This is a genomic window from Variovorax sp. GW821-FHT10C12 (genome assembly GCF_059415405.1).
In genome coordinates, this window is record NZ_JBWKNE010000003.1 from 1 (window position 1) to 222968 (window position 222968).

Here is a 222968-nt window from a genome sequence, read left to right on the forward strand (position 1 = left end):
GGCCTGCGCTTCGCCATCCGTGAAGGCGGCCGTACCGTGGGTTCGGGCGTCGTGGCCAAGATCCTCGACATCTAAGCCAAGCGTAAAGAGTACCGGAGGGGTATAGCTCAATTGGCAGAGCGTCGGTCTCCAAAACCGAAGGTTGTAGGTTCGATTCCTACTGCCCCTGCCACCTAGGTGGCACCCCGACAAGCCCATCGCGATCCGATGGGCTTCGGCGTCTCAAGAGACGCATTGAATTGAAGGCCGCAAGGTCACAGGAAATCAGCCGACATGGCCACTTCTCAAATCGAAACCGTGAGCACGGGTGCCGACAAAGCCAAGCTGGCTGCGGCGGTGGTGCTGGCAGTGGGCGCGATCGTCGCGTTCTACCTGCTGTCGCGCCAAGGCTCGCTGGTGCAATGGGCTGCGCTGCTGGTCGGCCTGGCCGCGGCCGTGGGCGCCTTCGGCAGCTCCGAGAATGGCCGTCAGCTGTGGGCTTTCGGTCGTGACTCGTGGCGCGAGGTCAAGAAGGTCGTGTGGCCGACTCGCAAGGAATCGATGCAGATGACGGCCTATGTGTTCGCCTTCGTGGCGATCATGTCCGTCTTCCTCTGGCTCACCGACAAGACGCTCGAATGGGTGTTCTTTGACCTCATTCTGGGCTGGAGAAAATAATGACCGACGACGCAGTTGAAACCACGCCGAGCACGCCGGAAGAAGAGCAAAACCCTCTCCTGGCTCCCGCCACCAACCCTGATCTGCGTTGGTACGTGGTGCATGCCTACTCGGGCATGGAGAAGGCTGTCGAGCGCAACATCACCGAGCGCATCACCCGCGCCGGCATGCAGGACAAGTTCGGCCGCATCCTGGTTCCGACCGAAGAAGTGGTCGAGATCAAGAACGGCCAGAAGCGCACCACCGAGCGCCGCTTCTTCCCGGGCTACGTGCTGGTCGAAATGATCATGGACGACGAGAGCTGGCACCTGGTGAAGCACACCAACAAGGTGACGGGTTTCGTGGGCGGCGCCAAGAACCGTCCGGCCCCGATCTCGCAGAAAGAGGTCGAGGACATCGTCAACCAGATGCAGCAGGGCACCGAGAAGCCGCGTCACAAGGTCGAGTTCACCGTGGGTGAGTTCGTGCGCGTCAAGGAAGGCCCGTTCACCGACTTCAATGGCACGGTGGAAGACGTCAACTACGAGAAGAGCAAGGTCAGTGTGTCGGTCATGATTTTCGGCCGCGCCACCCCTGTGGAACTCGAATTCGGTCAGGTCGAGAAGACCTGATCCCATGGCCTGCCTTCGGGTGGGCCTGTCAGTTTCCGGCTGCGCGTTGTCCGACTCGGCGCGCGGCCTTGATCGAAGAGTCGTTTAACCCCGGGGAGCCGCGGCGAAAGCCAAGGCGATATCACCCGCAAGGAGCAAAGCATGGCGAAAAAAATCGTCGGCTTCATCAAGCTGCAAGTGCCAGCTGGTAAGGCCAACCCGTCCCCGCCGATCGGTCCCGCACTGGGTCAGCGCGGTCTGAACATCATGGAGTTCTGCAAGGCGTTCAACGCGCAAACCCAAGGCGTCGAGCCGGGTCTGCCGCTGCCGGTGGTCATCACCGCGTTCGCTGACAAGAGCTTCACCTTCATCATCAAGACGCCCCCGGCGATCACCTTGATCAAGAAGGCCATCAAGCTGGACAAGGGCTCGGCCCGTCCGCACACCGACAAGGTCGGCAAGATCACGCGCGCTCAGCTCGAAGAAATTGCCAAGGCCAAGATGAAGGACCTGACTGCCGCCGACCTCGACGCAGCAGTTCGCACCATCGCCGGCTCGGCCCGCTCGATGGGCGTGAATGTGGAGGGCGTGTAAATGTCCAAGATCACCAAGAAGCAAAAGTCGCTCGAAGGCAAGGTCGACAGCAACAAGCTGTACCCCCTGGCTGACGCCATCGTCATCGTCAAGGACGCCGCCACCGCCAAGTTCGACGAATCGATCGACGTGGCCGTGCAACTCGGCATCGACGCGAAGAAGTCGGACCAGGTGGTTCGCGGTGCTGTCGTGCTGCCGAACGGCACCGGCAAGACCAAGCGCGTCGCCGTGTTCGCCCAAGGCGCCAAGGCTGAAGAAGCCAAGGCCGCCGGCGCCGACATCGTCGGCATGGACGACCTGGCTGCGATGGTCAAGGCTGGCGACATGCCTTTCGACGTCGTGATCGCTGCCCCTGACGCCATGCGCGTCGTCGGTACGCTCGGTCAGATCCTCGGCCCGCGCGGCCTGATGCCCAACCCCAAGGTTGGCACCGTGACGCCTGACGTCGCCACCGCTGTCAAGAACGCCAAGGCTGGCCAGGTCCAGTTCCGCGTCGACAAGGCCGGCATCATCCACGGCACGATCGGCCGTCGCTCGTTCGACAACGACAAGCTGCAAGGCAACCTCGCCGCGCTGATCGACGCTCTGGTCAAGGCCAAGCCCGCGACCAGCAAGGGTGTGTACCTGCGCAAGGTGGCTGTGTCGTCGACCATGGGTCTGGGTGTCCGCGTGGACACGCAAACCATCTCGGCGAGCTAAAGAGATTTGCCCGCTCCCGCAAGGAGAGGGCAGATGTGGTGGGTCGCGGCAGCTTCGGTTGCCGCGAGCCATCCAAGACCGCTGGTGTGCAGGGCGCTGCACTTAATGGCCGGATCGATCCTTCCGGTATCCAGCGCAGATGGCGACCCCACTGCAAGGAATTTGATTTTTGTTCCGAAACAGTTGGTCGCTGCATGAAGCGCGATCCGAGGCCCCGGCCGAAGGTCGCATTAAAAGGAGTAGACCTTGAGTCTGAATCGCAGTGAGAAAGAAGCGGTCATCAGTGATGTGACCAGCCTCGCCGCAAAAGCTCAAACGCTCGTGATGGCGGAATACCGTGGCATCACGGTGGCCGATATGACCAAACTGCGCAGCGAAGCGCGCAGCAACGGTGTGACCCTGAGTGTTCTGAAGAACACGCTGGCTCGCCGTGCTGTCGCTGGCAGCCCGTTTGAGATCGTCGGCGACCAGATGACCGGTCCGCTGATCTATGGCTTCTCCGAAGACGCTGTGGCTGCCGCTAAGGTGGTGGCCAATTTCGCGAAGACCAACGACAAGTTGGTGATTCGCGGTGGCGCATTCGGTGGCAAGGCCCTGGACGTCGAAGGCGTGAAGCAACTGGCCAACATCCCTTCCAAGGAAGTGCTGCTGGCGCAACTGCTGGGCTTGATGCAATCCCCGATCTCTCGTACCGCCCGCGTGCTCGCGGCGCTGGCCGAGAAGCGTGGTGGTGGCGAAGCTGCACCCGTCGCCGATGCACCGGCAGAAGAAGCGCAGGCCGCCTGAGCGCGCCCTCGTTTTTGAATATTCAACCCAATTGTTAGGAAACAAAAATGGCATTCGATAAAGACGCATTTCTGACCGCGCTCGACAGCATGACGGTCCTGGAACTCAACGACCTGGTGAAAGCCATCGAAGAGAAGTTTGGCGTGAGCGCCGCAGCCATGTCGGCACCCGCTGCCGGCGGTGGCGCTGCTGCTGCAGTCGCTGAAGAGCAAACCGAATTCAACGTCATGCTGATGGATGCTGGCGCGAACAAGGTGTCGGCGATCAAGGCCGTGCGCGAAATCACCGGCCTGGGCCTCAAGGAAGCCAAGGACCTGGTGGAAGCCGCTCCCAAGGCTGTCAAGGAAGGCCTGTCGAAGGCTGACGCTGAAGCCGCCAAGAAGAAGCTGGAAGATGCCGGCGCCAAGGTGGAACTGAAGTAATTCAGACCCCCTAGAGGGCTGGAGGTGCCTGAAAAGGCCCTCCAGCCTTTGCCGCTTTCAGAGCGCACCCAAAAGCCGGCTTGGCGCCGGTTTTCTCAGAGACCGAAAGGTCGATGAAAAAGCAAAAGCCAAGACGATTTTTGAGTGTCTTCTGAACCCGACTGCAGAAGACCCCTTGGTTCGGGCGATGTGCAATGCATCGCCGTCCGCCAACGGCTGGTAGTGGCCAGCCGCCAAGCAGTGGTGCCGTTCGCCCGGCACTGCTGACAAGTCGCTGAAGATCTCAAGCACCGGAGCTCTCATGGCCCAATCGTCCGCGTACAGTTACACCGAACGCAAGCGCATCCGAAAAAGTTTCGGTAACCGCGACAGCGTCGTCGAAATCCCTTACCTGCTGCAGATGCAGAAAGACGCGTACACCGCGTTCCTGCAAGCCGGCATCGCCCCCAAACAACGCACCGTCGAAGGCCTGCAGGCCGCGTTCGACGCCGCCTTCCCGATCGTCTCGCACAACGGTTTCGTCGAGATGAAGTTCCTCGAGTACAACCTGGCGAAGCCGGCGTTCGATGTGCGTGAGTGCCAGACCCGCGGTCTGACCTTCGCCTCGGCCGTGCGCGCCAAGGTGCAGCTCATCATCTATGACCGCGAGTCGTCGACCTCGCAGTCGAAGGTGGTCAAGGAAGTGAAGGAACAAGAGGTCTACATGGGCGAAGTGCCGCTCATGACCGACAAGGGTTCGTTCATCATCAACGGCACCGAGCGCGTGATCGTCTCGCAGTTGCACCGTTCGCCTGGCGTGTTCTTCGAACACGACAAGGGCAAGACGCACAGCTCGGGCAAGCTGCTGTTCTCGGCCCGCGTGATTCCTTACCGCGGTTCGTGGCTCGACTTCGAGTTCGACCCGAAGGACATGCTGTACTTCCGCGTGGACCGTCGCCGCAAGATGCCGGTCACGATCCTGCTGAAGGCCATCGGCCTGAACCCGGAATCGATCCTCGCGAACTTCTTCGTGAACGACAACTTCCGCCTGATGGACAGCGGCGCGCAGATGGAGTTCGTCTCCGAGCGCCTGCGCGGCGAAGTCGCGCGCTTCGACATCACCGACAAGTCGGGCAAGGTCGTGGTCGCCAAGGACAAGCGCGTCACCGCGCGCCACACGCGTGAGCTCGAGCAGGGCGGCACCACGCACATCAGCGTGCCGGAAGACTTCCTGATCGGCCGCGTGATCGCCCGCAACATCGTCGACGCCGACTCCGGCGAAATCCTGGCCAAGGCCAACGACGAGCTGACCGAAGCGCTGCTGAAGAAGCTGCGCACGGCCGGCGTGCAGGACATCCAGGTCATCTACACGAACGAACTGGACCAGGGCGCGTACATCTCGCAAACGCTGCGCATCGACGAAACCGTCGATGAATTCGCCGCGCGCGTGGCCATCTACCGCATGATGCGCCCCGGCGAGCCGCCGACGGAAGACGCCGTGCAGGCCCTGTTCCAGCGCCTGTTCTACAACCCGGACACGTACGACCTGTCGCGCGTGGGCCGCATGAAGTTCAACGCCAAGGTCGGCCGCGACGAATCGACCGGCCCGATGGTGCTGACCAACGAAGACATCCTGGCCGTGGTCAAGATCCTCGTGGACCTGCGCAACGGCAACGGCGAAGTCGACGACATCGACCACCTGGGCAACCGCCGCGTGCGTTGCGTCGGCGAACTGGCCGAAAACCAGTACCGCACCGGCCTGGCACGTATCGAGAAGGCCGTGAAGGAACGTCTGGGTCAGGCCGAGCAAGAGCCGCTGATGCCGCACGACCTGATCAACAGCAAGCCGATCTCGGCTGCGCTGAAGGAATTCTTCGGTGCGTCGCAGCTGTCGCAGTTCATGGACCAGACGAACCCGCTGTCCGAAATCACCCACAAGCGCCGCGTGTCGGCCCTTGGCCCGGGTGGTCTGACGCGTGAACGTGCAGGCTTCGAAGTGCGCGACGTGCACGTGACCCACTACGGCCGCGTGTGCCCGATCGAAACGCCTGAAGGCCCGAACATCGGTCTGATCAACTCGCTGGCCCTGTACGCCCGCCTGAACGAATACGGCTTCATCGAGACGCCGTACCGTCGCGTGGTCGACAGCAAGGTCACGATGGACATCGACTACCTGTCGGCCATCGAAGAAGGCAAGTACGTCATCGCCCAGGCCAATGCGGTCCTGGACAAGGACGGCACGCTGACCGGCGACCTGGTCTCGGCGCGTGAAGCCGGCGAATCGATCCTGGTCGGTGCCGAGCGCATCCAGTACATGGACGTGTCGCCCGCGCAGATCGTGTCGGTGGCCGCTTCGCTCGTGCCGTTCCTGGAGCACGACGATGCGAACCGCGCGTTGATGGGCGCCAACATGCAGCGTCAGGCCGTGCCTGTGCTGCGTCCCGAAAAGCCGATGGTCGGTACCGGCATCGAGCGCGTCTCCGCGGTCGACTCGGGCACCGTGGTGACGGCCACCCGCGGCGGTATCGTCGACTACGTCGATGCGACCCGTGTCGTGGTGCGCGTGAACGACGCCGAAGCGGCAGCCGGTGAAGTCGGTGTGGACATCTACAACCTGATCAAGTATCAGCGTTCGAACCAGAACACCAACATCCACCAGCGTCCGATCGTCAAGCGCGGCGACAAGATCGCCAAGGGCGACGTGGTGGCCGACGGCGCATCGACCGACCTCGGCGAACTGGCCCTCGGCCAGAACATGCTGATCGCGTTCATGCCCTGGAATGGCTACAACTTCGAAGACTCGATCCTGATCTCGGAGCGCGTCGTCGCCGAAGACCGCTACACCTCGATCCACATCGAGGAACTGGTGGTGATGGCCCGCGACACGAAGCTGGGCGCCGAAGAAATCACGCGCGACATCCCGAACCTGGCCGAGCAGCAGCTCAACCGCCTCGACGAATCCGGCATCATTTATGTCGGCGCCGAAGTGCAGCCGGGCGACACGCTGGTGGGCAAGGTCACGCCGAAGGGCGAGACCACGCTGACGCCGGAAGAGAAGCTGCTTCGCGCCATCTTCGGCGAGAAGGCTTCCGACGTGAAGGACACCTCGCTGCGTGTGGACCAGGGCTCGCAAGGCACCGTGATCGACGTGCAGGTGTTCACCCGTGAAGGCATCCAGCGCGACAAGCGCGCCCAGCAGATCATCGACGATGAACTCAAGCGCTTCCGCCTCGACCTGAACGACCAGCTGCGCATCGTCGAAGCCGACGCGTTCGACCGTATCGAGAAGCTGCTGACCGGCAAGGTCGCCAACGGCGGCCCGAACAAGCTGGCCAAGGGCACCAAGCTCGACAAGGCCTACCTGTCGTCGGTCGAGAAGTTCCACTGGTTCGACATCCGCCCGGCGGAAGACGACGTGGCTTCGCAGCTCGAGTCGATCAAGAACTCGCTGGAGCAGACGCGCCACAGCTTCGACCTCGCGTTCGAAGAAAAGCGCAAGAAGCTCACGCAGGGCGACGAGCTGCCCGCGGGCGTGCTCAAGATGGTCAAGGTCTACCTGGCCGTCAAGCGCCGCCTGCAACCCGGCGACAAGATGGCCGGCCGTCACGGCAACAAGGGTGTGGTGTCCAAGATCGTTCCGGTCGAAGACATGCCCCACATGGCCGACGGCACGCCGTGCGACATCTGCCTGAACCCGCTGGGCGTGCCTTCGCGGATGAACGTGGGCCAGGTGCTTGAAGTGCACCTGGGCTGGGCCGGCAAGGGCATCGGCCAGCGCATCGGCGACCTGCTGCAGCAAGAGGCCAAGGTGGCCGAGCTGCGCAAGTTCCTAGAGCAGCTGTACAACGGCTCGGGCCGCAAGGAAGAGCTCGACCAGCTGAGCGACACCGAGCTGCTCGCCATGGCAGCGAACCTGCAAAGCGGCGCGACCTTCGCGACGCCGGTGTTCGACGGCGCCTCGGAAGAAGAAATCCGCGGCATGCTGAAGCTCGCCTACCCGGACGACATCGCCAAGCTCAAGGGCCTGACCGATACGCGCACGCAGGCGTACCTGTACGACGGCCGCACCGGCGACCAGTTCGAGCGTCCCGTCACCGTCGGCTACATGCACTTCTTGAAGCTACACCACCTGGTGGACGACAAGATGCACGCCCGTTCGACCGGTCCGTACTCGCTCGTCACGCAGCAACCGCTGGGCGGCAAGGCGCAGTTCGGCGGCCAGCGTTTCGGTGAAATGGAAGTGTGGGCGCTGGAAGCTTACGGCGCCGCCTACGTCCTGCAGGAAATGCTGACCGTGAAGTCCGACGACGTGCAAGGCCGTACCAAGGTGTACGAAAGCATCGTCAAGGGCGAGCACTCGATCGAAGCCGGCATGCCGGAATCGTTCAACGTGCTGGTCAAGGAAATTCGTTCGCTGGGTCTCGACATCGAGCTCGAGCGTTCCTAAGTTGAAAAGGGAAAGAGTCTTATGAAATCGCTACTCGACCTGTTCAAGCAATTCACGCCCGATGAGCATTTCGATGCCATCAAGATCGGCATGGCTTCGCCCGAGAAGATCCGTTCGTGGTCTTTCGGCGAGGTGAAGAAGCCTGAGACGATCAACTACCGCACGTTCAAGCCCGAGCGCGACGGTCTGTTCTGCGCCAAGATCTTCGGCCCCATCAAGGACTACGAGTGCCTGTGCGGCAAGTACAAGCGCCTGAAGCACCGCGGCGTGATCTGCGAGAAGTGCGGCGTTGAAGTCACGCAGACCAAGGTGCGTCGCGAGCGCATGGGTCACATCGACCTGGCCGCGCCCTGCGCCCACATCTGGTTCCTGAAGTCGCTGCCGTCGCGTCTGGGCCTCGTGCTCGACATGACGCTGCGCGACATCGAACGCGTGCTGTACTTCGAAGCGTACGTGATCACCGATCCGGGCATGACCCCGCTGAAGAAGTTCGGCATCATGTCCGAGGACGACTACGACGCCAAGCGCAAGGAATACGGTGACGAGTTCATCGCCAAGATGGGCGCCGAAGGCATCAAGGACCTGCTCGAAGGCATCGAACTCGACAGCGAGATCGAACGCCTGCGCGGCGACCTGACCGGCTCCGAAGTCAAGGTCAAGAAGAACTCCAAGCGCCTGAAAGTGCTGGAAGCCTTCCGCAAGTCGGGCATCAAGCCCAACTGGATGGTGCTGGAAGTGCTGCCCGTGCTGCCGCCGGACCTGCGTCCGCTGGTGCCGCTGGACGGCGGTCGCTTTGCGACCTCCGACCTGAACGACCTGTATCGCCGCGTCATCAACCGCAATTCGCGTCTGCGCCGCCTGCTGGAGTTGAAGGCTCCGGAAATCATCGCGCGCAACGAAAAGCGGATGCTGCAAGAGGCGGTCGACTCGCTGCTGGACAACGGTCGTCGCGGCAAGGCCATGACGGGCGCCAACAAGCGCGCACTGAAGTCGCTGGCCGACATGATCAAGGGAAAGAGCGGTCGTTTCCGCCAGAACTTGCTGGGCAAGCGCGTGGACTACTCGGGCCGTTCGGTCATCGTGGTGGGCCCGACGCTCAAGCTGCACCAGTGCGGCCTGCCCAAGCTGATGGCGCTCGAACTGTTCAAGCCCTTCATCTTCTCGCGTCTCGAAGCCATGGGCATCGCGACCACGATCAAGGCTGCCAAGAAGGAAGTCGAATCGGGCACGCCGGTGGTCTGGGACATCCTGGAAGAAGTGATCAAGGAACACCCGGTCATGCTGAACCGTGCGCCTACGCTGCACCGTTTGGGCATCCAGGCCTTCGAGCCGATCCTGATCGAAGGCAAGGCCATCCAGCTGCACCCGCTCGTTTGCGCGGCCTTCAACGCCGACTTCGACGGCGACCAGATGGCTGTTCACGTGCCGCTGTCGGTGGAAGCGCAGATGGAAGCCCGCACGCTGATGCTGGCCTCCAACAACGTGCTGTTCCCGGCCTCGGGCGAACCGTCGATCGTTCCTTCGCAGGACGTGGTGCTGGGTCTGTACTACACGACCCGCGACCGCATCAACGGCAAGGGCGAGGGCCTGATCTTCTCCGACATCGGTGAAGTGCAGCGCGCGCTGGACGCCAACGAAGTCGAACTCACCGCCAAGGTCGCGGTGCGTATCACGGAGTACACCAAGGACAAGGAAACCGGCGTGTTCACGCCGTCGACCTCGCTCGTGGACACCACCGTGGGCCGTGCCCTGCTGTCCGAGATCCTGCCGAAGGGCCTGCCGTTCTCGAACATCAACAAGGCGCTGAAGAAGAAGGAAATCTCCAAGCTCATCAACGTCTCGTTCCGCAAGTGCGGCCTGAAAGAGACCGTCGTGTTCGCCGACAAGCTGCTGCAAAACGGCTTCCGTCTGGCGACCAAGGCTGGTATCTCGATCGCGATCGACGACATGCTGGTGCCCGCTGAGAAGCACGGCATCATCGAGCGCTCCGCCAAGGAAGTGAAGGAGATCGAACAGCAGTACGTCTCCGGTCTCGTGACCTCCGGCGAACGCTACAACAAGGTGGTGGACATCTGGGGCAAGGCCGGCGACGAAGTGTCGAAGGTCATGATGGCCAAGCTCTCGAAGCAGAAGGTCATCGACCGCCACGGCAAGGAAGTCGAGCAGGAGTCCTTCAACTCGATCTACATGATGGCCGACTCGGGCGCCCGCGGTTCCGCAGCGCAGATTCGCCAGGTGGCCGGTATGCGGGGCCTGATGGCCAAGCCGGACGGCTCGATCATCGAGACGCCCATTACCGCGAACTTCCGCGAAGGCCTGAACGTGTTGGAGTACTTCATCTCCACCCACGGTGCCCGTAAGGGTCTGGCCGACACGGCGCTGAAGACGGCGAACTCGGGTTACCTGACCCGTCGTCTGGTCGACGTGACGCAAGACTTGGTGGTTACCGAGCAGGACTGCGGCACGCACGGCGGCTACCTGATGCGCGCCATCGTCGAAGGCGGTGAAGTGATCGAGTCGCTGCGCGACCGAATCCTCGGCCGCTCGGCGGCGGACGACGTGCTGCACCCGGAAAACCGTTCGGTGCTGCTCAAGGCCGGTGAGATGTTCGACGAAGACAACATCGAAGCACTGGAAGCCCAGGGCGTCGACGAAGTCAAGGTCCGCACCGCGCTGACCTGCGAAACGCGTTTCGGCATCTGCGCGACCTGCTACGGCCGCGACCTGGGCCGCGGCGGCCTGATCAACATCGGCGAAGCCGTCGGTGTGATCGCTGCCCAGTCCATCGGCGAACCCGGCACGCAGCTGACGATGCGTACCTTCCACATCGGTGGTGCCGCTTCGCGCGCTGCCATCGCCTCGAGCGTGGAAGCCAAGTCGAACGGCTCGATCGGCTTCAACGCCACGATGCGCTACGTGACCAACAGCAAGAGCGAGCTGGTCGTGATTTCGCGTTCGGGCGAGATCGTCATCCATGACGAGCACGGCCGTGAGCGCGAGCGTCACAAGGTGCCGTACGGCGCCACGTTGACGGTCAAGGCCGACCAGCAGATCAAGGCCGGCCACGTGCTCGCCAACTGGGACCCGCTGACCCGCCCGATCATTACCGAGTTCGCCGGCAAGGCGCAGTTCGAGAACGTCGAGGAAGGCCTGACGGTCGCCAAGCAGGTGGACGAAGTGACCGGTCTGTCGACCCTGGTCGTGATCGACCCGAAGCGCCGCGGCGCTGCCAAGGTCGTGCGTCCGCAGGTCAAGCTGATCGACGCCCAAGGCCTCGAAGTGAAGATCCCCGGCACCGACCACTCGGTGACGATCGGCTTCCCGATCGGCGCTCTGGTGCAGATCCGCGACGGTCAGGACGTGGGCCCCGGCGAAGTGCTGGCACGCATCCCGGTCGAAGGTCAGAAGACCCGAGACATCACTGGCGGTCTGCCGCGCGTGGCCGAGCTGTTCGAAGCCCGTTCGCCGAAGGACAAGGGCATGCTGGCCGAAATGACCGGTACCGTGTCGTTCGGTAAAGAGACCAAGGGCAAGATCCGCCTGCAGATCACCGATCCCGAAGGCGGCGTCTACGAAGACCTCGTGCCGAAGGAAAAGAACATCCTGGTGCACGAAGGCCAGGTGGTGAACAAGGGCGAAAGCGTGGTCGACGGCCCGGCGGACCCGCAGGACATCCTGCGCCTGCTGGGTTCGGAAGAACTCGCGCGCTACATCGTGGACGAAGTGCAGGACGTGTACCGTTTGCAGGGTGTGAAGATCAACGACAAGCACATCGAGGTGATCGTTCGCCAGATGCTGCGCCGCGTCGTGGTCGACAACATCGGCGACACGAGCTACATCTCCGGCGAACAGGTCGAACGCAGCGAAATGCTCAACACCAACGACGCCCTGCGCGCCGAAGGCAAGATCCCCGCAACGTTCACCAACCTGCTGCTGGGTATCACGAAGGCGTCGCTGTCGACCGACTCGTTCATCTCGGCGGCTTCGTTCCAGGAAACGACGCGCGTGCTGACCGAAGCCGCGATCATGGGCAAGCGCGACGAACTGCGCGGTCTGAAGGAAAACGTCATCGTCGGTCGCCTGATTCCCGCAGGCACCGGCATGGCCTACCACCAGGCCCGCAAGGTCAAGGACGCCATGGACGAAGCCGAGCGCCGCGCCATCGCCGAGTCGGAAGCCGCCGATCTGGCCGGCTCGAGCGACAGCGATGCGACGACCAGCACGGTGGACGCCAACGAAGGCGCCGCGACCGAATAACTGGTTAGCATCACCGGCATGACCGGTTGCCCACGCCCCCCGACCGCTCTGGTCGGGGGGCGTTTTTCTTTGTGTTTCCTGGGTTCCGACCGATGACCAAGAGGTTCTGTTTCCGATGAGCGTCCTGCCCGATTCGCTGGCCGGATGGCTCGTTGCCGCGCTGCTGCTGTTCTGGTTCGTGGGCGCGTACAACCGGCTGGTGCGTCTGCGCGCCGCCGTGCTCCAGGCCTACGCCGTGCTCGACGTGGCGCTGCGCAAGCAGCTCGATTTCGTCCAGGCCAGCATCACCGCCGCGCCCCGGCCCGAGACGCCGCCCGAAGGCGCGCCCACCGTGGCGCCGTTGCAGGCCGCCACGACGCAGCTCGCGACCCTGCTCGGCGCGACGCGGGTGCGCCCGCTCGACCCGGGCAGCATGGCGGCGCTGGCCACCGCGCTGCAGGTGCTCATCGCCGCATGGCGACGCCAGTACCCGGGCGCGGTCACTGTGTTCGACGCGGACGGCACGCTGTCGCGGCCCGCACCGCTGATGCCCGGCCTGGGTGGCGCGTCCGATCCGGCCGCGCCCATCGCCTGGCCCGAGCCGTCGGCGGCGGCGGAAATCGCGCGCGGCCAGTTCAACCTGGCCGTGGCGCAGTACAACGCAGGCATCGCCCAGTTCCCGGCGCTGCTGGTGGCCTGGATCGTGCGACTGCGGCCGGCGGCGCCCTTGCTCTGACCGGCCTTGACCCGACGACAGGCGGGTAACGCCTTCGTTTCCATTCCCACCGCGCGGCGTGCTGTCTTTCTCGCCCGTTACCATCGGCTCCAACTTGCCAGCAGATCTCTCCTCCGACCCCTCTTCGGGCAGCGCCTCCTCGGCGCCGCAACAACCGCCGCTCTGGCGCCAACTGCAACTGACCGCAGGGGCGCTGGCGTCGATTCGCGCCGGCACCTCGGGCACCGTCGCGTTCGAGGCCGTCGAGCCCGCGCTGCGCCCCGGCGTGCAGGCCCTGGGCTTCCAGGTGCTGCGCTGGCTCGGTCGCGCCGAGGCGCTGCGCCGCCACCTGGCCAAGCGCACGCCGCCGCCGTTGCCCGACGCCTTGCTGTGCACCGCGCTCGCGCTGGCCTGGCACAGCGACCATGCCCCCTACGAACCTTTCACGCTGGTCGACCAGGCCGTGGAAGCCGCCAAGCGCAACCCGGCGACGCGGGCGCAGGCCAGCTTCATCAACGCCTGCCTGCGCCGCTTCCTGCGCGAGCGCGACGAACTCGTGGCCGCCACCGACACCGAACCGGTCGCGCAATGGAACCATCCGCGCTGGTGGATCGAGCGCCTCAAGCGCGACCATCCGCGCGACTGGCAGCGTGTGCTGTCGGCCGACAACGCCCAGGCGCCGATGACCTTGCGCGTCAACGCGCTGCAATCGACACCGGCCGCGTACCTGCTGGAACTCGAAGCCGTGGGCCTGGGCGCCACGCGCGTCGGCGCCGACGGCCTGCAGCTGACACGGGCCCGCCCCGTGCAGCAGCTGCCCGGTTTCGCCGACGGTGCCTGCTCGGTGCAGGACGCCGCCGCGCAGCTCGCGGCGCCCTTGCTGCTCGACGGCCTGCTGCCGGCCAAGCCCGGCGCCGCGCCGCTGCGCGTGCTCGACGCCTGCGCCGCCCCCGGCGGAAAGACCGCGCACCTGATCGAACGGGCCGGCGCTTACGCCATCGAGGTGACCGCGCTGGAGGTCGATGCCGTGCGCAGCCGCCGCATTGACGAGACGCTCGCCCGCCTCGGCCTGAAGGCCAAGGTGGTGGTGGCCGATGCCGGCCGCCCCGCCGACTGGTGGGACGGCGCCCTGTTCGACGCCATCCTGCTGGACGCGCCGTGCACCGCCTCAGGCATCGTGCGGCGCCACCCCGACGTGCGCTGGCTGCGCCGCGAGAGCGACACCGCCCAGCTGGCGACCCAGCAGGCGATGCTGCTGGCCGCGCTGTGGCCGCTCGTGCGGCCCGGCGGCCGGCTGCTTTACTGCACCTGTTCCGTGTTCCGCGAAGAAGGCTCGCAACAAATTGATGCGTTTCTTGTACGCAACACCGATGCCCGATTGCTGCCGTCCCCGGGACACTTGCTGCCTCAAAGTGGGGCGAATGCCCGTGGCGTCCCGGACAATCCCTCTGGTGACCACGACGGCTTCTTCTACGCCCTGCTTGAAAAACCCGCGCCGCACTGACGGCCGCCGGTCGATCCTGCTGGCCGGCCTGCTGCTGGTCTGGGCCCTGTGGATGGCCCTGTTCCCGGCCGCCGCCACCGCCCAGGCCCGCGCCGGCGGCGCCACCATCACCCAGATGCGCCTGGAGCAGGCCGACGACGGCGTGTACCTGAGCGCCGCCGTGCAGTTCGAGCTGCCCACCTTGGTGGAAGACGTGCTCGACAAGGGCATCGCCATCTACTTCGTGGCCGAGGCCGAGGTCTTCCAGGAGCGCTGGTACTGGACCGACCGCAAGGTCGCCCAGGTGGCACGCCACATGCGGCTGGCCTACCAGCCCCTCACGCGCCGCTGGCGGCTGAACGTGTCGCCGGTGCCGATCACCGGCGCTGCCGGCTTCGGCATCTCGCTGAACCAGAATTTCGACAGCCTCGGCGACGCGCTCGAGGCCATCAAGCGCATCGGCCGCCTGCGGCTGGGCGACGCCGCCGAGATCGGCGACGAGCCGCTGCACCAGGTCACCTTCCGTTTCCGGCTTGACACCTCGCAGCTGCCGCGTCCCTTCCAGATCGGCATGGTCGGGCAGGCCGAATGGAACATCGCCGCCGAGCGCACCGCCCGGCTGCCGCTGGAGAAGCAGCGGTGAGCACCAAGCCGCGCAGCGGCGCCGCGGCCACGCCTGCCGCCCGCCGCTCGCGCGCGCTGCGCTGGGCCGTGGGCGTCGGCGCCGCGATGGTCACCGCCATCGGCCTGGTGCTGATGTTCCTGCTCGCGCAGGCCACCAACAACCGCGCGCTGTACGAGCGCTACTACGTGCGCCTGTTCGGCATCAACGTGGTGGTGGCCGTGCTGCTGGTGCTGGTGATCGGCTGGGTCGCGTTCCGGCTGCTGCGGCGGTTGCGGCAGGGCAAGTTCGGCAGCCGGCTGCTGATCAAGCTCGCTGCCATCTTCGCGCTTGTGGGCGTGGTGCCGGGGGCGCTGGTCTACGTGGTGTCCTATCAGTTCGTCGCGCGCTCGATCGAGAGCTGGTTCGACGTCAAGGTGGAAGGTGCGCTCGATGCCGGCCTGAACCTGGGCCGCGCCACGCTCGATTCGCTGTCCGACGACCTCGCCGCCAAGACACGTACCGCCAGCGGCCAGCTTTCGCAGGTGCCCGACGCGAGCGCGGGGCTGCTGCTGGAGCGCATCCGCGACCAGCTCGAAGCCAGCGACGTGATCCTCTGGACCGGTTCGGGCCAGCTGGTGGCCAGCGCCGGCGCGTCGCGCTTCCAGCTCAACCCCGAGCGGCCGACGGCGCAGCAGTTCCGCCAGGTGCGGCCCGACCGCGCCGTCGCGCATGTCGAGGGCCTGGAAGAAACCGCCTTGCCCAGCGCCACGCCGTCGAGCGCCAGCGTGCGCGCGCTGGCCATGGTGCAGCGCCCGGGCTTCGACTTCGACACCGCGCCGCGCTACCTGCAGGTCACGCGGCCGCTGCCGCCGGCGGTGGTCGCCAACGCCCTGGCCGTGCAGGAAGCCAACCGCGAGTACCAGGAGCGCGCGCTCGCGCGCGAGGGCCTGCGGCGCATGTACATCGGCACGCTCACGCTGAGCCTGTTCCTCGCGGTGTTCGGCGCGGTGCTGCTGGCCGTGCTGTTCGGCAACCAGCTCGCACGGCCGCTGCTCGTGCTGGCCGACGGCGTGCGCCAGGTGGCCGCCGGCGACCTGCGGCCCACCGCCGTGCTGCAGGGCAAGGACGAGCTGGGCGGCCTCACGCGCTCGTTCGCCGTCATGACCCAGCAGCTGGCCGACGCGCGCGGCGCGGTCGAGAAGACCATGGACCAGCTCGACGCCGCCCGCGGCAACCTGCAGACCATCCTCGACAACCTGACCTCGGGCGTGATCGTGCTCGACGCCAAGGGCACCGTGCTGTCCACCAACCCGGGCGCCACCCGCGTGCTGCGCGCGCCGCTCGCCGCCTATGAAGGCAAGGCGCTGGTCGAGGTGCCGGGGCTGGCCGACTTCGGCGCCAAGGTGCAACAGCAGTTCGACGAGTTCCTGGTCGAGCGCATGCAGCACGGCCTGGACCACTGGCAGCATGCCTTCGAGCTGCACGCCACGGGCCACGACCTGCCGCAGCAGGACGACGCCATCAACATCGTGGCGCGCGGCGCCGAGCTGCCGGGCGATGCACGGCTGCTGGTGTTCGACGACATCTCGGAAATTGTCTCGGCCCAGCGCGCACAGGCCTGGGGCGAGGTGGCGCGCCGCCTCGCGCACGAGATCAAGAACCCGCTCACGCCGATCCAGCTGTCGGCCGAGCGGCTGGAGATGAAGCTCTCGGGCAAGGTAGCGCCGCCCGAGCAGGCCATCCTGGTGAAGTCGGTCAAGACCATCGTCGACCAGGTCGATGCGATGAAGCGGCTGGTGAACGAATTCCGCGACTACGCGCGGCTGCCCGCGGCCGACCTCAAGCCGGTCGACCTCAATGCGCTGCTGGCCGATGTGCTGCAGCTGTACCACGCCGAGAACCTGCCGATCACGTTGCGCTCGGAGCTCGACGAGCGCTGCCCGCCCGTGCGTGGCGACGAACAGCAGATCCGCCAGGTCGTGCACAACCTGCTGCAGAACGCACAGGACGCCGCCGAGGCCGCCGCCAGCGGCACGGGTCGGGTGGGCGAGGTCGTCATCCGCACCCGCCTGGGCGATTCGGGCCAGCGCGTGCGCCTCACCGTGCAGGACAGCGGGCCCGGCTTTGCCGAAAACATTCTCAAGCGCGCCTTCGAGCCCTACGTCACGACGAAAACAAAAGGTACCGGTTTGGGCCTGGCCGTCGTCAAGAAGATCGCCGACGAACACGGCGCGCGCATCGAGCTTTCCAACCGTGTCGTCGACGGGGCTGTGGCAGGGGCGCAAGTCTCGCTATCATTCGCGCTGGCAGGCGAACCGCGGGCAGCGGTCGCTCACACCGAAGATTCGAAATCTTCGTCCGCCTGAGTACCGGCGAATCCAGCGCATAGGGGCTGGATCGGGAGCGGATCAATACACACCAGCGCATACAACAAGCAGCACTCATGGCAAACATTCTCGTGGTCGATGACGAGCTGGGCATCAGGGACCTGCTCTTCGAAATTCTCAATGACGAAGGCCACAACGTGGAGCTCGCGGAAAACGCCGCCGAAGCCCGCGCGGCCCGACAACGCGCCCGGCCCGATCTCGTGCTGCTCGATATCTGGATGCCGGACACCGACGGCGTCACCTTGCTCAAGGAGTGGTCCACCGCGGGCCTGCTGAGCATGCCCGTCATCATGATGAGCGGGCACGCCACCATCGACACCGCGGTCGATGCCACGCGCATCGGCGCCTTCGCGTTCCTCGAAAAACCCATCACGCTGCAGAAGCTGCTCAAGGCGGTGGAGCAGGGGCTGGCGCGCGAGAGCGCCCGCCGCACCGCCGCCGGCGTGGTGCCGCCGCCCACGGGTGCCCATCAGGCCGCCGCCATCACCACCACGGGCGACAGCCTGCTGATGGCGTCGCTGGCGGCCGTGCCGGTGGCCGACGCGGGTCCGCAATCGACCCAGAGCTTCGACCTCGACCGCCCGCTGCGCGACGCACGTGACGGTTTCGAGAAGGCCTACTTCGAGTTCCATCTGGCGATGGAGAACGGTTCGATGACCCGCGTGGCCGAGAAAACCGGCCTCGAGCGCACCCATCTTTATAGAAAACTCAAACAACTTGGCGTGGACCTTTCGCGAGGCCGCAGAAGCGCTGTATAATTTGAGGCTGCACACCAAGGCCCGGTAGCTCAGTTGGTAGAGCAGCGGATTGAAAATCCGCGTGTCGGTGGTTCGATTCCGCCCCAGGCCACCACTCTTCGAAGCCCCTGATTCCGAATGGAATCAGGGGCTTTTCAGTTTGTGGGCCCCGCTCACGCACCCACACCGCCTTTTGCCTACAAGGCGGGGGTGCTTCGCGAGAAGTTCTCCCATCGACCTCCCCGAAAGAACGCCCACGCGCCATGGGCCATTGCGGCCTTGTCCGCCGTCCTCGCGCGTGGTCTCGCGGCCAGGCGGCGGAACTACCCAACGCGGGGAGGGATTCCGGCCACCGTGCCCGATCTATTGCAGAGCATCGAACGGATGGAGCGGAAAGTGAAAGCGCGGGTGGCAATCAAGCGCGTCGTCGACGCCAATGTGAAGGCGCAGGTCAAGTCGGGTGGTTCCGGCATCGAGTCGGCCACCGTCAAGATGAGCATGAACCTCTTCGACGAGATCGCTGCCGAAGAAGCGGTTCGGCTGAAGGAGATTCGCAACCGCACCCCGGCATGCAGCCTGAGCGCTCGAGTGCCGTCTGCATTCCGTGCGACGACGTGCCGGGCGACATTGCTGGGGCTCGACGCGGGGCAGATCGAGCGGCGTCGCAGCGAAGAGGTGATCCAGGGCGACGAATATCAGGCGCCATCGGGTTCGCTGTCGCTGGTCGTTGGATCGGCAATGGAATCCCCAAAAAAACGACCTTCGGAAGAGGTCGCTTTTGTTTTCCATGGCTGAAGGAGCAGGGCGCCGTGGCCCCGGTTTCACATCCGGTAGGGCGGTGCGGGTGTGCTGACCGAGACCAGCTGGTAACCCTGCCCGTAGACCGCGCGCAGCACGAACCCATTCTCGCGCTGCAGCGACAGCTTGCGCCGCACGTTCGTGGCGCAGGCGTCGAGCGAGCGCGTGACGGGGCGCTCGGGCGGGAGCTTCCACACCGAACTCATGAGCCAGGAGCGCGTCAGCACGTTGCCGAGGTTGCGGAACAGCTCGAGCGCAAAGGAAAACTGCCGCGGCTGGAGTGCGATCTCGCGGTCACGGTGCAGCACGGTGTTGTTGCCGTCGACGAAGCGGTACTCCGGCGCCAGGCGCGCGGCCATGTGGACCCGAGCCAGTGGGACGACGGCGTGCCCGCCGCCTTGCTGCAGTACGACGCCAACTACTACCGTTCGAAATCCGCAGGGCGCTCGGACAGCCAGGGCTATGTGGGCCTGGTGGCGGGCGGCAACATCGGCCCCTGGCGGCTGCGGCACCATGGCAGCCTCACGACCGGCTCGGCACGCGGCACCCACTACCAGGGCACACAGACTTACGTGCAGCGCGCCGTCGAGCCCTGGGGCAGCCAGCTGGTGGTGGGCGACGCCTTCACCGAGGGCGCGCTGTTCGACAGCTTCGGCTTTCGCGGCGTGCAACTGGCCACCGACGACCGCATGGTGCCGGAGTCGCAGCGCGGCTACGCGCCGCGCATCACGGGCATCGCCCGAGGCAACGCGGTGGTGCGCGTGAGGCAGAACGGCAACCTGCTGCGCGAGACCACCGTGGCGGCCGGCGCCTTCGTGATCGACGACCTGTACCCGACGGGCTACGGCGGCGACCTCGACGTCGAAGTCACCGAAGCCGACGGCAGCGTGCAGGTATCGAAGGTGCCCTATGCCGCCGCGGTGAACGCGTTGCGCCCCGGCATCACGCGCTACCGCGTGACGGCGGGCCAGCTGCGCGATTCACAGCTGCACAGCCGGCCCGCGCTGTTCCAGGGCACGGTGCAGCACGGCTTCACGAACACGCTCACGGGCTACGGCGGCTTGCTGCTCGCACGCGGCTACCGCGCCCTGGTGGGCGGGGCCGCGCTCAACACCGGCTGGGGCGCCTTCGGTGTCGACCTGACGGGCACCTCGGCCAGCCTTCCCGGGCAGGAGCGCCGCAGCGGCCACAGCGTGCGGCTGGCCTACACCAAGATCCTGGCGCCCACCGACACCCACGTCACGCTCGCGGCCTACCGCTATTCGAGCAAGGGCTACCTGGGCCTGCGCGAAGCCGTGGCGCTGGGTGAGGCACCGGGGCCTTCGCGCGGCGACGGCAGCGGCCTGCCGGGCGGACACCTGCGCGGCCGCCTTCAGCTCATGCTCAATCAGAACCTGCCGGGCGACATGGGGTCCTTCTACCTGAGCGGCTCGACCCAGGACTACTGGAACCGCGAGGGCCGGGACACGCAGTTCCAGGCCGGCTACAGCAAGAGCTTCGGCCGCGTGAACCTCGGGCTCTCGGCCGCCCGGCAGTTCGATCCCTTGCGCAAGCGCTGGAACAACACGGTCATGCTGACCTTCGGCATTCCGCTGGACGCCGGGTCGCGCGAGGTCTACACCACGTCGAGCGTGCAGCGCGATTCCAGCGGCGCGATCGACATGCGCACCTCTGCAGGCGGCGTGTTTGGCGAAGACAACGCGTGGAGCTACAGCCTCAACGCGAGCCACAGCCGCGGGGGCGATGGGGCGTCGAGGTCGTCACGCACCGGTGGCGGCGCCACGGTGGCCCATGCCTCGCCCGTCGCCACCTGGCGCGGCAGCGCGTCGGCCGGCGAAGGCTATTCGCAGCTGGGCGTGGGCGTGTCGGGCGGCGTGGTGGCCCACGGCGGCGGCGTGGTGTTCGCGCCCGCGATGGGCGAAACGCTCGCCATCGTCGAGGCGAAGGGCGCGAACGGCGCGCGCGTCGCCAACGCGAGCGGGCTGCGTGTGGGGCCGGGCGGGCAGGCCGTGGTGTCGAACCTCGCGCCCTTTGCGAGCAACGAAGTCGAGCTCGATCCCAAGGGCCTGCCGATGAGCGTGGAACTGAAGTCGAGCACGCAGCGCGTCGCGCCCACGGCGGGCGCCGTGGTCAAGCTGAAGTTCGAGACCTCGGGCGGCGGGCGTTCGGTGCTGGTGCGCGTCACCCTGGCCGACGGCACGCCGGTGCCGTTCGGTGCGCGGGTGACGGACGCGGCGGGGCAGGAGGTCGGCACGGTGGCGCAGGACGGACGGCTTCTGCTGCGCAGTGTGATGGTGGATGCCGCGCGGTACGAGTTGGCGTGGGGCGAAGCTGCGGATCAGCGTTGCAGCTTGCCGCTCGCACTGCATGACAGCCCTGCCGATGACTCGAAGTCTGGTCATTCGCCAGCGTGGCGGGCGATCGAGGCCCGATGTGCGATCTGAGAGCCGGACACGGCATCTGCGCAATCAAGGAAAAAGGGAGAACCGCGCGATGAACAGCAATCACTGGCCGTCGAATCGTCCTGGCAGGCCTGCGTGCCAGTGGGTCGTTGCGCTGACGTTGTTGCTGTTGCTTTGGTGGCCGGCCGCTGCCGATGCGCAGCCGAAATGCGAACTGACGTCGAGCTCTGCCAAGTACATGTACCAACCGTCCTACTTGCTTGCGCCTCGCGATCTGCCGATCGGTGGCGCGCTTTCGGCCTGGTCGGCACCACCCACCGGTGACCATGTCTATCGGTGCACCGGGACCGGCACCTTCGGCCTGGCGCTCAAGGTGGTGGGGTTGTCGACTGCGGGCATGCAGACCGCGGGGACCGGGGGAGGCATGGTCACTGTCTTCGGCACCGATCTGCCCGGGGTCGGTGTTGCATTCGAAGGGCGAATCGAAGCCGGCAGCTGCAGGTTGACCAACGTGGACCTCGGTGGCCCTGGGGCTTCATCGGGTGCGGCGGTCTCGAAGTGGTCCCCCGCGTATGGCCAATGGCTTGAATGCACGGGTGTTGTCCAGGCGACGGAAGCCAATCCGGTCTTTCTGAGAGCCTCTGCCTGGATGCGCTACATCAAGACAGGCCCTACCAATGCAGGGGTGGCGACCTTCGGCCAGCCGCTGATCGAGTTGCGCCACAGCATCAATGGCACCGTGACTCGCGCCAACTGGGGATTCAATGCCTGGCCGCTGAATCTTCAAGGTCACCCGACCTGCACGGCCCAGGATCTGACCGTGGACATGGGAAAGCACAAGAGTTCCGCGTTCACCGGCATCGGAACCGCATCGGCACTGGTGAAGACCTTCGCGATCTCGGTCACGTGTCCGCCGGAGATGCGCGGGAGCATTGCAGGCGTTGCCGGGACAACCGTGAACATCGGCTATCTGTTTTCTGCGCCGGCTGGCCTGAGTGTGCCGGCCCAAGGGGTGGTTGCGCTGTCTTCCGGGTCGACGGCGACTGGCGTCGGCGTGCAGTTGAAGGACGGTGCAGCGGCTCCATTGCAGTTCGGGAAGCGCTACACGCTGCAAGGCTACAACTACAAGACGGGCAGCACCCTGGCGATCCCGCTGCAGGCCGCGTACTACCAGACGGGCGCAACAGTCAGTCCTGGTACGGCGAATGCCGTGGTGACCTTCACGTTGGACTACCAATAGCCGCACCCTTCGATGGTCCACCTCGCGCATTGGTGCCGCACGCGCGTGACACAACACGCCATCTTGCACCCAGACTGCGCCGTCAGGTGAAGTGATTGCACTGAGAAGTGCGTCACATTGCACGCTTAACATCCCTCCGGTCGCCTTTGCCCAAGGCGCTCTTGAACGGGCCGCTTCAGCGGCGGATGGCAAGGAGGGAGCACCATGGAACAACGCGCGGTTTTTCTTCGTCGGCTCGCCGCGATGGCCGGCATGGCGTGGCTCGGCGGGCTGGCGCTTGGCAGCCATGCCGGGGATGGCACCATTCATTTCACCGGCGCCATCGTCGCCGCGCCCTACCAGGTGGCCCTGGTGCCGCCCCAGCAGCAGCGACATCCACAGCAACAGCCGCAGCGGATGAAGGTCGCATCGACCGGTGGGCGCCAGGCCGAGGTGGTCTTTGTCCGTGAAACCGTGGACCGCCCCAGCGCGCGAATGAAGGTCGAGATGGCGCACACACAGGCGGTGTCGGCGCGCTTCATGGACGGGCGAGGGCGGACACAGGCGATCGACCCCGCGCAGTGGCATGCGATCGGCCAGCAGGGTGGCACGCTGTCACTGCTCGCATTGGCGCAGCCGCAGGCGGGCGGCCCGTCGGCCGCACTGGTGACGGTCGCCTACGACTGACGCTGCGATATCGCGGCGCTGGCGTGAACCGCGTCGGCCGCGGCCATCGCACCGACGCCGACGCCCGCCATGTCGAGCCGCGAGATCGGCAACGTCTGGCTCTGGCTGTGGCGCATCGCCATCCGCAGCCGGAATTCCTTGGGCGTCATGCCCTTGATTTCTAGGAAGCGCCGGTTGAAGTTGGCGATGTTGTTGTATCCGGCGGCGTAGCAGATGCTCGAGATCTGCTGGTCGCTTTCCATGAGCAGCTGGCACGCCTTGCCAACGCGCAGCCGGTTCACGAAGTCGGTGAACGGCACGCCCGTGGACTGGCTGAACAGCCGCGAAAAACTGCCTTGGCTCAGGCCTGTCTGCGCGCAGACCTCCGAGAGCGACAACGGTTGGTCGAGGTGCTGCCGGATGTACGCGACGGCCTTGCCGATGCCGGCGACCGTCTCCGCGTTGCCCTTGACCGGCAGCCAGCCCGACGAGAGCACGCGATGCTGCTTGCAGTGCGTGAGCAGGTTCAACAGGCCGAGAAACTCGGAAAACCGTTCGGGCCCTTCGCTGCGCTGCAGGCGCTCGAAGTGCTCGCGCACGTCGTCGCTGATACCGAAGAACTCGACCCCATGGCGGGCCATTTCGAGCAGGGGGACTGCCTCCTGGAGTTCGGCGAACACCTGCATGCCCTGGCGCAGCGGCGCGTCCGAGAACTGCAAGGCGAGGCTGCGAAGTTCCACGCCTTCGGACGGGAGATTGAGCGACACCCAGTTGTGCGGCAGCCGGGGCCCGGTGAGCACCAGGTGGCCGGGCTCGAAGCGCCCGACATGGTCGCCGACGAAGGCCCAGCCTCCCGTGTCGGCGATCAGGTGCAGCTCGTATGCGTCGTGGCAGTGCCAGCGCTCCTGCGGCGACGGGCTGCCGTGCTGCAGGCTGTGCAGGAAGCCGCGCTGGCCCGAAGGCGCCGGGCCGGTCTGCGGATGGTGCATGAAGCTGTGCTCGATCTCCGGCGCAGGGTTGCGGCGCATGCCTTGCGGCTTGATGGCGCTCCTCATCGCGGATGCGGCGCGGCGGCGCCCTGTGCGGTCTTCCTGCGTGTCCCTCGTCCTGGCATCGAGCACTCCCCTTTGTGTGTGTCTTGTGGCGGTTGCCGGGCCGTCCGGATTCGCTGCAGGCGAACGGTCGGCGCTCAAGACCTATTGGGGCGGAGCTCTGTAAATAAAAAGCGAACAAATCAAATGCGCATAGAAACACACGCAATGCAAACAACTGTTCCGCGCGTGCGGACGCCCGCGGCCAAAGGAACGCGGGCTCGAGCGACTCAGGCCGCGCGGGCCGTGGTCGCCGGTGCGTCGATGCGGTGGGGGGCCAGGGCCTGCGCCATGGCCCGGACCAGGTCGGCCGTGAGGAAGGGCTTGCGCAGGATCCGCGTGCGCGGCGGCACGGCGTAGCGGTGCGCGAGCAGGTCGGAGGGCAGGCCCGAGATCAACACCACGGCGGTGCGCGGGTAGAGGCGCTGCACGTCGCGCATCAGCTGCAGGCCGTCGCCGCCGGGCCCCAGGCTGACATCCGACAGCACCAGGTCGAAGGCCTGGCGTTCGAGCGCGGCGGTGGCCTCGGTGGCCGACGCCACCGCCTGCACCCGCGCACCGTGCTCCTTGAAAAATTCGAAGGTGGCATCGCGCACGTCGGTGTCGTCGTCCACCAGCAGCACTTGCAAGGCCTCGAGCGACAGCGCGGGTGGCGGCGGTGCGCAGGCCGGCGCGGCCGGCGGCGCGGCCTCGGGCAGCACCAGCGTGAACGCGGTGCCCTGCCCGACGGTGCTGCGCACGCGCAGGTCGCCGCCCGACTGCTTGACGAAGCCGTAGACGATGCTCAGGCCCAGCCCGCTGCCTTCGTTCTCTTTGGTCGAGAAGAAGGGCTCGAAGATGTGCTCCAGCACGTGCGGCGGCATGCCGTGGCCCGTGTCGCTGATGCGGATCTCGACCACCGGGCCGGGGCTGCCGTGCGCCGCCGTGCCTTCCGCTGCCGCATGCCACGCGCTGTGCAGCGTGAGCACGCCGCCGCGCGGCATGGCCGCGCCCCCGTTCAGCGCCAGGTTGAGGATCGCGTTCTCAAGCTGACCGCCGTCGGCCAGCACGCATGCGCCGTCGGCCTGCAGGTCGAGCTCGACGCGGATGCCCTGGCCGAGCGAGTACTCGATCAGGTCCTGCAGCCCGGCCAGCATCTGGTCGACATCGATCACTTCGGCGCGCAGCGTCTGGCGGCGTGCAAAGGCCAGCAGGCGCGTCGTGAGCACCGCGCCGCGCTCCGAGGCCCGGAACGCGCGGTCGACGATCCGGCGCATGTCGGGCGACAGGTCGTCGCGCGACTGCAGCAGCTGCAGGTTGCTGAAGATCGCCGCCAGCAGGTTGTTGAAGTCGTGTGCGACGCCGCCCGTGAGCTGGCCCAGCACTTCCATCTTCTGCGCCTGGCGCACCTGCCGTTCGAGTGCGCGGCTCTCGCTCTGGTCGCTGTACAGCGTGACGAAGCCGCCCGCCGGCATGGGGTGGTTGCGCACGGCCAGCACCTGGCCGTTGTCGAGCAGGTAGTCGTCGCGCCGCCGCTGCGCATCGGGCGGCCCCAGCAGGTCGACGCTGGGGCGGCCGTCGGCCAGCGCCGGCAGCGCCGCGCGCAGCGCGTCGAGCGACGCGCCGGTATGGATCGCCTGCGCGGGCAGGCGCAGCAGCGCGGCGAAGCGCGGGTTCCAGGCCACCAGGCGGCCTTCGGCGTCGAATGCGCCCAGGCCGTCGTCGATGCTGTCGAGCACCGTGCGCAGCAGGCGCCGCTGCTCGGCGATGTCCGCGCCCATCCGCCGCATCGACAGCGTGTTGTCGCGGAACACGTTGAAGGCGCGGATGAGCGCACCGACCTCGTCGTCGCGCCGCGGGACATCGGGCGGTGCACTCGCGTTGCCGTGCGACAGCTCGGTGATGGCGGAGGTGACGCGCGTGAGGTCGCGCATCGAATCGCGCAGGCTCCAGAACCCGAGCATCAGCGCGGCGCCCGCCACCAGCAGCGCGAGCGTGACCGCGATCAGCCCCGAGCGCACGATCAGGCCCACCGAATGCTCGCGCGAGGACACCTCGGCGCTGAGCACCGCCACATGGCGGTCGACCGAGCGCGTGAGTTCTTCCGAGAGCACGCGCGTGGAGGTGAGCAGCAGGGTCTTGCGGTCGCGCAGCGCAAGGTGCTGCCTGCGCAGCGCGAAGATGCTGTCGGCCAGCGCGGCGATCTGCGCGCGCACCGCCGCATCGATGCGCAAGGCGTTGCCGGAACCGGCATGGGCGCGGTAGACACGCTCGGCCTCGTTCAGGTCGAGCGTGTTGTGGGCGTACAGGGCCACGCGCAGCAGCTGCAGCGCATGGTTCGCCGTGAACCGGGTGCGCTCGGGCAGGTCGGCGATCCGGTGCTCCATCTGGCTCAACGCGTGGATGCGTCCGCGGCCTTCTTCCCGCAGCGCGAGGTCCAGGCGCTTGAACTCGATCAGGTCGTCCAGCACCACCTGCATGGCGCTCAGCACCTTCGGCACGCCGGTGGCTGCGCCGCTCGCCGGCGGCAACTGCGCCGCGAGCGCGCGCGCCTCCTCCTGCCGCTTCAGCAGATCAACCTTTTCTTGGTTGAGCCGCGCCGATATCGACATTTCCGCCACGTAAGGCGCAGCGGCCGCCAGGTGCGTGACGCGCTCCGACAGCGCGAGCGACTTCGCCACCGACGGCAGGATGCGCTCGTCGAAGCCCTGGATCGCGGCCTTGGCGTTGAACAGCGCCACCATCGCCACGGCAGCCAGCACCAGCGTGGTGATGGCCAGCACGCCGAAGGTGAAGATCCACTGCCCGCGCAGGCTGCACGAGCGCGAGCGGGCGCGCGCAGGCGCGTGCGAGGGGGCGCGGGGGCCTTGCATGGGGTGTGCGGGTGCGGGCGCTGCCGACTCAGCAGCGCACCACGTTCGCGGCAAAGCGGTAGCCCGCGCCGCGTTCCGTGCAGATGAAGCGCGGATGGTCCGGGTCGTCCTCGATCTTGCGGCGCAGGCGCGACACCAGCACGTCGATCGTGCGGCTCACCGCATCCGACTGGGCGCTGCGCGTCTTGAGCAGCAGTTGCTCGCGGTCGATGACGCGGTTCGCATGCAGCACGAAGACCTCGAACAGGGCGAACTCGCCGTGTGTCAGCTCGCAGGGCGTGCCGTCGCTGTGCAGCAGCTCGCGCGCGGTGATGTTGAGCGACCAGTCGCCGAACAGGTAGCGCTCGTGGCTCAGGCGGTCGGTGCGCAGCGAGCGCGGCATGCCGGACTCGGCCGAACGACGCAGCAGGGCGCGGATGCGCGCGACCAGTTCGCGGTTGTCGAAGGGCTTGGCGATGAAATCATCGACGGCCGTTTCGAGGCCCAGGATGCGATCGGCGGCCGTGCCCTGGCCGGTGAGGATGATGATGGGGATGCGCGAGCGCGTGCGCAGCTGGCGTGCGAGCTCGATGCCGTCTTCCTTCTTCAGCCGCAGGTCGATGATCACGAGCGAGAACGCGCGCTGGTCGAGCCGGGCTGCCATGGCCAGGCCGTCCGGCACGGCCTGCGCGCGAAAGCCCGACGACTCCAGCAGGTCGACCAGCGTCTCGCAGACTTCGGGATCGTCGTCGACCACCAGGATTTCGGGTTTCACTACGTCAAGCATGAAGGTTCCAGAAGGCCGGACTGTGTGTCCGGGCGTCCAAAATTCTTGCAGACAAAAGCGCACCAATTGATACCTAAAGGTTAATCAAGTCCCTCTCAAGCTGGTATTTCGCGACTTTTTTTCGTCCGATGCTTTACACATGCATCGAAGCATCCCTTTCGGGGACTTCAATGTGATCCGTTTGTCACGCGGAATGCGTCACTTCGGTACGGGCGGTTCGACCGGCAGCGCCCGCTTGTGGGCGCTCTTGCGGTGCGTCGACAAGATCACCGCGCGCGCCGCGGCCGACACAGGCTTGCCTTCGAGGAAATCGTCGATCTGCTCGTAGCTCACGCCGAAGGCGTCTTCGTCGGGCTTGCCCGGCACCAGCGACTCGAGGTCGGCCGTGGGCACCTTGTAGACCAGCGCATCGGGCGCGCCGAGCAGTTGCGCCACGGCGCGCACGCGGCGCTTGTTGAGGCCGGTGAGCGGCGTGATGTCGGCCGCGCCGTCGCCGAACTTGGTGAAGAAACCCATCAGCGCTTCGGCCGCGTGGTCGGTGCCGATCACGAGGCCGTCGTGCGCGCCGGCCACCGCGAACTGCGCAATCATGCGCTGGCGCGCCTTGATGTTGCCGAGCACGAAGTCTTCGTGCGCCGCATTGCGAAAGACCTGTCCGCCGGCGTGCAGCGCGGCCAGCATCGCATCGGCGGCGGGGCGGATGTCCACCGTCAGCAGGCGGTCGGGGCGGATCACCGCCAGCCCCGCCTGCGCTTCGGCCTCGTCGCGCTGCACGCCGTAGGGCAGGCGCATCGCGATGAAGGTGGCGTCGCGGCCTTCGGCGCGCAGCCTCTCGACCGCACGCTGCGCGAGGCAGCCGGCGGTCAGCGAATCGACGCCGCCGCTGATGCCCAGCACCAGCGTCTTCAGGCCGGTGCTGCGCAGGTAGTCGGCGAGGAAGTCGGTGCGCCGCGTGAGTTCGGCGGCGGCATCGAAGACGGGCGCCACGTGCAGGGCCGCGATGATCTCGCGCTGCGTGGCATCGACGGGAGACAGGTCGTGATTCATTGGGCGATCCTTCTTTGCGATCTTCCGGTGGAACACCGCGGAACCGGCTTTGCCGGGCCGCTGGTGTTGCCCCCGGTAGGGGGTTGGCGAAGCGACACGAAGTGCGCGAAGACTGGGGGCGAGTTAGAAGTCCACGAGGCTCAAGCCGATGCTGAGCACGGTGCGCTTGCGGTTGTAGTCCACCAGCGTGTCGCCGTAGCCATGGAACAGCTGCGTGTGGAAACGCAGGTTGCTCTTGGTCGGGTCGCCGATGGCCTTCAGCCATTCGAGGCGCACCGAGCCGCGGCCGCTGTCGCGCAGGTTGTTGCGCACCGTGATGCCCAGCTGGTTGTCGCGGTTGAGGTTCCAGCGGCCCGTGACTTCGGCGCGGCCGATGTAGTCGGCGATGTCGGGGTTGTCGTCCTTCGCGGCGCTTTCGGACATGCGCTTCCAGACGCGGCCGGTGATGGTGAAGCGGTCGTCCAGCTCCACGCCGCCCATCAGGTACACGCGGTTCCAGCTGCGCGACAGCGGCAGGCTCTGGCCGTTCGATTGGTGCACGATGCCCACGCCCGCATAGCGCCAGCGCCAGCCGCCGGGCAGCTTGAAGTCGGTCGGGTAGACGTACATCAGCTCGGGTTCGTGGTCGGTGGTGCGGAAGGGCCGCGAGATCGCGCCGTTGAACAGCTGCCAGGTCGACTGCTGCGAGTAGGCGAACCACAGCGAGTCTTTCTTGATCGGGTCGTTCTGCGTGAGCATGCCCTGCGCGAGCTTAGTGCGCACCGACAGGCCGATGCGCATTTCATTCGCCTGGTAGGCCACGGGCTCGGCCGCGTGGCCGGCCGACGGCGAGGTCGGCGGCTGGGGCTTGTCGGTCGCGGCAGATGCCGACACCGTGAGCGGGCGGTAGCCGCGGAAGCCGAAGGTGCCGCAGTCGGTGGCGTTCTCGAGTTCCCAGAAGCGCGACAGCGTCGAGTACTGGCGGTCGCGGCAGCCTTCGGTGGTGGCGACCGACACCACGCGCGTGGCCGGAATCGTGCCGTCCACCGGCGGTTGCGTGCTCGCGAGCACCGGCGGTGCCACGGGCACCGACACCGAGGGCAGTGTCTGTTGTTGCGACCAGCGGTCGTAGCAGGCCAGGCGTGCCTCGTTGTTCGCGCCGAGCGCGGCGCATTGCTGCCAGGTGAGTTGTGCATCGGCCAGCGGACTGGCGGGCTTGTCGACGGCTTGTGCTTGTGCGACAGATGCGGCGCCGAGGCATGCGGCCACGGCGGCGACGGTGCGCAGATCGAAAAAAGAAGCAGGGTGTCGTCGTGTCGTCTTCATGGCTTTCCTTCCTGTGCGACGGTCTTGCGCAGCACGAATGGGTGCGTGCGCTCGGTCGCGGCATCGCGCCACGTGCCGCGGAACTCGCGGCCGCAGGCGCCGGGTTGCAGCGTGCCCGACCAGACGCCGCTGATGGCGCGGCCGTCCAGCGATTCGTCGATGGACAGCGCGCCCTCGTCGTCGACGTCGCCCGCGAGCTGCGCGACGGTGGTCTTTGTGGAAGCATCGGCGCGGCGCGTGATGGTGCCGCGCACGCCGGCGTACTCGGGGTGCTTGTCCAGCTGCACGACGGCCGCGCCGGGCAGGTCGTCGAAGCGGGCTTCCCACTGGCCGTACAGCGCCTGCAGCGGCAGCTCGCGTGCGTCGGCGGGGCAGTTGGGGTCGCGGGGCGTTGCGCAACCGGCCGCGAGGGCGGCGGCAAGCAGCGCGACTGCGACCGTCGCCGTCGTCCTCATGGCGTGGCGGCGGCCTTGGCCGCGCTGTCCAGCGCCTTGCGCGCGAACTCGGCGCGCAGCGCCTTCAGTTTCTCGCGCGGGTCTTCCTTGGTCGTGGCCTTGTCCAGGCCCATCTCGGCGATGAATCGGCTCGGCATGCAGGGCACCATGTCGCGGCCCTGCTTGCGCTTCTTGGTCCAGCTTACGGCCAGGCTGCGCTGCGCGCGCGTGATGCCCACGTACATGAGGCGGCGCTCTTCCTGCAGGCGCTGCGTGGTCTCGTCGCTCACCACCTTCTGGCGGCCGTTGTCGTCGTCGAGCTTGAAGGGCAGCAGGCCCTCGGTCACGCCGATGAGCATCACGTGCGGCCACTCGAGGCCCTTGGACGCATGCAGCGTCGAGAGCGTGACCACGTTCTGGTCCTGCTCGCGCTCGCTGATGGTCGACAGCAGCGAAATGGTCTGCGCCACCTCGAGCAGGCTCTTGTGCTCGTTCGGGTTGGTGTCGTCGGCGCCCGAGGCGTCGTCGAGCGAACCGCCGGCGCGCTGCGACATCCAGTCGACGAACTCCAGCACGTTGGTCCAGCGCGTGGCGGCGGCGGCCTCGCTGTCTTCGCCTTCGTAGAGATGGCGCTCGTAGTCAATTTCCTTGAGCCATTCGAGCATGAAGGCCCGCGAGGCTTCGGCGCCCATGGTGCGGCGCGCGCGGTATTCCAGGTCGTTGATGTAGCGGCCGAACTCGTGCACGCCGTCGAGCGTGCGCTTGGGAATCACGCTCGGCAGCGACGGGCTGAACAGCGCCGCGAACAGGCTCAGCTTGTACTGGCTCGCGAAGCTGCCCAGGCTGGCCAGCGTGGTGTGGCCGATGCCGCGCTTGGGCGTGGTGATGGCGCGCAGGAACGCCGGGTCGTCGTCGTTGTTGACCCACAGGCGGAACCAGCCGCACAGGTCCTTGATTTCGGCGCGGTCGAAGAAGCTCTGGCCGCCCGACACCTTGTAGGGAATCTGCGCCTTGCGCAGCGCCTGCTCGAAGATGCGGGCCTGGTGGTTGGCGCGGTACAGGATCGCGAAGTCGCGGAACTCCTTGTACTGCTTGCCCTGCGACACCGTGTCGCCCGCGCGCAGGCTGATGATGCGCGCCACCGTGCGCTCGGCCTCGTGCAGCTCGGTGTCGGCATCGACGATGCGCACCGGCTCGCCTTCGCCGAGTTCGGAGAACAGCGTCTTCGGAAACAGCTTGGGGTTGGGGCCGATCACGTTGTTGGCCGCGCGAAGAATGGCGCTGGTGGAGCGGTAGTTCTGCTCCAGCTTGATGACCTTGAGCGTCGGGTAGTCGACCGGCAGCTTCTTCAGGTTGTCCAGCGTGGCGCCGCGCCAGCCGTAGATCGACTGGTCGTCGTCGCCCACCGCCGTGAACTGGCCGCGCTCGCCGGCCAGCGCCTTGAGCACTTCGTACTGCGTGGCGTTGGTGTCCTGGTATTCGTCGACCAGGATGTGGCCCAGCATGGCCTGCCACTTGGCGCGCACCTCGGGGAACTCGTACAGCAGCTTCAGCGGCATGCCGATGAGGTCGTCGAAGTCCACGCTCTGGTAGGCCTGCAGCCGCTCTTCGTACTGGACCATGATCTCGGCCGTGATGCGCTCGTTGTCGTCCACCGCGGCGGCCGCGGCCTGCGCAGCGTTCAGGCCCATGTTCTTCCACTTGCTGATCGTCCACTGCCAGATGCGGGCGGTGGCGATGTCGACGGTGCCGCCGCAGTCTTTCAGGATCTTGGTGACGTCGTCGGCGTCCAGGATGCTGAAAGCCTTCTTCAGGCCCAGCACGTGGCCGTCCTCGCGCATCATGCGCACGCCCAGCGCGTGGAAGGTGCACACCACCACCTTGCGCGCATCGCGCCCGATCAGGTCCTTGGCGCGCTCGCGCATTTCGGCGGCGGCCTTGTTCGTGAAGGTGATGGCCGCGATGCGCTCGGGCTTCAGGCCCGACTGGATCAGCCGGCCGATCTTGTGCGTGATCACGCGCGTCTTGCCCGAGCCCGCGCCTGCGAGCACCAGACAGGGACCGTGCATGTAGTTGACCGCTTCTTGCTGGGCGAGATTGAGACCGTGGGACATGGGGGAGGGGGAACCGGGAAAGCGGGAACGCGAAAACGCAGGAGGGGGCCGCAGGGCGCGGCCGTCGCAAAGCGGGCAATGATACGGGCCCGGCTGCGGCCGTCCGTGTCAGCGGGCATCGCGCGACGAAGGAGGACGACAATGCCGGCGTGCTGCCTGTTTTCCTTGTTACTTTTCCTTTCTTCGCCCTGATCGCGGCAGGCTACGCCGCCGCCCGCACCCGCATCCTGCCGCTGGATGCGATCCCGGGGCTCAACACCTTCGTGCTGTATTTCGCGCTGCCCTGCATGCTGCTGCGTTTCGGCGCCGGCACGCCCATCGCGCAGCTGCTGGACAGCAGCGTTGCACTGATTTGGGGCATCTGCGCGCTGGCTGTGGTGGCGGGCGTGGTGCTGTTCACGCGCAATGCGCGCATCGGCTGGAACGACGCGGCCTTCGGCGCGCTGGTGGCGGCCTTTCCGAACACCGGCTTCATGGGCGTGCCGCTGCTGGTGGCACTGCTGGGCGCGCAGGCGGCCGGGCCGATCATCATCACCATCGCGTTCGACCTGGTCGTGACCTCGTCGCTGTGCATCGCGCTGTCGCGGCTCGACGGTGCCGGCAGCGCAGGCCGCCACGGCGCCACGCTGGCCGCGCGCAAGGCGCTGCGCGGCATCCTCGTGAACCCGATGCCGTGGTCGATCCTGCTGGGCGTGCTGCTGTCGGCGGTGCGCTGGCAGCTGCCCGGGCCGGTCGAGCGCACCATTGCCATGCTGGCCGACGCGGCCTCGCCCGTGGCGCTCTTCACCATCGGCGCGGTGCTCGCGCGCTCGGCGCTGCTGGCGCGCGAGCACGGTGCCAGCGCCATGGTCGCGGCGGCGATGGGCACCGGCGCCGGGCCCGCGCCAAAGGCCCCGCTGGCCGACGTGCTGCCCGTGGTGCTCGTGAAGCTGGTGCTGCATCCGCTGGCGGTCTGGGCGCTGGGGCGCGGCGCCATCGCGCTGGGGCTGCCGCTGGCACCGTCGGCGCTGGCCGTGATCGTGCTGGTCGCGGCGCTGCCAAGCGCGAGCAACGTGTCGATGCTGGCCGAGCGCTTCGGTGCCGACAACGGCCGCATCGCACGCATCATCCTGTGGACGACGGTGGCGGCGTTCTTCACCTTTCCGGTGGCGGTCGGCGCGCTGCGCTGACGGGGGGCGTTACTCGGTCAGCACGCCGAGCTTGTACGGGTCGGCGTCGGAGAGCCGTTCGCACTTCGAGAAGTCGCGGCCCTGCGTGCCGTCGCAGTAGTAGGTGTTGTAGACGCGGCCGAACAGCGTCGGGCTGGCCGTGAAGAGCACGCCGTGGTCGGGCTGCCAGTTGTCCTTGGGCGCGGGTGCCGCGGCGCTGGTTTCGATCGGGCGTGCCGCGTCGGTGGTGGCAGGGGCGGGCGTGAAGTCGGCCAGTGTCTTGCGGGCCTCCTCGCCGCGCCAGCGCACCGCCAGCTCGGCCGCGGTGGGGCGGGTCGCCACCGGCACCAGGATGCCGTTGACCTGCAGGCCGCGTCCGAAGCGGTGCGTCTTGCCGGCCAGGAAGGCATAGGCACAGGCCGCCATGCAATGGCCGCGCACCTCGGTCTGCACGCCGCTCTCGCGGATCGCGTCGGCATACGCACCGGCCGCTTCGGCGGTGCCGCCGAACGAGTCTTCGAAGACCACGGTGCGCACCGTGCCGCTGCCCAGGTGTTCGGTGAAGGCCTTGACCTTGCTGCCGTCGAGCGTGCCCGACACCACCAGCCGACGACCCTGCAGTTCGAGCTCCGCCGCGCCCGCGGACCCTGCAACAGCAAGGCACGACAGCGACACGGCGACAGCAACAACGACCCCAGCCAGAAGAGACGACGATTTCACGGCGACCTTTGCATCAAGCGAACGGGCACGAAACACCGCGGACCCGGCGATGGAACCGCACAGGCACAGCTTGTGCAAGGCCGGGGGTACCGTCAACTCTTTTTGCAGATTATTTCGGGGTAATCCCAGGGCATGTCTTAAGGCATAGCGTGCGTTATCTCTTCAGATGAATGCTTGTGTATGCAGTTGCGCTGCTACAGTGGTTCCGAGTCCAAGGTGTGAATGGGGCGCTCGATGGCAATACTGGTTCGCATCCTGATGTGGTTGGCCTGGCTCGCTGCGGTGGGCTGGTTCTGGCATGCCGGCACGCTCGGCACCGCTGCCGCGCTCGCGCTCGCCGCGCTGAGCCTCGTCGTGTTCGCCTGGCCGATCAGCGTCGCGCGGCGACGGCACAACGAACTGCGCTACGTCGACATGGGCAAGGAGCCCACCGGCTACCACTGACGACGGACACGGCACGTTCGGGCCGCGCATAGGACTTTGGTCCAATGCGCAGCGGCGCAGAGCTTCCTAGGATGGCGGCGCCTTACCGCCCTCCAGGAACCTCGCCGTGTCTCTTTTCCCTCTGCGTTTTCGTTTCGCCCGTCTTCTGCTGCTGGCCGTTCCGACGGCCGTGCTCGTCGCCTGCGGCGGCGGGGGAGACGGGGGCTCGGGTGTCGGCTTCCTGCCGAACATCGGCACGGGCACCCCGCCACCCGACACCCCCATCCCACCCACGACGCCGCCCGACGACGGCGATGCCTTGCGCAACGCGCCCTGGGTCGAGGGCGTGTTCCGCACCGCGAGCCTCTACAAGGACCGCTGCGCGGCACCGCGAACCGGCACGGGCTACGACGGCAAGCCCTTCGCCGACAAGACCGGCCGCACGCTCGACGAGAACAACTGGCTGCGCGCGTGGGTCAACGACACCTATCTCTGGTACGACGAGGTCCCGGACCTGGACCCCGCGCGCTACGCCACGGCCGACTATTTCGACTTGCTCAAGACCCACGCCGTGACGCCGTCGGGCAGGGACAAGGACCAGTTCCATTTCACCTACACCACCGAGGAGTGGAATGCGCTCTCGCGCGCCGGCTCGTCCGTCGGATACGGCGCGCAGTGGGCCTTCATTTCCCTCTTCCCGCCGCGCGATGTGCGTGTGGCGTACGTGGAGCCCGGCTCTCCCGCGGCCACGACGGGAGCCGGCCTGCCGCGTGGCGCCCAGGTGCTCAAGGTCAACGACATCGATCTGGTGAACAGCGACACACCGGAAGACATCGATGCCCTCAATGCTGCGGTCTTTTCGCCCATGCCGGGGACACGCACGCGCTTCACCGTTCTCGATGCGGGCAGCCGTACCCCGCGCGACATCACGCTGACGGCGGAGCCGGTGATCTCGACCCCCGTCCAGAACGTCAAGACGCTCCCGAACGCGGGCCGCACGGTCGGCTACCTGCAGTTCAACGACCACATCGGGACAGCGGAACTGCAACTGAAGGCAGCCATGGAGTGGCTGCGCGCGCAGCGGGCCACCGAGCTGGTTGTCGATCTGCGCTACAACGGCGGCGGCTATCTGGACCTGGCCAGCCAACTGGGCTTCATGGTCGCCGGCGAGACGCAGACGCGCGGCAAGACCTTCGAGACCATGCGGTTCAACAACAAGCACACCGAGCGCGATCCGGTGACCGGCGACGCGCTCGCGCCCACGCCGTTCTGGCCCACCACCCTGGGCTTTCTTTCTCCAGCCAACGAGCCCCTGCCCAGCCTCGACCTGCGACGCGTCTACGTGCTCACGGGCCCCGACACCTGCTCGGCCAGCGAGGCGTTCATCAACGGCCTGCGCGGCATCGACATCGACGTGGTCCAGATCGGCGACACCACCTGCGGCAAGCCCTACGGCTTCTATCCCCAGGACAACTGCGGCACCACCTACTTCAGCGTGCAGTTCCAGGGCGTGAATGCCAAGGGCTTCGGCGACTACCCGGACGGCATCGCGCCCACCTGCTTCGTCCCCGACGATTTCAGCCGTGCGCTCGGCGATCCGCAGGAGGCGCGCCTGGCCGCCGCACTGGGGCACCAGGTCTCGGGGGCCTGCCCCCCCGTGCCCCCCGGGCGCCTCGCCAAGCGTGCCATCGCCGGCCCCGCCGCGCCCCTGCTGCACAAGCCCGAAGGCCTGCGCAACCGCATCCTGCGCCCGCGCTGAGGCAGGCGTCCGCGCGCCTCGCTCAGATGCTGTGCGGGTCCACGTCCACCAGCCAGCGGATCACGCCCTTGCCCTCTGGCGTGCGTCGCAGTTCGTGCAGCAGCGGCTGCCACGCGGCCAGCAGACGTTGGAGTGCGGCGCGTGAGGGGCTTTCGATGAGCATCTGCGCGCGCTCCACGTTCGCCACGCGCTGGATCGCCAGCGGCACCGCCGGGTAGCGCGTGACCAGGTCGGCGCCGGGCAGCGCCTCGGCCTGGTCGGCCGCGAGGTTCAGGAAGCCCTGCGCCACCGCCTGCTCGCGCGCGTCGGCGCGCACCAGCGCCTGGAACGCGAAGGGCGGCATGGCGGCGGCCTGGCGTTCTTCCAGCTGCTGCTTGGCGAAGGCTTCGTAGTCATGCCGGCGCAGCGCCGCGAACAGCGGGTGCGGCGCGTGGTGCGTCTGGATCCACATCTCGGCCTTGGCGCCCTGCGCCGCAAGGTAGGCGGCGTCGCGGCCCGCGCGGCCGGCCGACTGCATCAAGAGGCTGAACAAGCGCTCGGGCGCGCGGAAGTCGCTGGAGAACAGCGCGCCGTCGGGGTTCACGGCGGCCACCAGCGTGATGCGGCGGAAGTCGTGGCCCTTGGCGATCATCTGCGTGCCGACGAGCACGTCGACCTCGCCCGCGTGCACGGCGGCCAGTTGCGATTCGAGCGCGCCCTGTTTCTTCGTGCTGTCGGCGTCGATGCGCGCGATGCGCACCGCGCTGCCGTCCGCATGCTTCACGCCCGCGAACAGCTCGGCCAGGTGCTCCTCGAGCCGCTCGGTGCCGCGGCCCACGGGCGCGATGTCGGGGTTGCCGCAGGCCGGGCAGGCGCGCGGCACACGCTCGGTGAAGCCGCAGTGGTGGCAGCGCAGCGTGCGGTCGATCTTGTGGAACACGCGGTAGGCGCTGCAGTGCGGGCATTCGCTCTTCCAGCCGCAGTCGCCGCAGGCCAGCACCGGCGCATAGCCGCGCCGGTTCAGGAAGATCATGCTCTGCTCGCCGCGCGCGATGCGCTGGCCGATGGCGTCGAGCAGCGCGCCCGAAATCACCGTCTTCGGCGGCTGCAGGTTCATGTCCACCAGCCGCACCGCCGGCAGCGCGCCCGCGCCGATGCGCGAAGGCATGGCCAGCCGCACATAGCGCCCGCCCGGGTCGTCGCCCTCGGGCGGCCGGCTCTGGTGCCAGCTCTCGAGCGAGGGCGTGGCCGAGCCCAGGATCACCTTGGCCTTTTCGCGCTGGCCGCGCCACACGGCGAGGTCGCGTGCCGAATAGCGCGCGCCTTCCTGCTGCTTGTAGCTCGGGTCGTGCTCCTCGTCGACCACGATGAGCTTCAGCCCCGGGATCGACGCGAACACCGCCATGCGCGTGCCCAGCACGATGCGCGCGGCGCCGCTGTGCGCCGCCAGCCAGCTCGCCAGCCGCTGCGGGTTGGTCATGCCGCTGTGCAGCGACACCACCGCCTCGTCGCCGAAGCGCGCCTTGAAGCGGGCCTCGAGCTGCGGCGTGAGGTTGATCTCGGGCACCATCACCAGCGCCTGCGCCTCGGGGTCGCGCGCCAGCAGGTCGGCCACGCAGCGCAGGTAGACCTCGGTCTTGCCGCTGCCCGTGCTGCCCACCAGCAGGAAGGTACCGGTGCCGGCCTCGATGCGGGCCAGCGCGGCCGACTGTTCGTCGGAGAGGGCAATCAGGTTCGCGGATTCGGCCGTCTCGGCCACCGGGCCGGCCGTGGTCTTGCGCTTGAGCCGGCGCGCCAGTTGGGTCGTGCTCAGGTCGCGCAGCTGCGGCGGCAGGGCGGCCAGCGCGATCTCGCCGATCGAGCGCTGGTAGTAGCGCCCGGCAAACGCCACCAGGTCGCGCCAGGCCTCGCCCAGCGGCGCGAGCGCGTCGAGCGCGGCGCCCACGGGCTTGAGCGCCATGTCGGGCTCGGCGCCGTCCAGCGAGGTCGGCTCGTTCCAGACCACGCCCAGCACCTCGCGCTTGCCCAGCGGCACCCGCACCAGCGTGCCCGGCACCAGCGGCTCGGCGCCGGCGTAGCTCAGCAGGTCACCCAGCGCGGCATGCGCGGGCGTCTGCACCGCGATGTCGAGTCGCCAGGGGCAGGAGACGTTTGTGGCGGATGTGACCGGTGGCGCGCCGGCTTCGGACGGCGATTCGGTGGAGGGGCTGGGCGTCCTTTTTGGCAAGGTTTGTTAATGCGTTTTGGAGCAAGACCGCTTAAGTTGTTGATTTCACTGCGCTTTGGCGGTCATCCAGAGTTTCTGTGGATAACTTTGTTGACAAGACGGCTGGATAGTCGCCGAAGCCTTGATTTTCAAGGCTTCCGCTGGAATGCCTGTAAAAAAAGCAAAAATCAAAACCTATATAAATCAACCACTTAGCGTCGCTATTGGTTTAGGAGCAGAACCAATGCCCCCTCAGATAATCTTGCGCAGTGCAACACGCGTTTTGTGCATAAGTCGGGCGTCCGGGGCCGTTTTAGGGCTTGACAAACGCCGGCCGACTGGCTTTCAGGGGGCGTTGAGTCTGCCAACCGGGCGGTCGGCAGTTCACATTTGTTAGCTCAAGTGCGCAGCGCGCGCGACTGGTCGTGCACCGCCTGGACCAGCGCCGCGACGTGGTCGGGCGGCGTGAACTGGCTGATGCCGTGGCCCAGGTTGAAGATGTGCGTCGGGCCTGCCGTGGTGCGGTCGGTGTGGGGCTTGCCGAAGGCCTGCAACACCTTGCCGACCTCGGCCTCGATGGCCGCGGGCGGGGCGAACAGCACGTTCGGGTCGATGTTGCCCTGGATCGCCTTGGCCTTGTCCTCGGTGCCTTCGGCCACGAGGCGGCGCGCGGCGGCGAGGTTCACGGTCCAGTCGACGCCGAGCACTTCGCAGTCGAGCGCGCGCATGGCGCCCAGCCACAGGCCACCGCCCTTGGTGAAGACGATGCGCGGCACCGGCTGGCCGTCGGGGCCGTGGCGCTTCAGGCCGGCGAGCACGCGCGCGGTGTAGGCCAGGCTGAATTCGTGGAACGCGCCGTCGGCCAGCACGCCGCCCCAGCTGTCGAAGATCATCACGGCCTGCGCGCCGGCGTCGATCTGCGCATTGAGGTACGCGGCCACCGAATCGGCATTGACCGCGAGGATGCGGTGCATCAGGTCGGGGCGGCCGTACAGCATGCTTTTGACGAGGCGGTAGTCGCTCGAGCCCGCGCCTTCGACCATGTAGCAGGCCAGCGTCCACGGGCTGCCCGAGAAGCCGATCAGCGGCACGCGGCCGTTCAGGGCCTTGCGGATCGAGCCCACGGCGTCGAACACGTAGCGCAGCTTGTCCAGGTCGGGCACTTCGAGCGCGGCCACGGCCGCTTCGTCGCGCACCGGGCGCGCAAAACGCGGGCCTTCGCCGGCCTCGAACGACAGGCCCAGGCCCATCGCGTCGGGCACCGTGAGGATGTCCGAGAACAGGATGGCGGCGTCGAGCGGGTAGCGCGCCAGCGGCTGCAGCGTGACCTCGGTGGCGTAGTCGGTGTTGGTGGCCAGCCCCATGAAGCTGCCGGCCTTGGCGCGCGTGGCAACGTATTCAGGCAGGTAGCGGCCGGCCTGGCGCATGAGCCAGACGGGCGTGTGATCGGTGGCCTGGCGCCAGCAGGCCCGCAGGAAGGTGTCGTTTTGCAAAGGGGCGAAAGGCATGGCCCGATTGTCGCAGGGCCCCCCGCGTTCGCCGTCAGTTGACCGACAGCGCACTTTGCGTTGCATCAACCCGCCCCGATGCGCCAGGGCGCGCGCCAGCCGCGAGCATCCGTTCCCGACAACAACTTCGGCTCGGAACGGACATGGCGCAGCAGGTTTTCGATGTGGTGGTGGTGGGCGCCGGCTCGGCCGGCTGCGTGCTGGCGCACCGGCTGGTGCGCGCCGGGCGCCGCGTGCTGCTGCTGGAGGCGGGCCCGCCCGACGACGACCGCTTCATCCACATGCCCGCCACCTTCGTGCGCGTGATCGGCACCGAGCGCACCTGGGCCTACGAGAGCGAGCCGCAGCCCGCCGCCGCCGGCCGCCGGATGTTCGTGCCGCAGGGCCGCACGCTGGGCGGCGGCAGCTCGGTCAATGCCATGGTCTACGTGCGCGGCACGCCCGCCGATTACGACGGCTGGGAGGCGCAGGGCTGCGAGGGCTGGGGCTGGCGCGACGTGCTGCCGTGGTTCCGCAAGGCCGAGGGCAACGCGCGCTTCGCCTGCGAGCTGCACGGCACGAACGGGCCGCTGAAGGTGAGCGACACGCGCTTTCGCCATCCGCTGAGCCTGGCCTTCCTGCGCGCCGCGCAGCAAAGCGGCCTGGCCTACAACGACGACTTCAACGGCGCCGCCCAGGCCGGCGTGGGCTTCTACCAGACCACCACCTTCGAAGGCCGGCGCGCGAGCACCGCCGCCACCTACCTCGCGGCCGTGCGCGACGACCCGAAGCTCACCGTGGTGACCGGCGCGCACGTGCTGCGCGTGCTCACGCAGGATGGCGCGGCGACCGGCGTGGTCTACCGCACGGGCCGCAACGGCAGCGGCGAAGAGGTGGTGGCCACCGCGCGCGACGAAGTGATCCTCTCGGCCGGCGCGCTCGCTTCGCCCAAGCTGCTGCTGCTGTCGGGCATCGGCCCCGGCGCGCAGCTGCAGGCGCTGGGCCTGCCGGTGGTGAAAGACCTGCCCGGCGTGGGCGAGAACTTCCAGGACCACCTGGAGGTGTCGGTCTACGGCCGCACGCGCGAGCCCGTGAGCCTGCTGGGCAACGACCGCGGCCTGGCGGCGCTGAAGCACGGCCTGCAATGGATGATGTTCGGCTCCGGCCTGCTCACCTCGAACGTGGTCGAGAGCGGCGGCTTCGTCGACACCACCGGCGAGGGCCGGCCCGACCTGCAGTTCCATGTGCTGCCCGTGCTCGTGGGCGACGTCGACCGCGAACCGCTGGCCGGCCACGGCCTGTCGATCAACCCCTGCTTCCTGCGCCCGCAGTCGCGCGGGCGCGTGGCGCTGCGCAGCGGCGACCCGATGGCGCCGATCCTGTTCGACGGCGGCTACCTGCAGGCGCAGGCCGATGTCGACACGCTGGTGCGCGGCGTGAAGCTGGCGCGCCGCATCCTGCGCGCGCCGGCGCTGCGCGAGGTGGTGTCCGAAGAGCTGGCGCCGTCGGCCACCGACGACATGTCCGACGAGGCCCTCGAGGCCTACGTGCGCGAGCGCGCCAAGACCGTCTACCACCCGAGCGGCACCTGCCGCATGGGCCGCGACGCCATGGCCGTGGTCGATGCGCGCATGCGCGTGCACGGCGTGGCGAAGCTGCGCGTGTGCGACGCCTCGGTGATGCCTTCGCTCGTCAGCGGCAACACCAACGCGCCGACCGTGATGCTGGCCGAGCGCTGCGCGGACTTCGCGCTGTCAGGCAACTGAGATTGCACGTTCGGTCAATCGCCGAAGCGCACTCAAACCTAGAGTCCTTCCCAAACAGGAGACACAGCGAATGAGTTCCCCGAATTCCATGGCCGGCAAGGTCGCGTTCATCACCGGTGGTGGCACCGGCATCGGTGCGGCGGTGGCCGCGCAGTTCGTCGCGGCGGGCGGCCGCGTGGTGCTGATGGGGCGCCGCCTCGCGCAGCTCGAAACGGTGGCGTCGACGCTCGGCGGGCTCGCGGTGGCGGGCGATGCAGCGAACACTGCCGACGTGCAGCGCGCCCTGGCCGCCGCGCGCGAACGCTTCGGCGGCGTCGACGTGCTGGTCGCCAACGCGGGCGGCCACGGCGTGGGCGACGCGCTTTCGACCGACGACGCCTCGTGGGCGCTGTCCACGCGCCTGAACCTCGACACCGCCTTCGTCTGCGCACGCGAGCTGCTGCCCGAGCTCATCGCGCGGCGCGGCAACATCGTCGTGCTCTCGTCGCTCGCGGGCCACTTCGCAGGGCCGGGCGTGGTCGGCTACGTGACCATGAAACACGCGCTCATCGGCCTCGTGCGTTCGCTGGCGCGCGACTACGGACAGCAGGGCGTGCGCGTGAACGCCGTGTGCCCCGGCTGGGTGCGCACCGAGATGGCCGATGAGCAGATGCAGGTGCTCGTCGACAAGCACCGCCTGCCGAACACCGATGCGGCCTACGACCTCGTCACGCGCGACGTGCCCATGGGCCGCGCCGCCAGCCCCGACGACGTGGCGAACGCCGTGCTGTTCCTCGCCTCGCCGCTGGCCGCGATGGTCAGCGGCAGTTCGCTGATGGTCGATGGCGGCGCGTCCGCGGTCGACCTGCCCACCATCGCCTTCGCGCACGACGCCTGAAAGGGCCGCACCATGAGCACCGACACCACCAAGCCCGCCGACTGGAAGACCTACGACCAGTTCGCCCTCGGCATCGCAACCAACCGCCTGCCCGCCACCGATGCACTCGCCGGCCAGACGCTGCGGCTCGCGCTGCCCGGCTTCCAGCTCACGCTGCAGCCGCGCGCGCAGCACATGCTCGACTGGCACGAAGACGGCGCACGCGGCGGGCAAGGCCAGGGCGACTGGTACGAGGCCATCGAGGTCGCGCCCGACACCTTCTTTCTCGACATCACGCAGGCCAGCCGCCCGAGCGAGGCGCTGACCGTGGTCCTCAACACGCGCACGCGCCGCGTGCTCGCGATCCGCTGCCGCATCATCGGCGCCGACGAGGCCGCGGGCCAGCCGCGCGTGCCGCAGGACTTCTGGCCCGGCACGCTCGAAGGCGGCACTGCAACGGGGAGCGCACCGCACGCCACGCGCGACCTCATCGGCCTGCGCACCTGGCAGACCTACAGCCCCAACCACACCTACGAGCACACCTACCTGAGCGCCGAGCGCTACGCCTGGCAGTGCCTCGTGGGCGTGCAGCGCGGCCACGGCGACGTCGACCTCGCGAGCTACTGGAAGTTCGACGACGACCAGTACGTCTTCACCTTCCGCGAGTTCCTGATTCCGGTTGCGTCGGTGTTCTTCTTCGACTTCGCGAACGGCCGCTCGACCGGCAAGTTTCTCGGGCTCACCGGCACCGGCGCGATCGCCAACAACCCCGCCGGCGCCTTCATGCGCAAGGCCTCGCAGACCTTCTACCCGCCCGAGTTCGGGCCCGTCTGACCTCATCGTTGTCCAGGAGCTTTTGTCATGCGCACCCCTTACCAGATCGTGGCCGACCACTACGCCGCCTCCGACCGCCACGACCTCGCCGCGATGTTCGCCGACGTGGCCAACGACGTGCAGTGGACCGAGATGGCCGGATTTCCCTGCGCCGGCACGCACGTCGGCCCCGCGCAGGTGGTCGAGAAGGTCTTCCAGGTGCTCGGCGCCGAGTGGGAGGGCTACCGCTTCGTGCTCGAACGGCTGGTCGACGGCGGCGACACCGTGGTCGGCATCGGCGACTACCACGCGCGCCACCGCAAAACCGGCAAGCCGATGCAGGCCCGCGTCACGCACGTGTGGCAGGTGCAGGGCGGAAAGGTGCGGCGCTTCGAGCAGTTCACGGACACGCTGCTCGTCGCACGTGCCATGCAGCTGTGACACCGATTTCCTTCGCCCCCCTTCACGGAGCCCGCCCATGAATCTGCGCGACCTCTCGATCGAACACCTCGGCCAGGTGGGCCTGCTGGCGCAGCGCCGCCGCGGCAACCACATCGACGGCCACGAGGTCGTGCCCCGCAACGGGCAGTACCTGCCGGTGGTCGACCCGGCCACCGAGATGACCGTGGCCGAGGCGCCCGACAGCGACGCGGACGACGTGCACGCCGCCGTCGCCGGCGCGCGCCGCACCTTCGAGAGCGCCGCGTGGAAGTCGCTGCGCCCGGCCGACCGCGAGCGCATGCTGTACACGCTTTCGACGCTCATCGAATCGCACGCCGACGAACTCAGCGCGCTCGAAACCCTGCAAAGCGGCAAGCTGCGCGGCATCGCGCGCATGGTCGACGTGGGCGCGGGCGCGGAGTTCGTGCGCTACATGGCGGGCTGGGCCACCAAGCTCGAAGGCCAGACGCTCGACAACTCCATCGGCATCCCCGGCGCGCAGTGGGTCACGTACACGCGGCGCGAGCCGGTGGGCGTGGTCGCGGCCATCGTGCCGTGGAACTTTCCGCTCGCCATCGCACTGTGGAAGGTGGCGCCCGCGCTGGCGGCCGGCTGCACCGTGGTGCTCAAGCCCTCGGAAGAAACGCCGCTCACCGCGCTGCGGCTGGCCGAGCTGGCGCTGGAGGCGGGCTTTCCGCCGGGCGCGCTCAACGTGGTGTGCGGGCGCGGCGCCACGGCCGGCGCGGCGCTGGCGGCGCACCCGGACGTCCGCAAGATCAGCTTCACCGGCTCGACGGCGGTGGGCCGGCACATCGGCCACGCGGCCGTCGACAGCATGGCGCGCTTCACGCTGGAGCTGGGCGGCAAGTCGCCGCTCATCGTGCTCGGCGACGCCGACCCGGTGGCGGCGGCGCAGGGCGCGGCCAACGGCATCTTCTTTCACCAGGGCCAGGTGTGCACGGCGGGTTCGCGCGTGTACGTGCAGCGCAACCTGTTCGACGAGGTGGTGCGCCGGCTCGCGCAGGTGGCCGAAGGCCTGCACATCGGCTCGGGCTTCGATCCGAAGGCGCAGTTCGGGCCGCTGGTGTCCAAGCGCCACCTGGCGCGCGTGATGGCGCACATCGACGGCGCCGTGGCCGAGGGCGCGACGCTGGTCACGGGCGGGCGCCAGGCCTTCGACGGCGGCTGCTTCGTGCAGCCCACCGTGTTCGTCGACGCGCAGTCGTCGATGCGCATCGCACGCGAGGAAGTGTTCGGCCCGGTTGCGACGGTCGTGCCCTTCGACGACGTGGACGACGCGGTGCGCCTGGCCAACGACAGCGCCTACGGCCTGGCGGCCAGCGTCTGGTCGAACGATCTCTCGGCCGTGCACCGCATCGTGCCGCGCCTGCAGGCGGGCGTGGTCTGGGTCAACGCGCACAACGTGCTCGACAACGCGCTGCCGCTGGGCGGCGTGAAGCAGTCGGGCAGCGGGCGCGACCTGGGGCGTGCGGCGGTGGAGAGCTTCACCGAACTCAAGAGCGTCTGCATGGCGGTGTAGCCCCGCCCCGGTTTCGATCACCCAGAAAGAAGGAGACACCTCATGCAAAGCAAAAGACGAATCGCGCTGTCGGCCGTTGCGGGCGCGCTGGGCCTGGCCGGCTTCAGCGGCGCCTGGGCGCAGTCTGGCCCCGACTGCGGCCTCAACACCGGCAAGCCCGCCACGGGCGAGCCCATTCCCATCGGCGCCGTGGTCGGCAAGACCGGCCCCGACGACTTCAGCGCCTCGGGCCAGGCGGCGGCCGCGTACTTCAAGTGCGTCAACGCCAACGGCGGCATCCACGGCCGGCCGGTCGACTACCTCGTGCTCGACGACCAGTGGAACCCCGAGACGGCCGCGCAGGTGGCCTCCAAGCTCGTGAAGGACCGCAAGGTGGTCGCGCTCGTGGGCAGCACCAGCTTCGTGGAGTGCGGCGCCAACGCCAAGATGTACGCCGACGAGGGCGTGATGGTCATCGCCGGCACCGGCGTGCCGCGCGAGTGCTTCAACGCGCGCAACTACGTGCCGGTGAATGCGGGGCCGCGCGTGTCGGCCACCATCGCCGCGATGTACGCCGCGCAGAAGTACAAGGCCAAGAAGATGGTCTGCATCATTCCGAACATCCCGAGCCTGGGCAACTGGGCCTGCGAAGGGCCGAAGGAATGGGGCAGGAAGAACGGCGTGACGGCCGAGACCCTCACCATCGACCCCGGTTCGGCCGACGCCACCTCGACCATGCTGCAGGCCGCCGCGAAGAAGCCCGACACCATCATCATGAACGTGCCCAAGGGCATCCTGGTGCCGATGCTGGCCGCGGCCGAGCAGCAGAACCTGGGCAAGAAGATCCACTTCGTGTCGGCCGCGCCGGCCTACAACGTCGACGTGCCCAAGGCCATCGGTCCGTACTGGAAAGGCAACTTCGACGTCAACCTCGAATTCAACCCGCTCGAATCGGCCGGGCCCGACAACAAGAACTGGCTCGCGGTGATGGACAAGCACGGTGCCAAGAGCGACCCGCGCGACACCTTCTCGCAGGCCGGCTACCTGGCCGCGCGCCTGGCCACGCAGGCGATGCTGAAGATGGACCCGAAGAAGATCGACCGCGCCGGCGTGACCGATGCGCTGCGCAAGGTGAGCGACTTCCGCAGCGACATCCTGTGCAAGCCCTTCTACGTGGGCAGCGGCAACCGCCATAACGCGAACAACAGCGGTCCCATGGCCAGCCCCGACGGCAACGGCTGGCGCTTTGCACCCGGTGGCTGCCTCACGGCGGACGACCCGGAGCTGGTCGACATCCGTGCCGACGAGCAGAAGATGGGCCTGAAGTAAGCGCGCCGGGCCATGGAGGACTACCTGCCTTTCGTCATCTCGGGCCTGGGCCTGGGCGCGGTGTACGCGCTCTCGGGCGTGGGGCTGGTGGTGCTCTATCGCTCGTCGGGCGTGCTGAACTTCGCCTTCGGGGCCATCGGTGCGCTCGGTGCCTACGTGGCCTGGACGCTGCTCGAAGCCGACTGGCCGCAGGGCCTGGCGTGGTGTGCGGCGGTGCTCGCGGCCATGGCGCTGTCGCTGGCCTACGGACGCCTGCTGGCGCCGCGCCTGTCGCACCGCGACCCGACCATCCGCAGCATCGCCACGCTGGGCTTCGCGCTCGTGGTGGTGGGTTTTACCGAATGGACCTGGGGCGAGCAGCCGCGCCGCCTCGTGCTGCCGACCGACGGCGGCGCGCTCGAATTCGTGCTGGGCGAGGTCGAGGTGCGGCTCACGCACACGCGCGCGCTCGGCCTGGCGCTGGCGGTGCTGATGATGGGCGGCGTCGGCCTGCTGCTGTCGAAGACGCGCGTGGGGCTGAAGATGCGCGCGCTGGCCAACGACCGCGACCTGAGCGCGCTGCTCGGCATCCGCGTGCTCGGCGTCGACACGGTGGCGTGGATATTGAGCGGCGCCTTCGCGGGCGTGTGCGGGTTGCTGCTGGCCAACATCGTGCGGCTGCAGGCCACGCTGCTGACCTTTCTCGTGATTCCGGCCTTTGCCGCCGCCATCATCGGCCGCCTGCATTCGCTGCCGGCCACGGTGGCGGGCGGCATCGCCATCGGCGTGCTGGAGGCGCTGGCGATCACGGTGCCGGGCTTCGCGGCCTTTCGCACGGCGACGCCCTTCCTCATCGCGCTGGCGATGATCGTCTTCTACCGCGCGGGGACGCGCTCGGCATGAACGCGTCGATCCTCGAAGGCGCCATGCCCACGTCCGACGCCGCACCCGCCGCGCTCGCGCAGGCCACGCGCCGCGCCCGCCGCTCGCTCATCTTGATGGTGGCTTGCGTGCTGCTGATCGGCTGGGCCGTGCCGTGGTTCGCGAACGCGTACTGGATCAAGACGCTCACGTCGTCGCTCGCGCTGTCGGTCGCGGCGGCGGGCGTGGCGCTGCTCTATGGCCAGCTCGGGCTGGTGTCGCTGTGCCAGTACGCGCTGCTCGGCGCGGGCGGCTGGGTCGCGCTGCGCGCGGGGCACGGGCTCGGTTGGCCCTTCGAGCTGTCGGTGCTCGCGGGCGGGCTGCTGTCGTGCGTCGTGGGCATGCTCGCGGGGCTGCCGGCGCTGCGGCTCAAGGGGCTGTACCTGGCGCTCGTCACGATGATGATGGCGGGCGGCTTCCAGGTGGTCGTCAACGTGACGGGCTTTCCCGACGGAGGCGCGGGCTGGCTGGGCCGTGTGTTCGGCAGCGAGCGGTTGATGATGCCGCGGCCCGCGCTGGCGCTGTCCGACGCCGCGTACTTTCGCTACGTGGCCGTGTGGCTGGCCGCGGTGCTGGCGCTGATCGAGCTGCACCGGCGCACGCGTGCAGGTCGCTCGTGGGCGTTGATCCGGCGCGGCGAGGCGGCGGCCGTGGCGGCCGGCGTGAACATCCTGCGCTACCAGACCTGGGCCTTCGGGCTCGCGGGCTTCTGCGCCGGCGTGGCCGGTGCGCTGCTCGCGGGCGGCGTGGGGCAGCTCGACGGGCGCGCCTTCACGGCCGGCGAATCGGTGATGCTGTTCGCGCTCACGGTGGTGGGCGGCGTGTACCACTGGGCCGGTGCGCTCATCGCCGGGCTGCTGCTGCGCGCGGTGCCGGCGCTGCTGACCGACTTCGGCGTCAACGGCTACCTCGCGATGATCTTCTTCGGCGTGGCGCTGCTGCATGCGCTCATCACCGCGCCGAGCGGCATCGCGGGGCAGCTGATGGGCGTGTTCGAGGCGGTGCGCCAACGCTTCGCCGCACCGAAGGACAAGGACGCCGCGCCGTGATCCGCATCGACGATCTCACCGTCGCCTTCGGCGGCGTCAAGGCCATCGACGCGCTCACGGCGCAGCTCGATGCGCCCGTGTGCGGCCTGATCGGGCCGAACGGCGCGGGCAAGACCACGCTGGTCAATGTGCTCAGCGGCCTCGTGTCGCCGAGTGCCGGCCGCGTGGCGGTGGACGGCGCCGACCTGCTGGGCCTGAAGCCCATCGCGCGCGTGCGCTTCGGCCTGCGCCGCTCGTTCCAGACCGAGCAGGTGGTGGAAGACCTCAGCGTGTGGGACAACGTGCGCGCGCTGCTCGACCACGTGCCGCATGCGCGCGGCGAAGCAACATCGCAGGTGGCGCGCGCGCTGTCGCACACGGGCCTGCTTGACGTGGCGACCGTCATGGGGCACCGCCTCAACCTGTTCCAGCGCCGTATGCTGGAGCTTGCGAAATCGCTGGTCGGCGCGCCCAAGCTGCTGCTGCTCGACGAGCCCGGCGCCGGCCTCACCGAGCAGGAGGCCGGCGTGCTGCGCCGCACGATCGGCGCGGTGCATGCCTTCTGCGGCGCGCAGGTGCTGCTCATCGACCACGACGTCGACCTGATCGCCGCGACCTGCACGCAGACGCTGGTGCTCGACTTCGGCCGCCGCCTCGCGCTCGGCCCGACGCGCGAAGTGCTCGACGATCCGGCCGTGCGCAAGGCCTACCTGGGAACGGAGTGACCACCCCATGCTGAACGTGACGGATCTGCGCCTGCAGCGCGGCGGCAAGGCCGTGCTGCACGGCATCGACCTGCAGGTGCCGCCGGGCGAGGTGACGGCGCTGCTGGGCGCCAACGGCGCGGGCAAGTCGAGCACCGTGATGGCCATCGGCGGTGTGCTGCCGCTCGCGGGCGGGCGCATCGAGGTCGAGGGCCACGCCCTGCACGGCCAGCGGCCCGAGCGCGTGCGCGCGCTCGGCGTGGCGGTGGTGCCGGAAGGGCATCGCGTGCTCGGCGAGCTGTCGGTGCTCGACAACCTGCGCGCCGCCGCGACCGCGCTGCCTGCGGCCGGCGTGGCCGATGCGGTCGAGCGCGTGCTCGGTGTGTTCCCCGAGCTGCGCGTAAAGCTCGCGCTGCCCGCGCGCTCGCTGTCGGGCGGGCAGAAGCAGATGGTCTGCATCGCGCAGGCGCTCATCGGAAAGCCGCGCTACCTCGCGATCGACGAACTCTCGCTGGGGCTCGCGCCCGCGGTGGTCAAGCGGCTGGTCGAGGTGGTGCAGCAGGTCGCGCGCGAGGGCGTGGGCGTGCTGCTGATCGAGCAGTTCACGACGGTGGCGCTGGCCGTGTCGAGCCGCGCCTATGTGCTGGAGCGCGGGCGCATGGCCTTTGCGGGTTCGTCGGAAGAACTGCGCAGCCGGCCGGAGATCCTGCACAGCAGCTATCTCGCGGCCGCCTGACGTAAGTCGAGGCGCAGCGAGTGCGGTGGTGTCATGCCACGCCGTCGAGCGAGGCCGAGAAAAGAATGCAGGCATCGCCCGCGATGGACACGGCCGCCGGCTCGCCGTTCGCGATCACGACCTCGACATGCACGACGCCGTCGCGCCGCAACGCGCGACCCTGGCGGCCCTGGAAGCGCAACGCCCGCCCGTCGTGGGCCATGAGCTTGTGGCGCACCAGGTAGGCGCCGAGCGGACCGTTGGCGTTGCCGGTCACGGGGTCTTCCATGATGCCGATGGCCGGCGCGAACATGCGCCCGTCGGTCACGGCGTCTTCCCCGGCCGGCTGCTGGAACACGAAGTAGCCGTTGCAGCCGATCGCCCGGCTCAGCTGTGAGAGCGCGGGCATGTCGGGCCGCAGCGCATCGAGGTCGACCCGCGGCGCCAGCGGAACGACGACCTTGCTGTGCCCGGTCGAAACGACCTGCACGGGAAGTGCGGCAGGCACATCGCCCGGCGCGAGCCCGAGTGCGGCCACGATGCGTTCGCGCAGCGCACCTTCCAGCGGTGCTTCGAACACCGGTGCGCCCTGGTGCATGACGATCCGGTGCCCGCCCGTGGCGCTTCGCGAGAGGCCCACGGTCTGGATGCCGGCGCCTGTCTTCTGCCGCAGCGTCACCTCGCCGAGCTGCAGCGCCGTCGCACGCGCGAAGTGCGCGGCAATGGTGGCGTGGCCGCACAGCGGGACCTCGGTGGTCGGCGTGAAGTAGCGGATGCGCAGGTCGTGGTCGTCTGCGTCGGCGCGCCACACGAAGGCGGTTTCGGAATGCTTGAGCTCGCGCGCCAGGTCCTGCATGGCTTCGTCGGACATGCCGTCTGCATTCAGCACGACGCCCGCGGGGTTGCCGCGAAACGGCGTGCGGGTGAATGCATCGACATGGAAAAGGGTGCGTGGGGTCATCGTCGTTTCAGCAGTGGGGGATGGGCTGGGGCTGCGCCGCGAGTGCGGCCACCATGGCGGCCTGCACCGCGTAGCCCTTGCGGATCGCGGCGACGCCGAGCACCGTGCGTGCGGGGCGATGCGCGCCGAAGAAGGTGGCGCACAGGCGGTCCGCCTCTTCCCAGTGGTCCAGGTCGGTGAGGTACAGCGTCAGTGAAAGCACCTGGGCCCGGCCGCTGCCTGCCGCCTCGAGAACCGCATCGCAGTTGGCGAGCAGCTGCTGCATCTGGTGGGCGAAGGCACTGTGCGCACCGACACGCCCGGGTGCGCGCGGATCGACCGGCAGTTGGCCGGCGACATGCAGCACGCCCCGGTGCGCGATGCCCTGCGCATAGTGGCCCAGCGGGGCCGGTGCCGTCGAAGAGGTGACGGCCGTGATGGCCGCCTCGCTTGCTTGCTTTGTCATGGCGCCAAGCTTGACGGCGCCGTGGCGCCGAGGATCGGCATGAAAGAAATACACTCGTTCCCAGGAGGAATGAATGGCCGCAACATCCGATCTGCCGCTGGAGCTGGTACGCGCCTTCGTGCGGGTGGCCGCGCACCAGAGCTTTGCGCGCGCCGCGCACGATCTGCGCATCACGCCTTCCGCCGTCAGCCGGCAGATCAAGCTGCTCGAGCAGACCCTCGGGGTGCAGCTGTTCTTGCGCACGACCCGCACGATGTCGCTCACCGAGGCGGGCGCGACCTACCTTGCCGCAGCGCGCGAAGCCTTCGACCGGCTCGACGCCGCGGGCCAGGCGCTGGGCCGCATGCGCGACGAGGTGCGGGGCGAGCTGCGGATCAGCGCACCCGTGGCGTTCGGACGCCGCTACATCGTGCCGGCGCTGCCGGCGTTCATGGACCGGCATCCGCAGCTGTCGCTGGACCTGGTGATGACGGACAGCTTCGTGGACCTGGCGGGCGAGGGCGTCGACGTGGCCGTTCGCATCGGCCGGCTCGAAGACTCGGCGCTGCGGGCGCGCAAGCTCGCGGCGAACCGCAGGGTGCTGGTGGCCAGCCCCGGCTACGTGCGGCGGCGCGGGTCGCCGAAGACGATCGAAGACCTGAAGCAGCACAGCTGCATCGTCCTCACGGTCAACCGCGATGGCGAGCAATGGCGCTTTGCCGACGCCCAGGGCCAGGAGTTCTCCGTCAAGCCGAAGGGCGTGCTGCGGGCCAACAACGGCGACGCGGTGCTCGAGTTCGCCAAGGCGGGGCGCGGCATCGCGTTCCTGTCGCAGGTGCTGGTGCGCGATGCGCTGGCAGACAAATCGCTGGTGCGCGTGCTGCCGAAGCACGGTGGCGCGGACGCCGGCGTGCATGCGGTCTTCCGGGTCGACCCGCTGCTGAACCCGAAGGTGCGCGTGCTGGTCGACTTCCTGGTCGACCTGCTCGAGCCGCCATCTGCGACCTAGGCGCGCGCCTTCTGTGCCCTGCGTGCGGTGGGCATCACGAAGCCCTGGAAGTAGTCGCGCAGCCGCGCGGTGAACTCCTCGGCGATGGCCGAAGGCGCCGACTGCGGCGAGAAGGCCATCGACACCTCCACCGGGCAGCGCGGCGACAGCGGCAGGATCTTCAGGTCGCGCGCGAACACCGAAGCCACGTAGGGGTTGACGATGCCGACGCCGGTGCCCTGCGCCGCCATCATGCAGATGGTGACCGAGTAGGTGGTCTCGACCGTGGCGGCGCATTCGATGCGGTGCTGCTGCAGCGTGCGCTGGAACTGCTGGTGGATCTCGTCGTCGGCATTCAGCGTGAGCAGCACCTGCTGCTTCAGGTCGCGCACATGGACGGCGTCGCGGTGCGCCAGCGCATGCCCGGGATGCACGACGCACACCGCGCTGGCCTTGTGCAGGCTGACCGCGTCGAGCTGCGGGTCGTGGAAGGCGGCGGTGCTGAGCGCGACGTCGTACAGGCCGTAGAGCAGGCCTTCGCGCAAGGCGTGCGTGCCGACGGTCTGCAGGTTGACGTGCACCTCGGGGTGCAGCCGCGAGAAGGCATGGATCACCTGCGGCATCACACCGAGCCCGAGCGCCGGCGTGCAGCCCACGCGCAGCGAGCCCGCACCCGACTTGCGCAGCACTGCCACGCTCTGCTCGATGCGGTCCAGGCCCAGGAAGTGGCGCTGCACGGTGTCGAACAGCTGGCGCGCCTCGTGCGTGGGGCGCAGCCGTCCCTTGTGGATGTCGAACAGCTTGAGCCCGGTGGCATGCTGGATCTGCGAGAGCAGGCGGCTCACGGACGGCTGCGTGGTGTGCAGCAGCGCCGCCGCGGCGGTGGTGGTGCCGGTCTGCATCACGGCGCGGAAGGCCTCGATCTGGCGGAAGTTCAACGGTCGCGACATGCGGGGGCTCCTGGGCTGTACAGCGGAAAGCATGGCATATCTTTTCTGCATAGCCTGTGAATAAAAATGAATTTTTCAGAATGATGCTGCGTTCCTAGACTGCGCCTTATCCACCTCTCTCCATCGCGCCGTCGCGGCGCACAGCAAGGAAGACGCATGACACAGCACTGGCCCCGCAGGGCCGCCGGCCTCGGCCTTCTCGCACTGGCCCTGGGCGTCGCCTCGACGTCGCAGGCATCGCCGCCGCAGGCCTACCCCGACCGGATGATCCGGCTCGTGGTGCCCTTCACCGCCGGCGGCAGCTCCGACGTGCAGGCCCGCATGCTGGCCGACCGGCTGGGCAAGCTGTACAAGCAGTCGGTGGTGGTCGACAACAAGCCCGGCGCCGGCGGGCACATCGGCGGCAAGTTCGTGGCCGATGCGCCGGCCGACGGCTACACCCTGCTGCTCGGCTCGATCGGGCTGCACGCGACCTACGGCGTGTTCAAGAAGCTGAGCTACGACCCCGCGACCGACCTGAAGGTGGTCACGGTGCTGGCCGAGATGCCACACGTCGTGGTCGCCAACCCCGCCTTGCCGGCCAACGACCTGAAGCAGCTGGTGGCACTGGCGCGCAAGCAGCCGGACACCATCAACTTCGGCTCGGCCGGCGTGGGGTCGTCGGTGCACATGATCGGCGAGCTGTTCAAGCTCTCGGCCAACGCACCGATCGTGCACGTGCCCTACAAGGGCAGCACGGCCGCGCTGAACGATCTGCTGGCCGGGCAGATCCAGCTGATGTTCGAGAACCCGCCGACCACGCTGGCCCACATCCGCGGCGGCAAGCTCAAGGCGCTGGCCGTGACCGGCAAGGCCCGCCTGCCGGCGCTGCCCGAGGTGCCGACCGCGATCGAGTCGGGCTTTCCGGCCTTCGAGGCCACCTCGTGGACCACGGTGGCGGTGAGCGCCAAGGTGCCCGACGCCATCGCCGACAAGCTCAATGCCGACATCCGCAAGATCGTCGCGGCGCCGGAGTTCCGCAAGGGGCTGTCGGAGCAGGGCATGACGCCGGTGGCGAACACGCGAGATGTCGCAGCGAAGTTCATCGCGGCCGAGAAGCTGCGCTGGGACCAGGTGATCCAGCAAGGCCGCATCGCCGCGGAGTGAACCCATGTCGTTGAACCCACTTCCCGAGCAACCCCGCCTCGCGCCCGTGCCCTGCCGCCGCGTGGGCGATGGCGCGCAGCACCATTTCTTCGGCTACTACAACAAGAGCGCCTGGGACCGCAGCGGGCGCTACCTGCTGGCGCAGCAGGTGCCCTGGATGGACGCCGAACTCACACCGACGGCGGCAGCACGCATCGGCTACTTCGACCTCCAGGACAACGACCGCTTCCATGCGGTGGGCGACACCACCGCGTGGAACTGGCAGATGGGCAGCCAGCTGCAGTGGCTCGACGGTGCACCGGGGCGCCAGCTGGTCTACAACAGCCGCACCGGCGATGCCGATGCGTTCTACCCCGGCTTCGGCGCCACCGTGCTCGACGTCGACACCGGCGCGAAACGCCTGCTGCCGTTGCCGATCTACGTGGTGGCGCCCGACAGCCGCTGGGCTCTGAGCGTGGACTACCGGCGCCTTTACATCACGCACCGCACCATCGGCTACAGCGAGGCCGGCGGGCCGTTCGAGCTGCCGCTGGCACCGGCCGACGACGGCATCCACGCGACCGAACTGGCCACCGGCACGGCGCGGCTGCTGCTGAGCTACCAGGACCTGCGCCGGTTTCATCCGCGCGCGTCGATGGACAAGGCGATCCACTGGGTGAGCCACATCGAGGTCAACCCGTCGTCGTCGCGCGTGCTGTTCCTGCACCGCTGGACCGAGCGCGTCGAGGACGAGACCTGCTTCCTGCACCGCCTGCTCACGATGAACCCCGACGGCTCCGACCTGCGCCTGCTGGAGTGCTCCGACCACCCGCTGCCGCAGCTGGCGGACGACTTCGACCCGACGGCCGTGGGCACCTTCGACTACGAGAAGTCCGAGTACCAGATCTCGCACCCGCTGTGGCAGGACGACGAGCACATCATCGTGTGGGGCCCGCACGCCGGGAAGATCCACTACCACCTGTACCACGACCGCGTGGGCGGCGAGGTCCGCGTGATCGGCGACGGCGTGCTGGTGGAAAACGGCCACATGACCTTCTCGCCGGTCAACACGCGCTGGCTGCTGAGCGACACCTACCCCGACGCCCGCACGCACGAGCGGGTGCTGTTCCTGTTCGACATGGAAACCGGCCGGCGCCACGACCTGGGCAGCTTCTACGCCTCGCCGGACCTGAGCAAGGAGAACCGGTGCGACCTGCACCCGCGCTGGCGCCGCGACGGCCAGCAGGTGTGCATCGACTCCGTGCACGAATCGCAGCGGCAGATGTACATCGTGGACGTGTCGGGGATCGTGGGCAGCCCCTGAAGGAGGTCGCCTAGTGTGTGAGCGCCGGCGACGCCGCCCGCTGCGCCTCGCGCCGCTGGAACTCGCGCGGCGACACGCCGTACTGCGCCTTGAACACGCGGCAGAAATGCGCGCTGCTGTTGAAACCCCAGGCGAAGGCGATCTCCGACACCGAGGTGCGCCCGCCCGCGGCCTGGCGCAGCGCCTCGCTGCAGCGCTCCAGGCGCATCTGCCAGATGAAGCGGTCGAGCGTCTGGTCTTCGTCTTCGAACACGCGGTGCAGGTAGCGCTTGGAGCAGCGCAGCTGCTGCGCGATGAGATCGAGCGACAGGGCCGGGTCGGCCAGGTGCGCGTGCACGAACTGCTTCACGCGCGCCTTCAGCACGCCCGGCAGCGGCTGCGCGCCGAACTGCTCGTCGGCGTGCGTGGCGAGCGTGGAGGCCAGCAGGCCCAGCACGGTGTCGCTGACCGAGCGGCCGACGGCATTGGGCAGCGACGGCAGCTGGTCGGCCAGCGAGGTGAGGAACGACCCGAGCACCGCGTACAGCCCCTGCATGGCCGGCGTGTGGGCTTCGCAGGTGTGCAGGTCGGGCATCTTCATGCCCTTGAACTGCTGGCGCGGGATCGTGATGGCCAGCAGGCGCGAGCGCTCGGGATTGGTGATGGCATAGGGCACGCGCGGGTCGTACAGGCTCCAGTCGCCCGGGTGCAGGTGGAACTCGCGGTCGCGCTGCGAGATGTGGCCGTGGCCTTCGAGCTGCAGCACCAGCTTGTAGTGCTCGTCGAGCGCGATCTCGCGGTGCGTGTCGGGCCGCGCCACGCGGTGCGAGGGCGCCTCGATCATGAACATGCCCAGGGGGCCGAGTTCGTAGGCGTCCATGCGCGCGTCGAACGGGCCGGGGTCGAGGCACTGCACGCGCAGCGCGCCGAAGTACGACTCGTTGATGCGGCCCCAGCAGGCCTGCCGGTCGGCCGGGTGTTCGAGCCGGGTGCTGAAGTGGTGTGCGTTCATGCCGTGGTTCCCTGGGGGCGCCGGAAGCGCTGGTGCAGGATAGGCAGGTCGGCGCGCGCCATCATCGGTACTTCCACCCGGAGCGGCAGGGGCGGTGCGCTCCCGGTCAACGGCCGGTGCGCGCTGGGTCAATGCCCGCGGTTCACACCCTCTCAGACGACGGGCACGCGGCCCGCGTCGGCCGGGTCGACGTTGCGGCGGTACAGCATGAGCGTCGCGATCAGCCCGCAGGCCGCGGCGGCCGTCATCCACAGGCCGGGCGCGCCCTTGTCGCCGGTCATCTCGATCAGCCCTGTGGCAATGGCCGGCGTGAAGCCGCCGAACAGCGCCGTCGCAAGGCTGTAGGCCAGCGAGAAGCCGGCGGTGCGCACGCTGATCGGCATCACCTCGGTGAGCGCCACCACCATCGCGCCGTTGTAGCTGGCGTACAGGAACGACAGCCACAGCTCCACCTCGAGCATGCGCGCGAAGCTCGGCGCACCGACCAGCCACTTGAGCGACGGGTAGGCCGTGAGGATGGTCAGCACGGTGAACAGTACGAGCAGCGGCTTGCGCCCCACGCGGTCCGACAGCGAGCCCATGATCGGCAGCCAGATGAAGTTGGAAATGGCCACGCACAGCGTGACGATGAGTGCGTCGGTCGTGCTCAGGTGCAGCACGGCCTTGCCGAAGGTGGGCGTGTAGACGGTGATCAGGTAGAACGACACGGTGGTCATCGACACCAGCATCATCCCGGCGACCACGAGGCCCCAGTTGGCCACCATCGAGCGGAAGATCTCGCGCGCGTCGGGGCGGTGCTTGCGCGCCATGAACTCCTCGGTCTCCTGCAGCGAGCGGCGGATGATGAACAGCACCGGCACGATCAGGCAGCCGACGAAGAAGGGAATGCGCCAGTAGAAGTCGCCGATCTCCTGGGGCGTGAAGGTCACGTTGAGCCAGTAGCCGAGCGCGGCGGCGACGACGATGGCCACCTGCTGGCTGGCCGACTGCCAGCTCACGTAGAAGCCCTTGCGGCCCGGCGTGGCCATCTCCGACAGATACACCGACACGCCGCCCAGCTCCACGCCGGCCGAGAAGCCCTGCAGCAGCCGTCCGACCAGCACCAGCAGCGGCGCGATCACGCCGATGGTCGCGTAGCTCGGCACGCAGGCGATGAGCAGCGTGCCGACGGCCATCAGCGCGAGCGTGACGATCAGCCCCTGGCGGCGGCCCACGCGGTCGACGTACGCGCCGAGAAAGATGGCGCCCAGCGGCCGCATCAGGAAGCCCGCGCCGAAGGTCATGAAGGTCAGCATCAGCGACGCGAACTCGTTGCCCGCGGGGAAGAAGGCCTTCGAGATCTGCGTGGCGTAGAAGCCGAACAGGAAGAAGTCGAACATCTCCATGAAGTTGCCGCCGGTCACGCGCAGGACGGTGGCGAATTTCGAGGAGGAATGCGCGTTGGCAGGCGCGGAAGTCATGGTGTGTCCCCTGGGGCGGTGTTGTGGGCCCAAGGGTAGGTCGGGGTTCCCGACCTGCACCTGACGAGGGGAGTCAGGTAGCTGTCAATGCAGCGCGCCGCGCAGCGGGCGGCGCGTGCACACGCATCAACTCTTGTACTTGATCGAACACCCGTAAGGCCGCGTGCTCGCCATCGACACCGGTTTTCCGCCGGTCACTTCGCCCAGCGCCTGGTTCACGTAGTTGGTGGCGGTCTTGATGTCGTCCACGCGCGCCGAGGCGATGCTGTCGATGCCGCCGGCATACACCAGCGTGCCCTTGGGATCGATGATGAAGATGTGGGGCGTGGTGCGCGCGCCGTAGACCTGGCCGATCACGCCGTCTTCGTCCATCAGCACGGCGGTCGGCGCGGCCTTTTGCGACTTCATCCAGGCGTCGAGTGCGTCGGCCTTCAGGTAGTCGCTGGCGGCGCGTTCGGTGGAGTTGATGGCGAGCCAGACCACGCCCTTGTCGGTGGCCGCCTTCTGCGTGGCCGGCATGTTGCCGCTGCCGTAGTGCTTGCGCACGAAGGGGCAGCCGGGGTTGGTCCATTCGAGCACCACGAACTTGCCCGCGAAGTCCGAGAGCTTGTGCTTGGCGCCGCTGGTGTCGACGGCGACGAAATCGGGCGCCTGCTGGCCCACGGCGGGCGCGGCAAAAGCATTGGTGCCCATGAGGAAGGTGGCGCCCAGCGCGACGGCGGCGGCCACGACGGCGCGGCGGGAAGCGCGGCTGAGGGCGGCGCGTGCCTGGCGCGCGGCGCGAAGGGAGCGTGAGTCGACAGTGGGCGAGAGCGTCATGGCCAGCTTGAACTCCAAAAAAACAAAATTCCAAACAACAACTGCAGCTTAGAACGGTTTCTTCAAGTGCGTGTGACAACCCATGACAGCGGCGTTGTCATCTTTTTTCAATTCACCGCATCGGCGCTCAAAGCGCTGCCAACGCGGCGCGCACCTCGTCTTTGCTGAGGATTTCGGTCAGGACGACGGGGGCCTTGCCCGGTGCCTGCAGCACATACACGGGCACGCCGCTGCGGCCCAGCGCGGTGAGCGCGGCGGTGATGGCGGGGTCGCGGCGGGTCCAGTCGGCGCGCAGCATGGCGACCTGCTTCGTGTCGAAGTCGGCGAGCACCTCGGCGTCGGCCAGCGTGCTCTTCTTGTTGTACTGGCAGGTCACGCACCAGGCGGCGGTGAAGTCGATGAACACGGGCCGGCCCGCGGCCGCCATGTCGCTCACGCGCTGGGCCGACCACGGCTGCCAGCGCTCGCCGTCGTTCGGTGCTGCCGAGGCCAGCTTGGCCGTCGGCTCGGGCACCTGCACGATGTTGCGGCCGATGGTGCCGGCCAGCACGGCGGTGAAGGCGATCATCAGGGTGGCGATGACGACGCGCGTGCGTCCGGTCAGCGTGAGCGCCCACACCACGGCGGCCAGGCACACCAGCAGCGCGAGCAGCGTGCCCGCGCCGTCGATGCCGCTTTGCTGGCCCAGCACCCAGACCAGCCAGGCCACGGTCGCGAACATCGGGAAGGCGAGCAGGCGGCGCAGCGTGTGCATCCACGGGCCCGGCTTGGGCAGCAGGCGCGCCACGGCCGGCACGAAGCCCGCCACCAGGTAGGGCAGCGCCAGGCCGAGGCCCAGCGCGGCGAACAGCAGCAGCGCCTGGGCTGCCGGCAGGCCGATGGCAAAGCCCAGCGAGGCGCCCATGAACGGCGCGGTGCAGGGCGAGGCGATCACCACGGCGAGCACGCCGGACAGGAAGTCGTTGGCCAGCGGATGCTTGGCCTGCGCGCTGCACACCGACTGCGGCGCCGCGCGGCCGAACTCGAACACGCCGGCCAGGTTCAGGCCGAGCAAGGTGAAGAGCGCCGCCAGCGCCGCCACCACGCCGGGCGATTGCAGCTGGAAGCCCCAGCCGAGCTGCGCACCGGCCGCGCGCAGCGCCAGCATGGCGCCGCCCAGCGCGAGGAACGACAGCATCACGCCGCCCGTGTAGGCCAGCCCGGCCTTGCGGTGCGCGCTGGCGTTGCCGGCCTGGCGCGCGAAGCCCAGCACCTTGATCGCGAGGATCGGGAACACGCAGGGCATGAGGTTGAGCAGCAGGCCGCCGAGCAGCGCGCCGAGCAGGGCGACCATGAAGGTGCCGGCGGGCTGGGCCCGCGCAGCGGCAGCGGGGGCCGCCGCCTGGGCCGCGTTGGCGGCCAGCGCCGCCTGCAGCGCGGGCGACACCTCGGCGGCGCGCGGTGCGGCGGTGGCGGCGGGCCAGGTGCCCGACACCGGCGCCTCGGCGCGCCATGCCACGGGCTGGCCGGCCTGGCGGTCGGCCTCGGCCAGCGCCACCACCACGGGCATGGCGGTGGGGCTTTCGCTGCGCTGGTCGGCCAGCGGCACGGTGGCGGTCCAGGTCGCGCCGTCCCAGGCCTGGGTCCAGTCCTTGCCGGAGACGGCCGCGGTGCGGATCACCTCGGGCGTTTCGGGGAAGAACTCGAGCGTCTTGCCGCGCACGGCGGCGGGCAGGCCCTCGAGGCGCACCTTCAGCTGCTGGCCCTCGACGGCGATGGTGCCGGGCGCGCCCAGCGGCTGCGGCTGCGCGGCCTGCGCGGTGTCGAAGGCCGCCTTGTTCAGCGCGGTCGAGCCGCGCGTGGGCAGCGAGAGCGTGAACTCGCCCTCTTCGGGAATGCATTCCTTGCGGCAGACCAGCCAGGAGGCCTGCAGCTTGATGTCCATGGCCGGCGAGCCGCCGGTGAGCGCCACGTCGGGCTTGTAGAGCGTGGAGACCTCGAGCGGCACCGGCAGCAGCACGGTGTTCTCGTAGCCGTAGTTGGCGAGCGTGCCGACCGGGATCTTCTTGGGCACCGGCCAGGCGATCTCGCCGGTCGAGACGCCGGCGGGCAGCGTCCACTTCAGTTCCGTCGGAAGGCCGGAGTCGCCGGCGTTCTTCCAGTAGGTGTGCCACTCGGGCTGGTGGGTGATCTGCAGCCCGACCCAGACCGGCGCGCCGGGCGCCACGCCCTGGGGCGCATGGGCGACCAGTTCGGCGCGCACGTGGGGGGTGGTGACCACGGCCCCGGTCTTCGGGGCCAGCTGGGCCGCAGCCGGCATGCAGGCTGCGGCGGTAGCTATCAGAAAAGTAGCGAAAGAGATGCGCGAAAAGGTCATGCCGGTCAGTCGGAGCCAGAGGGCGGGGCGAAGTTCCTGGGGGCCGGGTCTTTCCGGGGGCTCAGACGGCGGTGGCCGCGGGCCAGCCCAGCACCACGCGCCGGGTGGTCGCGCTCTTCTTCTCGATCTTGGTGACGACCATGGCGCCGATCTCCGCCGTGTTGGCCACGTGCGTGCCGCCGCAGGGCTGGAAGTCGATCGACGGCGCGCCGCCGTCTTCGCCCGTGCCGCCGATGCGGATGGTGCGCACCGTGCCCGTGCCGCGCGGCGGCTGCACGCTCATGCTCTTGACCAGCGTGGGGTTGGCGTCGAGCTCGGCGTCGCTGATGGCGCCCACGGTCAGCGGGTGGGCGGCCTCGACCAGCTTGGCGAGGCCGGCGGTGAGCGTTTCCTTGTCGAGCGGGTCGGTGATGTGGAAGTCGATGCGCGCGTACTCGGGCGTGATCGAGCAGCCGTTCACCGGCACCGGCACGAGGTGGCACAGCAGGTGGCTGGCGGTGTGGAAGCGCATCAGCCGGTGGCGGCGCTCCCAGTCGAGGCGGGCGGTGACGGTGTCGCCGGGCGCCAGCGCGGCCAGCAGCTCGGCCTGGTCGGGCGCGGGCACGTGGACGAATTCGGCGGTCGGCTGGCCTTCGGCGTCCTTGGCCTTGCGGGTGTCGGCGATGGCGATTTCGCGGCCGTCGGCGAGCACCAGCGCGCCGGCGTCGCCAGCCTGCCCGCCGCCCAGCGGATAGAACACGGTGCGGTCCAGCACGATGCCGGTGTCGTCGATGCGCAGGATGCGGGCTTCACAGGTGCGCAGGTAGGCGTCGGCGCGGAACAGGTCGTCGGTCATGCGGCGATGGTAGCGACGATGCGCGAAGAAGGTGCGCGCACGCCGGAAAGCGCCCACGACCGACACGCCCGCGCCGTGCGATTGCGCATGATCCGGCGGTCTGCGGCCGCCTGCCGCGCAAGGAATCTGCATGAACGCATCGCCGCACCTTCCCGTCCGCCTCGCTCTTTCTGCAGCGGCCGTGGCCGCCGTGCTGCTCGTCGCCGGCTGCGGCGAGGCCGCCAAGCTCGCGCCCGAACTCACGACCGGCCCCCGGCCGCAGCTGGCCGATCCGAACAAGACGCTGATCCCCACCGTCAACGTGGCGCCCGCCGTCGGCTGGACCGACACCGCCGCGCCCACCCCCGCCGAAGGCCTGCGCGTGACGGCGCTGGCGCGCGGGCTGGACCACCCGCGCTGGGTCTACACGCTGCCCAACGGCGACGTGCTGGTGGCCGAGAGCAACAAGCCGCCCCAACCCGAAGGCAGCGGCGCCGGTGGCCCGGTCGCCGCGGTGCGCAACTGGGTCATGGGCAAGGTCATGGGGCGCGCGGGCGCCGGCGTGCCCAGCGCCAACCGCATCACCCTGCTGCGCGACGCCGACGGCGACGGCCTGGCCGAGGTGAAGCAGGTGTTCCTGGCGAACCTGACATCGCCCTACGGCATGGCGCTGGTCGGCAACGAGCTCTTCATCGCCAACGCCGACGCGCTCGTGAAGGTGCCCTACACCGAGGGCCAGACCTCGGTCAGCGCCACGCCCACCGTGGTGACGGCGCTGCCCGCGGGCATCAACCACCACTGGACCAAGAACGTCATCGCCAATGCCGACGGCAGCAAGCTCTATGTGACGGTCGGCTCCAACAGCAACATCGGCGAGAACGGCATGGCGGCCGAAGAGGGCCGCGCCGCGATCTGGGAGGTCGATGCGAAGAGCGGCGAAAAGCGCCTGTTCGCCAGCGGCCTGCGCAACCCCAACGGCCTGGGCTGGGAGCCCGAGACCAACGTGCTGTGGACCGTGGTGAACGAGCGCGACGAGATCGGCAGCGACCTCGTGCCCGACTACCTCACCTCGGTGAAAGAGGGCGCCTTCTACGGCTGGCCCTGGAGCTACTGGGGTGGCGTGGTCGATGCGCGCGTCACGCCGCAACAGCCCGAGCGCGTGGCCAAGGCGCTGGCGCCCGACTACGCGCTGGGCGCGCACGTCGCGCCGCTGGGGCTGGTGTTCTCGCACGCGCGCGGCATGCCGCCCGAGTTCGCGAGCGGCGCCTTCATCGGCGAGCACGGCTCGTGGAACCGCAAGCCCAAGTCGGGCTACAAGGTGGTGTTCGTGCCCTTCATCGGCGGCAAGCCGAGCGGGCCGCCGGTCGACGTGCTCACGGGCTTCCTGAGCGCCGACGAAAAGGCGCACGGCCGGCCGGTGGGCGTGGCGCTGGACAAGAACGGCGCGCTGCTGGTGGCGGACGACGTGGGCAACGCGGTGTGGCGCGTGTCGCGCAGCAAGCCCAACTGAAGCGCGATCAGCCCCGGCGTGCCGACGACAGGCGCGGCACCAACTGGGCCGCCGGCCCGTCGACGCGGCGCCGGCTGGTGTCGCCGCGCAGGTGGTCGAACAGCAGCGCAATCGCCTGCTGCGCCACCTCGTCCAGGTGCAGGTCGACAGCCGTGAGCGGCGGCACGCAGGTGCGCGCGCGCAGGCCGTCGTAGCGCGTGGCGACCATCACGTCCTCGGGAATGCGTCGGCCCGATTCGTGCACGGCCGTCACCGTGCCGGAGGCGAACGCGTCGACCGGCACGCAGAAGGCGTCGATGTCGGGGTGCGCCGCCAGCAGCGCCAGCGCGGCCTGCCGGCCGCCGTTCTCGCCCTCGGCCTCGTCGACCAGCGAGAGCAGCGGTGCCTGCCCGCGCGCGGCGGCGAAGGCCTGGTAGGCCGCCTGGCCTTCCACATAGGAATTGCGCGCGGCCGAGCCGAGGATCATCGCGACCTTGCGCGCGCCCTGGTCGTGCAGGTGTTCGAGCAGCAGGCGCGTCGTCTGGCCCGAATGGATGTCGACATAGGGCGGCATCGCCGGCCCGTCGGCGGCTTCCTCGGCCGGCTTGCCGATGGCCACCACCGGCAGGCCGCGCCGCAGCAGGTACGCCAGGTTGGGGTCGCCCGCCGAAGGCTCGATGACCAGCGCACCGTCCACGTCGAGCAGCTCCATGGGCACGCGCCCGGTTTCCATCGGCGGCGCCAGCACCAGCGCCAGGCGGCGGTCCAGGGCTGCGGCGGCCGCCACGGCCGCCACCTCCATCAGGAAGCCCAGGCGCGACGGGCCGCCGGCCACCGCGAAGGGCATCGAAGACAGCAGCACGATCATGTGCGCCTCGCCCGTGCGCAGCCGCTGCGCATTGCGGTTGGGCCGGTAGCCCAGCTTCAGCGCCGCCTGCTCGACGCGCGCGCGCGTTTCGGCGTCGACCTGGCCCCGGGCGTTGAGCGCGTGCGAGACGGTGGTCGGCGACACGCCCGCTTCGCGTGCCACGTCCTTGATGTTTGCCCGCGGCGATGGATTGGTGCTCATCCCGTTGACCTTTTCGAAAAGCGGTGATTCAATTCCCAAATCGTTTTGGGGCGCCATGCCACGGAATGTACTTCACCCGCTTCGGCGGCTTTTTTTGCCAGTGCGCCCAAATCGATTTGGGCGCGGTCCCGGTTCAAGGATTCCATGATGTCCCGTGTGCCCGATGCCTCTGCTGTGCCCCCGGTCGTGCCTGTCGGCGCGCCTTCCGCCATCGCCCCGGTCGATGCGGTGCTGCCCCTGTCGCAACTGCTGCTGTTCGGCCTGCAGCACGTGCTGGTGATGGCGGCCGTGCCGATCACCTCGGTGTTCCTCGTGGCCAAGGCGCTGGGGCTGGAGTCCGCGCTCACGGTCAACCTGATCAGCGCCACCTTCCTGCTGTGCGGCGTGGGCACCTTGCTGCAGTCGTTCGGGCCGTGGAAGTTCGGCGCGCGCCTGCCCTTCGTGATGGTGCCGGGTGGCGCGCCCATCGTGATGTTCGTGACCATCGCCCAGCAGCGCGACCTGCAGACCGCCTCGGGCGCGGTGATCCTCACGGCGCTCTTCTATTTCCTGGTGCTGCCGGTGTTCGCGCGCTGCCTGCGCTACTTTCCGAAGATCGTCATCGGCACCTTGCTGCTGCTGGTGTCGATCAACCTCGTGAAGGTGTACGGCGGCATCATCGCGGGCAAGGCCGGCACGTCCACCTTTGCCGACCCGGTGAACATCGGGCTGGCGCTCGCGACCATCGGCTTCACGGTGCTGTTCGCGCGCGTGTTCAAGGGCACGCTCGGCCAGCTCGCGGTGCTGCTGGGGCTGCTGGCCGGCACGGTGCTGGCCGCGGCCTGCGGGCTGATGGACTTCAGCAGCGTGGCGGCCGGCCCCTTCTGGAGCGCGCCGACGCTGCTGCCCTTCGGCATGCCGCGCTTCGACCTGGTGGCGGCCGTGCCGCTCCTGATCTTCAGCATCATCTCGATGGTCGAGGCCACGGGGCAGACCGTGGCGGTGGCCGAGGTGGTGGGCCGCAAGATCGATCCGCGCGACGTGGTGCCGCGCACCATCCGCGGCGACGCGCTGGTGTCGCTGGCGGGGGGCCTGTTCGGCACCTCGATGATCATCACCAGCGGCGAGAACATCGGCATCGTGCGCGCCACCAACGTGCGTTCGCGCTACGTGACGGCCGCGGCCGGCGTGATCCTGATCCTCATCGCGCTGTCGGCGCCGCTGGGCCGGCTGGCCAGCGCCATTCCGTCGGCCGTGGTCGGCGGCACCGCGATGGTGGTGTTCGCGATCATCGGCACCATGGGCATCGACATGCTGCGCAAGGTCGACCTGCACGAGCGCGGCAACATGTTCGTGCTGGCCGGCGCGCTGACCATGGGCCTGCTGCCCATCGTCGTGCCGGGCCTGTACAGCCGCTTTCCCGACACGCTGCAGCTGGTGCTGGGCAACGGCCTGGCCATGGGCTCGCTCACGGCGGTGGTGCTCAACCTGGTGTTCAACCGCGTGCCGGCCGACAGCCCGGCCATCGCACCGGCGCCGCAATGAGCGCCTCCTCATTTCCTTTCCCGTTCTCTCCTTTCATCATGTCTCCTGAACTCGATGCCGCGCACTTCGCGGCCGACGAGCTGCTGCTCGTTCCCGACCACCTGATGCTGCGCGACGGCCCCGCCACCGGCCATGCCGTGCGCATCGAAGGCGGGCGCTTTCGCGAGGTCGGCCCCGCCGACGCGCTCATCGCCCGCCACCCGCAGCTCACGCCGCTGCACCTGCCCGGCAAGCTGCTGATGCCGGGCATGATCGACGCGCACCACCACCTCACGCAGTCCTTCGGCAAGTCGCTGGCCTATGGCGAGCCGTCCGAGATCTTCCGGCGCGTGTGGGTGCCGCTCGAGTCGAGCCTGGACGACGAGTTCGTCTACATGGCGTCCAAGCTTGCGGCGCTCGAGTCGCTGCGCGGCGGCTTCACCACCGTGTGCGACGCGGGCACGCGCGCGCCGGGCGACATCGGCGCCGTGGCCGCCGCCGTGCAGGAGGCCGGGCTGCGCTGCGTGCTGGGCCTGATCTGCAACGACGGCGGCAACGACAGCAGCGCCACCGAACGGCAGGCGATCCAGTCGCATGCCGCGCAGTTCCTGCAGCAGTGGTCGGGTGCGGAGCTGGTGCATCCCTCGCTTGCCATCTCGGTGCCCGAAGCGGCGTCCGACGAGATGCTGGTCGCCGTGTCGGCCCTGTGCGCCGAGGCGCGCACCGTGTTCCAGACGCACGTCAACGAACACCTCGCCTCGGTCGAGCGCTCGGTCGTGCAGCGCGGCAGGCGGCCGCTGGAGCTGCTGGCGCACCTGGGCGCGCTCGGCCCGCAGGTGCTCATTGCGCACGGCACGCTGGTCACGCCCTCGGAACTCATGGTGCTGCGCGACACCGACACCGCCGTGAGCTACAACCCCGTCGCCAGCCAGTGGAAGGGCAACGCCGTGGCGCCCGCGAACCTGATGGCCGCGCTGGGCATCCGCTTCGGCCTGGGCACCGACGCCACGCGCAGCGACGCCTTCCGCCTGATGGACGCCGCCGAAGCCGCGCAGAAGCTGGCCTTCGGCATGGCCATCGGCGATGCGTCGAGTGGCGGCGGCTGGACCTGGTTCGACCACGCCACGCACGAAGGCGCGCGCGCCGTGGGCCTGGGCCACCTCACGGGCGAGATCGCCGTGGGCAAGGCGGCCGACTTCCTCATCGTCGATGTCGACACGCCCGAGATGTGCACCTCGGTCGACCTCACGTGGGACCTCGTGCGCCTGGGCAACCGCGACCAGATCGTGGCCGTGTTCGTCGACGGACGCCTGCGCCTGTGGGAAGGCTGGCCGCCCGACTGGGATGCGCGCGCGCTGCAGCATCAGCTGGCGCGCGTCGCCCACGCGGCCATGGACCGCGCGCCCATCGTGCGCTTGCATCCCCCGGCCGCCGCGCACCGCCGCCTGGCCTCGGAGCGGCACTCGCAGTGAGCGCGCAGCACCTCGTCCTCGTCTCGCTCGCCGTGCTGTTCGCCGCCTTCGTGCAGGGCGCGACCGGCGTCGGCTTTGCGCTCATCGCCGCGCCGGTGATCGGCATCGTGCGCCCCGACCTGCTGCCCGTGTGCGTGCTGGTGCTGATGCTGCCGCTGAACTTCTACGTGATGTGGCGCGAGCGCGGCGCCATCGACCGCACCGGCGCCAGCTGGATCACCGGCGGGCGCCTGCTCGGCACCGTCGGCGGCCTGTGGGTGCTGGCGGCGCTGAGCGCGAGCCACCTGTCGCTGTTCGTCGGCGCCTCGACCATCGCGGCGGCGCTGGTCACGTTGATGATGCCGGCCTTCTCGCCGGGCCGCACCGCGTTCGTGGCGGCGGGGCTCGTCACCGGCGTCACCGAAACCGCGACCGGCATCGGCGGGCCGCCGCTGGCGCTGGTCTACCAGCACCAGCCGGCGCCCACCATGCGCTCGACCATCGCGCTGTGCTTTCTGGTCGGTGAGCTGGTGTCGCTGGCCACGCTGATGGCGGCGGGGCGCATCGACGGCTCACAGCTCTACGCCGCAGCCCTGCTGTTGCCTGCGCTCGTCGTGGGCGCGGTGCTCAGCCGCGTGGTGCATCGGCGCATCAACGGCCGCGTGCTGCGCATCTTCGTGCAGGTCTTCGCGATCGTGTCGGGCGCCGCACTGCTGCTGCATTCATTCTGAGGCGCGCTGCGCGGCCTGCCATGCCGCGCGGTCGATGCGAAACAGCCGGTGGCCGCGCAGCGCATCGCCTTCGGGCACTGCCGGATGCTCGAAGGCACCGGCCACGTCCTCGTGCATGCCCAGGCGCGCCATCACGGCGGCCGAGCGCAGGTTGCCGTTGGCGGTGAACGCCACGATCTCGTCGAGCCCGAGCCGTTCGAAGCCGACCTGCAGCGCGCCGCGCGCGGCCTCCGTCGCGAAGCCCTGGCCCCAGCTGGCGCGCGACAGGCGCCAGCCGATCTCCACGCAGGGCGAGAAAGGCAGCGTGGCCATCGGCACGTTCAGGCCGGTGAAGCCGATGAACTCGCCGGTGTCCTTGCGCTCGACGGCCCAGAAGCCCCAGCCCTTCTGCGCGATGAGCGCCTGGGTACGGTGGGCCGCGGCGTCGCTCTCGGCGCGCGTGGGCAAGGGCAGCAGGAACTCCATCACCTGCGGGTCGCAGGCCAGCGCGAAAAATGGCGCGAGATCGCTCTCGCGCCATTGGCGCACCCGCAGGCGCGGGGTGTCGAATTCGATGAGGGGCGGATGTGTGCTTTCTTCGGTCATGCGACCGATTGTGCTCAGAACCCGGCCAGCACCACTTTGCCCTGCGCCTTGCCGCTCTCGATGAGCGTGTGCGCCTTCTTCAAATTCGCGGCGTTGATGGTGCCGAAGCTCGCATTCGCCGTGGTGCGGATGCGGCCCGCGTCGACCAGCGCGGCCACTTCGGCCAGCAGCTTGCCTTGCTCGGCGATGTCGGGCGTGGTGAAGCGCGAGCGCGTGAACATCATTTCCCAGTGCAGCGAGATGCACTTGGTCTTCAGCGGCATCGCGTCGAGCACCTTCATGTCGTCGATCACCGCGAGCTGGCCCTGGGGCTTGAGGCTCTCGATGAGCTGCGCGTAGTGCTGGTCGGTCTGCGTGAGGCTGGCGACCATGTCGACTTCATCGATGCCGGCGGCCTTCAGTTCGGCGGCGAGCGGCTTCGAGTGGTCGATGACGACGTGCGCGCCCAGCGCCAGGCACCAGGCGCGCGTTTCGGCGCGCGAGGCGGTGGCGACCACGCGCAGCTTCGTGAGCTGGCGCGCGAGCTGGATGAGGATGGAGCCCACGCCGCCCGCGCCGCCGGTGATCAGCAGCGTCTGGCCTTCGCCGCCGTCCTTGGGCACCTGCAGGCGGTCGAACAGCAGCTCGTAGGCGGTGATGGTGGTCAGCGGCAATGCGGCGGCTTGCGCGTCGTCGAGGCTCTTCGGGGCGAGGGCGGCGATGCGCTCGTCGACCGCGTGCAGTTCCGAATTGGCGCCGGGGCGAATGATGGAGCCGGCGTAGTAGACGCGGTCGCCGACCTTGAAGTCCTGCACGCCGCTGCCGATGGCTTCGACGGTGCCGACCGCGTCCCAGCCCAGCACCTTGGCCTGGCCGGCTTCGGGGGCGGCGTTCTTGCGGACCTTGGTGTCGACCGGGTTGACCGACACGGCCTTCACGCGCACCAGCAGGTCGCGCGCGCCGGGGACGGGGGCGGGGAGCTCGATGTCTTGCAGCGATTCGGGGTGGTCGATGGGGAGGGGCTGGTGGTAGCCGACGGCTTTCATGGGAAGAGACCTTCTTTCTGGAACGATGGCTGGACTGTAGGATGACAACGTCTGTTTGATAAGGTGGCCTGAATCACCAACACTTTCAAATGAAGATTGAAAATATATCGGACCTGCAGGTGCTCGTGCAGACGGCGCGTGGCGGCACGTTGACGGCGGCGGGGCATGCGCTGGGGATCACGCCCGCCGCGGCCAGTGCGACGTTGAAGCGGCTGGAGGCGCAGTTGGGGGCGCGGCTGTTCGAGCGCTCGACGCGGGCGATGCGCCTGACGCCGCAGGGGCAGACGCTGCTCGACTATGCGGTGCGTGCTTTTGAACTGTTGGATGAAGGGGAGTCGCTGGTCACTGCGGATCGGGGGGAACTCGTCGGGACCTTGCGCGTGGCCTCGCCGTCGGACCTGACGCGCAGCACGCTGCTGCCGTGGTTCGACGAGTTTCTGGCGCTGCATCCGGGGGTGCAGTTGTCGCTTTCCGTCGGGGATCGGCCGCTGGACGTGATGCGCGACGAAGTGGACGTGGCGTTGCGCTACGGGGCGCTGGCCGATTCGCGGCTGGTGGCGCGGGCGTTTGCGCTGACGAATCCGGTGCTGACGGCTTCACCGGACTATCTGCGTCGGCATCCTTTGCCTCGGGTTCCGCAGGATCTGCTGCAGCACAACTGCCTGACGTTCAACCGGAGTGGGCGACGGCACCGGGTGTGGCGGTTTGCGCAGTTGGGGCAGTGGACGGAAGTGCGGGTGAATGGGGATCGGAGTGTGGATGATGCTTCGCTGGCGCGGGAGTGGACTGTGGCGGGGTATGGGATCTCTCTGAAGTCGGCGCTGGATGTGCGGGAGGACATTCGCTCAGGGCGGTTGGTGCGGCTGTTGCCTGATTGGGAGACGGAGCCTTATCCGTTGCATGCGCTGTTGCCTAGTGGGAGGTTTGTGCCGGCTCGGGTTCGGGGGTTTGTGGATTTCCTGGCGTTGAAGTTCGAGGGGTTGTTGGCTGTGGGGTGATTTCTTGAGGCTGCTGGCCGGGACTCGCCCCGGCGGGCGACTCACTTTCTTTGCTTCGCCAAAGAAAGTAAGCAAAGAAAGGCGACCCCACTGTCCGCGTCCCTCCGCTTCGCTGCGGGCAACCTGCGGTGCTCGCGTTTCGCGGGGTCTCGCCCAAACTCGCTTCGCTCAAACAAGGGCGAGCCCTGATCCGCGAAACGCTGCGCTCCTCGGCGCGGCCAGAGGGGAGGGGGAGCACTCGGGCCATCGCTTCGCTCGGCCTGGGGGATCGCATCACTGCGTTCGCTCGCCGGCGGACTTACTCCCTCTCCCTCTGGGAGAGGGTTGGGGTGAGGGCAGCGGCCTTCGAACCCGCCATGTCCATCCTCAAATCATCGGCGTCACCGCCCCATCCATCGCCACGATCACCCCGGTCACATAGCTTGCCTTCGGCGACGCCAGGAAGAGCACGGTGTTGGCGACTTCCTCGGGCGTCGCGATGCGGCCCAGCGGCAGGCGTGCAGTCGCACGCTCCAGCGCTTCGTCGGTGTCGATGCCCTGCAGCTTGGCGTCGGCCTTCATGCCTTCCTGCAACCGCGCGGTCAGCGTGAGGCCGGGGTTCACGGCGTTCACGCGCACGCCCTTGGCCGCATAGGCCGCGGCCATGCCGGCACTCACCAGCATCAGCGCGGCGTTGGCGGCACCGCCGGCCATGTGCACGGGGCTGGCGACCTTGCCGCCCTGGCCGATGACGTTGACGATCGCGCCGTGGCCGCGCGTGCCCATGCGCTTCACGACCGGGTCGATCATGTGGATGTAGGTGAAGTACTTGGCGTCCATCGCGTCGTGCCACGCAGCGGGCGTGAGCTCGTCGGGCGGGGTGCGGCGCGCGGCGCCTGCCGAGTTGACGAGCACGTCGACGGGGGCGAAGGCCTGCTCGGCGGCGTCGAGGGCGGCCACGGCACTGGCGGGGTTCTTGAGGTCGGCGGCGTGCAGGCTGACGCGGCCTTCGGCTTGCGGGAACGCGGCGAGCAGCGACTGCTGGCCCTGCTGCAGGTTCTGCAGGTCGCGCGAGACCAGGCTCACGCGCGCGCCTTCGCGCAGGAAGCCCAGCGCGCAGGCCAGGCCGATGCCCTTGCTGCCGCCGGTGATGAGAACGTGCTGGTCCTGGAGCTGGAGGTCCATGTCGGGGTCCTTGGAAGAAGGTGGGTCTGTCTGCGGCGCAGCCGCCGCGCGATTGAATCACCGCCCCGAAACCCCTGCAGCGACGCGGCCGAAAAGGCCGCGCCGGTTGCCTCTGCGAGCGTCAGGCCTTGCGGCGCTTCGCTGGCGCTTCTTCTTCCAGCGCGGCCGGCGCGGTGTCGGTGGCGTCGCGCAGATGGCCTTGGTTGTCGTGGTGCGCCAGCAGCTGGCGCGTGCGCTGCCAGGTCGACAGGCGCGCGGGCGCGACCTCGATGTACGACGCCAGCGCGAACAGCGACGACTGCTCTTTTTCCGGCGGCGTTTCGCGCCGGTGCTGGCGGCGGCGCAGCGGGCCCATGACCAGCATCGAGGCGAGGATCACGCCGATGACGATGGCGTACAGGCCCAGCAGCTGAAGCACCTCGGGCTGGGAGCGCGCACCCATCACGTAGGGCCAGGCGTACCAGATGGCGCAGAACCAGATCGCGACGGTGATCGCGGGGCGCAGCACGCGCAGCCACAGGTACATGGCCAGGGTGCGCGCCGGCGAACGGCCGTTGCCGAAGGCGTGCAATGGAATGCGCGCGGCGTCGATGATGGGTTCGTCCACCGCGGGTTGGCCCCACGAACGGGTGCGGGGCGGCGGGGCTTCGTGCAGCGCCGGCGAAGAGAGCGGGTTCTCAGGATGCATCGGAAGAAACTCCTCGGTCAGGGCTCGTCCACACCGCGCGCTTGCCGCGACGACGCATCAGAGCGTTGGGAAGGGCGACCACCGTGGTGGCCATCGTGATCGTCCAGAACGCGATCGGGTACCAGATCGTTCCGGCGAAATAGCGCATGAGGTCGCGGTCGTAGCGACGGTCGATCCACAGGCTCAGCAGCATCTGCAGGATGCAGGTCATGGCCAGCAGCGTGCCCTGCCAGTGCGGCAGCAGCGCCGAATGCCAGGCCGACTCGTGCGGCAGGAAGGGGCGGATGAAGCTGATCACCAGCACCAGCGCCATCGCATAGGCCCACACCACGCTCACCATGTACTCGCTGTAGATGAGCCACAGGCGCCAGCTGCGCAGGCGCAGGATGGACGGCGTGATGCGCAGCATGGTCTGGATGCCGCCGACGGCCCAGCGCAGGCGCTGCTTCCACAGGCCGCGCAGGGTCTCGGGCATGAGGATCCAGCACAGCGCGCGCGGCTCGAAGCGCAGGCGCCAGCCGGCGAGCTGGAGCTTCCAGCTCATGTCGATGTCCTCGGTGAGCACGTCGGGGCTCCAGAAGCCCACCTCGAGCACGGCGCGGCGGCGGAACATGGCCAGCACGCCCGACACCGTGAAGAGCGTGCCGATGAGCTGCTGCGAACGCTTGATGAGACCGATGATCGACGAGAACTCGCCCACCTGCATGCGCCCCAGCAGCGTGGTGCGCGTGCGGATGCGCGGGTTGCCGGTGACGGCGCCGATGCGATCCGAAGCCAGCATGCGCTTGAGCATCCAGGCGATGGCGTTGGGGTCGACCAGCGCGTCGCCGTCGATGCCCAGGATGTATTCGCCGCGCGCCAGCTGGCAGGCGGTGTTCAGGCCCACGGCCTTGCCCTGGTTGCTGGCGTTGTGGACCACGCGCAGGCGGCTGAACTCCAGCGTCATCTCGTCGAGCAGCTCGCCGGTGCCGTCGGTGCTGCCGTCGTTGACGGCGATCACCTCGTAGTTCGGATAGCGCGTGCGCATGAGCTGCTCGATCACTTCGCGCAGGTGCGGCGCCTCGTTGAAGCAGGGCACCACCACGGTCACGAGCGGCTGCGAGGGCAGGGCCTCGAGCGGGTCGGCCTCGACGTCGCGCTTGCGCTCGAACGACCACGCGTGCGAGAGGCCGCCCGCGATCCACACCCACGCCATGAAGAACGGGTAGTAGAAGACGAAGCCGAAGAGCACCGGCGGAATCAGGTCCACCAGCATCTGGAGCGTGTTCATCGGGGCTTCCCTCCTTCAGGCGGCAGCGTGGCGGCGTCGTGGTTGCGCCGGGGGGCGCGCGACAGCAGCGAACGCACCGAGATCGCGCGGCGCACGGTCTCCAGCGAGGGCTGGTTGTTCAGGAAGTCGTCGGGGTAGTAGCCCAGGTGGCGCACGCCGGCGCGCTGCAGCAGGGTCCACTGGCGCGTGAGCTCGGCGTCGGCCACGGGTTTCCCGGTGCGCCAGTCGCGCGCCTGCAGTTCGAACACGGTGCGGTCCAGGCCGTGCGGCGTGGCGGCCGCGCGCTGCGCGAGGCGGCCCAGCCAGGCGTCGCTGTCGGCCGGGGTGCGGGCCTCCTGCTCCATGCGCGGCATGGCCATCAGGCCGACGTAGTCGTAGGCGGCGAGCGAGGCTTCGTAGTTCTGCGCGAACCACTGCTCGGCCTGCGGCTCCAGCACCGGGCGCGCATAGAGGTTGCGCGCCGTTTCCAGCGCGGGGCGCCAGGTGCCCACGCGCGCCGCGAGTTCATGCGTGAAGTCGATCAGGTAGCGGGTCTTGGCGCTGGTCCAGCGGGCCATGAGCGCGGGGTCGGCGCGCAGCGCGGCCACGTCGGCCGGCAGGCCCCAGCGGCGGTAGGTGTCGAGCGCGGCGGGGCTGGCGTCCTCGTCGTCCGAGAGCATGGCGTCGTCGTGGAACAGCAGGCCTTCGAAGAAGGTGTGGCGGCCCAGGTCTTCGTACAGGTCGCCGACCAGCGTGCGCACGGCGGGGTCGAAGGGCGAGAGCCGGTGGTAGCGGTCGGCCGGCGCGTCGCCCTTGAGCGTGCGCACCGTGTGTGTGGCCAGCGGGTTCGACGCGGGCAGCCGGTAGGCGGTGACGGGCATCCACGCGTAGACCTTCACGCCGGTGCGGCTGCGCAGCTGCCAGGCGGCGCGGGCGAACAGGTCGGCGCGCATCGGCAGATGGCGGTTGGGAAAGTACAGCGCGTCGGCCACGCCGTCGCCGTCGGGGTCGGCATAGGCCTGCAGGAACACCGAGCGCGGGCGCACGGCGGCCACGCGCTCGATCAGCGCCGAGAGGTTGCGCTCCTGCTGGGCCGGGTCGGCGTCGTACACGTAGTCCAGGTCGACGTGCATCACGCGGTTGATCGGGCGCACCTCGCCGCCCACCGGGCTGCGCAGCATCTGCACGTAGTCGGGCGCCTCGTTGTCGTAGGCGGCCAGTGCGCGGCGGATGCGGTTGAGCGGAATCTCCTTCGTGTTCGCGCCGTCGTCGAGCGTGAAGGTGATCGGCATGCCCACGCGCGCCGAGGCTTCCAGCGCGGGCGTGTTGTAGGCGCCGTAGGGCCACACGGTGGCGCGCACCTTGGCGCCGGTGCGCTTCTCGATCAGCTCGCGGCTGCGGCGCAGGTCGGCCTCGATGCGGCGCAGGTAGGCGGCGTCGTCCTCGTAGCGGCCGGTCTTCGGGTCGTAGCGGTGCGTGGCCGCGGCGGGCAGCATGTTGCCCTGCGGGTTGGCCTGGATGCCGGTGTGCATCGCGTCGGTGTGGCTGGCGAACTCGACCAGCGGCGAGCGTGCCATCTCGGCGGCTTCGCGCCACAGCAGGAAGTTCTCGCGCGGCGCGGGCTTGTCGCCCCAGTGCACGGGCTGGCCTTCGGGCACCTCGAGCCAGCTCGTCACCAGCGCGAACAGCGCGGGGTAGTTGAAGCGCTGGAGCAGCGGGAACACGTGGGTGTAGGCACTGCGGTAGCCGTCGTCGAAGGTCAGCAGCACGGGCTGCGAGGGCAGCGGCTTGCCGCCTTTGCGCGCATCGATGATCTGCTGCAGGCTGACCGGGTGGTAGCCGTTGTGGCGCAGCCAGGCGAACACTTCGGCGAGCGTGCGCTCGTCGATGGCGGTTTCATCGGGCGAGGTCTCGAAGCTGGCGCGCACGTTGGGGCGCACGTCGTGGAACGAGATCACGCGGAAGTCGACGCCGTTGTCGGGGTCGGCGGGCAGCACCGGCGCAGCGAGTGCAGGCAAGGCCGCCGCCAGCAGCAGCCCGAGCAGGGCCGCGCGCAGCCGGAGGAAGAAGGTGGGGGCTTGCATCACGGACATCACTGCAGGGGCATCGAAAGGTTCAGGAACACGCCGCGCTGTTTTTCGCGCACGCCGTCGTAGGGGTGGCTGCCGAAGGTCAGGCCGTAGCGCAGCGTGAGCTTCTGGCCCAGGGCCCAGCGGTGCTCGTAGCGCAGGTTCCACAGCGGGCCGCTGCCGAAGCCGGCCTGCTGGTAGCTGCCGCCGCCGAGCTCCAGCACCTGGAAGAACTGGCGGTCGTCGCTTTTCCAGGTGAGCCACTGGCCGCGCACCGACAGCTGCGCGCTGGCGTCGCGCGAGGGGCTGAAGTAGCGCACGTCCTGCAGGCGGCTGCGGCTGGCATCGACGCCCAGCCGCGTCTCGAGCTGGAAGCGCGGCGTGCTGACCCAGCGCTCGCGCCAGCCGAAGTCGAGGCCGTCGCGCAGGTTGCCGTCGCTGAAGTCGAGCCGGCGCCATTGCAGGTCGAATCGGCGCGATTCGTTGACGACGTAGGCCGCGCTGGCGCCGAACTCGCGCGCGCCGATGGCCTGCGCGCCGAAGGGCACGGCGCGGGCTTTCCAGGGCAGCTCCTTGCTGTCGCCGTCGTAGGTGGCCGACAGGCGCCAGGCGTCGCTGGCGCGGTAGTCGACGCGGCCGGCCACGCTGTTGCGGTAGCGCCCGCTGTTCGCATGCTGCAGCACGCCTTCGGCCAGCCAGCGGCCTTGTTGCCAGCTCGCGCCGAGGCCGCCACGCGCCCACTGGGCGGTGCCCTCGGAGGTGTAGCCGCGGCCCAGCGTCTGCGCGTAGAACACGCGCCAGGCGTCGCCGATGAGGCCGGAGCTGAGCCGGCTGTCGACGCGCCATTCGCGGCTGGCCAGCGTGCCGCCGCCGCGCGAACCTTCGGCATCGATCTCGAGCTGCGGGCCGACCAGCGATCGGCGCTTGCGTGCCATCTCGCGCACCTCGGCGGCGTCGGGCGCGTCGGCTTCGAGCGCCTCGGCGCGCAGCCGCGCGGCGCGGAATTCGTCGGCGTCGAGCAGCGCTTCGACATGGCCGGTGCGCACGCTCAGGTCGTCGGGGTGGTCGGCACTCAGCGCCTCGAAGCGCGCCACGGCCGCCTCGGGGTGCTCGCGCAGCCGCTCGGTGAGCGCGGCGCCGTAGGCGTAGCCCGCGTTGAGCGGGGCTTCCTGCGTGAGCGTGTTGAAGCGCGGCTGCGCGATCTTCGGCCGGTCGCCGTAGAGCTGCAGCAATGCGCCCAGGCCGCTCACTTCCGAGAACTGGTCGTTGGGACGGCCGGCTTCCGGCGCCAGCCGCATCAGCACGGGCGTGGCGCTTTCGATGCGCTGGAGCAGCGCCTCGGCCTCGTCGAAGCGGCCGGTGTCGAGGTAGGCGTAGACCAGGCCGAAATGCAGGCTGTCGGGCATCGGCAGGTCGACGACCGCCTTTTCGAACAGCGGCACGGCATCGGCCGAGCGGCGCTCCTGCGCCAGCGCGCGGGCGGCGGTGCCCAGCGCGTAGGGCGGCAGCGCGGTGCCGCCGGCACGCAGGCTGTCGTACAGCGCGATGGTGTCGGCGGGACGCCCGCGCTCCAGCAGCGCCGCCATGCGGTCGGACTGCAGTCGCATGCGCAGCGTGCGCCAGGTGTCGGCGTCCTGAGGGGCGGGCTGCGCGAGCGCGGCGTCGACGCGGGCCAGCGCGGCGCTCTGGGCGGCCAGCACCTTGTCGAGGTCGGTGACGCGCGCCGCGCCCAGGCGCTGGTCGCGTGCCTTCACGGCCCAGCGCAGCTGCTGCGCCAGTGCCTGCTGTTCGAGCAGCGCGAGCGTCAGCGGGGCGAGGCTGCCGGGCTGCTTGCGTTCGGCCGCCTGCGCGTCCTCGAACGCGGCCGTGGCGCCGCCGTACTCGGCCAGCAGGAAGTCCGCGTCGCGCTGTGCATCGCGGCGCGTGGGCTGCAGCGCGGTGATTTCGCCGTAGGCCGTGAGCGCCTGGAAGGGCTGGCCCTGGGCGCGCGCCAGCGCGGCGCGCAGGTCGAGCAGCGCGACGCGGTCGGCGACCGCTGTGGGCGCAGGCTGTGCGAGTGCGCGGTAGAGGGTTTGCGCGCCCGCCGTGTCGCCGCTGGCCAGGCGCCAGAAGGCTTCGTGGACGCGCGGTTCGCGGGCCGTTGGCTGGCGCGCGCGCCAGACCTTGACCGTGTCCCCTTGCAAGGCGATGTCGCCCGTGCGTCGCGCGGCGCCGGCCAGCGGGCCGAGCGCGTAGTCACCCAACTCGCTTGGCGGCACCTGGTGGCCCACGGCCACTGCATCGGCGAACTGGCCCTCGGCCACCGCGATCGCGATGGCGTCGGACGCCACGCGGCGGCGCTGCTCGTCGGCCAGCGGGGCGGCCAGCCATTGGCGCAGCTGTTGCAGGGCGTGGGCCGGCGTGATGCGACCGGCACGGCGCGCGACGATGAGGGCGTCGTGCTGCGATGCGTCGTAAGCCACCGCGCCGCCAAGGGTGGCGACAGGCGGGGGCGTGACAGTGGAATCCGCGTACGCGGCGCTGCTTCCGAAGACCAGCACGCACACGATCGGCGGCAAACCTCGCACGGCACGTGCGAGATGGTGAGGCAATGCCTTGAAGGGCGCGACTTTGCGCCCGGCAACGACGGTGCCTCCATTTTTTTGTGGATGGATGGACACGCTACTCCCTTTTGCGTGAACTCTCCTGGGCCGTGACAAGCCGTGGCGGAAAGTTCGTGAAAAGTGACTCTAGGTCAATTTGTAAACAATAGGACCGAACATCGGGAAAGATGAGAACTAATCGTGAACAGATTCGCGATCAATTCATCCGATGTTGGCAAGTTGTATGCAAGTGTTGCCCCATGCGTCGCCCATGGCCCCGTCCTAAGATCGCGGCATGAACGCACTTCCGGTTTCTTTGCCCCGTTTCTGGTCCCAATTGACGACGCGCGACTTCGCCGCGCTCGACGCGGCGACCACGGTGGCGGTGCTGCCGCTGGGCGCGACCGAGCAGCACGGCCCGCACCTGCCGCTGGGCGTGGACACCGTGCTGGCCGACGGCATCGTGGCCGCGGCGCTGCCGCTGTTGCCGCCGGAATTGCCGGCGCTGTTCCTGCCCACCCAGCAGATCGGCCTGAGCCCCGAGCACGCGCGCTTCGCGGGCACGCTCACCTTCTCGGCCGAGACGCTGATCCGCATGTGGAACGAGATCGGCGCGGGCGTGGCGCGTGCCGGCGTGAAGAAGCTGGTGCTGTTCAACGCCCACGGCGGCCATGTGGGCGCGATGGACATCGTGGCGCGCGAGCTGCGCGCCGCGCACGGCCTGATCGTCTACAGCGTGAGCTGGTTCAACCTGCCGCTGGGCGATGCGAACGCGCAGTTCAGCGCCCGTGAGCACCGCTTCGGCGTGCACGCGGGCGAGGTCGAGACCTCGATGATGCTGGCGCTGACGCCCGCGCTGGTGCGCATGGGCGAGGCGAAGGATTTCAGTTCCACCTCGGAGCAGCGCGCGGCCGACTGCGCGATCCTCGGCAACGGCAAGAGCGCCAAGCTCGGCTGGGCCATGGAGGACTACAACGCGCAGGGGGCGGCCGGTAACGCCGCAGCGGCCACGGCAGCGAAGGGTCAGGCGGTGATCGATGCGGCCGCGCAGCAGTTGGCGCTGCTGCTGGCCGAGGTGTCCCAGCTGCCGTTGAGCACGGCGAACACAGGGCCGCTGCCCTGAGAGCGGATCAGGCGCTGCGCCCCAGCACCCCGGCGAACATGTCCGCGTCGACATTGCCGCCGCTCAGCGCAACGCCCACCGTCTGCCCGCGCCAGCGTTCCTTCTGCTGAAGCGCCCCCGCCAGCGCGGCAGCCCCCGCGCCTTCGGCCACGTTGTGCGTGCCGCTGAAGAGCACGCGCATGGCTTCGGCCACCTCGTCGTCGGTCACGGTGATCACGTCATCGGCTTCCTGCAGGATCACGTCCAGCGACGCAGGCACCGGCGTGCGACAGGCCATGCCGTCGGCCAGCCATGTCGTGACGGGCGATTCGATGGCGCGGCGCGCGCGGAAGGAATCGCGGTAGGCCGTGGCATGCGCCGACACCACGCCGATGAGCTTGGTCGACACGCCGCAATGCGCGCGCGCCGCCGCCGCGCCGGCAAAACCGGAGCCCAGGCCGATGGGCACGAACAGCACGTCGGGCGGTGAAGCTTTCAAGGCGCTGAAGAACTCGACGTACGCGGTCGACACGCCGCGCACCAGCTCGCGATGGAACGAGGGCACGCGGTGCAGTGCGTCGCGCTCGGCCAGCACCGCCGCGTGTTCGGAGGCTGCCTGGAAGTCGTCGCCATGCTCGACCAGCGTCACGCCGAGCGCGCGCATCGCCGCGTTCTTCTCGCGCGAATTGCCGTGCGGCACCACGATGGTCGCGGCCAGCCCGTGGCGCTGCGCCGCGAAGCCGACCGACTGGCCGTGGTTGCCGCGCGTGGCGCTGATCACGTGGCGCACGGCGGGCTGCTCGCGCGCGAGGGTCTCGAAGTAGGTCAGGCCGCCGCGGATCTTGAAGGCGCCGACCGGCGTGTGGTTCTCGTGTTTGGCCCAGACCGTGGCGCCCAGGCGCTGCGACAGCTGCGGCCAGGTGTACTGGGGCGTGGGCGGCATGGCCGCATGCACGGTGCGCTGCGCGGCTTCGATCTCTTCGCGGGTGAATCGCATCGACGTCCTTCTTGTTGCTTACTTGCGTTCGGTGAGCGCCACGCGCACGGCCAGCGCGGCCAGCACGCTGCCCATGATGTAGCGCTGCGCACGCAGCCAGCCGGCGCTTTGCGACAGCACGGCCGTGATGCTCGCGGCGCCGACGATCATCACGGTGTTGACCAGCGCGCTGCTCGCCATCTGCGCCATGCCCAGCTGCAGGCTCTGCAGCAGCACCGAGCCGCGCTCGGGATGGATGAACTGCGGAAAGAACGACAGGTAGAACATTGCCACCTTCGGGTTCAGCAGGTTCGTGAGAAAGCCCATGCGAAACAGCTTGGCCGGCGGATCGGCCGGCAGCGCGCGGGCCTCGAAGGGCGCGTTGCCGCCGGGCTTGACCGCCTGCCACGCGAGCCACATCAGGTAGGCCGCGCCGGCGAAGCGGATCGCGTCGAACGCGACCGGCACCGCCAGCAGCAGCGCCGTGAGGCCCAGCGCCGCGGCGAACAGGTGCACCAGGAACGCCATCAGCACGCCGCCCAGCGAGATGAGCCCCGCGCGGCGGCCCTGGATCAGCGTGCGCGACACGCAATAGATCATGTTCGGTCCCGGCGTGAGCGCCAGCAGCAGCGAGGCGAGGGCGAACCAGGCGATTTCGGTCAGGGTGAGCATGGGGTCAGAGTCCTTGCGATTCGAGGGCGACGGGGCCGCGCGGGGTGTCGAGCACGGCGACGAGGTTGGGCGGGCCGGCATCGACCGGCAGGCCGCCCATGCCGATGGCCGTGAGTGCGGCCGACAGCGCCGGCGCGCGCGGATGCGCCACGCGCAGCGAACGCAGCGCCAGGCCCGAGGCGGGCATGGCGTCGGTGGGGTGCACCGCGCCCCACTGGATCAGCGTGGGCAGTGCGCCGTAGAACAGGCGCTGGCCGTCGTCGCGCACCGTGATCTGCCATTCGAGCCGGCCGGCCGGCGTGTCGCGCGAGGCTTCGAGCAGGTGGCCGCGGTCGATGTGCGCATGCTCCTCGCGCGCGAGCGCCTGCGTGGCGGCGTGTGCATCGGGCACGCGCGCCACGAAGTGGATGAGCCGCGGGCCGCGCTGCGCGAGCGCGGCCTGCAGCGCGGCGTCGTCCAGGTCGAACCAGCGGCGCGTCTTCGGCCGCGACGGCGCCTTGCCGGGTTCGATCGCGATGATCTCGGCATAGGCGCGCGGGAACGCGGCGCTCGCGATGTTCAGCAGCCGGTTGTGCGTGCCCATGAGCGGGTGCACGCCGCCGGGCGCGGGCGTGACGCCGAGCGTGGCCTCGCACCATGCCACGCCCTCGGCCAGCGAGGCGGCGGCGATCACCAGGTGGTCGACTTCGGCGGGGTGCATGGTGTGGCTTCCGTTCAGAGCGTGACGTGGCCGTCGACGCAGGTCACGGCATCGCCGCCGACCCAGATCGTGCCGTCGCTGTCGCGCTCGATGTGCACGCGGCCCGCGCGGCCCAGGCACTGGCCTTGCGCGGCCAGGTAGCGCTCGGGCATGTGGCCGTCGGCGATCAGCCATTCGGCCAGGCTGGCGTTGAGGCTGCCGGTGACCGGGTCTTCCTGCACGCCGATGGGCTCGGCGAAGGCGCGCACCTCGAGGTCGATCTTCGCGCCGTCGTCGTTCGGCGTGGCGGGGCGGTTGCCGAAGGCGCGTGCCTCGCGGTTCGAACGGCCGATGAGCAGCGAGGTGTCGTGCGCCGAGGGCACGCCGGCCACGCCGGCCTTCACGCCCAGTTCCTTCAGCGCGCGGTGGTCGGGCTGCAGCGCCAGCACGGCGTCGGCGTCGTTCAGCAGCAGGCCGAACCAGACCGGGCCGTTGTCGAGCACCTGCGCCGCGATGACCTGCTGCGCCTTCAGGCCCAGCGCGCCGGCCACCTTGGCCAGCAGCGCGGGGCTCGGGGCGCTGCGCTTGAGCGGCGGCGCGGCAAAGGCCAGGCGCTCGCCGTCGCGCCGCAGCGGCACGAGGCCCGCACCGCACTGCTGCACCACGCGGCCCGCCACCTTGGGCTTGCCGCCGGCCTGCAGCCACGCATGGCAGCTGCCGATGGTCGGGTGGCCGGCAAAGGGCAGCTCGCCGCCGGGCGTGAAGATGCGCACGCGGTAGTCGGCGCCCGGGTCGGTCGGCGGCAGCAGGAAGGTGGTCTCCGACAGGTTGGTCCACTGCGCGAAGCGCTGCATGGCGGCGTCGTCCAGGTCCTGGCCGTCGATCACCACCGCGAGCGGGTTGCCGTAGTAGGCGGTGGCGGTGAAGACGTCGACTTGCTTGAAGGGGCGGGATTTCATCAGGGTCATTCGAGAGATAAATCGAGCACGCCGCGCGTGCCCGGGCGGGAAAGCAGGTCGGCGTACCAGCGCTCGACGTTGGGCCAGACGGGCCGGCGGTACTCGGCGCCGGGCAGGCCGAACCAGCGGTGCGCCTCGCAGCCGATCGGGATGTCGGCCATGGTGAAGCGCTCGCCGGCCATGTAGGGGCGCTGCGCGAGGTGCGCATCGAGCATCGCGAACAGCGCCTCGCTCTCGCGCACCGACGCGGCGATCAGCGCGGGCTGGCGCTCCGAGGGCGGCGTGCGCACCCATTGCACGAAGGCGTCGCGGCTGGCGCGGTTGAGCGTGGTCTGCTGCCAGTCCATCCAGCGCTCGGCGTCGAAGCGCGCGGGCAGCTCGCTCGGGTAGAGCGTGCCGTGCGAATGCCGGGCGCACAGGTAGCGCACGATGACATTCGACTCCCACAGCGTGACGCGCTCGGCGCCTTCGCCGTCGTCGATGGTGGGCACCATGGCGTTCGGGTTGAGCGCGCGGTACTCGGGCGTCTGCACCACGCCGAACTTGCCGCCGGCCTCGGTGCGCTGGAAGTCGAGCCCGAGTTCCTGCGCGCACCACACGACCTTGCGCACGTTGATCGAACTGATGCGGCCCCAGATGTTGAGCATGTGTTCAGTGTCCTTGTGCGAAGAGGGCGCCGGCCGTGGCCTGCAGGTACGGCTCGATGTTGCGCATCGCGCGCGCCACGTAGTCTTCTTTCTCGCCGACCGGCGCGACGTAGTGCAGCGCGCTCTTCGCGGCCTCGAGGCCTTCGGTGCGCGCGATGAGCCAGGCCGCGAGGTAGGGCGCCGAGAAGCAGCCGCCCGCGGTGGCCACGTTGCCCTGCGCGAAGAAGGGCTGGTTGAGCACCTCGACGCCGGCTTCCTGCACCCAGGGCTTGGTCGTGAGGTCGGTGCAAGCGGGCACGGCGCCCAGCAGGCCGAGCTTGGCCAGCAGCAGCGTGCCCGAGCATTGCGCGCCGATGAGCTGGCGCGACGGGTCGAGCCCGCGCAGCACGCCCATCAGGCCCGCGTCGGCGGCGATCTCGCGCGTGCGGATGCCGCTGCCGACGATCACCGCGCCCGCCTCGCAGGCCGACTCGAGCGTCGCGGTGGCATGCACCGTGACGCCGTTCATCGAGGTCACGGTGGCGCTGGGCGAGGCCAGCGTCACGCGCCAGCCCGGCTTCTTCACGCGGTTGAGCACACCGAGCGCGACCAGCGAGTCGAGCTCGTTGAAGCCGTCGAAGGTGAGGATGGCGATGTGCATGGTCGTCGGCCGTTTCAGGCGTGGGCGGGGGCCAGCAGCGCCAGCTCTTCGCGCAGCGTGACGGCGAGCGCGGCGATGGCGGTGTCGATCTCTTCGACGCTGGCGGTCACGAAGGACAGGCGCAGCGTGCGCGGATCGCCTTCGCCCGCGTAGAACGGCGCGCCGGGCACGAAGGCCACGTTGCGCTCGACGGCCTTGGGCAGCAGGGTCACGGTGTCGATGCCCTCGGGCAGGCGCGCCCACAGGAACATGCCGCCCTTGGGGGCATTGAACTTCACGTCCAGGCCGGCCATCTCGCGCGTGAGCGCGGCCATCATGGCGTCGCGTTGGCGCTTGTACAGCGCGCGGATGGTGGGCACGTGGCGGTCGAGGAAGCCGTCCTTCATCACGGCCGAGACCATGCGCTGCGTGAAGATCGGCGTGTGCAGGTCGACCGCCTGCTTGGCCTGCAGCAGCTTGGGGAAGATGGCCTTCGGCGCCACCAGGAAGCCCAGGCGCAGGCCCGGGGCCAGCACCTTGGAGAACGAGCCCAGGTAGATCACGCCTTCGGGGTTGCGCGCGGCCAGCGGCAGCGGCGGGGCTTCGTCGAACCAGAGTTCGCCGTAGGGGTTGTCTTCGACGATCGGCAGGTTGGCGGCGGCGGCAGCAGCCGAGACAGCGGCGCGGCGCGCCTCGGTCATGGTGCGGCCGGTGGGGTTCTGGAAGTTGGGCAGCAGGTAGACGAAGCGCGCGTCGGCCGCCTTGGCCACGAGGTCGTCGACGATCACGCCGTCGTCGTCGCTGGCCACGCCCACGGGGTGCGGCTCCATCGGGCCGAAGGCCTGCAGCGCGCCCAGGTAGGTGGGCGTTTCGACGAGCACCTTGCTGCCCGGATCGATCAGCACCTTGGCCACGAGATCGAGGCCCTGCTGCGAGCCGGTGGTGATGAGCACCTGCGAGGCGTCGACGTCCCAGGGCAGCATGTCGGCCACGGCCTGGCGCAGCGGCGCATAGCCTTCGCTGGCGGCGTACTGCAGCGCGGCGGCACCGTCGTTGTGCAGCACTTCGGCGCAGGCGTCGGCGAATTCCTGGATCGGGAAGGTCTTGGGCGAAGGCAGGCCGCCGGCCAGGCTGATGATGCCGGGGCGCTCGGTGACCTTGAGGATTTCACGCAGCACCGAAGGATTCATCTTGGCGGCGCGGGCGGCGAGTTTCCAGTTCATGGGAGGCTTTCTTCTTTCTGGCGAATGAGAGGTGAGTCTGAGTGTGGGGTCAGGGCGGCGGGATGTCGCCACGGTGCACGACATGGATTTTGTTGCCGTCCGGGTCGCGCAGGTAGGCGCCGTAATAGCCCTGCCCGTAGCGGGGGCGGGGCCCGGGCGCGCCTTCGTCGCGGCCACCGTGGCCCAGGGCCGCCTCGTGGGCGGCATGAACGGCCTGCGGCGAGGGCGCGCAGAACGCGACCATGCTGCCGTTGCCGGCGCTGGCGGGTTCGCCGTCCAGCGGGATGTACACGTAAAAGCGCGGCAGCGTCTGGCCCGGCACGATCCAGCAGGCGGCGTCGGGGCCGCCGTCGGGCGTCACGGGGCGGCGGATGAGGCCCAGCGGCGCCAGCACCGCGTCGTAGAAGGCGGCGGCGCGCGACAGGTCGGTGCAACCGACGGTGACATGGCTGAACAGCGTCATGGTCGTCAGCTCCTGGCCTGCGGCTCGGCGCCGCGTGGAACGGCGGCAGGCGCCGCTGGTTGCGACAGCCGCTTGCCCGCGACCACCGTGGCGACCACGGCGGCGGCGAAGCCCAGCGTCACCAGGTCGAGCGGCTCGCCCAGCAGCGGGATCGACGCGAGGATCGACAGGAAGGGCTGCAGCAGCTGCGTCTGGCTCACGCGCAGCGCGCCGCCCAGGGCCAGGCCGCGGTACCACGCGAAGAAGCCGATCCACATCGAGAACATGCCCACGTAGGTGAAGCCGACCCAGGCCGAGGCGGCCACGGGTTGCTGCGGCCACAGGGCGATGGTGGCGGGCAGCGTCACGGGCAGCGCCATCACGCAGACCCAGCAGATCACGCGCTCGGCGCCCAGCGACGGCGTGACCTGCGCGCCGTAGATGTAGCCGACCGAGGCCGCGATGACCGCGCCGACCAGCAACAGGTCGGCCCATTCGAAACCGAAGCCGTGGCCGCTCTGCTGCGCGCGCAGCACCGAGAACACCACCACCAGCAGGCTGCCCGCGACGGCGCAGAGCCAGAAGCCGAGGCGCGCGCGCTGGTGCAGCACCCAGGCCGCGACCGCGGCCGTGACCAGCGGCAGCAGCGCCGTCACCACCGCCGCATGGCTGGCCGTGACCACGCGCAGCGCAAAGGCCAGCAAGAGCGGAAAGCCGATCGCGTTGCCCAGCACTGCCATGCCCAGCGGCTTCCACTGGTGCGGCGCCGGACGCGGCGAGCGCGTGACCAGCAGGAAGATGGCCGACAGCACGCCCGCCAGCGCCGCGCGCCCGACCGTGACGAACCACGGCGACAGCTGCGGCGCGTCCTGCGTGCCCGTGGCCAGCCGCGTCATCGGCAGCGTGACGGCGAACAGCGCCACACCGACCATGCCGAGCCACATGCCCAGCGTTTCGTCCTTGAGGGCGAGCTTCATACGCTCACCATCCACCAGGCCGTGAGCACGAGGATGAGCCCCATCGCGCGGTTGAACCACAGCAGGCGCGTGCCCTTGGCCAGCCACTCGCGCAGCAGCGCGCCGACCAGCGCATAGGCGAAGTTGCTGGTGAAGGCGTAGGTCAGCATCACCGGCGCGACGATGGCGAAGCGCGCGAGCGCGTCGGGCTGGCCGGCGATCCAGCCGGCCACGAGCGTGAGCGCGAGCAGCCAGGCCTTGATGTTCACGAACTGCAGCATCACGCCCTGCGTGAACCCGACCGAGAGGCTGGCGTTGTCGGCCTTGCCGAGTTGGGCGCTGCCGCTGAGCTTGTAGGCCAGCCACAGCAGGTAGGCGATGCCCAGGCCCTTGATCGCCAGGCGCAGCGGCGGCATCGCCACCACCAGCGCGCCGAGGCCGGCCGCGCAGATCGCCAGCAGCAAGGTCCAGCCGACCGGCACCGCGACCACGAAACGCATGGCGCGCGGCAGGCCGCCGTTGGCCGCCAGGGCGGTGGAGAGCGTGGTGTTGGGTCCGGGCGAGAAGCTCATCGCCGTGGCCAGCACCAGCAGCGCGGTGAATTCTTGCCAGTTCATGTCACAGACTCTAAACTTTGGACCATTACAGTTCCAGTACAGATGATCGAACAAATCTGAAATCTGTATTGGTCATTCCTTCGACACACGCCGCCCTTTTCTCGCTCTCTGTGCGATGCAGCCCGACCCGATGCTGACCCGAACCTCCACCCAGTCCCTGACCGGGCAGCTGGCCGACCGCCTCGCCGAGCGCATCCGCAACCGGCTGCTGGCGCCCGGCGCGCGCCTGCCCTCGGTGCGCGAGTGCGCGCGCCAGCAGGGCGTGAGCCCGTACACCGTGGTCGCCGCGTACGACCAGCTGCTCGCGCAAGGGCTGGTCGAGGCGCGCCGCCAGCGCGGCTTTTATGTGCGCGACGCGGCGCCCGTGCCCGAGAGTTCGCGCAACCCGGCGCATGCCGCGCCCGAGGTCCCGCCGATGATGGCCTCGCGCGTGCCGGCCGACGCCAGCTCGCTGATCCGCAGCATGTTCCACCGTCCGAGCGACAAGCCGCAGCCGGGCATGGGCGTGTTCCCGCCCGACTGGATGGCCTCGACCTTCCTGGCGACCGCGGTGCGCCGCGTGACGACCACGTCGGCGCTGCAGGAACTGTCGCTGCAGTACGGCGAGCCTTCGGGCGACCTCGCGCTGCGCCGCAGCCTGTCGCAGAAGCTGGTGCGCATCAACGTGCCGGCCGGGCCGGACCAGATCGTCACCACCATCGGCGCCACGCATGCGCTGGACATCGTGAGCCGCACGCTGTTGCGCGCGGGCGATCCGGTGATGGTCGAGGAGCCCGGCTGGGCGCTGGAGTTCGCGCGGCTCGAGGCGCTGGGCATGCGCATCCTGCCGGTGCCGCGTCGTGCCGACGGGCCCGACCTCGACGTGATGGCGCAGTACTGCAAGCTGCACAGCCCCAAGCTCTTCGTGAGCGTGAGCGTGCTGCACAACCCGACCGGCTACAGCCTCACGCCGGGCAGCGCGCACCGCGTGCTCAAGCTGGCCAACGAGCACGACTTCCACATCGTCGAGGACGACACCTACAGCCACCTCGCGCCCGAGCACGCCACGCGCCTGAGTGCGCTCGACGGGCTGCAGCGCACCATCTACGTCAGCGGCTTCGCGAAGATCCTGGCGCCCAACTGGCGCATCGGCTTCCTGGCCGCCTCGCCCGCGCTCAAAGAGCGGCTGCTCGAGACCAAGCTGCTGGCCACGCTGACCTCGCCCACGCTGTTCGAGCGGGCGCTGTCGTGGTGCATCGACCAGGGCCAGCTGCGCCGCCATTCGGAGCGCGTGCGCATCCGCCTGGACGGCGCGCGCGGCCGCGCGGTGAAGCTGGCCATGTCGCACGGCTGCACCTTCGCCTCGGAGCCGGCCGGGCTGTTCGGCTGGGTCGACACGGGCGTGGACACCGACGCGCTCACGCAACGCATGCTCGACCAGGGCTACCTGCTGGCGCCGGGCTCGCTGTTCCATGCGCGCCGCCCGCCGAGCACGATGATGCGGATCAACTTCGCGACCTCGCAGGACGCGAATTTCTGGAAGGTTTTCAGCCGGGTCAGGGACGAGCTCTGATTCGCTTGCAAAGGGCTTGGAGTAAGCTGGCAGCACAAGAAAACCCAGCCAGGAGACCTCCCGCATGAGCAACGCCAGCAAACCCTTCGACTTCAGCCAGTTCGTCCCCGGATTCGACTTCCTGAAGAACCTCGCCGGCGGTGCCGCCGCGGGCTCCGGCTCGGTGCCCGGCATCCCCAGCCTCGCCAGCTGGGTCGCGCCCACCATGAGCGTCGAAGAGGTCGACAAGCGCATCCAGGAACTCAAGACCGTCCAGTACTGGCTCGAACAGAACGGCCACGCGCTCAAGGCGACCATCCAGGCGCTCGAGGTGCAGAAGATGACGCTATCGACCCTGCGCGGCATGAACGTGCGGATGGAAGACATCGCGAGCGCGTTCACCAAGCAGGCCGCGGCGATGGCGCCGGCGCCTGCACCGGCTCCCGCCCCGGCCCCCCGGCCTGCGCCGGAGCCCGTCGAGGAAGAGGAAGAAGAGTTCGACGAGGCCGAGGAAGAGGTGGAAGAAGAGGAAGCCCCGGCGCCGAAGAAGACGTCGCGCGCCAAGCCAGCCACTGCTGCTGCCGGCGTCGACCCGATGCAATGGTGGGGCTCGCTCACCGAGCAGTTCCAGCAGATCGCGAGCACGGCGCTGCAGGACGCGGCGCAGCTCAAGGTGCCGGCCATGGCGCAGCCGCTGGCCGACGCGGTGGGGCAGGTCATCGGCAAGGCGACGGCGGCGCGCAAGCCGGCCGCCAAGGCTGCTCCGAAGAAAACCGCCGCCAAGAAAGCCGCGCCGGCACCCGCCGCGCGCAAGAAAACCACGTCCACCGCCGCGCGCAAGCGAACCTCCGGCCGGCGCTGACGTCTTACAGACACCTTTCCAGACGACGACGCACGGGTCGGTACGCACCATGAAACTGTTTCCCACCGGCCATGCCACCCACCCGCAATGGCGCATGGCCGCCGGCCTCGTGCTGGCCCAGTTGCGCGCGCAGATGGCGCTGCCCGACTACGCGTCGAACCCGACGCTCGGGCTGCTCTACATCACCGACCACTACGCGGCCGAGGCGCAGGAGATCCTCGATCACCTGAGTGCCGAGCTGCCCGAGGTCACCGACTGGTCGGGCACGGTCGGCATCGGCGTGTCGGCCAACAACGCCGAGTACTTCGACGAGCCCGGCCTGAGCCTGATGCTGTGCGCGTTGCCCAGCGACCAGTACCGCGTGTTCTCGGGCGTGGCGCCGCTGGGCAGCTCCGAAATGAGCGGCTTCGAGGCGCACACCGCGCTCGTGCACGCCGACCCCGCCACGCCCGACCTGGGCGAGCTCATCGGCGAGATGGCGGGCCGCACCGACACCGGCTACCTGTTCGGCGGGCTCTCGTCCGGCCGCGGCGGGGCGCTGCAGTTCGCGGTCGGCGGCAACGGCAACATCCGCGGCCACGGTGCGGCGGGCGGTGTGTTCTCGGGCGGCTTGTCGGGCGTGGTGTTCGGCGAGGGCGTGCGGCTGGTGTCGCGCGTCACGCAAGGCTGCCAGCCGCTGCGCACCGGCGGCGCGCGCGAGCGCGAGATCACCGAGGCCGACGGCAACCTGCTGCTGTCGCTCGACGGTGAGCCGGCGCTCGACGTGCTGCTGGCCGACCTGCAGGTGTCGCTCGACCGGCCGCAGGAAGCCATCGATGCCGTGCGCAACACGCTGGTCGGCCTGGCCGACGCGGGCAGCGACGGCCTGCGCCGCACCGGCGACCTGGGCGCCGACGTGCTGGTGCGCCACATCATCGGCCTCGACCCGACGCGGCGCGGCATCGCCATTGCCGACAACGCCGAGGCCGGCATGCGGCTGAGTTTCTGCCGCCGCAACGCGCAGGCGGCGCGCGCCGACCTGATGCGCATCTGCGCCGAAATTCGTGAAGAGCTCGAGCCCGAAGAACAGACGCTGGCCACCGCACGCGCCGTGGCGGCCGGCGAGGCCGAGGCCGCGCCGCATCCGGCGCGGCGCATCGCGGGCGCGGTGTACGTGAGCTGCTCGGGGCGCGGCGGCCCGCATTTCGGCGCGCCGGGCGCCGAGCTGCAGATCGTGCGGCATGCGCTGGGCGACGTGCCGCTGGTCGGCTTCTTCGCCGCCGGCGAAATTGCGCGCCACCACCTGTATGGCTACACCGGCGTGCTGACGGTGTTCACCGCGCCGGACTGAGGTCCGGCGCCGGTCGCGTTCAGGCCGGTTGCAGTGCGCGCGGCGCGGGTGCCGGCATGCCGGCGAACGCGAAGTCGACCTCGGGTGCCAGCCCGCTCACGATGCGCGCAATCGACTTGCCCGAGCCGCAGGCGTGCGTCCAGCCGAGCGTGCCGTGGCCCGTGTTGAGGAACAGGTTCGGCAGCTTGGTCTTGCCGATCAGCGGCACGTTGCTCGGCGTGGCCGGGCGCAGGCCGGTCCAGAACTGCGCGCGCTCGGTGTCGCCGGCGCCGGGGAAGAGCTCTTCGACGCGCCGCACGATGGCTTCGCAACGCACTCGGTTCAGGTCGCGGTCGTAGCCGTTGAGTTCGGCCGTGCCGGCGATGCGCAGGCGGTCGCCCGACTCGGAGGTGTAGCGCGAGAACACCAGCTTGTATTCATCGTCGGTCAGCGAGACCTGGTGTGCCTTCGACGCGTCCTTCACGGGCAGCGTCACCGAGTAGCCCTTGGCCGGGTAGATCGGCAGGCGGATGCCCAACGGCGCGGCGTACAGCGGGCTCAGTGAACCCATCGCAAGCACAAAGGCGTCGCCGCGGATGCGCTGGAAGCGGCCTTCGTTGTCGGTCGCCTCGACATGGTCGATGCTGCCGCCGGCTTCGCGCAGCGCGGTCACCGTGTGGCTCATGAGGAACTTCACGCCGGCCGCCTCGGCCAGCTTCACGAGCTCGCGTGCGAAGCGGTTGGCGTCGCCCGATTCGTCTTCGGCGGTGTAGGTGGCGCCGGCCAGCTGGGGGCGGATGTGGGCGAGGGCGGGTTCGATCTTGATGGCCTCGTCGGCCGAGATGACCAGGCGTTCGCAGCCCAGGGCGCGCATCTGCTCGGCGGGCGCGAGGGCGCCGTCGAATTCTTTTTGCGTCGTGTAGAAGTGCAGGATGCCTTGCGTGCGCTGGTCATAGTTCAGGCCCGTGTCTCGACGCAATTGCTGCAACATTTCCCGGCTGTATGTACCGAGACGAACGATCTGTTCGATGTTGTGGCGGGTGCGCGCGGGGGTGCATTCGCGCAAGAACTGCAGGCCCCAGAGCCACTGGCGCATGTCGGCGCGGATGCGGAAGAGCAGCGGCGCATCTTCCTTGCCGAGCCATTGCAGCACCTTCAGCGGCGCGCTCGGATTGGCCCAGGGTTCGGCGTGGCTGACCGAGATCTGGCCGCCGTTGGCGAAGCTGGTTTCGGCGGCCGGGGTGGCCTGCCGGTCGATCACGGTCACCTCGTGGCCGAGTTGCTGGAGGTAGTAGGCCGAAGTCACGCCGAGCAGGCCGGCGCCAAGAACGATCACACGCATTGCAAGTACCTTTGAGTTTGCAGCGCTTGAACGGCGGGCGTGGAGTGCTATTGAAAAAATAGCAAGCAACCGGACGACCGCTGTCCAAGTTGCCGCTCCCCCTGTCCTCGGTACCTGAGAGATTCACCCTGCTGCACCCGCAGCGGGTTTGCTCCTTCGGTGCGCCACATGGCGTGGCGGCTCTCCAGACGGCTGTATCGATGAGTGCAGTACTGACCCCTTGCCGAAATTCCGTGGCGTTGCCTGGAATGTCGTCGGGCCGACCTGAGCGTTTATGGGAGTTTGCGCCTTCGGTAGGGCCTCCGTGGAGGCCCGCTCTCCTGCAATTGTTGGCGATTGTAGGCGGGCCCCGCAAGCCGGCCAAGCCCTGTACATCGGCACTTCACACCGATGGGATAATTGAATGTTGATTTTCGGTAAAGCAAACTTTTTTCTACAGGTGGGGACTCCATGATCCTGGTTACCGGCGGCGCAGGCTTCATTGGCGCCAATTTCGTACTCGACTGGATCGCGCAGGGCAACGAGCCCGTCGTGAACCTCGACAAGCTGACCTACGCAGGCAACCTCGAGACCCTCGCATCGCTCAAGGGCAACGCGAACCACGTCTTCGTGCAAGGCGACATCGGCGACAGCGCACTGCTCGACCGCCTGCTGGCCGAGCACAAACCGCGTGCCGTCGTGAACTTTGCCGCGGAATCGCACGTCGACCGTTCGATCCACGGCCCGGAAGACTTCGTGCAGACCAACGTGCTCGGCACCTTCCGCCTGCTCGAATCGGTGCGCGGTTACTGGAACGCCCTGCCGGCCGACCAGAAGGCGGCCTTTCGCTTCCTGCATGTGTCGACCGACGAGGTCTACGGCTCGCTCTCCAAGACCGACCCGGCCTTCACCGAAGAGAACAAGTACGAGCCGAACAGCCCGTACTCGGCCAGCAAGGCCGCCAGCGACCACCTCGTGCGCGCCTGGCACCACACCTACGGCCTGCCGGTGGTCACCACCAACTGCTCGAACAACTACGGCCCGTTCCACTTCCCCGAGAAGCTGATCCCGCTGATGATCGTCAACGCGCTGGCGGGCAAGAACCTGCCCGTGTACGGCGACGGCATGCAGGTGCGCGATTGGCTCTACGTGAAGGACCACTGCAGCGCCATCCGCCGCGTGCTCGAAGCCGGCCGGCTCGGCGAGACCTACAACGTCGGCGGCTGGAACGAGAAGCCCAACATCGAGATCGTCAACACCGTGTGTGCGCTGCTCGACGAACTGAGCCCGCGCGCCGACGGCAAGCCGTACAAGGAACAGATCACCTACGTCACGGACCGCCCGGGCCACGACCGCCGCTATGCCATCGATGCGCGCAAGCTCGAGGCCGAGCTTGACTGGAAGCCCGCCGAGACCTTCGACACCGGCATCCGCAAGACCGTCGAGTGGTACCTCGCCCACGGCGACTGGGTGCGCAACGTGCAAAGCGGCGCGTACCGCGAATGGGTCGAGAAGCAGTACGATGCTGCGCCTGCAAAGGCTTCCGCATGAAGTTGCTGCTGCTCGGTAAAGGTGGACAGGTCGGCTGGGAGTTGCAGCGCAGCCTCGCGCCGCTCGGCGAACTGGTCGCGCTGGATTTCGACAGCACCGACTTCCACGCCGACTTCAGCCGTCCCGAGCAGCTGGCTGCAACCGTGCTGGCCGTGCGCCCCGACGTCATCGTCAATGCCGCCGCGCACACCGCCGTCGACAAGGCCGAGAGCGAGCCCGACTTCGCGCGCAAGCTCAACGCCACCTCGCCCGGCGTGGTGGCCGAGGCCGCGCAGCAGATCGGCGCGCTGATGGTGCACTACTCCACCGACTACGTCTTCGACGGCAGCGGCACCCAGCCCTGGAAAGAAGACGACGCGACCGGTCCGCTCAGCGTGTACGGCCAGACCAAGCTCGAAGGCGAGCAGCTGGTGGCACGGCATTGCGCGAAGCACCTGATCTTTCGCACCAGCTGGGTGTACGCCGCGCGCGGCGGCAACTTCGCCAAGACCATGCTGCGGCTGGCCAAGGAGCGCGACAAGCTCACGGTCATCGACGACCAGTTCGGCGCTCCCACCGGTGCCGAGTTGCTGGCCGACATCACCGCGCACGCGATTCGAGCAACCCTGCACGACCCGGCCAAAGCCGGCCTGTACCACGCCATCGCCGGCGGCGAGACCACGTGGCACGGCTACGCGCGCTTCGTGCTCGAGATGGCGCAGCAGGCCGGTGTCGAACTCAAGGCAGGCCCGCAGGCCGTGGAGGCTGTGCCCACCAGCGCCTTTCCGACGCCCGCGAAGCGGCCGCACAATTCGCGGCTCGACACCACCAAGCTGCAGACCACCTTCGGACTGCGCCTGCCGCCCTGGCAGGAAGGCGTGGCACGCATGCTGCGCGAGACGCTCTGACCGACTGATTTTTTCCGGCCTCCCACACTAGAAGACCCCATGACGCAACGCAAAGGCATCATCCTCGCCGGCGGCTCCGGCACCCGCCTGCACCCGGCCACGCTCGCCATGAGCAAGCAGCTGCTGCCGGTGTACGACAAGCCGATGATCTACTACCCGCTGAGCACGCTGATGCTTGGCGGCATGCGCGACATCCTGATCATCAGCACGCCGCAGGACACGCCGCGCTTCCAGCAATTGCTGGGCGATGGCAGCCAGTGGGGCATCAACCTGCAGTACGCGGTGCAGCCGAGTCCCGATGGCCTGGCGCAGGCGTTCATCATCGGCGACAAGTTCGTGGGGAACTCGCCGAGCGCGCTGGTGCTGGGGGACAACATCTTCTATGGGCATGACTTCGTGCATTTGCTGTCGGACGCCGATGCGAAGCAGGGCGGTGCGACCGTGTTCGCGTACCACGTGCACGACCCCGAGCGCTACGGTGTGGTGGCCTTCGACGCCAACGGCAAGGCCAGCAGCATCGAAGAGAAGCCTGTCAAGCCCAAGAGCAGCTACGCGGTGACCGGCCTGTACTTCTACGACAACCAGGTCGTCGACATTGCCAAGGCCGTGAAACCCAGTGAGCGCGGCGAGCTGGAAATCACCGCCGTCAACCAAGCCTATCTGGACCTCAACCAGCTGAATGTGCAGATCATGCAGCGCGGCTATGCGTGGCTGGATACCGGCACGCACGAAAGCCTGCTCGAAGCGGGGCAGTTCATCGCGACGTTGGAACATCGGCAAGGGCTGAAGATCGCGTGTCCTGAAGAGATCGCTTGGCGAAATGGCTTCATCGATCGCGAGCAGCTCGAAAGGCTTGCTGCACCGTTGCAGAAGAACGGCTACGGAAAGTACCTGAAGCACCTGCTGGCCGAAGAGGTGCGTTCGTGAAGGTCATCCAAACCGAGATTCCCGACGTCTTGATCATCGAGCCGAAGGTCTTCGGCGATGCCAGAGGGTTTTTCTACGAGAGCTTCAATCAGCGTGCCTTCGAAGATGCGGTCGGGTCGACGGTCGACTTCGTGCAGGACAACCATTCAAGGTCGTCCAAGGGCGTGCTTCGAGGCCTGCACTATCAGGTCCAGCAAGCGCAAGGAAAGCTGGTGCGTGCGGTGCGCGGTGCGGTCTTTGATGTGGCTGTCGATATCCGGCGTTCTTCGCCCACGTTCGGGCGGTGGGTGGGTACGGAGTTGAGCGAAGGCAATCACCGACAGTTGTGGGTTCCGGCGGGCTTCGCGCATGGATTCTTCGTTCTCACGGATTCCGCGGATTTCTTGTACAAGACGACGAACTACTACGCGCCGGAACACGAGCGATGCATCGCCTGGAACGACGCGAGCCTGCAGATCGCGTGGCCGGACATCGGTATGGCGCCGCAGTTGTCCAAGAAGGACGCCGAAGGCAAATCGCTTCAAGCGGCGGACGTCTTCGAATAATCCGGGTTTTTTGGACGAGGCACCTGAGTGCCAGCCGAATTCGGTGCGTCGTTTCTTGATGGCACAGCAATGAGCGAATGCCGAAAGTGAGATTCTTGTCTTCTTGCTGTATTTGAAATATTCCCGCTGCCTGTGAATGTGAGTTGCTTCTGATGGAGTGAACCGAACGACTCCGGCCTCATGCGCATTCGATCGACGGACAAAGGCCTGGGCGTGTGAACGCAAGGAAGCGCATCAATTTTCATGAAACCCGGAATGAATTTCAAAAAACTACTGAAGCGAAGCGCTCAGGTTGTGAACGAGTATCGCGATGCCGGTTTGCTCCGGCAGTCGGACCTGTTCGATAAAAAATGGTATCGGGAGCGCAATCCGGATGTTCCGGAAGGCGCTGAGATCCAGCATTTCCTTCGGTTCGGCGGCAGGGAAGGGCGTGCACCGAGCGAAAAGTTTGATGCAGCAGGCTATCTGGAGGCCAACAAGGACGTGGCTTACCGGGGCCTCAATCCTCTGGTGCACTACCTCAAGTGGGGCAAGGAGGAGGGGCGGAAGATTGCAGTTGTCCAGCCACCAAAGCGTGCGCCTCTCTTCGAGAAGCAGCGTTCGGCGCCAGCCATCGATCTCAGTCGCTATTCAAAAAATGGCACTCTGCTCGTGACAGAGCAGGAGATTCGCGATCTCGAATTGCTTCATGAAACGGACCTCTTCGACGCCGAGTGGTACCTCGAAAACTACCCGCATCTGAAGAATCAGGATCCTTACCTTCATTTCCTGCGGCATGGCGGTTTCGAGGGATTGAAGGCCAGCGAGAACTTCGATTGCGAGTGGTATTGCGACATCTATCCGGATGTCGTCTTGCACGGTGTACACCCGCTGCTTCACTACCTGAAGCACGGGATGAAGGAAGGTCGCTTCAAGGGCATGTCGCCCAAGATCGCATCGGTCGTCAAGCGGACCGTCGCAGACCTGATGGCGCTCGATCCCGAAATCGAATCGTGCCATCCGTTGCACGGCAAGCACTTGAGGCTGCGCCCGAATTTCAGCATCCCGACCGATGAGCTTGGCGCCGCTTGGACTGAAATTTTTCACGACCTGCCAGCCGGAATCCGGCACGTCGTTTTCATGCCCTGGCTTGTCAAAGGCGGGGCGGATCTCGCTGGGGTCAACATCCTGCGTGCGGCCCAGGAGGCGGTTGGTGTTTCTGCCACGCTGCTCGTCTTGACCGATCATGACAAGGTGGACGCCTTCGACTGGCTGCCCTCGGGGTCGCAGGTGCTCGTCTTGTCCGATTACGACGCCGATCTCAATCAGCGGAACAGGCAACGCATTGTCGAGGCGTTGATATTCACGCTTCAGCCCGAGTCGATCACGAACGTAAACAGCCTGGCATGCTGGGCCGCCCTGGTTGAAAAGGGCAAGGCTTTCCAGTCGATATGCAAGGTCTACACGACGCTGTTCTGCCGCGACTTCACGGAAGATGGCCGCGGGGCGGGGTATGCGGATACGCATCTTCGGGCCGCGATCCATAACGTCGACAAGATCTATTTCGATACCAACGTCTTCCTTGAAGAGGTGGTGGCGAGGTATGGCTTTACACCTGCATTGACGCAGAAGCTCCAGTTTCTTCCTCAGCCGGCATTGGACGATTTGCGAGAGATTTCCAAGAGCCCCTCACCCGACGAGCAACGACCAGCCGTCTTCTGGGCGGGCCGGTTCTGCCACCAGAAAAATACGGAGTTGTTGGGCCGGATCATCCGGTCTCTGCCGGAGGTCGCACTGGACGTCTACGGCGGCGGTGAGCCTCAGCGCGAAGCCGAACTGGCGGCGCTCGCAGACACGCAGCCCAAGCTGCGTCTGCTGGGGATGTTCGCCTCATTCAGCAAGCTTCCCCTGGAGCGGTACACCGCCTTCCTCTTCACGTCGCGTTTCGAGGGCATGCCGACGGTGCTGATCAATGCCGCAGCTGCAGGCGTCCCCATCATCGCGAGCAATGTCGGAGGCGTCTGCGAACTGGTGACCAACGAAACCGGATGGCTGATCGATGCGTTGGACGACGAGCGCGCTTACTGCGCGGCCATCCAGGAAATTCTCGACAACCCGGACGAGGTGGAGCGCCGCCTGCAAGCCATGAGGAAAAAGCTGGGCATCGAGCGTTCCTGGTCCGCATTCAAGTCAGGGCTTCCCTTCTCACCCATGTCTTCCAGCGAGGCTGAGCATGTCTAAGTTTCACGTCACGGCGATCGTCAATGCGCACAAGGAAGGCCTGTGGCTCAAGCCGGCATTGGACAGTGTCTGGGCGTGCTTCGAGGCAGCCCGGGAACGAGGCCTGACCACCGAACTGCTCGTCGCGATGGATCGTGCGGACGCACTTTCTGTCGAGATCGTGAGTGACAGCGTCGCAAGATTTCCCCATGTGCGTGTGGTCCCCATGAACCATGGGGATGTCGGGCACGCTCGGAATCAGGCCGCGTCGCTGGCCGAGGGCGAGTATGTGGCTTTTCTCGACGGTGATGATCTTTGGGGGGCAGCCTGGATTGCCGACGCATTTGCGATGGCGACCGCCGATGAGCGAGAGCTGGTGCTTCACCCGGAGGTGAATGTCTATTTTGGATATGACCCTCACGTCTTTGTCCATGTCGATGCCGAAGCCAAGAATTTCGATGAGGCGGCGCTTGCGTTGGTGAACTACTGGACATCGCTGTGCTTCGTGCGGAGGAAATTTCTTATAGAGAATCCCTACCCGGAGACAGACCTCGCCGCACAAATAGGGTATGAAGATTGGGCTTGGAATCTCAAGGTGATGTCTGCGGGGGCCGTACACAAATGTGTTCCAGGCACCGGTCATGCCATTCGCATGAAACAAATATCTCTTGTTCGCCAAACGAACTCGGCAGGTTGCATTGCAGCACCCAGTGATATTTTTAAAAAAATAATAAAAAATCAAGCCAAAAACTCAAACTCGAAACTTCGAATTGCTGCTTGAAGGTATTTCATTGTGGCGAGGTTTTGTTTTTTGTTGTGGCGATTGATTTGAAAAATTTATAAAATGAGCAAGCTAGAACGCGTTTCCATAGTCATTCCGGTGTATGCGGGAGAAAAAACGCTGCCAATTCTCGTGACTGAAATCGAGAAGCTGACACACCCGCAAGTCACCGCGGCCGGAAACTCGTTCGTCGTCAGCGAAGTCGTGCTGGTCCACGATTGCGGTCCGGACCGGTCAGACCTCACCATGACCGCACTCGCGGAGAGCCACGCCTTCGTTCAGCCGGTATGGCTGTCCCGAAACTATGGGCAGCACGCCGCCACCATGGCCGGCATGGCCAGCGCCACGGGGGACTGGGTCGTGACCATGGACGAAGACGGTCAGCAGGACCCCACAAGCATCGGCGCGATGCTGGACCTGGCCCTGAGTGCTTCGCTCCAGCTCGTCTACGCACAACCCATGAATCCGCCGCCGCATGGCTGGTTGCGCAACCTGATGAGCCGGACGGCCAAGGGCATCAGTACGCGTCTTCTCGGCAACAAGACCATCGGCCGCTTCAACAGCTTTCGATTCATCGATGGCGAAATTGCCAGAACGTTGTCCGCCTATTGCGGCAATGGTGTCTATCTGGATGTCGGGCTGTTCTGGATCACGGGCCGTGTGGGGCACTGCCCCTTGCGTCTCAGGGAAGAATTGGGCCGACCCTCGGGCTATTCTTTCTTGTCGCTGGTCAGGCATTTCTGGAGCCTGGTTCTCACGACCGGTACCCGGCCGCTGCGTCTGATCACCATCATGGGATTCTTCTCGATCCTGTTGGCGATGGGATTTGCGATCTACGCCATCTACGAGAAATACACCGGGCAAGTGCCGGTCGAAGGGTGGACATCGCTCGCCGTCGTGGTGGCATTTTTCTCCGGTGTCATCCTGACAGCGCTTGGCGTGATTGCGGAGTATCTGGCGGTGACGATGGGCATTGCGATGGGCAAGCCGCTCTATGTGGTGAGTTCGAAGCCGACCCGGCCAAACCGTCCATGACTCTGACCTGGGTGCTTGGCAGCCGAGGCTTGCTGGGTTCCGCTTTCTGCCGAGCGCTTCGACTCGATGGCGCCACGGTATTCGCTCCTGCTGAGCATTTCAGCTGGGCGGATGAGGCGCAGCTGGCATCGCAGATCGACGCCGCGGTGGATGCTTTTTCTCTCCGGGCGCGTCCAGCATCCAGATGGGAAATCTACTGGGCCGCCGGTATCGGGACGATGGGCAGTGCGGCAGAGTCGCTCGAGCCGGAAGTTCGGGCACTGGCATCGCTCATTCGACGAATCCAGTTGAACGACGTGTTGATGACGATGCCGGGTGCGCTGGTCCTTGCGAGTTCGGCTGGTGCAATCTACGCATCGTCGAAAGACGAAGTCATCACCGAAAACTCCGTGCCGGCGCCCAACAGTGCCTATGCGCGAGCCAAGCTGCGACAGGAAGATCTTCTGCGCGCTTTCGGGGCCGCATGCCCGCAAGTCTCTGTGCTGCTGGCTCGGATATCGACGCTCTATGGCGCAGGGCAGGCTGTCGGGAAGGCGCAAGGGCTGCTGACGCACATGGCCCGCAGCATCGTGCGCAACCGTCCCGTGGGCATTTATGTCCCGATCGACACCATCCGCGACTACATCTCGGTGGACGACGCGGCCTCCGAGATCATCGGGACCTTGCGTGAACCGGGCCTGTGGCCGGGTGTGCTCTTGAAGATCGTGGCGTCGGGGCGGCCGACGACGATCGCCGAGATCATCTCCATCTTCAAGAGAATTTCCAGGAAGCCACCCAAAATCACCACGGGCGTCAGCAAGGCTTCCAGCCTCTATCAACGGAAAATTCAATTCCAGTCCATCGTTGGAAATGGAAAGCGATTGTCACAGGCGCGCAGTCTGGGAGTCGGGATACACCAGATTCTCAGCGCCGAGCGGGCTGCGCACGCCAATCCTGGAAAAAATTCGAAATGATGGAGTTTTGTTTTTCAGGCGTTTTTTCTTCTTCGAATTCGAGCCAATATGAAGCGGGCTGAAATTTTTTCTTTTCAGTTCGTTCGGTTTCTTGTGGTTGGGGTTGCCAATACGCTGGTGGGCTTGTCGGTGATATATTCCGCCAAATATTTCTTCCATGCAGGCGATGTCATGGCCAATGCCATCGGGTACGCCGTGGGAATCTGCGTGAGTTTCACCTTGAACAGTCGGTGGACGTTCGCCTATAAAGGGCTCATGGTGCCAGCGGCGGTGAAGTTTTTTCTGGCCACCGCAGTGGCGTACGCTGCCAATCTGCTAACAGTTATGACGGCAATCGATGGTTTTGGTATAAATACTTATCTGGCTCAAGCGTTGGGCATGCCGGTTTATACGGTCGTCGCCTACCTGATTAGCAAGTATGTGGTGTTTCGTTTGAAAATAAAATAAAACATATTGAATTTTCGAGGGGAATTTTTCATTTATTGTCCTTCGGTGATTGGTCTGATGCTCAATGCTGAGGGTTTTTGAGGTTCCGGTGATTTTTGATTTTCAACCCGCGATTTTGCATTTCTCGATGCTTCTCTGATTGAGATTTGATAAATAAAAACAGGAAAATAAAATGAGTGTGCGAGGTCGGCGCTTCGTAGAGTTCTGGCGAGAGAACGGAAGCCGGGCGGCTGCGAGATTGATTCGCGAGAAGCTGGGAGACGCGATCGCAGGACGTGCCGTGTTCAGCAAGGAGGACGATGAGTCCAACGCCGAATCGGTGCCGCAGCTTCGCGCCCGCCGGTTCATTTCCCAGCAGGCACTGGAGGTCTACACGATTCCCCGGCCCTCGGTGCCCCGCATCAGCCTGGTGACGGACAGCATCGGCTCCGAGAGCCTGTTTGGCGGCGTGGGGACCGCCCTGCTTTTCTCGGCGCAACTGGCGAATCAGATGAATGCGACGCTGCGGGTCGTCACGCGAACCGAGGTCCCGTCACCAGCCAATGCGTGGCAGATCCTGAATGCATATGGGATTCAGCTTCAGCAGGAGATCCAGTTCGCTTTTGCACCGCTCAAGAGCGACGAGACCGACGCGTCGCCTGTTGTGGAGGCTGCGCCTGGCTTGGACATCCATCCCGACGAGATCTTCGTCACGACCTCCTGGTGGACCACGGCCGCCACGCTGCCCAGCGTTCCGGCCGCATCGATCGTCTATCTTCTCCAGGAAGACGAGCGCATGTTCTACGCGTTCGGGGAAGACCGCGTGTATTGCGAGCGGGTCTTGCGCAACCAGGACATCCGGTTCGTCGTGAACACGCAATTGCTCTACGACCATCTGATGGCCACGGGCCTGGCGCACCTCGGGCGCAATGGCTTCTGGTTCGAGCCGGCATTTCCGAAATCGTTGTTCCATCCGCGCCCCCGCGAGGCCAACGGGAAGAAGCGATTCTTCTTCTACGCAAGGCCGAACAATCCACGCAATCTTTTCCAGATCGGGCTCGGCCTCATCGATCACGCAGTGAACGAGGGCATTCTCGACCTTGAAGAGTGGGAGATTTTTCTTGTCGGCAAGGACATTCCCCACGTGAAGTTCGGCGCGGGCTACACGCCGCACCGCTGCGAGGGCCTCGGATGGGAGGCCTATGCCGATCTCGCGGGCACCATCGATCTGGGGCTCAGCTTGATGTACACGCCGCACCCCAGCTATCCGCCCTTTGACCTGGCCGCGAGTGGCGCGGTGGTCGTGACGAACAGGTTCGCCAACAAGCAGGACTTGTCGGGCTATTCGTCCAACATCATTTGCGCTGAGTTGGAGACCGAGGCCTTGCTGGATGCGCTTCGGACCGGTGTGGCGATCGCCAATGACAAGGAAACTCGCAACCGCAACTATGCTGCGAACGGGTTGGGCGCGGACTGGACGCTGGCGTTCGCGGATGTCCTTCAGGCGCTCACGGCAGGGCGCTGATGTTTTCTCTCGACGTTCCTGCCGTTCCCTATTCCGATCCGTGGCTTCTGCCCGTCTCGGCGCGTCTGGCGATGCTGCACCAGCGCCGGGGTGCGAAGCGCGTTGCCTACTTCTACGAAGAGCCGAACAACAGCACCTTCCGCTATCGTGCGTACAACATGGCGCAGGTGCTCAACGGGCCCGACGTCGACAACGTTTCGGCCAGCTACTTCTTCCTTTCCGACAGCGAGCGATTCGACGAGATCGCCGATGCGTCCGACGTGCTGGTGATCTGCCGCTCCCGCTACTGCCATCGCATCAACAGGCTCATCACCAAGTTCCGCTCGCGTCGCAAGCGGGTGCTGTTCGATGTCGATGACCTTGTCTTCGATACCGACTACGCCCACCTCGTGATGGCCACCTTGGGCCTCGACCTGACGCAGGCGGGAGTCTGGGACGACTGGTTCGCGATGATCGCGCGCATGGGGCAGACGCTGAGACTCTGCGATGGCGCCATCACCACCAATGACTTTCTCGCCAGGAAACTTGCCGACTATTCGGACCTTCCGGTCGCCGTCGTGCCGAACTTCATGAACCGGGAGCAGCTGGCGCTGGCAGAAAAGGTCTATGCGGCCAAGGAGCGCATGCACTTCACCGGCGATGGCAAGGTCTGCCTCGGCTACTTCAGCGGCTCACCTTCGCATCGCCTCGACTATGCGATCGTGGAGCCGGCGCTGATCGAGGTGATGGCTGCACGGCTGGATGTGGAAGTCATGGTCGTCGGCTACATCGACCACGGCCCTGCGATGAAGGAGTTCGCCCACCGCATCAGTCGACAGCCGTTTCACGACTACGTGAACTTGCAGCGGCTGCTCGGGACGGTCGAGTTCAACCTCATGCCGTTGCAGTCGAACGCTTTTACCGATTGCAAGTCAGAGCTGAAGTACTTCGAGGCCGCCAGTGTCGGGACGCTGAGCATTGCATCCCCAGGCTTCACCTACCGGCATGCGATCCGTGATGGCGAGAACGGCTACCTCGCAAAGGCCCATGAATGGACCGAAGCTATATTGAGGGCCGTAGATCGCAGCGGCGCGAGTTATGGCGCAATGGCCGCGTTGGCGCGACAGGACGCACTGGCGAAATTCGGCTGGCAACACCAGACCGAGGCGATCCTGACAGCGTTGCAGATCGCCTAGGGGCCCCTTCGGGCGAAGGGGGCGCCCCGTTCCCGCGCCTTTCAGCGCTCCACGATCCGCCCGTGCTCCAGATGGATGACCCGGTTGCATTCCTTGGCGATCAGTTCCGGCGAATGCGAGGCGAGGATCAGGATGCCGGACTTGGCGACCACATCCTTCATGCGCTGTTCGGCCTTCTCGGTGAAGGCGGCATCGCCGACCGACAGCCACTCGTCCATCAGGAGGATGTCTGCCTCGACGCTGGTGGAAATGGAGAACGCGAGACGCATCAGCATGCCGGTGGAATAGGTGCGCACGGGCATGTGCACGTATTCGCCCAGACCGCTGAACTCGCAGATCTCGGGGGTCAGCTTGTCGAGCTGCTTCTTGCTCATGCCCATGACGAGGCCACGCAGCATGATGTTCTCGATGCCCGTGGCATCGGCTTCGATGCCCAGCGAAGGATCGATCAAGCTGGAGACCGAGCCTTGGCGGGTGAATTCACCTGACGAAGGCTCATAGACCCCGGCCAGAGTGCGCAGGAGCGTGGACTTGCCCGCGCCGTTGTGGCCGACCAGCCCCAGGCGGTCGCCGCTCTTCAGTTCGAGGTTGATGTTGCTGAGCGCCTGAACCACGGTGACGCCGGTCTCCTGGCCGAACCGGCCACCGGTGACCGAGGCCGCGATGGTTTTCTTCAGCGAGTTGGCACCTGCCCCGTAGATAGGGAAGTTGACGGAGACATCTTTGAGTGAAATGAAAGCCATGTTTCTTCAGAGCCAATAGACGACGCGGCGGCGGTACCTTGCGAACAGCAGGCACGAAATGGCGACGCAGCCCGCCGTCCATCCGAGGATGCCCCACCAGCTGTGGGCTTGGGCGACCCCGCCCATCAGCGGCGTGCGCAGCAGATCAAGCATTTGTGCAAACGGGTTCCAGAGGATGTACTTGGCACGGCCCGGCAGGCTCGAGGGCAGCCAGAAGACCGGTGTCAGGAACATCAGCATCTGCATCACGCTGGTGACGATTTGCGTGACGTCGCGGAAACGGGTGCAAACAAGGCCCAGCGCGAGACCCAGCGCGTGAGCGTTGATCAGCAGGAGGAGGAACGCCGGCACGATGAGCAGCGCAGACCACGACAGCGAAATGCCCGCCCAGAGCGCCACCGGGATGTACAGCACGATCTGGTGTGCGAACTGGATGATGTTGCGCCCCATGCTGCGCCACACGAAGAGGCTGATCGGGAAATAGCTCTGCTTGAGGTAGTTGCCCGAACTGACGAACGCGTTGCATGAGTCGGTGACCATGCTCGAGAAGAAGCCCCAGAAGATGATGCCGAGGGCCAGGTGCGGGAAGAACGTGGACAGTTCGGTGCCGAACAGCGAGCTGTAAAGCGGCCCCATGCCCCCGATCATGGCGCCCATGCTCAGCGTGAGCCACAGCGGGCCCAGCATGGAGCGCCTGTAACGCAGGACGATGTCGGACCAGGCGAGGGTCCACCAGATGTCCGTGCGGCGTGTGCCCTCCCACCAATCAGCCCAGGCGCTGCGGTGGAGGTTGGAGTGAACTTGGCTCATGTGCGTCTGTACGAGTCTGCGGGGGGTGGACGGTGATGTCTTCGCCCGAAGAGCTCCGGACTGTGTCGTGACGGGCAGGAGTCGCCGCGTCAGCGATGCCGGAGGGCGGCCTCATTTTCTATCCTTTGTGTGAACCGCGCGATTTTACCGGGCGGGGTGAACGGCCTGTGCCGGCGGCTTGCGGCCTGTCCAGCCCCGGGCGGAAAGGGGAAGCGAAGATAATCGCCTGCCGACGGACATCGAGCCCTCGCTTCTCCTTCGAGCCGCCTGTACGGCGCGTATTCCACGAAAAAGTTCCCTCCTTGCCGTTTCAGCCGGCAGGTCGTCTATGAAATCTGTATCTCGGCTCTTCGACTTCTTCCTGACCGTGCTCTGGAGAACCCCCGGTGTCGGGGGGCGGCTCCAACGGGCGTGGCGGATGTTCCGCAAGGCGGGCTGGCGCGGTATTCAATGGGAGCTCGGGCGGCGCGTCACGGGGTTCAACGACTATGCGCGCTGGGTCCGCGACCATGACACCCTGACGCCCGCCACCAGGGACAGGCTGGCCCAGCGCGTGGCCGCCATGGCCGATCGGCCGTTGATTTCCGTGCTCATGCCCTCGTACAACCCCAATCCGGTCTGGTTGCGCGAGGCCATCGAGTCGGTGCGCGGGCAGATCTACCCGAATTGGGAGCTGTGCATCGCGGACGACGCGTCGCCGTCGGCGGAGGTCCGGACGATCCTGCAGTCCTATGCCGACAGCGACCCTCGCATCAAGGTGGTGCTCCGGCCGAAAAATGGCCATATCTCCGCTGCATCGAATAGTGCGCTCGAGCTGGTCGCCGGCGCATGGATCGCGCTCATGGACCATGACGACCTGCTGCCGGCGGACGCGCTGTTCTGGGTGGCCGACTGCATTGCCAGCCATCCCGATGTCCGGTTGATCTATTCCGACGAGGACAAGGTCGACGAAGCCCTGAACCGTTCCGGCCCGTATTTCAAGTGCGACTGGAATGCCGATCTTTTCCGCTCGCAGAACATGTTCAGCCACCTGGGCGTGTTGTCGACCGAGCTGGTGCGTGCCGTCGGAGGCTTCCGGTTGGGCCTGGAAGGTTCGCAGGATTGGGACCTCGTGCTTCGCTGCATGGAACGCGTCGAGGCAAGGCAGGTGCGCCACATCCCCCGGGTGCTCTACCACTGGCGCGTGCATGCCGAAAGCACCGCGAAATCGATGGATGCCAAGCCCTACGCCGTGGTGGCCGGCGAGCGCGCGCTCAACGAGCATTTCGAGCGGACCCAGACGCGCGCGAATGCAGAGCACATCGGGTTCGGCTACCGGGTGCATTACGCGTTGCCTGATGCACCGCCGCTCGTGTCGCTGGTCATTTCGACGCGCAATGCCGCAGTGTCGCTACGTCGATGCGTGGATGCGATCGTCGCAAAGACCGTCTACCCGCGCTACGAAATCATCGTGGCCGACAACGCCTCGGACGATGCCGCGGCGCAGGCCTGCCTGGAATCTGTGGCTGGGCGTCCGAACGTGCGCGTGCTGCGCCACGCGCAGAAGCAGGGCGCCGCCGCGCTGCGCAACGCGGCGGTCGAAGCCGCGACGGGCGACGCGATCGCATTGCTCGACGACAGCCTCGAGGTCATCACGCCCGAATGGCTGTCTGAAATGGTGAGTCTGGCGCTACAGCCGGGTGTCGGCGCGGTGGGCGCGAGGCTGATGGACCGGCGACGGATCCTGACGCACGCCGGCATCATCCTGGGCCTCGGACCCGATGGCGTGGCCGGCTGTTCGCACCGCGGCATGCCTGCAGGGCGTGAAGGCTACGGCGGCCGTGCCGCGCTGATCCAGTCGCTGTCGGCCGTGACATCCGCCTGCCTCGTGATCCGCAGGGACCGCTATCTTCAGGTGGGGGGGCTCGACGAGACCCATCTGAAGGAAGCGTTTGCGGATGTAGACCTCTGCCTGCGGCTGGGAGAGGCCGGGCTGCGCACGCTCTGGACCTCCTACGCGGAGCTGCTCGACCACCGACCTGCGGCGCGCGCCAGAAAGAGCACCGAGCCGGCAAGCGGGCCGTTCCGGGACGATGTGGCCTACATGAAGCGCCGATGGGGCGCTTGGCTGCAGAACGACCCCGCCTACAGCCCCAACCTCATGCTGGAGCGCGAAGACTTCAGCTACGCCTGGCCGCCGCGCGTGGCGCCGGCCTGACGCGATGGCGCCCGGCGTTTCCGTCGCGCTGTGTACCTACAACGGCGCGCGCTATCTTCCCGACCAGGTCCGCAGCATCTGCACGCAGGTGCCGCTGCCGATGGAGATCGTGCTGTCCGACGACAACTCCAGCGACGACACGCTGGCGGTCGTGCGCGACACCCTCGCCGAATGCGGCGTGGCGGATCGCGTAGCGCTACGGGTGTTCAGCAACAAGCCGTCGCTGGGCGTCACGCGCAACTTCGAACAGGCCGTGCGTGCCTGTCGCCATGAACTGATCGTGCTGTGCGACCAGGACGATGTCTGGCATCCCGGCCGGCTCGCACGCATGGTGGTGCAGTTCGAAGCGCGCCCCGACCTGCTGCTGTTGCACACCGACGCCCGCCTGGTCGACGACCGGCTGACGCCGTTGGGCTCCACCCTTTTCCATGCCCTGGAGGTGCAGCCCGGCGAGTTGGCGGCCATTGCACAGGGCGAGGCCTTCGACGTGTTCTTGCGACGCAACCTGGTGACCGGCGCGACCACCATGTTCCGCAAGACCCTGCTCGACGTGGCCCTGCCGTTCGCGCCGGAATGGGTGCATGACGAGTGGCTGGGGGCGGTCGCCGCTGCCATCGGGCGTGTGGACGTTCTGCCGGAGCCGACCATCGACTACCGGCAGCACGCCAGCAACCAGATCGGTGCGCGGCGTCTCACGCTGTCCGAAAAGGTAGCCAAGGCCCTTGCCGAGCGCGGCGACAAGCACGTGGGACGACTGCGCCGGGCAGAAGCGCTGCTGCAGCGCCTTCAGCAGCTCGGCGATCGGGTGCCTGCGAGGTACGTGGCATCGCAGCGTGCCAAGGTGGCGCACCAGCGCTTCAGGGCGCAGCTGCCAGCGGCGCGGGTCCTGCGGCTGGTGCCGATCCTCATCGAGGCCGCCCGAGGGCGTTACGCGCGTTTTGGCCGGGGTGGGCACGCCATCGCGCAGGACCTGTTCGAGCGCGGGTAATCGCTAGCGCTGCAGCCGCCAGTAGCGCCAGAACGCCCCCGACAGCCACACCTTGAGCAGGCTGGTCACGTGCCAGTACAGGTACTTCTTGCTGCGGTGGCTGGCGCGCTGGGCGTCGTGGCGCGCGCGCAGGTCTTCGGTCACCTGGAGTTTCCAGCCGGCCAGCCGGGTGCGGGCGCAGATGTCGAAGTCTTCCCCGTACATGAAGAAGCGTTCGTCGAAGCCACCGATCTTGCGGTAGGCCTCGCTGCGAAACAGCATGAACAGGCCCGGAATCCAGGCCGGCACGGCCGGCGGCTGGTAGCCGGGCTTCTTGCGGCCCAGGATCTCGAAGGGGGTCAGTAGCGCGCGGTGCGGCTCGGGCTCGGGCCGGCCCGACTCCAGGATGCGCGGCGTCATGAGGCCGGCGTCGGGCGCGGCCTGGGCGAGCATCGGGGCGAGCACGTCGGCGTCGAAGCGGATGTCGGGGTTGAGCACCAGGAACCAGGGCGTGTCGCAGCGCGCGAAGGCCTGGTTGTGGTTGGCGCCGAAGCCCAGGGGCGCCGCGTTCTCGATGCGCTCGATGGGAAAGCCCCAGTGGCGTTCTGCGAGCAGGTCGGCCTCGGGAATGTTCAGCGTGAGCACGACCTTGGCGATCGCGTCCCGGCTGTGCCGGTCGAGCTGCTCGAGCAGCGGCAGCACCAGCGCGAGCTGGCCGTGGCTCACGATCGACAGGGTGACCGGGGCTTGGGGTGAAGAAGGGGGCGTGGGCATGGTCTAATTTCGCTCGGGAATTCTAGGGTTCCCCCAACCCCACACATGATTGCCCTGATCATCCTCAGTTTCTTCGTCTCCGCCATCGCGGTGCAGCTGTTCATGCGCCGCGCGCGCAGACACGCGCGCCGCTACGGCGCCGACATGCCCCAGCGTTTCCACAAGGGCCACGTGCCGCGCCTGGGCGGGGCCGGCATCATGCTCGGCATGAGCGCGGCCTGGCTGGGCGCCGGCCTGATCGAGTCGCTGAACATCGCCTGGCCGCTCAAGACCTCGATGCTCACGCTGGTGTGCATCCTGCCCGCCGTGCTCGGCGGCATCGTCGAAGACGTGACCCAGCAGGTCAAGGTGCGCTACCGGCTGGGCCTGACCATCGGCTCGGCGCTGCTGGTGTGCTGGGTGCAGGGGCTGGGCGTGGCGCGCACCGGCTTCGAGACGCTCGACGGCTGGCTCGCAGTGCTGCCTTACGCCTCGCTGGTCTTCGCGGCCCTGGCCATCGGCGGCCTGCCGCATGCCTTCAACATCATCGACGGCTACAACGGGCTGGCCGGCACCGTGGCCGTGCTCGTGTGCCTGGCGATCTCGCACGTCGCGCTGCAGCTGGGCGACCGGCAACTGGCCGCGATGGTGATCTGCCTGGTCGGCGCCACCTTCGGCTTTCTGGTCTGGAACTACCCGCGCGGCAAGATCTTCGCCGGCGACGGCGGTGCCTACGTCTGGGGCATGGTGATCGCCGTGGCCTGCGTGACGCTGGTGCAGCGCCACCGCGTGGTGTCGCCGTGGTTCCCGATGCTGCTCTTGATCTACCCGGTGTGGGAGACGCTGTTCTCCATCTACCGCAAGCTGGCCCGGGGCCAGTCGCCGGGCACGGCCGACGCGCTGCACTTTCACCAGCTGATCTTCCGGCGCATCGTGCGCGTGGCCTTCGCGGACGACGAGGCGCGCCAGCTGCTGGCGCGCAACAACCGCACCTCGCCCTACCTGTGGATGTTCGCCGCGCTGTCGGTGGTGCCCGCGGTGCTGTTCTGGAACAACACCTTCGTGCTGATGCTGTTCTGCCTTCTGTTCGTCACGACCTACGTCGGGGCGTACCTGATGATCGTGCGCTTCAAGGTCCCGCGCTGGCTGCGGCCCTGACCGCCGGCGCCGCCTTGTTGCGAGAATTCTTCCCATCGTCCACCGCTTTGGAGCCTGACTGTCCATGACCGATCCCGTCCTCAACATCCCTCCGCGCGACAAGGCCGAGATCCTGGCCCAGGCGCTGCCGTACATCCGCAAGTTCCACGGCAAGACCATCGTCATCAAGTACGGCGGCAACGCCATGACCGACCCGGCGCTGCAGGCCGACTTCGCCGAAGACGTGGTGCTGCTCAAGCTGGTCGGCATGAACCCGGTGGTGGTGCACGGCGGCGGCCCGCAGATCGAGGCCGCGCTGAACAAGCTGGGCAAGAAGGGCAGCTTCGTGCAGGGCATGCGCGTGACCGACGCCGAGACCATGGAAGTCGTCGAATGGGTGCTGGCCGGCGAGGTGCAGCAGGACATCGTGGGCCTGATCAACCAGGCCGGCGGCAAGGCCGTGGGCCTCACGGGGCGCGACGGCGGCCTCATTCGCGCGCAAAAACTCAAGCTGGCCGATCGCACCGACCCCAACGTGCACCACGACGTGGGCCAGGTCGGCGACATCGTCTCCATCGACCCCAGCGTGGTCAAGGCGCTGCAGGATGACGCCTTCATTCCCGTCGTGAGCCCGATCGGTTTCGGTGAAGAGAACGAGAGCTACAACATCAACGCCGACGTCGTCGCCGGCAAGCTCGCCACGGTGCTCAAGGCCGAGAAGCTCATGCTCCTGACCAACACGCCCGGCGTGCTGGACAAGAACGGCAACCTGCTCACCAACCTGAGCGCGCGCGAAATCGACGAGCTGTTCGCCGACGGCACCATCTCGGGCGGCATGCTGCCCAAGATCGAAGGTGCGCTCGACGCGGCCAAGAGCGGCGTGAATGCGGTGCACATCATCGACGGCCGTGTGCCGCACGCGATGCTGCTCGAGATCCTGACCGACCAAGCCTACGGCACGATGATCCGGGCGCGCTGAAGGCCCTCGCGTGCCTTCCGTCGGCGGAAGGCGCGCGCTCACTGCGCTGTGCGAGAATCAATTGATTACATCTTTGCACGCGCTCCCATGCAGAACGAAGAGACAGCTGCCCCCGGCGTAGAGACCCCGGCCGACACGCCCGCCGCCGCACCGACGCGCAAGCGCCCCAAGCCGGGCGAGCGGCGCGTGCAGATCCTGCAGGCACTGGCCGCCATGCTGGAGCAGCCCGGTGCCGAGCGGGTCACCACCGCCGCGCTGGCCGCGCGGCTCGAGGTGAGCGAGGCGGCCCTGTACCGCCACTTCGCGAGCAAGGCCCAGATGTTCGAGGGCCTCATCGATTTCATCGAGCAGAGCGTCTTCACGCTGGTCAACCAGATCCTCGAGCGCGAAGGTGCCACCGGCAGCCAGCAGGCCGCCCGCATCCTCACGCTGCTCGTGCAGTTCGCCGAGCGCAACCCCGGCATGACGCGCGTCATGGTCGGCGATGCGCTGGTGTACGAGAACGAGCGCCTGCAGCAGCGCATGAACCAGTTCTTCGACAAGATCGAGGCCACGCTGCGCCAGGTGCTGCGCGGCGCGGCCGCCGCCGACGGCTCGGCCACGCCCAGCGTCGACGCCCAGGTGCGCGCCGCGGCGCTCACGGCCTTCGTGGTGGGGCAGCTGCAGCGCTTTGCGCGCTCGGGTTTCCGCCGCGCGCCGTCCGAACACCTGGAAGCCACGATCGCTCTGATCGTCTGAAGGCCAGGCCGGCAGGTCCGGCGCCGCACCGCTGAACTCGACGCGGCCCCTTGCGGCGCGTACGATGAATTTCTCCCTTGCCGCCACGCGGTGCCGCGGTGACAAGCCCGTTTCGCATGACCTCTGGATCGGAGGCTCGCATGAGTGCTTGTCCTTCCCGCCTTCGCTGGCCTTCCGGGGCGTGCCATGCCTGACGCCGCCGCCGCCCGCCCGGCCCTTTTCCTGCACGCTGCCGCGCTCACCGCCGTCGCCATGGTCGCGTTCGCGGCCAACTCGTTGCTGTGCCGGCTCGCGCTGCAGCATGGCGGCATCGACCCCGCCAGCTTCGGCAGCATCCGGCTCGCGTCGGGGGCGATCACGCTGGCGCTCGTCGTGCGCTTCCGGGCGCAGCCGTCGGCGCTCGGGCGCACCGGCTGGCTCCCGGCCGTCATGCTGTTCACGTACGTCGCGTTCTTCTCCTTCGCCTACTTGAGCCTGTCCGCGGGCACGGGCGCGCTGATCCTCTTCGGCGCGGTGCAGCTCACGATGCTGGGCGCGGGCCTGGGCGGCGGCGAGCGCTTCGGGGTGCTGGCGTGGTGCGGCTTTGTCCTTGCGGCGGCAGGACTCGTCTACCTGGTGTCGCCGGGCGTCGCCGCGCCGCCGCTGCTGGGCGCCGTGCTGATGGCGGTGGCGGGTGTGGCGTGGGGCGTGTATTCGCTGCGCGGCCGGGGCGTGGCCGACCCGCTGGCCGCGACCGCGCGCAACTTCCTGCGCGCCGTGCCGCTGGCCCTGGCTTTGAGCCTGGTGTTCGCCACGCGCGCGCACGCCGATGCGCGCGGCGTCGCGCTGGCCGTGGCCTCCGGTGCGCTGACCTCGGGGCTCGGCTACGTGGTCTGGTACGCGGCGCTGGGCCGCCTGTCGGCCTTGCGGGCGGCGACCGTGCAGCTGTCGGTGCCACTGCTGGCGGCGTTCGGCGGCGTGCTGTTCCTGTCGGAGGCGATCACGCCGCGGCTGGCACTCGCCTCGGTGGCGATCCTTGGCGGCATCGCGCTGGTGCTGAGCCAGAAGTCGCGCCAGGCGGCGCGGCGTTAGTTCACGGCCACGCCCACCTTCGCACCGGCGGCGACGATCTCGCCCCAGGTCGCGTCGTCGACCCACACCCCGTCGCGCCGGCGTGCCGCGCGCGCCTGGCGCTCCGGCTCGCCCGCGATCTGCACGGCCTCGAAGCCCTGGCCCGGCGGGCTTTGCCGCAGCCAATCGATGAATTCGCGCGCCTCGTCGTCGAAGGCCTTCTGCGTGCCGAGTTTCACGGGGTCGATCAGCACCGTCAGCATGCCGTTGAGCACCGTGCGCGCCGTGTCCGCGGGCCGGTGCCAGGTGCCGCCGCCCGTGAGTGCGCCGCCCAGCAGCTCGCAGGCCACCGCCATGCCGTAGCCCTTGTGTTCGCCGAAGGTCATGAGCGCGCCGAACAGGCCGTTGCCCTGCGGCACCACGACCACGCCCGGGTCGTTGGTGGGCGCGCCGTGTTCGTCGATGAGGTAGCCGTCGGGCACCTGCTCGCCCTTGTTGTGGGCCACGCGCATCTTGCCCTGCGCCACGCGGCTGGTCGCGTAGTCGAGCACGAAGGGCTCGGCGCCCGCCAGCGGAATGCCGATGCAGCACGGGTTGGTGCCGAAGCGCCCGTCGCCGCCGCCCCAGGGCGCGACCACGGGCCGCGAGAGCACGTTGACGAAGTGCATTGCCACCAAGCCCTGCGCCGTCGCCATCTCGGCGAAATGCCCGATGCGCCCCAGGTGGTGCGCGTTCGCGAGCGTGAAGATGCAGCTGCCGTGCTGCTTCGCGCGCGCGATGCCGAGTTCCATCGCCTGCACGCCGACGATCTGCCCGTAGCCGTGCTGGCCGTCCAGGCCCATCAGCGTGCCGATGTCGAGGTTGACCTTCACGGCCGCGTTCGGCACGAGGCCGCCCTCGGCCACGGCGTCGACATAGCGCGGCAGCATGCCCACGCCGTGCGAGTCGTGGCCGCTGAGGTTGGCCAGCACCAGGTTGGCCGCCACCTGTTGTGCTTCGGCAGGCTGGCTGCCCGCCGCTTCGAGGATGCGGGTGACGGTCGCTTGCAGCGCATCCGCCGGCAGGGTGTGAGACATGGTTCAGGCTCCCTTCGCGTTCAGTGTGATGGCATAGAGCGACGTGGTCGCGCAGATGAAAAGCCGGTTGCGCTTGGGCCCGCCGAAGCAGACGTTCGCCACGCGCTCGGGCAGCAGGATCTTCCCGAGCAGCGTGCCGTCGGGGTGGTAGGCGTGCACGCCGTCGAGCGCGCTGGTCCAGATGCGGCCTTCAGTGTCGAGGCGAAAGCCGTCGAACATGCCGCTCGTGCATTCAGCGAACACCTCGCCGCCGCTCAGGCTGCGGCCGTCGGCGCCCACCTTGAAGCGGCGGATGTGCCTCGGCCCGTCCTTCATGTGGCTCGCGCCGGTGTCGGCGATGTACAGCAACGATGCATCGGGTGAGAACGCCAGGCCGTTGGGCTTCACGAAATCATCCGCCATGCGCTCGACGTCACCGCTCGCGGGGTCGATGCGGTAGACATGACAAGCTCCGATCTCGCTGTCCGCGCGCAGGCCTTCGTAGTCCGAGAGGATGCCGTAGCTCGGGTCGGTGAACCACACGCCGCCGTCCGAATGCACCACCACGTCGTTGGGTGAGTTGAGCCGCTTGCCCTGCCAGTGCGAGGCCAGCACGGTGACCGATCCGTCGTGCTCGGTGCGCGTCACGCGCCGCGTGAGGTGCTCGCAGCTCACGAGCCGGCCTTCGCGGTCGATCGTGTGCCCGTTCGTGTTGTTCGACGGTTCGCGGAACACGCCGACCGTGCCGTTCACCTCGTCGTAGCGCAGCATGCGGTTGTTCGGAATGTCCGACCACAAGAGCGTGCGGTGCGCACCGAACCACACCGGCCCTTCGCACCAGCGCGCGCCGGTCCACAGCCGCTCGACGCGCTCGGGGCCGGGGATGCAGGTGTTGAAGCGTGGGTCCAACCGTTCGAAGCCGGTGCCTTCCAGGAAACCGAAGGGAAGGGTGCTCATGCCGGTGCTCACATCACCGCGCCAACTTGCCACGGCACGAACTCGTTCTGCCCGTAGCCATGCTGCTCGCTCTTCGACTGCGCACCCGACGCGGTGGCCAGCACCAGCTCGAAGATGCGCTGGCCCATCTCCTGGATCGAGGCCGTGCCGTCCACGATCTCGCCGCAGTTGATGTCCATGTCTTCTTCCTGCCGCTGCCACAGCGCCGAGTTGGTCGCCAGCTTGAGCGAGGGTGAGGGCGCGCAGCCATACGCCGAGCCGCGCCCGGTCGTGAAGCAGATCAGGTTCGCGCCGCCCGCCACCTGGCCCGTGGCGCTCACCGGGTCGTAGCCCGGCGTGTCCATGTAGACGAAGCCGTGCGCGGTGACGGGCTCGGCGTACTCGTACACCGCCTCGAGGTTGCTGGTGCCGCCCTTGGCGACCGCGCCCAGCGACTTCTCGAGGATGGTCGTGAGTCCGCCCGCCTTGTTGCCCGGCGAGGGGTTGTTGTTCATCTCGCCCTCGTTGATTTCGGTGTAGTGCTCCCACCACTTGATGCGGTCCACCAGCTTCTGGCCTACCTCGCGCTTCACCGCGCGGCGCGTGAGCAGGTGCTCGGCACCGTACACCTCAGGCGTCTCGCTGAGGATGGCCGTGCCGCCGTGCGCCACCAGCAGGTCGACCGCCGCGCCCAGCGCCGGGTTCGCGCTGATGCCCGAATAGCCGTCGGAGCCGCCGCACTGCAGGCCGATCGTGATGTGCGCCGCGCTGCACGGTTCGCGCTTCACCGCGTTGGCGCGCGGCAGCATCTCGTTGATGAGTGCCACGCCTTTTTCGACGGTCTTGCGCGTGCCGCCCGTGTCCTGGATGTTGAAGGTGCGGAAGTTCTCGCCCTCGGCCAGGTGGCCGGTCGCGAGCCACGCGTTGATCTGGTTGGCCTCGCACCCCAGCCCGACCACCAGCACGCCCGCGAAGTTCGGGTGCGTGGCATAGCCCGTGAGCGTGCGCTCCAGGATCTGCATGCCCATGCCCTGCGTGTCCATGCCGCAGCCCGTGCCGTGCGTCAGCGCGACGATGCCATCGACGTTCGGGAACGCCGCGAGCGCCTGTGGGTTGGTCTTGCGCGAGAAGTGGTCGGCAATGGCGCGCGCAGCGGTGGCCGAGCAGTTCACGCTGGTCAGCACGCCGATGTAGTTGCGCGTGGCCACGCGGCCGTCGGCGCGCTTGATGCCCATGAAGGTGGCTTCGCGTTTCGCGGGCGCGGGCTTCACGTCGGCGCCGAAGGCGTAGTCGCGTTCGAAGTCACCCTTGTCGGGGCCCATGTCCAGGTTCTGCGTGTGCACGTGCTCGCCGGCCGCGATGGGCCGGCTCGCGAAGCCGATGATCTGGTTGTAGCGGCGCACCGGTTCGCCCGGCGCGATGTCGCGCATGGCGATCTTGTGGCCCGGCGGAATGAGGCCGCGCACGGCCACGTTCTCGACGAGCGTGCCGCCCAGCAGTTGCGAGCGCGCGATGACGACGTCGTCGGCGGGATGGAGTCGGATGTAGGGGGTCATCGTGGGTATCGTTCTCGGAGCCGGCGCGGGGGCGCCGGCGGTGGTCGTTACTGCATGATCTTCGGCAGCCACAGCACGGTGGCAGGCCAGTAGGTGATGATGCCCAGGCTCAGCAGCAGCGGCACCAGCCAGGGCAGGATCGCCATCGTCGTGCGCTCGATGCTGAGGTTGGCGATGCGCGCCAGCACGAACAGCACCATGCCCATCGGTGGATGCAGCACGCCGATCATGAGGTTGAGCACCATCACCACGCCGAAGTGCACCGGGTCGATGCCCAGCTGGTTCGAGATCGGCAGCAGGATCGGCACCAGGATCGTGATGGCCGCGGTGGTCTCCAAGAAGCAGCCCACGAACAGCATCAGCAGGTTCGCGAGCAGCAGGAACACCCAGGCTTCCTTGGTGAAGTTGAGCACCCAGCCCGCGATATCGGCCGTGACGCCGGTGGCCGTCAGCATCCAGCCGAAGATCGAGGCGGCCGCCACGATGAAGAGCACTGTGGAGGTCGACTCCACCGTCTCCAGGCACACCTTGACGAACATCTTCCACTGCAGCGTGCGGTACCAGAAGAAGCCCAGCACCATGGCCCACACGCAGGCGGCAATGGCGCCTTCGGTGGCGGTGAACAGGCCCGTCGCCATGCCGCCGATGAGCAGCACCGGCGTCATGATCGGCAGCACCGCCTCGAACTTGAAGACCTTGTCGGCCGCGAAAAGAATCACCAGCGCAATGGCCACCGCCGGTTGGGCCGGCGCGCCGAACTTGTCGACCGCCAGCCACAGCAGCGTGGGCCACAGGCACACCACCAGCAGTTCGACCAGCGCCTTCATGAGGCGCGGCCACTGGAACTTCACGTCCGCGCCCCAGCCGTTCTTGTGCGCGTAGTAGGCCACCGTGAGCATCATGAGCAGCGTCATGATGAGCCCCGGCATCAGCCCCGCGATGAACAGCGCACCCACCGACACGTTGGCCATCATCCCGTAGATCACGAAGGGCAGGCTCGGCGGAATGATCGGCCCCAGCGTGGCCGAGGCCGCGGTCACGCCAACCGCGAACTCGGTCGAGTAGCCGTGCTCCTTCATCGCCTTGATCTCGATCGTGCCCAGGCCCGCCGCGTCCGCGATGGCGGTGCCGCTCATGCCCGAGAAGATCACCGAGCCCAGGATGTTCACGTGCCCCAGGCCGCCCTTGAGCCAGCCCACCAATGCGAGCGCGAAGTTGTAGATGCGGTTGGTGATGCCGGCGTTGTTCATCAGGTTGCCGGCGAGGATGAAGAAGGGAACGGCCAAGAGCGGAAAGCTGTCCACGCCGCTCACCATGCGGTGAATGACGACGAAGCCCGGCAGGTTGCCGCTCCAGAGGACGTAGACCAGCGAGGCACCGGCCATGGCCACGGCGACCGGGATGCCGGCGCTCATGAAGAGCAGGAAGGCGATCTTCAGCATGTTGTTGTCGTGATGGAGTGGGGTTGCGACCTCAGCGGTCGTCGATCGTGGATTCGGGCCGCTCCAGCACGCAGTAGCCCCGGCGCCAGTGCACCACGCTCACCTGCACCGAGCGCACGCACATGGCGACGAAGCCCAAGAGGCACACGCCGTAGACGATGTTCATCGGCAGGTCGACGATGGTCATGCTCGCGTTGTTGCCGATCTTGAGCATCATCTGCACCGTCATGACCACGGCCGCCGCGAAGAACGCCGTGCGCAGCACGTCGACCCCCATGCCCAGCGCGCGGCCCATGGCCGGCGGCATGTGGCGGTAGAAGAAGTCGACCTGGATGTGGTTGTTGCGCGCCACGCCGATCGACGCGCCCACGAACACCGTGCCCACCAGCAGGTAGCGCGCGATCTCCTCGGTCCAGGAGGCCGAGTCGTTCAGCACGTAGCGCGTCACGAACTGGTAGAGCACCGTGAGGCCCAGCACCCAGAAGATGCCCAGGGCGGCCCAGGCCTCCACGGTGGTGCCGGACAGGTCGACGGCCTCGTCCTTGGCGTGGAACTCGCCGTCGTCGCCCAGCAGCTTGTCGTCGCTCATCGTGTGGCCTTACTTGATCGCGATGATGCGGTCGTAGTCCTGCTGGCGGTAGCCGTGGTCGGTGGGCTTGGTGTTCTTGAGCACGGCCTCGCGGAACGCGCCCTTGTCGACCGTGATCACGTTGTTGCCCTTCTTCTTGAACTCATCCACCAGCCGGGCCTCGGAGGCGATGATCTCGCGGCCGGTTTTTTCGGCGGCTTCCTGCATCACGTCGTTGAACATCTTCTTCTCGTCGGCGCTGAGCTTGGCCCACAGCTGGCCCGAGACCACGGTGAGCAGCGAGTCGACGATGTGGCCAGTCAGCGAGATGTTCTTCTGCACCTCGTAGAACTTCTTGGCCTCGATGGTGGGCAGCGGGTTCTCCTGCGCATCCACGGTGCCGCTTTGCAGCGCGAGGTAGACCTCGGCGAAGGCGATCGGCGTGGCGTTGGCGCCCAGCGACTTGGGGAAGGCCAGGTAGGCGGGCGCGTCGGGCACGCGGATCTTCAGGCCCTTCATGTCCTCGGGCTTGCTCACCGGCTTGGCCGCGCTCGAGGTGACGTGGCGCGCGCCGTAGTAGTTGAGCGCCGTGATGTGGTTGCCGGTCTTGTCGTCGTAGCCCTTGGCGAGCTCCTTGAACACGTCGCTCCTGGCGTACTTCAGCTGGTGCTCCGCGTCGCGGAAGATGAACGGAAAGTAGGTGATGGCCAGCGGCTTGTAGCTGTTGCCCGCGAAGCTCGCACCGGTCAGCACGATGTCGACCGTGCCCAGCGTCAGGCCCTGGTTGATGTCGGCTTCCTTGCCCAGGCTGGAGGCCGGGAACACCTGGATGTCGTACTTGCCGTTGCTGCGCTTCTTGATCTCCTCGGCGGCCCACACCGAGTACTTGTGGAAGGGCTCCGAGGTCTCGTACACGTGCGCCCACTTGAGCTTGGTCTGCGCACTGGCGATGCCTGCCACACCCAGCGCGCCGGCTGTGAGCGCGCAGGCGGCCAGGGCCTTGAGGGCGGTGCGTTTGCTGTTCTTGCTGCTGCTTGTGCTGATCATGTGGCTTGTCTCCGTTGTAGTCGTTGGCAGGAACGCTGGCGAAAAATCAGGAAGGCTTGGCGCGGCGCCAGCTCGCGCTGAAACGGTGGTGCGAGTTGTCCATGTGCGCGTGCATCGCGGTGCGCGCGGCCTCGGCGTCGCGCGCGGCAATCGCGTCGCGAATCGCCTCGTGCTCGGTAATGGCGGCGCGCCACGAGGTCACGGTCTCGAAGTAGCCGCCCAGCCGCGTGAAGATCGGGCCGCGGCGCGAATCCCAGAAGCCCTGCACCGTCTCGACCAGCACCACGTTGCCGCTGGCGCCGACGATGGCCAGGTGAAAGGCGCGGTCGCCGTCCAGCGGCATGACGTTGCGGTCGGCCATCTCGCGCATGGTGGCGATGGCGCGCGTCATCGCGTCCACGTCCTTGCGCTTGCCCGACAGGGCGGCGATGGCGGCGGTCTCGCCCTCGATCACGCGGCGCGCGCGGATCAGCTCCAGCGGCCCCCATTCGGTGGGCGCCACCGGCGCGCTGGCGCGGTGCGAGCGGTCGAGCACGTACACGCCCGAGCCGGTGCGCACCTCGACCCAGCCCTCGACCTCCAGCGCGATGAGCGCCTCGCGCACCGAGGGCCGGCTCACGCCGAGCTGCTTGGCCAGGTCGCGCTCGGCGGGCAGGCGTGCGCCCACGTCGAATTCGCCCTTGGCGATCAGCCCTCGGAGCTGGTCGGCAATCTGGCGATAGAGGCGTTGGGGTTCGACGGTCTGGAGCGGCACGGGAGCAGGCAGTGGGTGCGGGCGAGGCGGTGGATCGGCTTAAGGGTTGTCCTGAATTGGACAAGTGGTAAGGCCAATTCAGAATACGGCGATTCAAAGATGTCACCCATCGGGCCTAACCCGAATCCACCCCGCACCCGCAGAACACCCCAGGAGACACCGACCATGAGATTGAAGGGAAAGACCGTGCTCGTCACCGCCGCCGGCCAGGGCATCGGCCGCGCCAGCGTGCTGGCGCTCGCGGCCGAGGGCGCCCATGTGTGGGCCACCGACGTCAACGAGCAGCTGCTGGCGGCCTACGACGGCGTGGCGAACGTCACGGCCCTGAAGCTCGACGTGCTCGACAAGGCCGCCATCGGCGCGGTCGTGGCGCAGTTGCCCACGCTCGATGTGCTCTTCAACTGCGCGGGCGTGGTGCACAACGGCACCATCGAGCAGGCCGGCGACGACGACCTCGACTTTGCCTTCCGCCTCAACGTGCGCGCGCAGATGTGGACCATCCAGGCCGTGCTGCCCGGCATGCTCGCGGCCGGGCGCGGCAGCATCATCAACATGGCCAGCGTGTGCTCCAGCATCAAGGGCCTGCCCAACCGCTTCGTCTACGGCACCACCAAGGCGGCGGTGCTCGGCCTCACCAAGAGCGTGGCGGCCGACTACGTGGCCCGCGGCATCCGCTGCAATGCCGTGTGCCCGGGCACGGTCGACACGCCCTCGCTGGGCGATCGCATCAACGCCAACGCCGACCCCGAGGCCGCGCGCAAGGCCTTCGTGGCGCGCCAGCCCATGGGCCGGCTCGCGCAGGCCGAGGAGATCGCCCCGGTGGTGGTGTTCCTGGCGAGCGACGAATCCATCTTCGCCACCGGCCAGTACTTCACGGTCGACGGCGGCATCACGATATGAACCGGCTCGATTTCGAAGGCCGCCACGCGGTCGTCACCGGCGGTGCCACGGGGCTGGGCTTGGGCATCGCGCAGCGGCTCGTCGCCTCGGGCGGCAGCGTCACGCTGTGGGACCGCGACGAGGCCGCCGCGGTGCGCGCGGCCGAAGCGCTGGGCGCCAAGGCCTTCGCACTGAAGGTCGACGTGACGCAGCAGCCCTCGGTCGCGAAGGCCGTGGCTGCCACGCTTGCGCACGCGCCGCGCATCGATGCGCTGGTCAACAGCGCCGGCATCACCGGGCCCAACGTCAAGCTGTGGGACTACCCGGTGGACGAATGGCGCCAGGTGATGGAGGTCAACGTCAACGGCGTGTTCCTGTGCTGCCGCGAGGTGGTGGCACAGATGCGCAGGCAGGGCGCCAAGGGCGAGGGCCGCATCGTCAACATCGCCTCGGTCGCCGGCAAGGAAGGCAACCCCAACGCCAGCGCCTACAGCGCGAGCAAGGCGGCGGTGATCGGCCTCACCAAGTCGCTCGGCAAGGAGCTGGCCGACACCGGCATCCGCGTGAACTGCGTGACGCCCGCGGCAGTGAAGACCGCCATCTTCGACCAGATGACGCCCGACCACATCACGTTCATGCTGTCGAAAATTCCGATGGGCCGTTTCGGCACGGTGGAAGAAGTGGCTGCGCTGGTCGGCTGGCTTTGCACCGAAGATTGTTCGTTCTCCACCGGCGCGGTCTTCGACCTGTCCGGTGGCCGCTCCACCTATTGATTTTTCAATGCACTGAAAGGAACGCATGAAACTCGTCCGCTACGGCAACCCCGGCAAAGAGAAGCCCGGTCTCATCGACAACGAAGGCAAGCTGCGCGACCTGAGCGCCATCGTCAAGGACATCGGTCCCGACCAGCTCGGCGATGCCGCCCTTGCCAAGCTGCGCAAGACCAAGGTCGACAAGCTGCCGCTGGTCAAGGGCAAGCCGCGCTTGGGCAGCCCCGTGGCCCACGTCGGCAAGTTCATCGCCATCGGCCTGAACTACGCCGACCACGCGGCCGAATCGGGCCTGCCGGTGCCCAAGGAGCCCATCGTCTTCATGAAGGCCACCAGCTGCATCCAGGGCCCGAACGACCCGGTGATGCTGCCCAAGGGCTCGGTCAAGTCCGACTGGGAGGTCGAGCTCGGCGTGGTCATCGGCACGAAGGCGCGCTACGTCTCGCAGAAGAGCGCACTCGATTACGTGGCCGGCTACTGCACCGTCAACGACGTGAGCGAGCGTGAATACCAGATCGAGCGCGGCGGCACCTGGGACAAGGGCAAGGGCTGCGACACCTTCGGCCCCATCGGCCCCTGGCTCGTCACGCGCGACGAGATCGAGAACCCGCAGAAGCTCGCCATGTGGCTCGACCTCAACGGCCAGCGCGTGCAGACCGGCAGCACCAAGACCATGATCTTCAGCGTGGCCAAGCTCGTGAGCTACGTGAGCCAGTTCATGACGCTGATGCCCGGCGACGTCATCACCACCGGCACGCCGCCCGGCGTCGGCATGGGCATGAAGCCGCCGCTGTTCCTGAAGAAGGGCGACGTGATGACGCTGGGCATCGAAGGCCTGGGCGAGCAGCGCCAGGAAGTGGTGCCCTTCAAGCTCTGAGCACGCGGATCAGCTCGTCGTACACCAGCCGCACGCGCGCCGGCACCGGCGCGCGCTGCGGGCGGTAGACGTGGATCGGCCAGGGCTCGGGCGCCTCGGCCGCCAGCACCTCCACCAGCGCGCCCGATTGCAGCCACGGCTGCGCCAGCGGCCCGATGAGCTGGCCGAAGCCGATGCCTGCCAGCACGGCGGCGCATTCGGCGTCGATGTTGTCCGTCACGAACGCGGGCGACGACACAGTGAACACCCGTTTCTTGCTGAAGGCCCACGGCCAGGGCCGGCCCGAGCTGTGGTCGATCAGCGCCGTCACCGGCAGCGCGGACAGCGCATCGACGGTGCGCGGCGCACCGACCCGCTCGATGAGCGCGGGTGAGCCCACCACGCACAGCGACATCTTTCCCACACCCCGGGCCACGAAGCGCGCGTCGCGCATCGGGCCGACGCGCACGCCGAGGTCGATCTGCTGGTCGACCACGTCGGCATGCTGCTCCGACAGCCGCAGGTCGAGCACCAGCCCGGGATGCTGCGCCAGCAGCGGCGCCAGCGCCTGCGGAATCAGCCGGGCGTACACATGCGGCGCCGTGACCCGCACCGTGCCCGTGTGCTGCGACAGCGCGCGCCGGTCGATGCGGTGGAAAAGTTCGTCGACGCCGCCCACGGCCACGCGGGCGCGCTCGGCGAGCTGGCGCCCGAAATCGGTGAGCTGCACGCCGCGCGTGCTGCGGTGAAAGAGCGGCTCGCCCAGCTCGTCTTCAAGCTCGCGCACGGCGCGCGTCACCACCTGCGGCGAGACGGACAGGCGCACGGCCGCCTCGCGGAAGTTGGCGGCATCGGCGGCGGTGAAGAACACGCGCAGGGCTTCGAGGCGGTTGGACATGGGGTGTTCCTTTTTGGGGAATTCTGAAGTCGCCAGAGTTTCATTTACTGGAACGCGTGGATTTTCCACACTGCATGCACTTCTTCAACACACCTCCAAGGAAATTCCATGACCTCCATTCAAGACAACATCCAGGGCAAGGTCGCCATCGTCACCGGCGCCAGCAGCGGCCTGGGCGAATCGACGGCGCGCCACCTGGCCGCGCGCGGCGCCAAGGTGGTGCTCGCGGCCCGCCGCACCGACCGGCTCGACCAGGTCGTCGCCGAGATCCGCGAGGCCGGCGGCGAAGCCATCGCCGTGGCCACCGACGTGGCGAAGCGCGCCGATCTGGAAAGGCTCGCGGCCGCCACCGTCGAGGCCTTCGGCCGCATCGACGTGCTGGTCAACAACGCGGGCGTGATGCCGCTGTCGCCGCTGGACAAGCTCAAGGTCGACGAGTGGGACCGCACCATCGACGTCAACATCAAGGGCGTGCTCTACGGCATCGCCGCCGTGCTGCCGCGCATGCAGGCGCAGGGCAGCGGCCACATCGTGAACGTCGCGTCGATTGCCGGGCTGAAGGTGTTCACGCCCATCGGCACGGTCTACAGCGCGACCAAGCACGCGGTGCGCGCCATCTCCGAAGGCCTGCGCGTGGAGGTGGGCAACAGTGGCGTGCGCGTGACCATCGTGTCGCCCGGCGCCGTGGACTCGGAGCTGAAGTTCGGCAGCAGCGACGCCGAGAGCGCCGCCGGGGTGAAGGCCTTCTACGACGCCAACCAGATTCCGGCCGACTCGGTGGCGCGCGCCATCGTCTACGCGGTCGAGCAGCCGGCGAACGTGGACATCAACGAGGTCGTGCTGCGGCCCGTGTCGCAGGAGTTCTGATCCCGCGGGGCAAGGGTGCGGCCCCCTGGCGGCCGCCCCTTGCTTTGGCTAACCTTGATTAACCTACCGCGGACCAAGGTCATTTGCGGTCAAAAGTGCAAAGCCCCTGCAAAATAGAACGACCGTTCGTTTTATTCGGAGCTTTCACGATGTCTGCCACCGCCGTTCCCGCCAAGCCGGCCCGCGCCGCCCCCAAAGGCCAGCAGACCAAGGCCATCATCGTCGACGCCGCACTGGCGCTGGCCGCGCAGATCGGGCTCGAGGGCCTGTCGATCGGCGCCGTGGCCGAAATCACCAAGATGAGCAAGTCGGGCGTCTTCGCCCACTTCGGCTCGCGTGAAGAGCTGCAGATTTCCGTGGTGCGCGAATACCACGCCCGCTTCGAGCAGGAGGTGTTCTTCCCCGCCCTGCAGGCCCCGCGCGGCCTGCCGCGCCTGCGCGCCATGTTCGCCAACTGGATGAAGCGCACCTCGACCGAAATCGACTCGGGCTGCATCTACATCAGCGGCGCCTCCGAGTTCGACGACCGCCCGGGCCCGGTGCGTGACGCGCTGGTCGAGTCGGTCAGCATCTGGCAGGCCGCCGTGCTGCGCGCCATCGTGCAATCCAAGACCGAAGGCCACCTGCGCGCCGACGCCGACGAGCGCCAGGTCGGGTTCGAGATCCACGGCCTGATCCTCGCGCTGCACTACGAAGCCCGCTTCCTGCAGGTGCCCGGCTCGATCGGCCGCGCCAACGTCGGCTTCGACAACATCCTCGCGCGCGCCGCCACGCCGGACGCGCCGCCTGCTTCCAATGCCGCCGAGTCCGCGCCCGCCGCGCGCGGCACGCGCCGGCTCAAGACCGTGCGCTGAGCGCCACGGCCGCCCGTTTCGTTTTCCGTTTTCGCTTTTTCCAATCTATCTAGCTTCGACCAGGAGAGTCCCGGATGCCTACCTACAACCCCCCCGTGCGTGACATGCAGTTCGTGCTGCACGAAGTGCTCAACGTCGCCGAGGAACTCAAGGCACTGCCGGCCCACGCCGAGACCGATGCCGACACCATCAACGCCGTGATCGAAGAGGCCGGCAAGTTCGCGGCCGAAGTCACCTTCCCGCTGAACATCAGCGGCGACGAAGAAGGCTGCGTGCTCGACAAGGCCACGCACGAAGTCAAGACGCCCACGGGCTTCAAGGACGCCTACGCCAAGTACGTCGAAGGCGGCTGGCCCGCGCTGTCGTGCGACCCGGCCTTCGGCGGCCAGGGCCTGCCGTTCGTGGTGAACCAGTGCCTGTTCGAAATGCTCAACAGCGCCAACCAGGCCTGGACCATGTACCCGGGCCTCTCGCACGGCGCCTACGAGGCACTGGCCGCGCACGGCACCGACGACCAGAAGAAGACTTACCTGCCCAAGCTCACGAGCGGCGAGTGGACCGGCACCATGTGCCTGACCGAACCCCATTGCGGCACCGACCTGGGCCTGCTGCGCACCAAGGCCGAGCCGCAGGCGGACGGCACCTACCGCATCACCGGCAGCAAGATCTTCATCTCGGCCGGCGAGCACGACATGACGAGCAACATCATCCACCTGGTGCTGGCCCGCCTGCCCGATGCGCCCAAGGGCAGCAAGGGCATCAGCCTGTTCGTGGTGCCCAAGTTCCACGTCAAGGCCGACGGCTCGCTCGGCGAGCGCAACCCGATCTTCTGCGCCGGCCTCGAGCACAAGATGGGCATCCACGGCAACGCCACCGCGCAGATCGTGATCGAAGGCGCCACCGGCACGCTGGTGGGCGAGCCCAACAAGGGCCTGGCCGCGATGTTCGTGATGATGAACGCCGCTCGCCTGGGCGTGGGCAACCAGTCGCTGGGCCTGACCGAAGTGGCCTACCAGAACGCGCTGGCCTACGCCAAGGACCGCATCCAGATGCGTTCGCTGTCGGGCGTGAAGGCCAAGGACAAGGAAGCCGACCCCATCATCGTGCACCCCGACGTGCGCAAGATGCTGCTCACGGCCAAGGCGTACGCCGAAGGCGGCCGCGCGCTGCAGATCTTCTGCACGCTGCTGCTCGACAAGGAACACAACCACCCCGACGAGAAGGTGCGCAAGGACAGCGGCGAGCTGGTCGCGCTGCTCACGCCCATCGTCAAGGCCTTCATCACCGACAACGGCCACATCGCGACCAATTCGTGCATGCAGGTCTTCGGCGGCCACGGCTTCATCAAGGAATGGGGCATGGAGCAGTTCGTGCGCGACAACCGCATCAACATGATCTATGAAGGCACCAACACCATCCAGTCGCTGGACCTGCTGGGCCGCAAGATCCTGGGCAACAACGGCGCCTCGCTGAAGAAGTTCGGCAAGCTCGTGGCCAAGCTGGTGGAAGAAGAAGGCGTGAACGAGAAGATGGCCGAGTTCATCAACCCGATCGCGATGCTGGGCGACCAGCTCACCAAGTTCACGACCGAGATCGGCTTCAAGGGCTTCCAGAACCCCGACGAAGTGGGCGCTGCCGCCGTCGATTACCTGCGCGTGGCCGGCCACTTCGTGTTCGGCTACCTGTTCGCCCGCATGGCGCAAGTGGCGCTGCGCGAAATTGCTGCCGGCAACAACGATCCGTTCTACGTCGCCAAGCTGCAGACCGCACGCTTCTACTTCGCCAAGCTGTTCCCCGAGACCGTGATGCTGATGCGCACCGCGCGCGCCGGCAGCAAGGTGTTGATGGACACCGACGCCGCACTCGCTTAAGCGACACACACAGCCTTTCTTCATCGACCCACCGGGAGCCCGCTCATGAAAGCAACGCTTGCAGCCGTCTTGTTCACCGTCACCGCCGTCTCGGCCATGGCCCAGAGCACGCCGGTGGGCCTGTGGCGCAACGTCGACGACAAGACCGGCGAGGCCAAGGCCGAGATCCGCATCGCCGAGACCAACGGCGCGCTGCTCGGTCGCATCGAGAAGTCGTTGAAGAAAGACACCAAGCCCGACGCCACCTGCGACGAATGCGCCGACGACCGCAAGGGCAAGCCCATCGCAGGCCTGGAGATCATCCGTGGCGGCAAGAAGGCCGAGGGCAAGGACGTCTGGGAAGGCGGGAAGATCCTCGACCCCGAGAACGGCAAGGAATACCGCGCGAGCTTCACGCCGATCGACGGCGGCAAGAAGCTGGAAGTGCGCGGCTACCTCGGCCCCTTCTGGCGCACCCAAACCTGGAACCGTGTGCAGTAAGTGCGCAACGGAGGCCATGTGACATGAGCGTCTCATCTGGAAAGTTGATCGGTGGCCTTGCCCTCGTGGCGGTTGCTGCTGGTGCGGCCGCTGTCATCTTCTTTCTTGGGATATTCGCAACTGTCCCCATTGCTACCGGGTACAGAGGCGGCTCGGCGACATTCCCGTGGTGGGTCGGTTTCGGTTGGGCGATCTGCGGTCTGTTTGGTTTGGGAGGACTGGTTCTCCTTGCGAACTCACTGGCAGCAGACGAATCGCCACCGACATCAGGTGCCGAGTCGGACTCGGCATAGCGCGTCATCGATGCAGCGGAGATTCCCTTTTGTTCTTGATAGCTTGACCCACTCCCGTGCTGCTCACTTCGTGTAGCAGCCTCCCCTCAAGGGGCAAGACCAGCGGCCCGGCCAAACCGGTTCCGCGGTGTTCCCCGAACTGATTCATAACTTCGAAACTCAGCCATGTCCCGATTTCAAGTGAAGAAGGTCGCCGTGCTCGGCGCCGGCGTGATGGGCGCGCAGATTGCCGCCCACCTCGTCAACGTGCGCGTGCCCGTCGTGCTGTTCGACCTGGCCGCCAAGGAAGGCCCGAAGAACGGCATCGTCACGCGCGCCATCGACAACCTCAAGAAGCTCAAGCCCGCGCCGCTGGGCGACGTGGCCGACGCGGGCCTGATCGAACAGGCCAACTACGACGACGACCTGGCCAAGCTCGGCGAGTGCGACCTCGTCATCGAGGCCATCGCAGAGCGCATGGACTGGAAGCTCGATCTGTACAAGAAGATCGCGCCGCACGTGGCCAAGCATTCGATCCTGGCCTCGAACACCTCGGGCCTGTCGATCACCAAGCTCAGCGAAGCACTGCCTGAAGCCCTGAAGCCGCGTTTCTGCGGCATTCACTTCTTCAACCCGCCGCGCTACATGTTCCTGGTGGAGCTGATCAACACGCCCACCACGCAGCTCCAGGTGCTCGACGACCTCGAGGCCTTCGTCACCAGCACGCTCGGCAAGGGCGTGGTGCGTGCGCACGACACGCCCAACTTCATCGCCAACCGCGTCGGCATCGCCGGCATGCTGGCCACGTTGAAGGAAGTCGAGAAGTTCGGCCTCACGCCCGACGTGGTGGACGACCTCACCGGCAAGAAGCTGGGCCGCGCGAGCTCGGGCACCTTCCGCACCGCCGACGTGGTGGGCCTGGACACCATGGCCCACGTCGTGAAGACGCTGCAGGACAACCTGAATGCCGAGACCGATCCGTTCTACGCCAACTTCGCGACGCCGCCCGTGCTCGCCAAGCTGCTCGAGCTGGGCAACCTGGGCCAGAAGACCAAGGCCGGTTTCTTCAAGAAGGCCGGCCGCGACATCCTGCGCTTCGACCTGAAGAGCGGCGAGTACGTGCCCGCCGGTGCCAAGGCCGACGAGGTGTATGGCCGCATGCTCAAGAAGCCCGCGGGCGAGCGCCTGAAGCTGCTGCGCGAGAGCGAAGGACCGCAAGGCCAGTTCCTCTGGGCCATCCTGCGCGACGGTTTCCACTACGCCGCCGTGCACCTGGCCGACATCGCCGAGAGCGCGCGCGACATCGACTTCGCGATGCGCTGGGGTTTCGGCATGAAGCAGGGCCCGTTCGAACTCTGGCAGGAAGCGGGCTGGGCGCAAGTCGCCAAGTGGGTGCAGGAAGACATCGACGCGGGCAAGGCGCTGAGCACGGCGCCGCTGCCGAAGTGGGTGTTCGAAGGCCCGGTCGCGCAGGCCGGCGGCGTGCACACGCCCGAAGGCTCGTGGAGCGCCTCGCAGAACAAGTTCGTGCCGCAGCGCAAGCTGCCGGTGCATGACCGCCAGCTGTTCCCCGAGAGCGTGCTCGGTGCGAACGCGGCCGATGCCAACACGGCCGGCACGACGATCAGCGACGAAGGCGATGTGCGCGTGTGGACGCTCGACGGTGAAGTGCTCATCGCGAGCATCCAGTCGAAGATGCACGCCATCAGCCCCGACGTGGCCGAGGCGCTGGGCGCCGCGGTCGACCTGGCCGAAGCCGAATACAAGGGCCTCGTGATCTGGTCGCCCGACGAGGTGTTCTCGGTCGGCGCCGACCTGCAGGCGATGCTGCCGGCCTTCGTGGTCGCCGGCATCGGCGCGGTCGAAGGCGCGGAAGAAGAGCTGCAGAACGTCATGCTCAAGATCCGCTATGCCAATGTGCCGGTGATCTCCGCCGTGCGCGGCATGGCACTGGGCGGCGGCTGCGAGTTGGCCATCCACTCGGCCAAGCGCGTCGTCGCGATGGAAAGCTACATCGGCCTGGTCGAAGTCGGCGTGGGCCTGATCCCCGGCGCGGGCGGCCTGACCTACATCGCACGCCGTGCGGCGGAGAACGCCTCGGCCTCGACGGGCACCGACCTGCTGCCCTTCCTCACCGAGGGCTTCACCGCCGCGGCGATGGCGAAGGTGGGCACCGGCGCGCTCGATTCGAAGAAGCTGGGCTACCTGCTCGACAGCGACGTGATCGTGCCGAACAAGGACGAGCTGCTGTACGTGGCACTGCAGCAGGCCAAGGCCATGGCCGACGCCGGCTACCGCCCGCCGCTTCGCCGCACCTTCCGCGTGGCGGGCCGCAGCGGCGCCGCGACGATCAAGGGCCAGCTGGTGAACATGCGCGACGGCGGCTTCATCAGCGCGCACGACTTCCACATTGCCAGCCTGATCGCGAACGTGGTCACCGGCGGCGACGTGGATGCGGGCTCGCTCGTGACCGAGGAATACCTGATGACGCTGGAACGCAAGGCGTTCTGCTCGCTCATCGTGCACCCCAAGACGCAAGAGCGAATCATGGGGATGCTCAGCACCGGCAAGCCCGTGCGCAACTAAGGACAGATTTCATGAGCAAGCAAGTACAAGACGCCTACATCGTCTCCGCCACCCGCACGCCCATCGGCAAGTCGCACCGCGGCTACTTCCGCAACTACCGTCCCGACGACCTGCTCGCGACCACGCTGAAGGCAGCACTCGCGGCCGTGCCGGGCCTGGACCCCAAGGCCATCGAAGACATCATCTGCGGCTGCGCGATTCCCGAATCGCAGCAGGGCCTGAACGTCGCGCGCATCGGCGCGGTGCTGGCCGGCCTGCCGACCAGCATTGGTGGCATCACCGTGAACCGCTTCTGCGCTTCGGGCCTGTCGGCCGTGCAGATGGCGGCGGACCGCATCCGCGTCGGCGAGGCCGACGTGATGATCGCGGCCGGCGTCGAGAGCATGAGCATGGTGCCGATGATGGGCAACTCGCCCTCGCTGTCGCCCTCGATCTTCGAGCGCGAAGGCGACGTGGGCATTGCCTACGGCATGGGCCTCACGGCCGAGAAGGTCGCGCAGCAGTGGAAGGTGAGTCGCGAGGCGCAGGACGCGTTCGCGCTGGCCTCGCACCAGAAGGCACTGGCCGCACAGGCCGCCGGCAAGTTCGCCGACGAGATCACGCCGATCGAAGTGACCGACCGCACGCCGAACCTGGAAACCGGCGAATCGATCGCCAAGACCCGCACCGTGAGCCTGGACGAAGGCGCGCGCCCCGACACCAGCATCGAAGGCCTGGCCAAGCTGCGCACTGTGTTCGCCGCGCGCGGCACCGTGACGGCCGGCAACAGCTCGCAGACCTCCGACGGCGCGGGCGCGCTGATTCTGGCGAGCGAAAAGGCCATCAAGCAGTACGGCCTCACGCCGCTCGCACGCTTCGTGAGCTTCGCGAGCAAGGGCGTGCCGCCGCACATCATGGGCATCGGCCCGATCGAGGCGATTCCGGCCGCGCTGCGCTATGCGGGCCTGAAGCACGAAGACATCGACTGGTTCGAACTCAACGAAGCCTTCGCCGCACAATCGCTCGCGGTGATGAACACGCTGGGGCTCGACCCGTCCAAGGTCAACCCGATGGGCGGCGCCATTGCACTGGGCCACCCGCTGGGCGCGACCGGCGCGATCCGCGCAGCCACCGTGGTGCACGCGCTGCGCCGCGAGAAGCTGAAGTACGGCATGGTCACGATGTGCGTCGGGATGGGGCAGGGCGCAGCGGGCATTTTTGAACGCGTCTGATCCGTCCGACCCCGGGACGCCCTAGCAAGGGGCCGCAGAACGAAGGAGACCACGGAATGCAAGCCCTGCAACTGCCGGTCGACGCCGGCGCCCACGTGGCGGTGCGCCGCTACGACCCCGCCGGCGCCCCGCGCGCCAGCATCGTCATCGGCGGTGCGATGGGCGTGCGCCAGTCGTTCTACGAGCCCTTCGCGCACTGGCTCGCGGGGCAGGGCCTGCGGGTCTGGACCTTCGACTACCGCGGCAGCGGCGACTCGCTCGGCGATGCGCCGCTGCGCGGTTTCCAGGCCGACCTGTTCGACTGGGCGCGCGACTACGAGGCGGTGATCGACGCCGCCAAGGCCGCGCTGCCCGACCAGCCGCTGTACCTGCTGGGCCACAGCCTCGGCGCGCAGCTGCCGGGCTTCCTGCAGCGGCCCGGGCAGGTCGACGGCCTCGTGAGCATCGCGGCCGGCAGCGGCTACTGGCGCGAGAACGCGCCGAAGCTGCGACGCAGCATCCTGTATTTCTGGTTCGTGCTGGTGCCGCTGGCGACGCGCCTGTGGGGCTACTTTCCGGGCCGCAAGCTGAAGAAGGTCGGCGACCTGCCGCGCGGCGTGATCCTGCAATGGCGCCGCTGGTGCCTGAACCCGCGCTACAGCGTGGGCGCCGAAGGCGAGCCCGCGCTGCAAAGCTATGCGCGCGTGCGCTTCCCGGTGCTCGCGCTCTCGATGACCGACGACGAACTGATGACGCATGCGGGCACGCGCAGCCTCGTGAGTTTTTATGCAGGCGCGCCGAGCGCGGTGGAGCGCATCGCACCGGCCGACGTGCAGGCGCGGCGCATCGGTCACTTCGGCTTCTTCCGCGAGCAGTTCAGCCAGAGCCTGTGGCCGAGCACGCTCGACAAGCTGCACCGGCTCGCCGCACTGACCGCGCCTGCGGCAGTGCAGCACGCCAACGTCCCGCACACGACTGCGTGACGTCATCCTCCGCAGGCACACTGGCGATCACCATGAGCAGCACGACCCCACACCCCCTCGACAAAGCCCTGGCCCTGCACCACAGCGACATCCGCGTGGGGCACTTCACGGGCACCACGAGTCCCGACTACTGGAACATGGTCGGCCCGTTCGGCGGCACCACCGCGGCGCTGGCGCTGCAGGCGGTGCTCAAGCACCCCGACCTGCTCGGCACGCCCATCGCGCTGACCGTCAACTACGCGGCCGCGCTCGGTGAGGGCGCGTTCGACATCCAGGCCACCGCCGTGCGCACCAACCGCTCGACGCAGCACTGGACGGTGACGATCACGCAGCCCGGCGCCGACGGCACCGCGAACATGACGACCACCGCCACCGTGGTCACGGCCGCGCGCCGCGACACCTGGAGCCAGGCTGACCTCACCATGCCCGAGGCGCCCAAGCCCGAGGCCGTCGATCGCATCCGCATCGGCCCGTCGGGCGTGGCCTGGCTCGAGCAGTACGAGATGCGCCCCTTCAGCGGCGGCATTCCCGCCAAGTGGGACGGCAGCCTGCAGCACAGCGAAACGCGCCTGTGGGTGCGCGACGCGCAGGCGCGACCGCTGGACTTCGCCTCGCTCGCCGCGTTGAGCGACGTGTTCTATCCGCGCGTGTGGCTGCGCCGCGCCACGCACGTGCCCGCGGGCACGGTGTCGATCACCACCTACTTCCATGTCGGCGCCGCCGAGCTGGCCGAGGTCGGCACGGGCTACCTGCTGGGCTGCGCGGCGGGGCAGCAGTTCTTCAACGGCTTCTTCGACCAGAAGGCGCAGCTGTGGAGCGAGAAGGGCGCGTTGCTCGCCACGTCCAACCAGATCGTCTACTACAAGGAATGACGCGATGACGCTCACCAAGGCCGCTCTCATCGTCGGCGCGGGCGACGCCACCGGCGGCGCCATCGCCCGCCGCTTCGCGCGCGAGGGCTACGCCACCTGCGTCACGCGGCGCAGCCTCGACAAGCTGCAGCCGCTGGTGGCGCAGATCGAGGCCGACGGCGGCCGGGCCCACGCCTTCGCCTGCGATGCACGCAAGGAAGAAGAAGTGGTGGCGCTCATCGAGCAGATCGAATCGACCGTCGGGCCGATCGAGGTGATGGTGTTCAACATCGGCGCGAACGTGCCCGAGAGCATCCTCACCGAAACCGCGCGCAAGTACTTCAAGGTGTGGGAGATGGCCTGCTTCTCGGGCTTCCTCAACGGCCGCGAAGTGGCCAAGCGCATGGTGGCGCGCGAGATGCCGGCCGGTGGCCATCGCGGCACGATCATCTTCACCGGCGCGACGGCCTCGCTGCGCGGCGCGGCCAACTTCGGTGCCTTCTCGGGTGCCAAGATGGCCCTGCGCGCGTTGGCCCAATCGATGGCGCGCGAGCTGGGGCCGCAGGGCATCCACGTCGCGCACGTCGTGGTCGACGGCGCCATCGACACCGAGTTCATCCGCAGCAACTTCCCCGAGCGCTATGCGCTGAAGGACAGCGACGGCATCCTGAACCCGGACCACATCGCCGACAGCTACTGGATGCTGCATGCGCAGCCGCGCGATGCGTGGACGCACGAGCTGGACCTGCGCCCCTGGTCCGAGAAGTTCTGACCGGCGCCGCGCTACGCTTCGCGTCGCGACGCACAGCCCCAAGGAGACGACACCCATGACGAAATCCGTCGCGTTCTATTTCGACGTCGGCAGCCCCGCCGCCTACCTGGCTGCCACGCAGCTGCCGCACGTGTGCGCCGATACCGGCGCCGAGCTGGTCTGGAAGCCCATGCTGCTGGGCGGCGTGTTCCAGGCCACGGACAACCATTCGCCCGCCGAGATCAAGGCCAAGGGCCCGTACCTCACGACCGACCTGCAGCGCTTCGCCAGGCGCTACGGCGTGCCCTTCGTGCACAACCCGCACTTCCCGATCAACACACTGCTGCTGATGCGCGGCGCCACCGGCGTGCAGATGAAGATGCCCGAACGTTTCGGTGCGTACATCGACGCGGTGTTCCATGCGATGTGGGTTGAGCCGAAGAACCTGAACGACCCCGCGACCGTCGGCGCCGTCTTGCAAAATGCGGGCTTCGACGCCGCGGGCCTGCTCGCGCTGGCCGGCGCGCAGGAAGTGAAAGACCGCCTCAAGGCGGTCACGCAGGAGGCGGTGGAGCGCGGCGTGTTCGGCGCCCCCACCATGTTCGTCGGCGACCAGATGTTCTGGGGCCAGGACCGCCTCGATTTCGTCCGCGAATCGCTGACCTGATGCACACCCCCAGGCTTGCCCACTTCGTGTGGCCGCCAACCCCCTTGCAGGGGGCGACACCTGCGGCCCGGCAAAGCCGGTTCCGCGGTGTCTCCCGAAGGAGCCACGCTCGATGAGCGTGGCGTTGTCCATTTTTTGTTTCAAGGAAATCCCATGAGCGACATCCTCGTCCACACCGAAGCCGGCGTGATGACCATCACCTTCAACCGCGTCGACAAGAAGAACTCGATCACCAGCAGCATGTACGCCGCGCTGGCCGACGCGCTCGCCACGGCCGAGAGCGAAGCGGCCGTGCGCTGCGTGCTGATCCAGGGCGACCCGACGATCTTCAGCGCCGGCAACGACATCGGCGACTTCCTCAACGCGCCGCCCGCCAACACCGAATCGCCGGTGTTCCGCTTCCTGCGCGGCATCGCCACCTTCCCCAAGCCCATCGTCGCCGCCGTGTGCGGCCCGGCCGTGGGCATCGGCACCACGATGCTGTTCCACTGCGACCTCGTCTACGCGGGCGACAACGCGGCCTTCTCGATGCCCTTCGTCAACCTGGGCCTGTGCCCCGAGGCCGCGTCGAGCCTGCTGGTGCCGCAGATGCTGGGCTACCACCGCGCCGCCGAAGCCCTGCTGCTGGGCGAGCCCTTCATGGCCGAGGCCGCGCTCGAAGTGGGCCTCGTCAACCGCGTGGTGCCGCCGACCGAAGCCAACGGCATCGCCCAGACGCAGGCGCGCAAGCTCGCGGCCAAGCCGCTGAGCGCGCTGATCGAGACCAAGCGCCTGCTGAAGAAGGCGCAGATGCCCGCCGTGCTCGAACGCATGGGCGAAGAAGGTGCGAGCTTCGGCCGCATGCTGCGCGAGCCGGCCGCGAAGGAAGCTTTTGGCGCTTTCATGGAGAAGCGCAAGCCGGATTTCTCAAAGGTCTAAGCCTTCCGTGGACTTGCCTGCGGACGGTGCCTGCGTACACTGTTCCTCGTGCCTGCTCCAGACATCAACCTGCCCACAACGCCCGCCACGCGGGCGATGCGTGCTACTGAAAAAGTAGCATTCAGGCCGACGCGCCGGCATGCTTTGGGCTTACTTGCGGGTACGCTCGCGGCGCCCTCGCTGGTGCTGGCGCGCGTGCGGCCGTTGCGCATCGGGGTCATCGGTTCGTGGTCGGGGCCCTATGCGGGCGGCGGGCGCCAGTTCGACGCCGGCATGGCGGTCTGGCTGGCCGACCACAAGCAGCAGATCGCGGGCCGGCCGGTGGAGCTGCTGCGCCGCGACGTGCCCGGCAGCGCGCCCGAACAGGCGCGGCGCCAGGCGCAGGACCTCATCGAGAGCGAGCGCGTCGACCTGCTCACGGGGCTGGACTTCAGCTCCAACGCCTACGCCGTCGGCACCGTCGCCACGCAGGCGCGCGTGCCGACCGTGATCATGAACGCCGCCTCCTCGGGCATCCCCGGGCGCTCGCCGTTCATGGTGCGGGTGTCGTTCACCATCGCGCAGGTCACGGCGCCGCTGGCGCGCTGGGCGCTGCAGCAGGGGCTGCGCGACGTGTGCACCGTGGTGGCCGACTACGCCTCGGGCGTGGACGCCGAGAGCGCCTTCGTCTCCGGCATCACCGCGGGCGGAGGGCGCGTGGGCGCGATGCTGCGCGTGCCGCTGAACACGCTCGACTACTCGGCCTACATGCTGCGCCTGCGCGAGCTCAAGCCGCAGGCCGTGTTCTTCTTCTTGCCCTCGGGCCAGATGCCGGCCATCTTCCTGAAGTTCTGGCGCGACCGCGGCATGGCCGACACCGGCATCCGCCTGCTCGCCACGGGCGACGCCACCGACGACCACTACCTGGACGGCATCGGCGAACTGGCCGAGGGGCTGGTCACCAGCCACCACTATTCCTTCGCCCACGAGTCGCCGGCCAACCGGCGTTTCGCGGGCGCCTTCGAGACCGAGTACGGCAGCCACCTGCGCCCGGGCTACTTCGCCGTGGCGGCGCACGACGGGCTCGCGGCCATCGACGCCGCGCTGAGCGCGCCGGGTGCGCGCGGCGGCAAGGCGGGCGCCGAGCGGCTGGTGGATGCGTTCCGCGGCCTGCAACTGGACAGCCCGCGCGGGCCGGTCGAGATCGACGCCCACACGCGCGACGTGGTGCAGTCGGTCTACATCCGCCGCGTGGAGCGGCGCGACGCGCGCTGGATCAACCGCGAGTTCGAGTGCTTCGAGCGCGTGCGCGACGCCGGCATCGGCGTCGGCTGAGAAGGCCGCTCAGGCGGCCGGCTGTTCGATGGGGCGGGGGCGGCCGTTGTCGTCGATCGCGACGTAGGTGAAGGTGGCCTGCGTCACCTTGATGTACTCGCCCTGCGCCCGGAAGCGCTCGGCGAACACCTCGACCGTCACCGTGATGGAGGTGCGGCCCACGCGCACCAGCTTCGAATAGAACGAGAGGATGTCGCCCAGCCGCACCGGCTGCTTGAAGATGAACTCGTTGACCGCCACCGTCGCCTGCCGGCCCTTGGCGTAGCGCGCCGGGATCACCGAGCCGGCCAGGTCGCACTGCGCCATCACCCAGCCGCCGAAGATGTCGCCGTTGGCGTTGCAGTCGGCCGGCATCGGGATGACCTTGAGCACCAGCTCCATGTCGGTGGGCAGGCTCTTGAGGGTGGCGGCGGCGGCCGCTGCGGCGGAAGCGGCACTGGAAGGGGAGGACATGGGCACAATCTGAAGCAACAACAACACCCACGATTGTCCCCCATGCGCCGAAGCGGCGAAGCCCTTTCCTCCTCTCCCCATGCGCCCGGCGGCCACCCGCCCGCGCGCTCCGACCGTTCCGACTGGGCGACCCTGCGCCGCCTCTTTCCCTATCTCTGGCAGTACAAATGGCGCGTGATGGCCGCGCTGGCCTTCATGGTGGGCGCCAAGGTGGCCAACGTGGGCGTGCCGGTGCTGCTGAAGAACCTCATCGACACGATGACGCCCAAGCCCGATATGGCGCAGGCGCTGCTCATCGTGCCGATCGGGCTGCTGCTGGCCTACGGGCTGCTGCGCTTTTCCACGGCGCTCTTCGGCGAGCTGCGCGAGCTGATCTTCGCCAAGGCCACCGAAGGCACGGCGCGGCAGATTGCGCTGGAGGTGTTCGGCCACCTGCACTCGCTGAGCCTGCGCTTTCACCTGGAGCGCCAGACCGGCGGCATGACGCGCGACATCGAGCGCGGCACGCGCGGCGTGCATTCGCTCATCTCGATGTCGCTGTACAGCATCGTGCCGACCATCATCGAGCTGGCGCTGGTGCTCACCATATTGGGCGTGAAGTTCGACGCGCTGTTCGTGTGGATCACCGGCGTGGCGCTGGTGCTGTACATCACCTTCACCGTGACGGTGACCGAGTGGCGCACGCAGTTCCGCAAGACCATGAACGAGCTCGACTCGATGGCGCAAAGCCGCGCGGTCGATTCGCTGCTGAACTACGAAACGGTCAAGTACTTCAACAACGAAGACTTCGAGGCCAAGCGCTACGACGCCAGCCTCGACCGCTACCGCAAGGCCGCCATCAAGAGCCAGCGCACGCTGAGCATGCTCAACACCGGCCAGCAGCTGCTGATCGCCGTGAGCCTGGTGCTGATGCTGTGGCGCGCCACCTCGGGCGTGGTCGAAGGGCGTATGACGCTGGGCGACCTGGTGATGGTCAACGCCTTCATGATCCAGCTCTACATTCCGCTCAACTTCCTGGGCGTGATCTACCGCGAGATCAAGCAGAGCCTGACCGACCTGGACAAGATGTTCGTGCTGATGGAGAAGGAGCGCGAGGTGCGCGACGCGCCCGGTGCGCAGCCGCTGGCGGGCATCGACTCGACCATCCGCTTCGAAGACGTGAGCTTCGCCTACGAGCCCGATCGCCCGATCCTCAAGCACGTGAGTTTCGAGATTCCTTCCGGCAAGACGGTGGCCGTGGTCGGCCCCTCGGGCTCGGGCAAGTCGACGCTGGCGCGCCTCTTGTACCGCTTCTACGACGTGCAGCAAGGTCGCATCACCATCGGCGGCGAAGATATCCGCGCCGTGCAGCAGTCCAGCGTGCGCCGCGCCATCGGCATCGTGCCGCAGGACACGGTGCTGTTCAACGACACGGTCGAATACAACATCGCCTACGGCCGCCCCGGCGCCACGCGCGACGAGGTCGAAGGCGCGGCGCGCGCTGCGCGCATCCACGACTTCATCTCGGCCACGCCCAAGGGCTACGAGACGACGGTGGGCGAGCGCGGCCTGAAGCTCTCGGGCGGCGAGAAGCAGCGCGTGGCCATCGCGCGCACGCTCTTGAAGAACCCGCCGATCGTGATCTTCGACGAGGCCACCTCGGCGCTCGACTCGGCCAACGAACGCGCGATCCAGTCCGAGCTGCGCAGCGCCGCGCAGGGCAAGACCACGCTGGTCATCGCGCACCGCCTCTCGACCGTGGTCGAGGCGCACGAGATCCTAGTGCTCGAATCGGGCGTGATCGTCGAGCGCGGCACGCACGCCGATCTGCTGGCCCAGCAGGGCCGCTACGCGCAGATGTGGGCTTTGCAGAAGAGCGAAGCAGTGCCGATGCTCTAGCCCGATCATTCACCCCTTCTTTCTTTTCACCGACCCCAGGAGTTCAGACGTGTCGACCAAGATTCCCCTGCTGGTGCTCAACAGCCTCTCGAGCGCCCACCAGGCCCAGATTGCCGAGGTCTACGACATGACCTACGCCTTCGGCGACGCGCAGCGCGCCGCCGCCATCGCCGAGCACGGCGCCAAGTTCCGCGCGGTGCTGACCATCGGCGTCATCGGCCTCACGCCCGCCGAGATCGACGCCATGCCGGCGCTCGAGCTGGTCTGCTGCATGGGCGCGGGCTACGAAGGCGTGCCGCTTGAGGTCACGCGCGCACGCGGCATCGCCACCGCCAACGGCGCCGGCACCAACGACGACTGCGTGGCCGACCACGCCTTCGGCCTGCTGATCAGCATCGTGCGCGAGTTCCGCACGCTCGACCGGCTGTGCCGCGAAGGCGTGTGGCGTGAGGCCATTCCGCAGCCGCCGAACGTGTCGGGCAAGAAGCTCGGCATCCTGGGGCTGGGCACCATCGGCCAGAAGATCGCCAAGCGCGCGGCGGCCTTCGACATGGACATCGGCTATCACAACCGCAAGCCGCGCGAAGGTGCCACGCACCGCTACTTCGACGACCTGAAGTCGCTCGCCACCTGGGCCGACTTCCTGGTGCTGGCCGCGCCGGGCGGGCCGGCCACGAAGCACCTGGTCAACGCCGAGGTGCTCGACGCGCTGGGGCCGCAGGGCTACCTCGTGAGCATCGGCCGCGGCAGCGTGGTCGACACCGAAGCGCTGGCGAAGGCGCTGCGCGAGCACCGCATCGCGGGCGCGGGCCTGGACGTGTACGAGAGCGAACCCAAGCGCCCCGAGCCGCTCATCGGCCTGGACAACGTGCTGCTCACGCCGCACATGGCGGGCTGGTCGCCCGAGGCCACGCAGAAGTCGGTGAACCACTTCCTCGCGAACGCCGAAGGGCACTTTGCGGGGCGCGGCGTGCTCACGCCGATCTGAAGGTTCTTGCTCCTTCCCCCTCTGGGGGAAGGCCGGGATGGGGGCCGGCGGCGCTTGCAATGCAGGCAGCGCTCGATTGACGGCCGCTTGCCCCCACCCCAACCCTCCCCCAGCGGGGGAGGGAGTCAAGCCAAAACCGGAGGGCGCCGCGCGCCCCAGCCGCAAGCCTGATCGTAGGCATGCCCCAGCCGCAGCACGTCGAGGTCCGCATGGATCGGCCCGGCCAGCTGCAGGCCCATCGGCAGCCCGCCGTCGCCGAAGCCCGCGCGCACGTTCAGCGTGGGCAGGCCCGCCAGCGTGAAGGGCGTGACGATCTCCATCCAGCGGTGGTAGGTGTCGCTCTTCACGCCGTTCACCTCGGCCGGCCAGTGCAGCTCGGCGTCGAACGGGAACACCTGCGCCGTCGGCGCGACCACGAAGTCGAAGCGCTCGAAGAGCTTCAGGAACGCGCGGTAAACGTTCGATCGGTAGTGCGAGGCCTGGTACAGCGAGGCGGCGTCCAGGTGCCGGCTTTGCTCGATCTCCCATTGCGCCTCGGGCTTGAGCTGCGCGAACAGCTTCGGGTCGCTCAGGTAGGCGCCGAGCTTGCCGCCCACCAGCAACTGGCGCAGGCGCAGCCAGGCGCTCCAGTTGTGCTCGCGCGGCACGTCGAGCGTGCAGGGCTCGACCTCGCAGCCGATGGTGCGGAAGGTGTCGAGCGCCTGCTCGCCGAGTTCGCGCACGCCCGGCGCCAGCGGCAGCTCGGGCCAGACATTGCCGAGCCAGCCGATGCGCAGGCCGCGGCCGTCGCCGTCCAGCTGCAGGTCGTCGGGCGAGGGCAGGGCGTGCGGCGACGACAGCGGCACGCGCGTGTCGAAACCCGCCTGCACGGTCAGCAGCCGGGCCGCGTCTTCCACGGTGCGGCCCATCGGGCCCTCGCAGCCCAGCTGCTGGAAGAAGAGTTCCTGCTCCGGGTCACCGGGCACGCGGCCACGCGACGGGCGCAGGCCGATCACGTTGTTGAAGGCGGCGGGGTTGCGCAGCGATCCCATCATGTCGCTGCCGTCGGCCACGGGCAGCATGCCCAGGGCCAGCGCCACGGCCGCGCCGCCGCTGCTGCCGCCCGCGCTGCGATCGGGCGCGTAGGCGTTGCGGGTGATGCCGAACACCGTGTTGTAGGTGTGCGAGCCGAGGCCGAACTCGGGCGTGTTGGTCTTGCCGATGACGATGGCACCGGCCGCGCGCATGCGCGCCACATGCAGGCTGTCGGTGCGCGCGGGCGAGCGCGGCGACAGCGGCGAGCCCATCGAGGTCGGCAGGCCGGCGGCGTGGCTCAGGTCTTTCACGGCCAGCGGAAAGCCGTGCATCCAGCCGCGCCGTTCGCCGCGCGCCAGCTCGGCGTCGCGTTCGTCGGCCTCGGCCAGCAGCTGGGCGGGGTCGCGCAGGGAGACGATGGCGTTGAAGCGCGGGTTGAGCGCGTCGATGCGGGCGAGCGACGCCTGCATCACCTCGCGGCAGGACACGTCGCGGGCCGCGATCTTGCGCGAAAGTTCGGTGGCACTGAGGTCAGGCAGGTCGTCGAAAGGCATGGCGCATGCGGGAAAAGGAGGGGGCGCCCAGTATGGCGCGGCGCTCGCATAATCGCCGCGTATGGAAACAAAGTGGCTCGAAGACTTCATCAGCTTGGCGGAAACCCGCAGCTTCAGCCGCTCGGCCCAGTTGAGGCACGTGACGCAGCCGGCGTTCTCACGGCGCATCCAGGCGCTCGAGGGATGGGCCGGCACCGACCTGGTCGACCGCAGCTCCTACCCCACGCGCCTCACGCCCGCGGGCCAGACGCTCTACAGCCAGGCCATCGAGATGCTGCAGTCGCTGCAGAGCACGCGCGCCATGCTGCGCGGCCACTCGGCCGCCGGCCAGGACGTGATCGAGATCGCCGTGCCGCACACGCTGGCCTTCACCTTCTTCCCCTCGTGGGTCACCAGCCTGCGCGAGCACTTCGGGCCCATCAAGAGCCGGCTCATCGCGCTCAACGTGCATGACGCGGTGCTGCGGCTGGTCGAGGGCAGCTGCGACCTGCTGATCGCCTACCACCACCCCTCGCAGCCGCTGCAGCTCGATGCCAACAAGTACGAGATGGTCAGCCTCGGCGAGGAAACCGTCGCCCCCTGGGTCAAGGCCGATGCCGAAGGTGCGCCGCGCTACCGGCTGCCGGGCCGCCCGGGCCAGCCGCTGCCCTACCTGGGCTATGCGCCGGGCGCCTACCTCGGGCGCGTGGTCGACCAGCTGCTCAAGGAGTCGGGCACCGCCATTCACCTCGACCGCGTCTACGAGACCGACATGGCTGAAGGCCTGAAGGTGATGGCGCTCGAAGGCCATGGCATCGCCTTCCTGCCGCAAAGCGCGGTGCGCAAGGAGATCAAGGCGCGCAAGCTGGTGAGCGCGCTGCCGCCCGAGATCGACAGCCTCGAGGCCAAGATGGAAATCCGCGCCTACCGCGAGCGGCCCAGCGCGCCGGTTCCGGTGAAGGCCGGTGCCGGCCGGTCGACGGCGCGGGCCGGGTTGTCGGAAAGCATGCAGCCCAAGCGCACGGCCGACGCGCTCTGGTCGTACCTCGTCGGGACCCAGCCGCCGCACTGAACGAGCGTGAACGGCGGGCAGATTTGTGCACTGCACAATCTATAAGCACCACGCATACGGCCCCCCGCAATCAGCATTGGCGGCCGGGCCGCGCCGCCACTACAGTCGCGGCAGTTTTTTTCGGCCGTTGCACGCCGGGGATCGCCGGTCGCTGCTTGCGCCACGCACACAGCCGCCCAACGCGGGCACAAAGGCTGCTTAGTGAAAGTCGGACAATGCGAAATGTCTGGATTGCACCAGGCTGGCGCCCCGATGGGCGCGGCCGGTGCGAGGCGGGCGGCGATGCCCGTGGAATGCACCGGGTTGGTCCGGGTATCCCGCAAAATGCGAGTGTCTAGAATTTCGTTCTATTTGTTTCAGTCACCCTCAGGAGCTTTTCGTATGAAAAAACAAGTATTGGCATTGGCTGTCGCAGCGCTCGCCACCAGCGGCGCCTTTGCACAGGCCAATGACACCCTGGCCAAGATCAAGGCCTCGGGCACCATCACCGAAGGCGTGCGTGAGTCCTCCGGCCTTTCGTACACGCTCGGCAATGGCCAGTACACCGGCTTCCATTACGACGTCTGCGCCAACATCATCAAGGACCTGGAGAAGGCCGCCGGCAAGAAGCTCGAAGTCAAGTACCAGCCCGTGACTTCGCAGAACCGCATCCCCCTCGTGCAGAACGGCACCGTGGACATCGAGTGCGGCTCGACCACCAACAACGCCACCCGCCAGAAGGACGTGGCTTTCGGCGTGACCACCTACGTCGAAGAAACCAAGATCGTCGTCAAGGCCAACTCGGGCATCAACTCGCTGGCCGACCTGAAGGACAAGACGGTCGCCACCACCACCGGCACCACGCCGCTGCAGACCGTGCGCAAGCAAAAGCGCGCAGAGAACCTGACCTTCAAGGAGGTCTACGGCAAGGACCACTCCGACAGCTTCCTGCTGCTGGAAACCGGCCGTGCCGACGCCTTCGTGATGGACGGCTCGATCCTGGCTGCCCTGGCCGCCAAGTCGAAGTCGCCCAAGGACTACAAGATCCTGAACGACGTGCTGGCCGTGGAACCCATCGCCATCATGATCCGCAAGGACGACCCCGCCTTCAAGAAGGCCGTGGACGACAGCATCAAGGCCCAGGCCAAGTCGGGCGAACTCGCCAAGCTGTATGACAAGTGGTTCCTCAAGCCGATTCCCCCGGCCAACGTGACCATCAACCTGCCGCTGGGCGAAGCCACCAAGAACGCGTGGGCCAATCCGAACGACAAGCCTGCCGAAGACTACGTCACCAAGGAATAAGCGCGCGTCGCTGCGTGAATGGACGCCCACCTTTCACGGTGGGCGTTTCTTTTCAAGGGACGGTATTTCGAAAAGAAGCTGAAGGAGTAAACACACATGGGAAACTGGGATTGGCAGGTCTTCCTGCAAGACCCCGGGGGGGAATATCCGAGCTACCTGCAATGGATGCTCTCGGCCTGGGGCTGGACCGTGTCGGTCGCGCTGCTGGCGCTGATCGTCGCGCTGGTGCTCGGCTCGCTGATCGGCATCATCCGCACGCTGCCCGACAGTCCGTGGCTCGTGCGCTTCGGCAATGCATGGGTGGAGCTCTTTCGCAACATCCCGCTGCTGGTGCAGATCTTCCTCTGGTACCACGTGATTCCGGCGCTGGTTCCCGTGATGAAGGGCGTGCCGAGCTTCATCCTCGTGGTGCTGGCACTGGGCTTCTTCACCTCGGCGCGTATCGCCGAGCAGGTGCGCTCCGGCATCCAGGCGCTGCCCAAGGGCCAGCGCTACGCGGGCATGGCGGTGGGCTTCACCACCGCGCAGTACTACCGCTACGTGATCCTGCCGATGGCGTATCGCATCATCATCCCGCCGCTCACGAGCGAGACGATGAACATCTTCAAGAACTCGTCCGTCGCGTTCGCCGTGTCGGTCACCGAACTCACCATGTTCGCCATGCAGGCGCAGGAAGAAACCTCGCGCGGCATCGAGGTCTACCTGGCGGTGACGGCGTGCTACGTGGTGTCGGCCCTGGCCATCAACCGGCTCATGGCGTACATCGAGAAGAAGACCCGCGTGCCGGGCTTCATCGTCTCGGCCAGCGCTGGTGGCGGAGGACACTGACATGATGAATCTCGACCTGTCCTTCTACAACTGGGACGTCATCAGCAACTTCGTCATCAAGGGCTTCTACTTCAGCATTATGCTGACGGTGGTGGCCACGATCGGCGGCGTGATCTTCGGCACGATCCTGGCGCTCATGCGCCTGTCGGGCAAGAAGTGGCTCGATGCGCCCGCGGCGCTGTACGTCAACGGCATGCGAAGCATCCCGCTGGTGATGGTGATCCTGTGGTTCTTCCTGCTCGTGCCGGCGTCGTTCTATTCGCTGTTCGGTTCGCTCGGCTCGAACTACCGCTCCGAAATCTCGGCGGTGATCACCTTCGTGGCGTTCGAGGCGGCCTACTTCTCCGAGATCATGCGTGCGGGCATCCAGTCGATCCCGCGCGGCCAGGTGAACGCGGGCCAGGCCGTGGGCATGACCTACGGCCAGAACATGCGTCTCGTGGTGCTGCCGCAGGCCTTCCGCAACATGCTGCCGGTGCTGCTCACGCAGACCATCATCCTGTTCCAGGACACCTCGCTGGTCTATGCCATCGGTGCCTACGACATGCTCAAGGGCTTTGAAACGGCGGGCAAGAACTTCGGCCGTCCGATCGAGGCCTACCTGCTCGCAGCCGTCGTGTACTTCGCCATGTGCTACGCCCTTTCCTGGCTGGTGAAACGCCTGCACAAGAAAATCGCCATCATTCGCTGATCGAGTTGGCTGAACTGAACCGGAGAGAAACAAATGTCCGAAAAAATGATTGAAATCAAGAACGTCTCCAAGTGGTACGGCCCGGTGCAGGTGCTCAACGACTGCTCGGTGAACATCTCCAAGGGCGACGTGGTCGTGGTGTGCGGCCCGTCGGGTTCCGGCAAGTCCACGCTCATCAAGACCGTGAACGCGCTCGAGCCCTTCCAGAAGGGCGAGATCACCGTCAACGGCATCCCGCTGCACGACCCCAAGACCAACCTGCCCAAGCTGCGCTCCAAGGTCGGCATGGTGTTCCAGCACTTCGAGCTGTTCCCGCACCTGTCGGTGACCGAGAACCTCACGATCGCGCAGATCAAGGTGCTGGGTCGCACGCCCGACGAAGCCAAGACCCGCGGCCTGAAGATGCTCGACCGCGTGGGCCTGATGGCGCACAAGGACAAGTTCCCGGGCCAGCTGTCGGGCGGCCAGCAGCAGCGCGTGGCGATCGCCCGTGCGCTGTCGATGGACCCGATCGTGATGCTGTTCGACGAACCCACCTCGGCGCTCGACCCCGAGATGGTCGGCGAAGTGCTCGACGTGATGGTGAGCCTGGCCAAGGAAGGCATGACCATGATGGTGGTCACGCACGAAATGGCCTTCGCCCGCAAGGTCGCGAGCCGCGTGATCTTCATCGACGTGGGCGGCAAGATCCTGGAAGACTGCCCGAAGGACGAGTTCTTCAACCACCCGGAAAACCGTCAGCCGCGCACCAAGGACTTCCTGAACAAGATCCTGCAGCACTGATCCGCTGCGCGCCCCAAACAAAAAGCCACGCTGTCCGCAGCGTGGCTTTTTTCTTGGGGCTTGGTTGAAGGGAAGGAGGCTCAGGGCAGCCGCGCAATGTGCTCCGTCAGCAGGTCGAAGAACCCCTGTGCATCGCCGTCGATGATCCACTGCACGTTGGCCGGCCGCTTCAGGCTGCCGTGCCAGTCGGCCAGGGTCTGGCCGAAGCCCATGCCCTCGCGGCTGTCGATCTCGACGTGGATGCGGCGGCCCTGGAACAGGTCGGGGCGCAGCAGGTAGGCCGTCACGGTGGCGTCGTGCACCGGGCCGCCGGGCATGCCGTAGTGGGCCATCTCCTGCGGCGCGTAGGCGTCGAGGATGTCGGCGACGATCGCACCGGCGCGGTTGCCCAGCTGGCGCAGTCGCGCGATGCGCGCGTCGCTCGTGAGGATCTTGTGCGTCACGTCCAGCGGCAGCATGGTGATCGGCACGCCGCTTTTCAGCACCACCTCGGCCGCATGCGGGTCGGCGAACACGTTGAACTCCGCCACCGGCGTGATGTTGCCGCCGTTGAAATGCGCGCCGGCCATGAGCACCAGCTCGCGCAGGCCGCGCACGATGTCGGGCGCCTGTTCGAGCGCCAGCGCGAGGTTGGTCTGCGGGCCGAGCATGGCGAGCGTCACGCTGTGCTCGGGTGCGGCGCGCAATGTGCGCACGAGGTAGTCGACGGCATGGCCTTCGGCCAGCGGCACGGCGGGCTCGTGCACGGCCACGCCCGTGAGGCCTTCGCGGCCGTGGATGTTGGCGGCGTAGATGGGCGTGCGCTGCAGCGGCCGCTCGGCGCCTGCGTAGACCGGAAGCTGCGGCCGTCCGGCCCATTCGCAGGCCAGGCGCGCGTTGCGCGAGGTCTTGGCCAGGGGAACATTGCCCGCCACCGTGGTCAGCGCCTGAATCGCCAGCGATTCGGGCGCCGCCAGGGCGAACAGCAGCGCGATCACATCGTCCGCGCCGGGGTCCGTGTCGATGATCAGGGTGTGCATGGCGACATTGTCATGCCACCCCGATCCACGGCGGTGCGCGGCGGCTTACTTCGCGCGCGCGGCGATGGCCTTCTCGGCCTTGGCCACCAGGTCGACGCCGACGGTCGACTTCCACTTGTCGTACACCGGGCGCGTGGCCTTCACGAAGGCGTCGCGCTCGGCCGGCGTGAGGTTGGTCACCGTCACGCCCATGGCCGCGATGTCCTTCAGCACGGGCTTGTCGGCTTCGACCAGGCCCTTGCGCGCGATGGCGATCTCCTGCTTGCCGGCGTCGAGCGCGGCCTGGCGCACGATGGCCTGGTCGGCCGGCGTCCACGAGGCCCAGATTTCCTTGTTCACGACGAAGACCAGCGGGTCGGCCACGTAGCCCCAGGTGGTGACGAACTTCTGGCCCACCGTGTGCATCTTGAGCACCGTGAACAGGAACAGCGGGTTCTCCTGGCCGTCGACCGCGCCGCTGGCGAGCGCGGGCTGCGCGTCGGCCCAGCTCATCTGCGTGGGGTTGGCGCCCAGCGCGGTGAGCATGTCGGAGTAGATGGGCGAGCCCACCACGCGGATCTTCATGCCCTTGATGTCGGCCGGCGACTTGATCGGCTTCTTCGAGTTGGTGATTTCGCGGAAGCCGTTCTCGCCCCAGGCGAGCGGCACCACGCCGGCCTTGTCGAGGGTCTTGAACATGTCCTTGCCCACCTCGCCCTGCGTGAGCGCGTCGATGGCCGCGTAGTCGGGCATCAGGAAGGGCATGGAGAACAGGTTGAGCTGCTTCACTTGCGGCGACCAGTTGATGGTCGAGCCCACGGCCATGTCGATCACGCCCTGGCGCAGCGCGCTGAACTCGCGCGTCTGGTCGCCTTGAATGAGCGACACGCCCGGGTACAGCTTGATGTTGATGCGGCCCTGGGTGCGTTCCTTCACGAGGTCGGCCCAGATCTTGCCGGCCTGGCCCCACGGCGTGGGCGGGCCCAGCACCAGCGACATCTTGTACTCGGGCTTGTAGGTGGCCTGCGCCATCGCGCCGGTCGAGAACAGGCCGAGCGTGGCGGCGACGGCGGCAAGGCCCAGCAGGGTGCGGCGGAATTTCATGAGAGAGGTCTCCTCTTTGTCTGTCGATGGATCGAAAAAATCAGTAGCCCAGCTTGCGCGGCAGCCAGAGCGCGAGTTCGGGGAAGGCGATCACCAGCACCATCACCACGAACATCGAGAACAGCATCCAGCCCACCCACTGCACGGTTTCTTCCATGCGCACCTTGGCGATGCGGCACGAGACCATGAGGTTGACCGCCAGCGGCGGCGTGAACTGGCCCAGCGCCACCTTCAGCGTGAGGATCACGCCGAACCACACCGGGTCCCACTTGTAGTGCTGCACGATGGGCAGCAACAGCGGCACGAAGATCAGGAAAATCGACACGCCGTCCAGGAACATGCCCACGGTGATGAGCAGCAAGATCAGCAGCGCCAGGATGCCGTACTCGCCCAAACCGGAGTTGACGATGGCCTGCGTCACCGGATCGATGATGCCCAGCGTCGAGAGCGAGTACGCGAAGATGCCCGCCAGCGACACCACCAGCAGGATCACCGCCGACAGCTCGCCCGACTCGCGCAGGATCACGAACAGGTCGCGCACCTTGATCGTCCGGTGGATGCACATGCCCACGAACAGGCCGTAGAACACCGCCACCACGGCCGCCTCGGTCGGCGTGAACCAGCCCGCGCGCATGCCGCCCAGGATCAGCACCGGCGCCGCCAGGCCCCAGATCGCTTCGCGAAAGCTCTTCCAGAACGGCGGGCGCGGCAGCGTCGATTCGAGCGCGCCCATCTTGTGCTTGCGCGCCAGCCACACGGCCGGAATCATCAGCGCCAGGCCGGCCATCACGCCGGGGATCATGCCGGCCGCGAACAGCGCCGGCACCGAGGCGCCGGGCACCAGCACCGAGTACACGATGAACGCGACCGAGGGCGGAATCAGGATGTCGGTGGCCGCCGCGGCGCCCACCACGCTGGCCGAGTAGGCAGCCGGATAGCCGGCGCGGCTCATGGCCGCGATCATCACCGCGCCCACGGCGGCGGCGTTGGCCGGGCCCGAGCCCGAGATGCCGCCCAGGAACATCGCCACCGCAATCGCCACCAGCGGCAGCATGCCGGGGCCGCGGCCCACGATAGCGATGGCGAAGTTGACCAGCCTTAGCGCCACGCCCGAGCGGTCGAAGATGGAGCCCACCAGCACGAACATCGGAATCGCCAGCAGCGGGTACTTGCCCAGGCCGGCGTAGAAGTTCTGCGGCACGGCCAGCAGGCCGAACCACTGGGCGTCGGCGTTGGCCAGCGCGATGCAGGCCGCGCCCGCCAAGCCGAGCGCGGCGCCGATGGGCACGCCCACCAGCATCATCACGACGAAGGCGACGAAGAGCAGGGTGGCGATCACTTGGCGTCGCCCTTCTTGCTGTTGTTGTCGTCAGACTTGTAGTTGGTCTTGCGGCCACGGCGGACCATGAGGCCGATGGCGCGCCCCGCGATCGCGAACGACACGATGGGCAGCCAGATCGAATACCACCAGGCCGGCAGGCCGATGCCGGGCGTGGTTTCCTCGAAGCGGTAGTCGTCCCAGACCATGCGGATGCTGAGCGCGCCGATCAGCGCGAACAGGATGGCGATCATCAGCGCGCCGAACTGCGCCAGGCGCTTGCGCCGCGCCATGGAGCCGCTCTCCGAGAAATACTCGATGCGGATGTGCCGGTCGCGCGCCACGGCGGCCGAGCCGGCCACCAGCGCCAGCATGATCATGAGGAACACCGAGAACTCTTCCGTCCACGCGAAGGACGAGTCTGTGAAGTAGCGCACGATGACGTTGGCGAACGTGATGAGCGCCAGCGCGCCCATGATGAGGACCGTGAGCCAGTCTTCGATGGCGAGGGGAACCTTGGTGGGTTCGTCGGCGGCTTCGATGTCGGGGGGGAGGGGACTGGCGGCGTCCAGCGTGGGGCCGGACTCGGGAGGAGTTGTCATCGCAGAAAGGGCAGCTGAGGCAGGCGCCAGGTCACCGGGCGGACGCCGGGACGCGATCCGTACACCTTGACAGGCGAGCAGCGCTCGATGCTAGGGGGTCAATGACCATTCATATATCGGGGGTTTCCTTAGCTGTGGCGGTGTGTTGACGGCCTCGGTCGGGGGCCTTCGGGGCGCGTGCACAGGACACCGGGCACTCTCCTCCGCGAATGTCCCCCGGCCTGCGGCCTCCTCCTTGATTTCGCTGCGAGGAGCACCCGATGCCCTGTGCACGATGAGTGCGGCTGTGGCGTTGGCGGTTCGATCGCTGTGGTGGATTGCAGATGGATGTGCGGGGGCGTACTGCTGAGCTTTCGTGAGCGACAGGCATTGGCGAAGCAGAAGCCTGAAGGGCTGGTGCCGGATGCGGTCGACATGGACAGGGCTGCGTTCAATGTTCGCTTCAGACTGGTTGTTGTCGTTCGATCGGGTGGACCGGAGGGGTACTATCGGCCGGAACCAACCATTCGCTGCGTCGTGAAAATTCGAATAGAAGCGGGCATCGCAGAAAGACAAGGAACCTACATGCCAACGTTCTCGATCTATGCGAGCGAGGTGCTGGTTGGGTGCTCCAGCTTGGAGTTGGGCGACCCTCCTATGGGCGTAGCGTTTGGCATATTTCGACCGGTTCCGGGGTACTCGAATATCCGCGCCGAATGCATTTCGAATCACGCTGATCAGGCCCACCTTGCCCTAACAGTGCGAACAGAAGACCAAATGGTCCTCGCCTGTGCTGGCGTGCGCATCATGGACTGCGACGATGGCCCCGATAGCATCGAGGTGAACGTCTTGGGCATTTCCTACCCGGCCTATGAGACGTTGTTTCCCGAGCACGTCGCAGCCTATGAGCGACAGTGGAGCTGATCACGTCGGCGTTCCGCTGCGAACTCGGTCACGACGGCAGCGCGACTGGCTGCAGTCGGCCAAAAGCGGAAATCCAAGTACGGTCTCATCATGCAACCTGAAACGCCTTCATCTGAAGGATTCGATGTTTTCTGGATAGCGTCTGATTCGCTGCAGCAAGTCGGCATTTTTGCGACTGGCGGTGATGGCCCTATCCCCTGGACTGCACGGCCTTGGATTTACAACGCGGAAGAACAGGCACTAATGTTGTCTGTTGTGTGTGCGGTCGAGTTGAAAATTCCCTATCCCCGCCCCGATGATTTCGTGGCGTTGGCTGAGCGAGGATTCTTTTCGTTCGACTGGACGGATGTGCACAAGACTTCCATCCAGGCAACGTCCGCGTACGAAATGGTTTGCCGACCTGTCAGTCCTTTGACAGTTGACCAGTTGCCGCCGTCCCTTCGGGTTGCTGCGCTGGCCACGAAAATCGTTGGCAAGACCTTAGACGCCGGGCGTGTAGATCAGGTGGCCTTGGGCAGCTAGGATGGCCGCCGTCGGCCAAGAGCCGACATCGCTAACCAACCACGAATTGCCCTTCTCGTACTCGAGCAAGCCAATCGCGGACTTCGAGCGGTGTGTTATCAATCAAGGAGGGAGGTGGCAGCCAGCCAATCAGGTTCAGGCCGCAGACGCCAACATCTTCGATAGTGCGAGAGCTTCGGCAGTGGCGCTCGGGCGCCAATCTTCGCCCCCTGGGTTTCCGATCTCTTTCCGTTCAATTCGGACCGCAAGTTCTGCGTAGACCATGCTCCAGAATCGAAACTCGTCCTTCGCCAAGAACAGTTCTTCAAGGTCAAGATCGATGCCTCGATAGAAGCTCTTGGCTTCAGCTTTCAGTTTCTTCACGAACGTGAGGTCCCGCTCTGAAGAGGCAACCGAATCGGCCACTTCCAGCCCAAACTCGACTAGCGTAGAGAAGCGTCGATTTGAGACAAATATCTCTTGGTCTCCAAGAAAGATCATGCTACTCATAGAAGAATCCTGAAAGGGATTTCATCGTAAGCGATGCTCTGTGTATCACTACCGGAAAGGCCTATTGGCTCATCGAATTCGGTTGGAACGACTAGCCTTCCAACGTCAAAGTGCATTTGCCGGCCGCCTACAGAGCTACTGCAGAGGCGGTACTTGGGGCGCTGGGTGATGCGGAGCAATTGATAGGCTTCTTGCAGTTCGACGGTGCAACAGCGCGGCGCATCTAACTTGGTGGGGACCGGCCTGATTTTCTGTTGGCGGACGCCGACCGCAGCCTGCTACGGCAGAATGCGGCCAGAAGCAGGCGGCCTCGGCGGCAGCTAAATTTGGCCAAAAGGCTTATCCATTCAATGTCCAAAGACCACCATGACGGTCTTTCATCACGAAGGTAGGAACCAACAATGGGAATGCTCACCGACTTCTTTGTCGCGTCTGATGAGGATGCAGGTGCATATGAAAGTCGCCTTCTTGCGGACGATGAATCTTCTGAAGATGACCTGCGCTCGTTAGAGCGGGTTGAGCACAAAGGTCTTACCGGAATTGAACTCGGGGCCCTTTGGGCTCTTCTAGCCGATAAGAAATTTTCTTATCCAGAGTTCGGTTTGCAAGTAGGTCCTATGACCGAAGAAAGTGAAGGCATTCTGGAGGCGTTTCCTTCTGACTTCACACGTCGATTGGCGCAGCTTCCCCAGGGTTCAATACCCGGTCTTAGCGCGGGCTGGGCAGATGTCGACGGTGTGCCTCATGAAGCTGATGAGCTGGTGCCGATTCTGCAAGACCTCACACGATTGGCACAAGCGGCGCAAAGCACTGGGAAATCGCTCTACATCTGGTACTCAATTTGAACGCCGGAATCATCTGGCGCTATCGGTCAGAACCGGACACCTAATGAACCTTGAAGAATACTTTGCCGAGTTCAATGCGGCGGTTAATGTGGACGCAGGTTCGGGCATCACAGTGCATGTCGCAGCTGAAGTCGCCGCAGGTCATGCGATAGGACTTACCGTCGCGCAGATGCATGCTTTCCTTGCTCGACGTACTCAGATAACGAGCGTTGCCGTCGCCCTGAAGGGCCACTTTCTATCTCCAGAGCAGATTGCCAGGATGGATTTGGCACGGGCTGAAGGTGCGGTCGAGCCCAAGGAAGTAATTCTGAGAGCCTTCACGCCGGAGGAGGTACGCCCGGACCTCCTGGCCAAAATCTCCGCATAAGAAACAAGGTCTGCTTCGGAGAAGAGTGAACTTCGGCTTAGGGCCCATTGCCGAAGTTAACCTGCAGCCAACAGAAGCGTCGAAGGCTTCTGGAGCCCTTCATAATCAAAATCTGCCCCCCGCTTGTTCGAGATACCGACCTTTCGTCATGGATAAATTCTTGCTGCAACAGCAGGTGCTGGAACGGCTCGCCGAAGACCTGCTGCAAGCCGAACAGGCAGTGCGCGCAGCCCATGAAACGGCGACTCACGAAGAGAACATCGCCGAAAACAAGTACGACACATTGGGACTCGAAGCCGCCTACCTGGCCACCGGCCAAGCTCGGCGCGCCGAAGCCATACGCCAGGCGATGGCCAATTGGCGCCAATTCCGCCCGCGTCCCTACGACGCCAGCATAGGAATACGGCTCGGCGCGCTGGTCTGCCTGGTCGATTCCGACGACAAGCAGCAACAGCTCTTTCTCGGCCCGGATGGGGGCAGCATGACGTTGGTCAGCGGCACTCAGCTTGTTCAGGTCATCAGCAGCGAAGCCCCTTTGGGTAGGGCAATGCTGGGCAAATGCGAGGGTGATGAGGTGTCGATACAGGTCGCTCCAATCCGACAGCAGTTTGAGGTGCTGCGGGTTCTCTAAGCCGCGACTGGACAGAAGCGGCACGCGTGACGTTGAGAGTCGGTCGAAGGCGGCGGACCTCGACCTGCATGGACGCAAACTAGGGTCTCGACGAACGTTCCTCGAAGATGGGCCCCGAATTTCCAGTTGTAGATTCAAGCTGCGCGTTGGCGAGATCTCCAAGACTCCTGATAGCCCCTTCCAAGCGCGGGTCGCCGAGATACCCGTAGTTGATGCGCAGGTGCCGGGTGTATCGGCGGTCGGCTGAAAACAAATGGCCCGGCGCTACGCCTATGCCGAGCCGAAGAGCGTCCTGGTGCAGTGCGAGCGAGTCGACACCTTCTGGCAGCGCGAGCCACAGGAAATAGCCACCCTCGGGGCGCGTGACCCGCGTTCCAGTTGGAAAGTATCGATCGATAAATCGCAAGCATGCCGCCTGCTGGCGGCTGAGCGAGTGCCGCAGGGCGCGCAGGTGACGATCGAAACTCTTGTGTTGCAGGTACTCCTGCAACGCCAGTTGCGAGGGGAGTGCCGTCGCCAGCGAGCTCATCAACTTGTTGCGACCCAAAGTGGCTGCAAAGCGACCGCCCGCTACCCAACCGATGCGATATCCGGGTGCCAGGGATTTCGAGAAAGAACTGCAGTGCAGCACCCAGCCATCCCGGTCCCAGGCCTTGGCTGGTGGCGGTCTCCGAGCCCCATGCGCGAGCTCGCCGTACACGTCGTCTTCGATCAGCGGTATGGCGCGGGTGGCGAGCATGCTGACCAGTTGCTCTTTGGCTGCGTCGCTCATGGTGCAGCCCATCGGATTCTGGAAGGTCGGCATGAACCAGCAGGCCTTCACCGGATGCTGGTCGATCACGCGAGCAAGAGAGTCGAGATCTACGCCTGTTCGCGGGTGCGTCTCAACCTCGACCGCGCGAAGACCGCGCCGCTCCAGTGCCTGCAACGCACCATAGAAGGTTGGCGTTTCGATCGCCACGACGTCGCCTGGCTGCGTCACCGATTCGAGCGCAAGATTGAGTGCTTCCATCGCCCCGCTGGTGATGACCAGTTCAGACGCAGGCACATCCATCCCGACGCTGCCGTAACGCAGGGAGATCTGATGGCGCAATTGGGCGTTGCCTGGTGACAAATCTTCGACGGTCTGCCAAGGATCCATCCGCTTGAGCGCTCGCGTCAGGCCGGCGGCAAGTTGCTCGAAGGGAAACAGCTCTGGCGACGGAAAGGCCGAGCCGAGCGGGACCATATCGCGCTCGCGAGCCTGTGCAAGGACCTGAAAGACAAGCGACGAGACGTCGACCGACATGGACCGCAGGACAGGCTCGCTGGCGGCGAGCTCGTTGGTCGGCATTTCCGCGCCCGCTCGAACGAAGTACCCTGACCGCTGCCGCGCTTCGACAAGCCCTTGCGCCTCCAGCAGGTAGTAAGCAGAGAACACGGTGGACGCACTGATGCCCATTTGCGACTTCAGTTCGCGCACGGAGGGAAGGCGATCGTTCGCCTTCAGGCTACCCGCGCGAATACGCTGAGCGATGTTGTCGGCAAGCTTTTCGTAGCGGTTCATGGGCATCTCTTTCTGATACGGTCGTTCTGAACCGCTCCAGAGATTGTCATATCAGACGTCGACCCGCCCCGGCGCGACTACCGGCCTCCTTGCATCTGATACGAAAATTTTCAGCTGATCTGGTTCTGTACGTATCAGCCTGGAAGATGAACACTCGACAGCACGATGAGAGTGCTTCTGTGATGCAGGCAGACTGCTCCGCTTTTCGACCCATGTCTTGCGTGCCTTTCGACGCGCCTTGCGGACGCCCATTTAGCTCACCGCAACCGTTTCGTTAGATTGATTGATTGATTGATTGAATTTCCGTTTCTTCATCGGTCTATTGAGCTACTCGCCGCACTCGGGCACTTCGCCGTCTGTCACCATTGATATCCCTTCAATCATGAATTCAATCCCTATCTCTTTTGTTATTTTCAAGGTTCTCGTGCTCAGCGTGGGCATGTATTTAGCCGTCAAGTGGCATTACGAACGGGGACAGAAGGACAAGAATCAGAAGACAGCTGCAGTGGTACTGACATCCATCAAGGTGGGCGGGGCGTTCGTCGCTTCTGCGTTCCTCGTGCTCTTCCTCACCTTTGAATTTTGCAATTGGATGGGTCTGGACCTGGCCATGCAGTGATTGGAAGTTTTCGGTCGATAGCCCGGATACGGTGCGACTGACGGCACGACCCTTTCAGAGACGGACATCGACACGATGGCGCGGTATTTGGCTGGCATGCCGACGTGCGAGGCGAGCTCGCCGATGGCAAAGTTCTCGCCCAGAATTCATGTCAAGTGATCGCCCGGCTGCATCGTCTCGCTGTGATTTGTCAGTGCGCCGAGAGCAGATACCTCATGCCCTGCGTAAAGCCACGCGGCGCGACGGTGAGATGGTCCTCGTCGTTCAGGACCGCTGACTTCAGCTTCAAGCTTGGGTACTTTCTGCTCTGTAGCGCCGTCTCCAGCGCCTGGTTGTCGGCAACCATGTCTACCGTCTGGTTGTAGCGCCGAACACCTTTGCGCAGCGCCTCATAGGCACCGACATAAAGATAGACATTCGCCGTCAGGTCCCGATTCTGTTTGGCGTAGCTCGCTTCGAGCTTCAAGGCATGTCGCTTGTCGTACCAGAGAGATGGGCTGCCGAGGATATAGCCGTTGAACAAGCCGGGCTCGGTGAAAAGGATCTGCATCCCAAGCAGGGCGCCGTAGGAGTGACCGAGAAAGATTGTTCTGGCCGGGTCGGCTCGGTAGCGAGCGGCGATGAACGGCTTTACCTGGTTGCGCAGATATTCTTGATAGGCGCGCGCCTGACCGTGGACCGCATTGGCAGGCGCGGTGCTGGGGCCGTTCGGTGTCGGTGTGTAGTCGCGCTGGCGGCTGACCGCGCCGTCCTCGCCCTTTGCGTAAGACAGGCCGACGAGGATGAATTCCTCGATCTGAGGCCCTTCAACGTTCAGGCGGCGCCCCAACTGCCGGACGATCGGGAAAGCGTAGTCGGCGTCAGTCACATACAGCACGGGGTAGCGCTGCCGCGGCTGCTTCGCATAGGACGGCGGCAAAGCAATGAAGACTTGGTAGCCGCGGCCTGAAACCGGATCGGGCACGTCCCATACCTCGCTGTCGACAACCTCGTAAGGCCGCCCCTCGCCGGGCTGCACCTTGGGCGTCGTTTGGGCTTGGGCGCGTGCCGGATCGCCAGAGATGCCGAAGCTGGCGATGAGGGCAACCAGCAAGGCATTCAGAAAACGTTGTTGCATGTGATGAGGTCTTCGCAGATCGGGGGAAATTCTGGTGCAGACCGAGAGGATGGCTTTCGTTCGACACCTGTCCCATGTTGAGTGTCTGCTTGTGGCCGAATCGTTCCGGCGCAAAAAAACGGACGGTTGTTGGCCCCTGGTGACCTTAGGGTGTTCGCGAACTGGGCGGCGTGAGCCAGGGTCCGGTTCTGGCCGATAGCACTCATTCGCGCGAGGCCGAGGGATGTCGGCAACCGCTGCATCGCCGTCCTTCGTGTGCGCCCGCTTCAGACTGTTGCGAGACAGGCCTGCACGCCTGGCTGTCTCGCGAATGCACAACCATTCATTTCATTTGCATCTTTTACTCAGAGCAAATCAGCTGGCGCATCATGCCTTGTGCATGTCGTATGGATGCACTTTGGGTCTCGGCTCGACCCACCCGGCCGCTCCGGTATCCAACTACTTCAATTGGAGACCCAAATGAAAAAATTCATTCCCAGTGCCATCGCCAGCCTCCTGATCGCAGGGGCCATCTTGCCGGTCGCCGCCAAGGAGAAAGTCGTCGACCGGAGCATCACGGAAGCGGAAGTCCTGGGGGCCCAGCAGGCCTGGTGCAAGGCGCTGGTCGACATCAGCGCCGCGAATTCCAGCGCAGGGCAGCCGGCCGCCAGGGCGCTGGCCGAGAAGGTCATCGACAGCGCCTACGCCTACCAGCTGGGCGCAGTGCTGTTCAAGCCGACGCTCACGACATCGCCGCAGACCTTCCGCACCGCTCGCGACGGCGCGCTGGCGTACTTCGTGGGCGGCAACCCTGCCTTTCCCAACGACACCGGCTTCGCCCTGAAGGGCTGGACGAAATGCGAGATTGCCAACAGTGCCTTGTTCATCCACGGCGACGTGGCCAGCACGCTGGGTAACGTGCTGTTCACCGACCCGGACGGCAAGGTCACCACGGTCGACAAGACCTGGACTTTCGTGAAGGACGGTGCCGGCAAGCTGCGCATCGTCGTGCATCACTCGTCGCTGCCGTACGCTGGCCGTTGAACACCGCGTTCGAGTGCCGGCAGGCCCAGGCTCTAGGGCGGCGCCTTCAAGGGGCCTTCATCTGGTGATGAAGGCCCCTCGGAGGAGCGTCATTGGTGGCTCAAAGGCGCGAATCGGTGGCAGCACGCCGCACGCTTGCACTTCGAGCGGCAGTGGCCAGAGTGGCTGAACGCCTGTCTGTCTTGGGTCAGTAGGCACCCATGTAGTCGCGCTTGCCGATCTCCATACCGTTGTGGCGCAAGATGGCATAGGTGGTGGTCACGTGGAAGAAAAACTGCGGCAGTCCATAGTGCAGAAGGTATGCGCTTGCGGTCAGCTTCTTTTCCTTTGGGGTGCCGGGGCGCAATACGATCTCGCGGCTCTCGCTTGAATCAAATTGCTCAGGCTTGAAGGAGCCGATATGGGCCAGAGCTTTGGCGATCAACGCTTGCAGGTCGGCGAAGCTGACCTCGGTGTCGGGCCAGGACGGCACCTCGGCACCCGCCAGGCGGGAGGCAATGCCCTTGGAGAAGTCTGCGGCGATCTGTACCTGACGTACCAGCGGAAACATGTCAGGGAACAGCCGCGCCTGCAGCAGCGCATTGGGATCGATATTTTTCTGCGTCGCCTGGTCTTCGGCCTTCTTGAGCACGTCGGACAGGGCGCGCAGCATCTGCTGCATGACGGGAACGGAGGCGTTGTACAGCGGGCTGGTCATGGTGAGTTCACTTCTGAAAAATTGGGCGCGATGGCCGGAGTTGGCGTGGCAGAGGCCCTGCCGACCATGCAAGGCTAACAGCACAGGGTGAACTGAATCGCCCCGGCTTTTGTGGCCGGCTTTTCTTCCCGCTGGCAGTCGGAGCCGCCGCGTTGAAGGGCAGTTCACTGGCAAGAAGTGGACGTCAATTGCAGATGCACGACAGACCGCGATCGCTGCATAGCAGTCGGTCGACCTCTCGCATCGAAGGACCGCTTCGGGCCCATAGCCGTCCGTGACCCGGCTCCAAAGCGGACGCCGGTTGCTATGAACTCAGCAGCCCCGGGGTTGAATCACTTGGGCGCAATGTGGGGAGGCACGCCGTTAACCCAAGGCACGTCGAGCTCTTCCTCCAAGGCACTCACTTCTTCCATGGTGAACCACACGCCGTGGGCGTCCACCCAGTATTGCTTGCCGCCGACAATGCGAACCGATTTCGAGATGCCATTGAAATCGCGTCGCAACAGCAGGTCTGTGGGAACAACTTCAGTTAGAAAGACCGTGTGCTCTGGGAGAACGCCGTGCCCGAGAGGATGCAGCGCATGTGACCTACTGCCCCTCGGCGAGGCGCAGAGCGCGACTTGGTACTTCTTGTTCGGGTCGACCTCAGACCGTTTCCACATACCTGTCCTCCAATGTTTCCTGTGGCAAGCACGGCCCAGCCCGCCCGCCTCCGGGGAAAGTCCGGTCCTGGCCGACTGTTGCTGGCCACGCCACCGTCGTGAAGACTTCCATTCCAGCCCGAACGCTCAAGTTGCAGAGGTTGGCGCCCCCACGAACCAGCTTTGGATGAATTTTGAAAATGTCTCGCCGTCTGACGGCTCGAAGCGACCATGCAAGCTATCAACGCTGCCAAAGATGGCCCCTTCTTTCCCAAAGCGAAGAGCCTCCTGGCCGCCGGCAAAGTCGTCGCCGATAAGAACCACGTCACCCAAACTCTCAGCCGTGACTGGGTCGTAGATGAACGATGGCTCTGCGGGCGCGCTGTAGACGGAGTATTGACCATCTCCGATGGTCCCCCAGCCAACCTCGCATAGAAATTCGACGTAGCCCTCAGGTAGTTTGGGATGCCGGACTAGGAGAGCGTCTCTCTTCTCTTTCGTCAGGAGTTCCAGTCGAGACTTTGGGTAGTTCTTCAAGAGGTATCTACGCAGTTCGGCGTGGGTCATATGTACGTCCAACGGTGTCAAGGACCAACCTGGGAAGAGTTTAGGGCCACGAGTGAAGGTCGGCTTCTGGCCGAGAATTGACTATCGCCATCTTGCAGATGCAAGAGCTGCTTTGAATCGCCCAAAGGCTTCAAACGCATCGCCGTCACCAGCAACCATGATGAGACTGAAATCACTTTGCGGCGAAACGACTGCGTAGTTCAAGACATAGCCCGGAACGTTGTTGGAATCGCTTTGCATTGCGCTTGAGATATGGACATCACCCACGGACGATACGGTGGTTCGCAGGGGCCAGAGCGGCCGCCCGAACTCCCGTTCGATGTCACGAAACTCTCGCGTTGTCTGCCCAACAATTTTTCGGACTTCGCCATGCGCTTCCTCCGAACTTCGATTGCGCCGAGTAGGCACCGTGACTATTCGGACGCGCTCACCAGCAGGGCCCCTGTAGATTGCCGGGCTGGTGCCCTCAACATGGGAGAACCCATCTGGCCAAGACATGATGAACCGGCCAAATGTCAGCTCTTCGGCCGGGACACGCCCACATAGGAAGAGGACGAATAGGAAGATTACGATTCTGGTCATCCGATTTGGCATCTGGTTTCCGGTGAGCTTCAGCAGCGAACTTCCGCTATTGGCCGGTTCAAGTCGGACCAGCATGCTGCCCAACATTCCTAAATTTTTCCCGCCAGACGGCCCGGGCTTCCTCCGCTGTCTCCACATTCCACCGGCGGGAGAGACTGCGGGGAACCTCCGCTCCGCAATCGCCGCATGTCTCGCGGGCCGCAACGTAGTCCCAGGGGTTGTCGCCGAGATACTTCACGCCCACTCGACTCCAGCTTGCGGCATGCGTCCCGCCGCATTCCGGGCAGATGAACGGCTTCTCCTCAACGCGTTCCTTTTGCTCGCGCCGCCGTTCACTCTGCCCACCGTCGGTGAATCGTCGGTAACCACGCTTGCATGGTATGCACAGACCTTCGTTCGCCACCGCTGTGTCCGGGTGGATAGAAGCACCGCAAGCTCTGCAAGGTAGTCGTTCGCTCATGCCGATAGGTCGTCTGAAAGCTCTACTCGGTTGGGGGGCCAATGTCCGCCTTGGCCCAGATTCTGCCTCGCCGCCGAACGGCCGGTTCTGGCCGATAGTACCCATTCGCGCAAGGCCGAGGGATGTCGGCAATGGCTGCAAAGCGGATGCTCGCATTGTCTGCCGACGATCAGCATGGAGTGCATGGCTGCCACCGAGGCCTGCACCGCAAGCACCTCAATCGAACCGAATTCCCTCCATCACAAGGGCTTCAGCCGTCGCACCCCAAAGAACCTGTTCACCAGGGCGGGCCGCGAAACACGCAGCCCGCAGACCAGCCGCTAGCCGCCGGTCTCCAGTGCTGTGCGTCGCGCCTTCTCGCTCAGTTGAAACAGCTCTCCAGCCTTGCGAGCGAGATCAGCCGCAAGCCAAAGCACGTTGTCCAGTTGTCGAGGCCCGTCACCGCTGCACCAGTCGGCGTTCTCCCCATGGCAGACCCACAGGAGCGCTTCGAGTTGAGAGAGGGTGTTTTCGAGAAGATCCACCGGGTCTTGGGCGCTGTCTTCGGAAGCTACCGGCGTGCGAGGCCGGGCTATAGTCTTGGTAGCCATTTTTGTGCGGTTCCTTTAGAGGGGTGTGCACGAACTTGGTTAGACGGCTGGGGTGCTAGTAACACCTCGGCCGTCGCCTTTTGATACCTCGCATCTGCATCGCTGCTTTCGCACCGACGACCTGCCGCGAGGCAAGCAGCCTTCAAACATCTCAGTAGGGGGTGGGTGTGGCGCCTTTCTTCTTCCCTTGGTGGGGTGTCGAGTGACAGGGGCATTCACTCTAGAGAAGAACCCGGCGAAGTGGCCGGTTCATGCGGCACGAATTCTCGGCGAGCGCCAACAAATGCAGCTTCTGCGCCGCGCACGGACCTCGTGGGCCCGGTGCCGCGCCAGTCCGAAGCGGCTCTGAACGCTCACGTCGATGGGGTGCCTTGCGCAGCGAAACCAAGGAGGAGGGGCGGAAGCCCGAAGCCCGGGGGACATTCGCGGAGCAAGGCGCCCCGTCGGCGGGAGCGCGGCAGAGCTTCAGTTCATCCAGCTGCGGGCGCGGTCCAGATGCTCGCGGCACTCGCGCACCATGCGTTCCAGCAGTTCCGCGCAGGTCGGGATGTCGTCGATCAGCCCGATGCACTGGCCGGCCGAGACCACGCCGTTGTGCACCTCGCCCGACTCCAGCGCCGCACGGCCGCGTGCGCCGGCGACCAGCGGACGGATGTCCTCGAACTCGCAGCCGCCCGGACGGCGTTCGGTGGCCACCACTTCTTCGGAGATCGCGTTGCGGAACACGCGCGCCGTGTTGTGCAGCGTGCGGAACATCAGCTTGGTGTCGCGCTCGGTCGCGGCCACCAGTGCCTGCTTGATGTTGTCGTGGATCGGCGCTTCCTGGGTCACGCAGAAGCGCGTGCCCATGTTGATGCCCTCGGCGCCCAGCGCCAGCGCGGCGGCCATGCCGCGGCCGTCGGCGATGCCGCCCGAGGCGATGATCGGAATGCGCAGCTTGCGCGCCGCCACCGGCAGCAGCACGAGGCCGGGCACGTCGTCCTCGCCCGGGTGGCCCGCGCATTCAAAACCGTCCACCGACACCGCGTCGACGCCGTTGCGCTCGGCCGAGAGCGCGTGGCGCACCGAGGTGCACTTGTGGACGATCTTCACGTCGTGACGCTTCAGGGCCTCGATGAAGTCCTTCGGGCTGTTGCCCGCGGTCTCCACGATCTTCACGCCGCTGTCGATGATGGCCTGCACGTACTCGGCGTACGGCGGCGGCTTCACCGCGGGCAGGATCGTGAGGTTCACGCCGAAGGGCTTGTCGGTCATCGTGCGCGTGTGCGCGATCTCGTGGCGCAGGTCGTCGGGCGTGGGCTGCGTGAGCGCCGTGAGGATGCCCAGGCCGCCGGCGTTCGACACGGCCGCGGCCAGCTCGGCGCGGCCCACCCATTGCATGCCGCCCTGGATGATGGGGTAGCGGATGCCGAGCAGTTCGGTGATGCGGGTCTTCATCGTCGCAGCCGCTTACAGCGTCGTCACGAGTTCGGGCACGGCCGTGAACAGGTCGGCCACGAGGCCGTAGTCGGCCACCGAGAAGATCGGGGCTTCTTCGTCCTTGTTGATCGCGACGATGACCTTCGAGTCCTTCATGCCGGCCAGATGCTGGATGGCGCCCGAGATGCCCGCGGCGATGTACAGCTGCGGCGCGACGATCTTGCCGGTCTGGCCCACTTGCCAGTCGTTCGGGGCGTAGCCTGCGTCCACTGCAGCGCGGCTGGCGCCCAGGCCTGCGTTGAGCTTGTCGGCCAGCGGCGTCATAACTTCATTGAACTTCTCGGCGCTGCCGAGAGCGCGGCCACCCGAGACGATGATCTTGGCGGCCGTCAGTTCGGGGCGGTCGCTCTTGGTGACTTCTCGGCCCACGAAGGCGCTCTTGCCGCTGTCGGCCACGCCTTCGGCGGTTTCAACGGTGGCGCTGCCACCGGTGGCAGCTGCGGCGTCGAAGCCGGTCGTGCGCACGGTGATCACCTTGATGGCGTCAGTGCTTTGCACGGTGGCGATGGCGTTGCCGGCGTAGATCGGACGCTCGAACGTATCCGGGCTGTCGACCTTGGTGATGTCGGAGATCTGCGCCACATCGAGCTTGGCAGCCACGCGCGGTGCGACGTTCTTGCCGTTGGCGGTCGAGGGGAACAGGATGTGGCTGTAGTTGCCGGCGATCGCCAGCACTTGCGCTGCGACGTTCTCGGCGAGGTTCTCGGCCAGGCTGGCGCTGTCGGCAGCGATCACCTTGGACACGCCGGCGATCTGTGCAGCGGCCTTGGCGGCTTCTGCTGCGTTGGCACCGGCCACGAGGACGTGGACGTCGCCACCGCAAGCCAGGGCTGCAGTCACGGTGTTGAGGGTGGCCGGCTTGATGCTGGCGTGGTCGTGTTCGGCAATGACGAGTGCGGTCATGTTCGTTTCTTCCTCAGATCACTTTGGCTTCGTTCTTGAGCTTGTCCACCAGTGTGGCGACGTCGGGCACCTTGATGCCTGCACCGCGCTTCGGGGGCTCGCTGACCTTGAGGGTCTTCAGGCGGGGCTTCACATCCACGCCTAGGTCTTCGGGCTTGAAGGTGTCCAGCTGCTTCTTCTTGGCCTTCATGATGTTGGGCAGCGTCACATAGCGCGGCTCGTTCAGGCGCAGGTCGGTCGTGATGACCGCGGGCAGCGTGAGCGTCAGGGTTTCCATGCCGCCGTCGACTTCGCGGGCGACGGTGACCTTGTCGGCTGCGAGCTCGACCTTCGAGGCGAAGGTGGCTTGGGGCAGGTCGGCCAGCGCAGCCAGCATCTGGCCGGTCTGGTTGGCGTCGTCGTCGATGGCTTGCTTGCCCAGGATGATCAGCTGGGGCTGTTCCTTGTCGACCAGCGCCTTGAGCAGCTTGGCCACCGCGAGAGGTTGCAGCTCTTCGCTCGTCTCGACCAGGATGCCGCGGTCGGCGCCGATGGCCATCGCGGTGCGCAGGGTTTCCTGGCACTTGGCATCACCACACGAGACGGCGATGACTTCGGTCACGATGCCCTTTTCCTTCAGCCGAACCGCTTCTTCGACAGCGATCTCGTCGAAGGGGTTCATGCTCATCTTGACGTTGGCAATGTCCACCCCGGTGCCGTCGCTCTTGACGCGCACCTTCACGTTGTAATCGACAACCCGTTTGACAGGCACCAGAACTTTCATGGCTGTTCCTCTTGAATGACAAAAATGGGGAAAGGGGTTACTCGAGCTTGGCGCCCGACTGCTTGATCAGGCGCTCCCACACGGGGCGCTCCTGCTTCCAGGCCGCGGCAAAGAGCTCGGGCGAGCTGTCCTTGATCTCGAAGCCCATGGCCGCCACGCGCTCGCGCACGTCGGGCTGCTGCGTGGCCTTGCGCACTTCGTCGGCGATGCGGTCCACGATGGCCTTGGGCGTCTTGGCGGGCGCGGCAATGGCGAGCCAGCCGGTCACGCGGTAGGCCTCGTCCTTCAGGCCTTGCTCGGCCAGCGTGGGCACGTTGGGCAGCGTGCTCATGCGGCGCTCGCCGGTCACGCCGACGGCCTTGAGCTTGCCCGCGTCGATGTGCGGCTTGGCAGCGAGCGCGCTCGCGTAGGCCATCTGGATCTGGCCGCCGATGAGGTCTTGCACCATCGGTGCCTCGCCCTTGTAGGCGACGTGGTTCATGTCGGCCTGCTGCGTGAGGCTCATGTGCGCGCCGGCCAGGTGCGGGTAGGCGCCCACGCCGTACGAGCCGTAGGCCACCTTGCCCTTGTTTGCGGCCACGTACTTCAGCAGCTCGGGGCCAGTCTTGGCGGGCACGCTGGGGTGCACCACCAGCACCAGCGGCGCCATCGCGATCTGGTAGACCAGCGTGAGGTCGCGCTGCGTGTCGTAGGGCAGTTTCTCGTAGAGGAACTCGTTGGTCATGAGCGAGTTGCTCAGCGACAGCACGATGGTGTAGCCGTCGGGCGCGGCCTTGGCGACCGCGTCGGTGCCGATGATGCCGGCCGCGCCGGGCTTGTTGTCGACCACGAGGGGCTGGCCCATGCTGGCCGACATCTTCTGGCCCAGCACGCGCGCGAGCACGTCGGTCGCGCCGCCGGCCTGGAAGGGCACGACGAGGCGGATCGGCTTGTTCGGGTAGGGTGCCTGCGCATGCGCGGGGGCCAGCGCGAACAGCGCGGCGGTCGAGGCTGCCGCGCACAGCAGGGCGCGGCGGGTCGAGGGTTGATGGGTCATGGTTTGTCTCCCGTTCGGTTTCAGAAAATCGTGTCGAAGAAGCAGGCCGGTCACTTCAGTGCGATGCGCGTCTTGAAGGGCAGGGGCTCCAGGGCCTTCTGCAGCCGCTCCTGCAGCGCAGCGGCTTGTGCGCCCGCCGCGGCGGCGTCGATCTGCACGTGCACGAGGCTTTCGCCTTCGGTACTCACCGCCGGCCGGGCCGCATCGTTCACGCCGAGTGCGGCGCAAACCTCGGCGACCGTGGCCGCCACCACCTGCCGCGCGGCCATGGCGCGCAGCTCGGGCTTGTAGATCTTGCCGACGTTGGTCATGGGCATCGTGGCGATCACCGACACCCACTTGGGACGGGCCGGTGCCTCGTCCACGCGCGCGGAGGTGAAGGCCAGCAGCTCGTCTTCGGTGGCCGAGGCGCCGGGCACCAGCGTCGCGAAGATCACCGGCAGCTCGCCCGCGTAGGCGTCGGGCGCACCGACGGCGGCGCACAGCTGCACGGCCGGGTGCGCGCCCAGCGCGTCCTCGATGGTCTTGGGGTCGATGTTGTGGCCGCTGCGGATGATCAGGTCCTTCGAGCGGCCCGTGAGGTGCAGCCGCTCTTCGGCGTCCATCCAGCCCAGGTCACCGGTTGCGAGCCAGCCGTCGGCCGTGAAGGCCTTGGCGTTGTCGGCCGGATCGACGAAGCCCGAGAACACGTTGGGCGACTTGAACAGCACCATGCCGGTCTCGCCCTGCGCCACCTCGCGGTCGCTGGCGTTGCCGTTTTCGTCGAGCGCCACGATGCGCACCTGCGCATAGGGCAGGCGAAAGCCGACGCAGCCCGCGGGCCCGTTCACGCCGGGCGGCGTGATGGTCGAGATGCCGGCCATCTCGGTCATGCCCAGGCTCTCGTGCACATGCAGGCCGAACAGGCGCTCGAAGCGCGCGGCCAGCTCGGGCGCGAGCACGGCGGCGCCGGTGCGGCAGTAGGTGATGGACGAGATGTCGGCGCCGTCCAGCGGCACATTGGCCAGCGCGGCGAGCACCGTGGGCACGGCGGACAGCGAGGTCGGGCGGTACTTCTCGACCAGCTTCCAGTAGTTGGCCAGCACCTCCTTGTTGCGCAGCAGCGAGGGCGTCGGAATGATCACCTCCACGCCCGCCGACAGCGACGACAGCGAGGCCGGCAGCACGCCCGCCACATGGAACAGCGGGTAGCCGTTGATCGAGATGCCCTGCTCGTTCATGCCCGCCAGCTGCACGCTGGCCCAGGCGGTGAACACCTGCGCGCCATGGCTGTGGCGCGCGAGCTTGGGCGCGCCCGTGGTGCCGCCGGTGTGGAAGTAGGCGGCGATGTCGGTGGGCGCGATGTCGCGGCCGCTCACGAGGCGGTCCGAAGGTTGCGCGGCGCGCAGCACGTCGAACTCGGCCACGCCTTCTGGCAACGCACCCGCAGAACCCGGTGCCTCGTCGTGCGGCGCCACGCGCAGCACGGTGGTGAGCGTGGGCACCTGGCCGCGCAGGCGCATCGCCTTCGACCACATGCCCGATTCGCTGTCGGAGCCGTAGGCGATGAGCACCTTGGCGCGGCCCGCGGTCATGAGTGCGACCAGCTTCTCGTCGGTGAGCAGTGGGTTCAGCGGCTGCACGATGCCGGCGGCCTCGCCGCCCCAGAGCGCCAGGTGGTACTCGAGGCAACCGGGCAGCAGCACCGCCACAGCATCGTCAGGCCCCACGCCCAGCGTGTGCAGCAGGTTCGCGGTCTGGTGGATGCCCGCGAGCAGCTGCGCGTACGACCAGCGGATGGGTTCATCCGCCGGGTTGCCGCTGCGCAGGAAGGTCAGTGCGGTCTTGTCGCCGAAGGCCGCGCCGGAATTGCGAAAGAGCTCGTAGGTGCTGCGCACCGTGAGCGCTTCTTCGAGCGGTGTTTCTTCCAGCCGCCGGATGTCGGCAAGACCGCGCACCGGGAACAGGGGGCGGAACGGCGCGCTGGCCGTTCCCGTGGGGTTGTTCTTGTCGTTGCCTGTTGTCATGTTGTCTCCTTGAGGGGTCTTGCCGGCTGCGGACGGATGCCGTGTCTTACTGGTTCGTGATCTTGTTGTCGCGAATGACCTTGCCCCAGCGCTCGAAGTCCTGGCGCATGCGCGTGGCGGTCTGTTCCGGCGTGCCGTAGGCCGCGAAGGAGCCCACGCTCTGCAGCTTCTCACCGACTTCCTTGTCGGCCAGCGCCTTCTTCAGCTCGGCGCTCATGCGGTCGATCACGGCCTGCGGCGTGCCGGCCGGGGCCAGCAGCCCGCCCCACGAGGTGGCGTCGAAGCCGGGGAAGCCCTGCTCGGCCACGGTCTTCACGTCGGGCAGCAGGCTCACGCGCTTGCCCGAGCCCACGGCGATCGGGCGCAGCGTGCCGGCGCGGATGTGCGGGATCACGGCCACGAGGTCGGAGAACATCGCGGGCACCTGGCCGCCGATGAGGTCGGTCACGGCGGGGGCGCTGCCGCGGTAAGGCACGTGCTGCATCTCGAACTTGCCGATGTTCTTCAGCTGCTCGGTCGTCAGGTGGCCGAAGCTGCCGGCGCCGGCGGTCGTGTAGTTGAGCTTGCCGCCGTCGGCCTTGGCCTTGGCGATCAGGTCCTGCAGGCCGTTCACGCCGGGCAGCACCTTCGGGTTCACCACCATCACGATCGGCAGGTCGTACACCGTGCCCACGGGCGTGAAGTTCTTGAAGATGTCGTAGGGCACGGTGCCGTACAGGTGCGAGGCCAGCAGCGTCGGCGTGGCCAGCATCACGAAGGTGTAGCCGTCGGGTGCGGCCTTGGCCGCAAAGGCCGCGCCGATGGTGCCCGAGGCGCCGCTGCGGTTGTCGACCAGGATGTTCTGCTTGAGCGACAGGGACATCTTCTGCGCCACGATGCGCGAGGCCACGTCGGTCGGGCCGCCGGGCGGGAAGGGCACGACCAGCGTGATGGGCTTGGTCGGCCAGGCCTGGGCGAAGGCGCTGCCGGCCAGCAGGGGAAGGGCCAGCGCGAGCAGGGTGCGGCGCACGGGGTTGCGGGGGGTACGGAGGAACGGGAAGGCCATGGATTTCTCTTCAGGGATGCGGGCGTTGTCTTCGCGTGGTGCGATCAGACGACGCCATTCGTTTTCAGCGCTGCCAGCTTTTCATCCGACAGGCCGAGCAGGGACTTCAGCACGTCGTGCGTGCCTTCGCCCAAAGTGGGCGGCGCGCTGCGCACGGGCAGGCGCTCGCCATCGAAACGGTAGGGCGGCGCCAGCACATGGACCTCGCCGGCCACCGGGTGCGGCTGCTTGGTCACCAGGCCGGCGTCGGTCGCGCGCGGGGAGTTCAGCGCTTCCAGCAGGCCCAGCACCTCGCCGCAGGGGATGCCCGAGGCGTTGAGCTTTTCGAGCAGCGCGGCGCGCGGGCGCTTGGCAAGCTCGGCGTTCAGCTCGGGCAGCAGCGCGGCGCGGTTGGCCGAGCGCAGGATGTTGGTCTTGAAGCGCTCGTCGGCCGCGAGGTCGGGGCGCTCGATCACCTCGGTGCAGAAGCGCATGAACTGCGCGTTGTTGCCTACGGTGATCACCAGCGGGCCGTCGGCCGCATCGAACACGCCGTAGGGCACGATCGACGGGTGCGAGTTGCCATAACGCGGCGGGTCTTCGCCCATCAGCAGCGCTTCGAGGCCGTAGTAGGCGGTGATCATCAGGCCGCAGTCGAACAGCGCCATCTCGATGTGGCGGCCGGTGCCGGTCTTCTCGCGCTGGTAGAGCGCGGCCAGCACGGCCTGCGCCGAGTACATGCCGGTGAACAGGTCGACGGCGGCCACGCCGAACTTCAGCGGCGGCTGGTTGGCTTCGCCGTTGAGCGCCATCAGGCCGGCCTCGCCCTGCACCACGAGGTCGTAGCCGGGGCGTGCGGCCTCGGGGCCGGTGCGGTCGTAGCCCGAGATCGAGCAGTAGATGAGGCCCGGGTTCTCCTTGCGCAGCTGTTCGTAGCCCAGGCCCAGCTTGTCGATGCCGCCGAACTTGAAGTTCTGCAGCACCACGTCGCACTGCTTGGCCAGGTCGCGCGCGATCTGCTGGCCTTCGGGCGTCTGCAGGTCGAGCGTGACGGAGCGCTTGTTGCGGTTCACGCTGTTGAAGTAGGCGGTCTCGGTCTTGCCCACGCGCAGGCCCCAGTCGCGCGTGTCGTCGCCGCGGCCCGGGTGCTCGACCTTGATCACCTCGGCGCCCATGTCGGCCAGCACCATGCCGCACCAGGGGCCGGCAAGGATGCGGGACAGATCGAGGACGCGCACGCCGGCGAGCGGCAGCGAGGAATTCAGCGAGGGCATGGGAACAACTCCAGGAAAACGAAAGGCCCCCGCATCTGCATCGGCATGCACACGCGGGGAGGGGCTCAGCGCGTCAGGACGCGTCGGGCTGGGGTGCGCGGCGCAACGCGACGAAGTCGGCCTTGCGCTTGCCGAGGAAGGCGCCGATGCCTTCGGCGGCTTCGGCATCGGCCTGCGACGCCACCATGTAGACCGCTTCGGCCTCGAGTTGTTCCTCGAGCGTCGCGCGATGCGCCTGGCGGCACAGCGTCTTGATGCGTGCGCTGGCGCGCTGCGGGCCGTTGGCCACCTTGGCGGCGAGGGCGATGGCCTCGGCCAGCGCGCCGCCCTTGTCGGTCAGGCGGTTCACCGCGCCCATCGCATGCAGGCGCTCGGCCGTGAGGCGGTCGCCGGTGAGGCACAGCTCGGTGAGCAGCTGGCGCGAGACGAACTCCGCAAGGAAGGCCGTGGCGCCGCCGTCGGGCGTGAGGCCGACCTTGACGTAGGCCACCGTGTAGAACGCATCGCGCGCGGACACCAGCATGTCGCAGGCCAGCGCCATCGACAGGCCGGCGCCGGCCGCGCCGCCTTCGACGGCGGCGATCACGGGCTTGCCGCAGTCGCGGATCGCGCGGATCAGGTCGTGCAGGCCTTCGAGCTTCTCGCGGCGTTCGGCCTCGGGCAGTTCGCGGCGCTTGGCCAGCAGGTTCAGGTCGCCGCCCGAGCAGAAGAAGTCGCCCGCGCCGGTGAAGACGATGGCGCCCACCTCGGGGTCGTTCTGCGCATCGGTGAGCGCGGCCGACAGCTCGGCGTACAGCGTCGGCGTGATCGCGTTGCGCGCGGCCGGGTTGCTGTTGGTCAGGATGCGGACGGCGCCTTCCTGGCTGATGAGGACGGTCTTCGCGTCGCTCATGCTGCCAGCTCCTTGCCGAGCGCAATGTAGCGCTGCAGGTGGTGGTCTTCGTCGCCGAGCTGGTGGTCGATCATCACGAGGCGCTTGGCGTAGTGGGGCAGCGGCAGCTCCCAGGTCATGCCGATGCCGCCGTGCATCTGGATGCTCTCTTCCGCCACCAGCGCGCCGATGCGGCCGATGCTGAACTTGGCGGCCGACAGCGCGCGCTCGCGCGCCACGCGGTCGCTGCCGTCGATGGCGGCGGCAGCGTTGATCACGGCCGAGCGGGCCTGTTCGATCTCCAGCAGCAGGTCGGCCATGCGGTGTTGCAAGGCCTGGAAGCTGCCGATGAGGATGCCGAACTGCTTGCGCGTGCGCAGGTACTCGAGCGTGGCGGTCTTGGCGGCTTCCATCGCGCCCAGGGCTTCGGCGCACAGCGCGAGCACGCCGCGGCCGATGGCGCGTTCCAGCGTGGCGGCGCCCTGGCCTTCGGCGCCCAGCAGCGCGTCGGCGCCGAGCGTCACGCCGTCGAGCGTGAGTTCGGCCACGCGGCCCCCGTCGATCGCGGGGCAGCCGCGCACGGCGAGGCCGGCGGTCTTGGCGGGCACGAGGAAGAGCGAGATGCCCGTTGCGTCGTCCACGTTGCCCGAGGTGCGGGCCGAGACCAGGAACAGGTCGGCCTGCTCGCCTTGCGGCACCACGGCCTTGGCGCCCTGGAGCACCCAGCCGTCGCCGCCGCGTTCGGCCTTCGTGGCCACGCGCGTGCGCTCGTAGTGCGTGTCGGCCTCGTCGTGCGCAAAGGCCGCCACGGTCACGCCGTTGACGATGTCACCGATCTTCTCTTTCTGCGCGTCGCTGCCGGCGGCGCTGATCGCCTCGCCGACCATCACGGCGCCCAGCAGCGGCTCGACCACGAGGCCGCGGCCCAGCGCTTCGAAGACCACGGCAATGTCGAAGCCGCTGCCGCCGAAGCCGCCGTCGGCCTCGCTGAACAGCGCGCCGATCACGCCGAGCTCGGCGAAGTTCTGGAAGATCTCCTTGCTGAAACCGTGTGCCGACTTCGCGATGCGGTCGCGCGCATCGAAGGCGTACTGCTCGGCGATGAAGCGGTTCAGGCTGTCGGCGAGCATGCGCCGGTCTTCGGTGTGTTCGAAGTTCATTGCATCTCTCCTTACAGGCCCAGGATCATCTTGCTGATGATGTTCTTCTGGATTTCGTTCGAGCCGCCGAAGATCGACAGCTTGCGGTTGTTGAAATAGCGCGCAGCTGCGGCCGATGCGTAGGCGGGGCCGAAGGTCTCGCCGTCGAAGCCGTCGTGCAGCGCTTCCTCGACGAAGGGCCGTCCGTATACGCCCATGGCGCGGCGCGCGAGCGACGAGATTTCCTGGCGGATCTCGGTGCCGCGAATCTTCAGCATCGAGCTTTCTGCACCGGGCACGCCGCCGCCGGCCACCGCCGCGATCACGCGCAGGTTGGTGGTCTTCATGTTCTCCAGGTCGATCTCGACGCGCGCCAGGCGTGCGGCAAAGGCCGGGTCGTCCGCCAGCGGCTTGCCGTTCTTGGTCTGCGATGCGGCGATGCCCTTGAGCTGTTCGAGCGCGGCCACCGAGAAGCCCACGCCCGCGATGTTGGTGCGCTCGTAGGTCAGCAGGTACTTGGCGCAGGTCCAGCCCTTGTTCTCTTCGCCCACGAGGTTCTCGGCGGGCACGCGCACGTCGGAGAAGAACACCTCGTTGACTTCATGCTCGCCGTCCAGCGTGATGATCGGGCGCACTTCCACGCCGGGCGAGGTCATGTCGACCAGCAGGAAGCTGATGCCTTCCTGCTTCTTCGCCTCGCGGTTGGTGCGCACCAGGCAGAAGATCATGTTGGCGTGCTGGCCCAGCGTGGTCCAGGTCTTCTGGCCGTTCACGATGTAGTGGTCGCCCTGCGCGTCGATGCCGCGCACGGCCGTGGTCTTCACCGCGGCCAGGTCGGAGCCCGCGCCGGGTTCGGAGTAACCCTGGCACCACCAGTCGGCGCCGCTCAGGATGCGCGGCAGCCAGTAGCTCTTTTGCGCTTCGTTGCCGTACTTGATGAGCACCGGGCCCAGCATGTTGACGCCGAAGGGCACGATGCGCGGCGCGAAGGCCAGGGCGCATTCGTTCTCGAAGATGAACTTCTCGACCGCGGTCCAACCCGGGCCGCCGTACTGCTCGGGCCAGTGGTTGGCGAGCCAGCCGCGCTCGTTCAGGATGGCGTGCCATTCCTGCATGTCGGCCTTTTCCAGGATCTTGCCGCCGCGCACCTTGTCGGACAGCCGCGCGGGCAGCTTGTTCGCCAGGAAGGTGCGCACTTCGCTGCGGAAGGCTTCTTCTTCGGTCGTGAAGTTCAGGTCCATCGCGGACTCCTCAATGAATCAATAAATTTCGAACAGGCCTGCGGCGCCCATGCCGCCGGCGATGCACATCGTGACCACGGCGTACTTGGCACCGCGGCGCTTGCCTTCGAGCAGCACGTGGCCGGTGAGGCGTGCGCCGGTCATGCCGAAGGGGTGGCCGATGGAGATCGCGCCGCCGTTCACGTTCAGGCGTTCCGACGGAATGCCCAGCTTCTCCTGGCAGTAGATCGACTGCGAGGCGAAGGCTTCGTTGAGTTCCCACAGGTCGATGTCCTGCACCTTCAGGCCGTGGCGCGCGAGCAGCTTGGGCACGGCGAAGACCGGGCCGATGCCCATCTCGTCGGGCTCGCAGCCGGCCAGCGCCAGGCCGCGGAACGCGCCCAGCGGCTTCAGGTTGGCGCGTTCGGCGTCCTTGGCTTCCATCATCACGCAGGCCGAAGCGCCGTCGGACAGCTGCGAGGCGTTGCCGGCGGTGATGAACTTGTCGTCGCCCATCACGGGCTTGAGCTTGGCCAGCGCCTCGTAGGTGGTGCCGCGGCGGTTGCAGTTGTCTTCCGTGGCGGTGACTTCGCGGTGCGTGACCTCCTTGGTCTCCTTGTCGGTCACGGCCATCGTGGTGGTGCAGGCCACGATCTCGTCCTTGTAGCGGCCGGCCAGCTGCGCTTCTTCGGTCTTGCGCTGGCTCTCGGCCGAGAAGCGGTCCTGTGCTTCGCGGCTGATGTTGTAGCGCTTGGCGACGATGTCGGCGGTGTCGATCATCGCCATGTAGAGCTCGGGCTTGTGCTCGACGATCCACGGGTCCAGGCTGAGGTCGCCACCGTCGCCGGGGCTGCGGCCGCGGATCTGCGAGATGCTTTCCACGCCGCCCGCGATCATGGCCGGCGCGCCGTCCACCACGATGCGGCCGGCGGCCATGGCGATGGCCTGCAGGCCCGAGGCGCAGAAGCGGTTCACGGTGGTGCCGGCGATGCCGATGGGCAGACCCGAACGGATGATCGACTGGCGCGCGATGTTGCGGCCGGTGGTGCCTTCGGGGTAGCCGCAGCCGAGGATCGCGTCCTCGATCAGCGCCGGGTCCAGGCCCGAGCGCTCGACCGCGGCCTTCACCGCGAACGAGGCCAGCGTGGCGCCGGAGGTGATGTTGAATTCGCCGCGGTGCGCCTTGGTGAGCGGGGTGCGGGCGGTAGAAACGATGACGGCTTCACGCATGGGGTTGTCTCCTGGGGGCTCTTGCTACGGGTTACTCGGATTGATTCAGGCTGGCGAAATCGGCGCCGCGTTCGACCAGCTCCACGAGCAGCGGCGACGGCTTCCAGAAGATCGGGTCGGCCTTGGCGAACTCGCGGATGTCGGCGAGCACCTTGGGCAGGCCCACGGTGTCGGCGTACTTCATGGGGCCGCCGCGGTGGCGCGGGAAGCCGTAGCCGTAGAGGAAGGTCACGTCCACGTCGAGCGGGCGCAGCGCGATGCGCTGGAGCACGACGTTGGCGCCTTCGTTGACCATGGCGGCCATGTAGCGGCGCATGATTTCTTCTTCGGTGAAGCTGCGCGGCGTGATGCCGGCGCGCACGCGCTCGGCGTCGATGATGGCCAGCACCTCGGGGTCGGGCACGCCGGTGCGCGCGCCTTCGGGGTAGAGGTAGTAGCCGCGCTGCGTCTTCTGGCCGAACCAGCCGCGCTCGCAGATGCGGTCGGCCACCTGCACGTAGCGCGCCTGCGGGTCGCGCGTGGCGGCCTTGCGCTTGCGCGTGGCCCAGCCGATGTCGCCGCCGGCCAGATCGGACACCTGGAACGGACCCATCGGGTAGCCGAAGTTGCGCACGGCCGCGTCGATGTCGTAGGGCGAAGCGCCGTCTTCCATCATGTGGTCGGCGGCCTGGCGGTACACGGCCAGGATGCGGTTGCCGATGAAGCCGTCGCACACGCCGGCGCGCACAGGCACCTTCTTGAGCTTCTTGGCAAGCTCGAAGCCGGTGGCGACCACGTCGGCGCTCACCTTGGCGGGCACCACGATCTCCAGCAGCTTCATGATGTTGGCGGGCGAGAAGAAGTGCAGGCCCACCACGTCCTGCGGTCGCGAGATGCTGGCGGCGATCTCGTCGATGTCCAGGTACGAGGTGTTGGTGGCGAGCACGGCGCCCTTCTTGCACACGCGGTCGAGTTCGGCGAACACGGCCTTCTTGACGCCCATCTCCTCGAACACGGCCTCGACCACGATGTCGACGTTGGCGAAGGCGTCGTAGCTGGTCGAGCCCGAGAAGCGCGCCATCACGGCGGCCTTGGCCTCTTGTGTCATGCGACCCTTGGCGATGAGGCCGTCGTACACCTTCTCGACGTGCGCACGGCCGCGCGCCAGGCTGGGCTCGTCGCGCTCGACCATGGTCACGGGCAGGCCCGCGTCGAGCATGGCCACGGCAATGCCCGCACCCATGGTGCCGCCGCCGACGATGCCGGCCGAGGTGAGCGCGCGCGGGCTGGCCGAGCGGGTCTCGGGCGCCTTCAGCACTTCGCGCTCGGCGAAGAAGGCGTGGATCAGGCCGGCGCGCTGCGGGCTGTCGATGCACTGCAGGAACAGCTTGCGCTCCAGCGCCATGCCTTCGTCGAAGGGCAGCGTGAGCGCGCCTTCGACCGCTTCGACGATCTTCATCGGCGAGAACAGGCCGCGGCTCTTCTTGGCGGTGTCGGCGCGCGCGGCCTCGAGGGCGGCGCGGGCGGCATCCTTGTCGGCCAGGCCGGCGGCTTCGCGCGTGCGGCGCACGGGGGCGTTGGCGGCGACCAGTTCCTGCGCGTAGGCGAGGCCTTCGGCGCGGGCATCGGCTTCGGCGCCGAGGCGGTCGACGAGGCCGAGCGACAGCGCTTCTTTCGCGCCCGCATGGCGTCCGCTGAGCATCAGTTCGAGCGCGGGCTTCACGCCGATGAGGCGCGGTGCGCGCTGCGTGCCGCCCGAGCCGGGCAGCAGGCCCAGCGCCACTTCGGGCAGGCCCAGCTTGGCGGTGGGCGCGGCGAGGCGGTAGTGCGTCGACAGGGCAATTTCCAGCCCGCCGCCGAGCGCGGCGCCGTGGATGGCAGCGACCACCGGCTTGGTGCAGTTCTCGATCTTCAGGCAGACCTCGGGCAGCGAGGGTTGCTGCGGCGCCTGGCCGAACTCGCGGATGTCCGCGCCGGCGATGAAGTTGCGGCCCGCGCCGACGATCAGCACGGCCTTGGCGCCGCTGTCGGCCTCGGCCGCATCGATGGCGGCGGCCAGGCCGCGGCGCACGTCCACGCCCAGGGCGTTGACAGGCGGGTTGTCGATGGTCACCACGCACACGTCGCCTTGACGCTGGAAGGTGACGGGACCGTTGGACGTGGAAGGGCTGGGAGTGGGGGTGGCCATGTGCGTGTCGCTTGTCTCTTGCTTGCGTGGCAGGCCCTCGTGAAGTCGAGGGGTCCGGGGCTCTGGGGAGCCCTGCATTCTTGGCCGGCATCGCTGCTTTGACAATTGCATAGGTGGTTGACAGACTGTCAAAGAATTTTTGACACAATCCGCCCATGGACCTGCAATCGCTCACCCTGCTGGTGGAAATCCTTGACGCGGGCAACCTGAGCGCGGCGGCGCGCCGGCTCAAGATGACCCGGGCCAACGTCAGCTACCACCTGAACCAGCTGGAGCGCTCGGTGGGTGCGCAGCTGATCCGGCGCACCACCCGGCGCGCCGAGCCCACCGAGATCGGCCTGCGGCTGTACCAGCACGGCGTGGCGATTCAAGGCGAGCTGCTGGCGGCGCGCGAGTCGGTCACCGCGCTGGGCGAGGGTCTGCAGGGCCGCGTGCGCCTGAGCGTGCCCAGCGGCTACGGCCAGCTCGTGATGGCCGACTGGCTCATCGACTTCAAGCGCCAGTACCCCGGCATCGTGCTCGACGTGGTGTTCGAGAACCGCATCGAAGACCTGCTGCGCGACGAGGTCGACATCGCCATCCGCGTGATCCCCGAGCCGCCGCAGAACCTCGTGGCGCGCGAGATGGGCCCGGTGCGCTACGTGGCCTGCGCCACGCGCGCGTACGCCGAGCGCCACCCACTGCCCGTGCAGCTGGACGCGCTGCGCGCCACGCCGGTGGTCACGGCCGCCGTCATCGGGCGGCAGCTGCGCATCTCGGCCTACCAGGGCGAGACGCGGCGCGAGGTGATCCTGGAGCCGACGCTGATCTCGGAAAACTTCCTGTTCCTGCGCCAGGCCATCCTCGCGGGCCTGGGCGTGGGCCTCGTGCCCGACTACGTGGTGCAGGAAGACGTGCGCCGCGGCGACGTGGTGACCACGCTGGACGACTGGCGCCTGTCGATCTTCGGCACCCAGATGTTCATGCTCTACATGCCGAACCGCCAGCACACGCGGGCGATCCGGACGTTCATCGATTTCATCCTGGCGCGGGTGCGGCCGGAAGAAGCCGAAGAAGCTCAGTCGCAGCGGTAGACGACTTCCCCCGCCGGCACACCTTCTGCCGGCACCTCCGACAGCGTGCTGCTCAAAAAGCGCATCGGCGCGCCGAAGTTGCGGCAGTAGTTCTCGGCGTCCTGCGCGGTGGGCGACTTGAACACGCCGTCGGCCAGGAAGGTGACGCGCGGCGCGGGTCGCGAGACGCAGCCCGCGCCGATGAGCAGGGCCGGAACGAGGACGGAGAAAGCAGCGAATCGGCGCATGGGGCAGGGCGGAAAGAAGAGGTCGCGACTGTAGCCGCTTGGCGGCGTCAGTCGGCCAGCCACACGCTGCCGTCCGCCGCCTCGCGCAGCGCCAGCGGCGTGAGGCGCGCGCCGCGGCAGGGGCCGCCCACGCAGCGCCCGGTGTCGGGCTCGAAGATCGCGCCGTGCCGCGCGCACATCAGGTAGCGCCCGGAGCTTTCGAGGATCTGGCCTTCGAAATCGAGCGGGCCGCCGGCGTGCGGGCACTGGTTGAGGTAGCCGTGCACGGCGCCCTGCCAGCGCACCGCGAAGGCCGGCGCGCCGCCGGGCGCGGTGAACAGGGCCGCGAGGGCGCCGTCGGCGAGTTCGGTGGCGATGGGGTGGGCGGTCGGGGCGGGCGCGGCGGTCATGGGAGCGAGCCTACCAAGGTCAAAGTCCATCGCTCGGGGGCGAACCCCTGTGTCATCACATGTTCTGGCTATGTCCTCCGACCAATAGACGCAGGGGCGCGCCGTTTTCACAATGCATCCGCTCGCTTTCATTCGTCCGTGCATCCTTGTGTCAAGGGGGATTCCCACCGATGAGCACGCTGAAACAGGGCTGGCGCGGGGCCGATGTCCGTCGCCTGCAGGAGGCCCTGAACCGCAAGCTGCAACCCAGCCCCGCCCTCGTACCCGATGGCGACTACGGCCCCGTCACCCGGGCGGCCGTGCTGCGCTTGCAGGCCGCGCACTGGCTGTGCGAGGACGGCGAAGCCGGCCCCTGCACCCGCAACGTGGCCTTCGACAACGAAACCCACGCGCCGCTGCTGCACCCCGTGGCGCTGATCCCGCAGCCTGCGCCCGCGCTGTGCTGGGCCGCGGCCACCGCGATGCTCACGCGCGCCACCGTGCAGACCGTGCTGGCGCGCACGCCCTGCGAGCTGATGGGCGCCGACGGTGCCTTGCGCCGCTGCGTGGACAGCGACCGCCATGCGCAGGGCAGCCGCGATGACGACGACGACAACCGCCGCTTCGCCGCCGCGCACGGCCTCACGCTGCGGCCCCACGGCCCGTGGACCGTTGCCGCGCTGCGCACCGCGCTGCACGCCGGGCCGCTGATGTTCGACCTGCGCTGGGGCGCCAAGGGCGGCGCGCCTGTCGGCCAGCCGGGCCACATGGTCGTGCTCGCGGGCATCCGCGGCGACAACGACCCCGGCGGGGGCGGAACCACGCTGCGCCTGTTCGACCCCTGGCCGCCGGGCCGGGGCGCGCGCAGCTCGACCAGCCATGTGCGCTGGATGCAGGCCGTGGCCGACCGCGTCTGCGGGGTGTTCCAACGGTAGCTGTGCCTCGTGCGGGTGGGCATTGCCGCGACGGCATGAAAAAATCCTGACTTTCCGCGAACCGTTTCGGCGGGTGGCCGCCTCTTTCCATGCGGGAGGGGCGTTCTGTTCCTCCGCATTCACACGTCACGGATCGAAGGAACCCACCATGCTCTACGTCAAGAACCTCCCCGGCTGGGAACGCGCCCTGCGCATCGCCCTGGGCCTCGCCGGCCTCGCCTTTGCCGCCATGAACTGGCCGGCGGACGCCATGGCCGTCGCGGTCGGCCTCATGGGCGCGATGCTGGCCCTCACCGGACTCGTCGGCTTCTGCCCGATGTGCGCGATGGTCGGGCGCACCCTCGACAAGGGCCGCTGACCCATGGCCCCCGCAGCGATCGACCGCACCTGCCTGATCCTGGCTGCGCAGACCGGCGACCCCGTCGCCCTCGAGGGCCTGCTCGCCGCCTGCCAGACCGACGCGCGTCGCTACGCCCGCCGGCACTGCCAGGCCAGCGACGTGGACGACGCCGTGCAGGAATCGCTGCTCGTGGTCGCGCGCCGCGTGCGCGGGCTGCAGGCGGCTGCGGCGTTCTCGTCGTGGCTGTTCACCGTCATCCGGCGCGAATGCCTGCGCCTGCAGCGCGCGATGTTCCGCCACGACCCGCTCGACGAAGACGTGGTCGAACGCCAGCTCGCGGCCCGCAGCGACGATGCGCTGCGCATCGACCTGGCCAACGCGCTCGAATCGCTGCCGGCGCATTACCGCGAGGTCGTGCTGCTGCGCGACTTCGAGGAACTCACCATCGCCGAGATCGCCGAGCGCCTGGGCGAGCCGCCGGGCGCCGTGAAGAGCCGGCTGCACCGAGCGCGACTGCTGGTGCGCGAGTACCTGCTGGGGTAGGGGCCGCCTCAGGGGGCGATGCGACAATCCCCTCGCCATGACAGACACCCTCACGATCACCCGCCCAGACGACTGGCACTTGCACGTGCGCGATGGCGCCGCCCTCGAAGCCGTCGTGCCCCACAGCGCCCGCCAGTTCGGCCGCGCGCTGATCATGCCGAACCTGCGTCCGCCCGTGACCACCGCCGCCCAGGCCGTGGCCTACCGCGACCGCATCCGCGCCGCCGTGCCCGCGGGCACGTCCTTCGAGCCCGTGATGTCGCTCTACCTGACCGACAAGCTGCCGCCCGAGGAAATCGCGCTGGCCGCCGAAGCCGGCGTGCGCGCGCTCAAGCTCTACCCGGCCGGCGCCACCACCAACAGCGATGCCGGCGTGACCGACATCCGCAAGACCTACAAGACGCTCGAGGCCATGCAGAAGCACGGCCTGCTGCTGCTGGTGCACGGCGAAGTGACCGACCCGGCCATCGACCTGTTCGACCGCGAAGCCGTGTTCGTCGACCGCGTGATGATCCCGCTGCGCCGCGACTTCCCCGAACTCAAGGTGGTGTTCGAGCACCTCACCACCAAGGAAGGCGCCCACTACGTGCGCGACGCCGACCGCTTCACGGCCGCCACCATCACGGCGCACCACCTGCTGTACAACCGCAACGCCATCTTCACCGGCGGCATCCGCCCGCACTACTACTGCCTGCCCGTGCTCAAGCGCGAGACGCACCGCGTCGCGCTCGTCGAGGCGGCCACCAGCGGCAGCGACCGCTTCTTCCTGGGCACCGACAGCGCACCGCACCCCGCGCACCTGAAGGAACATGCACTGGGCTGCGCCGGCTGCTACACCGCGCTCACCGCCATCGAGCTGTACGCCGAGGCCTTCGACAGGGTGAACGCGCTCGACAAGCTCGAAGGCTTCGCCAGCTTCCACGGCCCCGACTTCTACGACCTGCCGCGCCACACCGACACCATCACGCTGAAGCGCGAAACCTGGACCCTGCCCGAGACCGTGCCCTACGGCGAAGCCACGCTCAAGCCGCTGCGCGGCGGCGAGACCGTGCAATGGAAGCTCGCATGACGGCGCCGGTGCCCCTGTCGTCGCTGCGCGTGATGCTGCTGATCGACGCCGACAACGTCTCGGCCGACGTGATCGAGCAGGCCGTGCAGCGCACGATGGAGGACTTCGGCGCCATCCACGTGCGCCGCGCCTACTGCAACGCCGAGATGGCCGTGAACCGCCAGGCGCTGTTCAAGCGGCTGTCGGTGCGGCCCATGGTGAACCTGTCGGCGGGCAAGAACAGCACCGACATCGCGCTGGCCGTCGACGCCATCGACCTCGTGATCGCCGAGCGGCCCGACGTGGTCGTGCTGGTGTCGTCCGATTCCGACTTCGCGCCGCTCGTGATCCGCCTGCGGGAAAAGGGCTGCCGCGTCTGCGGCATCGGCCAGCAGGGCAAGACCGGCGAAGAGACCGTCGGCATCTACGACAGCTTCATCGACCTCGCGCACCACGGCATCAAGCCGGCCGTGCGCACCGCGCCGGCCAAGAAGGTGGCGGCTGCGAAGAAGACGCCAGCCGCGAAGACCGCCCCTGCGAAGAAGGCTGCGGCCAAGACCGCGCGCAAGACGGCGGCGAAGACGGCCAAGCCTGTGGCACCGCCACCGCCGCAGCAACCGGAAATCTCCGAAGCCGCCGAGTTCATCCTGCAGGCCGTGCCCGCACTGCGCCGCGGCACCGACGTGCCGCTGAACGACGTGGCCAAGGCCCTGCGCACCGCCGGCCTGCTCAGCAAGAGCGGCAGCTCGCTCAAGCTCTTCGACAAGCTCACGGCCGAGTTCGCGGTGATGCAGCACCCCGACCGCATCCGATGGACGGGGGCGCCCGCGCCTTGAGCCCGGGCCTGCCGGCGGTCGCGGCCATCGAGTGGGCCGCACCCTGGCTGGCACCGTACCGTGATCCCGGCGAAGCCGTGGCGCGGGCCATTGCACAGAGCGGCACCGTCGCCGCCGCGCTGCAAAGCGCCAAGCCACCCACCGTGCCCGACTTCGTCACGCAGGACGCGCTGCCCGAAGGCCAGGCCTACGAGGCCCACATCTTCCGCACGCGCACCGTGCCCACGCGCGACAACCTGCACGACTTCTTCAACGGCCTCGTCTGGCTGGCCTTTCCCGAAACCAAGCGCCGCCTCAACGAACTGCAGGCCGCCGAGATCGCACGCGCCGGCGTCGGCGCCACGCGCGGGCCGCTGCGCGATGCGCTCACGCTCTTCGACGAGAACGGCGCGGTGCTCGATGCACCGCCCGCGCTGTGGGAGGCGCTGGTGGCGCGCGACTGGCAGGCGTTGTTCGTCACGCGGCGCGCACTCTGGGCCCAGGCCCGGCTGCGCGTGTTCGGCCATGCGCTGCTCGAAAAGCTGGTGGTGCCGCGCAAGGCCGCGACCGCGCATGTGCTGTTGCTGCCTGCCGTCGCAGGCCCGCTCGACGACGCGGCGCTGGCGCGCCACCTCACGCCCGAACACATGGCACGCAAGCCCTTCGCACCGCTGCCGGTGCTTGGCGTTCCGGGGTGGTGCGGCGCCAACGAAACACCCGATTACTACGACGATCCGAAGGTCTTCCGGCCCCGTTCGTAGAACTTTTACTCCTATCATTGCTCTACCGCACGCCACCGCGCCGCGTCCGTCACAACCTACGACAACAGCGGTCACCCCGGCCGGGCAGGCTTGAAGCGGGCCTTGTGGCCCTCATCTGGTCGGCAGTGTTCCCCACGGAGAATTCAACTTGAAACGTATCCTTCTGTTTGTCCTGACCAACGTGATGGTCGTCGCGGTGCTCGGCGTGGTCGCCAGCCTGCTCGGCGTCAACCGCTTTCTCACGGCCAACGGGCTCAACCTGACGGCGCTGCTCGGCTTCGCGCTGGTCATGGGTTTCGGCGGCGCGATCATCTCGCTGCTCATCAGCAAGCCCATGGCCAAGTGGACGGCCGGCCTGCGCATGATCGACAACCCCCAGTCGCCCGATGAGGCCTGGATCGTCGGCACCGTGCGCAAGTTCGCCGACAAGGCCGGCATCGGCATGCCCGAGGTCGGCATCTTCGAAGGCGAGCCCAATGCCTTCGCCACCGGCGCGTTCAAGAACTCGTCGCTCGTGGCCGTGTCCACCGGCCTGCTGCAAGGCATGACGCGCGAAGAGGTCGAGGCCGTCATCGGCCACGAAGTCGCGCACATCGCCAACGGCGACATGGTCACGATGACGCTGATCCAGGGCGTGATGAACACGTTCGTCGTGTTCCTCTCGCGCGTGATCGGCTATGCGGTCGACAGCTTCCTGCGCCGCGGCGACGACCGCTCGTCGGGCCCCGGCATCGGCTACTACGTGAGCACCATCGTGCTGGACATCGTGCTCGGCTTCGCCGCCGCGATGGTGGTGGCCTGGTTCTCGCGCCAGCGCGAGTTCCGCGCCGACGCCGGCGCCGCCGCACTCATGGGCAACCGCCAGCCGATGATGAACGCGCTCGCGCGCCTGGGCGGCCTGCCGGCTGGCGAACTGCCCAAGGCCGTCGAGGCCATGGGCATCACGGGCGCGATGGGCAAGCTGTTTGCCTCGCACCCGCCGATCGAAGAACGCATCGCGGCGCTGCAGAACGCGCGCTGAGCCCACTGCAGAAGGCGACCAACGCCGTCGCCCATGAAAAAAGCCGCCACAGTGATGTGGCGGCTTTTTTCGTTGGGGCGGGCGTGTGGCGTCAGTCCGCGGCGGGTGCTTCGGGAGCGGCCGGGGCGGTTTCTGCTTCGGGCGCCGCCTGCACCTCAGGCGCTGCGGCTGCTGCCGCGTCGGCGGCCACCGCTGCGGCAGCGGCTGCCGCCTCGGCCCGCTTCTTGTCGTCCCGCACGCGCTGCAGCGTGCGCGTCACGTCGCCGGGCTTCATGCCGTACATGTCGGCGAATTCCTGTTCGCTGCGACCGCTGGCTTCGAAGGCGCGCAGCAGGGCTTCGCGCTTGGCGGCCTGCTGGGCGAGTTCGGCCAGGGCTTCGTCGACGACGGCGTTGTTGTTAGCGTCGCGCGAGCGCACCAGCACGGCATACGCCTCGTGGTCCAGGCCCGAGGCTTCGATGGCCTTGGCGATGCGCGTCACCAGCTGCGGGCGCAGGTCTTCGCCGGGGTTGCGGTGCGAACGGCGGCGGTGCAGTTCGAGGATGGCGTGGTGCACGTGCTCGGGCGCGACCGGGTCGAGCGCGTTGCCGTCCAGGTCGTGGCGCGCATGGCCGGCGGCCACGCTCTCGAGGTAGCGCGTGGAGCGCGCATGCTGGCCCATCGCGATCTTCAGGTCTTCGGCCTTGAAGTCTTCGGGATGGCGCGCGATCAGCTCTTCATACACGCCGAGCTTCAGCGGCACGAAGCGTGCGCCGAAGAGCTGCGGGTAGAGCGCGAACAGGCGTTCCAGCACCGGGTTGACCTTGCGCGGTGCGCGTTGGGCTTCGGGTTGCTGTTGTTGTTGCTGCGGGCCGCGCGGCTTGCGCCCCTGCTGCGGCTGTTGCTGCCCGTGCGGGCGCTGCTGCTTCGCCCGCGGCGGGCGTTGCTGTTGCTGCTGTTGCGCGGGAGCGGGCTGCGTTGCCGACGCGTCAGCGCCTGCGTCGGTGCTGCCCGCGCCGGACTTCAGCTGCTGCAGCTGCTCGGCCATGTCCGGGCGCTGGCGCCGTGCGTTGCGCGAGTTCGTGTTCGGGGCGGCGGTGGATGCGTCGGTCATACGGAAGGCTCGGCGATGGGCGCGAGGGATGGAAAGGGAAGAAAAAGAACAACCGGTCCCGCGCGGTCAGCGCGGCCGGAACATCCTGCGGGTATTGTCAGGGCGGATCGTCATGCGCGTGCAGCGCCTCGGTCAGCGGCTTGCCGCCCGATCAGCAGCCGGAACGGCAGCAGCATCAGCACGCCGACACCGAGCTTCACGCCCAGGTCGCCGAGCGCCCAGGTGAGCCAGGGGCCGTCGGTGCCTGCGAAGGCGATGCCCCAGAAGACGATGCTGTCGAGCACGGCCGCGATCACCGTGGCCACCAGCGGCGCGCGCCACCACAGGCCGCGGCGCAGGCGGTCGAACACGCGGATGTCGAGCAGCTGCGAGGCGATGAAGGCCAGGCCCGAGGCGGCGGCGATGCGCGCCGGTGCGAGCAGCAGCGACACCGCCACGGCCACCGCGAAGCCGACCCACGCCACGCGCCGCGCCATGCCGGGGCCGAAGCGCCGGTTGACGAGGTCGCTCACGAGGTAGGCCACCGGGTAGGTGAAGGCGCCCCAGGTGAGCCAGTCGTTGATGGCGAACTGCACCAGGAGGTTGGACGCGAGCACCACGGCGGCCATCGCCAGCGTGGCGACGGCCAGCTGGCCGGTGGTGGGACGGTGGAAGTGCATTGTCAAACGGCGCTGCCGAGCACGCTGCGCGCCACGGCCTCGGCCACCTTGATGCCGTCCACGCCGGCCGACAGGATGCCGCCCGCGTAGCTCGCGCCTTCGCCGGCCGGGTAGAGGCCGCGCACGTTGAGGCTCTGGAAGTCGTCGCCGCGCGTGATGCGGATGGGCGACGAGGTGCGCGTTTCCACGCCGGTGAGCACGGCGTCGTGCGTGTCGAAGCCCTTGATCTTGCGGCCGAAGGCCGGGAAGGCTTCGCGCATCGCCTCGATGGCGTAGGCGGGCAGGGCCTGGTGCAGGTCGGTCGGTGTCACCCCAGGCTTGTACGACGGGATGATGCTGCCGAGCGCGGTGGACGGCTTGCCGGCGATGAAGTCGCCCACCAGCTGGCCGGGCGCGTGGTAGTTGCTGCCGCCGAGCACATAGGCGTTGCTTTCGAGCTGGCGCTGAAGCGCGATGCCTGCCAGCGCATCGCCGGGGAAGTCCTTCGGGTCGATGCCCACCACGATGCCCGCGTTGGCGTTGCGCTCGTTGCGCGAGTACTGGCTCATGCCGTTGGTGACCACGCGGCCCGGCTCGCTGGTGGCCGCGACCACGGTGCCGCCGGGGCACATGCAGAAGCTGTAGACCGAGCGGCCGTTGCTGGCGTGGTGCACCAGCTTGTAGTCGGCCGCGCCCAGCAGCGGATGGCCCGCGTGGCGGCCCCAGCGGGCGCGGTCGATGAGGCCCTGCGGGTGCTCGACACGGAAGCCGATCGAGAAAGGCTTGGCCTCGATGTACACGCCGCGCGCATGCAGCATCTCGAAGGTGTCGCGCGAGCTGTGGCCCAGTGCCATCACGACGTGGTCGGCGCGCAGCTCGCTGCTCTGGCCGGTCGTCTGGTCGAGCACGGTGAGGCCGCGCAGGTGGCCGTCTTCGATGTGCACGTCGGTCACGCGCTGCTCGAAGCGGATCTCGCCGCCGAGCGCGACGATCTGCTCGCGGATGTTCTCGACCACCTTCACCAGCTTGAAGGTGCCGATGTGCGGATGCGCGACGTACAGGATTTCGGGCGGCGCGCCAGCCTTCACGAACTCTTCCATCACCTTGCGGCCGAGGAAGCGCGGGTCCTTGATCTGGCTGTAGAGCTTGCCGTCCGAGAAGGTGCCGGCGCCGCCTTCGCCGAACTGCACGTTCGACTCGGGGTTGAGCACGCTCTTGCGCCACAGGCCCCAGGTGTCGCGGGTGCGCTGGCGCACGGTCTTGCCGCGTTCGAGCACGATGGGCTTGAAGCCCATCTTCGCGAGCATCAGTGCCGCGAAGATGCCGCAGGGACCGAAGCCGATCACCACGGGGCGCGTGGCGTCGTCGGGCGCCTGGCCCGGCGGCGTGTAGCGCATGTCGGGCGCGGGCTGGATGTGCGGGTGGCCGGCGTGTTTGGCCAGCAGCGCGGTTTCGAGCGCGGCGTCGGCCAGCTGCACGTCGCAGATGTAGACCGTGAGCAGGTCGACCTTGCGGGCGTCGAAGCTGCGCTTGTAGACGGTGTGGGAGGCGATCGCTTCGGGCGGAACGTCGAGCGTTCGGGCGATCAGGGTGGCCAGCGCGTCAGGCGCGTGGTCGAGCGGGAGTTTGAGTTCGGAGATTCGCAGCATGTCGTGGGGCTTGTGGTTATCAAGCAGACCGACGATTTTAAGCGCCCGAGGCGCTATGAAACTTGTAGCTGGATCAGGCGGGCAGGAAGCCTTCGACGGAGAGGTAGCGCTCGCCCGTGTCGTAGTTGAAGCCCAGCACCACCGCGTCGGGCGCCAGCGAGGGCAGCTTCTGCGCAATGGCCGCGAGCGTCGCGCCCGACGAGATACCAACCAGGATGCCTTCCTCGACCGCGCAGCGGCGCGCCATTTCGCGCGCGGGTTCGGCGTCGACCTGCAGCACGCCGTCGAGCAGCGAGGTGTCCAGGTTCTTCGGAATGAAGCCCGCGCCGATGCCCTGGATGGGGTGGGGCGCCGGCGCGCCGCCCGAGATCACGGGCGAAGCCACGGGCTCCACCGCGAACACCTGCAGCTTGGGCCACTTCTTCTTGAGCACCTTCGCCACGCCGGTGATGTGGCCGCCCGTGCCCACGCCGGTGATGAGCACGTCGATGCCCTCGGGAAAGTCGGCCGCGATCTCTTCGGCCGTGGTGCGCACGTGCACGTCGACGTTGGCGGGGTTGTTGAACTGCTGCGGCATCCACGCGCCCGGCGTGCCGGCCACGATTTCCTCGGCGCGGGCGATGGAGCCCTTCATGCCGTTGGCGCGCGGCGTGAGGTCGAAGGTGGCGCCGTAGGCCAGCATGAGGCGACGGCGCTCCACCGACATGCTGTCGGGCATCACCAGGATCAGCTTGTAGCCCTTGACGGCCGCGACCATCGCCAGGCCGATGCCGGTGTTGCCGGAGGTGGGCTCGACGATGGTGCCGCCGGGCTTGAGCGCGCCGCTCTTCTCGGCGTCTTCCACCATCGACAGCGCGATGCGGTCCTTGATCGAGCCGCCGGGGTTGGCGCGCTCCGACTTGATCCAGACCTGCTGCTTCGCATGGCCGAACAGGCGGTTGATGCGGATGTGCGGCGTGTTGCCGATGGTCTGGAGGATGTTCTGGGCCTTCATGGAATCTCCTTGGATCAATGCGGTTGTTCGGGCGGACAGCGCGCATTGTGAGACCAGCCCGCGACCGTTTCAGCGCAGGGCTTTGCTTCCCTCAGGCTTCCAGGGCTTCCAGCGGCCCGAAGAACTCGTAGCGAAGCTGCTGCTTCGGCACGCCGAGCGCCAGCCCGTTCGCATACACCGCCTGCATGAAGGGCTTCGGCCCGAGAAAGTACAGGTCGACGTCGCGGTCTTCCGGCAGCAGCCCGGCCAGCAGCTCGCGGGTGACGAAGCCGGTCGCATGCGGCGTGTCGGTGTCGCGCGGCGCGTCGTAGACATACAGCGGCTTCACGTTCGCATGCCGCTGCGCGAGCGCATCCACGCGGGCGCGGAAGGCATGCGCACCGCCGTGCCGCGCCGCATGGACGAAGTGCACCGGCCGGCCCGTGTGCGCCACCGATTCGAGCATGCTCATCGCGGGCGTGATGCCCACGCCGCCCGTCACCAGCACGAGGGGGCGCGCCTGTTCGCCCGCGGGCTGCAGCACGAAGTCGCCGCACGGTGCCTGCACCTGCAGCCGCGTGCCGACCGCGGCGGCCTCATGCAGCCAGTTCGAGGCGCGGCCGCCTTCTTCCTTCTTCACGCTGATGCGGTACCACGGCTTGCCCGGCGCGTCGGACAGCGAGTAGTTGCGGCGCACCGGCTGGCCGTCGATCTCCAGCACCAGCGTGAGGTACTGCCCCGGCGTGAACGCCAGCAGCGCGCCGCCGTCCACGGGCTCCAGGTAGAACGAGGTGATGACCTCGCTTTCATCCTCGCGCCGGGCCACGCGGAATTCGCGCGTGCCGCGCCATCCGCCGGGCTGCGCCGCGTTGGCGCTGTAGACGGCTTCTTCCGCGGCGATGAGCAGGCCCGCCAGCGATTCGTAGGCCTCGCCCCAGGCGGCGATCACCTCGTCGGTGGCGGCATCGCCGAGCACCTCCTTCACGGCGCGCAGCAGGTAGTGGCCGACGATCGGGTAGTGCTCCGGCAGCACGCCCAGCGCGGCGTGCTTCTGGATGATGCGGGGCAGGGCGCCGGCGATCGCTTCGAGCCGGTCGATGTGCGCGCCGTACGCGATGACCGCACCCGCCAGCGCACGCGCCTGCGTGCCGGCGGCCTGGTGCGCTTCGTTGAAGAAGGCCTTCACCTGCGGATGGCCCTCGAACATGATCTTGTAGAAGTGGCTGGTGATGGCCTCGCCGTGGGCCTGGAGCGCGGGCACGGTGGACTTGACGATGGCGATGGTTTGCGGGTTCATGGTCTGGCGCTTCCTCTGTTGAGATGCCTTTGTCGTCTCACGATCCGTGCCAGCCGGAAGACCGCTGCAAGTGCTTGATGCCGTTGGGGATTTATCAGGCGTGGTCAAATTCACAACAACTTCAGCGTTGTACTTATGACCACATTGCGTGTCGATTCGACCACCGAGGCCTCACCACCCGAGCCCGAAGCCGAGGCCGCCCGCTACCGGTCGCTGCTCGCCGCCGCGCGCGGACTGGTCCGCTGCGATGCCGCCGCGCTGCTGCAGCTCGACGTCGATGTGCTGAAGCCCGTCGCGGTCGACGGCCTGAGCGATGAGACCTTGGGGCGCCAGTTTCCCGTGGCCGCCCATCCGCGTTTCGCGCGCCTGCTCGACAGCGAACGGGGCCTGCGCTTCGCCCACGACAGCAACCTGCCCGACCCGTACGACGGCCTCGTCGCCGGCCAGCCGGGCATCCTGCCGGTGCACGACTGCATGGGCGCGCCGCTGCGCCTGCGCGGCGCCGTCTGGGGCCTGCTGACGCTGGACGCGCTGGAGCCACACGCCTTCGATGCCGTGGGCCCGGCGCAGATGGAGGCACTGATTGCGCTTGTCGAAACCGGCATCGAGGCCGCCGACACGATCCGCGAAATGCAGGCGCGCGCGATGCGCGAGCAGGCTGTGGCCCAGGCATTGCGCGCAGGGCGCGGCGCCCCCCGCGAGCTGCTGGGCAGCAGCCCGGCGATGAAGCAGCTGTGCCACGAGATCGACACCGTCGCCGTCTCCGACCTCACGGTGCTGCTGCTCGGCGAAACCGGCGTCGGCAAGGACCTGGTCGCGCAGCGCCTGCACGCGCGCTCGCGGCGCAGCGAGCAGCCGCTCGTGCAGGTCAACTGCGCGGCGCTGCCCGAGTCGCTGGCCGACAGCGAACTCTTCGGCCACAAGCGCGGCGCGTTCACCGGCGCCGTGCAGGACCGCGACGGCAAGTTCGAGATCGCCGATGGCGGCACGCTCTTTCTCGACGAGGTCGGCGAGCTGCCGCTGAGCGTGCAGGCCAAGCTGCTGCGTGTGCTGCAAAGCGGCGAGGTGCAGCGCCCCGGCAGCGACCGCATGCGCAAGGTCGACGTGCGCGTGATCGCGGCCACCAACCGCGACCTGCCCGCGGCGATCGCGCAGGGGCGTTTTCGCGCCGACCTGTACCACCGGCTGTCGGTCTATCCGCTCGTCGTCGCGCCGCTGCGCGAACGGGGGCGCGACGTGCTCGTGCTCGCCGGCAGCTTTCTCGAGGAGAACCAGCACCGACTGGGCGCGCGCAACCTGCGGCTCTCGCCGGCGTCGAAGGCCGCCATGCTGGCGCACGGCTGGCCGGGCAATGTGCGCGAGCTCGAGCATGTGATCAGTCGCGCCTCGCTGCGGGCGTTCAGGGAGCAGCCGCGCGGCTCGCGCTGGACGGCCATCGAACCGCATCACCTGGCGCTGGACAGCGCTGCCGTCGTGGGAAGCGCCGTGGCAGCGCCCGTGCAGGCCCCGGCGAACGAACACGCGGGGCCTGCCATCGCTGGCGGCACGTTGCGCGACGCAACCGAGGCCTTCCAGCGGGCCTGGCTGTCGGAACTGCTCGCCCGCCACGGCGGCCGCGTGGCCAGCGCCGCGCGCGAGGCCGGCATCGACCGCAGCAACTTCCATCGGACGTTGCGCAAGCTGGGTCTGGTGCAGGCCGGCGACCACGAAACGCCCGGTTGAAGGTCGGCGCGCGGCATCGCCTGAAGGGTCATTGACGGGGCGGGCGATAATCGAGCGGTGAAGCACGCCAGACCGCCGCTGGTGCAAGCCCGAAAGGGACGATGCTCTGCCTTCGGGCAACAGCATCGGGTCGAAAGATCGCACTGGAGGAACGTCCGGACTGCACAGGACAGCGCAGGAGTTAACGACTCTCCACCGTGAGGTGAGGATCAGAGCAACAGAGACGAGCCGATTCAGTTCGGGTGAAACGGGCAATCTCTGCGCGCAGCAACACCAAGTAGGCCAGTATCGAGGTGGTTCCGCTGAGCTGGCGGGTAGGTGGCATCGAGCCGTTTGGCGACAAACGGCCCAGAGTAATGGCGGTCACGCCGGGGTCTTCGCAAGAGGGCTCCGGTGCACAGAATCCGGCTTATCGGCGAGCTTCACACTTTTCTTTCTCTCCCCCTTTTCCCTGGGCCGCGCGCTGACGACGTGCGCGGTCGCGTGCAAAACTCGGTAGAAACCCGTACAATTGTTAGCAAGCTAACTAATTGATAACGCCGTGGCCGATACCGAACCCATCTCCCCGTTGCGCGAACACGCGCTGATGCGGCTCGGCACCTCGCTGTCGGTGCTCCAGCGCGGCTACCGCGCGGCGGCCGACAAGGCGGTGGCGCACGTCGGCCTGTCGCAGACGCTGGCCTGGCCGGTCGTGGTGCTCGGGCGGATGGAAGACGGCGTGCGCCAGGGCACGGTGGCCGAGGCGCTGGGCATCGAAGGGCCGTCGCTGGTGCGCTCGCTCGACCAACTGGTCGAGGCCGGCTTCGTCGAGCGCCGCGAAGACCCGGCCGACCGCCGCGCCAAGACGCTGCACCTCACGCCCGCCGGCCGCGCCGTGTGCGAGCCCATCGAGGCCGCGCTGCGCCAGATGCGCGCCGCGCTGTTCGAAGGCATTCCCGACGAGGACATCGCCGCCACCTTGCGCGTCTTCGGCGCGCTCGAGGCCAAGCTCGGCCGCAGTGCCGCCGGCATGCAGAGCCTGCAGCAGGAAGGGCGCGGCCAGTAGATGTCCACGGCGATGTCGTTGCCGCGCTTCACCCGCGCGGAAGTTCTCTTTTCCGTCAAGAGCTTCGCCGCCGCGATGCTGGCGATGTACCTGGCCAGCCGCGCCGGCCTGCCGCGCCCCTTCTGGGCGCTCATGACCACCTACGTCGTCGCCCATCCGCTGGCCGGCGCCGTGCGCTCCAAGGCGATGTTCCGCTTCTGCGGCACGCTCATCGGCAGCGTCGCCACCGTGCTCATGGTGCCCGCGCTGTCCAACGCGCCCGAGCTGCTCACGCTGGTGCTCGCGCTGTGGGTCGGGCTGTGCCTGTACATCTCGCTGCTCGACCGCACGCCGCGCTCGTACGTCTTCATGCTCGCGGGCTACACGGCGGCGCTGATCGGCTTTCCGTCGGTGCAGACGCCGCTCGTGCTGTTCGACACCGCCGTGGCGCGCGTGGAAGAGATCGGCCTGGGCATCTTCTGCGCCACGCTGGTCCACAGCCTCGTGCTGCCCGCGGGGCTCGCGCCCACCGTGCTGGGCCTGCTCGACCGCACGCTGAAGGACGCGCGCCAGTGGCTCGGCGACCTGTTCCAGCCCGGCGACCGCAGCACCCCCAAGGACGCCGACCCGAAGCGCCTGGACGACGACCGCCGCCGCCTCGCGGGCGACATCACGCAGCTGCGCCTGCTCTCGACCCACGTGCCCTTCGACACCACGCACCTGCGCTGGACCGCCGGCGCGATCCGCGCCATGCAGGACCGCGTGGCGGCGCTCACGCCCGCGCTGTCGGCCGTCGAAGACCGGCTGCAGGCGCTGGCGCAGGCCGAAGGCCGCCTCGCGCCCGACGTCACCGCCGTGCTCGCGCTGGCCGCGCAATGGCTGCGCGACGAAAGCGACCCGGCCGTCGACGCCTCTGCACGCCTGCAGGCGCTGCGCCAGGCCATCGCCGCGCTGGGCACCGCACAAGACACGGGGCTCACGCCCTGGGCCCGCGCGCTGCGCATCGGCCTCGCAGGCCGGCTCGAAGAGCTGGTCGACGGCTGGACCGCCTGCGCCCAACTGCGCCGCGACATCGACGAAGGCCTGAAGGGCGGCGCGCCGCTGCGCCGCACGGCCGCGCTCGGCCAGCGCGCGATGCACCGCGACCACGGCATGGCGCTGCTCTCCGCGCTCGCGGCCGTCATCGCCATCTGCCTGTGCGGCGCGTTCTGGATCCTCACGGGCTGGCCCACGGGCTCGGCCGCCACCATGATGGCCGCGGTCTTCTGCTGCTTCTTCGCGACCATGGACGACCCGGTGCCGGCGATCCACGGCTTCCTGAAGTGGACGCTGTGGTCCATTCCGATCTCGGCCGTCTACGTGCTCGTGCTCATGCCCACGGTGCAGGACTTCGGCATGCTGGTCGTGATCTGCGCGCCGCTCTTCCTGTTGCTGGGCCTGTACCTGCCGCGACCGACGCACTTCATGGCCGCGATGGCGCTGGTCTTCGGCGTGTCGGGCACGCTCGCGATGCACGACACCGCCAGCGCCGACCTCGTGAGCTTCATCAACAGCATGATCGGCCAGGTCGTCGGCGTGCTGGTCGCAGCGCGCGTCACGCGGCTGGTGCGCTCGGTGGGCGCCGACTGGAGCGCGCGCCGCATCCAGCGCGCCACCTGGCGCGAGCTCGGCGACATGGCCGCTTCCTCCCAGCCGCAGTACGCGCAGAGCGACGCCTACGCCGTGCGCATGCTCGACCGCATCGGCCTGCTGGCGCCGCGCATCGCGCAGGCCGGCGGCACCGTGGAGGGTGTGGCCGCCAACGACGCGCTGCGCGACCTGCGCATGGGCGCCGACATCGCCGTGCTGCAGCGCGTGCGCGCCCAGCTGCCGATGGCCACCTCGGCCGCGCTGCTCGGCGGCATCGCGCGCTTCTTCCGCCAGCGCGGCGAAGGCCGCATGGCACCGCGCCCGGCCGCGCTCTTGCCGCAGATCGACGAGGCGCTGGCCGCTGTGCTCGCCGCGCGCGACACCTCCACCGCGTCGCGCGCCGCCGTCACCGCGCTGGTCGGCCTGCGCCGCAACCTGTTCCCCGACGCGCCGCCTTCGCTCGCGGCTGTGTCTTCTTCACCGCAAGGAGCTTCCGCATGATCGGCGAAGCCAGTTTCTACGGGCTCTACGTGCCCTGGCTCATGCTGCTGGCCGGCGCCGCGCTGCTCGCCCTGTGGGGCGTGCGCCGGCTGCTCGCCGCCACCGGCCTGTACCGCTGGGTGTGGCACCCGGCGCTGTTCGACATGGCGCTGTACCTGCTGCTGCTGTACGGCCTGAGCCGCCTCACGGCGCACCTGCAATGACAACGCAAACCACACAGAGATTCCCATGAAAGCCAACCCCTTCGCAGACAACCCCCGGGCGCAGAGCCTGCTGCGCGTTCTCCTCACCGTGGCCGTGGTGGCCGCCGCCGTCTGGGCGGGCTTTCGCCTGTGGGACCACTACGAGCTTGCGCCATGGACGCGCGACGGCCGCGTGCGCGCCAACGTGGTCCAGATCGCGCCCGACGTGTCGGGCCTCGTCACGGCCGTGCCGATCCGCGACAACCAGCCGGTCGCCGCCGGCACGCTGCTGTTCGAGGTCGACCGCGCGCGCTACGACTTGGCCGTGCGCCAGGCGCAGGCCGCGCTCGCCGCGCAGCGCGCCGTGAGCGCCCAGGCCCAGCGCGAGAACGCGCGCAACACGGGGCTCGATGAGCTGGTGTCGAAGGAGTCGCGCGAACAGACCCGCGCCCGCGTCGAGCAGGCCCAGGCCGCCGTCGCGCAGGCCGAGGTGGCGCTCGATTCGGCGCGCCTCAATCTGCAGCGCGCCGAAGTGCGCGCGCCGGCCGACGGCCTCGTCACCAACCTCGACCTGCGCCAGGGCAGCTACGCCGCCGCCGGCCGGCCGGTGCTCGCGCTGGTCGATGCGCAGTCGTTCTACGTCGAGGGCTACTTCGAAGAAACCAAGCTGCCGCGCATCCACCTGGGCGACCGCGTGCGCGTGACGCCGATGGGCGGCGGCGCGGTGCTCGAAGGCGCGGTCGACAGCGTGGCCGCCGGCATCGCCGACCGCGACCGCTCCACCAGCGCCAACCTGCTGCCCAGCGTGAACCCGACCTTCAACTGGGTGCGGCTGGCGCAGCGCATCCCGGTGCGCGTGAAGCTCGACCCATTGCCCGAAGGCTCGCGCCTCGTGGCCGGCCAGACGGTCACGGTGCAGGTCCTCGAACACGACGCGGCCCACGCGGCCGCCGCACCGAAGAAGGGATGACCGCCATGACCCGCTTCGCCTTTCGCATGGCTTCGCTCGCGGTCGCGGCCGGGCTCGCGGCCTGCGCGGCGGTCGGCCCCGACTACCGGCAACCGCCCGAGGCGCTGGCCAGCCAGCCCGCTGCGGCCAAGCCTTTCGCCGAAGCACCGGCGAATGCCGCGCCGCTGCCCGCGCACTGGTGGCGCCTGTACCACGACCCGCTGCTCGACCGCCTCGTCACCCAGGCCCTCGCGCACAACACCGACCTGCGCCAGGCCGTCGCCAACCTCGAGCGCGAACGCGCCATCGAAACCGAAGTGGCCGGCGCCAAGTACCCCACCATCGGCGTGAACGGCGGGCCGTCCTTCGGCCACGTCTCGGGCCTGTCGCTGCTGCAAAAGGGCTACGAGCCGCCGAACACCTTCAACTACAGCGCGGGCGCGTCGCTGTCGTACCAGGTTGACCTGTTCGGCCAGATCCGCCGCGCCATCGAGGCCTCGGCCGCCAGCAGCCAGGCCGCCGAAGCCGCGCTCGACCTCGTGCGCGTGAACGTCGCGGCCGGCACCGCGCGCGCCTACGCCGAGGCCTGCTCGGCCGGCCTGCGGCTGCAGATCGCGCAGAAGTCGGTCGCGCTGCAACAAGACGCCGTGAACGTCACCGAGCGCCTGCAACGCGCAGGCCGCGCCGGTGCCATCGACGCTGGCCGCGCGCGCGCCCAGCTCGCGCAGCTCGACGCCGCGCTGCCGCCGCTGAAGGCCCAGCGCCAGGGCGCGCTCTACCGCCTGGCCACGCTCACCGGCGCGCTGCCGCAGGACTTTCCGCGCGAGGTGGCCGACTGCACCACGCCGCCGCGCGTGGCCGGTGCACTGCCGGTGGGCGACGGCGCCGCGCTGCTGCGCCGCCGGCCCGACATCCGCCAGGCCGAGCGCAGCCTCGCTGCATCGACCGCGCGCATCGGCGTGGCCACGGCCGACCTTTACCCGAAGGTCACGCTGGGCCTCTCGGGCTCGTCGGCCGGCCATGCGACCGGCTTCGGCCGCCAGGACACGCTGGCCTGGAGCGTCGGCCCGCTGATCTCGTGGACCGTGCCCAACACCGGCGCCGCGCAGGCCCGCATCGCGCAGGCCGAGGCCGGCACGCGCGCCGCGCTCGCGAAGTTCGACGGCACCGTGCTCACCGCGCTGCGCGAGACCGAAACCGCGCTCGGCACCTACGCCCGCGAGCTCGACCGCCGCGCCGCCCTGCAGGCCTCGCGCGACGAAAGCGCCAAGGTCGCCGCGCAGGCGCGCCAGCTGTACCGCAACGGCCGCACCGCCTACCTCGACGCGCTCGACGCCGAGCGCGCACTGGCCGGTGCCGACGCCGCCTTGGCCGCCAGCGACGCGCAACTGGCCGACGACCAGGTCGTGCTGTTCATGGCGCTCGGCGGCGGCTGGGAGCCGGCCGACGACGCGCTCGCGCAAGGCGATCAAGGCAAGCCCGCCACGACCACCGTTCGATGACCGCGTCCTTGCCGCCACGCCCGCGGCACGCGCCGCTCTGGCTGCTCGCGCTCGTCACCTTCAGCGGCACGCTGGCGATGCACGTCTTCGTGCCCGCGCTGCCCATCGCCGCCAAGAACCTCGGCGCCGGCATGGGCGCGATGCAGATGACGGTGAGCCTGTACATCCTCGGCCTGGCCGCCGGGCAGCTGGTGTACGGCCCGCTGGCCGACCGCTTTGGGCGGCGGCCGGTGCTGCTGGCGGGGCTCGCGATCTATGCCGTGTCGGGCCTGGCCGCGGCCGTGGCGCCCGACGTGCATGCGCTGATCGCCGCGCGCCTGTTCCAGGCCGTGGGCGGCTGCGCGGGCCTCGTGCTGGGCCGCAGCATCGTGCGCGACACGGCCGAGCCGCAGGAGGCCACGCGCCGCCTCGCGCTCATGAACCTCATGGTGGCCGTGGGGCCGAGCGTGGCGCCGCTCATCGGCGGCGCGCTGGCCACCGCGCTGGGCTGGCGCTCGATCTTCTATGCGCTCTTCACGCTCGGCGTCGTCGGCTTTCTCTTCGCCTGGCGCCTGCTGCCCGAGACGGGTTCGCCCGGCGCGGCGCTCGACGGTGCCGCGCTCGCGCGCAACTACCGGCAGCTGGTGGGCTCGCGCGCGTTCGTCGGCTTCTCGGTCGGCGGCGGTTGCGCCACCACGTCGATGTACGCCTTCATCGCCTCCGCGCCCTTCATCTTCGTGGACCAGCTGCACCGGCCCTCGCATGAGGCCGGCATCTACCTGGCGATCCTCGTCTCGGGCGTGTGGCTCGGCAGCTTTCTCACGAGCCGGCTGATCTCGCGCGTGCGGCTCGATCGGCTCATGGTGCGCTCCAATGCACTGAGCGTGGCAGCAGCATTCGTGCTGCTGGGCGCGGCACTCGCGGGACAGCTCTCGGTGCCGCTGATCGTCGCGAGCATGTTCCTCTTCACGGTGGGCGCCGGCATGGCCTCGCCGGCCGCGCTGACGCTGGCGATCGGCGTGAACCCGAAGGTCATCGGCTCGGCTTCGGGGCTGTACGGCGCCACGCAGATGGCGATCGGCGCGCTGTGCACCGCGCTCGCGGGCCTGGGCCACGGCAACCCCGCGCTGGCGGCGGCGGCCGTGCTGGCCGGTGCGGGCATCGTGGCGCAGCTGTCGTTCGGCGTCGGCCTGCGTGCGCAGGCCGCGGCGGCCACCACGCTCAGCGCGTGAACAGCCAGCCGCCCTTGGGCTGGCGCATCAGTTCGTGGCGCTTGATGGCGCGCTCTTCGCCGTCGTCGCCCACGTAGACCACGTCGAAGCGCAGCAGCCGGGGCGACACCAGCTTCCAGTTCTGGATGCGCTGCACCGTCACGCAGGCGGTCTTGTCGTGGTACTGCATCTCGGCCATCGGCCCGCCCTGGAAGCCCGTGCCGTCGAACAGCCGGCCGGGTGCCGCGAAGGGGTTGAGCACCGCGCCGTTGCGCGCCGTGATGCAGCCTTCGGTACGCAAGAAGGATTCGATGGTCGACGACGCGCTCTCCACCACCTTGCCCACTGCGGGGCTCGGGGGCTTGCCGCCGACGGCTTCGCGGATGCGGTCCACCTGCACCGCGGTGATCGGCGCGAGGCCGTCTTTCGAGACCACGGTGGGCGGCGATGCCGGCGGGGTGGCCGTCGCAGCGGTCGGCGAACCGACCGGCGCGTCGGGGAACAGCAAGGCCGTGAGGTAGCTGCAGCCCGCCAGCAGCGTCAGGGGCAGGGTGCAGGCCAGGGTGCGGATCGGTGTGCCGAACTTCATGGTGCTGGTATCTCCCGTGTGCGGCGCGGGGCCGCTGTCTTCAGGTGGCAGTTTGCGGTGCTGCCTCGTCGTCCTCAAGCCGCTTTCAAAAACGCTCGTGCGGTGCCAGGTAGCGCCACTGCCCCGGCTGCAGCCCGGCCAGCGAGACGCGGCCCACGCGCAGGCGCCGCATGGCGACGATGCGCAGGTTCACGCCGTCGCAGATGTGCGCGATCTGCCCGGGCCGCGCGCCCTTCAGCGCAAAGCGCAGGCCGGTCTGCTCGGGCGACTGCCGGCCGATGCTCACGCGCGCGGGCGAACGCTCCAGCCGCGCCAGCACCTCGGGGCTCACCGGGCCGGCCACGTCGACCATCACTTCATGCTCGAGGATGCCCGCGTCTTCCTGCAGTTTGCGCTCGATGCGCCATTCCTGCGTGTAGGCCACGAGGCCGCTGGCGCCGGTTTCGAGCGGCGTCATGCAGCGCTGGCCGCGTGCATGCGCCGGCAGGAAACGCTGGCCCTCGCGCTCAGGCTCGTGGTGGTTGGCGGCCACCAGCAACTGGTGCGCGTTGTCGGTCGGCATGCCGGCGGGCTTGTAGAGCACCATCGTCACCGGCACGATCGGCTCGGGCCGCGCACCGGCGGCGATCTCGACCTGCTGGTGCGCCTGCACGCGCGACTGCGGCAGCAGGGCGGGCACGCCGTCCACGCGCACCGCGCCGTTCTCGATCAGCAGTTCGGCCTCGCGGCGCGACACCTGGGCCATCGCGGCCACGCGCTTGGCCAGGCGCACGCCTTCGTCGTCGGGCGCAGAGGGGCGGTTCGAGCGGTTCATCGCGCGTCGGCCAGTTGACGGATGCGCGCCACGTGCGCCGCCAGCGAACGCGCCGCCACCGGCCACATGCGCTCGGGCACGTCGTCGTAGGCGAGCGGCAGCCACTGCTCGGGCGTGCCGTCGGGCAGCCGCTGCATCGCGGCGGCGATCTTGGCCTCGCGCTTGAGGCGGTGCGCCTTCAGGTGCGCGATGGCCGTGCGCGCAAAGCCGATCACGTAGCCGTGCGCCGGCAGGATGAAGTCGATGCCGCCGGCCGCGCAGGCCGCGTCGAGCTTGTCGAGCGAATCGAGGTAGGCCGTCATGTCGCCGTCCGGCGGATCGACCACCGTCGTGCTGCCATTGAGGATGTGGTCGCCCGAGAACAGCAGGCCGTCTTCCTCGAGCACCAGGCACAGGTGGTTGGCCGCATGGCCGGGCGTGTGGATGGCGCGCAGCGTGTGCACGAGCGGCGCGCCGTCGGGCGCGGTGCCCGAGAGCACCAGCCGTTCGCCGTCGGCCAGTTCGCGCTCGGCGCTGAAGCGTGCGGTGGAACGGGCCGTGGGCGCCGACGACAGGCCGAGGATCGGCGGCTTGCGCTCCGCAGCACACAGCGCCTGCAGCGGCGCGGCGCCCGGCGAGTGGTCGGCGTGCGAGTGCGTGCAGACGATCAGGCGGATGTCGCCCTGCGTGGCTTCCACGAGCCGCGCCAGGTGCGTTGCATCGTTCGGGCCCGGGTCGATCACGAGGTAGCCGGTGGCCGCGTCGCCCACGAGGTAGGTGTTGGTGCCCGGGCCGGTCATGGCGCTGGGGTTCGGCGCGGTGAGGCGCTGCACGTTCTTCAGCAGCGCCACGGGCTGCGTGCTCTGCCAGTCGAGCGCGTGCGCGATCTGGCCGTCGGGGCACACCAGCGCGAGCTCGCCGAAGGGCGACTCGTGTTCCATGTAGCGCGCGTCCTCGCCCTTGAGCAGGCCGGCGCGCGGGCAGCTGGTCCACAGCGGCTTCTCCTGGCCGTCGGCTCCGGGCGCGCAGGCCGCGAGCACCGCATCGACCGTCGCGTAGGCCGCCATGCGCTGCAGCGTGCGGATGGTCGGGAAGATCATGAAGAAGCTGCCCGCCTCGTGGCGCGCCAGCGCGTCGGCCGGGCGCACCCAGCAGGGCTCGAACTGCTCGCTCTCGTCGGCTGTGGGCTCCTGGCCCTCGGGCATGCGCGCCACCAGGAAGGGCACGTCGAAGCGCTTGGGCAGGTCGCGGTCGGTGATCCAGTGCGCGAAGGTGAAGACCTGGTCGGCCGACAGCACCAGGCCGCGCGCGGCGCACTGGTCGGCGAAGGCCGTGCCGGCGGTGGCGTTGCGGTCCATGGCGGCGACCTCGTCGGCAGTCACGGCGCGGCCGTCGGCGTGGCGGGCCAGCAGGAGGCCGAGTTCTTCGAAGGCCTCGCGGATCGCGGCGATGGCCTGCGTGTGCTGCGTGTCGCTCTGCGTGGCGCGGCGTGCCGCGATGCGCGCGGCGGCGGCGTCGGCCGCGTCGATGTGGCCCCCCGGAAAGACGTAGGCGCCGGGCGCGAAGCTCGCGGTGGCCGAGCGGCGGGTCATCAGGACCTCCAGGCCGGCGTCGGTGTCGCGCAGCAGCAGGACGGTGGCGGCGGCGCGCACGGGCACCGGTTCGCGATGGGTGTGGAGTTGTTGTGTGGGGCGGACCATGGAGCGATTATGGAGAGGCAAGGGGCGCGGTGCATAAGCACATGTGCAAACAGATATCAGCCGCGCGCCACAATCGGCGCCTGCACCGTCCGCCTCGAAGAAAGACCGACATGGCCCATTCTCCCTTCCCGCGTCGCGCCCTGCTGGCCGCTGGCGCCTTGCTCTGCACCGCTGCCGCATCGACCCTGGCGCTGGCCCAGCCCGACTGGCCGCAACAACCCGTCACACTGATCATGGGCTTCCCGGCCGGCTCGGGCGTCGACGTGGTGGCCCGCGCCATCCAGGAGCCGCTGTCGCGCCAGCTCGGCAAGCCGGTGATCATCGACTACAAGTCGGGCGCCGCCGGCAACATCGCCAGCGAGTACGTCGCGCATGCCAAGCCCGACGGCTACACGCTCTCGTTCGGCACCGCTGCCACCCACGGCAGCAATGCCGCGCTGTACAAGAAGCTGCCCTTCGACGTGGAGGCCGACTTCGTGCCCGTGGCGCCCGTGCTCGACGTGTCGAACGTGCTCACCATCAACCCCGACGTGATCAACGTGCGCACGCTCAAGGAGTTCGTCGAGCTGGTGAAGGCCAACCCCGGCAAGTACAACTACGCCTCCACCGGCAACGGCGCGGGCACGCACATGGCCTTCGCCGAGTTCAACTCGCGCCTGGGCCTGAACATGGTCCACGTGCCCTACAAGGGCGGCCCCGAGGCCATCACTTCGGTGGTGCGCGGCGAGACCTGCTGCATCATGAACCAGGTGCAGACCGTGCTGCCGCACTACAAGGCCGGCAAGGTGCGCCTGCTGGGCGTGACCACCGCCACGGCGGTGCCGGCCGTGAAGGAAGTGCCGACCATCGCCTCCAGCGGCCTGCCCGGCACCAAGGGCTTCGACAGCGCCATCTGGTTCGGCATCTTCGCGCCCAAGGGCACCGACGCCCACATCGTCGACAAGCTCAACGCCGCCGTGAAGACGGTGCTCGAGCAGCCCGAGGTCCGCGAGCGCTTCGAGAGCCAGGGCAACACCGTGCGCATCGAGTCGCCCGCGCAGTTCAAGAAGACCGTGCACGCCAACCGCGTGAAGTGGGCCGAGGTCGCCAAGGCGGCGAACATCAGCATCGACTGATCACAAGGTCTTCGTCAGCGTCAGGATGAAGCGCGCCTTGTTCGGCGAGTACGTCGTCTGGCCGACGGTGCCGAAGCCGTAGTCGAAGCCCGGGTTGGCCACGGAAACGTACGAACTCTTCTTGTTGGCGCCCTGCACCGAGCCCGTGAGCGTGAGGCCGCTGCCGAAGTCGTAGGTGGCGCCGACGTTGTAGTCCACGTAACTCTTGTAGCCCAGGCTGCGGATGTCGCTCGACATGTTCGTGTAGCCCACGGCCGCCTTCAGCGTGACCTTGGGCACGATCTCCTTGCTGTAGGCCAGGTTCAGGTAGCCGGTGTTGCGGCCCGTGCGGCCCGAGCCGGTCTTGGCGCCGGCATATCCGAAGTAGTCCTTCGACACCGTGTGCGAGTACTTCAGCGTGAACGACCCGAGCGTGGCGTCGGTGTAGCCCGCGCTGGCGTACAGCTCCGTCGTGTTGCCCGTCGAATTGCCCGGGTACAGGTAGGTGAGGGCGCCCACGTCCATGTCGAGCGGGCCGGCCTTGAACTTGTAGCCGCCGTACAGGTCGCTCTCCAGGCTGTTGCCCTTGAGCCAGTTGACGCTGGAGTTCCAGTTGCCAATGTAGAAGCCGCTGTCGCCGAAGGCGTAGTCGAAGCCGCCCTGCACGGCGGGCTTGAAGCCGCGGGTCTTGGCGTAGTCGTTCTTGCCCAGCATGTCCTGGTCCTGGCCGCGGAACTTGTAGTTCGTGGTCAGCGCCACGTTGCCCGTGAGCTGCGCGTTGGCGAGCAGGGGCAGGGCGAACAGGGTGGGAAGAACGAGCACCGGCAAGGCGGTGCGGAGAAGGTGTTTCATCGAAAGAATTCGCTAACGGATGGAGGAGCCGGCAGCGTAGAAGCGCGGGTCTAAAAGCCGCGTAAAAAACGAAGGCCCCGGCGCAAAAGTTGTGTGTCAGGCACCGTCATCGCGACCACGCCCACCACCACGCAGGCCAGCCCGATCCATGCCGTGGCCGCCAGCGTCTCGCCCAGGCACACCACGCCGATCGTCACGCCGATGGGCACGCGCAGGTAGGCCTGCGCCGAGGTCGACATCGGCCCCAGCGTCCTGATGAGCCGGAAGTAGATCGTGAAGGCCAGCGCGGTCGACAGCACCGCCAGCGCCAGCACGGCGAGCATCGAGGCGGTGGAGGGGGCGAGCGTCCAGGGCCTGTCGATCGCCAGGCTCGCGGGCACGAGCAGGGCCGCGCCGCTCAGCAGCGAACCGGCCGCGGGCACCATCGGGTCCAGGCCCTTGAACACGCGGCCGAACATCGCGGCGCAGCCGTAGCAGACGGCGGCCACCACCAGCGCCAGCTGCGCCAGCAGCGAATGCCCCAGCCCCTGCAGCGCCTCGACGCCGACGATCAGGCAGATGCCCGCCAGCCCCGCGCCCACGCCGAAGAGCCGCTGCAGCGTGGGCTTGCCCGCGCCGCCCAGGCCCCAGCCCAGCAGGAAGATGAAGATCGGTGAGGTCGAGTTGAGGATGGTCGCCAGCCCCGCATCCACGCTGCGCTCGGCCCAGGCGATCAGCGTGAACGGCAGCACGCTGTTCAGGCCAGCCTGCAGCGCGAAGCGCCGCCATGTCGCGCCGTCTTTGGGCAAGCGCACGCCGCGCACGCGCAGCACCGCGAGCAGCAGCAACCCCGCGATCAGGGTGCGTGCCGCGATCAGCGTGACCGGCGGGATCGTCGCCACGCCGATCTTGATGAAGGTGTACGAGGCGCCCCAGCAGGTCGCGAGCACCGCGAGCAGCGCCCATTCGAAGGCAGGGGCGTGGGGGCGGACTGAGGCGGCGAGCGGGGTCGTTGGCATGGTGCGCCGATCTTCGCGAGACCGGCCCCTCGACACTTCGCTGGTGGACGAAACGTGCGCGCGAAGCCTCAGTGATCGTGCCCGTGGCTTCGCGCCGGCGCAGCGCCGTTCAGCAGCGCCGCCAGGTCGACCTCCTGCTCCGCCGCCGCCCCCGCGATCACGCGCTGCTCCAGCTCGTCCAGGTGTTCCAGCGCCACGGCCAGCGCGGCGTCGAGCGAGTCGCCCATGAGCGCTTCGATGATCTGTTCGTGCTCGCGCGGCGCGCAGCTCGCGGCCTCGGCCGAGTCGTACAGCGCCTTGTACAGCTCGGTGTTCGCAATCAGCCGCCGGATGTACGACAGCAGCTCGTCGCTGCCCGCCATCTGCGCCAGCAGCAGGTGGAAGTCGCCGGCCAGGCGGATCGCGTCCTCGCGCCGGCCTTCCTTGAACGCCTTTTGCTCCGCCTGCACGTGCTTGCGCAGCGCGGCCACCTGCTCGCGCGCCAGCCGGCCGAACAGCGTGGCGACCAGCCCGGCTTCCACGATGCGGCGCGCGCGGTAGATGCCGCGCATGTCGTCGATCGACGGGTTGGGCACGAAGGCGCCGCGGTTGTGCTCCAGCACCAGCCGCTTTTCGGAGCCCAGCCGCGCCAGCACCTTGCGCACCGCGCCGCGCGTGCAGCCCAGCGCCTCGGCCAGCGCACGCTCGCGCAGCGGCGTGCCGGGGCGCAGCTTGCCGCTGAGCAGCGCCTTGGACACGGCGGCGTAGACGCGCTCGTCCACGTTCGCGTCGTCGGCGGACTCGATGGGTTCGGTCGAAGGGGCGGGCGCGGCGGATCGGCGGGTGGCGGCAGGCATGGGCCTGCGGATTATTGCCTGCACCCCGCCACCTCCGGGAAAGCCCCCGGATTGACGCGGCCCGCCCGGCTCCGTACCATTCGCGCCGTTTGGTTAACCAAAATATTTAAAATGGTTAACCAAAAGAAGATCGAATTTCCAACCACCCGAACACACAGAGACATCCCATGAAACTCGCCAAATGGCTGGCCCTGCTGCCGGTCGCCGCCTTCTTCAGCGGGGGATGGCTGTCGTCCGTCGCGCCCACCTTCGTGCTCGGCATGCCCTTCCTGATGGTCTGGAACGTGAGCTGGCTGGTGCTGACCTCGCTCGTGATGGTGGTCATCGACCGCGCCGAAGGCGACCTCGACGCGCAGGACGCGCAGGCTGCCCAGGCCGCAGGAGACGCGCGATGAACGCCGCACTCGGCGTGATCGCGCTCTTCGTGGCCGGTGCCCTCGGCCTGGCCGTGCTCGCGCGGCGCGGGCGCACCATGAGCCTGGAGCAATGGGCGCTGGGCGGGCGCGGGCTGGGCACGATCATGGTGTTCCTGCTAATGGCGGGCGAGTCGTTCTCGACCTTCACCTTCCTGGGCGCCAGCGGCTGGTCGTACAGCAAGGGCTCGCCGGCCTTCTACATCCTGGCCTACGGCGGCCTGGCCTACCTCATGGCCTTCTGGATGCTGCCGGCCATCTGGCGCTACGCCACCGCGCACAAGCTGGTGTCGTTCTCCGACTTCTTCGCCCACAAGTACGACAGCCGCCCGCTCGGCGTGCTGGTGTCGGTGGTCGCGCTCATGGGCATGGTGGCGCTGCTCACCATCCAGCTGCGCGGGCTGGGCATCATCGTGTCGGAGGCCTCGTACGGCTCCATCGCGCCGCAGGTGGCGATCTGGATCGGCACGCTCGTGATGGTCAGCTACATCCTGTTCTCGGGCATCCACGGCTCGGCCAGCATCGCCATCGTGAAGGACATCCTGATCCTCGTGCTCGCCGTGTTCCTGGGCGTGTACCTGCCCTGGCACTACTACGGCGGCGTCACGCCGATGTTCAGCGCCATCCACGCGGCCAACCCCAGCTTCTTCGAGTTTCCGAAAGAGGGCCTGAACCTCACCTGGTACAACTCGACCATCCTGCTCACGGCGCTGGGCTACTACCTGTACCCGTTCAACCTCACCTCGGTGTACGCCGCCCGCAGCGCGAGCGCGGTGCGCCGCAACACCATCCTGATGCCGCTGTACCAAGTGGTCATCGCCTTCCTGTTCCTGGTGGGCTTCGCGGCGATCCTGCAGGTGCCGGGGCTCAAGGGCTCCGAGGTCGACCTGGCCCTGTTCGGCCTCGTGAAGCACACCTTCGACCCGTGGTTCGTGGGCGTGATCGGCGGCACGGGCGTGCTCACCGCGCTGGTGCCGGGCTCGATGATTTTGCTGACGGCTTCCACGGTGATCGGCAAGAACGTCTACAAGGAAGGCTTCGCGCCGCACGCCACCGACAAGCAGGTCTCGCGCGTGGCGCGCGGCGTGCTGCCCCTGTTCGCGCTGGTGGCCGTGTACTTCGTGCTGCGCGGCGGCACCACCATCGTGGCCGTGGCCATCTTCGCGTCGAGCCTGCTCACGCAGCTGCTGCCCTCGCTGCTGTTCAGCCTGCTGAAGAAACCCTTCGGCAGCAAGCACGCCGCCTTTGCGGGCATTCTCGCGGGCGGTGCGGTGCTGGCCTTCACGATGACCACCGGCGCGAACCTCGGCACGCTGTTCCCGGCGGCGCCCGTGGTCTTCAAGTCGCTCAACACCGGGCTGGTGGCGCTGGCGGTCAACGCGCTGGTCTTCGTGGCGGTGGCGCTCGTCACGCCGCGCGTGCTGCCGCGCACCGTGGCGGCGCAACCCGCCTGACCGGTCTTCTCTTGCCTCTGACCCACGAACGAAATCGAATGACCTCGCAGCTCCTGATCCGCAACGTGCGCCCCCTGGGTGCGTCTCCTGTCGATGTGCGCGTGCACGACGGCCGCATTGCCGAGATCGGCGCGGCGCTGGCCGCGCCGGCCGGCGCCACCGTCGAAGACGGCGAGGGCGCCTTGCTGCTGCCCGGCCTCGTCGAAGGCCACACCCACCTCGACAAGACGATGTGGGGCATGGCCTGGTACCGCAACGAGGTCGGCACGAACCTCACCGACAAGATCAAGAACGAGCGCGCCTTCCGCCACGCCAGCGGGCACGACGCCGCCGCGCAGTCGCTGGTGCTGGCCAAGGCCTTTCTCGCGCTCGGCACCACGCGCCTGCGCACGCACGTCGACGTCGACACCCAGGCCGGCCTGCGCCACCTCGAAGGCACGCTGCGCACGCGCGAGACGCTGCGCGAGGTGCAGCAGATCCAGGTCGTCGCGTTTCCGCAGTCGGGCCTGCTCGGGCGCGCCGGCACGGCCGAGCTGCTCGACCAGTCGCTGGCCATGGGCGCCGACGTGCTCGGCGGCCTCGACCCCTGCGCCATCGACGGCGACCCCGTGAAGTCGCTCGACGTGCTCTTCGGCATCGCCCACAAGCACCAGCGCCCCGTCGACATCCACCTGCACGAGCCCGGCGCCATGGGCGCCTTCTCGCTCGAGCTGATCCTGCAGCGCACCGAGGCGCTCGGCATGCAGGGCCAGGTCGCGATCAGCCACGGCTTCTGCCTGGGCGACGTGAGCGAACGCGAGCGCGACGCGCTGCTCGCGCGCATGGCCAAGCTTGGCGTGGTGCTCATCACCAGCGCGCCGGCTTCGCGCAACGTGCCGCCGCTCATGGCGTGCCGCGCCGCCGGCGTCACCGTGCTGGGCGGCAACGACGGCATCCGCGACACTTGGTCGCCCTACGGCAACCCCGACATGCTCGAGCGCGCCATGCTCATCGGCCTGCGCTACAACCTGCGCCGCGACGACGAGCTCGACGTGGCACTCGACACCGTCACCCATTCCGGCGCGCGCGGCTGCGGCTTCACGGCCTACGGGCTCGACGTGGGCTGCCGCGCCGACCTCGTGCTGGTCGACGCGCAAACGCCCGCGCAGGCCGTGGTGGGCCGCCCCGTGCGCCAGCTCGTGGTGTCGAGCGGCCGCGTGGTCGCGCGCCACGGCACGCTCGTGCCCGGCGCCGTGCCCGCGTGAGCCGCGCCGCCTCTTCCGCCTCGGACAACCCGCGCACCGGCGCGGGCCCGGTCTTCTTCGCCTGCGTGGTCGTGCTGGTGGCGCTCAACCTGCGCGCCTTTCTCACGTCGAGCAGCCCCTTGCTCGAACCGATCCGCGCCGCCACCGGCATCGGCTTCCATGCCGTCGCGCTGCTCACCGTGCTGCCGATGTTCGCGATGGGCGCGGTGTCGCTGTCGGGCGCGGCCGTGGGCCAGCGCCTCGGCGCGCGCGGCGGCATCGCGCTCGGGCTCGGTGCCATCGCGCTGGCCTGCGCCGGCCGCTACGTGGCGGGCGGTGCCGCGGCGCTGCTTTGGAGCGCAGCGCTCGCGGGCGCGGGCGTGGGGCTGGTGCAGGCGCTCATGCCCGGCGTGGTCAAACAGGCCTACCCCGCGCGGCTCGGCCTCATGACCGGGCTCTACTCGGCCGCCATCATGGGCGGCGGCGGGCTCGGCGCCATGGCCAGCCCGTGGCTCGCGCGCGCCGTGGGCGGCGAGGCGCAACTCGACTGGCACGTCGGCCTCGCCGTGTGGGCGGTGCTCGCGGTGGTGGCGCTGGTGGCGTGGCTGCGCGGCGCGCGGCAACTGCCGTCTGCGTCGTCATCCGTGCGTGCCGCCGACCCCTCGCTCGACCGCGCCTGGCTGCGCTGCTTCGGCCACCGCCGCGCGTGGCTGCTGGCGCTGTGCTTCGGCCTCATCAACGGCGGCTACACCAGCCTCGTCGCGTGGCTGCCGCATTACTTCCATGCCGAGCGCGGCTGGACGGCGCAGCAGGGCGGTGCCGTGCTCGCGCTCATGACGCTGGCGCAGGTCGTCGGCGCGCTCACCTTGCCGGCGCTCGCGCGGCGCGGCGGCCAGCGCGACCTGCGGCGCTGGCTGGTCGGCGCGCTGCTGGCGCAGCTCGCGGGCTTTGCGGCGCTGGGGCTCGCGCTGCCCGTGCCGGCGGCCGTCATCGCCGTCGTGCTCGGCGCCGGCCTGGGCGGCGCGTTCTCGCTGTGCATGGTGCTCGCGCTCGACCACCGGCCGGACCCCGCGCAGGCCGGCGCGCTCGCGGGCTTCATGCAGGGCGTGGGCTTCATGATCGCGGCGCTCGCGCCCTTCGTCACCGGCTGGGTGCGCGAGCAGACCGGTGGCTTCACCATGGCCTGGGCCTACCTGGCCGCCGTGACCGTGCTGCTGCTGCCCGCCGTGCTGCGCTTCGATCCGCGCCGCTACGCCAGCGCCACCGCCGGCCTGTTCGGCGCGCAGACTGCATCCGCGCCGTCCCCCATCGACCAGGCCCGCAAGGCCTGAGACAAACGGAGATTCGACCCATGTACCAAGAACACTTCATGCAGCGCGCCCTGGCCCTTTCGGCCCGGGCGCTCCAGGAGCCCGGCACCGAGCCCTTCGGCGCGGTCGTCGTCAAGAACGGCGAGGTGGTGGGCGAGGGCTTCAACCACTCCGTCGCGCACCACGACCCGACCTCGCATGGCGAGGTCGAGGCCATTCGCGATGCCTGCCGCCGGCTGGGCACCGTCGACCTGTCGGGCTGCGAGCTCTACACCTCGTGCGAACCCTGCGCCATGTGCGTGGCGGCCATGCACATCGCGGGCATCGGCCAGCTGTACTACGCGGCCACGCTCGCGCAGTCGGGCGACGCATTCAAAGGCGTGACCGTCGCGGCGCGCCACCCCATCGACGTCGACGTGCTGCGCGCCGAAGCCGGCGCACCGCTGGCCGCGCGTGTGCAACCGGCCGAGCAGAAGATGGACGCCGAAGCCGTGCGCATCCTCTCGGCGTGGGCCGAGCCGCGACGCGGCAACTGAAGCGCTACGCGGCGGCAGCGTCGCCGCGCGTTGCGGCTTCGAACTCGGCGCGGTTGAGCAGGCCGAAGTACAGCACGTCGTACCACTGCAGCCCCAGCGGATATTCCGTGGCGCGGCTGCGCGTGCTGTCGCAGTCGTCGTCGAAGCGCAGCCCGAAGAAGGCATCGAGCGGGGCTGCTTGTTTTTTCGCACCGGCTTCGCGCAGCACCTGCGCCGCCGCCGCGATGTCTTGCGGCAGCGCATCGAGCGCGGCGCCGGCCTGCTGGCAGCGGGCAAGCTCCTTCTCGACGCAGGCCCGCAGCGGGGCCTCTTCCGATTCGGTCATGGTGTCGAGCTCGACCGTCTCCAGCAGCAGGTGCTCGTTGCGGTGGGCTTCGAGAAAAGCCAGGGTCTCGTCCAGCCAGCCCGGCAGCTGCGTCGAGCCCGTCGCGGGTGTGGCCGCTGCGGGCGCGACAGCCGCAGGCGGTGCCTTCGGTGCGGCGGGCGGCGAGAACCAGCCCTTGAGCCGGTCGACGAACGACGTGGCCTTTGGCGCGGCCACGACGGGCGCGGCGGCGGGCGCGGGCGCAGGCACCGGCGCCTGCGCCGCCAGGTACCGCATGATGTCGATCAGGCGCTTCACCCGCGCAAAGCCCGGCTCGAAGCGGCCGCTGATCGCGTACAGCCTGACCTTCTCATCCCCTTCGTCGCTGTCGAGGCCGTCGGAGATCAGCGACGCGCACAACTGCGGATCGCCCGACATCAGCAGCCGGTACATGAACGGAATGTCGTAGTTCCATTCGGACAGGCCCGAGATGGTTTCGGGGCGGTCCGTGTACGCCGTGGGCCGGTTGGTGAGGCTGTAGAGGTAAGAGCGATTGGCCATGGATTGATGAAGTGTGAACGGCGGCTGCACTCTGAACGTGCCGCGGTGAACCAACAAAAAATGAAGAAGAGCCACCCCTCGCGAAGCGGCCTTCGGCCTGGTCGGCAGATTCTGCCTTCGCCAGATTTACACTCCGCCCCATGCAAGGAAAGCAAGGCAACGGCGACGTTCAGAGAGGCCTGCAGCCCGTGGTGGAGCTGCGGTCTGAAGGCGCGTCGTACCTGTATTCCGTGCGCGCGCCGCGCTCCAAGGGCGTGATCCCGCCCAGCTCGTACAGCCACACCGGCTTTGCCAGCGTGGCCGATTGCCTGCGCGACATTGCACGCGCGCTCGGCGGCAACTTCAGTCGCATCTATGTGCGCCTCGAAGGCCACTGCGTCGGCGAGCGCGACATTGCCGAGCTGCGCAAGGCGCCCGACATCGTCGCGGCCGAACTGCAGGCCCTGTGCCGCGCGGTGATCGCCGAGCAGCAGAAGCCGCCACAGCAGCAACAGGAACAGCCCAGCGAAATCGCCGTCACGCCGCGTTGCTAGTGGCGCGAAGCGGGGTGCCGTTCGCTCACTGCGGCACGTTCACGATGGTCGCCTGCATCATTGCCACCACCTTGTAGTCGGTGTCGCCCGCCTTCGCGAAGGCACGCACTTCGCCCGTGCACACCGCGAGCAGCTTGCCCGAGCTTTGCACGCGGCCCACCGCCAGGAAGCGCTCGCCCAGCGCGGGCCGCATGAAGTTGATCTTGAACTCCGCCGTCACCACGTCGCAGCCCTGCGGCGCCTTCGTGAGCCCCGCGTAGCCGCAGGCGCTGTCGACGATGCTCGTCACCGCGCCCGCATGCACATAGCCGCGCTGCTGCGACAGCGCTTTTGAAAACGGCATCTCGATGTGCACCTCGCCGTCGCCCACATGCACCAGCCGCGCGCCGAGCGTGGCCATCAGGCCCTGTGCGTTGAAGCTGTCGGAGATGCGGGTGTGGAGGTCGGTCATGGCTGGCAAGCGAAAAGAAGCAGAAGAAAAAGGGCGCCCATGAGGGCGCCCCGAGGGGTCACAGCATTCTGCCGCGCGGCGTTATGCCCCGCGCCAGCGCCTCAGTCCCACGCCGGCGACAGCCCTTGCGGATCGGTCAGCCGCTCGTCCCGGTCGAGCGCGGCGATCTGCGCCATCTCGGCCTCGGTCAGCGTCAGTTGCTGCGCCTTCAGGTTGCTTTCGAGGTTCGCGCGCTTCGTCGACGACGGAATCACCGCATAGCCCAGCTGCATCGCCCAGGCCAGCACCACCTGCGCGGGCGTGGCGCCGTGCGCCGTGGCAATGGCGCCGATCACCGGGTCGTTCAGCACCTTGCCGTAGGCCAGCGTCATGTACGAGGTGATGCGAATGCCCTGGCTCTGCGCGAAGGCCGCCACCTTGCGGTTCTGCAGGTAGGGGTGCAGCTCGATCTGGTTCGTGGCGATGGCCGGCGCGCCCACGGCGGCAATGGCCTCCTGCATCAGCGCGATGTTGAAGTTCGACACGCCGATCTGCTTCGTGAGCCCCTGCGCCTTGGCCTCGGCCAGCGCGCCCATGAACTCCGCCACCGGCACCGCGTTGGCGGGCGAGGGCCAGTGGATCAGCGTCAGGTCCACATGGTCTGTGCGCAGCTTGGCGAGGCTGTCTTTCAGGCTCGGCACCAGCTTGTCTTTCGCGTAGTGGTCGGTCCAGATCTTGGTGGTGATGAACAGATCGTTGCGGGCCACGCCGCTTTCGGCAATGGCCTGGCCCACCTCGGCTTCGTTGCCGTAGATCTGCGCTGTGTCGATCGTGCGGTAGCCCAGGTCGAGGCCGTTCTTCACCGAATCGATCACCACCTGGCCCTGCAGGCGGAAGGTGCCGAGGCCGAAGGCGGGGATGGGGGAGTTGTTGTTCGTGGTCATGGCGTGTGTGTGCCTTGTGTTCAAAGAAAGAAAGGAAAGAAGAGAAGAGGAAAGAGGGCTCAGTGCCCGACCGGCACCGGCCCCGAGGCGCGCACCGGAATGCCGGCACGGCGGTCGAGCGAGCCGCTCCACTGCGTGAGGGCCAGCGACACCAGCACGACGAGTGCGCCGATCCAGGGCGTGTGCATCAGCCCGAGGTGCGTCACGATCAAGCCGCCGGCCCAGGCCGCGCCTGCAATGCCCAGGTTGAAGGCCGCGATGTTCAGGCCCGAGGCCACGTCCACCGCCTGCGGCGTGAAGCGTTCGGCCTGCTTCACCACGTACACCTGCAGCCCCGGCACGTTGCCGAACGCCACCGCGCCCCACATCAGCACCGCCACCAGCGCCAGCCACTTGTGCGGCGCCGCGAAGTTGAAGACCAGCAGCACGGCCGCCAGCAGCGCAAAGATGATCTTCAGCGCCGGAATCGGGCCCATGCGGTCGGCCAGCTTGCCGCCCCAGATGTTGCCCACCGCCACCGAGATGCCGTACACCAGCATCACCCAGCCCACCGCGCCGGCGCTGAAGCCCGACACCTCGGTGAGGATCGGCGCCAGGAACGTGAACGGAATGAACGAGCCGCCGTAGCCGATGGCCGTCTTGGCATACACCAGCAGCAGGCGCGGCTCGGCCAGCACCTTCGCTTGTTGCGCCAGCGAGGCCGGCGGCGTGTGGCGGATGTTGCCCGGCACGAAGATCCAGCTGCCGATGAAGGCGACCACGCCCAGCGCCGACACCGCCAGGAAAGTCTCGCGCCAGCCGAAGTGCTGCCCGATGAACGTGCCCAGCGGCACGCCCGTGACCAGCGCCACCGTGAGCCCGGTGAACATGATCGCGATGGCGCTCGCCGCCTTTTCCTTCGGCACCAGGCCGGTGGCAATCGTCGAGCCGATCGAGAAGAACACCCCGTGCGCCAGCCCCGTGAGCACGCGGGCGGCAATCAGCGATTCATAGCTGGGCGCTTGCCAGGCCAGCAGGTTGCCGACCGTGAACAGCGCCATCAGCCCGAGCAGCAGCGCCTTGCGCGGCAGCTTGCCCGTGAGGGCCGTGAGCACCGGCGCGCCAATGGCAACGCCCAGCGCATACAGGCTGACCAGCAGGCCCGCCGAGGGAAGGCCGATGCCGAGGTCGGCAGCGACGGTGGGAATGAGGCCAACGATGACGAACTCGGTCGTTCCGATGGCGAAGGCGCTGAGGGTCAGCGCGAGTAAGGCGATTGGCATGAGAGCACTCCTTGTGGGATGGGAGGAGTGTCTTGCGGTTACCTTTGCGGATAAATGGGGAGTGGGGAAGAAGATAGTTGATGTAGAAGCAAGAATCGTTGGATTCCATGCGCACAATAAGTGCGACTGTCGTTTGCTGATTCGGCATTTGGCCGCCGAGGTCGACTAGTTTTTCATTTGGTTGCGCATGGTCGGATAGCATGCGCACTACAGATTGACTGCGCCAGGAGAAGAAATGCCCGTAGATGTACAAGCACTCACTATCGATCGCGATGATCGACTTCGTTCCCACTGTGTTACAGCAACCTGTTCGTATGCAGATTTCTTGACGCTTACCGCCGGTGCTGAAAGTAATCTGGACATTCAGCGGTCAATCATTCGCGGGGCAAAAGCGTATGCGACTCTAAGGCAGGATCTTCGGCGGGGCTGCGTCTTGCCCCCGGTAGTTCTGGCGATCAATTTGCAACTTACTCTTCCCATCGAGCAAATCCATGCAGGGCGGCTACTTGGTCAGCTAACGGCGGACTTTGCGAACATCGACAGCGGGCAGGTTTACGTGATCGACGGGTTGCAGCGAACCAATGCAATCCGACAAACGCTTGCGGAGCTTGATGGCGCGGAGCGAGACGATTTTCTGCGCAGACCCTTACGCATTGAGATTTGGGTGAACATAGCGTTCGGTGCAATTGCATATCGAATGCTTCTGCTTAATGCAGGCCAGCGGCCAATGTCTGTCAAGCATCAGGTGGAAGTTCTGAGTTCAAAACTTATTGATGACCTAGCTGGCATTCCTCGGCTCGATGTGTTTCGTGTCAGTGATGCTAGGCGTCGTACTCAGCCCGGGCAATTCGCGTTGGCGAAGCTCGCGCAAGGTTTTCAAGCGTGGTTGCAAGGCCAACCAAACTTGGACCTAAGAAATACAGTGATGGAAGAGTTGCTTGCGGAGTCAGCAGTGGAAGTTCTAGGAAAGACGGTGCCGGCCGATGCCAATCAGCAGCATGGTGATGGATTTCGACGATTCGTCGAGTGGGTCGTTCAACTTGATCTAGCTTTGGGGCAAGCAGGTGTCGGTTTCTTTGGAAATGAGACCGTTCTGCTAGGTGTTGCTGCAGCTGTAGGCTCTCTGGAAAGAAGTGACTCGCTTGCTGCTCGTGTTTGGCCGGCACTAAATCAGTTGCTGGCTGAGACCCAAGCAGATACTGACGCTTTGGCGGTTGGTGTCTTCGATGCGCTGAGAGTTGGGATCGACCCAGGCAAGGTGAATGTGGGGGTCGCTACGCGGGAGATGGTGTTTAACGCATTTCGAGAATTTATTCGAGGGGCTGGAGAAACACCAATGAGAGACTGCTGGCCGCTCGGGGCTGCCCGCTCCTGAGATGGCGCTTCTACCTGCTGGAATGTGTGACGCACTGGGCTTGCCTCAAGGTTCGGCCACTGAGCAATTACTTGAACTGTTGCGCGCAGGTTCTCATGACTATTTTGACGGGCTGATCCTCACAGAGGACGGGCGTCAGGCTGCAATTGAGGCTTTAGCTCTGCGTGAAGCTTATGACATCCGAGTTCTTCCTCAAATAGGCAGAATTCAGGAGCGCTACTGTTCGGTCATATTTAACGATCTAGCAGTGCCCGTACTTGTTGGCCTGCTTTCGAAAAATCCTAGCCCACAGCTACCGACAGCACTTGAGAACTTGGTTTTTTGGGTGCTTATGGATCCGTCCCTTCAGTGGCAAACTGCGTGGACGGCGACTGACTCGGGAACCGTTTCTGACTGGCGCCGGCTAGCCGCTGATCATGCAATTTTGGCGACCCCGAAAGGAATGGGGGGCGAGGGACTGCGGCTCATATGTGCCATGTTCGGCTTGCAGCATGGGGACATAGGCGCGCCCGTTCCCGTGAATCATCTCCTACATTTAGCTGCCTCGGTCAATGTTGGTGCCTCTTCTACTTCCTTCACCGTCATGCAGGCAAGGCTCTTAAGTGAGGCTGGGGCTGTGCATCATCCTAAGTGGAGGTGTCTGTCCTTGTATCGAGTGCTCGAGCACGCCTATCTAAACAATATCAAGAATGCGCTTCTCGCAAGTTTTGATGCAGATGCCACAAAGGCGTTGGATGAGGCCAAAGTCAAGCTCGCAAGCGAAGTGAATCAACTCGTTGCATTAGCCCAAGAGGCCGATCTGAAGGACGAGTTTGTTGCGTTCGATAAAACATTCGAAGAGCAAATTACAGCAAAAAATCGATTCATCCTTGGACTAGATCGAGCCGCGCAGGGCGAGCCGCTGTATCGCTCGCCTGATCGCTACAAGAAGGCCGTGCTCCGGTTCTACAAACTCAGATGTTCAATAGCTCACGCAGGGACATCCAGTGTGATTTATGAGCAATTTTCTGATGCAGATCACGGCGTTACTGCGCTACTTTCTTCGATTGAGACTATTGCACTCAAGAGTTTGAGGATGGCGGCTTAGAAGGTGTGGGGAGAATTTGGATTGACTTTGCTCGCTCCACCGCGGCACCCTGCGCTCAAATCAAACCCTTTGGCAGACGAATCAACTTGCTGCCTCATTTTCCTGACTGAAAAGTAAGGAGCGGCGAGCGTCTTTCGCTCGGGAGCCTCACCGATATACTGCGGCGTCGCGCAAAAAACGCGACCGGGTTTGGAAGCCCGTCGAAGTTCTGCGACGAAAGCCGCAGTCACCGCACATGGTCTGCGGCTTTTCTGTTTGCGCCTCCAGTTTTTGGCGGCTCGAACGGGAAGGCGCGAGCCTTGCCGGTTCTCGTCAGAGCTTCCCGGTCTTCCAACCCGTTCGAGCTGCCGCCACCGTTTGGAAGCGGGGGCGTCGGTTGTTGCAAATCGAAGTTCTGGGAGGCCACTCATGGCTGAATCCGCACCCGTGTTCGCGCAACCTTGCGCTGGCACTTCTTCTCTCGACCCCGCGCTACCTACGCTCGACGACCTCGCCCTGCAAGCCTGCGACGACGCCGACAACCTCAACGCCGTAATGCGCGCCTACACCGCGCTAGAAAAGCTCGTAGACACCAGCGCGCTGAACGACAGCGAAGAGCTCGCCCCCACCCGCACTGAACTGAGCGCCTTGCTGCGCCTGCTCAACGAAGCGTTGATGACCCGCATCGCCACCGTCAACGCAACAGCCATCGCTGTGCGCGATGCGCTGCAAGCGCATCCCTTGTTCAAGCCGGCCTAGCCCCCGGCGGCCGGCGTGAAGCCTCTGCCTCACGACCGGCCCGCAGCCCTCAAGCCGCCTTCGTCTCCGGCAACACCGCCGTCAACGCAAAGTCCACCAGCATCAGCCAGGTCTCCTCGAGCCCGGTGATGTTGTGGTGGTCCGAGTTCGACACGGTCTGCACGCTCACGGGCGTGGGCCAGGCGGCGATGAGTTTTTCGGAGCGTTCGTGGGGCACCACGTCGTCCTTCGCGGCGAGCAGCACCTGGGTCTTGGCGGCGACTTCCTTGCTGTGCTCGATGGAGTTGAAGCGGTGCCGCAGCAACAGCGACAGCGGCACGAGCGGAAAGCGCTTCTTGGCGACTTCGAGCAGCGAGTCGTAGGGGGTGATGAGCTGCAGGCTCGCAAACTCCTGCCGCGCCACGAGCTGGATGGCCACGCCGGTGCCCAGGCTGCGGCCCACCACGTGCAGGCGCGCCTGCGGAAAGGCGCGGCGCAGGTGGCTGGCGAACTGGGCGGCGTCGGCCACGGAGGCAATTTCAGAAGGCGCGCCCTGCGAGTCGGCCACGCCCCGGTAGTTGAGGGCGGCAAAGCCGAAGCCCTCGGGCAGCCAGTGCAGCATCTGCGCGGTGGCGCGCACGTCTTCGCCGCGGCCGGCGAAATAGATGAACAGGTCCTGCAGCGCGTCTTCGCCCTGCGGGTGGTACACGTAGCCGCGCACCATGCCGCCGGGCACGGGGTGCGAGTAGGTCGAGAAGTCGTCCGACAGATGCACCACGGGCAGCTTGCGGGCGTTGAAAAGAATGTGGCCCTGGCGCGTGGCGAGCAGGGTCCAGTAGGCGGCCAGGCTGCCAATGGCGGCGGCCGAGGCCGACAGGGCAATGCGGGCAATCTTGGCTTGGGTGTTCTTCTGCAAATCAGGGCTCCCGGGAAAGTGGCGGCGTGGCATCGCAAGGGCAGGGCCCAGCCGATGCAAACGCGCAAGGGGCGTAGTTTCACCGCGTTCGCGAGGCGGTGCGTTGCGAGGTGTATGGCCGTGGCGCGCGGCGCGCCGGCCGGGGGCTGAAGATAATCCCCGCATGATCGCCATCGACTGCTACTACAGCCTTTCCTCGCCCTGGGCCTACCTCGGCGGCCCGCAACTGCAAGACATCGTGCGCCGCCACCATGTGCAGCTCACGCTCAAGCCCTACGACTTCCAGGCGGTGGTGCCGCAGACCGGCGGCATTCCGCTGAAGACGCGCCCCGAGCCGCGCCGCACGTACCACGCGCTGGAGCTGTCGCGCTGGCGCGATTACCTCGGCATGCCGATGAACCTGGAGCCCGCGCACTACCCGAAGGGCGCGCCGACCGACCCGAACTGGAACAAGTACCCCGGCTGGATGGTGATCGCCGCCCAGCTGCAGGGCCTGGACGCGCAGCCGCTGTCGCACGCATTGCTGCGCGCGCTGTGGGCCGAGGAGCGCGACACGGCGCAGGCCGCGGTGCGCATCGCGATCGCCGATGAAAACGGCTACGACGGCGCGGCGCTGCAGGCGCTGGAGCAGTCGGCCGAGGTGCTGGCGGTGTACCGCGCCAACAGCGCCGACGCGGTGGAGGCGGGCGTGTTCGGCGCGCCCACGTTCATCCTGAACGGCGAGCGCTTCTGGGGACAAGACCGGCTGGCGTTTCTCGACCGGGCGCTCGACAAGCTGCGCACCGGCGGCTGAGCGACAACTTCTTTTTTCTTTTCTCAGAGGAACGAGCGCGGCAGCAGCGCGGGCACGAGCGTGCGGTGCAGCCGCTCGCGCCACCAGCGCAGCGCCTGGCCCTGCGCGCCGGTCTTCCACGCGAGCCAGAAGGCCTCGGGCGCGCGCGGCTCCTCGGTCGGCAGTTCGACCAGCGTGCCGCGCGCCAGCTCGTCGGTGATGCAGGCGCGCGGCAGGAAGCCGTGGCCGAGCCCGGCGACCTGGCAGGCGACCTTGGCGGCCATCGATGGCACGGTGATGCGCGGCTGGCCGGCCATGAGGCCCACGGTGCGGTCCGACAGGGTGCGCGCGGTGTCGCCGACGACGATGGCGTTGCAGTCGATGAGGTCGCCGCGCTGCACGGGGCGCTTCAGCCGCGTGAGCGGGTGGGTGGGCGCGACGCAGAAGGCGAACTCGAGGCTGCCCACGGCCACGGCCTGGTGGCCGCCGCCGGCCGGGCCTTCGCCCGCGGCCACGACGATGTCGGCGCGGCCCTCGCGCAGCGCCTCCCAGCTGCCGGTGAGCGCCTCGCAGCCGATGCGCAGCCGCGTGCCGCAGCGCAGGTCTTCGAAGGCGCGGATGTCGTCCATGAAGGCCTGCGTGGGAATGAGCGAGTCGTGCACCAGCCGCAGCTCTGATTCATAGCCGGTGGCAATCTGCCGCATGCGCGATTCAAGGTCGCTCGCGGCGCCGAGCAGCCAGCGGCCTTCCTTGAGCATTTCCTCGCCGGCGGCGGTGAGGGTCACGCGCGGGCCGTTGCGCTCGAACAGCAGCATGCCCAGCTGCTCTTCGAGCTTGCCCACGGCGTAGGAGATGGTGGAGGGCACCTTGTTCAGCCGCGCGGCGGCGGCGGCAAAGGAGCCGTGGCGCGCGATGGCGTCGACGACCTCGATGGCTTCCAGGGTGAGCTTGAGCACGGGGTGTTCCTCGCAGCAAAAAGGAATGATCGAAAACTTCGATCATTGATGGTGAAAAGTTTCGTCGATGGGGCCCTGTGCGCACCGGATGATTCAGCCCACGCCAAGGAGATTCCCTCCGAAAGCGATTGTGAACCGAATCGAATATCCACGCACCCAACTTTGCCGAAGGAGCCTTTCATGACCGTCCAAGCCACCCCCACCGCCGGCGCCAAGCTGCTCACCCCCACCGACCACACGCTGGTGATGATCGACTTCCAGTCGCAGATGGCCTTTGCCACGC

208 protein-coding genes, 2 tRNA genes, 1 other RNA gene, 1 pseudogene and 2 riboswitches (1 of these 214 running past the window's edge) are annotated in these 222968 nt (G+C 67.6%); of the genes and pseudogenes, 119 read left to right on the plus strand and 93 right to left on the minus strand.

Going from position 1 to position 222968, the window contains the following annotated elements:
• The 17 genes from AC07OH_RS16540 to AC07OH_RS16620 form a co-directional block, all read left to right on the plus strand.
• Positions 1 to 75: EF-Tu C-terminal domain-related protein (locus AC07OH_RS16540; protein WP_492679784.1), on the plus strand; the 75-nt coding region annotated here is incomplete at its 5' end.
• Between the two features lie 21 nt (positions 76 to 96).
• Positions 97 to 172: transfer RNA gene (locus AC07OH_RS16545), tRNA-Trp, on the plus strand.
• 101 nt (positions 173 to 273) lie between these two features.
• Positions 274 to 657 (plus strand): preprotein translocase subunit SecE, encoded by a 384-nt coding sequence (gene secE, locus AC07OH_RS16550; protein ID WP_062479313.1) that lies wholly within the window; start codon positions 274 to 276, stop codon positions 655 to 657.
• The gene (nusG, locus tag AC07OH_RS16555) at positions 657 to 1268 is read left to right on the plus strand and encodes a transcription termination/antitermination protein NusG (RefSeq protein WP_492678893.1); all 612 of its coding nucleotides are present in this window, start codon (positions 657 to 659) and stop codon (positions 1266 to 1268) included. The genes secE and nusG overlap by 1 nt, the downstream gene beginning before the upstream one ends.
• Before the next feature lie 141 nt (positions 1269 to 1409).
• A complete protein-coding gene (gene rplK / locus AC07OH_RS16560; RefSeq protein WP_056584627.1) occupies positions 1410 to 1841 on the plus strand; it encodes a 50S ribosomal protein L11 in 432 nt (143 codons plus the stop codon).
• Positions 1842 to 2540 carry a 50S ribosomal protein L1 gene (gene rplA / locus AC07OH_RS16565; RefSeq protein ID WP_056584630.1) on the plus strand — a complete coding sequence of 233 codons (699 nt, stop codon included), beginning with the start codon at positions 1842 to 1844 and terminating at the stop codon, positions 2538 to 2540.
• A gap of 246 nt (positions 2541 to 2786) precedes the next feature.
• Positions 2787 to 3326 carry a 50S ribosomal protein L10 gene (gene rplJ, locus AC07OH_RS16570; protein WP_056584633.1) on the plus strand — a complete coding sequence of 180 codons (540 nt, stop codon included), beginning with the start codon at positions 2787 to 2789 and terminating at the stop codon, positions 3324 to 3326.
• Positions 3327 to 3373: 47 nt separating this feature from the next.
• Entirely contained in the window at positions 3374 to 3748 is a 375-nt protein-coding gene (gene rplL, locus AC07OH_RS16575; RefSeq protein WP_489060755.1) for a 50S ribosomal protein L7/L12, read from the plus strand.
• Between the two features lie 301 nt (positions 3749 to 4049).
• Positions 4050 to 8174 carry a DNA-directed RNA polymerase subunit beta gene (rpoB, locus tag AC07OH_RS16580; RefSeq protein WP_495301426.1) on the plus strand — a complete coding sequence of 1375 codons (4125 nt, stop codon included), beginning with the start codon at positions 4050 to 4052 and terminating at the stop codon, positions 8172 to 8174.
• 21 nt (positions 8175 to 8195) lie between these two features.
• Positions 8196 to 12431: a DNA-directed RNA polymerase subunit beta' gene (rpoC, locus tag AC07OH_RS16585; protein WP_489060759.1), complete on the plus strand. Its 4236-nt coding sequence runs from the start codon at positions 8196 to 8198 to the stop codon at positions 12429 to 12431.
• Between the two features lie 115 nt (positions 12432 to 12546).
• A complete protein-coding gene (locus AC07OH_RS16590) occupies positions 12547 to 13146 on the plus strand; it encodes a LemA family protein (protein ID WP_139701540.1) in 600 nt (199 codons plus the stop codon).
• 94 nt (positions 13147 to 13240) lie between these two features.
• The gene (gene rsmB / locus AC07OH_RS16595; protein WP_495301427.1) at positions 13241 to 14629 is read left to right on the plus strand and encodes a 16S rRNA (cytosine(967)-C(5))-methyltransferase RsmB; all 1389 of its coding nucleotides are present in this window, start codon (positions 13241 to 13243) and stop codon (positions 14627 to 14629) included.
• Positions 14607 to 15251 carry a DUF4390 domain-containing protein gene (locus AC07OH_RS16600; RefSeq protein ID WP_489060766.1) on the plus strand — a complete coding sequence of 215 codons (645 nt, stop codon included), beginning with the start codon at positions 14607 to 14609 and terminating at the stop codon, positions 15249 to 15251. The genes rsmB and AC07OH_RS16600 overlap by 23 nt, the downstream gene beginning before the upstream one ends.
• Positions 15248 to 17578 carry a sensor histidine kinase gene (locus AC07OH_RS16605; RefSeq protein WP_495301428.1) on the plus strand — a complete coding sequence of 777 codons (2331 nt, stop codon included), beginning with the start codon at positions 15248 to 15250 and terminating at the stop codon, positions 17576 to 17578. The genes AC07OH_RS16600 and AC07OH_RS16605 overlap by 4 nt, the downstream gene beginning before the upstream one ends.
• 77 nt (positions 17579 to 17655) lie before the next feature.
• Positions 17656 to 18357, plus strand: a complete 702-nt coding sequence (locus AC07OH_RS16610; protein ID WP_062480363.1) for a response regulator — start codon at positions 17656 to 17658, stop codon at positions 18355 to 18357.
• An 18-nt stretch (positions 18358 to 18375) separates the two neighbouring features.
• A tRNA-Phe gene (locus tag AC07OH_RS16615) sits at positions 18376 to 18451 on the plus strand.
• 239 nt (positions 18452 to 18690) lie between these two features.
• Positions 18691 to 19131: a hypothetical protein gene (locus tag AC07OH_RS16620; RefSeq protein WP_495301429.1), complete on the plus strand. Its 441-nt coding sequence runs from the start codon at positions 18691 to 18693 to the stop codon at positions 19129 to 19131.
• Between the two features lie 26 nt (positions 19132 to 19157).
• Here AC07OH_RS16620 and AC07OH_RS16625 read toward each other — a convergent pair whose 3' ends face one another.
• Positions 19158 to 19493, minus strand: coding sequence for a winged helix-turn-helix domain-containing protein (locus tag AC07OH_RS16625; protein WP_495301430.1), 336 nt, complete (start codon positions 19491 to 19493; stop codon positions 19158 to 19160).
• On the opposite strand from AC07OH_RS16625, the gene AC07OH_RS16630 reads away from it, so the two are divergent.
• The 3 genes from AC07OH_RS16630 to AC07OH_RS16640 all read left to right on the plus strand — a co-directional run bounded on the left by AC07OH_RS16630 (position 19494) and on the right by AC07OH_RS16640 (position 23442).
• Complete coding sequence (locus AC07OH_RS16630) at positions 19494 to 21578, plus strand: fimbria/pilus outer membrane usher protein (protein WP_495301431.1); 2085 nt, start codon at positions 19494 to 19496, stop codon at positions 21576 to 21578.
• 49 nt (positions 21579 to 21627) lie between these two features.
• A complete protein-coding gene (locus AC07OH_RS16635) occupies positions 21628 to 22776 on the plus strand; it encodes a fimbrial protein (RefSeq protein ID WP_495301432.1) in 1149 nt (382 codons plus the stop codon).
• Positions 22777 to 22980: 204 nt separating this feature from the next.
• Positions 22981 to 23442, plus strand: a complete 462-nt coding sequence (locus AC07OH_RS16640; RefSeq protein WP_495301433.1) for a hypothetical protein — start codon at positions 22981 to 22983, stop codon at positions 23440 to 23442.
• Here the strand turns inward: AC07OH_RS16640 and AC07OH_RS16645 are convergent.
• From AC07OH_RS16645 to AC07OH_RS16675, 7 genes are all read right to left on the minus strand, one after another.
• Entirely contained in the window at positions 23433 to 24476 is a 1044-nt protein-coding gene (locus AC07OH_RS16645) for a helix-turn-helix domain-containing protein (protein WP_495301434.1), read from the minus strand. The genes AC07OH_RS16640 and AC07OH_RS16645 overlap by 10 nt on opposite strands.
• A gap of 266 nt (positions 24477 to 24742) precedes the next feature.
• Positions 24743 to 27364, minus strand: a complete 2622-nt coding sequence (locus tag AC07OH_RS16650; protein WP_495301435.1) for an ATP-binding protein — start codon at positions 27362 to 27364, stop codon at positions 24743 to 24745.
• A 28-nt stretch (positions 27365 to 27392) separates the two neighbouring features.
• Entirely contained in the window at positions 27393 to 28130 is a 738-nt protein-coding gene (locus AC07OH_RS16655) for a response regulator (protein ID WP_495301436.1), read from the minus strand.
• Positions 28131 to 28328: 198 nt separating this feature from the next.
• Entirely contained in the window at positions 28329 to 29177 is an 849-nt protein-coding gene (gene nadE / locus AC07OH_RS16660) for an NAD(+) synthase (RefSeq protein ID WP_495301437.1), read from the minus strand.
• A 123-nt stretch (positions 29178 to 29300) separates the two neighbouring features.
• Positions 29301 to 30482: a phospholipase A gene (locus tag AC07OH_RS16665; RefSeq protein WP_495301438.1), complete on the minus strand. Its 1182-nt coding sequence runs from the start codon at positions 30480 to 30482 to the stop codon at positions 29301 to 29303.
• Positions 30479 to 30937: a hypothetical protein gene (locus AC07OH_RS16670; protein ID WP_495301439.1), complete on the minus strand. Its 459-nt coding sequence runs from the start codon at positions 30935 to 30937 to the stop codon at positions 30479 to 30481. The genes AC07OH_RS16665 and AC07OH_RS16670 overlap by 4 nt, the downstream gene beginning before the upstream one ends.
• The gene (locus AC07OH_RS16675; protein ID WP_062476196.1) at positions 30934 to 33030 is read right to left on the minus strand and encodes an ATP-dependent helicase; all 2097 of its coding nucleotides are present in this window, start codon (positions 33028 to 33030) and stop codon (positions 30934 to 30936) included. The genes AC07OH_RS16670 and AC07OH_RS16675 overlap by 4 nt, the downstream gene beginning before the upstream one ends.
• A gap of 149 nt (positions 33031 to 33179) precedes the next feature.
• Between AC07OH_RS16675 and AC07OH_RS16680 the strand changes: the two genes are divergently transcribed.
• Entirely contained in the window at positions 33180 to 34199 is a 1020-nt protein-coding gene (locus tag AC07OH_RS16680) for an AEC family transporter (protein ID WP_495301440.1), read from the plus strand.
• A gap of 9 nt (positions 34200 to 34208) precedes the next feature.
• On the opposite strand, the gene AC07OH_RS16685 is transcribed toward AC07OH_RS16680, so the two are convergent.
• Positions 34209 to 34898, minus strand: coding sequence for a hypothetical protein (locus AC07OH_RS16685; RefSeq protein WP_489060897.1), 690 nt, complete (start codon positions 34896 to 34898; stop codon positions 34209 to 34211).
• 234 nt (positions 34899 to 35132) lie between these two features.
• On the opposite strand from AC07OH_RS16685, the gene AC07OH_RS16690 reads away from it, so the two are divergent.
• Together AC07OH_RS16690 and AC07OH_RS16695 are read left to right on the plus strand one after the other, a co-directional pair.
• Positions 35133 to 35342, plus strand: coding sequence for a hypothetical protein (locus AC07OH_RS16690; protein ID WP_489060899.1), 210 nt, complete (start codon positions 35133 to 35135; stop codon positions 35340 to 35342).
• Positions 35343 to 35448: 106 nt separating this feature from the next.
• Positions 35449 to 37080 (plus strand): S41 family peptidase, encoded by a 1632-nt coding sequence (locus AC07OH_RS16695; protein ID WP_495301441.1) that lies wholly within the window; start codon positions 35449 to 35451, stop codon positions 37078 to 37080.
• A gap of 22 nt (positions 37081 to 37102) precedes the next feature.
• Here the strand turns inward: AC07OH_RS16695 and priA are convergent, their stop codons facing one another.
• Both priA and hemE read right to left on the minus strand, forming a co-directional pair.
• The gene (priA, locus tag AC07OH_RS16700; protein ID WP_495301784.1) at positions 37103 to 39184 is read right to left on the minus strand and encodes a replication restart helicase PriA; all 2082 of its coding nucleotides are present in this window, start codon (positions 39182 to 39184) and stop codon (positions 37103 to 37105) included.
• A gap of 479 nt (positions 39185 to 39663) precedes the next feature.
• Positions 39664 to 40773, minus strand: a complete 1110-nt coding sequence (gene hemE / locus AC07OH_RS16705; protein ID WP_369631113.1) for a uroporphyrinogen decarboxylase — start codon at positions 40771 to 40773, stop codon at positions 39664 to 39666.
• A gap of 143 nt (positions 40774 to 40916) precedes the next feature.
• On the opposite strand from hemE, the pseudogene AC07OH_RS16710 reads away from it, so the two are divergent.
• From AC07OH_RS16710 to AC07OH_RS16755, 10 genes and pseudogenes are all read left to right on the plus strand, one after another.
• A pseudogene (locus tag AC07OH_RS16710) lies at positions 40917 to 42509 on the plus strand (GMC family oxidoreductase); the annotation flags it as partial.
• Positions 42510 to 42588: 79 nt separating this feature from the next.
• Positions 42589 to 43395 (plus strand): SDR family NAD(P)-dependent oxidoreductase, encoded by an 807-nt coding sequence (locus AC07OH_RS16715; protein WP_495301442.1) that lies wholly within the window; start codon positions 42589 to 42591, stop codon positions 43393 to 43395.
• Between the two features lie 12 nt (positions 43396 to 43407).
• Positions 43408 to 44208 carry a MoaF C-terminal domain-containing protein gene (locus AC07OH_RS16720; RefSeq protein ID WP_495301443.1) on the plus strand — a complete coding sequence of 267 codons (801 nt, stop codon included), beginning with the start codon at positions 43408 to 43410 and terminating at the stop codon, positions 44206 to 44208.
• A 27-nt stretch (positions 44209 to 44235) separates the two neighbouring features.
• On the plus strand, positions 44236 to 44628 hold the full coding sequence (locus tag AC07OH_RS16725) for a nuclear transport factor 2 family protein (protein ID WP_495301444.1): 393 nt from the start codon (positions 44236 to 44238) through the stop codon (positions 44626 to 44628).
• Between the two features lie 37 nt (positions 44629 to 44665).
• Positions 44666 to 46168, plus strand: a complete 1503-nt coding sequence (locus tag AC07OH_RS16730; RefSeq protein WP_495301445.1) for an aldehyde dehydrogenase family protein — start codon at positions 44666 to 44668, stop codon at positions 46166 to 46168.
• Positions 46169 to 46210: 42 nt separating this feature from the next.
• Complete coding sequence (locus AC07OH_RS16735; RefSeq protein ID WP_495301446.1) at positions 46211 to 47476, plus strand: ABC transporter substrate-binding protein; 1266 nt, start codon at positions 46211 to 46213, stop codon at positions 47474 to 47476.
• A 12-nt stretch (positions 47477 to 47488) separates the two neighbouring features.
• Positions 47489 to 48358 carry a branched-chain amino acid ABC transporter permease gene (locus AC07OH_RS16740; protein WP_062476232.1) on the plus strand — a complete coding sequence of 290 codons (870 nt, stop codon included), beginning with the start codon at positions 47489 to 47491 and terminating at the stop codon, positions 48356 to 48358.
• Positions 48355 to 49425, plus strand: coding sequence for a branched-chain amino acid ABC transporter permease (locus AC07OH_RS16745; RefSeq protein ID WP_495301447.1), 1071 nt, complete (start codon positions 48355 to 48357; stop codon positions 49423 to 49425). The genes AC07OH_RS16740 and AC07OH_RS16745 overlap by 4 nt, the downstream gene beginning before the upstream one ends.
• Positions 49422 to 50129: an ABC transporter ATP-binding protein gene (locus tag AC07OH_RS16750; protein WP_489060911.1), complete on the plus strand. Its 708-nt coding sequence runs from the start codon at positions 49422 to 49424 to the stop codon at positions 50127 to 50129. The genes AC07OH_RS16745 and AC07OH_RS16750 overlap by 4 nt, the downstream gene beginning before the upstream one ends.
• A 7-nt stretch (positions 50130 to 50136) precedes the next feature.
• Positions 50137 to 50844 (plus strand): ABC transporter ATP-binding protein, encoded by a 708-nt coding sequence (locus tag AC07OH_RS16755; protein WP_095743477.1) that lies wholly within the window; start codon positions 50137 to 50139, stop codon positions 50842 to 50844.
• 31 nt (positions 50845 to 50875) lie between these two features.
• Here AC07OH_RS16755 and AC07OH_RS16760 read toward each other — a convergent pair whose 3' ends face one another.
• Both AC07OH_RS16760 and AC07OH_RS16765 read right to left on the minus strand, forming a co-directional pair.
• A complete protein-coding gene (locus AC07OH_RS16760; protein WP_495301448.1) occupies positions 50876 to 51784 on the minus strand; it encodes a PhzF family isomerase in 909 nt (302 codons plus the stop codon).
• Positions 51785 to 51791: 7 nt separating this feature from the next.
• Positions 51792 to 52229, minus strand: a complete 438-nt coding sequence (locus AC07OH_RS16765) for a RidA family protein (protein ID WP_495301449.1) — start codon at positions 52227 to 52229, stop codon at positions 51792 to 51794.
• A gap of 73 nt (positions 52230 to 52302) precedes the next feature.
• Here AC07OH_RS16765 and AC07OH_RS16770 point away from each other — a divergent pair, with 73 nt between their 5' ends.
• Entirely contained in the window at positions 52303 to 53217 is a 915-nt protein-coding gene (locus tag AC07OH_RS16770) for a LysR family transcriptional regulator (RefSeq protein ID WP_495301450.1), read from the plus strand.
• Here the strand turns inward: AC07OH_RS16770 and AC07OH_RS16775 are convergent.
• Positions 53214 to 54146, minus strand: a complete 933-nt coding sequence (locus tag AC07OH_RS16775) for a LysR substrate-binding domain-containing protein (RefSeq protein WP_495301451.1) — start codon at positions 54144 to 54146, stop codon at positions 53214 to 53216. The genes AC07OH_RS16770 and AC07OH_RS16775 overlap by 4 nt on opposite strands.
• 156 nt (positions 54147 to 54302) lie before the next feature.
• Between AC07OH_RS16775 and AC07OH_RS16780 the strand changes: the two genes are divergently transcribed.
• Both AC07OH_RS16780 and AC07OH_RS16785 read left to right on the plus strand, forming a co-directional pair.
• Positions 54303 to 55292, plus strand: a complete 990-nt coding sequence (locus AC07OH_RS16780; RefSeq protein WP_495301452.1) for a tripartite tricarboxylate transporter substrate binding protein — start codon at positions 54303 to 54305, stop codon at positions 55290 to 55292.
• A 4-nt stretch (positions 55293 to 55296) separates the two neighbouring features.
• On the plus strand, positions 55297 to 56595 hold the full coding sequence (locus tag AC07OH_RS16785; RefSeq protein WP_495301453.1) for a hypothetical protein: 1299 nt from the start codon (positions 55297 to 55299) through the stop codon (positions 56593 to 56595).
• Positions 56596 to 56605: 10 nt separating this feature from the next.
• Here the strand turns inward: AC07OH_RS16785 and AC07OH_RS16790 are convergent, their stop codons facing one another.
• From AC07OH_RS16790 to AC07OH_RS16810, 5 genes are all read right to left on the minus strand, one after another.
• Positions 56606 to 57586, minus strand: a complete 981-nt coding sequence (locus tag AC07OH_RS16790; RefSeq protein WP_492678977.1) for an AraC-like ligand-binding domain-containing protein — start codon at positions 57584 to 57586, stop codon at positions 56606 to 56608.
• A gap of 152 nt (positions 57587 to 57738) precedes the next feature.
• A complete protein-coding gene (locus tag AC07OH_RS16795) occupies positions 57739 to 59046 on the minus strand; it encodes an MFS transporter (RefSeq protein ID WP_495301454.1) in 1308 nt (435 codons plus the stop codon).
• 126 nt (positions 59047 to 59172) lie between these two features.
• Entirely contained in the window at positions 59173 to 59865 is a 693-nt protein-coding gene (locus AC07OH_RS16800; protein ID WP_175497060.1) for a redoxin domain-containing protein, read from the minus strand.
• A 127-nt stretch (positions 59866 to 59992) separates the two neighbouring features.
• Entirely contained in the window at positions 59993 to 62221 is a 2229-nt protein-coding gene (locus AC07OH_RS16805) for a protein-disulfide reductase DsbD family protein (RefSeq protein ID WP_495301455.1), read from the minus strand.
• Between the two features lie 61 nt (positions 62222 to 62282).
• Positions 62283 to 63056: an alanyl-tRNA editing protein gene (locus tag AC07OH_RS16810; RefSeq protein ID WP_495301456.1), complete on the minus strand. Its 774-nt coding sequence runs from the start codon at positions 63054 to 63056 to the stop codon at positions 62283 to 62285.
• A gap of 130 nt (positions 63057 to 63186) precedes the next feature.
• On the opposite strand from AC07OH_RS16810, the gene AC07OH_RS16815 reads away from it, so the two are divergent.
• The gene (locus AC07OH_RS16815) at positions 63187 to 64545 is read left to right on the plus strand and encodes a PQQ-dependent sugar dehydrogenase (RefSeq protein ID WP_495301457.1); all 1359 of its coding nucleotides are present in this window, start codon (positions 63187 to 63189) and stop codon (positions 64543 to 64545) included.
• Positions 64546 to 64552: 7 nt separating this feature from the next.
• On the opposite strand, the gene AC07OH_RS16820 is transcribed toward AC07OH_RS16815, so the two are convergent.
• Positions 64553 to 65593, minus strand: coding sequence for a LacI family DNA-binding transcriptional regulator (locus AC07OH_RS16820; RefSeq protein WP_495301458.1), 1041 nt, complete (start codon positions 65591 to 65593; stop codon positions 64553 to 64555).
• Positions 65594 to 65740: 147 nt separating this feature from the next.
• Between AC07OH_RS16820 and AC07OH_RS16825 the strand changes: the two genes are divergently transcribed.
• Genes AC07OH_RS16825 through AC07OH_RS16835 form a run of 3 tightly spaced genes read left to right on the plus strand, consistent with a single transcriptional unit; the run spans position 65741 to position 69278 of the window.
• Positions 65741 to 67117 (plus strand): uracil-xanthine permease family protein, encoded by a 1377-nt coding sequence (locus tag AC07OH_RS16825; protein ID WP_495301785.1) that lies wholly within the window; start codon positions 65741 to 65743, stop codon positions 67115 to 67117.
• Between the two features lie 38 nt (positions 67118 to 67155).
• The gene (locus tag AC07OH_RS16830; RefSeq protein ID WP_495301459.1) at positions 67156 to 68568 is read left to right on the plus strand and encodes an amidohydrolase family protein; all 1413 of its coding nucleotides are present in this window, start codon (positions 67156 to 67158) and stop codon (positions 68566 to 68568) included.
• Positions 68565 to 69278, plus strand: coding sequence for a sulfite exporter TauE/SafE family protein (locus AC07OH_RS16835; RefSeq protein ID WP_062480617.1), 714 nt, complete (start codon positions 68565 to 68567; stop codon positions 69276 to 69278). The genes AC07OH_RS16830 and AC07OH_RS16835 overlap by 4 nt, the downstream gene beginning before the upstream one ends.
• Here the strand turns inward: AC07OH_RS16835 and AC07OH_RS16840 are convergent.
• Together AC07OH_RS16840 and AC07OH_RS16845 are read right to left on the minus strand one after the other, a co-directional pair.
• On the minus strand, positions 69270 to 69863 hold the full coding sequence (locus AC07OH_RS16840; protein ID WP_495301460.1) for a GNAT family N-acetyltransferase: 594 nt from the start codon (positions 69861 to 69863) through the stop codon (positions 69270 to 69272). The genes AC07OH_RS16835 and AC07OH_RS16840 overlap by 9 nt on opposite strands.
• 14 nt (positions 69864 to 69877) lie before the next feature.
• Entirely contained in the window at positions 69878 to 70888 is a 1011-nt protein-coding gene (locus AC07OH_RS16845; protein ID WP_495301461.1) for a zinc-binding alcohol dehydrogenase family protein, read from the minus strand.
• A gap of 89 nt (positions 70889 to 70977) precedes the next feature.
• Between AC07OH_RS16845 and AC07OH_RS16850 the strand changes: the two genes are divergently transcribed.
• A complete protein-coding gene (locus AC07OH_RS16850) occupies positions 70978 to 71886 on the plus strand; it encodes a LysR family transcriptional regulator (protein WP_495301462.1) in 909 nt (302 codons plus the stop codon).
• A 366-nt stretch (positions 71887 to 72252) separates the two neighbouring features.
• Here AC07OH_RS16850 and AC07OH_RS16855 read toward each other — a convergent pair whose 3' ends face one another.
• The 5 genes from AC07OH_RS16855 to pgaA form a co-directional block, all read right to left on the minus strand.
• Positions 72253 to 73050, minus strand: a complete 798-nt coding sequence (locus AC07OH_RS16855; protein ID WP_495301463.1) for an SDR family oxidoreductase — start codon at positions 73048 to 73050, stop codon at positions 72253 to 72255.
• A 121-nt stretch (positions 73051 to 73171) separates the two neighbouring features.
• On the minus strand, positions 73172 to 73738 hold the full coding sequence (gene pgaD, locus AC07OH_RS16860) for a poly-beta-1,6-N-acetyl-D-glucosamine biosynthesis protein PgaD (RefSeq protein WP_495301464.1): 567 nt from the start codon (positions 73736 to 73738) through the stop codon (positions 73172 to 73174).
• A complete protein-coding gene (gene pgaC, locus AC07OH_RS16865) occupies positions 73728 to 75008 on the minus strand; it encodes a poly-beta-1,6-N-acetyl-D-glucosamine synthase (RefSeq protein ID WP_083259086.1) in 1281 nt (426 codons plus the stop codon). The genes pgaD and pgaC overlap by 11 nt, the downstream gene beginning before the upstream one ends.
• Entirely contained in the window at positions 75005 to 77071 is a 2067-nt protein-coding gene (pgaB, locus tag AC07OH_RS16870) for a poly-beta-1,6-N-acetyl-D-glucosamine N-deacetylase PgaB (protein ID WP_495301465.1), read from the minus strand. The genes pgaC and pgaB overlap by 4 nt, the downstream gene beginning before the upstream one ends.
• An 8-nt stretch (positions 77072 to 77079) precedes the next feature.
• Positions 77080 to 79623, minus strand: coding sequence for a poly-beta-1,6 N-acetyl-D-glucosamine export porin PgaA (gene pgaA, locus AC07OH_RS16875; protein WP_495301466.1), 2544 nt, complete (start codon positions 79621 to 79623; stop codon positions 77080 to 77082).
• A 310-nt stretch (positions 79624 to 79933) separates the two neighbouring features.
• Between pgaA and AC07OH_RS16880 the strand changes: the two genes are divergently transcribed.
• The gene (locus AC07OH_RS16880) at positions 79934 to 80761 is read left to right on the plus strand and encodes a creatininase family protein (RefSeq protein ID WP_495301467.1); all 828 of its coding nucleotides are present in this window, start codon (positions 79934 to 79936) and stop codon (positions 80759 to 80761) included.
• Between the two features lie 7 nt (positions 80762 to 80768).
• On the opposite strand, the gene AC07OH_RS16885 is transcribed toward AC07OH_RS16880, so the two are convergent.
• From AC07OH_RS16885 to AC07OH_RS16930, 10 genes are read right to left on the minus strand one after another with little or no spacing between them, the layout of a single operon-like run.
• A complete protein-coding gene (locus tag AC07OH_RS16885; RefSeq protein WP_495301468.1) occupies positions 80769 to 81737 on the minus strand; it encodes a threonine dehydratase in 969 nt (322 codons plus the stop codon).
• Positions 81738 to 81755: 18 nt separating this feature from the next.
• Positions 81756 to 82388: a LysE family translocator gene (locus AC07OH_RS16890; protein ID WP_062480600.1), complete on the minus strand. Its 633-nt coding sequence runs from the start codon at positions 82386 to 82388 to the stop codon at positions 81756 to 81758.
• A 4-nt stretch (positions 82389 to 82392) separates the two neighbouring features.
• Positions 82393 to 83088 carry a VOC family protein gene (locus AC07OH_RS16895; protein WP_495301469.1) on the minus strand — a complete coding sequence of 232 codons (696 nt, stop codon included), beginning with the start codon at positions 83086 to 83088 and terminating at the stop codon, positions 82393 to 82395.
• 14 nt (positions 83089 to 83102) lie between these two features.
• Positions 83103 to 84026 (minus strand): PhzF family phenazine biosynthesis protein, encoded by a 924-nt coding sequence (locus AC07OH_RS16900; RefSeq protein ID WP_172438398.1) that lies wholly within the window; start codon positions 84024 to 84026, stop codon positions 83103 to 83105.
• Between the two features lie 5 nt (positions 84027 to 84031).
• Positions 84032 to 84673 (minus strand): glutathione S-transferase family protein, encoded by a 642-nt coding sequence (locus AC07OH_RS16905; RefSeq protein ID WP_495301470.1) that lies wholly within the window; start codon positions 84671 to 84673, stop codon positions 84032 to 84034.
• A gap of 4 nt (positions 84674 to 84677) precedes the next feature.
• Positions 84678 to 85313, minus strand: coding sequence for a DJ-1/PfpI family protein (locus AC07OH_RS16910; protein WP_495301471.1), 636 nt, complete (start codon positions 85311 to 85313; stop codon positions 84678 to 84680).
• A 14-nt stretch (positions 85314 to 85327) separates the two neighbouring features.
• Positions 85328 to 86515 (minus strand): aminotransferase-like domain-containing protein, encoded by a 1188-nt coding sequence (locus AC07OH_RS16915; protein WP_489060957.1) that lies wholly within the window; start codon positions 86513 to 86515, stop codon positions 85328 to 85330.
• 49 nt (positions 86516 to 86564) lie between these two features.
• Positions 86565 to 86972, minus strand: a complete 408-nt coding sequence (locus AC07OH_RS16920; protein WP_495301786.1) for a VOC family protein — start codon at positions 86970 to 86972, stop codon at positions 86565 to 86567.
• Between the two features lie 11 nt (positions 86973 to 86983).
• Positions 86984 to 87934, minus strand: a complete 951-nt coding sequence (locus tag AC07OH_RS16925) for a DMT family transporter (RefSeq protein WP_495301472.1) — start codon at positions 87932 to 87934, stop codon at positions 86984 to 86986.
• Positions 87931 to 88530 carry a LysE family translocator gene (locus tag AC07OH_RS16930; RefSeq protein WP_495301473.1) on the minus strand — a complete coding sequence of 200 codons (600 nt, stop codon included), beginning with the start codon at positions 88528 to 88530 and terminating at the stop codon, positions 87931 to 87933. The genes AC07OH_RS16925 and AC07OH_RS16930 overlap by 4 nt, the downstream gene beginning before the upstream one ends.
• Positions 88531 to 88660: 130 nt before the next feature.
• Here AC07OH_RS16930 and AC07OH_RS16935 point away from each other — a divergent pair, with 130 nt between their 5' ends.
• The 3 genes from AC07OH_RS16935 (at position 88661) to AC07OH_RS16945 (ending at position 92253) form a co-directional block, all read left to right on the plus strand.
• Positions 88661 to 90082 carry an aminotransferase-like domain-containing protein gene (locus AC07OH_RS16935; protein ID WP_489060962.1) on the plus strand — a complete coding sequence of 474 codons (1422 nt, stop codon included), beginning with the start codon at positions 88661 to 88663 and terminating at the stop codon, positions 90080 to 90082.
• 64 nt (positions 90083 to 90146) lie between these two features.
• On the plus strand, positions 90147 to 90923 hold the full coding sequence (locus tag AC07OH_RS16940; RefSeq protein WP_495301474.1) for a PhaM family polyhydroxyalkanoate granule multifunctional regulatory protein: 777 nt from the start codon (positions 90147 to 90149) through the stop codon (positions 90921 to 90923).
• 49 nt (positions 90924 to 90972) lie between these two features.
• A complete protein-coding gene (locus AC07OH_RS16945; protein ID WP_495301475.1) occupies positions 90973 to 92253 on the plus strand; it encodes an FIST signal transduction protein in 1281 nt (426 codons plus the stop codon).
• A 19-nt stretch (positions 92254 to 92272) separates the two neighbouring features.
• On the opposite strand, the gene AC07OH_RS16950 is transcribed toward AC07OH_RS16945, so the two are convergent.
• Positions 92273 to 93574, minus strand: coding sequence for a D-amino acid dehydrogenase (locus tag AC07OH_RS16950; RefSeq protein ID WP_495301476.1), 1302 nt, complete (start codon positions 93572 to 93574; stop codon positions 92273 to 92275).
• A 91-nt stretch (positions 93575 to 93665) separates the two neighbouring features.
• Positions 93666 to 93772: riboswitch (glycine riboswitch) on the minus strand.
• Between the two features lie 44 nt (positions 93773 to 93816).
• Positions 93817 to 93907: riboswitch (glycine riboswitch) on the minus strand.
• Positions 93908 to 94024: 117 nt separating this feature from the next.
• Between AC07OH_RS16950 and rfbB the strand changes: the two genes are divergently transcribed.
• From rfbB to AC07OH_RS17005, 11 genes are all read left to right on the plus strand, one after another.
• The gene (rfbB, locus tag AC07OH_RS16955; protein WP_495301477.1) at positions 94025 to 95104 is read left to right on the plus strand and encodes a dTDP-glucose 4,6-dehydratase; all 1080 of its coding nucleotides are present in this window, start codon (positions 94025 to 94027) and stop codon (positions 95102 to 95104) included.
• Entirely contained in the window at positions 95101 to 95991 is an 891-nt protein-coding gene (gene rfbD, locus AC07OH_RS16960; protein WP_495301478.1) for a dTDP-4-dehydrorhamnose reductase, read from the plus strand. Before rfbB ends, rfbD begins: the two co-directional genes overlap by 4 nt.
• 39 nt (positions 95992 to 96030) lie before the next feature.
• Entirely contained in the window at positions 96031 to 96918 is an 888-nt protein-coding gene (rfbA, locus tag AC07OH_RS16965) for a glucose-1-phosphate thymidylyltransferase RfbA (RefSeq protein WP_495301479.1), read from the plus strand.
• Complete coding sequence (gene rfbC / locus AC07OH_RS16970) at positions 96915 to 97463, plus strand: dTDP-4-dehydrorhamnose 3,5-epimerase (protein ID WP_495301480.1); 549 nt, start codon at positions 96915 to 96917, stop codon at positions 97461 to 97463. The genes rfbA and rfbC overlap by 4 nt, the downstream gene beginning before the upstream one ends.
• A 255-nt stretch (positions 97464 to 97718) precedes the next feature.
• On the plus strand, positions 97719 to 99683 hold the full coding sequence (locus AC07OH_RS16975) for a glycosyltransferase family 4 protein (RefSeq protein ID WP_495301481.1): 1965 nt from the start codon (positions 97719 to 97721) through the stop codon (positions 99681 to 99683).
• On the plus strand, positions 99676 to 100443 hold the full coding sequence (locus AC07OH_RS16980; protein ID WP_495301482.1) for a glycosyltransferase family 2 protein: 768 nt from the start codon (positions 99676 to 99678) through the stop codon (positions 100441 to 100443). Before AC07OH_RS16975 ends, AC07OH_RS16980 begins: the two co-directional genes overlap by 8 nt.
• 63 nt (positions 100444 to 100506) lie before the next feature.
• Positions 100507 to 101478 (plus strand): glycosyltransferase, encoded by a 972-nt coding sequence (locus tag AC07OH_RS16985; RefSeq protein WP_495301483.1) that lies wholly within the window; start codon positions 100507 to 100509, stop codon positions 101476 to 101478.
• The gene (locus AC07OH_RS16990; protein ID WP_495301484.1) at positions 101475 to 102431 is read left to right on the plus strand and encodes an NAD-dependent epimerase/dehydratase family protein; all 957 of its coding nucleotides are present in this window, start codon (positions 101475 to 101477) and stop codon (positions 102429 to 102431) included. Before AC07OH_RS16985 ends, AC07OH_RS16990 begins: the two co-directional genes overlap by 4 nt.
• A 48-nt stretch (positions 102432 to 102479) precedes the next feature.
• Positions 102480 to 102878, plus strand: coding sequence for a GtrA family protein (locus AC07OH_RS16995; RefSeq protein ID WP_495301485.1), 399 nt, complete (start codon positions 102480 to 102482; stop codon positions 102876 to 102878).
• A gap of 280 nt (positions 102879 to 103158) precedes the next feature.
• Positions 103159 to 104382: a rhamnosyltransferase WsaF family glycosyltransferase gene (locus AC07OH_RS17000; RefSeq protein ID WP_495301486.1), complete on the plus strand. Its 1224-nt coding sequence runs from the start codon at positions 103159 to 103161 to the stop codon at positions 104380 to 104382.
• Positions 104382 to 105557 (plus strand): glycosyltransferase, encoded by a 1176-nt coding sequence (locus AC07OH_RS17005; RefSeq protein ID WP_495301487.1) that lies wholly within the window; start codon positions 104382 to 104384, stop codon positions 105555 to 105557. Before AC07OH_RS17000 ends, AC07OH_RS17005 begins: the two co-directional genes overlap by 1 nt.
• 41 nt (positions 105558 to 105598) lie before the next feature.
• On the opposite strand, the gene AC07OH_RS17010 is transcribed toward AC07OH_RS17005, so the two are convergent.
• Both AC07OH_RS17010 and AC07OH_RS17015 read right to left on the minus strand, forming a co-directional pair.
• Positions 105599 to 106300 (minus strand): ABC transporter ATP-binding protein, encoded by a 702-nt coding sequence (locus AC07OH_RS17010; protein WP_153280756.1) that lies wholly within the window; start codon positions 106298 to 106300, stop codon positions 105599 to 105601.
• 6 nt (positions 106301 to 106306) lie between these two features.
• Complete coding sequence (locus tag AC07OH_RS17015) at positions 106307 to 107110, minus strand: ABC transporter permease (RefSeq protein ID WP_495301488.1); 804 nt, start codon at positions 107108 to 107110, stop codon at positions 106307 to 106309.
• Between the two features lie 418 nt (positions 107111 to 107528).
• On the opposite strand from AC07OH_RS17015, the gene AC07OH_RS17020 reads away from it, so the two are divergent.
• Both AC07OH_RS17020 and AC07OH_RS17025 read left to right on the plus strand, forming a co-directional pair.
• Positions 107529 to 109307, plus strand: a complete 1779-nt coding sequence (locus tag AC07OH_RS17020) for a glycosyltransferase (RefSeq protein ID WP_495301489.1) — start codon at positions 107529 to 107531, stop codon at positions 109305 to 109307.
• 4 nt (positions 109308 to 109311) lie between these two features.
• The gene (locus AC07OH_RS17025; protein ID WP_495301490.1) at positions 109312 to 110295 is read left to right on the plus strand and encodes a glycosyltransferase family 2 protein; all 984 of its coding nucleotides are present in this window, start codon (positions 109312 to 109314) and stop codon (positions 110293 to 110295) included.
• Positions 110296 to 110298: 3 nt separating this feature from the next.
• Here AC07OH_RS17025 and AC07OH_RS17030 read toward each other — a convergent pair whose 3' ends face one another.
• Entirely contained in the window at positions 110299 to 111048 is a 750-nt protein-coding gene (locus AC07OH_RS17030) for a glycosyltransferase family 2 protein (protein WP_495301491.1), read from the minus strand.
• A gap of 45 nt (positions 111049 to 111093) precedes the next feature.
• Between AC07OH_RS17030 and AC07OH_RS17035 the strand changes: the two genes are divergently transcribed.
• The 4 genes from AC07OH_RS17035 (at position 111094) to AC07OH_RS17050 (ending at position 114952) form a co-directional block, all read left to right on the plus strand.
• Positions 111094 to 112185 (plus strand): glycosyltransferase family 4 protein, encoded by a 1092-nt coding sequence (locus AC07OH_RS17035; protein WP_495301492.1) that lies wholly within the window; start codon positions 111094 to 111096, stop codon positions 112183 to 112185.
• Between the two features lie 64 nt (positions 112186 to 112249).
• Positions 112250 to 113143, plus strand: coding sequence for an acetylglutamate kinase (gene argB, locus AC07OH_RS17040; RefSeq protein WP_489060993.1), 894 nt, complete (start codon positions 112250 to 112252; stop codon positions 113141 to 113143).
• Between the two features lie 87 nt (positions 113144 to 113230).
• Complete coding sequence (gene slmA / locus AC07OH_RS17045) at positions 113231 to 113881, plus strand: nucleoid occlusion factor SlmA (protein ID WP_099794951.1); 651 nt, start codon at positions 113231 to 113233, stop codon at positions 113879 to 113881.
• 186 nt (positions 113882 to 114067) lie between these two features.
• Entirely contained in the window at positions 114068 to 114952 is an 885-nt protein-coding gene (locus AC07OH_RS17050) for a DMT family transporter (RefSeq protein WP_495301493.1), read from the plus strand.
• On the opposite strand, the gene AC07OH_RS17055 is transcribed toward AC07OH_RS17050, so the two are convergent.
• Genes AC07OH_RS17055 through AC07OH_RS17085 form a run of 7 tightly spaced genes read right to left on the minus strand, consistent with a single transcriptional unit; the run spans position 114949 to position 122289 of the window.
• Positions 114949 to 116007, minus strand: coding sequence for a malate/lactate/ureidoglycolate dehydrogenase (locus tag AC07OH_RS17055; RefSeq protein ID WP_495301494.1), 1059 nt, complete (start codon positions 116005 to 116007; stop codon positions 114949 to 114951). The genes AC07OH_RS17050 and AC07OH_RS17055 overlap by 4 nt on opposite strands.
• A 3-nt stretch (positions 116008 to 116010) precedes the next feature.
• Entirely contained in the window at positions 116011 to 116943 is a 933-nt protein-coding gene (locus AC07OH_RS17060; RefSeq protein ID WP_495301495.1) for an SMP-30/gluconolactonase/LRE family protein, read from the minus strand.
• Between the two features lie 8 nt (positions 116944 to 116951).
• Positions 116952 to 118478, minus strand: a complete 1527-nt coding sequence (locus AC07OH_RS17065; protein WP_495301496.1) for a UxaA family hydrolase — start codon at positions 118476 to 118478, stop codon at positions 116952 to 116954.
• Positions 118479 to 118525: 47 nt separating this feature from the next.
• Positions 118526 to 119920 carry a TRAP transporter large permease gene (locus AC07OH_RS17070; RefSeq protein WP_495301497.1) on the minus strand — a complete coding sequence of 465 codons (1395 nt, stop codon included), beginning with the start codon at positions 119918 to 119920 and terminating at the stop codon, positions 118526 to 118528.
• A gap of 31 nt (positions 119921 to 119951) precedes the next feature.
• Positions 119952 to 120509, minus strand: coding sequence for a TRAP transporter small permease (locus tag AC07OH_RS17075; RefSeq protein ID WP_495301498.1), 558 nt, complete (start codon positions 120507 to 120509; stop codon positions 119952 to 119954).
• Positions 120510 to 120518: 9 nt separating this feature from the next.
• Positions 120519 to 121535 carry a sialic acid TRAP transporter substrate-binding protein SiaP gene (locus tag AC07OH_RS17080; protein ID WP_495301499.1) on the minus strand — a complete coding sequence of 339 codons (1017 nt, stop codon included), beginning with the start codon at positions 121533 to 121535 and terminating at the stop codon, positions 120519 to 120521.
• A gap of 46 nt (positions 121536 to 121581) precedes the next feature.
• A complete protein-coding gene (locus AC07OH_RS17085; protein WP_495301500.1) occupies positions 121582 to 122289 on the minus strand; it encodes a FadR/GntR family transcriptional regulator in 708 nt (235 codons plus the stop codon).
• Between the two features lie 165 nt (positions 122290 to 122454).
• Between AC07OH_RS17085 and AC07OH_RS17090 the strand changes: the two genes are divergently transcribed.
• Genes AC07OH_RS17090 through AC07OH_RS17100 form a run of 3 tightly spaced genes read left to right on the plus strand, consistent with a single transcriptional unit; the run spans position 122455 to position 124815 of the window.
• On the plus strand, positions 122455 to 123189 hold the full coding sequence (locus AC07OH_RS17090) for an SDR family oxidoreductase (protein ID WP_495301501.1): 735 nt from the start codon (positions 122455 to 122457) through the stop codon (positions 123187 to 123189).
• Entirely contained in the window at positions 123186 to 123941 is a 756-nt protein-coding gene (locus AC07OH_RS17095; protein WP_495301502.1) for an SDR family NAD(P)-dependent oxidoreductase, read from the plus strand. Before AC07OH_RS17090 ends, AC07OH_RS17095 begins: the two co-directional genes overlap by 4 nt.
• Before the next feature lie 25 nt (positions 123942 to 123966).
• Positions 123967 to 124815 carry a fumarylacetoacetate hydrolase family protein gene (locus AC07OH_RS17100; RefSeq protein ID WP_495301503.1) on the plus strand — a complete coding sequence of 283 codons (849 nt, stop codon included), beginning with the start codon at positions 123967 to 123969 and terminating at the stop codon, positions 124813 to 124815.
• Here the strand turns inward: AC07OH_RS17100 and AC07OH_RS17105 are convergent.
• Positions 124805 to 125692 carry a LysR family transcriptional regulator gene (locus AC07OH_RS17105; protein WP_495301504.1) on the minus strand — a complete coding sequence of 296 codons (888 nt, stop codon included), beginning with the start codon at positions 125690 to 125692 and terminating at the stop codon, positions 124805 to 124807. The two genes, AC07OH_RS17100 and AC07OH_RS17105, sit on opposite strands and share 11 nt — an antisense overlap.
• 108 nt (positions 125693 to 125800) lie before the next feature.
• On the opposite strand from AC07OH_RS17105, the gene AC07OH_RS17110 reads away from it, so the two are divergent.
• The 12 genes from AC07OH_RS17110 to AC07OH_RS17165 all read left to right on the plus strand — a co-directional run bounded on the left by AC07OH_RS17110 (position 125801) and on the right by AC07OH_RS17165 (position 139296).
• Complete coding sequence (locus tag AC07OH_RS17110) at positions 125801 to 126559, plus strand: SDR family oxidoreductase (RefSeq protein ID WP_307635961.1); 759 nt, start codon at positions 125801 to 125803, stop codon at positions 126557 to 126559.
• 149 nt (positions 126560 to 126708) lie between these two features.
• Positions 126709 to 127413: a TetR/AcrR family transcriptional regulator gene (locus AC07OH_RS17115; RefSeq protein WP_070060219.1), complete on the plus strand. Its 705-nt coding sequence runs from the start codon at positions 126709 to 126711 to the stop codon at positions 127411 to 127413.
• Between the two features lie 74 nt (positions 127414 to 127487).
• A complete protein-coding gene (locus tag AC07OH_RS17120) occupies positions 127488 to 129284 on the plus strand; it encodes an acyl-CoA dehydrogenase C-terminal domain-containing protein (RefSeq protein ID WP_070060218.1) in 1797 nt (598 codons plus the stop codon).
• 45 nt (positions 129285 to 129329) lie between these two features.
• On the plus strand, positions 129330 to 129764 hold the full coding sequence (locus tag AC07OH_RS17125) for a DUF2147 domain-containing protein (protein ID WP_070060217.1): 435 nt from the start codon (positions 129330 to 129332) through the stop codon (positions 129762 to 129764).
• Positions 129765 to 130222: 458 nt separating this feature from the next.
• Positions 130223 to 132622 carry a 3-hydroxyacyl-CoA dehydrogenase/enoyl-CoA hydratase family protein gene (locus AC07OH_RS17130; RefSeq protein ID WP_495301505.1) on the plus strand — a complete coding sequence of 800 codons (2400 nt, stop codon included), beginning with the start codon at positions 130223 to 130225 and terminating at the stop codon, positions 132620 to 132622.
• Positions 132623 to 132633: 11 nt separating this feature from the next.
• A complete protein-coding gene (locus AC07OH_RS17135; RefSeq protein WP_062471086.1) occupies positions 132634 to 133833 on the plus strand; it encodes an acetyl-CoA C-acyltransferase in 1200 nt (399 codons plus the stop codon).
• 56 nt (positions 133834 to 133889) lie between these two features.
• Positions 133890 to 134795 (plus strand): alpha/beta hydrolase family protein, encoded by a 906-nt coding sequence (locus AC07OH_RS17140; protein WP_495301506.1) that lies wholly within the window; start codon positions 133890 to 133892, stop codon positions 134793 to 134795.
• 32 nt (positions 134796 to 134827) lie between these two features.
• On the plus strand, positions 134828 to 135667 hold the full coding sequence (locus AC07OH_RS17145) for an acyl-CoA thioesterase (protein ID WP_070060213.1): 840 nt from the start codon (positions 134828 to 134830) through the stop codon (positions 135665 to 135667).
• A 4-nt stretch (positions 135668 to 135671) separates the two neighbouring features.
• Positions 135672 to 136418, plus strand: a complete 747-nt coding sequence (locus AC07OH_RS17150; RefSeq protein ID WP_354346766.1) for an SDR family oxidoreductase — start codon at positions 135672 to 135674, stop codon at positions 136416 to 136418.
• 55 nt (positions 136419 to 136473) lie between these two features.
• Positions 136474 to 137064, plus strand: a complete 591-nt coding sequence (locus AC07OH_RS17155) for a 2-hydroxychromene-2-carboxylate isomerase (protein ID WP_495301507.1) — start codon at positions 136474 to 136476, stop codon at positions 137062 to 137064.
• 153 nt (positions 137065 to 137217) lie between these two features.
• Positions 137218 to 137982 (plus strand): enoyl-CoA hydratase, encoded by a 765-nt coding sequence (locus AC07OH_RS17160; RefSeq protein ID WP_307582871.1) that lies wholly within the window; start codon positions 137218 to 137220, stop codon positions 137980 to 137982.
• Between the two features lie 195 nt (positions 137983 to 138177).
• Positions 138178 to 139296 carry an ABC transporter substrate-binding protein gene (locus AC07OH_RS17165; protein WP_495301787.1) on the plus strand — a complete coding sequence of 373 codons (1119 nt, stop codon included), beginning with the start codon at positions 138178 to 138180 and terminating at the stop codon, positions 139294 to 139296.
• 9 nt (positions 139297 to 139305) lie between these two features.
• On the opposite strand, the gene AC07OH_RS17170 is transcribed toward AC07OH_RS17165, so the two are convergent.
• The gene (locus AC07OH_RS17170) at positions 139306 to 139749 is read right to left on the minus strand and encodes an acyl-CoA thioesterase (RefSeq protein WP_070060209.1); all 444 of its coding nucleotides are present in this window, start codon (positions 139747 to 139749) and stop codon (positions 139306 to 139308) included.
• Positions 139750 to 139791: 42 nt separating this feature from the next.
• On the opposite strand from AC07OH_RS17170, the gene AC07OH_RS17175 reads away from it, so the two are divergent.
• A complete protein-coding gene (locus AC07OH_RS17175) occupies positions 139792 to 141627 on the plus strand; it encodes an ABCB family ABC transporter ATP-binding protein/permease (protein WP_495301508.1) in 1836 nt (611 codons plus the stop codon).
• A 49-nt stretch (positions 141628 to 141676) separates the two neighbouring features.
• Positions 141677 to 142615 carry a 2-hydroxyacid dehydrogenase gene (locus AC07OH_RS17180; RefSeq protein ID WP_495301509.1) on the plus strand — a complete coding sequence of 313 codons (939 nt, stop codon included), beginning with the start codon at positions 141677 to 141679 and terminating at the stop codon, positions 142613 to 142615.
• 125 nt (positions 142616 to 142740) lie between these two features.
• Here the strand turns inward: AC07OH_RS17180 and AC07OH_RS17185 are convergent, their stop codons facing one another.
• A complete protein-coding gene (locus tag AC07OH_RS17185) occupies positions 142741 to 144183 on the minus strand; it encodes an amidase (protein ID WP_495301510.1) in 1443 nt (480 codons plus the stop codon).
• 61 nt (positions 144184 to 144244) lie between these two features.
• Between AC07OH_RS17185 and AC07OH_RS17190 the strand changes: the two genes are divergently transcribed.
• The 5 genes from AC07OH_RS17190 (at position 144245) to AC07OH_RS17210 (ending at position 148817) form a co-directional block, all read left to right on the plus strand.
• On the plus strand, positions 144245 to 145234 hold the full coding sequence (locus AC07OH_RS17190; RefSeq protein ID WP_495301511.1) for a LysR substrate-binding domain-containing protein: 990 nt from the start codon (positions 144245 to 144247) through the stop codon (positions 145232 to 145234).
• Positions 145235 to 145615: 381 nt separating this feature from the next.
• Positions 145616 to 146515, plus strand: a complete 900-nt coding sequence (locus AC07OH_RS17195) for an amino acid ABC transporter substrate-binding protein (RefSeq protein WP_390346785.1) — start codon at positions 145616 to 145618, stop codon at positions 146513 to 146515.
• Positions 146516 to 146611: 96 nt separating this feature from the next.
• Positions 146612 to 147343 (plus strand): amino acid ABC transporter permease, encoded by a 732-nt coding sequence (locus AC07OH_RS17200; protein WP_307582881.1) that lies wholly within the window; start codon positions 146612 to 146614, stop codon positions 147341 to 147343.
• Between the two features lies 1 nt (position 147344).
• Entirely contained in the window at positions 147345 to 148034 is a 690-nt protein-coding gene (locus AC07OH_RS17205) for an amino acid ABC transporter permease (protein WP_070060204.1), read from the plus strand.
• 45 nt (positions 148035 to 148079) lie between these two features.
• The gene (locus AC07OH_RS17210; protein ID WP_056576214.1) at positions 148080 to 148817 is read left to right on the plus strand and encodes an amino acid ABC transporter ATP-binding protein; all 738 of its coding nucleotides are present in this window, start codon (positions 148080 to 148082) and stop codon (positions 148815 to 148817) included.
• Positions 148818 to 148897: 80 nt separating this feature from the next.
• On the opposite strand, the gene AC07OH_RS17215 is transcribed toward AC07OH_RS17210, so the two are convergent.
• The 4 genes from AC07OH_RS17215 to AC07OH_RS17230 are packed head-to-tail and all read right to left on the minus strand — an operon-like array spanning position 148898 to position 152839.
• Positions 148898 to 149836: a nucleoside hydrolase gene (locus AC07OH_RS17215; RefSeq protein WP_495301512.1), complete on the minus strand. Its 939-nt coding sequence runs from the start codon at positions 149834 to 149836 to the stop codon at positions 148898 to 148900.
• Between the two features lie 45 nt (positions 149837 to 149881).
• Entirely contained in the window at positions 149882 to 150919 is a 1038-nt protein-coding gene (locus AC07OH_RS17220) for a DctP family TRAP transporter solute-binding subunit (protein WP_062471046.1), read from the minus strand.
• Between the two features lie 40 nt (positions 150920 to 150959).
• Complete coding sequence (locus AC07OH_RS17225) at positions 150960 to 152258, minus strand: TRAP transporter large permease (protein ID WP_495301513.1); 1299 nt, start codon at positions 152256 to 152258, stop codon at positions 150960 to 150962.
• Entirely contained in the window at positions 152255 to 152839 is a 585-nt protein-coding gene (locus tag AC07OH_RS17230) for a TRAP transporter small permease (protein WP_070060201.1), read from the minus strand. The genes AC07OH_RS17225 and AC07OH_RS17230 overlap by 4 nt, the downstream gene beginning before the upstream one ends.
• A gap of 369 nt (positions 152840 to 153208) precedes the next feature.
• Here AC07OH_RS17230 and AC07OH_RS17235 point away from each other — a divergent pair, with 369 nt between their 5' ends.
• Positions 153209 to 153742, plus strand: a complete 534-nt coding sequence (locus AC07OH_RS17235) for a hypothetical protein (protein ID WP_495301514.1) — start codon at positions 153209 to 153211, stop codon at positions 153740 to 153742.
• Between the two features lie 90 nt (positions 153743 to 153832).
• Positions 153833 to 154264 (plus strand): hypothetical protein, encoded by a 432-nt coding sequence (locus tag AC07OH_RS17240; RefSeq protein WP_495301515.1) that lies wholly within the window; start codon positions 153833 to 153835, stop codon positions 154262 to 154264.
• Positions 154265 to 154399: 135 nt separating this feature from the next.
• Here AC07OH_RS17240 and AC07OH_RS17245 read toward each other — a convergent pair whose 3' ends face one another.
• Positions 154400 to 154753: a hypothetical protein gene (locus AC07OH_RS17245; protein ID WP_495301516.1), complete on the minus strand. Its 354-nt coding sequence runs from the start codon at positions 154751 to 154753 to the stop codon at positions 154400 to 154402.
• 401 nt (positions 154754 to 155154) lie between these two features.
• Between AC07OH_RS17245 and AC07OH_RS17250 the strand changes: the two genes are divergently transcribed.
• From AC07OH_RS17250 to AC07OH_RS17260, 3 genes are all read left to right on the plus strand, one after another.
• Positions 155155 to 155598, plus strand: coding sequence for a hypothetical protein (locus AC07OH_RS17250; protein ID WP_159278622.1), 444 nt, complete (start codon positions 155155 to 155157; stop codon positions 155596 to 155598).
• Between the two features lie 43 nt (positions 155599 to 155641).
• Positions 155642 to 155965, plus strand: coding sequence for a hypothetical protein (locus AC07OH_RS17255; RefSeq protein ID WP_495301517.1), 324 nt, complete (start codon positions 155642 to 155644; stop codon positions 155963 to 155965).
• Positions 155966 to 156113: 148 nt separating this feature from the next.
• Positions 156114 to 156596 carry a GreA/GreB family elongation factor gene (locus AC07OH_RS17260; RefSeq protein WP_062471040.1) on the plus strand — a complete coding sequence of 161 codons (483 nt, stop codon included), beginning with the start codon at positions 156114 to 156116 and terminating at the stop codon, positions 156594 to 156596.
• A 79-nt stretch (positions 156597 to 156675) separates the two neighbouring features.
• Here the strand turns inward: AC07OH_RS17260 and AC07OH_RS17265 are convergent, their stop codons facing one another.
• A complete protein-coding gene (locus AC07OH_RS17265) occupies positions 156676 to 158142 on the minus strand; it encodes an aminotransferase-like domain-containing protein (RefSeq protein ID WP_495301518.1) in 1467 nt (488 codons plus the stop codon).
• A gap of 295 nt (positions 158143 to 158437) precedes the next feature.
• Here AC07OH_RS17265 and AC07OH_RS17270 point away from each other — a divergent pair, with 295 nt between their 5' ends.
• Positions 158438 to 158761 carry a hypothetical protein gene (locus tag AC07OH_RS17270; RefSeq protein WP_143599117.1) on the plus strand — a complete coding sequence of 108 codons (324 nt, stop codon included), beginning with the start codon at positions 158438 to 158440 and terminating at the stop codon, positions 158759 to 158761.
• A gap of 190 nt (positions 158762 to 158951) precedes the next feature.
• On the opposite strand, the gene AC07OH_RS17275 is transcribed toward AC07OH_RS17270, so the two are convergent.
• The gene (locus AC07OH_RS17275) at positions 158952 to 159878 is read right to left on the minus strand and encodes an alpha/beta hydrolase (protein WP_495301519.1); all 927 of its coding nucleotides are present in this window, start codon (positions 159876 to 159878) and stop codon (positions 158952 to 158954) included.
• A 459-nt stretch (positions 159879 to 160337) separates the two neighbouring features.
• Here AC07OH_RS17275 and AC07OH_RS17280 point away from each other — a divergent pair, with 459 nt between their 5' ends.
• Complete coding sequence (locus AC07OH_RS17280) at positions 160338 to 160901, plus strand: metal-independent carbonic anhydrase family protein (protein WP_495301520.1); 564 nt, start codon at positions 160338 to 160340, stop codon at positions 160899 to 160901.
• 187 nt (positions 160902 to 161088) lie between these two features.
• Here AC07OH_RS17280 and AC07OH_RS17285 read toward each other — a convergent pair whose 3' ends face one another.
• The 16 genes from AC07OH_RS17285 to AC07OH_RS17360 all read right to left on the minus strand — a co-directional run bounded on the left by AC07OH_RS17285 (position 161089) and on the right by AC07OH_RS17360 (position 179550).
• Positions 161089 to 161598: a DUF1993 domain-containing protein gene (locus AC07OH_RS17285; protein ID WP_062471023.1), complete on the minus strand. Its 510-nt coding sequence runs from the start codon at positions 161596 to 161598 to the stop codon at positions 161089 to 161091.
• A gap of 332 nt (positions 161599 to 161930) precedes the next feature.
• Positions 161931 to 162260, minus strand: a complete 330-nt coding sequence (locus AC07OH_RS17290; RefSeq protein ID WP_495301521.1) for a hypothetical protein — start codon at positions 162258 to 162260, stop codon at positions 161931 to 161933.
• 126 nt (positions 162261 to 162386) lie between these two features.
• Positions 162387 to 162806 carry a hypothetical protein gene (locus AC07OH_RS17295; RefSeq protein ID WP_495301522.1) on the minus strand — a complete coding sequence of 140 codons (420 nt, stop codon included), beginning with the start codon at positions 162804 to 162806 and terminating at the stop codon, positions 162387 to 162389.
• Between the two features lie 1362 nt (positions 162807 to 164168).
• On the minus strand, positions 164169 to 164438 hold the full coding sequence (locus tag AC07OH_RS17300) for a hypothetical protein (RefSeq protein WP_495301523.1): 270 nt from the start codon (positions 164436 to 164438) through the stop codon (positions 164169 to 164171).
• A 465-nt stretch (positions 164439 to 164903) separates the two neighbouring features.
• Positions 164904 to 165875, minus strand: coding sequence for an NAD(P)H-dependent flavin oxidoreductase (locus AC07OH_RS17305; protein ID WP_495301524.1), 972 nt, complete (start codon positions 165873 to 165875; stop codon positions 164904 to 164906).
• 12 nt (positions 165876 to 165887) lie between these two features.
• Positions 165888 to 166820 (minus strand): electron transfer flavoprotein subunit alpha/FixB family protein, encoded by a 933-nt coding sequence (locus tag AC07OH_RS17310; protein WP_495301525.1) that lies wholly within the window; start codon positions 166818 to 166820, stop codon positions 165888 to 165890.
• Between the two features lie 13 nt (positions 166821 to 166833).
• Positions 166834 to 167583, minus strand: coding sequence for an electron transfer flavoprotein subunit beta/FixA family protein (locus tag AC07OH_RS17315; protein ID WP_495275186.1), 750 nt, complete (start codon positions 167581 to 167583; stop codon positions 166834 to 166836).
• Between the two features lie 37 nt (positions 167584 to 167620).
• On the minus strand, positions 167621 to 168619 hold the full coding sequence (locus tag AC07OH_RS17320; RefSeq protein ID WP_095743556.1) for a Bug family tripartite tricarboxylate transporter substrate binding protein: 999 nt from the start codon (positions 168617 to 168619) through the stop codon (positions 167621 to 167623).
• A gap of 50 nt (positions 168620 to 168669) precedes the next feature.
• On the minus strand, positions 168670 to 170625 hold the full coding sequence (locus AC07OH_RS17325; protein ID WP_495301526.1) for an acyl-CoA synthetase: 1956 nt from the start codon (positions 170623 to 170625) through the stop codon (positions 168670 to 168672).
• Between the two features lie 46 nt (positions 170626 to 170671).
• Positions 170672 to 171670: a Bug family tripartite tricarboxylate transporter substrate binding protein gene (locus tag AC07OH_RS17330; RefSeq protein ID WP_495301527.1), complete on the minus strand. Its 999-nt coding sequence runs from the start codon at positions 171668 to 171670 to the stop codon at positions 170672 to 170674.
• Positions 171671 to 171714: 44 nt separating this feature from the next.
• Positions 171715 to 172923, minus strand: coding sequence for a CaiB/BaiF CoA transferase family protein (locus AC07OH_RS17335; RefSeq protein WP_495301528.1), 1209 nt, complete (start codon positions 172921 to 172923; stop codon positions 171715 to 171717).
• 73 nt (positions 172924 to 172996) lie between these two features.
• The gene (locus AC07OH_RS17340; RefSeq protein WP_495301529.1) at positions 172997 to 173815 is read right to left on the minus strand and encodes an oxepin-CoA hydrolase, alternative type; all 819 of its coding nucleotides are present in this window, start codon (positions 173813 to 173815) and stop codon (positions 172997 to 172999) included.
• Complete coding sequence (locus AC07OH_RS17345; RefSeq protein ID WP_495301530.1) at positions 173812 to 174954, minus strand: acyl-CoA dehydrogenase family protein; 1143 nt, start codon at positions 174952 to 174954, stop codon at positions 173812 to 173814. The genes AC07OH_RS17340 and AC07OH_RS17345 overlap by 4 nt, the downstream gene beginning before the upstream one ends.
• A gap of 11 nt (positions 174955 to 174965) precedes the next feature.
• Positions 174966 to 176174, minus strand: coding sequence for an acyl-CoA dehydrogenase family protein (locus AC07OH_RS17350; protein WP_495301531.1), 1209 nt, complete (start codon positions 176172 to 176174; stop codon positions 174966 to 174968).
• Between the two features lie 18 nt (positions 176175 to 176192).
• The gene (locus AC07OH_RS17355; protein WP_495301532.1) at positions 176193 to 177383 is read right to left on the minus strand and encodes an acetyl-CoA C-acyltransferase; all 1191 of its coding nucleotides are present in this window, start codon (positions 177381 to 177383) and stop codon (positions 176193 to 176195) included.
• Positions 177384 to 177414: 31 nt separating this feature from the next.
• The gene (locus AC07OH_RS17360; protein WP_495301533.1) at positions 177415 to 179550 is read right to left on the minus strand and encodes a 3-hydroxyacyl-CoA dehydrogenase NAD-binding domain-containing protein; all 2136 of its coding nucleotides are present in this window, start codon (positions 179548 to 179550) and stop codon (positions 177415 to 177417) included.
• A gap of 155 nt (positions 179551 to 179705) precedes the next feature.
• On the opposite strand from AC07OH_RS17360, the gene AC07OH_RS17365 reads away from it, so the two are divergent.
• Complete coding sequence (locus AC07OH_RS17365; RefSeq protein WP_062478562.1) at positions 179706 to 180623, plus strand: LysR family transcriptional regulator; 918 nt, start codon at positions 179706 to 179708, stop codon at positions 180621 to 180623.
• On the opposite strand, the gene AC07OH_RS17370 is transcribed toward AC07OH_RS17365, so the two are convergent.
• Both AC07OH_RS17370 and AC07OH_RS17375 read right to left on the minus strand, forming a co-directional pair.
• On the minus strand, positions 180608 to 180850 hold the full coding sequence (locus tag AC07OH_RS17370) for a hypothetical protein (RefSeq protein ID WP_307582923.1): 243 nt from the start codon (positions 180848 to 180850) through the stop codon (positions 180608 to 180610). The genes AC07OH_RS17365 and AC07OH_RS17370 overlap by 16 nt on opposite strands.
• 47 nt (positions 180851 to 180897) lie before the next feature.
• Entirely contained in the window at positions 180898 to 181239 is a 342-nt protein-coding gene (locus AC07OH_RS17375) for a Rieske (2Fe-2S) protein (RefSeq protein WP_495301534.1), read from the minus strand.
• Between the two features lie 170 nt (positions 181240 to 181409).
• On the opposite strand from AC07OH_RS17375, the gene AC07OH_RS17380 reads away from it, so the two are divergent.
• From AC07OH_RS17380 to htpX, 7 genes are all read left to right on the plus strand, one after another.
• Complete coding sequence (locus AC07OH_RS17380; protein ID WP_495301535.1) at positions 181410 to 182153, plus strand: peptidoglycan-binding protein; 744 nt, start codon at positions 181410 to 181412, stop codon at positions 182151 to 182153.
• A gap of 148 nt (positions 182154 to 182301) precedes the next feature.
• Positions 182302 to 182511 (plus strand): YgaP family membrane protein, encoded by a 210-nt coding sequence (locus AC07OH_RS17385; protein WP_495301536.1) that lies wholly within the window; start codon positions 182302 to 182304, stop codon positions 182509 to 182511.
• Between the two features lie 3 nt (positions 182512 to 182514).
• Positions 182515 to 183036, plus strand: a complete 522-nt coding sequence (locus tag AC07OH_RS17390; protein WP_495301537.1) for an RNA polymerase sigma factor — start codon at positions 182515 to 182517, stop codon at positions 183034 to 183036.
• A gap of 37 nt (positions 183037 to 183073) precedes the next feature.
• Positions 183074 to 184105: a dihydroorotase gene (gene pyrC / locus AC07OH_RS17395; RefSeq protein ID WP_495301538.1), complete on the plus strand. Its 1032-nt coding sequence runs from the start codon at positions 183074 to 183076 to the stop codon at positions 184103 to 184105.
• Positions 184090 to 184920 carry an NYN domain-containing protein gene (locus tag AC07OH_RS17400; RefSeq protein ID WP_495301539.1) on the plus strand — a complete coding sequence of 277 codons (831 nt, stop codon included), beginning with the start codon at positions 184090 to 184092 and terminating at the stop codon, positions 184918 to 184920. The genes pyrC and AC07OH_RS17400 overlap by 16 nt, the downstream gene beginning before the upstream one ends.
• On the plus strand, positions 184896 to 185660 hold the full coding sequence (locus AC07OH_RS17405) for a DUF3025 domain-containing protein (RefSeq protein WP_495301540.1): 765 nt from the start codon (positions 184896 to 184898) through the stop codon (positions 185658 to 185660). The genes AC07OH_RS17400 and AC07OH_RS17405 overlap by 25 nt, the downstream gene beginning before the upstream one ends.
• A gap of 148 nt (positions 185661 to 185808) precedes the next feature.
• Entirely contained in the window at positions 185809 to 186681 is an 873-nt protein-coding gene (gene htpX, locus AC07OH_RS17410; protein ID WP_495301541.1) for a protease HtpX, read from the plus strand.
• A 91-nt stretch (positions 186682 to 186772) separates the two neighbouring features.
• Here htpX and AC07OH_RS17415 read toward each other — a convergent pair whose 3' ends face one another.
• The 5 genes from AC07OH_RS17415 to hmpA all read right to left on the minus strand — a co-directional run bounded on the left by AC07OH_RS17415 (position 186773) and on the right by hmpA (position 192331).
• Positions 186773 to 187774, minus strand: coding sequence for a ProQ/FinO family protein (locus AC07OH_RS17415; protein WP_495301542.1), 1002 nt, complete (start codon positions 187772 to 187774; stop codon positions 186773 to 186775).
• A 110-nt stretch (positions 187775 to 187884) separates the two neighbouring features.
• Positions 187885 to 188433 (minus strand): VUT family protein, encoded by a 549-nt coding sequence (locus tag AC07OH_RS17420; RefSeq protein ID WP_495301543.1) that lies wholly within the window; start codon positions 188431 to 188433, stop codon positions 187885 to 187887.
• Between the two features lie 2 nt (positions 188434 to 188435).
• Positions 188436 to 190061 (minus strand): NAD(P)/FAD-dependent oxidoreductase, encoded by a 1626-nt coding sequence (locus AC07OH_RS17425; RefSeq protein WP_495301544.1) that lies wholly within the window; start codon positions 190059 to 190061, stop codon positions 188436 to 188438.
• A 73-nt stretch (positions 190062 to 190134) separates the two neighbouring features.
• Positions 190135 to 191055, minus strand: a complete 921-nt coding sequence (gene cysK, locus AC07OH_RS17430; RefSeq protein WP_062478599.1) for a cysteine synthase A — start codon at positions 191053 to 191055, stop codon at positions 190135 to 190137.
• Between the two features lie 91 nt (positions 191056 to 191146).
• Positions 191147 to 192331: an NO-inducible flavohemoprotein gene (hmpA, locus tag AC07OH_RS17435; protein ID WP_447741054.1), complete on the minus strand. Its 1185-nt coding sequence runs from the start codon at positions 192329 to 192331 to the stop codon at positions 191147 to 191149.
• Positions 192332 to 192466: 135 nt separating this feature from the next.
• Here hmpA and norR point away from each other — a divergent pair, with 135 nt between their 5' ends.
• The 8 genes from norR (at position 192467) to AC07OH_RS17475 (ending at position 201051) form a co-directional block, all read left to right on the plus strand.
• Positions 192467 to 194053 carry a nitric oxide reductase transcriptional regulator NorR gene (gene norR / locus AC07OH_RS17440; RefSeq protein ID WP_495301545.1) on the plus strand — a complete coding sequence of 529 codons (1587 nt, stop codon included), beginning with the start codon at positions 192467 to 192469 and terminating at the stop codon, positions 194051 to 194053.
• A gap of 59 nt (positions 194054 to 194112) precedes the next feature.
• Positions 194113 to 194481: RNase P RNA component class A (rnpB, locus tag AC07OH_RS17445), an RNA gene on the plus strand.
• A 158-nt stretch (positions 194482 to 194639) separates the two neighbouring features.
• On the plus strand, positions 194640 to 195098 hold the full coding sequence (locus AC07OH_RS17450; protein ID WP_139701559.1) for a MarR family winged helix-turn-helix transcriptional regulator: 459 nt from the start codon (positions 194640 to 194642) through the stop codon (positions 195096 to 195098).
• Positions 195099 to 197207 carry an FUSC family protein gene (locus tag AC07OH_RS17455; protein WP_495301546.1) on the plus strand — a complete coding sequence of 703 codons (2109 nt, stop codon included), beginning with the start codon at positions 195099 to 195101 and terminating at the stop codon, positions 197205 to 197207.
• The gene (locus AC07OH_RS17460) at positions 197204 to 197410 is read left to right on the plus strand and encodes a DUF1656 domain-containing protein (RefSeq protein ID WP_062483051.1); all 207 of its coding nucleotides are present in this window, start codon (positions 197204 to 197206) and stop codon (positions 197408 to 197410) included. The genes AC07OH_RS17455 and AC07OH_RS17460 overlap by 4 nt, the downstream gene beginning before the upstream one ends.
• 25 nt (positions 197411 to 197435) lie before the next feature.
• Positions 197436 to 198359 carry an efflux RND transporter periplasmic adaptor subunit gene (locus tag AC07OH_RS17465; RefSeq protein ID WP_495301547.1) on the plus strand — a complete coding sequence of 308 codons (924 nt, stop codon included), beginning with the start codon at positions 197436 to 197438 and terminating at the stop codon, positions 198357 to 198359.
• Complete coding sequence (locus AC07OH_RS17470; protein WP_495301548.1) at positions 198356 to 199840, plus strand: efflux transporter outer membrane subunit; 1485 nt, start codon at positions 198356 to 198358, stop codon at positions 199838 to 199840. The genes AC07OH_RS17465 and AC07OH_RS17470 overlap by 4 nt, the downstream gene beginning before the upstream one ends.
• Positions 199837 to 201051 (plus strand): multidrug effflux MFS transporter, encoded by a 1215-nt coding sequence (locus tag AC07OH_RS17475; RefSeq protein ID WP_495301549.1) that lies wholly within the window; start codon positions 199837 to 199839, stop codon positions 201049 to 201051. The genes AC07OH_RS17470 and AC07OH_RS17475 overlap by 4 nt, the downstream gene beginning before the upstream one ends.
• On the opposite strand, the gene AC07OH_RS17480 is transcribed toward AC07OH_RS17475, so the two are convergent.
• The 3 genes from AC07OH_RS17480 to AC07OH_RS17490 form a co-directional block, all read right to left on the minus strand.
• Positions 201041 to 201619 carry a hypothetical protein gene (locus AC07OH_RS17480; RefSeq protein WP_495301550.1) on the minus strand — a complete coding sequence of 193 codons (579 nt, stop codon included), beginning with the start codon at positions 201617 to 201619 and terminating at the stop codon, positions 201041 to 201043. The genes AC07OH_RS17475 and AC07OH_RS17480 overlap by 11 nt on opposite strands.
• Positions 201620 to 201704: 85 nt before the next feature.
• Positions 201705 to 202433: an RNA pseudouridine synthase gene (locus AC07OH_RS17485; protein ID WP_495301551.1), complete on the minus strand. Its 729-nt coding sequence runs from the start codon at positions 202431 to 202433 to the stop codon at positions 201705 to 201707.
• Positions 202430 to 204112 (minus strand): MBL fold metallo-hydrolase, encoded by a 1683-nt coding sequence (locus AC07OH_RS17490; protein ID WP_495301552.1) that lies wholly within the window; start codon positions 204110 to 204112, stop codon positions 202430 to 202432. Before AC07OH_RS17490 ends, AC07OH_RS17485 begins: the two co-directional genes overlap by 4 nt.
• 110 nt (positions 204113 to 204222) lie before the next feature.
• On the opposite strand from AC07OH_RS17490, the gene AC07OH_RS17495 reads away from it, so the two are divergent.
• Positions 204223 to 205227 (plus strand): Bug family tripartite tricarboxylate transporter substrate binding protein, encoded by a 1005-nt coding sequence (locus AC07OH_RS17495; protein WP_495301553.1) that lies wholly within the window; start codon positions 204223 to 204225, stop codon positions 205225 to 205227.
• Here AC07OH_RS17495 and AC07OH_RS17500 read toward each other — a convergent pair whose 3' ends face one another.
• From AC07OH_RS17500 to AC07OH_RS17510, 3 genes are all read right to left on the minus strand, one after another.
• Positions 205228 to 206058: a TorF family putative porin gene (locus tag AC07OH_RS17500; protein WP_495301554.1), complete on the minus strand. Its 831-nt coding sequence runs from the start codon at positions 206056 to 206058 to the stop codon at positions 205228 to 205230.
• 50 nt (positions 206059 to 206108) lie between these two features.
• Positions 206109 to 207056: a DMT family transporter gene (locus tag AC07OH_RS17505; protein WP_495301555.1), complete on the minus strand. Its 948-nt coding sequence runs from the start codon at positions 207054 to 207056 to the stop codon at positions 206109 to 206111.
• A gap of 68 nt (positions 207057 to 207124) precedes the next feature.
• Positions 207125 to 207892 (minus strand): GntR family transcriptional regulator, encoded by a 768-nt coding sequence (locus AC07OH_RS17510; protein WP_307582963.1) that lies wholly within the window; start codon positions 207890 to 207892, stop codon positions 207125 to 207127.
• Positions 207893 to 208059: 167 nt separating this feature from the next.
• Between AC07OH_RS17510 and AC07OH_RS17515 the strand changes: the two genes are divergently transcribed.
• From AC07OH_RS17515 to AC07OH_RS17535, 5 genes are read left to right on the plus strand one after another with little or no spacing between them, the layout of a single operon-like run.
• Positions 208060 to 208287 carry a DUF3311 domain-containing protein gene (locus tag AC07OH_RS17515; protein WP_159273847.1) on the plus strand — a complete coding sequence of 76 codons (228 nt, stop codon included), beginning with the start codon at positions 208060 to 208062 and terminating at the stop codon, positions 208285 to 208287.
• Entirely contained in the window at positions 208284 to 209759 is a 1476-nt protein-coding gene (locus AC07OH_RS17520) for a sodium:solute symporter family protein (RefSeq protein ID WP_095743585.1), read from the plus strand. Before AC07OH_RS17515 ends, AC07OH_RS17520 begins: the two co-directional genes overlap by 4 nt.
• Before the next feature lie 38 nt (positions 209760 to 209797).
• Positions 209798 to 211003 (plus strand): amidohydrolase family protein, encoded by a 1206-nt coding sequence (locus AC07OH_RS17525; RefSeq protein WP_495301556.1) that lies wholly within the window; start codon positions 209798 to 209800, stop codon positions 211001 to 211003.
• Positions 211000 to 212313, plus strand: a complete 1314-nt coding sequence (locus tag AC07OH_RS17530; RefSeq protein WP_495301557.1) for a cyanate transporter — start codon at positions 211000 to 211002, stop codon at positions 212311 to 212313. Before AC07OH_RS17525 ends, AC07OH_RS17530 begins: the two co-directional genes overlap by 4 nt.
• A gap of 20 nt (positions 212314 to 212333) precedes the next feature.
• Positions 212334 to 212828: a nucleoside deaminase gene (locus tag AC07OH_RS17535; RefSeq protein ID WP_495301558.1), complete on the plus strand. Its 495-nt coding sequence runs from the start codon at positions 212334 to 212336 to the stop codon at positions 212826 to 212828.
• A 4-nt stretch (positions 212829 to 212832) separates the two neighbouring features.
• Here the strand turns inward: AC07OH_RS17535 and AC07OH_RS17540 are convergent, their stop codons facing one another.
• Entirely contained in the window at positions 212833 to 213693 is an 861-nt protein-coding gene (locus AC07OH_RS17540; RefSeq protein ID WP_495301559.1) for a DUF7822 domain-containing protein, read from the minus strand.
• Between the two features lie 140 nt (positions 213694 to 213833).
• On the opposite strand from AC07OH_RS17540, the gene AC07OH_RS17545 reads away from it, so the two are divergent.
• The gene (locus tag AC07OH_RS17545; protein WP_495301560.1) at positions 213834 to 214226 is read left to right on the plus strand and encodes a hypothetical protein; all 393 of its coding nucleotides are present in this window, start codon (positions 213834 to 213836) and stop codon (positions 214224 to 214226) included.
• Between the two features lie 25 nt (positions 214227 to 214251).
• Here AC07OH_RS17545 and AC07OH_RS17550 read toward each other — a convergent pair whose 3' ends face one another.
• The 3 genes from AC07OH_RS17550 to AC07OH_RS17560 all read right to left on the minus strand — a co-directional run bounded on the left by AC07OH_RS17550 (position 214252) and on the right by AC07OH_RS17560 (position 216862).
• Entirely contained in the window at positions 214252 to 214677 is a 426-nt protein-coding gene (locus AC07OH_RS17550; RefSeq protein ID WP_070060148.1) for a PaaI family thioesterase, read from the minus strand.
• Between the two features lie 101 nt (positions 214678 to 214778).
• Positions 214779 to 215600, minus strand: coding sequence for a 2,5-didehydrogluconate reductase DkgB (gene dkgB / locus AC07OH_RS17555; RefSeq protein ID WP_495301561.1), 822 nt, complete (start codon positions 215598 to 215600; stop codon positions 214779 to 214781).
• A 59-nt stretch (positions 215601 to 215659) separates the two neighbouring features.
• Positions 215660 to 216862: an MFS transporter gene (locus tag AC07OH_RS17560; protein ID WP_354345761.1), complete on the minus strand. Its 1203-nt coding sequence runs from the start codon at positions 216860 to 216862 to the stop codon at positions 215660 to 215662.
• 235 nt (positions 216863 to 217097) lie between these two features.
• Between AC07OH_RS17560 and AC07OH_RS17565 the strand changes: the two genes are divergently transcribed.
• From AC07OH_RS17565 to AC07OH_RS17575, 3 genes are all read left to right on the plus strand, one after another.
• Positions 217098 to 218237 (plus strand): hypothetical protein, encoded by a 1140-nt coding sequence (locus AC07OH_RS17565; RefSeq protein WP_495301562.1) that lies wholly within the window; start codon positions 217098 to 217100, stop codon positions 218235 to 218237.
• Positions 218238 to 218259: 22 nt separating this feature from the next.
• Complete coding sequence (locus tag AC07OH_RS17570) at positions 218260 to 219324, plus strand: hypothetical protein (protein ID WP_495301563.1); 1065 nt, start codon at positions 218260 to 218262, stop codon at positions 219322 to 219324.
• Positions 219325 to 219732: 408 nt separating this feature from the next.
• Positions 219733 to 220062: a hypothetical protein gene (locus AC07OH_RS17575; RefSeq protein WP_495301564.1), complete on the plus strand. Its 330-nt coding sequence runs from the start codon at positions 219733 to 219735 to the stop codon at positions 220060 to 220062.
• Positions 220063 to 220111: 49 nt separating this feature from the next.
• On the opposite strand, the gene AC07OH_RS17580 is transcribed toward AC07OH_RS17575, so the two are convergent.
• Positions 220112 to 220957 carry an alpha/beta hydrolase gene (locus AC07OH_RS17580; protein ID WP_235944225.1) on the minus strand — a complete coding sequence of 282 codons (846 nt, stop codon included), beginning with the start codon at positions 220955 to 220957 and terminating at the stop codon, positions 220112 to 220114.
• A 163-nt stretch (positions 220958 to 221120) separates the two neighbouring features.
• On the opposite strand from AC07OH_RS17580, the gene AC07OH_RS17585 reads away from it, so the two are divergent.
• Entirely contained in the window at positions 221121 to 221750 is a 630-nt protein-coding gene (locus AC07OH_RS17585; protein WP_495301565.1) for a 2-hydroxychromene-2-carboxylate isomerase, read from the plus strand.
• A 23-nt stretch (positions 221751 to 221773) separates the two neighbouring features.
• Here AC07OH_RS17585 and AC07OH_RS17590 read toward each other — a convergent pair whose 3' ends face one another.
• A complete protein-coding gene (locus tag AC07OH_RS17590) occupies positions 221774 to 222685 on the minus strand; it encodes a LysR family transcriptional regulator (RefSeq protein WP_062474265.1) in 912 nt (303 codons plus the stop codon).
• Between the two features lie 180 nt (positions 222686 to 222865).
• Between AC07OH_RS17590 and AC07OH_RS17595 the strand changes: the two genes are divergently transcribed.
• Positions 222866 to 222968 carry the beginning of a hydrolase gene (locus AC07OH_RS17595; RefSeq protein WP_495301566.1) on the plus strand. Its footprint extends 551 nt past the window's final position, so 103 of the gene's 654 nt are visible here — the first part of the coding sequence; its start codon is at positions 222866 to 222868; its stop codon lies beyond the right edge, outside the window.

What these genes read in the sequence shown, in the direction of transcription:
- secE (WP_062479313.1), top strand. Translation starts at nt 274, where the DNA reads ATGGCCACTTCTCAAATCGAAACCGTGAGCACGGGTGCCGACAAAGCC.
- nusG (WP_492678893.1), top strand. Translation starts at nt 657, where the DNA reads ATGACCGACGACGCAGTTGAAACCACGCCGAGCACGCCGGAAGAAGAG.
- rplK (WP_056584627.1), top strand. Translation starts at nt 1,410, where the DNA reads ATGGCGAAAAAAATCGTCGGCTTCATCAAGCTGCAAGTGCCAGCTGGT.
- rplA (WP_056584630.1), top strand. Translation starts at nt 1,842, where the DNA reads ATGTCCAAGATCACCAAGAAGCAAAAGTCGCTCGAAGGCAAGGTCGAC.
- rplL (WP_489060755.1), top strand. Translation starts at nt 3,374, where the DNA reads ATGGCATTCGATAAAGACGCATTTCTGACCGCGCTCGACAGCATGACG.
- rpoB (WP_495301426.1), top strand. Translation starts at nt 4,050, where the DNA reads ATGGCCCAATCGTCCGCGTACAGTTACACCGAACGCAAGCGCATCCGA.
- rpoC (WP_489060759.1), top strand. Translation starts at nt 8,196, where the DNA reads ATGAAATCGCTACTCGACCTGTTCAAGCAATTCACGCCCGATGAGCAT.
- AC07OH_RS16590 (WP_139701540.1), top strand. Translation starts at nt 12,547, where the DNA reads ATGAGCGTCCTGCCCGATTCGCTGGCCGGATGGCTCGTTGCCGCGCTG.
- AC07OH_RS16610 (WP_062480363.1), top strand. Translation starts at nt 17,656, where the DNA reads ATGGCAAACATTCTCGTGGTCGATGACGAGCTGGGCATCAGGGACCTG.
- AC07OH_RS16625 (WP_495301430.1), bottom strand. Translation starts at nt 19,493, where the DNA reads ATGGCCGCGCGCCTGGCGCCGGAGTACCGCTTCGTCGACGGCAACAAC.
- AC07OH_RS16635 (WP_495301432.1), top strand. Translation starts at nt 21,628, where the DNA reads ATGAACAGCAATCACTGGCCGTCGAATCGTCCTGGCAGGCCTGCGTGC.
- AC07OH_RS16640 (WP_495301433.1), top strand. Translation starts at nt 22,981, where the DNA reads ATGGAACAACGCGCGGTTTTTCTTCGTCGGCTCGCCGCGATGGCCGGC.
- AC07OH_RS16645 (WP_495301434.1), bottom strand. Translation starts at nt 24,476, where the DNA reads ATGAGGAGCGCCATCAAGCCGCAAGGCATGCGCCGCAACCCTGCGCCG.
- AC07OH_RS16650 (WP_495301435.1), bottom strand. Translation starts at nt 27,364, where the DNA reads ATGCAAGGCCCCCGCGCCCCCTCGCACGCGCCTGCGCGCGCCCGCTCG.
- AC07OH_RS16655 (WP_495301436.1), bottom strand. Translation starts at nt 28,130, where the DNA reads ATGCTTGACGTAGTGAAACCCGAAATCCTGGTGGTCGACGACGATCCC.
- nadE (WP_495301437.1), bottom strand. Translation starts at nt 29,177, where the DNA reads ATGAATCACGACCTGTCTCCCGTCGATGCCACGCAGCGCGAGATCATC.
- AC07OH_RS16665 (WP_495301438.1), bottom strand. Translation starts at nt 30,482, where the DNA reads ATGAAGACGACACGACGACACCCTGCTTCTTTTTTCGATCTGCGCACC.
- AC07OH_RS16670 (WP_495301439.1), bottom strand. Translation starts at nt 30,937, where the DNA reads ATGAGGACGACGGCGACGGTCGCAGTCGCGCTGCTTGCCGCCGCCCTC.
- AC07OH_RS16675 (WP_062476196.1), bottom strand. Translation starts at nt 33,030, where the DNA reads ATGTCCCACGGTCTCAATCTCGCCCAGCAAGAAGCGGTCAACTACATG.
- AC07OH_RS16690 (WP_489060899.1), top strand. Translation starts at nt 35,133, where the DNA reads ATGGCAATACTGGTTCGCATCCTGATGTGGTTGGCCTGGCTCGCTGCG.
- hemE (WP_369631113.1), bottom strand. Translation starts at nt 40,773, where the DNA reads ATGCCTTTCGCCCCTTTGCAAAACGACACCTTCCTGCGGGCCTGCTGG.
- AC07OH_RS16715 (WP_495301442.1), top strand. Translation starts at nt 42,589, where the DNA reads ATGAGTTCCCCGAATTCCATGGCCGGCAAGGTCGCGTTCATCACCGGT.
- AC07OH_RS16720 (WP_495301443.1), top strand. Translation starts at nt 43,408, where the DNA reads ATGAGCACCGACACCACCAAGCCCGCCGACTGGAAGACCTACGACCAG.
- AC07OH_RS16725 (WP_495301444.1), top strand. Translation starts at nt 44,236, where the DNA reads ATGCGCACCCCTTACCAGATCGTGGCCGACCACTACGCCGCCTCCGAC.
- AC07OH_RS16730 (WP_495301445.1), top strand. Translation starts at nt 44,666, where the DNA reads ATGAATCTGCGCGACCTCTCGATCGAACACCTCGGCCAGGTGGGCCTG.
- AC07OH_RS16735 (WP_495301446.1), top strand. Translation starts at nt 46,211, where the DNA reads ATGCAAAGCAAAAGACGAATCGCGCTGTCGGCCGTTGCGGGCGCGCTG.
- AC07OH_RS16740 (WP_062476232.1), top strand. Translation starts at nt 47,489, where the DNA reads ATGGAGGACTACCTGCCTTTCGTCATCTCGGGCCTGGGCCTGGGCGCG.
- AC07OH_RS16745 (WP_495301447.1), top strand. Translation starts at nt 48,355, where the DNA reads ATGAACGCGTCGATCCTCGAAGGCGCCATGCCCACGTCCGACGCCGCA.
- AC07OH_RS16755 (WP_095743477.1), top strand. Translation starts at nt 50,137, where the DNA reads ATGCTGAACGTGACGGATCTGCGCCTGCAGCGCGGCGGCAAGGCCGTG.
- AC07OH_RS16760 (WP_495301448.1), bottom strand. Translation starts at nt 51,784, where the DNA reads ATGACCCCACGCACCCTTTTCCATGTCGATGCATTCACCCGCACGCCG.
- AC07OH_RS16765 (WP_495301449.1), bottom strand. Translation starts at nt 52,229, where the DNA reads ATGACAAAGCAAGCAAGCGAGGCGGCCATCACGGCCGTCACCTCTTCG.
- AC07OH_RS16770 (WP_495301450.1), top strand. Translation starts at nt 52,303, where the DNA reads ATGGCCGCAACATCCGATCTGCCGCTGGAGCTGGTACGCGCCTTCGTG.
- AC07OH_RS16775 (WP_495301451.1), bottom strand. Translation starts at nt 54,146, where the DNA reads ATGTCGCGACCGTTGAACTTCCGCCAGATCGAGGCCTTCCGCGCCGTG.
- AC07OH_RS16780 (WP_495301452.1), top strand. Translation starts at nt 54,303, where the DNA reads ATGACACAGCACTGGCCCCGCAGGGCCGCCGGCCTCGGCCTTCTCGCA.
- AC07OH_RS16785 (WP_495301453.1), top strand. Translation starts at nt 55,297, where the DNA reads ATGTCGTTGAACCCACTTCCCGAGCAACCCCGCCTCGCGCCCGTGCCC.
- AC07OH_RS16790 (WP_492678977.1), bottom strand. Translation starts at nt 57,586, where the DNA reads ATGAACGCACACCACTTCAGCACCCGGCTCGAACACCCGGCCGACCGG.
- AC07OH_RS16795 (WP_495301454.1), bottom strand. Translation starts at nt 59,046, where the DNA reads ATGACTTCCGCGCCTGCCAACGCGCATTCCTCCTCGAAATTCGCCACC.
- AC07OH_RS16800 (WP_175497060.1), bottom strand. Translation starts at nt 59,865, where the DNA reads ATGACGCTCTCGCCCACTGTCGACTCACGCTCCCTTCGCGCCGCGCGC.
- AC07OH_RS16805 (WP_495301455.1), bottom strand. Translation starts at nt 62,221, where the DNA reads ATGACCTTTTCGCGCATCTCTTTCGCTACTTTTCTGATAGCTACCGCC.
- AC07OH_RS16810 (WP_495301456.1), bottom strand. Translation starts at nt 63,056, where the DNA reads ATGACCGACGACCTGTTCCGCGCCGACGCCTACCTGCGCACCTGTGAA.
- AC07OH_RS16815 (WP_495301457.1), top strand. Translation starts at nt 63,187, where the DNA reads ATGAACGCATCGCCGCACCTTCCCGTCCGCCTCGCTCTTTCTGCAGCG.
- AC07OH_RS16820 (WP_495301458.1), bottom strand. Translation starts at nt 65,593, where the DNA reads ATGAGCACCAATCCATCGCCGCGGGCAAACATCAAGGACGTGGCACGC.
- AC07OH_RS16825 (WP_495301785.1), top strand. Translation starts at nt 65,741, where the DNA reads ATGTCCCGTGTGCCCGATGCCTCTGCTGTGCCCCCGGTCGTGCCTGTC.
- AC07OH_RS16830 (WP_495301459.1), top strand. Translation starts at nt 67,156, where the DNA reads ATGTCTCCTGAACTCGATGCCGCGCACTTCGCGGCCGACGAGCTGCTG.
- AC07OH_RS16840 (WP_495301460.1), bottom strand. Translation starts at nt 69,863, where the DNA reads ATGACCGAAGAAAGCACACATCCGCCCCTCATCGAATTCGACACCCCG.
- AC07OH_RS16845 (WP_495301461.1), bottom strand. Translation starts at nt 70,888, where the DNA reads ATGAAAGCCGTCGGCTACCACCAGCCCCTCCCCATCGACCACCCCGAA.
- AC07OH_RS16850 (WP_495301462.1), top strand. Translation starts at nt 70,978, where the DNA reads ATGAAGATTGAAAATATATCGGACCTGCAGGTGCTCGTGCAGACGGCG.
- AC07OH_RS16855 (WP_495301463.1), bottom strand. Translation starts at nt 73,050, where the DNA reads ATGGACCTCCAGCTCCAGGACCAGCACGTTCTCATCACCGGCGGCAGC.
- pgaD (WP_495301464.1), bottom strand. Translation starts at nt 73,738, where the DNA reads ATGCATCCTGAGAACCCGCTCTCTTCGCCGGCGCTGCACGAAGCCCCG.
- pgaC (WP_083259086.1), bottom strand. Translation starts at nt 75,008, where the DNA reads ATGAACACGCTCCAGATGCTGGTGGACCTGATTCCGCCGGTGCTCTTC.
- pgaB (WP_495301465.1), bottom strand. Translation starts at nt 77,071, where the DNA reads ATGCAAGCCCCCACCTTCTTCCTCCGGCTGCGCGCGGCCCTGCTCGGG.
- AC07OH_RS16880 (WP_495301467.1), top strand. Translation starts at nt 79,934, where the DNA reads ATGAACGCACTTCCGGTTTCTTTGCCCCGTTTCTGGTCCCAATTGACG.
- AC07OH_RS16885 (WP_495301468.1), bottom strand. Translation starts at nt 81,737, where the DNA reads ATGCGATTCACCCGCGAAGAGATCGAAGCCGCGCAGCGCACCGTGCAT.
- AC07OH_RS16890 (WP_062480600.1), bottom strand. Translation starts at nt 82,388, where the DNA reads ATGCTCACCCTGACCGAAATCGCCTGGTTCGCCCTCGCCTCGCTGCTG.
- AC07OH_RS16895 (WP_495301469.1), bottom strand. Translation starts at nt 83,088, where the DNA reads ATGCACCCCGCCGAAGTCGACCACCTGGTGATCGCCGCCGCCTCGCTG.
- AC07OH_RS16900 (WP_172438398.1), bottom strand. Translation starts at nt 84,026, where the DNA reads ATGAAATCCCGCCCCTTCAAGCAAGTCGACGTCTTCACCGCCACCGCC.
- AC07OH_RS16905 (WP_495301470.1), bottom strand. Translation starts at nt 84,673, where the DNA reads ATGCTCAACATCTGGGGCCGCATCAGTTCGATCAACGTGCGCAAGGTC.
- AC07OH_RS16910 (WP_495301471.1), bottom strand. Translation starts at nt 85,313, where the DNA reads ATGCACATCGCCATCCTCACCTTCGACGGCTTCAACGAGCTCGACTCG.
- AC07OH_RS16915 (WP_489060957.1), bottom strand. Translation starts at nt 86,515, where the DNA reads ATGAACTGGAAACTCGCCGCCCGCGCCGCCAAGATGAATCCTTCGGTG.
- AC07OH_RS16925 (WP_495301472.1), bottom strand. Translation starts at nt 87,934, where the DNA reads ATGAAGCTCGCCCTCAAGGACGAAACGCTGGGCATGTGGCTCGGCATG.
- AC07OH_RS16930 (WP_495301473.1), bottom strand. Translation starts at nt 88,530, where the DNA reads ATGAACTGGCAAGAATTCACCGCGCTGCTGGTGCTGGCCACGGCGATG.
- AC07OH_RS16935 (WP_489060962.1), top strand. Translation starts at nt 88,661, where the DNA reads ATGCTGACCCGAACCTCCACCCAGTCCCTGACCGGGCAGCTGGCCGAC.
- AC07OH_RS16940 (WP_495301474.1), top strand. Translation starts at nt 90,147, where the DNA reads ATGAGCAACGCCAGCAAACCCTTCGACTTCAGCCAGTTCGTCCCCGGA.
- AC07OH_RS16945 (WP_495301475.1), top strand. Translation starts at nt 90,973, where the DNA reads ATGAAACTGTTTCCCACCGGCCATGCCACCCACCCGCAATGGCGCATG.
- AC07OH_RS16950 (WP_495301476.1), bottom strand. Translation starts at nt 93,574, where the DNA reads ATGCGTGTGATCGTTCTTGGCGCCGGCCTGCTCGGCGTGACTTCGGCC.
- rfbB (WP_495301477.1), top strand. Translation starts at nt 94,025, where the DNA reads ATGATCCTGGTTACCGGCGGCGCAGGCTTCATTGGCGCCAATTTCGTA.
- rfbD (WP_495301478.1), top strand. Translation starts at nt 95,101, where the DNA reads ATGAAGTTGCTGCTGCTCGGTAAAGGTGGACAGGTCGGCTGGGAGTTG.
- rfbA (WP_495301479.1), top strand. Translation starts at nt 96,031, where the DNA reads ATGACGCAACGCAAAGGCATCATCCTCGCCGGCGGCTCCGGCACCCGC.
- AC07OH_RS16975 (WP_495301481.1), top strand. Translation starts at nt 97,719, where the DNA reads ATGAATTTCAAAAAACTACTGAAGCGAAGCGCTCAGGTTGTGAACGAG.
- AC07OH_RS16980 (WP_495301482.1), top strand. Translation starts at nt 99,676, where the DNA reads ATGTCTAAGTTTCACGTCACGGCGATCGTCAATGCGCACAAGGAAGGC.
- AC07OH_RS16985 (WP_495301483.1), top strand. Translation starts at nt 100,507, where the DNA reads ATGAGCAAGCTAGAACGCGTTTCCATAGTCATTCCGGTGTATGCGGGA.
- AC07OH_RS16990 (WP_495301484.1), top strand. Translation starts at nt 101,475, where the DNA reads ATGACTCTGACCTGGGTGCTTGGCAGCCGAGGCTTGCTGGGTTCCGCT.
- AC07OH_RS16995 (WP_495301485.1), top strand. Translation starts at nt 102,480, where the DNA reads ATGAAGCGGGCTGAAATTTTTTCTTTTCAGTTCGTTCGGTTTCTTGTG.
- AC07OH_RS17005 (WP_495301487.1), top strand. Translation starts at nt 104,382, where the DNA reads ATGTTTTCTCTCGACGTTCCTGCCGTTCCCTATTCCGATCCGTGGCTT.
- AC07OH_RS17010 (WP_153280756.1), bottom strand. Translation starts at nt 106,300, where the DNA reads ATGGCTTTCATTTCACTCAAAGATGTCTCCGTCAACTTCCCTATCTAC.
- AC07OH_RS17015 (WP_495301488.1), bottom strand. Translation starts at nt 107,110, where the DNA reads ATGAGCCAAGTTCACTCCAACCTCCACCGCAGCGCCTGGGCTGATTGG.
- AC07OH_RS17020 (WP_495301489.1), top strand. Translation starts at nt 107,529, where the DNA reads ATGTTCCGCAAGGCGGGCTGGCGCGGTATTCAATGGGAGCTCGGGCGG.
- AC07OH_RS17025 (WP_495301490.1), top strand. Translation starts at nt 109,312, where the DNA reads ATGGCGCCCGGCGTTTCCGTCGCGCTGTGTACCTACAACGGCGCGCGC.
- AC07OH_RS17030 (WP_495301491.1), bottom strand. Translation starts at nt 111,048, where the DNA reads ATGCCCACGCCCCCTTCTTCACCCCAAGCCCCGGTCACCCTGTCGATC.
- AC07OH_RS17035 (WP_495301492.1), top strand. Translation starts at nt 111,094, where the DNA reads ATGATTGCCCTGATCATCCTCAGTTTCTTCGTCTCCGCCATCGCGGTG.
- argB (WP_489060993.1), top strand. Translation starts at nt 112,250, where the DNA reads ATGACCGATCCCGTCCTCAACATCCCTCCGCGCGACAAGGCCGAGATC.
- slmA (WP_099794951.1), top strand. Translation starts at nt 113,231, where the DNA reads ATGCAGAACGAAGAGACAGCTGCCCCCGGCGTAGAGACCCCGGCCGAC.
- AC07OH_RS17050 (WP_495301493.1), top strand. Translation starts at nt 114,068, where the DNA reads ATGCCTGACGCCGCCGCCGCCCGCCCGGCCCTTTTCCTGCACGCTGCC.
- AC07OH_RS17055 (WP_495301494.1), bottom strand. Translation starts at nt 116,007, where the DNA reads ATGTCTCACACCCTGCCGGCGGATGCGCTGCAAGCGACCGTCACCCGC.
- AC07OH_RS17060 (WP_495301495.1), bottom strand. Translation starts at nt 116,943, where the DNA reads ATGAGCACCCTTCCCTTCGGTTTCCTGGAAGGCACCGGCTTCGAACGG.
- AC07OH_RS17065 (WP_495301496.1), bottom strand. Translation starts at nt 118,478, where the DNA reads ATGACCCCCTACATCCGACTCCATCCCGCCGACGACGTCGTCATCGCG.
- AC07OH_RS17070 (WP_495301497.1), bottom strand. Translation starts at nt 119,920, where the DNA reads ATGCTGAAGATCGCCTTCCTGCTCTTCATGAGCGCCGGCATCCCGGTC.
- AC07OH_RS17075 (WP_495301498.1), bottom strand. Translation starts at nt 120,509, where the DNA reads ATGAGCGACGACAAGCTGCTGGGCGACGACGGCGAGTTCCACGCCAAG.
- AC07OH_RS17080 (WP_495301499.1), bottom strand. Translation starts at nt 121,535, where the DNA reads ATGATCAGCACAAGCAGCAGCAAGAACAGCAAACGCACCGCCCTCAAG.
- AC07OH_RS17090 (WP_495301501.1), top strand. Translation starts at nt 122,455, where the DNA reads ATGAGATTGAAGGGAAAGACCGTGCTCGTCACCGCCGCCGGCCAGGGC.
- AC07OH_RS17095 (WP_495301502.1), top strand. Translation starts at nt 123,186, where the DNA reads ATGAACCGGCTCGATTTCGAAGGCCGCCACGCGGTCGTCACCGGCGGT.
- AC07OH_RS17100 (WP_495301503.1), top strand. Translation starts at nt 123,967, where the DNA reads ATGAAACTCGTCCGCTACGGCAACCCCGGCAAAGAGAAGCCCGGTCTC.
- AC07OH_RS17105 (WP_495301504.1), bottom strand. Translation starts at nt 125,692, where the DNA reads ATGTCCAACCGCCTCGAAGCCCTGCGCGTGTTCTTCACCGCCGCCGAT.
- AC07OH_RS17110 (WP_307635961.1), top strand. Translation starts at nt 125,801, where the DNA reads ATGACCTCCATTCAAGACAACATCCAGGGCAAGGTCGCCATCGTCACC.
- AC07OH_RS17115 (WP_070060219.1), top strand. Translation starts at nt 126,709, where the DNA reads ATGTCTGCCACCGCCGTTCCCGCCAAGCCGGCCCGCGCCGCCCCCAAA.
- AC07OH_RS17120 (WP_070060218.1), top strand. Translation starts at nt 127,488, where the DNA reads ATGCCTACCTACAACCCCCCCGTGCGTGACATGCAGTTCGTGCTGCAC.
- AC07OH_RS17125 (WP_070060217.1), top strand. Translation starts at nt 129,330, where the DNA reads ATGAAAGCAACGCTTGCAGCCGTCTTGTTCACCGTCACCGCCGTCTCG.
- AC07OH_RS17130 (WP_495301505.1), top strand. Translation starts at nt 130,223, where the DNA reads ATGTCCCGATTTCAAGTGAAGAAGGTCGCCGTGCTCGGCGCCGGCGTG.
- AC07OH_RS17135 (WP_062471086.1), top strand. Translation starts at nt 132,634, where the DNA reads ATGAGCAAGCAAGTACAAGACGCCTACATCGTCTCCGCCACCCGCACG.
- AC07OH_RS17140 (WP_495301506.1), top strand. Translation starts at nt 133,890, where the DNA reads ATGCAAGCCCTGCAACTGCCGGTCGACGCCGGCGCCCACGTGGCGGTG.
- AC07OH_RS17145 (WP_070060213.1), top strand. Translation starts at nt 134,828, where the DNA reads ATGAGCAGCACGACCCCACACCCCCTCGACAAAGCCCTGGCCCTGCAC.
- AC07OH_RS17150 (WP_354346766.1), top strand. Translation starts at nt 135,672, where the DNA reads ATGACGCTCACCAAGGCCGCTCTCATCGTCGGCGCGGGCGACGCCACC.
- AC07OH_RS17155 (WP_495301507.1), top strand. Translation starts at nt 136,474, where the DNA reads ATGACGAAATCCGTCGCGTTCTATTTCGACGTCGGCAGCCCCGCCGCC.
- AC07OH_RS17160 (WP_307582871.1), top strand. Translation starts at nt 137,218, where the DNA reads ATGAGCGACATCCTCGTCCACACCGAAGCCGGCGTGATGACCATCACC.
- AC07OH_RS17170 (WP_070060209.1), bottom strand. Translation starts at nt 139,749, where the DNA reads ATGTCCTCCCCTTCCAGTGCCGCTTCCGCCGCAGCGGCCGCCGCCGCC.
- AC07OH_RS17175 (WP_495301508.1), top strand. Translation starts at nt 139,792, where the DNA reads ATGCGCCGAAGCGGCGAAGCCCTTTCCTCCTCTCCCCATGCGCCCGGC.
- AC07OH_RS17185 (WP_495301510.1), bottom strand. Translation starts at nt 144,183, where the DNA reads ATGCCTTTCGACGACCTGCCTGACCTCAGTGCCACCGAACTTTCGCGC.
- AC07OH_RS17190 (WP_495301511.1), top strand. Translation starts at nt 144,245, where the DNA reads ATGGAAACAAAGTGGCTCGAAGACTTCATCAGCTTGGCGGAAACCCGC.
- AC07OH_RS17195 (WP_390346785.1), top strand. Translation starts at nt 145,616, where the DNA reads ATGAAAAAACAAGTATTGGCATTGGCTGTCGCAGCGCTCGCCACCAGC.
- AC07OH_RS17200 (WP_307582881.1), top strand. Translation starts at nt 146,612, where the DNA reads ATGGGAAACTGGGATTGGCAGGTCTTCCTGCAAGACCCCGGGGGGGAA.
- AC07OH_RS17205 (WP_070060204.1), top strand. Translation starts at nt 147,345, where the DNA reads ATGATGAATCTCGACCTGTCCTTCTACAACTGGGACGTCATCAGCAAC.
- AC07OH_RS17210 (WP_056576214.1), top strand. Translation starts at nt 148,080, where the DNA reads ATGATTGAAATCAAGAACGTCTCCAAGTGGTACGGCCCGGTGCAGGTG.
- AC07OH_RS17215 (WP_495301512.1), bottom strand. Translation starts at nt 149,836, where the DNA reads ATGCACACCCTGATCATCGACACGGACCCCGGCGCGGACGATGTGATC.
- AC07OH_RS17220 (WP_062471046.1), bottom strand. Translation starts at nt 150,919, where the DNA reads ATGAAATTCCGCCGCACCCTGCTGGGCCTTGCCGCCGTCGCCGCCACG.
- AC07OH_RS17230 (WP_070060201.1), bottom strand. Translation starts at nt 152,839, where the DNA reads ATGACAACTCCTCCCGAGTCCGGCCCCACGCTGGACGCCGCCAGTCCC.
- AC07OH_RS17240 (WP_495301515.1), top strand. Translation starts at nt 153,833, where the DNA reads ATGCAACCTGAAACGCCTTCATCTGAAGGATTCGATGTTTTCTGGATA.
- AC07OH_RS17245 (WP_495301516.1), bottom strand. Translation starts at nt 154,753, where the DNA reads ATGAGTAGCATGATCTTTCTTGGAGACCAAGAGATATTTGTCTCAAAT.
- AC07OH_RS17250 (WP_159278622.1), top strand. Translation starts at nt 155,155, where the DNA reads ATGGGAATGCTCACCGACTTCTTTGTCGCGTCTGATGAGGATGCAGGT.
- AC07OH_RS17255 (WP_495301517.1), top strand. Translation starts at nt 155,642, where the DNA reads ATGAACCTTGAAGAATACTTTGCCGAGTTCAATGCGGCGGTTAATGTG.
- AC07OH_RS17260 (WP_062471040.1), top strand. Translation starts at nt 156,114, where the DNA reads ATGGATAAATTCTTGCTGCAACAGCAGGTGCTGGAACGGCTCGCCGAA.
- AC07OH_RS17265 (WP_495301518.1), bottom strand. Translation starts at nt 158,142, where the DNA reads ATGAACCGCTACGAAAAGCTTGCCGACAACATCGCTCAGCGTATTCGC.
- AC07OH_RS17275 (WP_495301519.1), bottom strand. Translation starts at nt 159,878, where the DNA reads ATGCAACAACGTTTTCTGAATGCCTTGCTGGTTGCCCTCATCGCCAGC.
- AC07OH_RS17280 (WP_495301520.1), top strand. Translation starts at nt 160,338, where the DNA reads ATGAAAAAATTCATTCCCAGTGCCATCGCCAGCCTCCTGATCGCAGGG.
- AC07OH_RS17285 (WP_062471023.1), bottom strand. Translation starts at nt 161,598, where the DNA reads ATGACCAGCCCGCTGTACAACGCCTCCGTTCCCGTCATGCAGCAGATG.
- AC07OH_RS17290 (WP_495301521.1), bottom strand. Translation starts at nt 162,260, where the DNA reads ATGTGGAAACGGTCTGAGGTCGACCCGAACAAGAAGTACCAAGTCGCG.
- AC07OH_RS17295 (WP_495301522.1), bottom strand. Translation starts at nt 162,806, where the DNA reads ATGACCCACGCCGAACTGCGTAGATACCTCTTGAAGAACTACCCAAAG.
- AC07OH_RS17300 (WP_495301523.1), bottom strand. Translation starts at nt 164,438, where the DNA reads ATGGCTACCAAGACTATAGCCCGGCCTCGCACGCCGGTAGCTTCCGAA.
- AC07OH_RS17305 (WP_495301524.1), bottom strand. Translation starts at nt 165,875, where the DNA reads ATGAAGACCCGCATCACCGAACTGCTCGGCATCCGCTACCCCATCATC.
- AC07OH_RS17310 (WP_495301525.1), bottom strand. Translation starts at nt 166,820, where the DNA reads ATGACCGCACTCGTCATTGCCGAACACGACCACGCCAGCATCAAGCCG.
- AC07OH_RS17315 (WP_495275186.1), bottom strand. Translation starts at nt 167,583, where the DNA reads ATGAAAGTTCTGGTGCCTGTCAAACGGGTTGTCGATTACAACGTGAAG.
- AC07OH_RS17320 (WP_095743556.1), bottom strand. Translation starts at nt 168,619, where the DNA reads ATGACCCATCAACCCTCGACCCGCCGCGCCCTGCTGTGCGCGGCAGCC.
- AC07OH_RS17325 (WP_495301526.1), bottom strand. Translation starts at nt 170,625, where the DNA reads ATGACAACAGGCAACGACAAGAACAACCCCACGGGAACGGCCAGCGCG.
- AC07OH_RS17330 (WP_495301527.1), bottom strand. Translation starts at nt 171,670, where the DNA reads ATGGCCTTCCCGTTCCTCCGTACCCCCCGCAACCCCGTGCGCCGCACC.
- AC07OH_RS17335 (WP_495301528.1), bottom strand. Translation starts at nt 172,923, where the DNA reads ATGCCCTCGCTGAATTCCTCGCTGCCGCTCGCCGGCGTGCGCGTCCTC.
- AC07OH_RS17340 (WP_495301529.1), bottom strand. Translation starts at nt 173,815, where the DNA reads ATGAGCGACGCGAAGACCGTCCTCATCAGCCAGGAAGGCGCCGTCCGC.
- AC07OH_RS17345 (WP_495301530.1), bottom strand. Translation starts at nt 174,954, where the DNA reads ATGAACTTCGAACACACCGAAGACCGGCGCATGCTCGCCGACAGCCTG.
- AC07OH_RS17350 (WP_495301531.1), bottom strand. Translation starts at nt 176,174, where the DNA reads ATGGACCTGAACTTCACGACCGAAGAAGAAGCCTTCCGCAGCGAAGTG.
- AC07OH_RS17355 (WP_495301532.1), bottom strand. Translation starts at nt 177,383, where the DNA reads ATGCGTGAAGCCGTCATCGTTTCTACCGCCCGCACCCCGCTCACCAAG.
- AC07OH_RS17360 (WP_495301533.1), bottom strand. Translation starts at nt 179,550, where the DNA reads ATGGCCACCCCCACTCCCAGCCCTTCCACGTCCAACGGTCCCGTCACC.
- AC07OH_RS17365 (WP_062478562.1), top strand. Translation starts at nt 179,706, where the DNA reads ATGGACCTGCAATCGCTCACCCTGCTGGTGGAAATCCTTGACGCGGGC.
- AC07OH_RS17370 (WP_307582923.1), bottom strand. Translation starts at nt 180,850, where the DNA reads ATGCGCCGATTCGCTGCTTTCTCCGTCCTCGTTCCGGCCCTGCTCATC.
- AC07OH_RS17375 (WP_495301534.1), bottom strand. Translation starts at nt 181,239, where the DNA reads ATGACCGCCGCGCCCGCCCCGACCGCCCACCCCATCGCCACCGAACTC.
- AC07OH_RS17380 (WP_495301535.1), top strand. Translation starts at nt 181,410, where the DNA reads ATGAGCACGCTGAAACAGGGCTGGCGCGGGGCCGATGTCCGTCGCCTG.
- AC07OH_RS17385 (WP_495301536.1), top strand. Translation starts at nt 182,302, where the DNA reads ATGCTCTACGTCAAGAACCTCCCCGGCTGGGAACGCGCCCTGCGCATC.
- AC07OH_RS17390 (WP_495301537.1), top strand. Translation starts at nt 182,515, where the DNA reads ATGGCCCCCGCAGCGATCGACCGCACCTGCCTGATCCTGGCTGCGCAG.
- pyrC (WP_495301538.1), top strand. Translation starts at nt 183,074, where the DNA reads ATGACAGACACCCTCACGATCACCCGCCCAGACGACTGGCACTTGCAC.
- AC07OH_RS17400 (WP_495301539.1), top strand. Translation starts at nt 184,090, where the DNA reads ATGGAAGCTCGCATGACGGCGCCGGTGCCCCTGTCGTCGCTGCGCGTG.
- AC07OH_RS17405 (WP_495301540.1), top strand. Translation starts at nt 184,896, where the DNA reads ATGGACGGGGGCGCCCGCGCCTTGAGCCCGGGCCTGCCGGCGGTCGCG.
- AC07OH_RS17415 (WP_495301542.1), bottom strand. Translation starts at nt 187,774, where the DNA reads ATGACCGACGCATCCACCGCCGCCCCGAACACGAACTCGCGCAACGCA.
- AC07OH_RS17420 (WP_495301543.1), bottom strand. Translation starts at nt 188,433, where the DNA reads ATGCACTTCCACCGTCCCACCACCGGCCAGCTGGCCGTCGCCACGCTG.
- AC07OH_RS17425 (WP_495301544.1), bottom strand. Translation starts at nt 190,061, where the DNA reads ATGCTGCGAATCTCCGAACTCAAACTCCCGCTCGACCACGCGCCTGAC.
- cysK (WP_062478599.1), bottom strand. Translation starts at nt 191,055, where the DNA reads ATGAAGGCCCAGAACATCCTCCAGACCATCGGCAACACGCCGCACATC.
- hmpA (WP_447741054.1), bottom strand. Translation starts at nt 192,331, where the DNA reads ATGAACCCGCAAACCATCGCCATCGTCAAGTCCACCGTGCCCGCGCTC.
- norR (WP_495301545.1), top strand. Translation starts at nt 192,467, where the DNA reads ATGACCACATTGCGTGTCGATTCGACCACCGAGGCCTCACCACCCGAG.
- AC07OH_RS17450 (WP_139701559.1), top strand. Translation starts at nt 194,640, where the DNA reads ATGCGGCTCGGCACCTCGCTGTCGGTGCTCCAGCGCGGCTACCGCGCG.
- AC07OH_RS17455 (WP_495301546.1), top strand. Translation starts at nt 195,099, where the DNA reads ATGTCCACGGCGATGTCGTTGCCGCGCTTCACCCGCGCGGAAGTTCTC.
- AC07OH_RS17460 (WP_062483051.1), top strand. Translation starts at nt 197,204, where the DNA reads ATGATCGGCGAAGCCAGTTTCTACGGGCTCTACGTGCCCTGGCTCATG.
- AC07OH_RS17465 (WP_495301547.1), top strand. Translation starts at nt 197,436, where the DNA reads ATGAAAGCCAACCCCTTCGCAGACAACCCCCGGGCGCAGAGCCTGCTG.
- AC07OH_RS17470 (WP_495301548.1), top strand. Translation starts at nt 198,356, where the DNA reads ATGACCGCCATGACCCGCTTCGCCTTTCGCATGGCTTCGCTCGCGGTC.
- AC07OH_RS17475 (WP_495301549.1), top strand. Translation starts at nt 199,837, where the DNA reads ATGACCGCGTCCTTGCCGCCACGCCCGCGGCACGCGCCGCTCTGGCTG.
- AC07OH_RS17480 (WP_495301550.1), bottom strand. Translation starts at nt 201,619, where the DNA reads ATGAAGTTCGGCACACCGATCCGCACCCTGGCCTGCACCCTGCCCCTG.
- AC07OH_RS17485 (WP_495301551.1), bottom strand. Translation starts at nt 202,433, where the DNA reads ATGAACCGCTCGAACCGCCCCTCTGCGCCCGACGACGAAGGCGTGCGC.
- AC07OH_RS17490 (WP_495301552.1), bottom strand. Translation starts at nt 204,112, where the DNA reads ATGGTCCGCCCCACACAACAACTCCACACCCATCGCGAACCGGTGCCC.
- AC07OH_RS17495 (WP_495301553.1), top strand. Translation starts at nt 204,223, where the DNA reads ATGGCCCATTCTCCCTTCCCGCGTCGCGCCCTGCTGGCCGCTGGCGCC.
- AC07OH_RS17500 (WP_495301554.1), bottom strand. Translation starts at nt 206,058, where the DNA reads ATGAAACACCTTCTCCGCACCGCCTTGCCGGTGCTCGTTCTTCCCACC.
- AC07OH_RS17505 (WP_495301555.1), bottom strand. Translation starts at nt 207,056, where the DNA reads ATGCCAACGACCCCGCTCGCCGCCTCAGTCCGCCCCCACGCCCCTGCC.
- AC07OH_RS17510 (WP_307582963.1), bottom strand. Translation starts at nt 207,892, where the DNA reads ATGCCTGCCGCCACCCGCCGATCCGCCGCGCCCGCCCCTTCGACCGAA.
- AC07OH_RS17515 (WP_159273847.1), top strand. Translation starts at nt 208,060, where the DNA reads ATGAAACTCGCCAAATGGCTGGCCCTGCTGCCGGTCGCCGCCTTCTTC.
- AC07OH_RS17520 (WP_095743585.1), top strand. Translation starts at nt 208,284, where the DNA reads ATGAACGCCGCACTCGGCGTGATCGCGCTCTTCGTGGCCGGTGCCCTC.
- AC07OH_RS17525 (WP_495301556.1), top strand. Translation starts at nt 209,798, where the DNA reads ATGACCTCGCAGCTCCTGATCCGCAACGTGCGCCCCCTGGGTGCGTCT.
- AC07OH_RS17535 (WP_495301558.1), top strand. Translation starts at nt 212,334, where the DNA reads ATGTACCAAGAACACTTCATGCAGCGCGCCCTGGCCCTTTCGGCCCGG.
- AC07OH_RS17540 (WP_495301559.1), bottom strand. Translation starts at nt 213,693, where the DNA reads ATGGCCAATCGCTCTTACCTCTACAGCCTCACCAACCGGCCCACGGCG.
- AC07OH_RS17545 (WP_495301560.1), top strand. Translation starts at nt 213,834, where the DNA reads ATGCAAGGAAAGCAAGGCAACGGCGACGTTCAGAGAGGCCTGCAGCCC.
- AC07OH_RS17550 (WP_070060148.1), bottom strand. Translation starts at nt 214,677, where the DNA reads ATGACCGACCTCCACACCCGCATCTCCGACAGCTTCAACGCACAGGGC.
- dkgB (WP_495301561.1), bottom strand. Translation starts at nt 215,600, where the DNA reads ATGACCACGAACAACAACTCCCCCATCCCCGCCTTCGGCCTCGGCACC.
- AC07OH_RS17560 (WP_354345761.1), bottom strand. Translation starts at nt 216,862, where the DNA reads ATGCCAATCGCCTTACTCGCGCTGACCCTCAGCGCCTTCGCCATCGGA.
- AC07OH_RS17565 (WP_495301562.1), top strand. Translation starts at nt 217,098, where the DNA reads ATGCCCGTAGATGTACAAGCACTCACTATCGATCGCGATGATCGACTT.
- AC07OH_RS17570 (WP_495301563.1), top strand. Translation starts at nt 218,260, where the DNA reads ATGTGTGACGCACTGGGCTTGCCTCAAGGTTCGGCCACTGAGCAATTA.
- AC07OH_RS17575 (WP_495301564.1), top strand. Translation starts at nt 219,733, where the DNA reads ATGGCTGAATCCGCACCCGTGTTCGCGCAACCTTGCGCTGGCACTTCT.
- AC07OH_RS17585 (WP_495301565.1), top strand. Translation starts at nt 221,121, where the DNA reads ATGATCGCCATCGACTGCTACTACAGCCTTTCCTCGCCCTGGGCCTAC.